We start from the raw sequence: 230,686 nt of genomic DNA on the forward strand, positions 1-230,686 counted from the left end.
CAATGATAAGCGTCGATTTAGAAGTGTATGATAATCTATACCCCACGACGCCCGTGCGAATATCCCACGACGCGCCCCGCGCATGCTTTTAGGAGTGTTCGGTAACTTATTCGGATAACCTACTGCAATCGCGATGATGGACTGTGCCTCTGGTAATGATAGCTTCGGGTCAATGCGCTCTTCAATAGAACCTTTCTCAAATCCTGATGCATAGCCTGAGTTGTAATAAGATTCTAGTTTCGGTCGCAGCTCATGGAAAGGATCTGCCGTCGTAAAGCCAATCGCATCAATGCCGACCGTCTTACTATATGCGATAATCTCCTGTTTTAACTGTTCGTTCATCGTACACCTCCTAAACATTTATAGTTTAACACAAAAAAGCATGTGGATATCCCACACGCTTACAATACTTTAGATAAAAAGCTCTTTGTTCTTTCATGCTTAGGGTTTGTAAAAAGTTCAGAAGGCGGTCCTTCCTCTTGCACCACTCCTTTATCCATAAAGATGACACGATCTGCTACTTCTCTGGCAAAACCCATCTCATGTGTTACAACGACCATCGTCATCCCTTCAAGTGCAAGCTTCTTCATAACTTGCAGTACATCTCCTACTACTTCTGGATCCAGTGCTGATGTTGGTTCATCAAAGAGCATCACATCAGGGTTCATCGCCAGTGCACGTGCAATTGCAACACGCTGCTTCTGCCCACCTGAAAGCTGCGACGGATAATATTCTGCTCTATCCTGTAATCCAACTTTATCAAGCAATTCCAGAGCTGTTGCCTTTAACCCAGATTTATCTCCTTTATTAAGCAAGGAAGGTGCAAGCATTAGATTCTCAATAACCGTCTTATGGGGAAAAAGGTTAAAGCTCTGAAATACCATCCCCATCTTCTGCCTTAGTTTATTGATGTTTGTCCCTTTCGCTGTAAGCTGATTGCCTTCGAAGATAATTTCTCCGCTCGTTGGGGTTTCAAGCAAGTTCAAACAACGTAATAATGTTGACTTTCCGCTTCCAGAAGGTCCGATGATTGCAACAACCTCACCGGTACTTACTTCAAGGTCAATGCCTTTTAACACTTCAACTTCTCCAAAACTTTTATATAGCTTATTCACACTAATCACTTACACTCATCCTCCTTTCAAAGACATTCATCACACGCGACAATCCGAATGTCAGTATAAAGTACACAACTGCTGCTATCAATAACGGTGTAAATGGATCAAACGATGCACCTTGCACCACTTGAGCATTGAACATCAGTTCAGATACCCCGATCACCGAAACGATAGATGACTCTTTAATCACAGTAATAAATTCATTACCAAGTGCTGGCAATATCTTCTTGATTGCTTGTGGCATAATGACTTTGTTCATCGCCTGCGAATTGCTTAATCCAAGTGAACGTGCCGCTTCCATCTGTCCTTTGTCCACTGCTTTAATCCCTGCACGAATAATCTCAGCTATATATGCTGCACAGTTGATCACAAGTGCAATCGCACCGCAGATGAATGCTGAAAGATCGATGCCGAGTACTGCTGTCGTACCGAAGTACACCAAGAATACTTGGACGAGTAACGGTGTTCCACGAATAAACTCGATATAGATCCATGATATCGTTCTGGCAATAATATTCTTGCTTAGTTTCATAAATGCCAGGATACCTCCAAATAATGAACCAAGAAGTACACCAATTAATGAAATAACAATCGTTCCACCAATCCCCTGGATAAAGAATGTTCCATATTTACTAAAGAATGAGCCATCATCAAACATCTCCTGATTTGCTTTATCTTTATAATCCTGAATTAAATTCTTATCATTTACTTCCTTTATATGTTTATTTAATTCACTTAACAGTTTCGGTGAATTTTTGGGAATAGCAATCGCTGTTCCTTTTTCAGCATCTGCAAACTGCAACTCTGAGAATGCTAAGGTTTTATTTTGAGAAAGATACGCCTCTCCTACTGGGCCTTCTAATATCACACCATCAATCTTTCCTGTATTGAGCGACATGATTATTTCTGGAACACGTGTTAATGACTGCACCTCTGCTTCTGGTATTTCTTTCTTAGCTAGCTCTTCTTGTGTCGTCTGTTTCTGTACACCGATCGCTTTACCAGTAAAATCTTCTATCGCCTTTAATTTATCTTTATCTTTCTTTTGTATAATCATACGTTGCTGTACATGCATATAGTAGTCTGTAAAATCTACTTCTTTCTTACGCTCAGGCGTTGGACTCATACCCGAAGCAATCATATCAATCTTTCCTGTTTTAAGTGCCCCTAGCAAGCTATCAAACTGCATATTGACGATTTTGAGCTCCACACCTAAATCTTTGGCAAGTTTTTTGGAGAGCTCTATATCAATCCCTGCATATACTCGCTTACCATTCTTTGTCTTTTCGAATTCATAGGGTGCGTAATCTGCTGACAGACCCACACGTAGTACTCCATTCTTCTTAACCACATCATATTGGTCTGTCGCACTACGCGCTGTAGAAAAAGGAAAAACGGATAGTAATACTATAAACACGAATGTTAATTGCATGACATTTCTTATTTTCATATGAGTACCCCTTTCTGTTATAATCGAATTATACATTATATAGAATAATTATACAAGATTTTTATTTTTACAAATGTTCTAATAATTTTTATTTTTTTGATTCTTTATAATCATTACTGTACAATTTATAGAACAAACTAACGAAAGAGTGAAACATATGCCAACATTAAACAACAATATCTTAGAAGTAACCATTCCAGGGACAAGAGAATTCGCAAATAAAGTAGCAGGTCTACACGATGCTGTTGATTTAACGCTCGGTCAGTCCGGTTTCGACGCACCACAATATATTAAAGATGCGATGATTGAAGCAATCAATGACAATAAACTGCGCTATACACATAACCGTGGTCTTATTGAACTGCGTCAGGCTATCAGTGATAAGTTAAAACTTGACTTCAACGTTGACTATGATGCTGAGCATCAGATTGTCGTAACAAACGGAGGATCAGAAGCAATAGATGATATTTTTAGAAGCATCATTAATCCAGGAGATGAGGTGATTATTCCTTCTCCAAGTTATCTTGGATATGAACCAATTCTGAAGTTGCTCGGTGCTAAAGTCGTGAACATTGACACGCGCGATACACATTTAATTCCGACACCAGAAGCGGTCAAAAGAGCAATCACTAAAGATACGAAAGCGATTCTTTTTAACTATCCGACAAATCCAACCGGAAAGACATTGACGTATGACCAGATTAAAGGTCTTGTAGATGTGCTGAAAGATGAAGATATCTTTATCGTGACAGATGAAATTTATTCAGAGAATATATATGATGTAGAACATCATTCATTTATCGAATTTGACAGTGTTCGTGATCGATTATTTGTTATCAATGGGTTATCGAAATCACATGCAATCACTGGCGCACGTGTCGGCTATGTTGTATCTACGCCTGAACTCATTACACACGTTACAAGCGTTCATCTATACAACTCTATCTGTGTAGCAACACCAAGTCAGTACGGGGCGCTTAGCGCGTTCACACATGATAATAAAGAGATCATATCAATGAATAAAGCATATAAAGAGCGTAGAGACTATCTTTATGACAAATTAACCCAGATGGGATTACCCGTAGAAAAACCTCAAGGTGCTTTCTATATCTTCCCGGATATCTCTGCCTATAATTCAGACTCATATCAGTTTGCTACAGACTTACTAGAATCCGAACGTCTTGCAGTTGTTCCTGGCAGTGCTTTCTCTAAATACGGAGAAGGTCATATCCGTCTGTCTTTCGCATCAACAATGGAAGAAATTAAAGAAGCCTGTGTAAGACTTGAACGATTCCTGAATAATTATCCAAAACAACCGAAATAAATTTATATAAAAATAAACCCATGCGCTACGAAGATTGCATATCTTCATTGCACATGGGTTATTTCTTTGTCATGATATCAATATCTAAAACAAACTACTGCTGTGGCGTAAACTTATACAAGCTATCCTGATATTTCGGCATAACTTTCTTTAGAACGATATGTGTAACAAATGCGATCGGCAATGGAATGATCACGTATGCGAGAAGCAGGCTGAGTATATTTGCAGCGAAACTTCCTTCCATGAACTTCAGCGCATTAATTGGACCAACGAGCCCTGTATATCCGAAACCTGCACTCATCGGCGTACCTTGAACATTAAAGAAATATGCACATAGTCCAGCCACAATCCCGTTAATAAAGAGCGGTAAAGCAATTAAAGGGTTCTTGAAGTATACAGGCATCATCATCTTCGCAGCACCAATAATTAAAGTCAGTACCGTTCCGCGATCATTCACCTTTAATGAACCAAAGATAAACGTGTAGCAACATGCTACAATTCCGAGATTCGCTGCCCCGCTTCCTAGTCCTGAAAGACTAATCACAGTAGCAATAGCCACAAGAGAAATAGGTGTTGCCATCAGTAAACTGAATGTAATACCGATCAATATACACATCATCAATGGATTCAGTTCTGTGAAGCGTTCAATCATCTGACCAATCGCTCCCGTAACGTGCTTTACGTAAGGTAAAGTCAGCGTACCAATGAAGCCAGGCAGAATTCCAGCAAGTAACGGTAAAAATACAATATTTAAACTACCCATCTTGTTGCCGGCATAGATTAATATCGCTGCACTGATAGCAATCGTCAGCATCATATTAATCAAGTCACCAATACCGACGAACTGAAAACCTTTGCCATTAAACTGAACAGCACCAGAACCGAGCATCGATGCTCCTGAGAGTATCGCTGTCTGCAGTGCACTAAACTTAAACTGAGCACCAATTGTAATACCAGCAAGTAAGCTTAGCGTAAACTGGAACACCATCAGCAAGTGCCCTAAATTTATAAAAATATCATTATATTGTGCGAGATACTTAAACAATTCACCAAGCATCGCATTCGGTACAAGTGCAACGACAATACCTGCCGCCATACCATTAAGAATATTCATAAAAAACTGTTTTGGAGTTAACCTCATTGTTACACCTACCCTTTTTCGTATTGATTATATTTTTAACATACTTCATTACTTAAAAGCAATAAATTTTTGAAAAATATAACGCAATTATAATCTTATAAATCCGTGAGTATTATGTTTGACTTAAATTGACCAAACCAATAAAATAAAAATAACAAGCATATAGGAGGCTTATTATGACAAACGAAAACAAAGATCTAATGTTAGAAAAAATGATAGAATCAAGAACAATCCTAATCTCTGGAGGTATTGATGACAAATCAGCGAAAGAAGTTGTCAATCAATTATTACTTTTAGATTCAATCAATCATGAACCAATTAAATTAATCATCTCATCTCCTGGTGGACATGTAGACTCTGGTTATCTAATTCACGATATGATTAATTTCGTCGAATCAGAAGTGAAGATTATTGGTGCAGGTTGGGTAGTGAGTGCGGGCGTATTAATTTACTTATCAGGTAAGAAAGAAAATCGTTACGCATTACCAAATACACGCTTTATGATCCATCAGCCAAGTGGGGGCACTCAAGGACAAGCGTCAAATATGGAGATTACAGCGAAAGAAATTATCCGTACACGCCAAAAGTTAAATGAATTAATCGCACGTGAAACTGGTAAATCTGTAGAAGAAGTCGAGCAGCATACAGGCCGTGACTACTGGTTAAATACAGAAGAAGCAAAAGAATACGGTATCGTAAATAAAATTATTGAAAACCAAAAAGAAATCTAAAAAAATCTCAATGCACATTACGTTGCATTGAGATTTTTTTGGAATTAAAGAAGCAACAAATATTTAGTGAAGTAATGACCTCTAGCTTATTAATGCTGCATATTTACTTTCTTATTAAAGCTCCTAATTTATAACGAAATTCAACAGATATTAAAAGTACCGAATATTTCTTATCAGAAAGAAATTGATGGAATCCTATCCCCTGTTATTAATGACATACAGCATAACAGAAAGGGTGCCTTCATATTTAAGCATTATGCATATACGAAAGCACGCATTAATGATATTGATAATGCTGTGAAATATATGAATAAAGCGAAATCAATCTATGCTGATAATGATGATATAAATGAATTAATAGAGGTTGAAAAAGATTACGCAAGCATATATTATCTTGTAAGGGATTACGATAAAGCATTGCAGCATGCGATTACAACTTATGAAACTTATAAAGATGACCTATCTGTTACAAATCCAAATATCATCCCTAACTTACTCGTATCAATCGGAACGTTCTGCTATCAGAACTACGATATTGATGACTGTATTAAATACTTTAAGCTTGCTGAAGAAAAATGTATAGAGAACAAGACTTACAAACATCTGACACCAATATATAAATCATTGTGCGTCATGTATATATTGAATCAGGATGAAACACACTATAGAGACACATATAAAAAATTTGATAATATAAAGCTGTTAAATCCAGATGATTTTCAGACAAACTTCGATATATTTACAACAGATATCATCTATTACTTCTTTAACGAGGAATATCATAAGCTGTTATACCTACTGGATCAAAGAGATACACTGTTAAAGCACGATCAGTATCAGCAGCAAGTAAGCGATAACTTCGAGGACTTCTGGAGCTTATATAAAGCAATTGCACTTTATAACTTACAACAATACGACAGCGCAATTTCCATTTTGAAAAGCGATGACGCTGATACAAAATTTATGGCGCTTGCGGACGTAAGTATACATGCACAGAAATACACATATCTTGCTTTAAATGAAGAGCGATTAGGTAATGATAAAAGCGCATGTGATTACATTATTAAGGCGATGGATATGATTGAATCAATCCCATCGAATCACTTCACTCAAATAACCGAACAGACATATGAACGTATCATAAATAAAAGCCTCTAAACGCAATGTTTAGAGGCTTTAGTATACCACCGGTCGGGGTCGAACCGACACTCCGTGAGGAACCGGATTTTGAGTCCGGCGCGTCTGCCAATTCCGCCACGGTGGCTAAATATTAAATTAATTGTAGCAAACTAAGTATAGTGCTAATTACCAGGATAGTCAATGACAGTGTGTAAGAAAAAAATAAGCTACCCTATGGTAACTATAAATGGAGCGGAAGGTAGGACTTACACCTACACCTCAGATCAGGAAGATCTGTATTCTAAAAGTTGAAATACTCCCGCAATATAAAATTAGTAAAGATGGAGGCGCCAACCGGATTTGAACCGGTGATAGAGGTTTTGCAGACCTCGGCCTTACCACTTGGCTATGGCGCCTTTAACTGGGCTAGCTGGATTCGAACCAACGAGTGACGGAGTCAAAGTCCGTTGCCTTACCGCTTGGCTATAGCCCATTAATAATAAAGGGCGACTGATGGGAATCGAACCCACGAATGTCGGAACCACAATCCGATGCGTTAACCACTTCGCCACAATCGCCATGGCAGGGGCAGTAGGAATCGAACCCACACCAAAGGTTTTGGAGACCTCTATTCTACCGTTGAACTATGCCCCTATATTAATATTATAGCATATGTATGAATCAAATGGTGGAGGGGGGCAGATTCGAACTGCCGAACCCGAAGGAGCGGATTTACAGTCCGCCGCGTTTAGCCACTTCGCTACCCCTCCAGATGGAATGGTGCCGGAAAAAGGACTTGAACCCTCAACCTACTGATTACAAGTCAGTTGCTCTACCAGTTGAGCTATTCCGGCATAATACAAAATAAAAAGATGGCTCAGGACGGAATCGAACCGCCGACACAAGGATTTTCAATCCTTTGCTCTACCGACTGAGCTACTGAGCCATACATGGCGGTCCCGACGGGAATCGAACCCGCGATCTCCTGCGTGACAGGCAGGCATGTTAACCGCTACACCACGGGACCACTAATAATTGCGGGAGGCGGATTTGAACCACCGACCTTCGGGTTATGAGCCCGACGAGCTACCAGACTGCTCCATCCCGCGATAATAATAAATAAATTGAAAACCATATTTTATTGAGTGCTGAAGTAAAAAATAATGGCGGAGGAAGAGGGATTCGAACCCCCGCGAGCCGTTAAGCCCCTGTCGGTTTTCAAGACCGATCCCTTCAGCCGGACTTGGGTATTCCTCCATATATAAAGTGGACCTTGCAGGACTCGAACCTGCGACCAAACGGTTATGAGCCGTTTGCTCTAACCAACTGAGCTAAAGGTCCTAAATCCAAAGGTAAACACTTATTAAAATAAATAGTGGCGGCAGAGGGGATCGAACCCCCGACCTCACGGGTATGAACCGTACGCTCTAGCCAGCTGAGCTACGCCGCCGAAATAATAATTAAGTTTATGGTGGAGACTAGCGGGATCGAACCGCTGACCTCCTGCGTGCAAAGCAGGCGCTCTCCCAGCTGAGCTAAGCCCCCATATATGTAAAGCGAGTCGGGAAGACAGGATTCGAACCTGCGACCCCTTGGTCCCAAACCAAGTGCTCTACCAAGCTGAGCTACTTCCCGTAGCTAATAAAAATGGCGCGCCCGAGAGGAGTCGAACCCCTAACCTTTTGATCCGTAGTCAAACGCTCTATCCAATTGAGCTACGGGCGCATATTAAAAATTAAATGGTGCCGAGGACCGGAATCGAACCGGTACGGTAATCACTTACCGCAGGATTTTAAGTCCTGTGCGTCTGCCAGTTCCGCCACCCCGGCATTCAAAATTTAATAATGGAGCGAAAGACGGGATTCGAACCCGCGACCCCAACCTTGGCAAGGTTGTATTCTACCACTGAACTACTTTCGCAAAAATGGTGCGGGTGAAGGGAGTCGAACCCCCACGCCAAAGGCGCTAGATCCTAAGTCTAGTGCGTCTGCCAATTCCGCCACACCCGCATATAAAATTATTAAAATGGTGAGCCATAGAGGATTCGAACCTCTGACCCTTTGATTAAAAGTCAAATGCTCTACCAACTGAGCTAATGGCTCTAGAAATGGTGCCGGAAAAAGGACTTGAACCCTCAACCTACTGATTACAAGTCAGTTGCTCTACCAGTTGAGCTATTCCGGCATAATATTAAATGGTGGAGGATGACGGGCTCGAACCGCCGACCCTCTGCTTGTAAGGCAGATGCTCTCCCAGCTGAGCTAATCCTCCTGGGTATATTGCCCGGCAACGTCCTACTCTCGCGGATCGTAAGACCAACTACCATCGGCGCTAGAGAGCTTAACTTCTGTGTTCGGTATGGGAACAGGTGTGACCTCTCTGCCATCGTCACCAGACAAATGAAAGAATAAATAGTTTATACTTTCAAAACTAGATAAAGTAAGTAAGATATATTAGATTCTACCCGGCAATCCCGAATAAAAAATCTATAAAATTGATTAAGTCTTCGATCGATTAGTATTCGTCAGCTCCATACATCACTGTACTTCCACCTCGAACCTATTAACCTCATCATCTTTGAGGGATCTTATAACCGAAGTTGGGAAATCTCATCTTGAGGGGGGCTTCATGCTTAGATGCTTTCAGCACTTATCCCGTCCATACATAGCTACCTGACTATGCCGCTGGCGCGACAACTGGTACACCAGAGGTATGTCCATCCCGGTCCTCTCGTACTAAGGACAGCTCCTCTCAAATTTCCTACGCCCACGACGGATAGGGACCGAACTGTCTCACGACGTTCTGAACCCAGCTCGCGTACCGCTTTAATGGGCGAACAGCCCAACCCTTGGGACCGACTACAGCCCCAGGATGCGATGAGCCGACATCGAGGTGCCAAACCTCCCCGTCGATGTGAACTCTTGGGGGAGATAAGCCTGTTATCCCCGGGGTAGCTTTTATCCGTTGAGCGATGGCCCTTCCATGCGGAACCACCGGATCACTAAGTCCGTCTTTCGACCCTGCTCGACTTGTAGGTCTCGCAGTCAAGCTCCCTTGTGCCTTTACACTCTGCGAATGATTTCCAACCATTCTGAGGGAACCTTTGAGCGCCTCCGTTACTCTTTAGGAGGCGACCGCCCCAGTCAAACTGCCCGCCTGACACTGTCTCCCGCCACGATAAGTGGCGCGGGTTAGAAAGTCAACACAGCCAGGGTAGTATCCCACAGCGCCTCCACGTAAGCTGACGCTCACGCTTCAAAGGCTCCTACCTATCCTGTACAAGCTGTGCCGAATTTCAATATCAGGCTGCAGTAAAGCTCCACGGGGTCTTTCCGTCCTGTCGCGGGTAACCTCGCATCTTCACAGGTACTATGATTTCACCGAGTCTCTCGTTGAGACAGTGCCCAAATCGTTACGCCTTTCGTGCGGGTCGGAACTTACCCGACAAGGAATTTCGCTACCTTAGGACCGTTATAGTTACGGCCGCCGTTTACTGGGGCTTCAATTCGTAGCTTCGCATACGCTAACCACTCCTTTTAACCTTCCGAAGACCGGGCAGGCGTCAGCCCCTATACTTCACCTTACGGTTTTGCAGAGACCTGTGTTTTTGATAAACAGTCGCTTGGGCCTATTCACTGCGGCTCTTCAAGGCTTGCACCCTAAAAAGCACCCCTTCTCCCGAAGTTACGGGGTCATTTTGCCGAGTTCCTTAACGAGAGTTCGCTCGCTCACCTTAGAATTCTCATCTTGACTACCTGTGTCGGTTTGCGGTACGGGCACCTAATTTCTAACTAGAGGCTTTTCTTGGCAGTGTGAAATCAACGACTTCGCTACTATAATTTCGCTCCCCATCACACCTTGATCTTGGTGAGTACCGGATTTGCCTGATACTCAATCTCAGTGCTTGGACGTACATAACCAACAGTACGCTTCGCCTATCCTACTGCGTCCCCCCATCGTTCAAACAATCTTAGGTGGTACAGGAATATCTACCTGTTGTCCATCGCCTACGCCATTCGGCCTCGGCTTAGGTCCCGACTAACCCAGAGCGGACGAGCCTTCCTCTGGAAACCTTAGTCAATCGGTGGACGGGATTCTCACCCGTCTTTCGCTACTCACACCGGCATTCTCACTTCTAAGCGCTCCACATGTCCTTACGATCATGCTTCGACGCCCTTAGAACGCTCTCCTACCATTGTCCTACGGACAATCCACAGCTTCGGTAATATGTTTAGCCCCGGTACATTTTCGGCGCAGCGTCACTCGACTAGTGAGCTATTACGCACTCTTTAAATGATGGCTGCTTCTAAGCCAACATCCTAGTTGTCTGGGCAACGCCACATCCTTTTCCACTTAACATATATTTTGGGACCTTAGCCGGTGGTCTGGGCTGTTTCCCTCTCGACTACGGACCTTATCACCCGCAGTCTGACTCCCGCATTAAATTATCTGGCATTCGGAGTTTGTCTGAATTCGGTAACCCGAGGGGGGCCCCTAGTCCAAACAGTGCTCTACCTCCAGTAATCATCATGCGAGGCTAGCCCTAAAGCTATTTCGGAGAGAACCAGCTATCTCCAGGTTCGATTGGAATTTCTCCGCTACCCACACCTCATCCGCTCACTTTTCAACGTAAGTCGGTTCGGTCCTCCATTCAGTGTTACCTGAACTTCAACCTGGACATGGGTAGATCACCTGGTTTCGGGTCTACGACCTGATACTCATTCGCCCTATTCAGACTCGCTTTCGCTACGGCTCCACATATACTGCTTAACCTTGCATCAAATCGTAACTCGCCGGTTCATTCTACAAAAGGCACGCCATCACCCATTAACGGGCTCTGACTACTTGTAAGCACACGGTTTCAGGTTCTATTTCACTCCCCTTCCGGGGTGCTTTTCACCTTTCCCTCACGGTACTGGTTCACTATCGGTCACTAGAGAGTATTTAGCCTTGGGAGATGGTCCTCCCGGATTCCGACGGAATTCCACGTGTTCCGCCGTACTCGGGATCCACTCAGGAGAGAATAACTTTTCGACTACAGGGCCTTTACCTTCTATGGCTGACTTTTCCAAAGTCATTCGTCTAAACTATTCCTTTGTAACTCCGTATTGAGTGTCCTACAACCCCAGAGTGCAAGCACTCTGGTTTGGGCTCTTCCCGTTTCGCTCGCCGCTACTAAGGGAATCGAATTTTCTTTCTCTTCCTCCGGGTACTTAGATGTTTCAGTTCTCCGGGTGTGCCTTCTCATATGCTATGTATTCACATATGGATAACATGACATAACTCATGCTTCGGGTTTCCCCATTCGGAAATCTCTGGATCAAAGCTTACTTACAGCTCCCCAGAGCATATCGTCGTTAGTAACGTCCTTCTTCGGCTTCTAGTGCCAAGGCATCCACCGTGCGCCCTTAATAACTTAATCTGTTATTAATATTGTGATGTCTGCATAAATGCAGACGCGCGATTTTTTCAAGAATTCAAATATGAACTCACTCGGTTTTGCTTGGTAAAATCTTTATATCTTCTTACTTTATCTAGTTTTCAAAGTACAATCTGAATGTATAAACATTCAAAACTGAATACAATATGTCAATGTCAATTCCTACAGACCTGATGGTCTGTTTCCGTAATTATCCTTAGAAAGGAGGTGATCCAGCCGCACCTTCCGATACGGCTACCTTGTTACGACTTCACCCCAATCATCTGTCCCACCTTCGACGGCTAGCTCCTAAAAGGTTACTCCACCGGCTTCGGGTGTTACAAACTCTCGTGGTGTGACGGGCGGTGTGTACAAGACCCGGGAACGTATTCACCGTAGCATCGCTGATCTACGATTACTAGCGATTCCGACTTCATGTAGTCGAGTTGCAGACTACAATCCGAACTGAGAATGGTTTTATGGGATTTGCTTGACCTCGCGGTTTTGCTGCCCTTTGTACCATCCATTGTAGCACGTGTGTAGCCCAAATCATAAGGGGCATGATGATTTGACGTCATCCCCACCTTCCTCCGGTTTGTCACCGGCAGTCTCTCTAGAGTGCCCAACCTAATGATGGCAACTAAAGATAAGGGTTGCGCTCGTTGCGGGACTTAACCCAACATCTCACGACACGAGCTGACGACAACCATGCACCACCTGTCACTTTGTCCCCCGAAGGGGAAAGCTCTATCTCTAGAGTTGTCAAAGGATGTCAAGATTTGGTAAGGTTCTTCGCGTTGCTTCGAATTAAACCACATGCTCCACCGCTTGTGCGGGTCCCCGTCAATTCCTTTGAGTTTCAGTCTTGCGACCGTACTCCCCAGGCGGAGTGCTTAATGCGTTAGCTGCAGCACTGAGGGGCGGAAACCCCCCAACACTTAGCACTCATCGTTTACGGCGTGGACTACCAGGGTATCTAATCCTGTTTGATCCCCACGCTTTCGCACCTCAGCGTCAGTTACAGACCAGAGAGCCGCCTTCGCCACTGGTGTTCCTCCATATCTCTGCGCATTTCACCGCTACACATGGAATTCCACTCTCCTCTTCTGCACTCAAGTCTCCCAGTTTCCAATGACCCTCCCCGGTTGAGCCGGGGGCTTTCACATCAGACTTAAGAGACCGCCTACGCGCGCTTTACGCCCAATAATTCCGGATAACGCTTGCCACCTACGTATTACCGCGGCTGCTGGCACGTAGTTAGCCGTGGCTTTCTGGTAAGGTACCGTCAAGGTACGTTCAGTTACTAACGTACTTGTTCTTCCCTTACAACAGAGTTTTACGATCCGAAAACCTTCTTCACTCACGCGGCGTTGCTCCGTCAGACTTTCGTCCATTGCGGAAGATTCCCTACTGCTGCCTCCCGTAGGAGTCTGGGCCGTGTCTCAGTCCCAGTGTGGCCGATCACCCTCTCAGGTCGGCTATGTATCGTTGCCTTGGTGAGCCGTTACCTCACCAACTAGCTAATACACCGCGGGTCCATCTATAAGTGACAGCAGAACCGTCTTTCACTATCGCTTCATGCGAAGCTAGATATTATCCGGTATTAGCTCCGGTTTCCCGAAGTTATCCCAGTCTTATAGGTAGGTTACCCACGTGTTACTCACCCGTCCGCCGCTAACATCAGAGAGTGCAAGCACTCTCGTCTGTTCGCTCGACTTGCATGTATTAGGCACGCCGCCAGCGTTCATCCTGAGCCAGGATCAAACTCTCCATAATAGATTGCTTGATAAAGCTCTTTGATTGCTTGAGGCAATCACTCTTGGGAGTGAACTTAATCACTCAAATTATTGGAATTAACGTTGACATATTGTCATTCAGTTTTCAATGTTCATTTTTGTTGCTACAAGATAAAAGTTTAACACGTTTCTTTCTTGTTTGCAAGCTTTATTTTGAAGAAGTTTTACACTCACGATTTCTTATTTGAAATGTTTTGTGCGCCGTTCTTACTCAATTAATATTAAATGTTTGAGAACAAAGTTTCAATAGTCTTTTTTACACTTTTTCAATTTGTTTTTCAAACGCTTAATCGTTGGCGTCGCTTGTTTTTGCGACTTTTATATCTTAACAAGTGAACCCATATTCGTCAAGCCTTTTTATAATTATTTTTTATTTATTATTCTTTCTTCTATATATTATAGTTCTATTGATAATTATCCTTTATGTTATAACACTCATTTTAATTATAGCGCGTTATTATAACAGTATATAAAGAATATGTTATAATTCTTGTCAGTATATATAGGAGATGATGATTTGAAGTTATTCAATAGAAAACCTACGAGTAAGATCAACAGAATGCGCACTTGGGCACTTTCTATTATATTTATTGCAATGATTGTAATGTATATAGGTGCGGCAATATTCTATTTCTCTCATAGTAAACTGCTGTTTTCATTGTTTTTATTGATTGGTACATTATTATTCTTATTTAGTTTCGTAATGTATTTCTGGATTGGTATGCTATCGACAAGAACTGTACAGGTACGCTGTCCAAACTGTGAGCATTATACAAAGATGCTTGGCAGAGCGGATATATGTGCTAACTGCAACCAGCCATTGACACTTGACCCTTCATTAGAAGGTAAAGCGTTCAATCAAGATTACAATAATAAGAGAAAGAGCAAGGCACTTGAAGAACAAAATAAAAACGGAAACTAATTTTAATTAGTTTCCGTTTTTATTTTGACATTCTGGACATACACCATAAATCTCCATACGATGATGGGTAACAGCATAACCTGTAATATGTTCTGCAATATTCTCTACTTCATCTAATCTCGGGTAGTGAAAATCTTTAATCTTACCACAAGCTGTACAGATAATGTGGTAATGATTCTGCGTATCAAAATCAAATCTGCTCGCTGCATCACCATATGTGAGTTCCTTTACAAGACCGCTCTCTTTGAAGACCTTTAAGTTATTATAGACAGTAGCCACACTCATATTAGGGAAATTCGGGGATAGCGCTTTATAAATTTCATCAGCTGACGGGTGACTATCTGTTGCAATAAGGTACTGTAAAATAGCTTGTCGTTGAGGTGTAATCCTTACGCCAGTCTTTCTTAACGTGCTAATTGCTTCTTGCAGAAAGTCTTTCTGCGTATGAACTGACATTTGATCACCTCTTTTTACTTTATAGTAATTCTATTTTACATCTTAATTTTCCTTATTGTCAAATACCTAGTTTAGTACCCTTTGTCTAAGTCTACCAGATTCTTGAAGTTACGTTTATTATCAATTCCCATATTCATATTATCAACAAAGATATTTGTAGCACGTTGATTGTAATGGGTACTCAGTCCAGTTATATGTGGTGTCATAATCACGTTGTCTAATTTATATAGTGGATGCTCCGCTTCAAGGGGTTCGTTATAAAAGACATCTAGGCATGCGAATCTAATGACTTTATCTGTCAATGCCTGAATCAGTATATCTTCTTTAACTACTGTACCTCTACCTACATTAATAAACAGTGCGTCACTCCCCATCGCCTGGAAATCTTCTTGTTTAAGTAGATCTATCGTACTTTCTGTTTCCGGTAATACATTGACAATTATATCTGATTGTTCAAATGCGTGTAGGCGTTCATCAATCGCATATACTTCATCAAAATACGCTATATCTTGCCCTGTTGTATTGATACCAATTACTTTCATATTGAATGCTTGTGCAATACGTGCAGCATACGACGGGATTTCTCCTGTACCGATAAAGCAGATGGTCTGCTCGAACAGTTCTTTGTGTCTAATGTCTGTTTTAAAGCCTTTATCCTGTTGTAATTTGTAATATTCTAATACATTTTTGTAGTCCGTCATAATATAGCTGAATATATACTCTGAGATTTGTACTTTATGAACGCCACGTGCATTCGTTAATATCATATTTCTCTCTTTAATTGTTTTAAGTGGCAGCTTGTTAACTCCAGCTGCATACCATGCTATCCATTTTAAATTCGGGCATTGTGAGAGAAATGCTTCATCCACTTGTCTGTCATGTGAGATTAATATATCCATACTTTTCTTAGCTTCGTCAGTCATATCTTTTAGCGCTATTGATTTAAATGAATGCTCAGGGTACTGTGCTATAAGATTATTCAATAATTCTCCAAGTTTTACATTCGAAATAATGTTCATCTATTTTTCTCCTTGCAATACTTTTTTGATATCTTCCATCTGAGTCTTCACTTTAACACCGTCAAAGACTTCAATGATTCGTGTATCGTCATCAAGAATAATCGTTGTTCTGACAATGCCCATTGATTCCTTACCGAACGACTTCTTGAGCCTATATATACTTAGCTGCTTTGAAAAACCATAGTCTTCATCTACTAGCAAATCGAATTTCAGATTATGCTTATTAATAAAATTCGTATGCTTTACTTTACTATCTCCACTTATACCATATACTTGTGCATCCAGTGCATTAAGTACATCTAGATTATCATTGAAATCACACGCTTGAGTTGTACATGTTGGTGTATTATCTCTCGGATAGAAGTATAAAACTGTCTTTTTACCGAACAGATCTTGATTTGTAATGATTTCCCCATCTTGATTCTCCATCTTAAAATCAGGTAATAACATTCCCTTTTCTAACATAAATAACACTCCATCCTCAAATATTGTATAAGTATATGATAGTATAGTAGACGAAAATACAAAACAAAAGAGGTCGATAAAATGAACTTTAGTAATTCAGAAGCAATACAAAATCGTGCGAATGCGGCAATCCTTGGAGGTGTTAACTCACCTTCTCGTTCTTATAAGGCAGTTGGTGGCGGTGCGCCTGTAGTGATGGCGCGTGGTGAAGGTGCTTACTTCTATGATGTGGACGGTAATAAATATATTGATTATCTTGCAGCTTATGGCCCAATTATTACAGGTCATGCGCATCCTCACATTACTGAAGCCATTAAGCGTGCAGCTGAAAGTGGTGTATTATATGGTACTCCAACAGAACACGAAGTTGTGTTTGCTGAAATGCTGCAAGAAGCAATCCCATCATTAGAAAAAGTACGCTTCGTTAACTCAGGTACGGAAGCTGTGATGACAACGATTCGTGTTGCGCGTGCATATACTGGCAGAGATAAGATTATTAAATTTGCAGGATGCTATCATGGCCATTCAGACTTAGTACTTGTGGCAGCAGGCAGTGGCCCATCACAACTTGGTACTCCGGACTCGGCAGGCGTACCAAAGAGTGTGGCACAAGAAGTAATTACGGTTCCATTTAATGATATAGAACAATTCAAAGAAGCATTCCATCACTTCGGCGATCAGATTGCAGGTGTATTAGTTGAGCCAATCGTCGGTAATTTCGGTATTGTAGAACCATACGCTGGATTTCTTGAAGCAGTGAATGAAGTGGCACATAGTCACGGGGCGCTTGTTATCTATGATGAAGTTATCACTGCATTCCGTTTCTGCTATGGTGGTGCACAAGACATGCTTGGTGTAAAACCTGACTTGACAGCTTTCGGTAAAGTTATTGGTGGCGGCTTACCGATTGGGGCATACGGTGGACGTCAGGATATCATGGAACATATTGCGCCTCTTGGTCCAACTTATCAGGCAGGTACGATGGCAGGCAATCCATTAAGTATGCAGGCAGGTATCGCTCTACTTGAAGTGATCAAGGCTGAAGGCACTTATGATTATCTGGATAAGCTTGGTGAGATGCTCGAGACAGGCATGAATGAACTGATTGAAAAATATAGTATCAAAGCCAATATTAATCGTCTTAAAGGTGCAATGACAATTTATTTTACAGATGAAAAAGTAGAGAATTATGAACAAGCTGAAGCTACCGATGGAGAAGCTTTCGCCAAATTCTTCAAACTGATGCTGCATCAAGGAATCAACCTTGCACCTTCTAAATACGAGGCATGGTTCATTACTATCGCGCATACCGAGCAAGATATTCAAGATACACTAATCGCAGTTGAAAACAGTTTCAAACAAATGTAGCTTGAAAAAATATGCAATGTCATGTATAAGTGTACTAACGAATAAATAAATGAGGTCAAAATATGAAATTAGGTGCACGTATATTCAAAACTGGAATTGCTATTATCGTTGCCTTGTTAATCGCACATCAAATCAATGGGCAAGGCGCTATCGTTGCTGGCATCTCAGCATTATTTGCAATGCAACCCAATGTGTACAGATCATTTAAAACGATTATTGAACAATTTCAAGGAAACTTAATAGGTGCTGTACTTGCAATAATCATGGCTTCTTTATTTGGTTTTCATATCGTCATTATCGGCATTACTTCTATCATGCTGATTTCAATATTACAGAAAGTCAACCTTTCACATGTTACAGGTCTTGCTGTAGTCACTCAGCTCATTATTATGGACCACCAGGACGGTGCGTTCCTGGAATCTGCTGTTTTAAGATTTACGTTCGTTATGATTGGAGTAATCAGTGCGTTTGTCGTGAACACATTATTTTTGCCACCTAAATTCGAAAGTAAGATTTATTATCAATGTTTGAGTATCTCGAGTGATATTTTCAAGTGGATTCGTCTAGAAATTAATGGCTCAACAGAATTCCATGCAGTAAAAAGAGATATAGATAACATCCGCAGTCGTATCGAGAAACTTGAAGAACAGTATAACTTGTACAAAGAAGAACGTGCATACACGAAAAAAGGCAGTATTCGGAATCTACGCAAAAAGATCATCTTTAAAGAGACTGTACTGGCAACGCGTCGCGCCTATGATGTACTGCGCAAAATGCATAGATACGAAAATGATGTCATTAATTTGCCGGAAGAACTAAAAGTTCAGATTAAATTTGAACTCGATGAATTAATGACACTACATGAAGAGCTGCTTATGCGGATATCAAAGAAAGTGCCCGCTACAAAACATGACTGTCAAACCGGGATAACCGAACCTTATAAGCTCAATATCATGGATGCATTTCTTGAAGAGATCAACACGACACCAAGTGATGCATATAGCAAGGAACATATATTTGTAATTATCGGGACACTATTTGATTATCGTGATAAACTCGAACACCTTGATCGTATTACACATAGCTTCTATAAGTTTCATAAAGAGGATAAGAAATTCAGAATCGAACATAGTGAAGAGTTATAATTTGTTCAACATAAAAGGGAGTGCGAAATCGCACTCCCTTTTATCATTGCCAACCATTATTCTCTTCTACCACGACTTTATCTTTTGATACGTGTGGATTTCCTTTTACAGTAAATCGATAGAGATAATCCACCGCTTCTTCTTTATTATCGATTCCGATACGCTTTGATGCTGTAATTACTCTCGGTGTTCTGCCTTCTCTTATACATACGCCGTCGTCATTTAGACGCGTTCCGTTGTAATGTTCTCGTTTAATTCCTAAACTTTGTGTCAGTTTTCCTGGTCCGTCTGTCAGATGATTTTCACGACCTCGCCTCTTTATCATCGTATCTATTCCTGTTACCGGTTCGATTCCACGGATAAGCACCCCTTCAGGATGCGCTGTATCTTTCGTTATAAAGTTCATACAATGATGTCCATGCATCGTATATACATAAATCGTACCAAAGTCGCGATACATCATTTCGTTCTTCTTAGTCCGACGCAGCTGATATGCATGTGCTGCTTTATCATGTTCCCCAAGATATGCTTCTACTTCAGTAATATATCCACCGGTAACAGCACCATCCTGCTCAGTGTAGATATACTTTCCGAGCAAGGCTTGTGCTGCTGTTAATGTATCATATGCCAAAAATGACAAATCCAATTAAATCGCCTCCTCCGGAACTCTATATCACTTTGCCATAACTAGAGACCGTTCAATTTCCAGCTCACTCATTTCTTTTGGAAACAATGAATTTTGCAGATAGACCTTGTTGAAATCACTATAGATTTAAATAAATAATTCTTAATCAACACTTTCTAAGTTTTGAATAGAATAGAGATTATAATAATGTTCGTGCTTTTGCATCAATTCGTGGTGTGTACCCATTTCAACAATTTCACCATCTTGAACCACTACAATCTTATCTGCATGTGTAATTGTCGACAATCTATGTGCGACGATTACTGTTGTTCTATCTTGAGATAGAGACTCTAGTGCTTCCTGTATCACCGCTTCACTTTCAAGGTCCAGTGCACTTGTCGCTTCATCCAGTATAAGAATCGGTGGATTCTTCAGGAATACACGAGAAATTGCAACACGCTGCTTCTGACCACCTGATAACTTAACGCCACGTTCGCCTACTTCTGTATCGTAGCCGTCAGGTAAACTCATAATAAAGTCGTGGGCATTCGCGAGTTTCGCAGCCTGAATCATCTCTTCTTCTGTGGCACCAGGTTTTCCTAACAAGATATTATTACGAATCGATTCAGAGAAGAGAATATTATCCTGCATGACCATGCCTATCTGTGTACGTAAGCTTTCCAGTGTATAATCTTTAATCGGATGATGATCTACGATGATTTCACCTTGCGTAACATCGTAGAATCTCGGTATCAGACTGATCATCGTCGATTTACCCCCACCGCTCATTCCAACAAACGCTATAGTTTCACCACTTTTAATATCCAGATTAATATTGTGCAATACTTCTGTATCATCTTCGTTATACTTAAATCCAACATTGTTAAATGAAATATCTCCTCGGTGGATCTGAATATCACGTGCGTTCTTCGTATCTTTAATATCATAAGGTTCATCAAAGAGCTGGAACATTCGGTCCATCGACGCCATGCTTTGTGTTAATGTCGTTGATGAGCTGACCAGTCTTCTTAAAGGGCCATACAATCTGTCAAGATACGCGATAAATGCCGCTAATGCACCGACTGAAAGGTGGCCACCAATGACCTGCCATGCACCAAAGCCTACTACAAGCAATGGTCCGACATCTGTAATCGTATTGATTACAGCAAAACTTTTGGCATTCCATCTCGTATGATTCATCGCCTTATTCAAAAAATTCTTGTTGCGTCTATCGAACCGCTTATTTTCCTCTTCTTCTATAGCAAATGTCTTGATCAATGTCATACCTTGAACACGTTCATGCAGGAATCCTTGCACTTCTGCCAGCGACTGACTGCGTTCACGCGTAAGTTTACGCAGGTTGCCGAAGAAATAATAGACGCTGAACATATAAAATGGAAAGACAATCAATGACACAAGCGTCAGCTTGACATCCATCGTAAACATAATAGCAAGTGCAATAATAATCGTAACTAAGTCCAGCCATACATTCATCAGACCTGTGATGATGAAATCTTTCGTCGATTCAACATCATTGATAACACGTGAGATGACTTCTCCAACTTTATTGTTAGCATAAAACCTCACGCTCAGTGCCTGAAGATGCTTATAGAGCTTCTTTCTAATATCGTATAGTATTTTGTTGCTTGTCCATTGAGCAAGATACTGTCTGAAATACTCAACAGGCGGACGGATAACCGTGAAGATAAATCCGAATAAGAGTAAGGCTTGTAGTAATGCTTCTTTTTTCTCTGCGACTGACATCGATGTATTATTGATGACATCATCGATAACATATTTAATCAATAATGGAATTAATAACGGAATTCCAAACTTTAATATCCCTATAATAATCGTCAAGATAATCAGCATCGTATAGGGTTTTACAAATTGCATATAGCGCTTTAACATATTATTCTCCTTCAATATTATTCTTGTTTGTTAATGAATCAAAAAACCGAACAATGCAGAAAACGACATACATTTTCTTCACACTGTCCGGATTTAACAAAGAGGATTACTGCCCCGTATCCTTAATCTTCCTTGATTCTCTTTTGAAAATGAAATCTTTCCTGCCAGACTTTGATAAAGTCCGGAGCAAATGGTCCTTTCTTTCTTTCAATCCATTGTTGCAAAATGTCAACGTTTCGCCTTAGGATCAAATCGATCTCTTCGGGATAGTTCATCTGTTTCATGTGCTGCTGATATTCATCTTCATCAAGCAGATGATACTTACCATTTGGATATACTTTAATATCCAGGTCGTAATCAATGTACTTAATAGCCTCACTATCACATACGAACGGTGAGGATAAGTTACAGTAATAATAAACGCCATCTTCACGGAACATACAGATGACATTGAACCAGTATTCTGCATGAAAATAGACGATTGCAGGTTCACGTGTAACCCAAGTTCGACCATCACTCTCAGTTACAAGAGTACGATTATTCCCTCCGATAATGACATGATTTGTTCCTTTTAAAATCGTTGTTTCGGACCAGATTCTGTGAATTTTCCCATTATGTTTATAGCTTTGAATCTGCACATTCTGGCCTTCTTTTGGTATGGATTCTTTGACCATGTTCCACACCACCTATATTTAGTATTTGCATTTTAAATTATAACATAACTTTTTTCACATTTAACCTATTTCAACTCATCAATATATTTTTTGAATATTTTTGTCATCGATACAGGGAAATTGAAACGTTCCTTCTCCTCTATATCTATAAATTTTGCGTCATCTACACGACCTAATGCCACGGCACGATAAACTTCCATATCCCATGTCACATGCGTAAACTGATGCTTAAGTGACATAAAAGGATCATCTTCAACATATAACGACATATTCAGCTGTTCTTCAATCGTGTCTTGATGCGTGTCGATATTAAACATCGGAAACTGCCACATCGACTGCAGTAATCCAGTCGATGGTCGCTGCTCAATATATATCTTATCGTCATGCATAATCACAAGCACTTTCCAATGTTCTATCTTCTTTTTAATCTTCTTTAGTTTGACAGGTCTTAACTGTACAGTACCTGCATTATAACTTTCACAATGTTGTTGAACTGGACAGAACATACATAATGGTGCCTTAGGTGTACATACAGTCGCGCCAAGTTCCATCAAAGCTTCATTAAAGTCACCTGCTGCTTTTGGCATGACATCCATCACCTTGTCTTCAAAATGACGTCGTGCTGATGAGCTCGATATATCAAAATCATCATTATCCAATCTAGAGAACACACGATAGACATTGCCATCAACTGCTGGTATTTGATGATTAAATGCAATGCTCATTACCGCACCTTGCGTATAAGGGCCAACCCCTTTCAACTTTAAGAAGTCTTCAGGATTATTCGGTACCACGCCATCATAGCTTTCCTGTACTTCTTTTACTGCACTATGGAAATTGCGTACACGAGAATAATACCCAAGCCCTTCCCAATATTTCGATACTTCATCAATCTCTGCAGATGCCAGCGTCCGTATATCAGGAAATCGTTCTGTAAACTTCAAATAATAAGGTTTAACCGTATTGACCTGTGTCTGCTGCAGCATCACTTCTGATAACCAGATTTTATATGGATCTTTCGTTTCTCTCCAAGGCATCTCTCGTTTATTTTTATAAAACCAATCCAGGAGATGCTGCGAAAATTGCTGTTTGTTTAACATTGCTTTCCTCTTTCTAAAAAAATTTAAATTCTAAGCATGAATAATTTATCATTATATTCTATTTGTTCTATAATAAAACTTGAAAGGAATGATACTATGGATACTGCCACTCATGTCGTTATGGGCGTTGCACTTGCTGGCCTTGCAACAATCGATCCTGCAGTAACTTCTATGTATCCTGCGGTTGTGACCACTGTTATGGTCGGTTCACAAATACCTGATATCGATACCGTACTGAAGTTACGTAATAATGCAGTATATATCACTCATCACCGCGGGATAACACACTCAATACCATTTACATTATTCTGGCCAATTGTGCTTACTGTTATGGCGATGCTCATTTTTAAAGTGGATGCCCCGTTCCATCTATGGATGTGGGCACAAATTGCTGTATTGCTGCATGTCTTTGTAGATATCTTTAATTCATATGGGACTCAGGCGTTACGACCACTTACTAAGAAATGGATACAAATCGGTATTATCAATACATTTGATCCGATTATATTTATGTCACATATCATTGCAATATTGTTATGGTATATCGGCTTTAATCCCATCTCTACGTTTGGTAGTCTCTACTTACTCCTTATCGTCTACTATATCATTCGACGTATGCTGCAACAAATGATTAAGAAGAACGTCCTGTTACGTATTCCTAAAGATGAGACAGTCATTAAATCATTTGTTGCTCCAACAATAAGATTCTTTGAATGGCGTATTGCTGTCCAGACTGATAAGTATGACTATATCGGTAGAAGCTATAAGGGAAGTGTTCACTTCAGTGATAAGTTCGTACGTAAGAAACTACCAGATAAAGTAGTGATGCAGCACGCAAAGCATGACAGAAACTTACGTGCATTCTTAAGCTTTAGTTCTATATATCGCTATACAATCACAGAGACGGGTACAGGATATGAACTTCGCTTTATCGATTTACGTTACTTAAAGAACGGACATTATTCATTCGTTGCAATTCTCAGCCTGGATAGCGCATACCGCGTCACACATAGCTACACGGGATGGGTATTCTCAGAAGAAAAATTACAGCGTAAGCTCGTTAAGAGCAAAATTTAACCCGAATATCGACGTGTTATTAATAACACGTCGATATTCGGGTTTTTCTATGATTCAATTTTTTTACTGACTTTTTTATTAATATTAATTTCATCCTTCAAGATCGTAAATAAATAATCAAACCACGTATAGAGCATAACAAGTTCAAAAATAAAAATAACTTGTGAAGGCAGATTAAAAAATGCATTTGTGCCAAACACCGTAGATTCCTGTACTCCATTGATCACAAAGTTGAATGGGTTGAGTTTCAGTATATTCATCAGTAAGTCTGGCAAGTTTCCTGGAACCCAGAGAATCGGCGACGTGATAAGAATAATAAGCAGGAGCAATACAATCATCGATTTTATATTACGGGTTAAATGACCTCCTAGTGCGACTATAGTACAGATAGGCATCAGTAAAATAATGGTCATCAGTACAAAGTAAAGAATACAAAATATATTTGTCGTTAATTCAATTTTATTTCCTAATGCAACAAGCTGCAGTACGATATAAGAAATTATGAATATAAAAATAAAATTCATGATTTGTACTGTAATAAGCACATAACTCGGTAGATTCGTTATATTAAGTACATAGCCTCTCGTATGTAGAATCTTCATCGCATAATAAATCGAGCAACCGATACACATAAACATTAAATAACCACTGACCTGCCATATTTTTGTGATACGTTCTAACGGAAGACTCTCCGTAACATTCATATAGAAGAAAGTTGCAGCTATTACAAAAATATTTAAGGCAAGCCAGGATAAATAGAGCTTCTGGTTATAATAAAATTCAAGCAACGCATTTTTTAATGTGTGCGGAATATATTTTATTGAAAGATAAATTTCATTCATGTAAACACCTACATCTGTATAATCAGCCATTCGCCTTTGCTGAAGTCAGCAATAGCGTAGCCATCATCTAATTTAATAATCCATTGTTCTGTACTAATATTGAATTTCTGTCTCAGCTTTTCTTCATTGACTATCGGAAAACTAATGCCATTCATAATATCGTAGTCATTAAAGTGAAGATAGATTTCATTTTTAGTGAGTTTAATTTTAAATCGATCGTTGGTTTCAGGGTACAGTTCTTTATTGATAACACTATGATGCTTCCCGAGGTAGCCATTGAAGAATTCCCTGAAGTTCGAATAGTTGTCATACATATAATCTTCAAGCTCACTTATTGTATACTCATCATACAGTGCTGCCGGATTAATATATATAATGTCCTGCTGCTTAACTTCCATAGTCCTCTTCTGATAATCCACTTTATATGTTTCATCACCAATACTAGAAATCGTCATAGTATTACCAGCTGGTAATTTCACCTTTTGTCCGCCTTGAAGTTCGGTCGGTTTATTCGTAACACCAATTGCATACTTTTCACGAAATTCATCCACAGTTTTCTCTACAATCCCTTTTTCATCAGCTGCAACTTCTGTTTTCTTCATACCGATGTCATTGATCATCAATAGGAACATCATTGCAATACCTGCGATTAACATCAATGTCGATATTAATGTACGCTGTAGTTTTTCATCAAAGATTGCGCCGCCATACTTTTTTATACGACTTAACCGTTCATCTTTGTCGTGATTAAGGCTACGTGACATACGCATCTGAAGATCAAACAATTCACGCTCTTCATCTGTACGGCAACTATAATAATCACTTACATAAGATTGATATAAGGGCAGCACTTCATCAGGAGCCCCCGATTGCTTTACTTGCCCATGACTCATCCATGTAATGTAGTTTGCACGTGTTCGAATCAATTCCATATTTGAATCAATCAGCACGATAGCACGTCTTTCTTTCTTAAACATATCGATGACCATATGAAACTTCTTCTTAAAGTCCCTATCCATATACTGATAAAGTTCATCAAAGATAATCACATCGGGCTTTATAAAATATGCAAGGCTTACGAGCAGCTTCGTACGTTCTTCTATCGTTAATTGCTGGATCGAACACTTCTCCTTGCCACCAAGCTCAGCAAAGTCGAGCACATGTTTACGCTTTTCATTGTATGATTGAAGCGGCATATTGTACGTAAGGAAAACGGACTCGATCAGTTGTCTGACTGAAGTACTGCCTTCAAATATATGATTATGACTTGCAAGAAATGTTAAATATTCATTCTTAACACGACCACTGTTAGGTTCAACAACTTTAGCCATAAGTTTTCCGATAATGGATTTACCAGAATTCGGTAAGCCGACTAAAGCAAGTATTTCCCCGCGATAGAGATGAATTGTTACATCCTTAACTTCAACAACATGGTTCTTTGATTCAGGCAGCATCAAATCTCTGAACTTCTGAAAACCACTGACTTGTCTGAAATACTTTGTAACATTAAGCAACCTCACCAAAATTTCACTCGTCATCTTTCAATCTCCTTATAATTGTAGCAATGCAAGCGGGATACCTTCTTCATCAAGTGTTCCACCCAGTCTGAACCCCCAGGCAAACACACCTTTAACGCGGTCTACCTTAAAGTATTCCGGCTCGTTTCCTACGAGCGCATATACCTTGCCAGGCTGTACTTTCTGTGCATCGACTAAATAGCTTTCTGCAATAAGTGCTTTACGCATCCATACTTCGTATTCATTCACAATACCCATCATTTCAGCTTTACGTGCTTGCTCTCTGTAATCTGCTGTAATCTGTTGTAACTCATGCGGCGTCATTTCAATCAATTTCTTCTCTTCCACTTAATCCACTATCCTTTATCTTTGTCATAATATCATCATACTGAAATCCTTTTTGCATTAAACTTTGAATAATTTTCTGATTAAGCATGAAACCTTCATGTTTTCTTGCGAGTCTGGTCACCGTTTTTTCGAATGCTTTATCTAATGCCAGGTCACTTGTCTCAAGTTTAACATTTTTCATCACATCATTTGCAATATCCAAATTATACCCTTTTTGAATAAGAGTTTGAATAATTTTCTGTTCAATCATTTTAGCGGATTGTTTCTTTTCATATTTTCTCATAACTTTCTGTGCAATCTTATCGATACGCTCTGAAGTGATCAGACCTTCAAACTGTACATTATATTTATCTATAATCGCTTGTTCAACGCCGAGCTGCTTTAAGTTTTGCACGAATATTGCAGGACCTTTATCTGTTGTGTTCAGCAATGTATTCATATAACTCTTCGCATAATCATCATGGTCGATATACTTATTTTCTTTACAATACTGAATGACCCGCTCGATTACTTCACTACGCACTTCATCGCCTGCGAGATAATTTCTCACTTCTGATTCTGTGCGTTTCTTATATGATAAATAGTTTAAAGCATTGTTAATCGCAACTCGGTAACCATCATATTCACCGATATTACGTAGATCTTCATCTGATAATATGAGATCTTTCCTCAAATTAAAATAGACATACGTCGCTGCATCAATACCGGCAAAGAAATTGCCGTTTATGTATAGGTTAAATCTATCCTTGTTATGTTTTTGAACTTCAATCTTCGTAATCTTATGTTCCATCATAACCCTCCATCATACCGCCCTCAAAAATAAAAAATACGAGACAGTATCTCGTATTTCATTATATTATAAACCCGTTAATGCTTCATTATATTGCATTTCAGTTATTACATTCTGCTCTAACATTTTATTTAACGTGAACTCTGTTCTGGATTTGAGCGCTGCATCATTGTGGTAATCATCGATCTGATAAATAGACGGTGCATTAATTGCACTTGCAAGCAGCGCACTTTGCAGAACGGTTACTGGTGGATAGTACGCATTACTCACATGTGTACTCCTATTAAAATAATAATTTGCAGCATCTTCAGCTGAGTACAGATTATCACCAAAGTAAATCGTATTTAAATAATAACTTAATATCTGATCCTTTGAATAATTGTTCTCAATGCGTTTAGCTACTACCACTTCTTTAATCTTTCTGGAAATCGATTTCTCATTGTTAAAGAAATAGGTCTTCGCCAACTGCTGTGTAATCGTACTGCCACCTTGAGATGCTTCACCATTTTTCAATGAGACAACTATTGCACGCGTCGTACCTAACCAGTCTACGCCAGTATGTTTGTAAAATCTTTTGTCTTCTAATGCGACAAATGCACCCGTTAAATGTTTTGGCATATTATTTACCGCAACGAACGTCTGTTTTTGTTCAATTGATTGCAGATCATCAATATTAACACGATAGCCCTGAAATATATTAAAGCCAATATAAAATGTTAATAATAAAAACGGAATAAATAAAATGGATAAACATCCACAACCTTTTCTTTTCATGCAGTCACCTCTTAGTCAATATCATATCATCACGCATATTGAATAGGAATTATTATTGATAAATAGAGGTTAAAATCAATCTTAAGACCGAGAAAGGATATCTCCTGAGTGTTAATCTTCGATTAAAAACTGTAAAATAGGTCTGATAATCGTAACAAAAAAGGCATCTCTAACGAGATACCTTTTAATAATGCCATTATTTAAGTAAATTTAATGATTCTCTATTGAAGTCCTCTAAATCATCAGGTGTACGAGATGTTACGATATTAGAATCCACAACTACTGATTCATCTACAACTGTAGCCCCTGCATTTTCGAGGTCTTTACGCACTGATAAGAAACTTGTTAATTTCTTACCTTTTAATAAATCTGTATCGATTAATAATTGCGGTCCATGACAGATAGCAAATACAGGTTTTTCAGCTTGAACGAAATGTTTCGTAAATTCACCGAAACGACCTTGCTCATCTCCACGTAACATATCAGGTGAGAAGCCACCAGGGATAAGTAACGCATCGAAGTCTTCAGGTTTTACATCGCTGATTGCTTTGTCGACTTGAACTTCTGTATCTTCAGATTTACCTTTTACAATACCTGTTTCCTTACCGATTACAGTAATTTCATGTCCTTCGTTCTTAAGGGCCTCAACCGGGCTCGTATATTCTACGTCTTCAAATAAATTATCTAGTACTACTGCGATTTTCTTACTCATAAGATAAACTCCTCCTAAAATCGTTATAGTATTGTTTACCCCACTTTGAAATGATAAAACATCCACATTGAATTATTACGAATGTATTTATTATTTCCCTAGTTTTCTTTTACGTGTAAGCTTCACTACCGCTTCCACTTGCGCTGTTTGGGGGAACATATCTACTGGCTGAATATACTCCACCTGAAATGCTTTCGTTAAATGCGCTAAGTCTTTCGCCAATGTCGAAGGATTACAGCTCGTATAGACGAATGTCTTCGGTTTGATTTCATTGATTAATTTAATCGTTTCTTCAGATAATCCTGTTCTTGGTGGATCCACTGTTATTACATCTGGATAGAAGCCTTCTTCAATCCATTCATTTAATTTCTCTGATGCATCGCCAACTTCAAACTTACAGTTATCTGCACCATTTAATGTAGCATTATATATTGCATTCACGATACCATCTTCATTCGTATCTATACCGCGTACTTCACCTGCATTATCCGCTAGCCATATACCAATCGTACCTGTTCCACAGAATGCGTCTACTACATGCTCCTTACCTGTAAGTGCTGCTGCATCGCGTACTTCATTATAAAGTACAACAGTCTGTCTCGGATTAAGCTGGAAGAAGCTTTCCGCTGATAAGTCATAAATATGATCTTGTAGTTGTTCACGAATTGTTTCCTCACCCGCGATAACGATTGTTTCATCACCCATAACAATAGATGTTTTCTCCGTGTTAATGTTTAATGCAACACTTTTCACGCCAGCTAGACGCATCACACGTTCTGCTAATAGATCTTGTTTTTTTAGGTGTCTTGTATTTGTGACGAACACAACTTGAATTTCACCTGTTGCAAGTGCCACACGGGTAACGATATGGCGCACACCTTTTTCGCGCATCGGATTCTTACAAGCATCGATATTAAGCTCGCTCATAATCTTCTTCACTTCATTCGTCGTATGCATTGTACGGTTATCCTGCACGATACATTCATGCAGATCAATTAACGTATTAGAATGCTCTTTATATAACCCCGCACGCACTTTACGTCCGGTCTTTTCTACAGGGAATTGATTTTTGTTTCTATACGTATAAGGATTATGCATACCTTTAACATCTTTAATTTTGTCGAGCTTCACGTGCGGTGCATATTTTGTCAGCGCATCTTCAACAATTTGTTTCTTATACTTTAACTGTCCACGATAAGAAAGATGCTGTAGTTGACACCCTCCACATAAATCGAATACATTACATTTCGGTTTTACACGTTCATTTGATTTTTCACGAATCTTAACCATCTTTGCCTGCAAGTATTTCGGGTTAATATCTGTTACTTGTGCGACGATGACTTCTCCAGGCAATGCCCCTTTTACAAAAGTAATCTTGCGTTTAAAATAACCAATACCTTCTCCGTTGATACCGAGTCTCTTAATTGTTAAAGGAAACTGCTGACCGACTTTTACTTGTATATCTGTCATATATAATCTCCTTAATGTTTAATTGATTTTACTTTCTGTTCTAACTGATCAAGCAACGCTAACCATTCATCAATATCATGGATGTCTGTTGTTTCAGGATTTACCGAATCAATCGTCTCCATAAAATCATTTAATTTTACTTTAATTTCTTCTAAAGAATCTTTAGTCATAATGTGCTCCTTTTTATTCTATGAATGTATTCATTATGTAACAGATTTCTTAAACTTTCAATGTATTTATTGACAACACTCCTTACACGTTCATAATAGTAAACGGACAATAAATGGAAAGAAGGCAAATTATGATCGCTTTAAAAGATAAAATTTCAATTCACAACGATCCATGGGAAGCATACAAGGAAGTGGAGAAATTTGGTGAGACGAAGTTATCTAATATAGAATTTACGACGACAACACTATGTAATATGCGTTGTGCACATTGTGCTGTCGGTTATACATTGCAACTCAAGGATCCAGATACAATTGATATGACGACGATACTTAAACGTTTAGATGAAGTAGAACACTTATCAACATTAAGCATCACAGGCGGAGAACCGATGTTCTCTAAAAAATCGATTAAAGAAACGGTAACGCCTATACTTGAATATGCTAAGTCACGTGGTATCTATACACAGATGAACTCAAACTTAACGATAAACTACGACCGTTATGAACCACTAATAGATTTAATAGATGTGATGCATATTTCTCATAACTGGGGAACGATCGATGAATTTGCGGAAGTCGGTTTTCACGTGATGGATAAGAAACCACCACTTAAAGCACGCTATAAATTATATGAACAAATTGTAGAGAACGCACGACGCTTATCTGAGGCAGGAATGTTTGTCTCAGCAGAAACAATGCTCAATAAAAGCACGTTACCTCACCTAGAGAAGATTCATAAGGAAATCGTCAACGATATGAAATGTGCGCGTCACGAAGTACATCCGATGTATCCATCAGACTTTGCAAGTGATTTGAATGTGCTAACAATAGAAGAAACGAAAACTGCAATCAGACAATTACTATCATTCAGAGATGAGGATACATGGATGTTATTTGGTACGTTACCGATATTACCATGTTCTATGAATGCAGATGACTTATCATTTTTAGATGAGGTCCATAGTGCAAAGAACGTTACAGTTCGTAATGATCCAGATGGACGTTCACGACTGAATGTCAATGTATTTACTGGAGATGTGATCGTTACAGACTTTGGAGATGAAACAGGCACAATCGAGAATATTATTGATACACCACTCCAGGATGTATACGATAAGTGGAAGCAGAGTGCTCTCAATCAGACGATTAACTGTCACTGCCCGAAAGTGAAATGTCTCGGTCCGAATCTACTCGTGAAGAACATGTATTATCCAGATGTCGACTTTAAAGCTAACGAAAAACGCATGCACGAACAATAGAAATTAAAAAATCACGTGAAGCAGTATTGCGCTAACCCCATGATATGGGAGTAAAATAAAAACACTTTCGTTGAATTCATATTAAAATGAATTTATACGGAGGTGTTTTTTCTATGAAAAGAGTGGCATATTCAGTTGAAATAAAATATAAAGTAGTAGAAATGAAACTTAAAGGATATAGTACAAGAGAAATAATGGATGCTTTAAATATTAAAAATGAATCTCAAGTTAAAGTGTGGTGGAAATGGTATAGAAATGGGGAAACACATAGATTCAATCAACAAGTAGGTAAACAATATTCCTACGGAAAAGGAAATGAAGAATTGAGTACTGTTGAGACGCTAAAAATTGAATTAAAGCGCAAAGAAGTAGAAAATGAAATTTTAAAAAAGTACAAGGAATTGGAAAGGAAGTGGTCCAGAGGTAGTTGTTGAATTAGTAAATGAATTGAAATCTAAATATACAGTGAAAGTCATTTTAGAAACTTTAGATATTCCAAAATCAAATTATTACAGATGGAAAAACAAAGATTTCAGTATATCTGAGGATGAACGAGAAATTATAGAACTATGTAAGAAACATCGTTTTACATATGGTTATAGAAAAATAACTGCCTTGTTAAATAGAAAAAATAATAAACCAATTAATCACAAAAAAGTACAAAGGATTATGCAAAAACATAATTTAAATTGTAAAGTACGAATGAAAAAATCGAAAAGACCAGGGAATGCATATTATAAAACACATAATCTATTAAATAGAAACTTCAAAGCAGAGAAACCTTTAGAAGTACTTTTAACAGATATCACTTATTTACCCTTCGGGAATACAATGTTGTATCTTTCATCTATCATGGATGCTTACAATGGTGAAATTGTGGCATATAAAATCGGTAATAAACAAAATCAAGAATTAGTAAATGAGACATTAAAACAACTTCAATTGGAACCAGGTACTATATTACATAGTGATCAAGGAAGTGTTTATACTTCTTATGAATACTATGCCCTATGTACAGAAAAAGGCATTACCAGAAGCATGTCCCGTAAGGGAACGCCAGCTGATAATGCCCCAATAGAATGTTTTCATGCCTCTCTAAAGTGTGAAACATTCTACTTAAACAGTGAGCTTAGAAGCTCTAATACCATTGTAATAGATATTGTCGAAAATTACATTGAAAACTATAATAAAGTTAGAATTCAACAAAAACTAGGCTACTTATCCCCTATAGAATATAGGAAATTAGCAGCCTAGAAAATAGTGTTTTTATTGAGCTCCCTTAGTAAGGGTGCAGTGCCGTATGCTTTACGTGATTTTTTGTTGAGCTTGTTTTGATGAGTGTCCATTTCGCGGACACTCGTGATGTTATTTATGCGCGAGTGTCACTTTTTTGGACACTCACTCCATACTATATCGTCAAATTATTCGAGAAAAACTGATGCAGATCCTTACTCTTACTTCGACGTTCTTTACGTACTTTTGCACGTTCTTTCCCGGTTTCATTCAGCCATACCTGGTCTTCAGTCTCAGCTATAACTTCTGGCACCATAACCGGCTGATTATGCTCATCCAATGCAACAAACGTTAAGAAACTGATCGCCGCCAGATGCTTTCTTTGTTCCAATATATTTTCAGCAACTATTTTCACACAAACTTCTAATGAAGATGTCCCGGTATAGGTCACAAGTGCAACCATTGACACAATTTCTCCAGGTCTTATCGGCTGCAGAAAATCTACAGAATCTGTACTTGCAGTGACGACGGATCTTCCACAATGTCTCGTTGCTGCAATGCTCGCCACGTCATCAATCATCGCCATCAGCTTTCCACCAAACAATGTATTATGATGATTCGTATCCGATGGGAAGATCTGCTGTGTTTTCACAGTTCTTGATGCACTCATTGATTTTTTTGATCGTTCGCTCATATTTATTCCCCAATCATATATAGTTGACAATATTATATCAAAAAAAAGAAAGAGGATGCGGATTCTTAATCCGTATCCTCTCAATTATTATTAGTGAACGTTATCAGCAAAGACTTTCTTTTCTAACGCTTCTTCTGGTGTGTCGATGATATCTGCTTCTTTAGAATCAAAAGCTTTAATTAAAAACATCATTAGTACGCCACCAAATACAAAGATTGCGAAGATAAACGCAATAAGTACAAACCACATCATAGCTACTGACATGTCCATCCTCCTCTTAACCCATTAGTAATCCTATTCTATCATTTAATTCTCTAAATTAAAATGCCCAATTTCCATTTAAGAAAATCTCTTCTTCGTTTCCTTCAGATGTTACACCATAAATGTTCATTTGTGCTGAGCCAATCATAAAGTCTTCGTGTGTAATCGAGTTGTTCAGTCCTGCAGCTTCAAGTCCTTCATCATCCAGCTCCTTACCACCTTCAAGACAGAATGGGTATGCTGAACCTAATGCTAAATGACATGATGCGTTCTCATCAAACAATGTGTTATAGTATAAGATCTTAGAATTAGAGATTGGTGAATCATGTGGTACCAGCGCGACTTCTCCTAAATACTTCGCGGCGTCATCTGTATTTAGCAGTCCTTCTAGTATATCTTGACCCGTTTGCGCTTCAAAGTCGACTACTTGCCCATCCTTAAACGTTAATTTAAAGTTATCGATAATATTTCCGCCGTAACTCAGTGGCAAAGTGCTAGAAACATAGCCATTTACTCTATCTTTATGCGGTACAGTAAATACTTCTTCTGTTGGCATATTCGCCATGAACTCTATACCGTCTTTATTAATACTTGATGCACCACACCAAATATGACCTTCTGGCAATCCAATTTCAAGGTCTGTCCCTGGTGCTTTATAGCGCAGTGCTACATACTTCTTATTGTTTAAATAATCAGCTTTGCTATGAAGATTATGATTATGCGTAGCCCATGCAGCTTCTGGATCCTCGCTATTCATACGTACGCTATCTAAAATTGCATCTAATAACTTTTCAAATGCTGCTGTTTCATCAAGTTCTGGGAATACAAGCTTCGCCCATGCAATTGATGGATAGGCCGCAACAGTCCAGCTGAACTGATCTGATTGCATCATCTTCATATAATCTTTAAAAGCAGTACCGTATGCTTTCATATTCGCTGAGACTTTCTTAGGATCGGCATCCTTTAAGTTTTCTGGACTTGATGAAATAAGTGCAAGCTGAGCTGCATAGTCATTCGCATAATCCATACGCTCATCCACTAAATATTGTGGTACGCTTTCGAAACTTTCCTGTTTACGATACTTGAAGTTTAACTGCGCCAGCTTATCGTCACTATAATTCACTTTAACATCGCTAGCACCCGCTTCATAAGCCGCTTCAACAACAAGATGAACGAAATCTTGCGCGTCCACCGTCGCGCGAATATAAACGCGTTGCTCAGGTTGAACGTTCATACCTACCTTGACGAGTAATGCTGCATACTGCTTTAATTGTTCTTCTTTATACATTGTAATCCCCCTTATTTACGTAAACTTCCTAGTGCATCTGTGAGCGCAGACATTTCGCTCGGTGAAAATGTATCACGTTTCTTTACCATCTCATAAATCTCTGTCAGCTCATCCACCTTGTTATCATCTATAGATTCTGGCTTGATCACTCCGATATTTACGAGCTTTAATTTCTTAACAATTTCATCGATCATTTCTGCTTTATTCATAGGACACCTCTTCAATTTTTTTATTCTCTAAACATTTTATCAAACTATTCTTAACTTTAAAATTAATTATTTTCAAAAACTTACTCTTAATTGTTTATTCTATCTACATTTTGGCTATATAATAATTAATAAGTGCAAATAGCACATTTCTTATATTTGAGAGGAGATTATATTATGAACAACAAATTAGTCCCAGCAGTCATCGCCGGTGCAGTCATCGGTGCTGCAGTATCAATGGCTGATAGAAAGACACGTAACTCTGTTAAAACCTCAGTTTCAAAATCGAAACAAAACGGTATCGCTTCACAAGGTTCTACAAAAAACAAAGTATCAAATTTAAAAGATGAATTATTATACTGGAAAGAAACAATCGATGAAATCCGTCGTAACAATCCAGAACTAGAACGCGCAATATTAGATGCTAAAGATACTTTCATCGAAAAGAAAAATCAAAAGAAAATCTCAGGACCAAACGGTTAACTTAATATACTTAGAGGTGAAATTATGTCAAAGGACAATAAGAGTACCTCTAAATTTCTGACTCAGGCTGCAAAAGGTCCTGAGTCTCATAATTTAGAGGTAGAAAACAAAGATAAACTATCTAATAAAAATGAGCAGTATGTAAGCAATCAAAGGTTTAAATCAAAGCAAGCTAAGAAAGATGACGAAACATTATACGTTTCTAAGATTAACAAACCGGCAAAGTATAAACATAACGGTAATTTTTTTAACAAGTTACTATTTAGAATCGGTAAAGACGATGCTGCAGGATTATCTGCGCAGCTCGCATATTACTTCTTACTGTCTTTATTCCCAATGCTGATTTTCCTATTGACATTAGTCCCATTGTTTAAAGTGTCCCCTGAAACAATCACGAATATGATTGCAAAGAATGCCCCTGGAGATGCAGCGAATATGATTACCGATGTAATCTCTGATGTGATGAACAACGCGAACGGTGGATTACTATCATTCGGTTTAATCGCAGCACTTTGGTCAGCATCTAACGGCATGACAGCACTAATGAATGCATTTAATGTATCTTATGAAGTTGAAGATGCCCGTAATCCTATCGTATCAAAGTTACTTAGTGTGTTATTTACAGTGGTGATGGTGCTTGTATTTGGTGTTGCATTAGCATTACCTGTATTCGGTGAACAAATTGGCAATTATTTATTTGGTCAGTTCGGGCTAGAATCACAATTTAAATGGATCTTCTCGCTTGTTAAAGTCGCACTTCCACTGATTATTACGTTTATAGTATTTACGACATTATATGCGATTGCCCCGAATATTAAACTTCAATTTAAATCTGTTATACCAGGTGCTTTGTTTGCAACGATTGTCTGGATTGGTGCAAGCTTCCTATTTGGATACTATGTAAGTAACTTTGGTAACTACTCTAAGACTTACGGTAGTATCGGAGGAATCATCGTCTTAATGTTATGGTTATATTTAACAGGTTTTATCATTATTATTGGTTCACAGATTAATGCTATAATTCATGAAAAGAAACTAAGTTCTAATCAATAATAGTGAAAGAGGGATAACGTTGACTTTATTATCAAACATGCTTGAATTTAATAAAAAGTTTGTAGAAAACAAAGACTACACACAATATGAAACGTCTAAAGTGCCAGACATGAAGGCTGTACTATTAACATGTATGGATACAAGGTTACAAGAATTATCAACGAAAGCACTTGGGCTTAAAAACGGCGATGTAAAAACCGTTAAGAATGCTGGAGCTACAATTACACACCCTTATGGTTCTACGATGCGTAGCTTACTTGTTGGTATTTATGCATTAGGTGCTGAAGAAATTATTATTATGGGCCATAAAGATTGTGGGATGGGTGGTCTTGATGTTGATAAAGTTAAATCAACCATGATTAATCGCGGTATCAAACAAGAAGTGATGGATACGATTATTCACTCTGGTATCGACGTAGACCATTTCTTAAGCGGCTTTAACGATGTGAACGAGAACGTACGTGAAAACGTTAAAATGGTTTATAATCATCCATTATTCGATCGTTCAGTACCGGTACACGGGCTCGTCATCGAACCGCTTACAGGTGAAGTAGAGTTACTGATTAATGGTTATGATAATGTACAATGAAAAGAGTGAAATGTGGGCATCCGCATTTCACTCTTTTTCATTCTATTAAATCATGTTGAAATGCATAGATTACTGCTTGTGTTCTATCCTGTACTTCAAGTTTACTCAGTATATTGCTCACATGTGTCTTCACCGTTTTAATCGTAATATGGCTTGCATCTGCAATTTCCTGGTTAGAATATCCTTTTGCAATCAGTAATAATATCTCTTTCTCGCGTTCTGTCAACATATCATGTAGTTCTGCCTTCTGGTTCATACGCGCGCGCATTTTCATCATTACTTCTTTTTCAAATACAGACTCACCTTGATATGTTTTAATAATCGCATCTCTTATTTCTTCAGCGCTGCTCGTCTTTAATATGTAACTGTCCACACCCGCATCTAGCGCTCGATACACTTCTTTATCTTCTATAAAGCTCGTAAGCATTACAACCTTCACCTTTGGCATTTGACATTTAATTTGTGCTGTCGCCTCAATCCCGTCCATCTCATTCATTACCATATCCATAAGTACAACGTCCGGTTCAAGATTTAACGTCTTCTCTATCCCTTCTTTACCGTTTGATGCTTCTCCAACAATTTCAATGCCTTCTTGCATCGATAAATAACTTGATATTCCGATTCTGACCATCTCATGATCATCTACAAATATTACGCGCATGTTATGCCTCCTCTAATGGCACTTTCACTTCAATACGAGTGCCTGACTGTGGTGCAGATATAATTTGAAATGTCCCGCCAATTTCGAGTGCTCGTTCTTTCATCGTATTAAGTCCGTATCTTGAATCGTCAACACGCTCAATATCGAACCCTTTGCCATCGTCGCTTAACCTGAGTATTACTTTATTCCCCGTTTTGAATAGTTCGATAACAATCTGTGTCGCCTCAGCGTGCCTTAATGTATTAGAAATGGATTCCTGAGCAATTCTAAACAGGTGATCTTCCACACCTTTTTCGAGCTGTATGTCTTCGATATCTGATGTGATATGTAGTGGTATCTTCTGTTTTAATTCTTTTAGTAGTTGCTGAATGCCTTCTTCGAGCGTTCTGTTCCTCAGTCCGATTGGTCGTAAGTGTAGCAACAACGCACGCATTTCAAGCTGTGTTTCTCGTAACATTTTATCTAGTAATTCGAGCTGCGATTTCACTTTCTCTTCATGCGTGCCTGCTTTTAGGGCAGATAACATCATAGATGCGGCGAACAGTTGCTGACTCACAGAATCGTGTAACTCTCGTGCGAGCCTCTGCCGTTCTTCTTCAACGATTTGTTTCACTGTCTCTTCGTTTATCTTATGTACATCGTTAGTAACAAGCTGATTCTGTCGTTTAATATTAGCCATCGATAGGCTTACTTCATTAATTGCATGCAGTACGTCAATGACTTCCACATTCTGATTAATTGCGGTATTAATTTGAATCCCGTCTTCAATTTGTTCAATTTCATTTTTAATACGCATAAGTTGTTCGTTCTGGCGATATGCAACGATGGAGCCCATAATAACACATGCAATTATAACCGTTACATTTAAAAATAAAAAGGCGGGTACACCGACAATTTGTGTATATAGCATTCCTTGAAAGTATATGATGTTGACGAATATTCGGTCTAGAATAAAGAACACAACCGCTAAACTATAGACAAGTATGAGCATCGTTCCGATCATCTTCGTATAATTATTCATCGGTACTGCACCTCGAGATCTCCTACAATTGACGATACGAATAGTTTAATTTCAATGCCATTTGGGTACTTCTCAGTTTCGTATACTACACGTTCGTTACGCGCTTTTTTCACATAATGCTCTTTAAAGTTGAGCTGTCCGTATAGCGTTGTGTAATCCACCTTCACTTGATAGTGATGTGGTACTGTTATTGTCGTCTTTCCGATTGCGTTGCGAATCACAATGATATTCGACTGTTTTAAGTTAGCAGCTTGTGTAAGATCGATGTCCATATCTCCGACAAAATGCTGTAAGTTCATATCTTCAAACTTGTATACTTTATCAGGTGTCGATTGAAAGCTTAGTAGTGACTGCTTATGAATCGACATACTGTCATCCTTCGTCTGGATAACTTCCATCGGTTGTTTCTTATAGATGATATAACGGATTGCTACAATAACGATAAACAGAAAGATTACAATTAAAGTATATGGATTGGATAACATGCCGAATAACAGCATAATAACGCCAATCCAAAGTATGATGAGCCCCCTTAGATTCTCTTTCATCATCGTGCTAAAGTATATCATGAGCAAACCTGCTACGATAACAAGCAGCATCCCGATTTTTACGAAGAAGATATAATAAATATTTGAAAGCAGTATTAATGTGAAGAATGCGATTAACATTTCAGAATTTACAATTTGCTTCAAAGCGTCACATCCTTATGGTTTTACGTTCGATAACAATAATATTTCATACTGTATATTTTGCTTTTCAATCTCTAAATTTGCAAGCAATTGTTCAATTTCATCAATATCATGATCAAGGTCGTTAATTCTCTGAACTAGTGGCGTGCGATTGTGTAATAGCTTATTAGAAACAGCGGACTCAAGCGCGTCAAGTTCCTCTTGTACATGTATTTTCTCACACGATAACTTAACAACTTCACTCAGCTTCATACTTTTAAGTAAGTTAATATCTGAAATCTTCTTATAGCTCGCGGCAATTTGTATGTAAAAGGTATTTTCTATACATCGTTTGACAGTTCTATTGAGATGCATTTTAATCTTTCGCATAGTACTTCCTCCTACGGTTAGTACTCTAATTATAAAAAAGTTCCAAAGCCATAAAAAGCGGCTCTGGAACGATTCTTTTCTCAGACTTTAGGACTAGTCTTCTAATTTAGTTAAAAACAATGGGCCTTCAGCTGTAACGACAATTGTATGTTCGATTTGTGCGACAAAACTTTTATCTTTCGTCTCAAACGCCCATTCATCCTTACCGTCTGTCACGATTGTCGCTTTAGAAGAAATGAACGGCTCAACCGCTAGTACCATTCCTTCTTTAAGTAGTACTTTATCCATTGGATCATAGTAATTCATAATGTGCTGTGGTTCTTCGTGCAAGCTCTTACCAATGCCATGACCTGTTAAGTTTTTAATCACTGTTACACCATTCTTACGTGCAGTGGCATTCACCGCACGACCTATATTACTTAACTTCGCTCCTGGTTTAATCTTCTTCATCGCCTCATTAAATGCCATCTCTGCAACATCAATCACCTTTTGTTTCATTGGCTCTGAAGATTCACCAACTACGAATGAAATACCTGTGTCCGCATAATAACCATCTTTACATCCTGAAACATCGACGTTCACAAGATCTCCTTCGTTAATAATACGTGTCCCTGGTATGCCGTGTGCTACTTCTTCATTCACACTGATACAAGTATATCCCGGGAAGTCATATTCAGTAATCGGAGCACTCTTCGCATCATGCTTTTCAAATAATTCCTTTGCGATATTATCAAGTTCTTTCGTTGTCATACCAGGCTTTGCGGCCGCTTTCAATGTTTCACGGATTTCCGCACAGATCTTACCTATTGCTTGTAAGCCTTCTAAGTCTTGCTTTGATTTTACGATCATAATAATCTCTTCTTTCAGTTTAATTTAAGGATATGTATTGATTATAATGTATAAATTCAATATCATATATTCATCACTGTTTATTATAACAGACTCAAACTATTACACAATTGGAATGATTACAATGAAAATTAACTGGTTCAAGAAATTAATCGGCGCAAGAACAATCAAGACAGGACTTGCGACATTTTTGACTGCATTAATATGTCAATTATTAAATTTACCTGCGATCTTTGCAGTTATTACATCTATCGTTTCCATTGAACCGACTGCCCGCGCTTCATTGAAAAAGGCATTCGTCAGATTTCCTGCATCAATACTCGGAGCATTCATCGCAGTTACAAGTACATATTTCTTAGGCGATTCACCTTTAAGCTATAGTATCGCTGCAACCGCAACCATATTCGTATGCTATAAACTGAAACTCTATGACGGTCTCCTTGTAGCAAGTCTTACGGCTGTAGCGATGGTACCAAACATTCATCAGGACTTTGCGTTTAATTTCTTCTCCAGGCTTGCTACAACGACAATCGGTCTAACGACAGCGGGTATCGTTAACTTCTTTGTGATGCCACCGAAATATCATATACAAATCGCTCAACTCCTCGATGCATTGGAGTCCAAGCTAATGAAGATGCTATCTTTACGTGCAACTGAAATTAATTCTGGATTGTCTGATCTAAGTAGTGCTACCCCACTTGTAGAAGAATCAAATAAACTGATTAATAAAATCGATACGTTGCTGCAATATCAAAAAGAAGAACTTCAATTTCATGAAGATAAAGCGATTAAATATGAAATTACACAGTTGAAACATCGTCTTGATGTTAATAGACTCATTCAGCTTCATGTGAATCAAATGATTTTATTACCGGATGGGACATATTTTACGTTAACTGTTCAGGAAAAAGAAGCGCTGAATCATTTAGTTAATGCGTTCAAACAGTTTGGAGAGAATCGTACATACACACCAGACAGAAAAGCACTCAGTCTGCTTAAGATGAGCGTGAAGCATTTGACAGAATTTGATGATAATCAAATGCGCAGCCATTACATCTATGAAATATTGATGATTAACAGATTACTGATGAATCACCCGAATAGAGTGAAATAAAAACACGGAACGTGTAGTGAACCCAAAAAGTTGAACTTTTTATTAAGCTACTTTCATTAAAGCAAGATTTCTGTATTCTACAGGAGTCTTGCTTTTTAATTTTCTCTTCTTTCTGACTAAATTATAATACTCCATATAGTCAATAATCTCCTCTTCTAGTTCATCATAAGAATCAAATGTTTCTCCATAAAACATTTCTTGTTTTAAAATACCAAAGAAATTCTCCATCGGAGAATTATCAAGACAATTACCTTTTCTAGACATGCTTTGAATAATTCTATTCTTTTTCAAAGATTGTACCCAAGATTTATGCTGATATTGCCACCCTTGATCGGAATGGATTGTAGTTCTATAGGGAAGGTCTGGAATTACATTAATTGCTTTTAACAATGATTCCATAACGAATTCCAATGTTGGACGCTTACTAATTGAATAAGAAATAATCTCTTTCGAACATACATCAAAAATTGTTGACAGATATAGCTTAGTTCCATTTTTAATGTTGAATTGTGTTACATCAGTAAGTAATTTTTGATATGGGCGATTAGTTACGAATCTGCGATTCAATTTATTCTTAGCTGTTTTGCCAACTTTCCCTTTGTACGACTTATATGTTCTATTTCTATGCTTAAACTTTGTACAAAGTAAATTATTTTCTCTCATTATTCTAAGAACTTTTTTATGGTTAACTACAAAACCTAACTCTCTTAGTTCGTCGGTTACTGTACGATAACCTATCCTATTTTTATGTTTGTTAATGATTTCTTTAATCAAAGTAATTAAATAATTGTCTTTATGTTTAGTGACACTAAGTCGTAATTTCCAATAATGGTATACACTTTTCGCTATCATAGCTACTGATAATATTTCTTTTAACTTATAGTTAGATTCATTCCTTAACTCAATAATAGCAGCTACTATTTCTTTGTTTGATTTTTTCGAGCTAAGGATTGTAACTTTTTTCGAGAGCAATTGCGATTTCTAATCTCCTGTTTTCCTCACGTAAGCGTATTAATTCTTGTCGTTCACTTTCGTTTAAACTAGTGTTATCAACCTTTTTATTTTTCATAGTTTTAGACGCACGACCCTTCGGTTTTGATTCTAAACCTAGGATACCATATTGATTGTATTTCATCTGCCACTGAGCTATTAAAGTAGGATTAGTAATATCAAAGATTCTAGCAGTTTCTTTATATGAAAGTTGATTAGTAATTCTATACTGAATGATTCTTAATTTTTCATCTGTTGAATATTTCTTTCTGGTCATACTGGATATAAGACCGTCAATACCGAAGGTATCAAATTGGTAAGTCCATGTTTTTAGTTGTGAAGGATCGATATCATATTTGTTACTTAATGAATCATAACCAATATTTCCTTCTTTATATTCTTTGATTAGTTTTAATTTAAAATCAAGATCATGCTTTTTATTCAAAATAAACACCCCTAAAGTTGAATTTTAAGGTTCAACTTTAGGGGTGCACTTCACGTCTCGTTGTAGACGTTCCGTATTTTTATTGGGAGAATATTATATGAATGGCCGAGGATTGGCCACTCACGGATACTTTTATATGTGGGTGTCACTCTTTGGGACACTCGGCATTATTTTTATGTGCGGGTGTCACTCTTTGGGACACTCGGCATTATTTTTATGTGCGGGTGTCACTTTTTCGGACACTCGGCATTATTTTTATGTGCGGGTGTCACTCTTTGGGACACTCAACATTATTTTTATGTGCGGGTGTCACTCTTTGGGACACTCAACATTATTTTTATGTGCGGGTGTCACTTTTTCGGACACTCACGCATACTCGCACACGCACCAAATCTAAAGTCTTTCAAATAATACATTATTCTCAAGGTGTACATCTTTGGAATGTCTCTCGTTCAAGCATGGCTAATCGTTGATAAACAACTCTGTACGTACCACATGCATCCAATGGCGGTGTAAAGTCATTCGTAATTTCACGTAGTCGTTTAAGCATATCCCCTGCACCGTCATGTTCACTTTCAAGCTCATCAATATGTGGTTTTAGCTGAGCGCGCAACTCTTCTGTGGGATTGTCACTGTATTCGATAATTAATGGGAATACAGTATCATCTTCGTCTTTCGTATGTTCAATGAGTTCATCTCTTAACTTCATCACTAAAGTCTTCATTTCAATTAAATGTGGATGACGCTCCCCATGTACTTTCGCCACTTTCGTAATGTACGGCATTAAGTTTCTGAACTCTTCTTCGAGCGGTTTATGATATTTATTCTGGATATAGTTAATCAAACTTCTGTTATCTAAATATTGTACATCTAATCCTAATCCGTCACTTGATTCGTTGTCTAATTGGTTAATTTCTTCAAGTAATGTTTCAATCGGCGCGCTCTTTTCATGTATTGCTTCACTCAGCGAAATATCACCTCCGCAACAAAAGTCAATTCGATTTTTTCTGAATATGTCCGCAGCTTTAGGTAATTGTTTAACGATATCTGATACTTTCATATTTGCTGTAATCATGATCATCACTCCGGTTTATTATTTAATACACCTTTATTATACACCCTTAAGATATATTTAAAATACATCTTTAAGATTCTTCTTTAATTTGTCACAAAAATCACTTCGTTAGTGATATTTCAATTTAAATAAATAACACGATGCAGAAAATAATAATTTCCACATCGTGCGTGTATTAGTAGCATCTCACTACTACTTAATCTCAGTTATTTTTCTTCGAGTAACCTTCTTACAATGACTTGCTTCGCTGCTTCTTCACGTGTATTATCCAGCTTGATTTCAGGGAACTGCATATTTTTACGTTCACATGCTGTGCGCAATAAATAATCAGTAATTTCGTGGTTCTTCGGTAATATTGGTCCGTGCAGATACGTCCCTAATAGATTCTTATAATGGAGACCCTCTTCTTTATCTTCATCGTTGTTTCCAAATCCACTGACGACATGTCCTAGTGTTCCATAATTATGATATGTTCTGCCGCCATGATTCTCAAATCCTACAATCTGTCCGAATGTTTCAGACTCAATAACAATATCGCCTACTAAACGTTCTGGTTTAGATTCTGTATAGAAATCTAATATATTCAGTCCACGTAATTCCTGGCCGTCCGGTGTGATATACTTCTCACCAAGGAACTGATATCCCCCACATATCGTAAGTGCGGGCATACCATCTTCTATCGCTGCTTTAAAGTCATCTTTCACACGGAATAGATCATCCGTTGCAATTTTCTGTTCGCGGTCACTTCCGCCACCAATAAATAGTAGATCTGCATCGCTGATCTTAATTCCTGCTGTCGTATTAATATCCGTGACATTTACATCAATACCATACCACGCTGCACGTTTTTTAAGTGCAATAATATTTCCGATATCGCCATATAAATTGAGTTTATCCGGCATAAAATGAAATATTTCTATCGCTTTACTCATTATTTATGCCCTCCTTCAAAGTATGCTGTAAGTGTCTGATGCATCGGTTCTAAAGAGGTATAGTTCGGAATACATACTGTATACTCTGGGCGTTCAAGTATTGTCTTTGTTGCGCGTCTAATATCTTGATCGACTTCAATCTGTGCATCCACTTCTGCATATTTCAGTCTTAATGCAATTTCTTCAGCACGGTTTCCTGTACACATAATATAAGGAATGTCTTGACGCGCAAGCTTCTCGAAATCTGCATCCCAGATCCATGATATATCTCTGCCATCTGCACCATTGTCATTTAAGCTGATAATGTAACTTTTAGCGCCTTCTATCTTCTCACCTACAGAAAGGCTGGCATTAAGTCCTGCCGGATTCTTCGCTAGATTGATAATTGCAGATTTACTCCCTGTATTAAAGCGCTGCATACGACCATTGTCAGATTGATATGTGCTAAATCCTTTATCAATCGACTCATCATTTAATCCTAGTTCACGCAGCACACTGTATGCTGCAATAATATTGAATACATTAAAGTCTCCGGCAATCTGCATATTAAATGTATAGCTGTTAATGACAGGATTTAAAAATGGATTCTCATTCAATGATTCTACTTCATATTTCGGTTGTTCACGTTTAAAACCACATGAACAATGATAGTGTCCGATCTGGTTGTAATGAATCCAGTCGTATATCAGCATCTTTCCGCAGTTCGGGCAGTACTTACTTTCGATCATAGAACTTTCTTCAAATGTATGGGCATGACTCTTCATGCCATAATATACAACGTCGTCACTCGCAATCTTTAACCGTGATACAAATGGATCATCTGCATTGAGTATCAGTTCAATGCCTTTACCTTTAATATTGTCAGCAATACGATCTACTAATATATCAATCTCACCGAAACGATCCATCTGATCGCGGAAGAAGTTTGTGAACACCATCTTCGTCGGCGTCATTTCATTTAAGACGCGTGGAATAGAACCTTCATCAATTTCTATTATTGCTAACTTCGTATCTTTAGAAGACTGTACGATAAAGCTCGACGTGATACCTGCTGCCATATTGGCACCTTCTGTATTATGTATAATGCGTATACCATTCGTCTTTAGCGTATGCCCAATCAGATTACTCGTCGTCGTCTTACCATTCGTACCTGAAATGAACACAACTTCATCAACTTGTGCACTTAATTTTCTTAATATATCTGAGTCAATTTTACGTGCGACTTGACCAGGTAAATCCGTACCACGCTTCCCCGCCATGATACTTAATTTCCTTGCGACTTTCGCAACATTTATAGCAGCAAATTTTTTCATACGTACCTCCTTATTCAACACTTTATTATATCATCATACAAATTATTCGCATATCAATTTACATTTGTATTTATAATTATTAATGTTATACCATATTATTATATTTACCATTTAAACTATATTATAATAACTGTAACAACTAAAGGAGGTCATACTATGTTATCTCAAACATTAACAGATGCTTTAAACAAACAGATGAACGAAGAATTCCAGGCTGCACATGCTTATATGGCAATGGCTGCATACTGTGCTAAAGAAAGTTATGATGGATTTGCCAACTTCTATGAACAACAAGCTGAAGAAGAGCGTTTCCATGGAACTAAGATTTATAACTATTTAAACGACCGTGATCAGCATGCCATCTTCTCAGAAATCAAAGCACCAAAGAATGACTTTGCTACAATTCTTGATACCTTTGAGGCAGGGCTTGTACAAGAGCAGCAAGTGACAAAGAATTTCTATAACCTAGCTGAGCTCGCAAAAAATGATAATGAGTATGCAACAATTTCATTCTTAAACTGGTTCTTAGATGAGCAAGTTGAAGAAGAAGCGATGTTCAAGAAGCATATTGACTATATTCGTCGTATTAAAGATGATGCAAATGCACTTTATCTATATGAGAAGGAACTTGGTAAACGAGAATTTCAGGCTGAATAATATAACGACCAGTAAACAACAAAATGCACCCCAAACGTTAGATTTTAGATCTGACTTTTGGGGTGCATTTCAGGCTTATTAAACCTGCTGCTTATTCTTGTTACTCATCCTTAATTTCAGCGGAGCAAGCATTATGATGATAATCAATAAATAGTTCATGTTGCCGAGTATCGGATATACTTTATTCACAAGTTTCGTAAATCCTACGAAACTTAATCCGAAACCTGTAAGTGTTGCTAATATATAGAATACTCTAAACTTCACAGTGCCTACTGTCGTAAAGCGAGCTGAGAAAGCATAGAACATGCTAAGAGCCGTGTTAAAGATCATCGTAAACACGATAACCGACATTGCAATACCGAGTATTGGTGAGATTTCATTTACAATACCGAGCATCGGTAATGGTAAGTCTTTAACAGTTTCGATTTTAGAGAATATTGCAAGATGACTAAGTATAATCAGTAAACCTAATACAAGTCCTCCGACTAACCCTCCAAGTGCAGCGGCACGTTTATTGCCTTCAGAACCCCCGATAACAATTGCCATTGCAGCACCCAGTCCTATGTTCATCGATACGTAGTTCACACCTGCAATAATCCAATGTGGGAATGGTGAAGTTACCGTATTTGAAATATAATCTAGTTCTGCATGGGGTGTGTCTAATGTCACGATACAATAAATCGAAATAATAACAATCATAATAACTAGAAATGGTGTAATGTTACCGATAACCTTTACGATATGGTCAATTTTAAGCATTCCGGCGATAATTACGACTAATGCCATTAATGCTGTTCCATAAGCTGTCGGTATGCCAAATTGCTGTTCTAAGTTAGAACCAGCACCGGCAAGCATCACAACACCGAAACTAAATAACGTAATAATCAGTACAACATCTATTATCCAAGCTAACACTTTTCCGATTCCAGGATAATCTGTCAATCTTTGAATCACAATTTGATGGTCATCTGCTTCTGTCTTGCTACCTGCCCAGACGAGAATCATCCCGATGTACGCGAATAATATGGTTGATACAATCGCACCGAATATCCCCATTGCTCCAAAGCTTGTAAAGTACTGCAGTATCTCTTGTCCTGATGCAAATCCAGCGCCTACAATAACACCAACAAAGGCACTACTGATTAAAAAAATCTTCTTCATAATATCCTCCCAGTTTATTCACAAGTCAAATGATTACAGATTCCAGCAGAAATCATGTAATATTACTTTCATATCCATTAATCTATTCCCTTTTTTTATAAAGATAACTCTTTATTCTCTGAATAAATAAAATATAAGTTCAAAGGAGTATACATGAATTCTTTTATTGCATTAGATTTCGAGACTGCAAACCATAATGCTGCATCAATTTGTAGTGTTGGTATGGTAAAAGTTATAGATAATATGATGACAGAAACTTTCTATACGCTCGTAAATCCCGAAACAAACTTTAATACTTCAAATATAAACGTCCATAATATAAAACCTGAAGATGTTGCTACATCACCTACATTTGAAACCGTCTATCCTCACATGCTGTCATTCATCGGAGACTTACCAGTCGTGTGTCACTTTGCACAGTTTGATATGAAAGTCCTCCATGCATCGATCAAACGTTATCACTTTGAAATGCCGACGCTACCCTACTTCTGTTCTTGCATTATGGCGAGAGATACGATTACAAACCACAGCTACAGCTTAAAAAATATGATGGCCTATTATAACCTGAATTTCCACGGTCATCATCACGCATTAAACGATGCAAAAGCATGTGCCATGATTACAGTGCGATTGTTGAAGAATTATGAGTCACTCAATCAATATTTAACTTATAAGCGACGCAAGAAATACATTAGCAACGTGTCGCTTACGTCAAAGCGTGCACAAATGTCACGTTATCAGACAGATTTAAATCATATCACGCCTGATACATCTAAAGTAAATAAAGATCATCTCTTCTATAGCAAGCGCATCGCAATAACAGGTACACTGCACAAGAAACGTAAAGACATCGTACAGTATATCGTGAATAACGGCGGTATATATACAGAAGAAATAGATACAATAGATATCTTTATTATGGGTAAATCTAAGCAAGGGGTTTCAAAAAAAGAGGGCATCGTACGTAATAAAATTGCGCTCGGTAAAGAAATTATGCTCATCGATGATGATAAACTGAAAAGCTTAATTGCCTTTTATGACATATAAAAAGTAGCATTCATGTTCGAATGCTACTTTTTCGTTGTTTCTTTAATTGATTTCTTAATACTCTGCTTCGTTACAGGACGCTCTAATTTGTGGTCGACCCAGAATAAAAATACCGCTACAGCAATAATGCCGAGTAACGGTAATATATCAAAACCACTTTCAATGACATGCATCACATACATCACGATAAGCAGTGCGGTTATTCCAACAATCGCAAATTTGAATTTCATAATTGTTCCTCATTTCTAGAGAAAATCATATATCGTTAGATTTTCGTACACTTTATTTTTTATATTCCCTACCTGAACCCCGACTAAACGGATTTCTTCATTTTCTAGCTTTAAATCTGTATAGAGCAAAACAGCTGTTGCATATATCTTATCTGCCTGATCAGTAAAATCGAGCAGCTTCGTCTGCTTCGTATGGCTTTCAAAGTCGCTTGTCTTAATCTTTACCGTTATCGTATCAGTCACTTTATTCATGCTTTGAAGCTTCGCTGCGACTTTCTCCGTCTGCTCATTCATTACGCGTAAAATATAGGATTCATCATTCTTATCATGCGCAAATGTTGTCTCCTTACCGATTGACTTGCGTTCACGTTCGACCTCGATAATGTCAGTGCCAATACCACGTGCTTTGTTATACAAGCTTGACCCTTTCTTGCCGAACTGTTCAATAAGTTCAATCTCGGATAACTGACGTAAGTCTTTGCCAGTTGCTATCTTTAACTTATGCATCTTCTGTTCAGTCACTTTACCGACACCCGGAAACTCACCAATCGGCAACGCATCTAATATTTGCTGCACATTATTATAATGGATGACGGTTAATCCGTTCGGCTTATTCATACCGGAAGCGATTTTAGCCAGAAACTTATTATAAGAAACACCCGCACTGCACGTCAAATGTGTTGCCTCATATACATCACGTTTAATAGACGCGGCAATTTGGCTGGCACCAAGATCCGGACGTACGAGATGCGTGATATCGAGGTATGCCTCATCTAACGATAACGGCTGCACAATATCCGTGTAACTCTTGAAGACATTCATAATTTGCTGTGACACAGACTTGTACACATCAAACCGAGGACTCACATAATAACCATCTGGGCATAACTGATATGCGCGAGACGTCGGCATCGCGCTATGCACACCAAACTTCCTCGCCTCATAACTCGCTGTCGCCACAACGCCACGATTACGACTCTTACCACCAACGATAACAGGCTTACCTTTAAGTTCAGGATTATCCCGCTGTTCCACCTGCGCATAGAACGCATCCATATCGATGTGAATGATTCTTTTCATAATATCACTTCTTTTATTCAATAAATTCGGTACATCATGTTTCTTGATTTTGCAAGCAGATTTATATAGGGAATGTTAAAACCCCTTATATTTGCTCTACTGCATTGTTTATCAGTAATAACTCTACTCTTCTCGTTATATAAGCTTACCTGCTGACTCGTCCACAATTATTGTAACATTCGGATGTCGTTGTAATATAGATGCAGGCACCTGTTCTGTCACACTGCCATGTACCGTATTATAAATTGCCTCTGCTTTACTTTCACCATATGCAAGTAAAACGATACGCTTTGCAGCCATAATATTAGCAATCCCCATAGAAATTGCTTCTGTTGGCACTTCATCTATCGTGTCGAAGAAGCGCGCATTCGCCTCAATCGTAGAAGGTGCAAGCTTTACGAGTTGTGTCGTAGATTCAAAACTCGTACCAGGTTCATTGAAACCGATATGGCCATTAGATCCGATACCAAGTATTTGAAAGTCAATCGGATGACACGTAAGAATATCATCATAACGGCTTATCTCTTCATCAATATTACTTGCTAATCCGTTCGGTAGAAATGATGCTTTAAGCTTTTTATATTTAAACAGTTGTTCATTCATAAAATAAGCATAAGACTGTTTATTCTCACGACTTAATCCTACATACTCATCCAGGTTTACAGAAGTAACATCCGTCAAATCAATATCGCTATGAATCACTTCTTCATAAAACGAAATCGGTGTCGAACCTGTTGCGAGACCTATCGTTTTCGCACCACTTTCTATGGATGCTTTAAATAATTCGAACGCTTTTTTTCCACCCATTTGTGGATTAACAACTTTTATAATCTCCATTTGTATACCTCTTCCAATATCATAATAAAGTTAGAAAATATTTACATACGCTACTAGTGTATACAATTTTCAATATAATAGCTATGTTATTCAATATAAAAACGTATAGCCTGGATGACTATACGTTTCAATTTATTTCGTTAATTTCACAACACATTCAACATGCGGTGTCTGCGGGAATAAGTCCACTGGTTTTACGTATTCTAATTTATAACCTGCATCTGCAAACTTACGGCAGTCACGTGCACATGTTCCTGGATTGCAGCTGACATAGACGATTGTTTTAGGGCTTTGTGTAATTAATGTCTGAATGAAGTCGTCATCTAACCCTTTACGTGGTGGATCGACAACTGCGACATCAAAATTCACGCCTTGTTCGCTCCACTTCGGTAAGATTTCGTCTGCTGAACCTGTTTCAAAGTGAACATTATCAATACCATTCATCTTCGCGTTCTGCTTCGCCATCTTAATCGATTCATGCACAATTTCCATCGCATAGACTTGTTCTGCATGCTGTGCGAGTGCGAGCGAGATTGTTCCGATACCACAATATGCATCGAGTACCGTTTCATGTCCTTTTAAGTTTGCCGCTTCAAGGGCAAGGTTATATAATGCTTCTGCTTGTGGTGTATTCACCTGGAAGAATGAGTTCGGTGATACTCTGAATTCTAGTCCTAACATCTTATCTGTATAATACGGCGTTCCGTGTAATACTGTATTGTTACGTCCAAGAATTACGTTACCTTCTTGATTGTTGAAGTTTAATACAACGCTTTCAACGTTATCGATTGTGTTCACGATATCATGTGTAATCGATTCAATGTTTTGCAGACGTTTTTTATTCGTTACTAATATGATCATTAATTGACCTGTATAATGACCTCGTTTCACGACGATATGGCGGATTTCTCCGTTATGGTTGCGCTCGTTATAAGGTACGATATCGTATTTGCGCAGAATATCTCTTACTTTCACAATCGCTTCATCGATTGCTTTATGCTGAATATAGAAATTCTCTACAGGGACGAGCTGATGACTGTTCTTTCTGAAGAATCCAGTTTCAACATTGCCGTTTACTGAACGTACTGGGATTTGCGCTTTATTACGGTATTCGTATGGGTAATCCATTCCGACTGTTTCCCATACTTTTACTTTTTTAAATTTCCCTAATCGTATAAATGCACTTTCAACGAGATGCTGCTTAAACTTAAGCTGTGCATCATATGACATGTGCTGCAGCGTCATCGTACCTACTTGTCTACCGATAATATCTTTCTCTTCAACACGGTCAGTGCTTTTTGTTAATACATTCTCAAGTCTTGCAAATCCAAATGTTTTACCGACTTTCATAACTTTGATCGAAACTTCTTCGCCAGGTAATGCCCCTTCAACGAAGAACGGATAATCGTCAATCTTTACAACGCCCGCACCTTCATGTGTTAAATCTACGACTGTTCCAGTAAGTATTTCATTCTTGTTAAATTTAATTTGTTTCATAATTGCTCCTATAGTTTATTTGTACAAAGTGACTGTTATTGATTGCTTCCCTGGTAGTTCCATATCTCGTTTCTTGTATAAGATCGATGCTATACGCCAGTTCATAGAGTAAATCCATATTATAGCTCGGGAATCCAGAGGCAGTAGCCTTATTATCCTTCAATATGAACGGTTTGTCTATCTTATTAAAATAAGAGACACTCCATTCGCCCCATTTCTTGAGTACTTTTCTACTCCACTGTTATCTTATAGGAAAATTTGATGTGCGTAAAAGGTTATATATAACATAATGAGGGTAATATAAACCATCATATTTGAAGGAGTTTTGTTATGTATCTTGATCTAAAAGGTAAGGTCGCAATAGTCACTGGTGGAGCATCAGGTATAGGACGCGCTACAGCTTTACGTTATGCACAAGAAGGCATCAATGTTGTTATCAATTATCATTCTAGAGAAGGTGAAGCACAAGCATTAATCGAAGCACTTCAGTCATATGGTGTTGAGGCACTGATGATTCAAGGAGACACAACCAGTAAGAATGATATGGAACATCTCGTAAAGGAGACAATCAAACACTTCGGTGAATTCCATATCTTTGTTAATAATGCAGGCATCCAGTCCGACGTTCCAAGTCATACGATGTCGATAGAAACATTCGATAAAGTAATCGATGTGAATTTACGCGGAACTTTCATTGGGTGTCAATTAGCCTTACGTCACTTTATGGAAAATAAATATAAAGGTACGATCATCAATATATCAAGCGTCCATGAAATTATACCATGGCCACATTATGCGCATTACTGTGCAAGTAAAGGCGGTGTAAAACTACTTACACAAAGTCTCGCTCTCGAATATGCACGTGTACAGATCCGCGTTAATAACATTGCACCTGGCAGTATCAATACACCAATTAATGCAGAGAATTTCAAGACAGAACAAGATAAGAAAGATGCAGATTTATTTGTGCCGATGGGGTATGTTGCAGAACCTGAAGAAATCGCAAGTGTCGCTGCATTTCTAGCAAGTAAGGAAAGTAAATATATTACCGGCCAGACGATTGTAGCAGATGGTGGTCTGAGTCTATATCCATCTCATCGAAACTTTGAACATGATGCACTGCTCGATGAATTTACTGATGAGATTAATGTGAAGACAAAATAAAATGATTACAAGATAATATTTAATCCTATATCGATAACTATCTAAACGGCGGAACAAAAGTGTTCTGCCTCTCCATTTTAATCACGTACTACTTTCGTCATTTCACGATATTCTTCTTCTATCTCAATCTTCTTCTCTGTATTCAGCTGTTCTAATAAACTAAAGACATTAATATGACGTTCAAGATTAATAAAGTGAGCTGGTAATATACCTCCAAATTCGCCATCGACATTTAACTGCACCTTATCAAATGACGATACTTTTATGTCTCTAGCTTTAACATAACGTACTTTAGGATGCTTAATATGTTCACCTCTTGAAGCAAGCGTAAATATATGTCCGAACTCCGCAAAGTTCACTTTCTCTAATATTAATAACGTAAAGTAGCCATCATTAATCGATGCATCCGGCACGAGCTTCTCAAAGCCACCTACCGAATTTGTAAGGCCTATAAGAAACATCATCGCTTCTCCGCTGTATACTTCACCATCATATTCGATACGTACATCACTTGCTTTAATTTCTGGGAGCATCTCTAATCCTTTAACATAATAAGCAAGCGGTCCCAGTACTGTCTTCAGTCGGCTCGGCGCCTCATAGCTCACTTCCGTAATCTTTCCGCCTCCAGCGATATTAATAAAATAGCGATTATTCATTTTACCGACATCTACTGATACTGTCTGCCCACTGACAATCACATCAACCGCTTCATCGATATCTTTTGGGATGAGTAACGCACGACCAAAGTCATTCACGGTTCCCATCGGTATAATACCGATGTCTGGTCGATAGTCTTTTTCTGCGATACCGTTAATCACCTCATTAATCGTACCGTCTCCACCTGCTGCAATTACCAAGTCAAACTTATCTTCCACTGCACGTTCTGCAGCAGCTGTTGCATCACCTGCACTCTTTGTTGCATAAGCGCTTGTTTCATATCCTGCATCTTCTAACTTAATTAATACATCGGGTAATGCTTTTTTGAATAGCTCTCTACCGGATGTTGGATTATAGATAATTCTGGCACGTTTTCTCACGTACACTCCTCCTAACGTCTTCTCGTTCCAAATATATTCCTTACAATTTCACGCCCCATTTGTCTTCCCACACTTGTAAGTACGCTTGAAGCAATCTTTTCGAAATCAGATTTTTGCTTTCTTTTAGGCGCTGCTTTTTCAGCTTTCGCTTCTTTAGTTTGTGCTTTTGTTTTCGATGCTTCTACTTTCTTCTGCAGTATTTCATACGCACTCTCACGATCAACCGTTTCATTATACTGTGCATGATATGGGTTGCCTTCTATAACCTTAACTTTCACTTGTTCATCAATCACGCCAATCTTACTTTCCGGCGGACGGATAAATGCACGTTCTACAATACTCGGCTGTCCGTCTTCATTCAAACAGGAAATGAGTGCTTCTCCTGTCTTCAATTCTCCAATAACGGACGCGACATCAATTTCAGGGTTTTGTCGGAACGTTTCAGCTGCACTGGCAACAGCTTTTTGATCACGTGGTGTAAATGAGCGTAAAGCATGTTGAACACGGTTTCCAAGCTGACCTAATACTTCATCAGGTAAGTCGATTGGATTTTGAGTAATAAAATATACCCCGACACCTTTAGAACGCACGAGACGTACTACTTGCTCCACTTGTGTCACAAATGACTTCGGTGCACCTTTAAACAGTAGATGTGCTTCATCGAAAAAGAATACAAGCTTCGGCTGTTCTATATCTCCGACTTCCGGTAATGTTTCAAAGAGTTCTGTTAATAACCAAAGTAGAAATGTAGAGTACAATACTGGTTTTGTATATAAATTGTTGGCCATCAGGATGTTGATGACACCCTTATCTTCCGTTGTTTCCATAAAGTCCGATAACTTTAATGCCGGCTCCCCGAAAAACTGATCAGCACCTTGTGTTTCTAATGATAATAACTTACGTTGAATTGCACCTATCGATTGCTTCGTGATATTACCATAAACACCACTATATTCGGTCGTATTTTCATACATTTCCTTTAATAATGCCTGTAAATCTTTCAGGTCCAGTAGAAGCAGACCTTGCTCATCACTGATTTTAAACGCAATATCTAATATGCCAGACTGTGTATCATTCAATTCTAGCAGACGACCTAAAAGCATAGGCCCCATATCTGTAATTGTCGCTCTGACAGGTGTGCCTTGTTCTCCAAATATATCCCATAACCTTACAGGAAAGGTTTGAGGTGTATAATCATCAATCTGTAGGTTGTTTAATCGTTCTTGAATCTTATCATTAATCGTCATCGCTTCTGCAATGCTCGCCAGATCCCCCTTAACATCAGCCAGGAATACAGGCACCCCGGCTTTAGAAAACTGTTCAGCCATAACTTTTAGTGTGATAGTCTTACCCGTACCTGTTGCACCTGCTATCAAACCATGACGGTTTGCCATAGGAAGATCTAAATATATGTTATGATCAGCTGCTTTAGCTATCTTTATATTATTCATCATTTGTTACCCCTCATTTTGTATTATCGAATACTTTTATTTTACATGAACAGCACGAATATGCAATTTTGACACAAAAAAATAGAGGGTGGAGACCACTCCTCTTAATTATTTAATCGGTACCAGTATATCGCTTTTGCTTCAATCTCTTTTAAATATTCATCTTCTGCACGTTGCAATTCTTGAGATGCTTTTGTTAAGCGATTTAACTCCTGCTTAAACAGCCTGTATGCGATACGCTCTTTATGATGTGTCCTTAAATAATCTCTAACTGCTAGTTTTCTCTCAAGACTATTACAGTCTGTACGTTCAATAATAAGTACACATATCTCTATATCGTTCTTATGTGCAGTAAACAGTAGATACTTGTTATTTCTATCTAGTGACGTTTGAGTTAATGAATAACCAATTCGTTCCATCTGAGCGACATAACCATCAAGCTTGTTTAAGTCCTTGACTACCGGTAATATTTCTACTGACGGTATGACACTTACACCTTCAATGGAGGTACTACCAATGTGATGTAATTCAACAATTTCATTCCGAAAGACTTCTATTAGTTCCTTAGAAGCGTTGATATATATTTGATGATAGTCAAGATCACTATATAATTTATAATCTAACATAGAATTCCCCCATCCCTCGCAAGTTACTTCGTATTTCGTGCTAATTTAAAGTAGTTTATCATATTAAATGTAATATATCTATGAATATTAATAATATTTAGAATAATAAAATATTTATTCATATACTTTACCCATTCTTCACAAAAATAGTTTTCATCATCATATATTATTTATATCTGTTATTTGATAAAATAATAATATCTATGAAACTGGAGGTTAAATTAATGAAAAATATATTATTCTGGATATATATATTAGCAGCGATTCTACTGATTGGTGCCGGCTATAAATACTGGCAAGGTAAAGTAACTGAAGGCGGAGAAACAAAGGAAGCACAATTAAAAAGCGCTACTCATCAATCAGAAGAGCAAGAATCAGAAAAAATATCTCTACCACACGTCTTCAAAGAACCTGCAATCCAAAAGATTTATGAAGAACAAAAGAAAGATAATAAAAGGATGCAGCTGACGTTTGTAAGCACACCGTATCAAACATCAAATAAAGATACGAATGTCGCAAATACATTTATTTCAAATTTACAAGAAGATGTAAATTATAATATTGTTGATGTTGATGCAAGTTCTAACACATTAAACAGTGATGATATTAATAAAGAAAATCCAGATGTCGTTATTTTAGATGCGTTTACACTTAATGACTATATCGAAGGCGTAACTATCGAAGACCATTTGAATAATCTTGAAGCAATCCTTAATAACATTAAAAATGAACACCGAAAAATTTACGTTACTGGTACACGTAGGATAAATGATGATGAATTTAATACTTACCAGCAAAAAGAAGCAAACTTCCTGCAAAACCAGGACGTATATTTCATCCCAGTAAGTGAAGCTGTCAAAGATAAATATGACAATGATACAGAGCTCCTTACGAAAGATGGCGTGACGAAATGGAGTAAAGCCATTACAGACGAAATATTAAAATAAGACTATCGGGACTTTGTCTCGATAGTCTTTTTTATGAACGTATCACTTTGCACTTATGTCAATTTAGAATAAGCCTAGAAATTTCTTTTTCTTTTCTTTCTTCTTCTTTGCGTGTCTCTCTGATGAACTCTCAGTCTTAATGATTTCTTTCGGGCTTAAATATGGTATCTGTTCACTAAGCAGCACTTTCTTCGCATTATCTTTGAAACGATCAGCAACTTCACTGCCAAACTTATGTTCAATCGTTTCGTATGCTGCTTTCATATGGAAATTACGGTTATTTACATTGTGGGCATCACTTGCGACGAAATGAATCAATTGATGTTCAATCATAAGGTCTGCAATAGATTGTGCATGATGACCTAAATTGCCAACAACTACCCCAGCTGTAACTTGTGCGAGTGCACCGAGTTCAATCAGTTCAGCGAGTTTCTTAGGGTTCTTCTGAAGCTCAGTATTACGTTCTGGATGAGCGATGATTGGAACATACCCTTCCATTGCAAGTTGTGTAAATAACTGCTCCGTATAAATCGGCACTTCATTAGATGGAAATTCTATTAATACGTAAGGCCCTGCAAGCGGTAATGCTTTACCACTGTTCAAATCTGTGATGACATCACCGTAGATCCTAATTTCCTGACTGGCATGCACATTAAGTGGAATGTTATTCTCTTTAATAAGCTGATTTACCTTGTCTGTTAGTTCTTTAATCTTCGGACCGAAATTGTCATATAACTGAATTTTATGATGCGGTGTTGCAATAATATCTGTAATCCCTTCTGCAACGGCTTGTCGTGCCATATCAAGAGTTTCTGTTTCTGTCTGAGCACCATCATCGACACCGTACAATATATGGTTATGAATATCTATCATACTTTCACCTCTGTATAGGACAAAGAGCCTGAATACTCATCCAGGCTCCTGTTTTATTTATCTTTTTTCTAATTCTTCACGCAAAATTTTATTAACAAGCTGTGGATTTGCCTGTCCTTTAGAAATCTTCATAATCTGACCTACTAAGAAGCCTGTAGCTTTACCTTTACCGTTCTTGAAGTCTTCAATAGATTGAGGATTATTATCTAACGCTTCAGTTACGAACGCTTTCAGTTGTTCAGGATCAGAAATTTGAACAAGACCTTGTTCTTCCATAATCACTTTCGGTGCTTTACCTGTTTCTACTGTATCAGCAAACACTTTTTTCGCAATTTTAGAAGAGATTGTACCATCTGCAAGCAACTTAACCATTTCACTTAAGTTCTCAGGCGTTAATGCAGTTTCATGTAACTCCTTCTGGTTCTTGTTTAAGTATTCGTTTACGCCACCCATCAACCAGTTTGATGAAAGTTTTGCATCTGCGTCAAGTGCGATCATCGCTTCGAAGAAATCAGACATTTCTTTCGTTAATGTTAATACGTGCGCATCGTATTCAGGTAATCCATACTCTGATACATACTTCGCTTTACGTACATCCGGAAGTTCAGGAATTGATGCACGCACACGTTCTTTCCATGCTTCGTCAATATATAAAGGTACTAAGTCTGGTTCTGGGAAGTATCTGTAGTCGTCAGACCCTTCTTTAACACGCATAAGGATCGTCTTACCTGTCGACTCGTCAAAGCGACGTGTCTCCTGTAAGATTTCTCCACCATTTAATAGTACTTCTTCCTGACGTTTTACTTCGTGCTCTAAACCTTTCTTAACGAATGAGAAAGAGTTTAAGTTTTTAAGTTCTGCTTTCGTACCAAACTTCTCTTGACCTACAGGACGTAATGAGATGTTCGCATCACAACGCAGTGATCCTTCCTCCATACGGACGTCAGATACGCCTGTGTACTGAATGATTGCTTTTAACTTCTCTAAATACGCATACGCTTCTTCAGGTGTACGAATATCTGGTTCAGATACAATCTCAACTAATGGCGTACCTTGACGGTTTAAGTCTACTAATGAATAGCCATCTTTATGCGTTAATTTCCCTGCATCTTCTTCCATATGAAGACGCGTAATACCGATACGTTTCGTTTCGCCATTCACTTCAATATCGATATAACCATTCTCACCAATCGGCTCATCAAACTGTGAAATTTGGTAAGCTTTCGGGTTATCCGGATAGAAATAGTTTTTACGGTCAAACTTCGTTTCAGTTCGAATATCCATATTTAGTGCCATCGCTGCACGCATTGCCCAGTCAACGGCAGTCTTGTTTACGACCGGTAATACACCAGGGTATCCAAGATCTACAACGTTAACATTCGTATTTGGCTCTGCGCCAAAATGTGCAGGAGAAGCTGAGAACATTTTCGATTCTGTCTTTAATTCTACGTGGACTTCTAGTCCGATTACTGTTTCAAAATGCATAGTTTAAGTCTCCTTATAATGATTGATAACGTTCGTGCATGTTAAAGCTTTGTTCATAGTTATATGCAACGTTGTATAAAGTTTTCTCGTCGAATGGTTTACCGATTAACTGTAAACCGATTGGACGGCCGTTTGACTCTCCGCATGGAATAGACATCGATGGTAACCCTGCTAGGTTGATTGGAATTGTTAAGATGTCATTCGCATACATTGTTAATGGATCATTAATTTGAGCACCGATGTCAAATGCTGTAGTTGGTGCAGTCGGTCCAACAATAATGTCATAGTTTTCAAATACACGTTCAAAATCTTGTTTAATTAATGTACGTACTTTTTGTGCTTTTTTGTAATATGCATCGTAATAACCAGAGCTCAGCGCATAAGTTCCTAACATAATACGACGTTTCACTTCGTCACCGAAACCTTCCTGGCGTGTCTTCTTATAAAGTTCTTCTAAGTTTTGTGCCCCTTCTGCCTGATATCCGTAACGAATACCGTCAAAACGTGCTAAGTTCGCACTTGCTTCACTTGAAGAAAGAATGTAATACGTTGCAACACCGTATTTAGAATTAGGGAGTGATACTTCATCAACTGTTGCACCCATCTTCTCTAATGCTTTAATCGCTGCCTGTACACTTGCCTTAACTTCTTCAGATACACCTTCACCTAAATATTCTTTCGGTACTGCTACGCGAAGACCTTTAATATCCTTGTCAATTTGTGAAGTGAAGTCTACATTATCGACTGGTGCACTTGTTGAGTCATGTGGATCAAGTCCTGAAATCACTTCTAATACAGTTGCGTTATCTTTAACGTTACGCGTAATTGGTCCAATTTGGTCAAGTGACGATGCAAATGCAACTAAACCGAAACGTGATACACGACCGTAAGTTGGCTTCATTCCTACTACACCACAGTATGATGCTGGTTGACGAATAGAACCACCCGTGTCACTACCGAGTGAGAAAGGTACTAAGCTTGCAGCAACTGCAGCTGCAGAACCACCAGATGATCCACCAGGTACTGCAGTGTGATCAAATGGATTAACTGTTTTCTTGTAGAATGAATTTTCAGTTGAACCACCCATCGCAAACTCATCCATGTTCAGTTTACCGACAAGAATACCATTTTCTGCATTTAATTTATTCATTACAGTAGCGTCATATACAGAATTAAAGCCACCTAAAATTTTAGACGCACAAGTTGTTTCAACATCTTTCGTTACGATGTTATCTTTAATCCCCATCGGAATTCCAAATAATTTACCTGATGGTGTTTCGTTATCCATAGTCTTTGCTTTCTCTAACGCAGCTTCTTTATCTAAAGCTAAAAATGAATTGATGACTGTATCATCTTTTTCGATGTTCACAAAAGTATCTTCAACTAACTCAGAAGGTTTAATCGTTTTGTTCTGAATCATTTGAGATAAGCTTTCGATTGATTCGTATCTTAATGACATATTATTCTCCTCCGCCTAAAATAGATGGCACTTTAAATTGTCCATCTTCTGTATGTGCAGCATTCTTTAAGATTTCTTCCTGTGTTAAGCTCGTCTCTGCCACATCTTCACGCAATACATTCTGCAAATCTAATACGTGGAATGTCGGTTCTACACCTTCAGTATCCACTTCTTCTAATTGATCCGCAAAGTTAAGAATTGCTTCAAGTTGTGCACTGAATTTTGTTGCTTCTTCTTCAGTAATTTCTAATCGTGCTAAATGTGCAACGTGTTTAACTTGCTCATTTGTAATCTTTGACATGTGAGTCCTCCTTATGTACATATAACATCTTTAAATTTTATCAAATTTTAACGAAAAAATCTAAGCATACTAAAAATAATTCTATGAAAACGCTTAAATCCCTATTATAATAGATATATTGTCACTCTAGTACAATAAAATTCAGCGTTAATTGTAAAAATAAAGGAGGATAAACAAATGGGCTTGATATTAGGTCATACGTTTCAAAACGTAAAAATTGAAGCAACATGGATGACGTATGTCATGATTGCTGTATATTTCTTAATCTTGTTAGGGATCGGTTATTATGCATATAAACAATCAACAAGTACATTAGATGAATATATGCTTGGCGGTCGTAACCTTGGACCATTAGTAACAGCACTTTCTGCCGGAGCAGCGGATATGAGTGGCTGGATGCTGATGGGATTACCAGGTTCAGTGTACGCTACAGGACTCTCTGCCACTTGGATTGCAGTCGGATTAACGATAGGAGCTTGGTTAAACTATATCTTAGTTGCACCAAGATTACGTGTTTATACGGAGCTTGCAGATAACGCCATTACAATCCCTGACTTCTTCGAGAAACGTGTTAGTGATCATACACGTATACTGAAGATTATCTCTGGTCTTGTTATCGTCGTGTTCTTCACATTATATACGCATGCCGGAATGGTTTCTGGTGGCGTATTATTCGAAAGTTCCTTTGGATTAAATTATCACTACGGGCTTATACTTACTGCAAGTATCGTAATTATCTACACGTTGTTTGGTGGATATCTCGCCGTATCGCTTACGGACTTCTTCCAAGGGGTAATCATGTTAATCGCATTAGTGTTAGTACCAATCGTAGCATTGATGAAATTAAATGGTATGGAAGCTTTCGATACTGTCGTTGAACTTAAACCGACGAACTTAGACTTCTTCAAAGGTACGACTACAGTTGGTATTATCTCTTTACTGGCATGGGGCTTAGGTTACTTTGGACAACCACATATTATCGTGCGTTTTATGTCAATTAAGTCTCATAAACAATTACCGGCAGCACGTCGTATCGGCATCTCATGGATGACAATCTCATTAATCGGTGCCTGTGTTACAGGACTTGTTGGTATTGCATTTGTAAATAAATCAGATGCTAAGTTAGACAATCCTGAAACAATCTTCGTAATGATGAGTCAAGTGTTATTCCATCCACTAATTGCAGGATTCTTCCTAGCAGCAATCTTAGCAGCTATTATGAGTACGATTTCTTCACAGTTACTTGTTACAAGCAGTGCTTTAACGCAAGACTTCTACATGTTATTACGTAAAACGAACATTCAGGACACAAGTCGTGAGAAAGAGTTCGTTATGATTGGACGTCTATCAGTATTACTCGTTGCAATTGTTTCAATGGCAATTGCATGGAGCCCAAACGATACAATCTTAAACTTAGTTGGTAACGCATGGGCAGGATTCGGTGCGGCATTCGGACCGCTCGTATTGTTATCGCTTTATTGGAAAGGTTTAACGAAGCATGGTGCGATTACAGGTATGGTACTTGGATCAATTACAGTAATCTTCTGGATTGTGATGAAATCACACGGTGGTATCTTTGAGTTATATGAAATTGTTCCAGGGTTCTTTATCAGTTTTGTGTCAACTGTACTTGTAAGTATGGTTACACCGAAACCTGAACAACGTATTATTGACGAGTTCGATGAAATGAAACAAATTGTGAATTCATAATAAAAAGGTCGAGACAACTTGTCTCGACCTTTTACTCTTTCTCCACGGTTGCATGTTCTTGCGTGCAGATTAATATCTAAGTTTGCTATTCATATACATGAATGTACGGTGCTTTATCACCTTTTTCTTTCACTATTAATGCGCGAGGTCTAGTGTTGTCTACGATGGAGATTTCAAAGCGATCGACATGCGCAAAGCTTTTCATTGATAAGTCTGCGATATATTGGGTTACACCGATAACTTCTGCTTTTCCATAGTAATCTAATGGCACATTAATTTTCAGTGACTGTATCTTATCATCAACGAAATAACCTGTTCCAATTGCCTGTGTAAAGTTCGGGAAGTAGTTCTGTAGCTGATCGTTGAACTGCTTAAATCCATTATTCAGTTTTTCATCCAGTTCTCCCACTTCGTCCGATGGCACTAAGATGTAATCTTCATTTATTTTCTTCCAATCATCAATCTTACTGCTTCCAGCTTTACTCGTACCATATGAAGTAAACGATCCAGGTGTGATGCTTTCAGCCGATGACTGTACAAACACAGCAAACGTGATCGGAATATTTTTCAGTTCCTGCTTTACACGTAATCTAGAAAGTATTTCATCAGACATCTGCTTAGCTTGCTTCTCGATTTCTTTTTTATCGAGTTTCACATTATAAGTAGTTCCAAACGCTTCTTTTTGATAATAGTATACACTATTCATTGCAAGACCGATTGTCATACCTGAAAGTTTCTGTTTTTTTGCATCTTCTTCAGTATAGAAATCCTGTTCTAATAGATGCGACAAATACGTTGGAGATTGTCGGGCAATTTTTTCCCCATCTGTTTCTCCTTTATGTGATGGATTGAGACCGAAATTGGCATAAGCGTTTTTTTCGATTCGCTCGTCTTTATCCATATTATCGATTTCCTGCTTTGTATATTCCGGTTCAAGATAGCTCTCAACAGCACTCTTCGATAATAATTGCCCATCACGGTATAAATATTTATCTGGTGTGTACACTTTCTTGCTGATATTTAATAAACCGTCCTCAAATGCTTCGCCATTGTAGCTGCTTACCATATTCGAACTTGTAAGTCCACGTGCCTGGCTCTCTTTGAATGGTAACAATGTTCTATAATAATCATTTGATATCTGTACGTCTGTTGAAATTTGTTTATCCTTCTCTTTGTTGTTACTTTCTGGTGTACCATTTGAACAGCTTGCCAGAATAATTGTAGACAACATTAATATCCCTATTCGCTTCATAGATTTCCCCTCTTAATTTCGTAATGCATCCACCATCATTTGCTCCGTCCATACAGGAATTCCGAGTGACTCTGCTTTTTCTCTCTTGCTACCGGCATCACTACCTGCAATAACAATATCTGTCTTCTTCGTTACAGAACTTGTCACCTTTGCACCAAGGTTCGTTAATGCTTTCGTTGCTTCGCTACGAGACATGATAGTAAGTTTACCTGTTAAAACAATCGTCTTCTCGCCGAATACCGGATGAATTTCGATATCATCTTTCGTAACCCCAGTATAGCGCATATTTACACCATATTGTTCTAGTTTTTCAAGCAGATGAATGATGTCTTCATTTTGCAAGTAAGTGACTAAAGACTGTGCCATCTTCTCACCAATATCATCAATTTGTGTCAATGTTTCAACTGTGGCATTCTTTAAATTATCCATCGTTCCAAATTCCTGTGCAAGCACCATACTCGCCTTTGCACCTAGATGTCTGATACCTAATCCAAAGAGCAGCCGTTCCAGTGAATTGGCCTTAGAAGCTTCTATCGCTGCCAGTAATTTATCGACTTTCTTCTCTCCCATACGTTCTAAAGTTAAGAGTCGTTCACGTTGTAACGTATATAGATCTGCAACGTCATTTATAATATCTTCATTGTATAAGACTTCGACGATACGTTCCCCTAAACCATCAATGTTCATCGCCGTTCTGGAAACGAAATGGATCACACCTTCTACAAGTTTCGCATCACATTTCGGATTGATGCAGCGCAAAGCCACTTCCCCTTCAATGCGTACCAGTTCATGACCACACGACGGGCAAATTTCAGGCATATGGTACGGCTCAGTATCGTCAGGTCTTCTGTCCAATACGACGCGCACTACTTCAGGTATAATCTCTCCTGCTTTTCTTATAACGACCGAATCACCGATGCGTATATCTTTCTCGTGAATTAAATCCTCATTATGCAGCGACGCACGTCCTACAGTAGTACCCGCTACTTTCACCGGCTCTAAAATTGCAGTCGGTGTTACAACACCAGTACGCCCGATAGACAGCTCGATATCCTTTAATGTCGTTATGACTTCTTCAGCAGGAAATTTATAGGCAATCGCCCACTTCGGACTTTTCGCCGTAAAACCGAGCTCATCCTGCTTACTTAAATCGTTTACCTTAATGACGATACCGTCAATATCATAGGCTAGATCATTGCGCGCTTCTGTCCAGTATTTAATATACTCGAACACTTCTTTCATATTACGACAAAGCTTTCGTTCATGATTCGTTTTAAAGCCGATTTCGTCTAACTTGTCTAAAGCTTCACTTTGACTTTGTGCATCAAGCTCTCTTAAATCGTTCACACTGTATAGGAAGATATCTAACTTACGTTTCGCAGTAAGCTTAGAGTCCAGCTGTCTTAATGAACCTGCTGCAGCATTTCGTGGATTTGCAGCTAGCTGTTCTCCAACCTTTTCCCGATATGCATTAAGCGCAAGGAATGACTTTCTAGGCATATAGGCTTCACCACGCACTTCAAAAGTGAGCGGTACAGATAACGTCAATGGTATCGCATGAATGGTCTTTAAATTCTGCGTGATGTTCTCACCCGTTGTACCATCACCACGCGTTAAACCTTGAACGAATACACCATCGACATACTTCAGTGATACTGCAAGACCATCAATTTTCAGTTCAACCATATATTCCACTTCGCCGACTTCATCTTTAACACGCTTATCAAATGCCAGCAAATCTTCTTCGCTGAAGGCGTTGCCAAGACTTAACATCGGTGTATCATGATCAACTTTCTCAAATGCAGAGACCGGTGTCCCACCTACACGCACAGTCGGAGAATCATCCGTCTTCAGTTCTGGATGCTCACGTTCAATATCAATCAGTTCGTGCAGTAACTTATCATATTCACTATCAGGTACAGAAGGATTATCCTGTACATGGTATTCATAGTTATACTGGTGTAGCAACTGATGCAGTTCTGTTACTCTCTGTTCAATATTCATACATTACTCCTTCTTTTCAATTGGGGCAAACTGGCTTAACAGTCGCTTCATCCCTACAGATTTGAAGATGATATCCAGTTCTGTTGAACCACCTTTATCCGTCACATTGCTGATTAATCCTTCTCCCCATGATTTATGCATTACTTTGTCACCAACTTTATAGGTAGCTTGAGCTTGAGCAGCAGAAGCCGCTTGCGTCATTCTACGTGCTGGTCCGCGTTTAACACCTGCTGGAAACTTTCTCGCTACTGGTATATCCAGAATATCCTCTGGAATTTCAGAGATAAATCTCGACTTCTTATTCGCTTGTGTTCGGCCGAATAAGTTACGCATCTCAGCATGAGATAAATAAAGATGTTCTTCTGCCCTTGTAATTGCAACGTACATTAAACGACGTTCCTCTTCCATCTCGCTATCACTATTCAAGCTACGGCTATGCGGGAATATCGACTCTTCAAGACCTGCAACAAAGACGACTTTAAACTCTAAGCCCTTTGCTGAGTGCATCGTCATCAGCGTAACTCCCGCTTCTAAATCTGCATTGTCAACATCTGCAACGAGTTGTAAATCTGTCAGGAAATTAATTAAGGACTGTTCTTCAACTGGCGTGTCCTTTTCATAATCTTTCGGCACATTCATAAACTCCTGAATGTTCTCAATACGTGACTGTGATTCTAAAGTATTCTCTGCTTCAAGCATCTTCATATAACCCGATTTATCGAGCAGTGTCTGGGTTAATTCCGTAATAGATAAGAATTCCTGCTGCTTCATTAAGTTGTCCATCATTGTATAGAATTCAACGAGTTTCTCTGTCGTCTTCTTCGGCAGTCCGATAAAATCTACTTCAGCTAGTGCATCAAAGTAACTCAGACCATTATGCTCTGCATAAGCGATAATCTTATCTAGTGCACCAGGCCCTATACCGCGTTTTGGTGTATTGATAATTCGCGTAAAACTGATATCTTCGTTGCTATTAGCAACAAGGCGAAGATAACTAAGCAGGTCTTTAATTTCTTTTCTGTCATAGAACTTTGTGCCTCCGACCATCGTATAGCTGATGTTTGATTTCATCAGCGTTTCTTCGATAACACGAGACTGTGCATTCGTTCGATACAGTATTGCCATATCACTAAGCGCATAGTTTTCACGCTTTTTCTTCAATATCTCTGAAACGATATACTCCGCTTCTGCACGTTCTGACATCGCTTTATAGTAGTTGATCTTAGAGCCATGGTCGTTGTCTGTCCAAAGTGCTTTCGGTTTGCGTTCTGTATTATTTTTGATCACTTCATTTGCAGCAAACAGAATATTTTTCGTCGAGCGATAATTACGTTCTAAAAAGATCGTCTTAGCATCTTTATAATCATCTTCAAAGCTTAAGATGTTATAAATATCTGCCCCACGCCAGCCGTATATCGACTGATCCGAGTCCCCGACGACACAAATATTCTTAAATTTATCGGCAAGCATCTTCACGAGTAGATACTGCGCTCTATTTGTATCCTGATACTCGTCGACATGGATATACTGAAACTTCGACTGGTAATAATCCAGAACTTCAGGGACACGTTCAAACAGTTGAATCGTCGTCATAATGAGGTCGTCAAAGTCCAGTGCATGATTCTTAAGCAGCACGCGCTGGTACTCTGCATAAACTTTGCTGATCATCATACTCATAAAGTCACTCGCTGCCTCAATCGCATCATCAGGTGATTTCATTTCATTCTTTAAGTTCGAAATTTCTGCAACGAACATACGTGGATCATACTTCTTCGGATCGATATTCTCACGTTTTAATATATCCTTAACGACAGAACGCTGATCTGTTGGGTCTAATATCGTAAAGTTACGCTCAATACCGATACGGTCAATATCACGTCTTAATATACGGACACACATCGAGTGGAATGTTGATATCCAGATAACATCACTCTCGTCACCGATAATCTTCTTGACACGTTCTTTCATTTCTTTCGCCGCTTTATTCGTAAATGTGATTGCTAGAATCTTATAAGGTGAAACATCTTTCTCATCAATTAAATAAGCGATGCGATGTGTCAGCACGCGTGTCTTACCAGAACCTGCTCCTGCCATAATAAGAAGTGGGCCTTCTGTCGTCATCACTGCCTGACGCTGCTCTTCATTCATATGTTTTAATAAATCATTCATTATAATCCTACCTTTACTGTTTGTAATGCTGCCTTAATATCTGTATAGATGACGTTCCCAACGACAATTGTATCTGCGACTTCAAGCATCTCTTGTGCGCGTGCACGTGAATCAATACCTCCACCATATATCAGACGCGTAGATTTCAGTTTTCGTTTTGCAGCCTTAACCATTTCCACATCACCATAGGTTCCGCTATATTCTATATACATTGTCTTCAGCTTATATACTTCCTCAATCATCTCAGCATAGGCTTCAATATCCTCTGTCGATAATACTGTATTCGCCTTCGTTAGCTGCGCCACTTTACTCTCTTTGTTAAGTACAATATAGCCCTCTAATGTAAACAGGTCATAATCAATCATATGACCGAACTGTTTAATTGCTTCGTGCAGTATTCCATTGTGAAACGCTACATCCGAACTATTAAGTACAGAAGGAATCATATAATGATCAAATCCTGGTATCGCACTTTCCAAAGTCGATAATTCTAGTACGCAAGGGACTGTATATCTCCTTACACGGCTCATTAAATCGAGTACATTATCTACCGTTACATTATCAGATCCACCGATAAAGATGGCATCTGTTCCTGACTCGCAAATAAGCTCCAGGTGTGCATCGCTAATTTCTTTCGCTGGATCTAACTTAAATACATGTTGCCAATCTTTCACTTCGTACATAATGTCTCTCCTTTAAATATTATTATTGTATATTATATCATTTATCATTCATAACATTAAAAAAAGAGAGGATGAGATTTTACAATTTCTTCTCATGCTCTCTATTATTGTACTGTCTGATCTTTCGGGTATAATCCAAGATATTCTTCAAGTGTTATGTTCTTAGTAAATATATCTTTTGCAATCTTTGTGCCAACATATCGCACATGCCATGACTCATACTGATACCCTGTAATATTTGACTTACCTTCAGGATACCTGATGATAAATCCATATTTATGTGCATTTTGTGCCAGCCATTCTCCTTCAGTCGTATCACCAAATGAAATCGTTAAATCTTTCGCAGAGTCAACAGAGCCAATATCAAAGGAAAGTCCTGTCTGATGTTCAGAGTAACCAGGGCGTGCACTATAAGTGTCTGCATTCGCATCTCGTGCTTTAAACTCTTTATATAGTTTTTCCTGCATCTGATAAGAACGATAGCCACTTCTTACAACGAGATATTCTTTATCTTTCTTGGCATCTTTAATCATCTGATCTAATTTCATACGCGCGTATCGATTCTCTCCAGGATTGAAATCAGCAGGCAATCTAATTTTCTTATTAACGATGAGTATATCATTAATATATGTAACGCCATTACGCGTTATGCGTTCATATTTCGGTGATGCTACATATGTGTCTTTCTGTGTGACAACTTGTTCATTTGAACAGGCAGCTAAACACACAATAATGATGATGAGTAATTTCTTCATGCTGTTTAACCCCTTATTTTAGACCGAGATATTCTTCTAATGTGAGGCCACTTTCATATACCTTCTCCGCTGTAGGTTGCCCTAGATATCTTAAATGCCACGGTTCATACTGGTACCCCGTAATATCAGTTTTTCCTTTCGGATATCGTATGATGAACCCATATTCATGGGCATGACTTTTCAGCCACTTACCTTCTTTTGTATCCTCAAAAGATTCCATAAAATCGTCTGTGCCTTCAATATTACCTAAATCAAATGCAAGTCCCGTCTGATGTTCAGAATGACCAGGGCGTGCACTATAGGTGTCTGCCTTCTTCTGTCCATCTCTTGTAACATACTGGTTATATAGTGATGCTTGCGTCTCATAACTTCTAAAGGCACTACGGAGTACGAAGTTTAATCCGTCTTCGTTCCCTGCAGCGATCAACTCATTTAAATGCTGATTTGCCACCTGACTCACATCTGGATGATACGTTTTTGGAAGTGCTATATCTTTATTTACGATGAGAATTCCATCGATATAGGTGATTCCGTCTTTTATTTCTTTGTGATGTGTCGTTGCTCCTTGCTTTTCTTTAACTTGTACCGTTTCTTTTTTATTGTTTTGAGTCTTGTCTTTAGTTTCAACAGGTGCTTTACCCTCTTGGCAAGCAGTAAGCAGCATTGCCGACAACAGTATTACAAATAATTTTCTCACAGATTCTCCTCTTTTCATTTTTCTATTATATGATGAAAAAAGTACCGAATCAATAAAGACCCAGTACCTGTAAATATTAATTGTCTACGTTATTCTTCTTCATCCAATCGATTTAAGACGAGCGTATATGCATCGTTCCCCCATTGAAGCGAACGTTTCACGCGTGAAATAGTAGCGGTAGATGCACCTGATTCCTTTTCAATAGAAGCATACGTATGTCCTTGCTTAATCATTTTCGCAACAAGCAGACGTTGGGATAACGACTGTAATTCATTCACTGTACATAAATCATCAAAGAACAAATAACATTCTTCGCGTGTCTTAAGTGTCAGTATAGCATCAAATAAGTCATCCAGTTGCTTCCCTCTAAGTTTGTCAATTTGCAAAATACTCAGCTCCCTTCAAACTCTTTCATAGTATAATTTTATATCAGCAATATATAGAAGTACAGATAAAACATTTAGCTTTCCGAAACTGATCATTGATTTCGATTCCTTTTATACGATTATCCAATCTTTAATATAATCAAGTTCCTTATACATTGCCGTACATCCTATTGTATTTCAATATACCTTTATTAAACCACGAAACTTTAATTCTTTAAAGTAAAAAACCGCCTACAATCGTAAGCGGTTTAATAAAGTGTGATTTATTCTAATCCAGCGCGGCGGAACAATGTATCGATTTGATTTAAATGGTGATTCTCGTTGAAACACTCATCAAGTTCTTCTTTCGATAATAAGTCAGTAATCTTGCTATCTTGCTCAACTAGCTCACGGAATGGCGTCTTCGTTGCCCATGATTCCATCGCTTTCGGTTGAACAGTATCGTACGCTTCTTCACGAACCATACCTTTATCGATTAACGTAAGCATGACGCGTTGTGAGTAGATTAAGCCGAATGTCTTCTCCATATTTGCTTTCATGTTATCTTCGAAAACTGTTAAGTTATCGATGATGTTCGTGAAACGATTTAACATGTAGTCTAACGCAATCGTTACGTCCGGTAACATAATACGTTCAGCAGATGAATGTGAAATATCACGTTCATGCCATAATGGTACATTTTCGTAAGCTGTTGTTAAGTAGCCACGAATAACACGTGCGATACCTGTAACATTCTCTGAACCGATTGGATTACGCTTATGCGGCATTGCAGAAGATCCTTTTTGACCTTTAGCAAATGCTTCTTCAACTTCACGTGTTTCAGTCTTTTGGAGACCACGTACTTCTACTGCAAACTTCTCAATTGATGTAGCAATTAAGCTTAATGTAGCAATGTAGTAAGCATGACGGTCACGTTGCAGCGTTTGTGTTGAAATTTCAGCATATCCTAATCCTAATTTCTCACAAACATAGCTTTCAATTTCAGGTGGAATGTTTGCAAACGTACCTACTGCGCCACTCATCTTACCAACTTCGATTTCTTTACGCACTTCTTTAAAACGCTTTAAGTTACGCTGCATTTCCATGTACCATAACGCCATCTTTAAACCGAATGTTGTCGGTTCAGCATGTACACCGTGCGTTCTACCCATCATGAGTGTTGTTTTATGCTTTAATGCTTTTTGTTTTAATACTTCGATGAACCTTTCAAGATCTTTCTCGATAATGTCATTCGCTTGTTTAATCACATAGCTTAACGCTGTATCCACTACATCTGTACTCGTTAAACCGTAGTGCACCCATTTCTTCTCTTCTCCTAATGTTTCAGATACTTGACGTGTAAAAGCAACAACGTCATGACGTGTTTCCATCTCAATTTCTTTTGCGCGTTCAACATCAACACGAGCATTCTGACGGATTAACTTCACATCTTCTTTAGGGATATATCCTAATTCTGCCCAAGCTTCACTTGCAAGTATCTCAACTTCTAACCAAGCCTCAAATCTGTTTTGTTCCGTCCAGATGTTTGACATCTCTTCTCTTGAATAACGTTCAATCATGAATAGATTCCTCCGTAAATGTTTTATCTTAATCAGTATAACAAACTTTTAAAATTCCGTACATTTTTTATTTATTCATTTATAAAGTTCGTGTATTTTATGCTACACCTTCTATTTTAACAGATATTTCGATGAGATAAAATTCTCATTAAAAAAAACGGCCCTGAACGGACCGATTTTCATTATTGAATCTTTTTACCAGTAAAAATAATCTGTTCTTTATACACTTCTATTTCACCTTTTTCATTTTCACGAAAAATTGGCTTTTGAAATCTTTTTACTGGTGCATAACCTGCTTGCTTCATGCGTTCTAAACATTGTGTAATTGTTTCATTGTCTTTAACTTCAAACTTCATCTGTATCATACGCCTTTAACTTTTTACTGCGCACACCTTTAACCCAGAATCCACCATGAATATTCTTAGGCTCATATGCAATGATAAATGCTTTCGGATCAAGCTGCTTCACTGTGTCCATTAATTTAAGTTCAAAACGACGTGGGGTTAAAATTTGCATTACAAGACGATCACCATCACGGCCATGTGCTGCATAGTGCGTTACACCGTAACCTAGGTCACGCAAAGTTTTCGGAATTTCCTTATCATATTCCGCAGTCGTCACATTGATAACGATATAGCCTAATGCAATCATTTCTTCAATCTTCATCCCTACAATAATCCCTGCACCAAATCCTAATGCATAAGCGATGATGTTTTCTATCTTATCTAGACCATTCATTACCATACCTAATCCTACGATATAGACAAGTACTTCTAATACTGAAACAAAGGCTGCGAGATATCTATAACCTTTAAGTGTCAGAATCATACGCATCGTTAAGAACGATACATAAAAAATATTGATAACAAATATTAATAGCACGGTAATCCATGGGTTATCTATTGCCGGCACTGTAATCCCCCCTATAAAAAATCATTCTTAAATTCTACTACTGAAGATAAGGGTTTGCAATGGTAATTTATTTTATGAGTTCCTCGATTGAATAACGTGTGATCGGAAGCATACGCTTATGCTGAGTTTTTATATAATGACTTTCTATCTTTTCTCGAGACTCAGCATCTACTGTCTTACCTTCAAGGTAGTCATCGATTGCTTCATAAGTCACACCGAGTGCGACTTCGTCAGGCAATTGTGGTTTATCTTCTTCCAGGTCAGCTGTCGGAACTTTTTCATATAGATGAACCGGACAACCTAGATACTTCAGGATAGATTTACCTTGACGCTTATTTAAGCCGGCAAGGGGGAATATGTCGGCTCCGCCATCTCCAAATTTCGTGTAGAACCCTGTAATACTTTCTGCCGCATGATCTGTTCCGATAACTATGCCTTCCGTTGCAGCGGCGATCGAGTACTGTGCCTTCATACGTTCACGTGCTTTTTCATTACCTTTTTGGAAATCTGTTAACGTAATTTCTGCTCTTTTCAATGTTTCAATACTAGCATCTACAGCTTTTTTAATATTAATCGTAATTACTTTGTCAGGTTGAATAAAAGCTATTGCATCTTCGCAATCCTGTTCGTCTTTTTGAACACCGTATGGTAATCGCACTGCAATAAATTCGATATCGCGCTCTGACTTGAGTTCATCCACCGCCATCTGGCAAAGCTTACCGCAAAGTGTTGAATCCTGTCCTCCTGAAATTCCAAGCACTAGTGATTTTATAAAAGGATAGCGCTGAACATATGTCTTGATAAAGTCAATGATTTCACGCGTTTCTTCTCCGGCATCAATGGATGGCTTTGTCTTTAATATTTCAATAATTTGTTGTTGGAGCATCTATTTCACTTCTTTCACCTTATTGGAAACTTCATAAATTTCCTGATTTTTATTTTCCCAGCATAATAAGCTCAGATCTACTGGATACTCTTCGGGATTCAAATAACGAATCGCCTCTTCCCACAGAAGATTCAAATTATCCTGTAAGTACTTACGTGACACTTCCAGTGACGGCACTTCATATACAAGTTTTCCACCTACAAAGATGTCCTGATGCAAGTCTCTCGCAGTAAAATCATTGATCCACTTTTGCTTATACGTATGAATCGGATGGAACATCTTTAATGGTTTCTCTTTAGAGGGATCTTCAAAGTCCAGTGTAATATAATCTCCTTCAGACTTATTTGTCTGATTGTTGATAATACGATATACCTTCTTCTTACCAGGAGTCGTCACCTTTTCTGCATTATTTGAAATTTTGATACGATCTTCTAGTTGCCCTGCTTTATTCTCTATTGCAACAAGTTTGTATACTGCACCAAGTGCCGGCTGATCGAATGCTGTAATGAGTTTCGTACCGATACCCCACGCTGTAATCTTAGCCCCTTGCTGTTTGAGTGCAATAATCGTTTCTTCGTCTAGATCATTAGATGCAAATATTTTAGCATCAGGAAAACCTGCTTCATCGAGCATGCGACGTGCTTCCTTTGAAAGATATGCTAAGTCACCTGAGTCAAGGCGAATTCCGACGAAATTAATCTTATCGCCTAACTCTTTAGCAACACGAATAGCATTCGGCATACCTGATTTCAGTGTATGGAAAGTATCCACCAGGAACACACAGTTTTTATGACGTTCTGCATATTTCTTAAACGCCACATACTCATCATCATAGGCTTGAACCATCGCATGTGCGTGTGTTCCGGCAACCGGAATACCGAACAATTTGCCCGCACGCACATTACTTGTTGAGTCAAACCCCGCGATATACGCTGCACGTGTTCCCCAGATTGCTGCATCTAATTCCTGAGCACGGCGTGTTCCGAACTCCATGACGATTTCATCGCCAACAACCTGTTTAATACGGCTTGCCTTCGTTGCAATCAATACTTGGAAGTTGACGATGTTCAATATCGCTGTCTCAAGTAGCTGCGCCTGAATTAAAGGTGCTTCTATTCGTAATAACGGCTCATTGTTGAAACATACTTCCCCTTCCTGCATCGCACGGATATTACCTGTAAACTTCAAATCCTTCAAATAAGATAAATAGTCCTCTTTGTAGCCGAGAGTCTTCAAATATGCGATATCTGTTTCTGAGAACTTGAAACCTTTCACATACTCTATCACGCGTTCAAGACCTGCAAACACTGCATATCCATTATCAAACGGCATGCTACGAAAATAGACATCAAATACTGCAGTCTGCTCATGAATACCATCATTCCAGTATGTTTCTCCCATATTAATCTGGTATAGATCTGTGTGTAACATCAAGCTATCATCTTGGTAGTTGTACATCCTCTTCTCCCCTATTCAATAAGCTCATATTAATTTCATATTACCATAGTGAATTCATTTAGGCATCGCTTTAACATTCTGTTACAATTAATGCAAGGAGGCATCATATGTTCAAGAAAAATTTCATCATTTTATCTATCATCGTATCAATTTCCGGCATGACTCAAGGGATGCTGTTGCCACTCATCGCGATTATCTTCGAGCACGATAATGTATCGACATTCGTCAACGGACTTCATGCCTCATCCATATACATCGGCGTCTTTTTAGCCTCATTATTCTTAGAAGGATTACTCAGAAAGTTCGGTTATAAGAACCTTATTATTATAGGAGGAGCCATCATATTCTTGTCGCTCGGACTCTTTCCGATACTTAAGAATATGACGATCTGGTTCATATTAAGATTGCTTGTCGGGGTGGGGGATAATATGCTGCACTTCTCAACGCAATCATGGCTTACAGAATCAACACCGAGACATAAACTCGGACGTATCATTTCAATTTATGGTCTTAGTTTTTCAGCAGGTTTTATGGTCGGACCGTTATTATCTAAACTGTATGACATACATGAAGCACTGCCTTTTGTTGCAAGCAGTTTACTCACGTTATGTGCCTGCAGTTTAATATTATTACTGAAAAACCAGTATCCTGAAGTTCAGACCTCGAACATTTCACTAAAGAACACAACTGCAAACTTCGGCAAGGTGATGAAGACGAGCTGGGTCGCATTCTTATTCCCTATGATGTATGGTGTGCTGGAAGCATGTTTAAACAGCAATTTCCCGGTGTTCGCCATGAAAAATGGCGTCGATGTAAACTTAATCATCTTAATCATTCCTGCGTATAGTTTAGGTGCGATTCTGTTTCAAATACCCCTAGGTATGATTTCAGATAAAGTAAATCGTAATGTGCTGTTATCCATCGTGACATTTATCGGTGCGTGTATCTTTATATTATGTCAATTCTTTACAAGTAATGGTTATGTATTACTCGCTCTTTTCTTTATCGCCGGAATTTTTATCGGGTCACTTTATTCACTAGGCGTGACATTGATGACAGAAATCACACCGAAAGTACTCTTGCCAGCAGGAAATTTAATGTGCGGGCTCATATTCAGTGTCGGTAGTATTACAGGACCGATTATCGGCGGGATGACGATTCAGTTCTCGCACAACACACAATTTTTCAGCTTTATTGCTGTCATACTCCTACTCATCAGTATGGCTACAATTTATGATTACAGAAAACGACTGACAATTAGAAATGAGGGATGACATGGTCATCAATGAAGCAAAAGCTTTCATTACACAATTCTATAAAGAACAGTGCTTCAGCGAACAATTAATGAAAGCACGTATTAAAGAAGTAGAAAGAGAAATAGAAGAAACAGGTACATATACACATACATTTGAAGAACTGGAATACGGCGCACGCGTTGCATGGCGTAACAGCAATCGCTGTATTGGCAGACTATTCTGGGATAAGTTGAAAGTTATAGATAACAGACATATTGAAAGTGAAGCAGCATTTATCGAAGCAATCGAACATCATATTGATAGCGCAACGAACGATGGAATGATCATACCGACAATCACAATATTTGCTGATGCAAATAAACAGCGAATAAACCTCTATAACGACCAGCTCATCCGTTATAGTGATGACCCGATTGTGCGTGAGACGAAAGCACTCATCGAACATACAGGGTATACAAATTTCGGTAAGTTCTTACCTCTTCTGTATTCGATGGATGGCACATTTAAGACATATGAAATCAACCCGGACATCATTAAAGAAGTTACTATCACACACCCGGAACACGAAGCATTCAATCAATTAAATCTCGCATGGTATGCGGTACCGATTATTTCAAGTATGGACTTAAAAATTGGCGGAATCACATACCCGCTAGTTCCATTTAATGGTTGGTATATGGAAAGCGAAATCGCAAGCAGGAACTTCCTCGATGACTACCGTTATGACAAGATGAAAGAAATCGCAGAAGCATTCGGATTCGATACGACGACAACAACAAGTTACTGGAGAGACAGAACCGTTGTAGAGATGAACTATGCGGTATATCACTCATTCAAACAGCACGGTGTCTCAATTGTGGATCACTATACCGCAAGTAGACAATTCGCACGCTTCGAACAAAATGAAGCGGACGAAGGCAGAAGTGTAACGGGAGACTGGACTTGGCTCATACCACCGATCTCTCCATCAATCGTGCACAACTTCCATAAAGGGTATAAGAATATATACAACACCCCGAATTTCTATTACAAGAAAAAGGTTGGCAAATGCCCGTTTATGTGAGATTTGAATATAAATTTAGTGTCTCAACATACTCAATGCGTAGCACTATTTATGTTTATTCTATGTTTTAATCATTGTAACTTTATAAATTTATCAATAGATATGTGATAGTCTATTTAAGCACCACACCTTTCATATGCAAAGAAGGTGCTAGTGTCATGTTTGAAGTTGTTATATTCGTTTTACAGCACTGATCTGTCCTATTATCACAGGACTAGCAGTAAACTACATCTATGATAAGATAAAAGGATAGACAAAAACCCCACGTCGGCCAACGTGGGGTTTTCTGATGTTATGATGATATTTATTATATTCGTTAATATAATTCTAACATATTATTATATAATGTCAGAATTATTCATTTCTCCTTTTTCTTCTTATTCATATATAAAATTGCCACAAATACCGGAAAAAGAATTAGCATCAGTGCTAATTCATTGTTCTCTCTCCTTTAATCGAAGTTATATATCATACAGATACCTTAATTAACGATTTTTCTCTTTATTATATTTAATAAATATATTAATAAAATATAAAATGAAGATAACAATTGCGATAATAATTTGTATTGTTCTTATTTGAGTTTTAATATGCCAATCAAAAATGTTATTAGGTATATGCATAAAGATAACAATAACAAATATAATAAATAATAAATTGATTAATTTATCTAGTTTCATTATATGGACCCCCTTATATAGTTGTTAAGGATATCTTAGCATATCCATTTTGCATTACTTCTTTTTAATCGTCCCATTGTTTTCTTCAATTATTTGCTTTAGTACTTTATCAGTTCTTCCGACATAATTGAGTTTTTCAGGATATACAAATTCAATAATCACTTTATCTCCTGGTTTTATCCTTTCACCTGTATCTGTATATCTAATTTCTTTTTCAAACATTCTGGACACCACCCTTATTAAATATCTCAGGATATTATAAGACTATTACAACTATAATTAAATTATTTAATAGTAATTGTAATGTTTTTTACATTTATGTTTATAATTAATTATAAATAAATAATAAGAGGTATTCTATAATTATGTTAAAAAATTCTTTAAAACAGATAATAAAATTAATTTTCGGAATTCTTATGTTAGTTTTTGCAACAATGCAAATTCAACAAGATCATTTAGATACTTGGTTCATATCATATTTCCTACTATATTTATTAATTCTTTTTAACTTGGGTAATAACAATAATTCACACAAACAATCTAACCGCTAATTTAATTGCCTTTTTCTTTTATCTTCAATAGACTAGATCAATGTTAATTATAAAAATAAATTGTTTTATTTCGACATTTATATATAATTAAAAATTTAATTTTTAAAGGATGATCTTAAATATGAAAACAAATAAAGATGTTATTTTAATCAGTTTAAGTATATTTATAGGTGCATTATTAGTTCAATTCTTTATGAGCTACATAACAACTAATTCAATATGGGAATGGTCTGAAGTTTCACATAATGTTATTCCATTTGCTTTATTTTTCTTAGTTGTCTTATACATTTTTAAAGAATACAATATTAAAAAACTTAATCGAAGTAATTAAAACAATCATATTTATTAATTAAAAAATTATTTAAAGGATAAATCAAATGAGGGATCGTTTGACTTTCATTATAAAGCTATAAAAATGCCTTATTTGCAGAAGAAAATTTGAAGTATTTTAAAACTTCTAACGAGATAATAATTACTTCTCCCCTACATTCTCTGATGCGACTTCAATCACATCAAAGAAGTCATCTACCGCTTCTTTCTTAATATTATTCAGATTCTTATTTTGTGCACAGACGACGTGAGATGCATGTCCTATTTTCACAGAGCATGCGTCGTTTTCAAAGTCATTGTCGACGATATAGATATCTTTATTTTTAGTTCCTTCATAGCTCTGGAAGAGTATTGCATGTTTTTCTTTAATGCCTTTAAATGTATTTCTTCTGATTACTGTAAGCTCTCCCGCTGCTCCTTTATGCACATGACCGGTTAAGTCTGTCGTATACTTACCACTTTTTGTCGAACGGTATCGAATACCGCCTGCACAGTCGATAAATTCATTGTCGTGAATATGCAGTACTTTTGATTTTAGGAATGTCAGTGCATAGTCGCCCATGCCTTCGAATATATTATTTCGCACTGTTATGTTTTCATAGTAAACTTCGTGATGACTCGCATGTGAGCCGATCGCACGGTTCCATGGTTTCATTAAGGGATCTCCAGAGTTTCCGAAATAGCAATTTTCGATAATAACATTTTTCGTCGGCGTTGCATCGTATGCACCAAACTTTGGAAACGAATCTTTCAGCTGCAGGTCAATCTGAATCGCTTCACTGAATGCACGCGCTCCACTGTCATCGCGAAATCCGAGAAACTTACATCCTGTTACTTTAAATCCATCTAAGCCGCACGCATCGATGGCATGTCCTTGTACAACGTTTTTGAATGTAACATCTTTAATCGTTATTTCTCGCGCATGCCCAAGCGACATAATCGTGTTGTTAAAGTTCAGCACGTGGCCGTTCTGGTTGAATGTGCCTCCTTCAATTGTAATGAAACTGTTGCCATCATATCCTTTAAACTGATCGCCTTTATTCCCATTCTTAAGCAGTGCAAACGGACTCATCCTGATAATTTCTGCATCTTTATGCAGATGTAAGTGCGTATGTTTGTAAATAACAAGTTCCTTTGATATGTAATACTTACCTTCTGGAACATATATTTTTACGGGATGTTGCTTTGCTATATTAAGTGCGCGCTGAAATCCTATCGTATCAAAGATAATATTTTTACCTTTTGCGCCATAATTTAACACGTTTACTTTTTTCAATAATTCCACCTACATCTCTTTTATATTATAATGTTGAGTATACCCGTTTTACGTAAATTATGTTAAGGAGTGATTGTTTTGAAGGATGCTTTAATTATTGTAGATTATTCGTATGACTTCGTTGCGCTTAATGGTAAATTGACTTGTGGTGAGCCCGCAATCACTTTAGAATCATCACTTGCTTCTAAGTGGGAACACTATGTGAATGCCGGAAAACCGGTATATGTGCTGATGGATTTACATTTTGAAAATGATATACATCACCCCGAATCGAAACTCTTCCCGCCACATAACATTGAAGGTACGGATGGCAGAAAGCTATATGGAAAGCTTGATGCGTTATATCAAAGAGATGAAGAGAAGGACAATGTCTACTGGTTAGACAAACGTCGTTATAGCGCATTCAGTGGTACACCATTACATCAGCTGCTTACAGAACGTCATATTAACAATATTGAGCTCGCTGGCGTATGTACAGATATTTGTGTATTACATACTGCAATGGACGGTTATAACTTAGGTTATGAAATGTACGTTGACGAACGTGCAGTTGCGTCGTTTAACCCCATCGGTCATACGTATGCGCTGGAACATTTCAAAAATGTACTGGGCATGACTGTAGATAGCGAATAACAATCGTGATAAACTAATAACAAACATGATTAAAGGAGAAGAACTATGACAATTTTAACATTCGGACATCAAAATCCAGATACAGATACTATTACTTCAGCTTTAGTAATGGCTGATTTGCAAAAATCTTTAGGTAAAGATATCGAAGCTGTACGTTTAGGTGATATCAACGGTGAAACTGAATATGCATTAAACAAATTCGGCGTAGAAGCACCAAGATTAATCGAGAGTCTAGACAAAGAAGAAGTTATTTTAGTTGACCATAACGAATTCCAGCAATCAGCACCGGGAATTGAAGAAGCAACAATCTTAATGGTAGTAGACCACCACCGTATTGCGAACTTTGAAACTGCTGGTCCACTTCACTACCGTGCTGAGCCCGTAGGATGCACTGCAACGATCTTACGTAAGATGTATAAAGAAAGCGATGTAGAAATCAAACCTGAAATCGCTGGTTTAATGCTTTCTGCAATCATCTCAGATACTTTATTATTCAAGTCTCCAACTTGTACAGATGAAGATGTAAAAGCAGCTGAAGCGTTAGCAGAGATCGCGAATATCGACCTCCAGTCATACGGCCTTGAAATGTTAAAAGCAGGTGCATCTACGAAAGACAAAACTGCTGAGGAATTATTAAACATCGATGCGAAGTCATTTGCGATGGGAAATCACGAAGTACGCGTAGCACAAGTTAACACTGTTGATATCGACGAAGTACTCGCACGTCAGGATGAATTAGAACAAGCAATCAACGCTGAAACTGCACAAGAAGGCTATGCATTATTCGTTCTTGTAGTCACTGATATCTTAAACTCAAACTCTAAAGTTTTAGCACTAGGACAACAACAGCCTGCAGTAGAGAAAGCGTTTAACGTAGCACTTGATCAAAACACAGCATTATTAGAAGGCGTTGTGTCTCGTAAGAAACAAGTTGTACCACAATTAACTGCAGCACTTACTGAATAAGGAGTGATAATGATGGAAATATTACAAGGAAACAATAAGTTCTATGTTGGTAATGAAGCATCACCTGACGCTGAAATTACGTTCCAGCCCTCAGGCGATGCGATTGTAATTGATCACACATATACAGACCCTAAGTTGCGTGGACAAGGTATCGCGAAACAGCTTGTTGAACGTGCAGTAGATTACGCGCGCGAGCATAACTTGAAGATTGTACCACTCTGCCCTTATGCACGTGTTGTAATGGAAAGAGACCCTGAGATGCAGTCACTCATTAAATAACACAAAAGCGCGATTCGTAAATACGAATCGCGCTTTCGATTTGAAAGAATGAAAAAATGGTATGCATTTATTATAAACTGAATTATCTGAATAATCAATATTATTTTTGTATCTTTATTAAAATAATAAATCCATCTGTGCTTTTAGTTCATCAATTAACTGCATCGTCATACGTGATGTCTTATTGTTCATATCATCCTGCTGCGCAGTGACACATTTAATAAAATGCTCAATCTCATATTGCATCGGCTGACCATCACAGCTAAATGTCTCTATGACTTCGCCACTGCGCTTCATTTTTACGATTTGAGAGGGTGCGGAGATTTTATCTATAGTAATAATACCTTCTTCTCCTATGATTTCTGAAGGCTGGTGGCTGTCGATAATCTTTGAGAAGCTTAATAACGCTGTCATATCATGATAGTTACAAATTACGGTTCCTTGACAATCTGCACCAGTCGATAAAATTTTCCCAGTTGACTGCACGCTTTTAGGATAGCCAAATAAATCAACGAGCGGGCTGATTGTGTACACACCAAGGTCCATCAATGCACCATTTCCAAGTTCGGGTTTAAAGGCATTTTCGATGATTCCTTCCTTGTACTTATCATATCGTGATGAATATTGGTTATAATGAAAGTTAACACGTCTAATCGTGCCAATCTCTTCAATCCATGATTTTAGTTTTAAATAGGCAGGAGAATAGATACTTTTCATGGCTTCCATAAAGTATACGCCATTATTCTCTTGTGCCTGCACCATTAGATTGAAGTTCTTTAAAGAAGTTGTTACTGGCTTTTCGCATAGCACATGCTTTTTATGATTCATTGCTTGAATCGCCTGTTGATGATGGAGTATATTGGGGGTAGCGATATATACGGCATCGAGTGCTTCATCTTCTAGAAATGCATCAAAGTTATCAGTAAAGTTCGGAATATGGTGGCGCTCGCTAAACATCTCTGCTTTATCCAGCGTTCTAGAATACACGCTATGGAGTTCGAATTCATCCGTCACTTTGCCCGCTTCGATAAAACGATCCGTTATCCAGTTCGTTCCGATAATTCCAAATTTCATAGTAACACCTCGTAATTAAGTTTTTTTATAGTATACCCTATTTCTAAATAGATGGAGGCTAAATTTATGTTAAATTCAGAAATTCAAAATGTACGCGATTTCTTTCAAACACAATCGACAAAAGATATAAAATTCAGAAAGAAATATTTGAAAGCTTTGAAGAAATCTATCAAGAAACATGAATCAGACATTCTAGATGCGCTTAAAAGTGACCTTGGAAAGAATAAGGTAGAAGCATACGCAACAGAAGTTGGATTCGTTATGAAAGAGTTATCATATCTTATTAAAGAACTTAAAAACTGGGCAAAGACAAAGTCTGTTACAACCCCGATGATGCAGTTTCCAGCAAAGAGCTTTATCAAATATGAACCATACGGCACCGTACTTATTATCGGTCCATTTAACTATCCATTTCAGCTCGTGATGTCACCGCTTATCGGTGCACTTGCTGCGGGGAACTGTGCTGTCGTGAAACCTTCAGAAATGACACCGCAGACAAGCATGGTCGTTCAGGAAATATTAGAAGAAGTATTCCCTGAAGATTACGTAAAAGTTGTCCAAGGCGAGAAAGAAGTAACGTCACAGTTACTCGATGAGCGCTTCGACTATATTTTCTTTACAGGCAGCACAAAAGTCGGACAAATCGTCTATGAGAAAGCGAGTAAACATTTAACACCAGTAACACTAGAACTTGGCGGCAAGAGTCCCGTTATTATCGATGATACTGCTAATCTTAAAGTGGCTGCTGAACGCATCGCATTCGGCAAGTTTATGAATGCGGGTCAGACGTGCGTCGCTCCAGACTACGTTATAATAGATAACACAGTGAAGATGAAGTTCGTGAAGGCATTACAGACAACAATCCAGGAGTTTTATGGTGCTCAAATAGAACAGAGTGAAGACTTCGGTCGCATCGTTAATGATAATCACTTCAACCGCTTAGTCAATATACTAGAAGACAGTCGTCAACAAGTCATTTATGGTGGAGAGAGCAATGCTGATGAACTGTTTGTTGCGCCTACCATTATTCTTGATCCTGAGCTCAGCAACAGCGTGATGCAGCAGGAAATCTTCGGTCCAATATTACCGATTATCGGCTATGATACGTTCAATGAAGTGTATGATATCGTTGAGCAGTATGAGAAGCCGCTTGCACTTTATCTCTTCACTGAAGACAGTGATCAAATAACAGCAGTATTTAATCGTCTGTCATTTGGCGGAGGATGCGTTAATGACACAATCTTGCATCTTGCAAATCCAAACCTTCCTTTTGGTGGTGTTGGGCACTCAGGTATCGGAAGCTATCACGGGAAATATTCATTTGAATTATTCAGCCATGAAAAGAGCTATATTACAAAGAGTACAAAGCTTGAATCTGGTTTACTCTTCCCACCCTACAAAGGAAAATTCAAATATGTAAAACAATTGTTTAAATAAAAAGCAGTCGGGACATCAATTCCCGACTGCTTTTAATATAGTTCCGGACGTCTTGAGTTCATCACTGGTATAGACGACTTCACTTCTTTACTATAATCCAGGTCAACAGATACCTTTAACGTTGCCTCTGCTGTTTCAAGTGTTTCTACTAACGTGCCAAGTGGATTGATTACTTTCGACTGTCCACCAAACTTTTCTTCCCTACAGTAACCGACATTATTACACGCGATAACATAGACCTGATTCTCAATCGCACGTGCATAGAGCAGCTTATTGAAAGCATCAATGCGTGAAGCTGGCCACTCCGCAACGACAAAGAGGACTTCTATACCTTCTAAAGCAAGCTTCCTTGAAATCTCAGGGAAACGCAGGTCATAACAGATGATAACACCCATCTTTATCTCGTCTAATGTGAAAGTTTGAATATGATTCCCCGCTGTTAAATATTTCGGTTCATCCAGCATCGGTACGAGATGCACTTTATCATATTGGTGCACAATTTCGCCATCGTGATCAATAACAACACTCCTATTGAAGATACGGCCGTGAGACTTTACAGCTATTGAACCCCCGACAATATGCACATGATGCACCTTCGCCATCTCTTGTAACACACGAATCTCGCGAGTTCCATCTTCATCCGCAAGCTCATTTAATTCATCCAGCACATAAGAAGTATTCCACATCTCAGGAAGAACGACAATCTCTATACTTTCATCCAGTGCGCTGATCCATTTTCTTATCTTTGCAATGTTTTCATCAGGATTTCCAGGAATAATCTCCATTTGATAGATTGCACACTTCATTTTAAAACTCCTCTCGTTTTTTATGTACTTACATGTATAAAAAATAATTAATACTAATTTTTACAGTTTTAAATTTACCTTTTACACCACATTTACACTTAGCAATTATAATATAAATATCACAATACAAGGAGCAGACAATGATATTACAACATCGCAAAATGGATAACAAACTTGTCTACAAATTACAGATTGCTCGTCGAACTCAAGTTAGCAACAATAAACTTAAAGAATTAGAATATAGCCTTAGAGGTTATTTTGGTGAAGTGGCGTTTGATAAATTATCGGATAAATCCTTGAATAAGGGCATCACATTAAGGAACTTGAATTACATTGTCAACAATAAAACATTTCAGATAGACAGCTTAATTTTAATGAATGGTGATTTATATATATTTGAAGTTAAAGATTTTACATCAGATTTATACTATGTTGATGCACAATATTATTATGCAGATCAATCACCTTGTGAGCGAATCAATAACCAGATGGAACGAACACCTAAATTATTTACTCTCCTTTTAAAAAATTCTCAACTGCATTATAACTTCCACTATTATCACGCTTTCATCAATCCCACACATAAAGTATATGGCTATCACGCAACAGATAAGATTTTAGAACAAGCTAGAATATGTAAATTTATTAGCGAGAACAGTCAAATGCCTGTTGGTGCATACGATATAGAGTGTTGTGAAAAACTACTAAGTTTACAAGATACTTCAGATCCCTTTAATTTCAGAACTCCTCACAACTTTCACAATTTTAAAAAAGGAGTCTTGTGCGAATGTATGAAATCATTTTACACAAAACATTCTAACAGAAAATATAAATGCTCATCGTGTAATAAAATCATTGATTGTGATCACTTATTGGATAGTGCGATTCAAGAGATTAAATTAATATTTCCTGACGAACGTATCACGACACATATATTAAAAGCGTGGACTAAAGGTTTAGTGAGTCGTGAGAAGATTCGCTTATTCTTAAACAAGCGATATAGACATCATCAGCTAGGAAGCATCATTTATTATGAGTGAAATTGGCGCCATGCCAATTTCATCTGCTTTTTCTCTCGCGAATTTGGCGCCGTGCCAATTTCATCTGCTTTTTCCCTCGCGAATTTGGCGCCGTGCCAATTTCATCTGCAAAAAATACCGGACATTCTCATCCGGTATCATCTTCCTTATAAAAATTGCACGCATACTGCTTCTGGTGCACGTGCACTATCATCCAATAATGTTAAGCGTCCTGTCTGCTCGTCACGCTCGAACAAACTTAACACACCGTCTCTTTCATGTGCACATACTAAATATTTATCGCTGTTATCAATATTGAAGTCACGTGGCCAATCGCCTTGTGTAGATATAATTTCAACCAGTTCTAGCGCTTCACCTTCACCTTGTACTTTATACACTGCAATAGACTGATGTCCGCGGTTTGATGCGTAAACAAATTGCTGATCGTGGCTCATTCTTATTGCTGCACCTTGTGAGTGGCCTGTAAAGTCTTCAGGTAACGCCGAATATTTCTCTTTCATTTCAAACTTGCCGTCATTATAAGACAACACCACAACTTCATTGCTTAACTCAGTGAATAAGTACGCATACTTCCCGTTCTCATGGAAGATTAAATGTCTTGGCCCCATGCCCGGTTCTACATCTAATACGCCGACTTGCTTAAATCCTTCATCACCGAACGTAAATGTAATCACTTCGTCTGTTCCTAAATCTACAGCAACTGCATATCCATCCGGTGTTTCCTGAATATAGTGCGTATGTGCATTATCTTGACGTTCTTCGTTCGGTCCACTACCTTGCTGCTGATGTGTATCGATAAGTTGTACTACTGCTCCATTGTCATCTAATGCATAAAGTCTCACTATTCCTGATCCATACACCGCTTCTAATAGATACTTCCCATCACGGCTGATCCATAAGTGACAACCACTGTCTGTAGATTCCAGTAAATCATTGATTACTGTAAGTTCTTCACCGATCTGATAGCTTTGAATCCCTGCACCTTGCTCGTCTTTTTTAATGCCATATAACTTATCACCATGCTTTTGGATGTAAGTCGATGCCCCTACTTCATAGCCTGTTTCTACTGATGTAATCTTTTTCAGGTCAGTATCTATTTCAAAGGTATAAATCCCTTTGCCATCATTTTTTGTATAAGAACCTAATAACCCTTTAATTTTAGTCATGTTAACGCCTCCTCATAGTCATATTAACAAATCCTATATAACATTGCTTATGAGAACACACAAAAAACTTTCAAAAATCTAAAAATTTTTGTTGCGTTAAGTTTAGTAATACATTACAATTTGTTTGGTATTAATAAATGACAGTCTTACATAACTATTTGTTAAGTAAAACTAATATTTAAATCTTTACCAATTTTAAGGAGTGTCCAATGATTCATACACATTCCCAAAAGGTTTTACACAGTATCGACAAAGGCAAACATAACGTTACACCTTTATTTACTGCCTTAAAAGAATATGAAGCACAAAACGTCACAAGCTTTGATGTACCTGGTCATAAGCGTGGCATCGATTCTGATTATGCACTCAACTATTATGGCATGCGCACATTACGTCATGACGTGAATTCTATGCCGACTTTAGATAACTTTGATCATCCGACAAGCGTGATACATGATGCGCAAGCCTTAATGGCTGATCTATTTCTAGCAGATGAAGCACACTTTTTATTAAATGGTACAACGTCTGGCATTCAGGCGATGATTCTGTCAGCACTCAAACCCAAAGATAAATTGCTACTTCCTAGAAACGTTCATAAATCTGTGCTGAATGCGATGGCACTCGCTGATGTCACACCTGTATATATGGTGCCTGAGTTCGATACAGAATACGGGATTGCACACAACATCAGTGTTGATACAGTACGCAAAACGATTGCTGCGCATCCTGATGCAAAGGCACTATTCATTATGAATCCGACTTATTTCGGTGCAGTAAGCGACTTGAAGGAGATTGTCTTTATTGCGCATAGCGCTGGGATACCTGTTCTTGTGGATGAGGCACATGGCGCACATTACCGCTTCTCAGAACACTTACCACTGTCCAGTATGGAAGCTGGTGCAGATATGGCAGCAACGAGCTTACATAAGACAGGCGGTTCGTTCACTCAGACGAGCGCATTATTATTTAACAGCAAGCTGATTGATAAGCATAAAGTAAAGAGCATCATCAATATGCTGACGTCCACATCGGCATCATTCCTGCTCATGTCATCACTTGATATTGCACGTCAGCATTTAGCGCTGCACGGTGCAGAGAAGATCAACAATGTATTGTCACTTGTTCAGTCATTTAGAGAAAGAATCAATAAAATTCCCGGATTCTACATGTTAGAACCAGAGAAATTTAGCAACAAATATCAGCAGCAGTTAGACGAAACTAAACTCACAATCTATATTGATCATCGTCTTGATTTATCAGGTTTTGAAGTGTATCACACGCTGCGTAGCGTTTACGATATTCAGATGGAACTTGCAGAACCTAATATCGTGATGGGGATTGTTTCATTTATGGATAATGAAGATGAACTCAATAAGCTCTATGATGCACTCGCACACATCAGCATTAAACACTTTAATCCTGACAAACCTTTCGTTCCACCGATTCTGAAGCAGATGTCGATTCCGATGCAGAAGATGGGTTTAAGAGATGTCTTCTATTCAGAGACTAGAGTTGTCCAGATTGAAGATGCCCTTAATGAAATATGTGCAGAAAGTTTAATGATCTATCCACCAGGTATTCCAATCCTGATGGCCGGTGAAATGATTACCCAGGAAGTCATCGACTACTGGAAATTTATTAACGATCAGCCCATCATCAAGATTGGCGCAGAAAACAAAAATGAAGTATTTATAATTGATCATAAGGGAGATACTTAATAATGAAGTTAACAACACTTGGAAGACACGTTTTAATCGAATACTATAACTGTGACAAAGATATTTTAAAAGACCATGATAAGGTAGAAGCAATCATGAATGAAGCTGCCCGCGTAAGTGGTGCGACAATCGTTGAAAGCTGTTTCCATACATTCAATCCGTACGGTGTAAGTGGTGCTGTTATCATCTCAGAGTCACATTTAACAATTCATACATGGCCTGAATATGGCTATGCATCAGTTGATGTATTCACTTGCGGAGATACAGTTGACCCTTGGCGTGCTGAAGATTATCTCCAAAAAGCATTGAAAGCTGAACTTTCAGATTCATATGAAATCGGTCGTGGTATGGCTGATAAGATCCACAAATATTCTAATGGTGAAATCGTCGTAGAATCATTCAAACCTGTGGAAGTAGCAGCTAAATAAGGAGGAATTGTACATGTTAGACTTATGGTATACAGAGAATCACACGGATAACGTAAAATTTTCTATTAAAACAACGGAACATATCTTAACCGAAAAAACACCATTCCAGCAAATTGATTTCTTCAAGTCTGAAGAATTTGGCACGTTCTTTACTTTAGATGGTTTAATGATGGTTAACGAAAAAGATGAATTCGTGTATCACGATATGATTACGCATGTTGCTATGGCAACAAACCCTAATATTAAGAAAGTACTCGTTATCGGTGGTGGTGATGGGGGTACTGTACGTGAGTTAACACGTTATGCATCAATCGAACAAATTGATATGGTAGAAATTGATGAGCGCGTTGTACGTTTATCTCAAGAATATCTTCCGATTACAGCAGGAAAGCTCTCAGATCCACGTGTTACTTTATTATTCGAAGACGGTTTGGCATACGTGAAGAACAAAGAAGATGGTTACTATGACCTTATCTTAGTAGACTCTACTGACCCAATCGGTCCTGGTGAAGGGTTATTCTCACATGATTTCTATAACAACTGTTTCCGTGTGTTAACAGATGACGGTATATTAATCAATCAGCATGAATCTCCTTATTATCCAAGCTACGCACATGAAATGAAGCGTGCACACTCTAAGATCAAAGGATTATTCCCGATTACGCGTGTGTATCAGTTCCATATGCCGACTTATCCATCAGGACACTGGTTATTTGGATTTGCTTCTAAGAAATTCGACCCATTAAAAGATGCTGACTTAGATGCATGGAACAAACTTGGCTTAAAAACTAAATACTATAACACAGATATTCATACAGGTGCATTCGCCCTTCCAACATTCGTTAAGGAGATGCTCGATGATGCAACCGAATAAACATGTGTATATGAGCTGCGAATCTTCATTTGAAGAAGCCACGACAGTGATATACGGTGCGCCATTTGACGGTACGGTTTCAAATCGTCCTGGTACACGCTTTGCAGCTGATGCTATTCGTTCTGAATCATATGGCCTTGAAACGTATAGCCCATTCTTAAACAAAGACTTAGAAAACGTCCGCATTATGGATTCAGGCGACGTCGATATTACAATCGGTAATAAGGTGAAAGTACTAGAAGAACTTGAAGAGACTGCGCGTACAATCTTAAATGCAGGCAAACTGCCGTTTATGATCGGTGGCGAACATTTAGTGACGCTCGGCCCTATGCGTGCCGTCCTAGAAAAGTATCCGGATGCGATGCTTGTGCAGCTTGATGCACATACAGACTTACGTGATGACTATATGGGAGAACCATTGTCTCACGCAACAGTCGTACGCCGCATACATGACCTTATTGGTGATAACAGAATCTATCAATACGGTATTCGTTCAGGTACGAAAGAAGAGTTTGACTGGAGCGATACACATACAATTCTTGAGAAGTTTTCAATTGATACATTAAAGAATTTACCCGGTATTATCGGTAATACGCCCGTATATCTCACAATTGACCTGGATTGCCTAGATCCATCTATCTTCCCTGGTACAGGAACACCTGAACCCGGCGGATTAACTTATAGAGAACTTGAACCCGCATTTAGAGTATTCGAACAACTGAACGTTGTTGCAGCAGATATTGTAGAATTGTCACCACCATACGACCATAGTGGCGTTTCTAATGCAGTTGCAGCGAAAGTTGCACGTGAACTGATGCTTGCGATTACGAAGTAAAATATTTTATAATCTGAAGGTTTCACAACTTCAGATTATTTTTTTGTTGAAAAACAGAACGTATGTTCGTATAATGAAAGAAAAGCTTGAAAGTAGGGATAAAAATGATTCATCCAATCTATGGTGAAACAGATTACCGTAAAATCGATCCTGCACAATTGAACAGAAATATTCCAAGAGGACGTGGCATGATTAAGTGGGCACCCTTTGCGACGATGCCCGAACAATTTCTAGATGTTAAGCGCCAGATTGATGCACAAACGAAGATTGAACGTCCAGAACTATCAGAAGACCGCTTACAGGAAATTAATGAGATACTACATAGCGCACTCAGTAAGCAGCAGCCAGTTTACATTGATTATTACATCGACGGCACAATTCAGCATACAATGATGTATATCGAGAAGGTTGATCAGTGGGCTGCCATTATTATCGGCACGACGGTAAACGAAGGGCACACGTATTTTGTGTCATTTTTAGATATTGTAAATCTTGAGATTATTACAGAAATCATTTAACAATTAATATCCAGAATTTGCATAATAATATTGATAAAATAACGGATTTATTACAATTTATTAAAGTTCAAACAAGCATTGTGAACTGAAGCTAAATGAATGATAAGATTCGGTAATTCATCACAGCAAACGCGTAGCACATGGCATAATATAAGCAAATCAACTAAAGGAGTCTATAATGCGAACAATTATAATACTATTATTGTTGCTGATCATTCCATTGCCACTATATGCTAACGAGTTACCCCCTACAATCTTGTACTTTGAAAATGAACATGCCCAGCCGCTGAAATATCACTTTACAGTAAATGATGACCTCTACTACGAAACAGACGACGATGGTTACTATATTTTCAATAATACTGTCAATGAAATTGAAGTGGATGGGCAGATTATCCCTATTAAAGTAGGTCATAAGCATATCATTCATGTAGATGAACCGGTAGATGGCATCCTTGAAGAAGTCCCTCGTCCACATGATGATGAGACCGAACAACCGTCAAATAACGACACAACCGTTAGAGTATTCACACCTGCATTTACTCCATCTGAAGCTGTCCATGTATATCTTAACGAAGGACATAAACGTATCGCGACAAGTGAAGCAAAAGACGGGACCGCTCATTTCGATAACTTAAAGCGTGACACGGTATATACGGCGACTACTGACGAAGCAGTAGAACCCATTCGTATCAAGCAAGGAGAAACACGTCGTATTACAGTGCAGACAGACGACCCGCCTCCGAAAGTAAGAGCAGCACGTGTAATGCCACAAAACGCACCTGAGAAACAGAAGCTCAATATTAAGCTGAACGACGAGGCAGATGAGGAACAATCAAACAAAGAGCAGCAGGTGCAAAAGAAATATACGTATACGAAACGCTCAGTCACCTCACAAGAAAACAACAATAAAGCGTATAAGGGCGTAATGCCACAGATTCCGGTGTCACCTGTAAAAGATGACGAAAGTTCTTCCTATAATGTTGCAGAACAATATGAATCACCTATTCAAAAAGAAAGCGGTACGAAAGAAATAACGACTCAAGAAACAACCTCTATGCACCCTGAAGACCATATTGACTCCGAATATAAAGTAACACAGACCGTGGATAAAACACTGCCCGATACAGGAGATGCATATACTAATCCACTATTATTATCTGTATTATTTACCGCGTATGGCGGCTGTATTCTTTATATCAGCCGATTAATTTGAATCACAGCGTCTATACGGCACGACTATGACCATTTACCTGCAACATGCCACTTTCTACAACAAAGTCATGACCAAAAGGTGTTATGCCACGCATCCCTTCAAATATAAACATACCACCACTACTAATCATGCTTTGGGAAGCAAGTGTCGACATGACGTATGTGCGGTGCGCCTTTATATCCGTCAGACGATGTAATCTGCGCATCACCTGTTCAAAGCCTTCTGTTGCACCTAGCGCTACAAAGGCATCAGGGTTATGTCTATTTATCCTTCTTATGTATTTATTAAATGACTTAGCGCGTTCATTCCAGTCCACAACAGCGAGTACTTGTCCTCCATCACCAAATGGTCCGCCGTATGCTTCCCATAATGTTTTAAACTGATATGCTGTACGGATATGAGAGTCATGCCTGCTACACCCGATTACAATATCGCGGATAGCAGGTTTATTCTGTTTCATCAAAGCAATCAATGTAAGCATCTCGGATTCTAATCTCGGATTAATGTCTAAAACATGCTGAACTGTATTCAAATAAGCACCTCGTCTATTAATTTATTCAAAAAGAAAAGAACTCAAAAAATTGAGTTCTACGCGTGTTCTGATTCAATTTGTGAAACGATTTCTTTCGTACGACGTTCGATATCTTCAAAATCTTTCTTAAAGCTGATGAAAAATAATGCAGCGCCTGCTGTCAAAATAACGCTTAATACTAAGGCAAAGATAAATACTGCTTTAAATAATCCTTTGATCAATTCCATCCATATCCACTCCTAAGTTTACTTTTGTCCTTAGTTTATCATAAATAATTTCATCATAAAAATATTTGACATTAACTATTTCAAATTAAAACGATTATATATATAATAAAACAAATACATTTAAAGGATGAACAGGATGGCTCATGTACATTTACTTGCTGCCTGGCAGCATAACGACATCGATAAAATAAAACAGCTTATATCTAAACGTGTGCACGTTTTCTTAACTAAAGAAAATGGTGTAACAATTGAAATGAATTATGAGACACTGATCGCCTTAATGCAACAAGCAATTGAAGTCGCTAAAAAAAACGACTGGGACTGGCAGTTTGACGTAATGCATAAAACGGAACGTGGATCTGAGAATATTGTTGTGATAAAAATTTCTATGAGTAGCGGTAACTTCGAATCATCAGAAAAAGCCAGGTTATGTATATTAACATTTGATGATGATGGTGATGCAAGAAGGCTTATTCATGCATATATTGAAGATAATGTAACAAACAATTAGGAAAGCTGGGAAATCATGCAACAAGTTAAAAGTATGATCACGGAGTTTAGAGGTAACCATTATAACTTCGGGCGGCATCAGGCTGAATGGCTGAAGACGACACTCATGATGGAAAACAGAGCGAGAGAGTGGCGTCTTCGTCGTCCCCGATTTGATATTAATATCGAGGAATCAATGGATGCATTCATGAAGTATGCACCCGGTATATGGGAGGAACTCATCGGATTACAGGATGGACTTCACATGGATATGACACAGGTGCTGCTTAATTTCGGCCACTATAGAGTGTATGCGAAGCCAAGTGGATGCAGCGTGTTTACAACAGAAGATTATATGGTAAGGAACTATGATTATCATCCTGCAACATATGATGGTAGATTTACGTTCTATCAGCCGAGTGATATCGGCTATGCAACGATGGCACCTGTTTCACGTATTACAGGTCGTATGGATGGAATGAATGAGCATGGTCTTGTAATGGGCTATAACTTTATGCATCGTAAGGCACCTGGAGATGGCTTCGTCTGCTATATGATCGGACGTATGATTTTAGAATATTGTAAAGACATTGAAGAAGCAGTCGCCTTCTTGAAAGAAATTCCACATCGTTCCAGCTTCAGCTACATATTGCTGGATAAATCAGGTATCACTAAGATTGTCGAAGCAACACCGAGAGAAAAAACGGTGCGTAATCATCATTACTGCACAAATCATTTCGAAGTACTCACCCACGAGAATAGACGAGTGCTTGATGATTCACATATGCGTATGAAGCACTTGAAGCAGCTCACTTCTCACATTGATGCGCACACTGCCTTTCGCTTAATGAATGATCCCAGCCAAGGTGTCTTCAGCAACCTCTATTCTAGCTGGAGCGGTACGATTCATACGAGCTGTTATCACCCGAAAGATATGGCATGCGACATCACGCTTGGCAGTAACGGAACCCCCGTGACCCTTAACTTGCAGGATTGGCTAGATGGCAAACCGTTACCTCACTACGAGATAACTGGACAAATCGATACGCATTTAACATTCGCAAGTGAATAATAGGTCGTGACACGAGCGCTCAGACACGAATAAAATCATGAAAAGACACTAGGAAACGGGGTTTGTTTCCGGGTGTCTTTTTGATTTTTAGAAGTGTCTACTCGTGGAACGCCGTCAATAGGTCGTGACACGAGCGCTTAGACACGAATAAAATCATGAAAAGACACTAGGAAACGGGGTTTGTTTCCGGGTGTCTTTTTGATTTTATTGAAAGGCTGTAAGCACCTTAAATGGTCTATTCTCAAATAGATCAAATTGCTGCTGGCGTAAGTCCATCGCCTTCAGCAGACGCTGCTTCTGAAATGGAAGTGTGACATACTGATCGATATTGGCTGCTGTCACAGGATAAAACGCGACGTCTACCGTCTCTTCTGGTGCGTCTTTTAGTACGCCTCCTGTCACTCGCCCTTGAAATGTAAAATTGATTACACCTGTTGTTTTGTTATGTGATGTGTAAAGCAACGCTGTAATCTCTACATCGAGTCCCGTTTCTTCTTTGACTTCCCGTATTGCACCTTGGATTACATCTTCACCCTTATCCAGACGTCCCCCTGGTAATTCTAATGTATCACTACGATGTAAGCTTCTTACAAGGAGTACTTCATTCTTATCATTTGTTACATAAACATTGGTTGATACGAGATGTAAATCTTGTTTGTAATCTCCTGTAGGATGGATGATCATTTCCTTCTTAGAGATGATCCACTTATCGTTTGCAAGCTTTTCTGGAAGACTGTTTTTGTAGTGCACTGTTTTCTTGCGCATTTCAAAGAATTCACGGTAGTGCTGCTCATCAATATAACCCCATATTTCGGTGATTACAGTATAATCATCATTCACCCATCTACCGATCAGTTTGACACCGAGTTCTAGATAATTGTTAAGTACGTGGTTATGAAAATAAGCATTCGTAGATTCATAACCATCAGGAATAATTCTAATTTCAGTCTTTACTTCAAACATCGCTACACTTCCTAACCTGCTTCTTCGTTTACCATTATCATACATTAATCCATATAAAATTTCATTTCACAAGTGAAATTTTTACGGCATCAAATATATATTTAACAGTTCAAATATTCGAATTCTATATTTATTCAGTATAAAATACACATATAAGGAGTGATTCAAATGAACACAAAATTAAATACAAATATAAAAATAAAAGATCTGACACTTAAAAATCGTATCGTTATGCCTCCGATGTGCCAATATTCTGTTGAAAAGAAAGATGGCACACCGACAGATTGGCACCATATACATTATGCTTCTCGTGCTGTTGGAGGCACAGGACTGATTATTGTGGAAATGACAAATGTTGAACCCGACGGCAGAATTACCGATCACTGTCTTGGATTATGGGATGATGCTCAAATTCCAGCTTATCAACGTATCGTCCAGGGAATTCATGATAATGGTGCTAAAGCCGCAATTCAAATCGCACATGCAGGACGTAAAGCGACACATATAGAGACACCTGTCTCAAGCTCAGAAACACCGCTCGATGAACCGACAAAGTTCGGTCCAATACGTTACCCTCGCGCGCTTTCAACGGAAGAAGTAAAGGTTATGGTGGATAAGTATAAAGAAAGTGCGAGACGTGCGGTTGAAGCGGGATTTGATGCGATTGAGGTTCACGGTGCACACGGATATCTCATTCACCAGTTTCACTCACCTTCAATTAACAAGCGAACGGATGAATACGGTAAAGACTTATCTCTATTCGGATGCGAAGTAATACAAGCGGTTAAGTCTGTTATGCCTGAAGGAATGCCGCTCATCTTCAGAATTTCTGCTCGTGAATATATGGATGGCGGTTATGACTTAGAACATGCACTGCACATTTCTGAAGCTTATCAAGCAGCAGGTGTCGATGTTTTCCATATTTCAACAGGTGGAGAGGCACCCGCTGGCAAAGAAAAGCCAGGCAACTATCCAGGATATCAAGTGCCATTCGCACGTGCATTTAAAGAAAGATTCAACATACCTGTCATCGCAGTAGGCATGCTGGATAATGCAGAAACTGCTGAAATGGTGCTGAACAATGATGATATCGATATGGTTGCCATCGGACGTGGCATGCTAAATGATCCTTATTGGGCAATTCATGCGGTGAAATCTTTAAGAGATGATGTTGAAATTCCAAAACAATACGAACGAGGGATTCATTAATGTACGATTACGTACTCTTTGATCTGGATGGTACATTAACCGATCCTTATATCGGAATTACGAACAGCATCATCTATTCTTTACAACAGATGAATATTGAAGCGCCAGATAACAGTGCGCTTATCCCATTCATCGGACCACCTCTATATGAAAGCTATAGAACGGTCTATAACCTGCAAGATGAAGATAACGCTACTGCAATTAAGCATTATAGAACTTATTTCAGCGATAAAGGCATGTACGAAAATGAAGTATATGCAGGAATTGAAATTGTGCTGCAGGCACTTAAAGCACAAGGGAAGCAACTCTTCATCGCGACAAGTAAACCGACTGATTTCGCAATTCCGATATTACAGCACTTCAAACTTGATGGTTACTTTAATGAAATTGTCGGCAGCAATATGGATGGCACACGCACGAATAAAGCAGAAGTGATTGCGACAGTTATGAATACCCATCAGTTAAATCCAGATAAGACGGTGATGATTGGTGACCGTATGTATGATATCAATGGTGCTCATCAAAATAATATCGATAGTATCGGTGTCCTCTATGGTTATGGGAGTGCAGAAGAAATAAAGGCGGCAAAGCCAACACACACAATTGCAACGGTGGATTACTTGCTGGATGTGCTTCTCTAAACTAAATAATGTTATTCCAAAAAGAACCCGAACACTGCATAATGCAATGTTCGGGTTCTTCGTATTAGATAACCCAGTTCCCATCTTTAAAGACAGGAATTGTTGATCCATCTTCATAGACACCATCGATATTCAGATCACTGCTGCCCATCATAAAGTCTACATGTACGAGTGAGTGATTCAATCCTTTATCAAATAACTCATCTTTTGATAAATCTTTTCCGCCTTCTATCGCATTCGGAAATGATCGTCCTAATGCAACATGGCACGATGCATTTTCATCATATAACGTATTATAATACAGAATTCCAGAATTTGAGATTGGAGAATCATCTGGCACAAGCGCAATTTCTCCTAATCGTCTGGCACCTTCATCGTTATTCAATAAGTTCTTCAGCACTTCATAACCTTGTCCAGCTTCGAAGTCTGTCACGACACCGTCTTTAAACGTTAATTTAAAATCATCAATAATTGCACCTTGATATGCAAGAGGTCTAGTATTTCCGATAACCCCGTTAACACGGCGATAATCCGGCGATGTAAATACTTCTTCTGTCGGCATATTCACTTGAATTTCAACACCATCTGCATTTTTCGTGCTCGCACCTAACCATCGATGTCCTTTCGTCAAACCAATTTCAACATCCGTACGTTCAGAATAATAATGAAGCTTATCGAAGTTCAGTTCATTTAACCTTTCTGCACGTGCATTCAAATTATCATTATGTTCTTTCCATGCCTGAACAGGGTCTTCTTTGTCCACACGTACCGCTTTAATCATCGCATCAAGCAGCTTAAGTTTTGCTGCCTCTCCTTTTTCTTTTGGAAATACAAGTTCTCCCCACTTGTCATTCGGGAATGCCACGATACACCATGAGAAATCATAACGCCCTACTGCACGTGCGAAGTCTTTGTTCATCTCACCACTCGCTTTAGCAAGTGCTGCAATCTTATCAGGTGCTGCATCTTTCAATAACTCAGGGGTCTGTGAATAAATACGTAGATGTGCGACCTTCTGCTCGATAAAGTCGTTTACTTCGTCTATCTTATACTGCTTCACCGTTTCGAATACTTCTACAGGTGCATATTCAAAGTCTAGCTGACGTGATGGTCCATCTGTCAGCTTTTGAATAACATTATGCGCCCCACGTTCATATGCCGCTTTCGTTACTGCTCTGACAAAGTCGATCGCATCGATATCTGAATTGATGACCAATGTCTGCCCTGGTTGTACATTCAGACCTACTGTCACAACGGTCTGTGCATATTTCTCTACTGTTTCAATATAATTCATAACCTGTCTCCTCCATTCTATTATTTCCATTATATCGGTTTCCGAATGAAAGATAAACAAAAAAGAAAAGTATCGATCATTAACAAAAATACCGGAACAACTATGAGTTTTTTCACCAACAGCTGTTCCGGTATACTTATATTAAGCATCAAATAATTCGATACGTTTCACCTTATTATCTTTAAAGATAAACTTCATACCTATGTGATTTTCTTTATCCATATAATGATACTGTGTCTGACGGTTATTCAGTATTGATTTCTTATATGTCGTACCGTAAGCCTCAATCACTTGTGCTTTCGAGTCACCGATGCCAATATTACGTTCCGTGTACAATTTATCATTGCGATATAAGATAAGCGCACTTATCTGCTGCTTCTTATTCGATACGCTAATAATCAGACCAGGCAATGCATCTGATCGATAAAATGACTTACCTTCCACTTTCGCATTATCATCTTCTTTAAAACTTTCTAGTAGTACATTACGATGCTGATGTAACATATAGTTTCCGATGCGTTCCTGACTTAGATCATTATCTGGAGTCGTGCAATAATTATAAACGAGCATGCCGGAAACGAAGATAATAAACAGTCCAATAATTGTAAATATATATTTCTTCATGAGCGCCCACTTTCCTCATTTATTTTCTTTATAATAACATAAAATATTAGTTTATTCTTTCGACTTCTAGAGCGTTAGTTTTGTCTGACAATTCTTATATTGTTATAATACAATTATAATAACTAAAGGGGATGAACGTCATGACAACACTTAAAACGCATTACGATAATAGTTTAACACTTGAACAATACTTAGCGCATATGCAGGTCAATAAAGATGAAATGCTTGAGATATATAATGCTTTTCAAGTACCAGATGATGCACGTCTACAAGAAATTAAAGATAAAGATTTAAAGGCAATCGTCATTACAGAAGACTGGTGCGGGGATGCAATGGTCAATATTCCAGTACTCATGCGCATCGCTGAAGCAGCAAGTATTGATCTGCGTTTCTCATTACGAGATGATAATCTTGAGCTCATGGATCAATACTTAACAAATGGCACTGCACGTTCGATTCCAATCTTCGTATTCCTTGACGCTACAGACCATCAATATGCTGTGTGGGGTCCACGAGCACAAGTTGTCCAGGACTATGTCACAGAAGTACGCCAGGACCTACCTAGTAAAGATGCACCAGACTTTGAAGAGAAACAAACAGCAGTGCACCACACAATCCACGAAAAATATAAAAACACACCAGAATTCTGGGAGGAAATCTACAACTCTATCGTAGAACGCCTCATTCATCTATAATCACGACAACAGTTTGAGAAAATAATACTCAAACTGTTTTTTTGTGTAATAAATATTGAATTCGAGGGTATATAGGAATATAGATATATATTAAAAGAGGTGAAGCTATGAATAATTTATATGATGAAGTAAAGAACTCACGAAACGAACTATTAGAACAAGTTAAACAGCTTAGTACATCTGAACTTAACTATAACTTCGGCAGCAAATTCAAGAGCATTAAATATAACTTACTGCAAATCGCATATGCATATCACGAAGGACTGGATCAATATAAGGACCAGATTGGTGATTATGACTTATTTAAAGAGAACGGACCCAAACTGAACATTATCGATATCGAGAACTATTTCGATAATATTGATTATGCAATCGAACAAAACCCAGTGCCTCCAGAAACAGTGATGCCTTATATCTTTAACGACTATGAGTATCGCGGTAAGATTAAGTTTCTGATGACATTCTTTGAAGTGTTGAAATAATGAAAATAATAATCCCCCAAATAAAATTTGGGGGATTATTAAATTTTGTACGTAAAGTGATTTTTGTATAATTTTCAATACTATGAATCGTCTGTCTTGATCGTTTCAATCTCTTTGCGATTTCTTTTACCGAAAGATTTTGATGATAATATGATTCTATGAACGTGAGTTCATCCGTGTTAAGATGTTTATAGGTCATTCTGTACTAACTCCTTATGTTTTCTTTGGTCGGAAATACACAATGAGTTTAGCACAGAGGACTTTTTTAGTTATCTAGCTTAGTTTACAATCAACGTTTAGAAAAATTAAACTAAAAAAAACACTTTATTTAAAAAAATGAAGTGTTTTTCTACTCGATAAAATACTGTTATCCTACTGTACTCCAGCTTTACTCCACTCATTCCAAACGATATCAGCATCATTCTGACCATAAAGATCATATGCAGACTGTGCAAGTGCATTTTTAGCATCAGAGAAATTAGAATTAGATGTTAGGTATTGTGTGAGTGCACGATAATATATTTGTTCAGATTTTTGATTCCCTAGTTGTCGGATGGTGTTATATGCAATTTTATTTGGAATTCCTGAATTGATATGGACACCACCATTATCTGACTGCGTATTGACATATTGACTCATATTTTCAGGTTGTCCAAAGGCACCTGGATTTGACAGACTTCTCAATGCATCTCCTGATTGTCCTGGAGTATATACGTCTTCTCCCATCAACCAGTCGTTAGGATCTACAAAATAACCAAAGATATCAGAGAAACTTTCATTCAATGCACCTGACTGACCATAATATTCAAGGTTCGCAGTTTGTTGAGTAACACCATGCGTAATCTCATGTGCAACAACATCGTTTGCTCCTGATAAGGCTGTGAAAGTTCTACCATCCCCATCACCGTAAATCATCTTATCGCCAATCCAAGCGGCATTATTTGTATTATCTCGGCCACCATAATTATTCACATGGACAATAGAATTAATTGGACTACCATTATTATCATAAGATTCACGATTAAATCTATTTTTGTAGAATTTATAGGTCTGAGCAGCATAATAGTTAGCATCTACTCCCGCACGCTGATTATTGCTATCGAAAACCTTGTCATAGTCTGTAATAAGATTGGCACTACCATTATACTGATTCAGACTATAAGCAGATATTTGTCCTTTATTTGTCACATCCTGTAAAGCATAACCTTTACTGATACTATTGATATTGATACTTTTAGTATCTCCTAGTACGCCACGACCAGTTCCTACAGCAGCAGCTTCTTGAATTAGATTCAGCTTCTCTAATACTTGTCCGTTATCTGCATCGATTTTCACTTTCCAATGTCCAACTTTAGGAGATACAGTAGTAATTTCTATATCATATACTAGTTTATTTTTATCTCCATCAATAACAACATTGGAGCTTTTAATGACTTTATCTCCGAGGTTATCTGCTTTATCTTCATTGATAGAAAGTGATTTAAATGCTTCAGAGATAGCAGTCTTACTGTCGATATTAACATTATTTGTAGGTGCAATAGTCTTAGCGTCTATAGCACCATTGACAAGTACAACCTCACCTTTGTCATTTGTATGTACTTTAATTTCTTGGTCTGTAGCAAATCTTCCTTTTGATTTGGGATGTAAAGTGTAATGTACATAACCTAAATTATCTTTTTCTACATTTGTTACTTCATATTGTTTATAATTCTTCTTCAAATTTTTATAACCCGGAAGATCTTTGAGAATTGTTTTTACTTCTTTCTTTGATTGAATATTTCCATTTACGTCAAGTTGCTTAAAACTTTGATTCTTAGCTTGAGCCTCATGTGTATCAGCGATGCCTAGAGCAGATGAAATTATTGCTGTTGAAAGAACAATAGTACCTAGTTTACTCTTTTTCATTAAAAACACCTCTTCTTTAAATTATAAAATTTATTACTAACTTTATTATATATTCAAACTTGAATATTTCAATATATTTTTTGAATATAAAAAATAATCTATTAATTCTATAATAGAACTAATAGATTATTAGAGAGTTTTTCCAAAGGGTTCCTACCAAAGATGCCACTCAGGAAGGTTATCAAAGTTTAAAATTATTACGCTGCTTGCAAATATAAGTAAAGAACTTGTATTTTTAAAGACTTTTTTCATTTTTATTCTCCTTTCTAATATTTTAAAGTAAAATTCTAAGTAATATTGTATATATTCATATAATATATAATATAATGTATATCTATATAATAAGAAAGGGTTAATTTATGAAAATAGGAAAAAGAATTAAAAATCGCCGTCAACAACTTAATATGACTCAACATGAGCTATCAGATGGGATATGCACTCAAAGTCAAATCAGCAAGATAGAGAAAGACGAGATTATACCTTTAGCAAGTCTTCTAGTGAAGATTGCTGAGAAATTGGAAGTTTCTTTAGATGATCTAGTCTATGAAAATAGAATAAAAAGAATAGAAAATGAATTTTTAATAGATAAGGAACGTATAGACTATTTATTGAAAATTAGAGAATATGGTAAAATACAAAATCTTATTAGCGTGATAGATAAAGAAAAATTAAGCTTTAATGACTCTATATATATTATGTATATATCATTAGTAACAGAAAACTATACACGAAATAGTAATTCATTAGAAAAATTAAATATTTTTTACTCTGAACACAGTGACACTATGGAGGATAATCTTAAGATAAGAACTCTAAATAGCTTGGGTATTATGTCAATGGAAAATAATCAACCAGAGAAAGCTAAAGAGTATTTCTTGAAAGGTTATAGAATTGCGATAACAAGTAATGTATATGAGGATTTGTTATTCAAGGTTGCATATAATTACCTAAGGCTTCTCTTTCAGCTTGAAGAATACAAAGAGATGTATGATATTTCATGCACAGCTATAGAATTTGTCTTCGTGAATAATAATACCTATTGTTATCCTCAACTAGTTTTCTATAAATATTTTGCTTTAATGAAACTTAATTTGTTATCACTCGTAGATATGAAAGAGATAGAGACGGCCTTATTTTTCAGCATAAAAAAAGGTGAAAATAAAACTACAGAAAATCTTGAAAAAATTATATGTAATTTGAAAAGATTATAATTTGCACCTTCAATATAATTGAAATGAAAATAATAAACGCTACCAACCATGTCATGGAATTCAATACTATTTGCTCAGTCAAAATAGATAGAGGATATACTGTCCTTACATCAGATATATTTTCAAACATATAATATTTCAAAATATCTTCTAAATTATTAACTGTTATCATTTTTTAGATTTCAATCGGTAATCGTTTAATTAGCCTTATTTATTATACAAATAACGTGTGATTACAAACAAAACACTCCAGAGTTAAGATTTTCAAATCTAACTTCTGGAGTGTTGCTCACATCTTTGTAACACGACGTTCTTATTTCAATTTAATGGTCTTCTATTCAGAAATTCTGTCTGCTTATTCAAAACATATTCAGGAATATTTTTTACGACTTTATTACGTAATTGAATAAACAGCTGCGATTCACTTTGAGCAGCTTTCCCTATCTTACGGGACTTCAGTATGACTTTCTTCGTATGCGGAACACTTAATCGGTCATAATTTGCAAGTGCTTCTTTCAATGGGTATTGTTCTAACTGGTTGACGAGACATACTGCATCTTCAATGGCCTGCGATGCACCTTGTCCCATATTAGGTGTCGCTGCATGTGCTGCATCCCCTAGTAATACGACACGTCCTTTTACGAATGTCTTAAGCGGTTCAATATCATATATATCATGATGTAATGGATCTCCGACTGTGTTGTCTAAAACATTAGTCACTGCATGAGGAAATTCTTTAAAGTATCGCTTTAACTTCTTCAGATTATAGTTTCTGAACTCTGTATCCCGTTCAAGGGCATTAATGCATAAAAACCAGTAGACTTCATTATCTCCCAGAGGAACAATCCCGAATCTGCCACGCGCATCCCAGTATTCTAACGCTGTCTTGTCGTTCAGCCCTGGATTCACGCTCGTTCCTCTAAAGCATGTATATCCTTGATACTTCGCCTCACTACCTGGAAACATCTGTCTGCGCACTTGAGAGTGCAGCCCGTCCGCTGCAATAATGAGATCATACTGGTTGCTAGTACCATCATTCATTTTAATTGTTCCTGCATCAAAGTCTGTAATCTTGACGACCTCTTTAATCAATCTTACATTCCCTTTATAATGATAACGTAGTATATTATGCAGTGAACTGCGCTGTATCGTAATATTATCTTCTCCATCTTTATTAAAGATCACACGATTTAAATATGTATCGTTCGCATCTCTTAGCTGAGCTTCAATCAAAATATTGCCATCTCTTTTTATATCTTCAGCAATATCATAACGTTCAAGTGCACGTATCGCGTTTTCACCGATACCAAGACCTACACCTTCTTGTTTTAATACGTGTCTCTTTTCTAGTACTTCTACGCTATGTCCAAGACGTTCTAGTAATATCGCTGCGGTTAAACCACCGATACCCGCACCAATGATTCCTATACGCATGTCATCACTCCATTAAATTCATATTCATAATAATAATAGCTATCATCTATACTCGTACATATAAAGTCTAACGTCTCAAGTAAACGCTGAGATGCTGTATTATCGATTAGTGCCGATGCTTTAATCGTCAGTTTGTCATGATGTTGTGTTAAATGCGCTATAAGACAGCTTATCGCTTCATAAGCATAGCCGTTACGTCTATAGTTACAGCGTATGTGGTAGCCGATTTCTATCTCATGATGCCAGCTCGGTGGTCCACTGAGGGAGATTTCACCAATGAAAGTATCCTCCAGCTTCAATAACCACGTCCCATAACCGATACGTCCTGGCATCATATGCTGTTTGTAAACTTCTTGAATATATTTGCTGTCGTACTTATATTTCGACAGCACCTCTTCTAAATTTTGTGCACATAAAGCATCAATTATCAACCGCTCAGTCTGTAATTGATAACTGATTGTCATAGCACTGTTCATACGCTCACCTGATTCTCATAATATAATTTCATTATACATCATCCATTATATAAATGCTTTTTTGAGCAAAGAGACACGTCGCCAGAAATGGAATCTGACGACGTTTAAGTTACTGCACTTACTTTAACATGTGCAATCGTGTGAATCAGTAAGAATAAAAAGGCAGTGAAGTATGGAATTAAATAGAGTAATTTAAAGAAAATATACTTCCACAGTAAATCTTCAGTTAATAAGTTGATCAATAACTCCATCACTTCACCCCTTCTTTATATTAGTATAGATAGAATATCATCATTTGGTTGAAAGGTGATAGTTATGTTATCGGCGAGTGGCCGATAACGGGACATTCGACCTCATTTTTGTACGCGAGTGGCCGATAATGGGACATTCGAGTTCTCCTCAAACACTCACTCAATATAAAGAAACGTGCGATCACCTAAGATCGCACGTTCTTCTTATTTTCTTTTTAACAATCTCAAACTATTCAGTGTCACTAATATCGTTGCACCCATATCCGCGAATATTGCGATCCATAATGTGAGCCATCCTGGAATCACGAGTAGTATCGCAAGTAGCTTTAAGCCAAGTGCGAACGTGATATTCTGCTTAATAATCTTCAATGTACGTTTGCTCAGTTGAATCACACGGGGTAAATCGTCAAGATTATCTTTCATAAATGCAATGTCCGCTGTTTCTAATGCGGTATCTGTTGCGGCCCCGCCCATCGAGAAACCGACGTCAGCTTGAGCGAGTGCGGGCGCATCGTTAACACCATCTCCAACCATCGCAACACGTCCATGTTGCTGATAATCTTTAATGATATCCAGTTTATCTTCAGGCAATAATCCCGCATGTACTTGTGTTAATCCGATTTCTTTGCCAATTGTTTCAGCAACTGACTTATGATCCCCTGTTAACATGACAGTATCAATGTTCATTTGTTCAAGGGTACGAATGACTGATTCTGCTTCTTCTCTCAGTGTATCTTTAATAAAGAACACACTGTAAATTCGATTGACTGTTCCAAAGAGCACCATCGTTGCACCTGTTTCATGCATGTTTTCTATTTCTTTTTGTGCATCATCAGATAAATCAAAGAAAGAACGTTGCCCAATTCGGTATTCAACACCATCGAATACGCCTTTTACACCTTTAGCAGTAACCACTTCATAATCGGTTACAGGAACGAGCGTGCGCATTTCAAGCGAGTCAACGACGGCACGGCTGAGTGGGTGTCCAGCCTCTTTTTCAAGTGTATAGATAATGTCATTCTTCTGATCTGCTTCAAAATCTCTTCTTGATACAACAGCAGGTGTTCCTTTCGTCAAAGTTCCTGTCTTATCGAAAGCAACGGTGCTAATATGTCCAGCGTTCTCGAGATGCACGCCACCTTTAATGAGCATTCCTTCTTTCGCTGCGCGTCCAATCGCTGTTACGATTGCTACTGGCGTGGATATTACAAGTGCACAAGGACATCCAACAACAAGCACTGACAACCCTTGATATAAGTAGTGATTAAAATCGCCTCCAAAGAGCGGTGGTACCACAATAACCATTAATGCAATCAGCATAATAATCGGAGTGTAATATTTCGCAAATCTATCGACGAACTTCTGGGTCGGCGCTTTCTCGCTCTGCGCTTCTTCTACAAGATGAATCATCTGTGCAAGTTTCGTCTCATCACTTCGTTTAGTTACGCGGACTGTCAACTGACCGGATTCATTCAGCGTACCTGAATACACAGTGTCTCCCTCCTGCTTATGTACAGGAATACTTTCTCCAGTGATGCTCGCCTGATTAATATTACTTTGTCCATCGGTTACAACACCGTCTACTGGTATCTTCTTACCAGGCAGTACTTTGACGATATCACCAGGCATAATGCTGTCTACATCCACTTCAATAAACTTACCTTCACGTGCTATAAGCGCAACGTCTGGCGAGATATCAATAAGCGAAGCGATACCTGCACGGGATTTCTCCATCGCGTACCCTTCTAACGCTTCACTTATCGCAAAGAGTACAACAACCATCGCACCTTCTTGTAATTCACCAATTAGCGCTGCACCAATGATAGCAACCGTCATCAGTACATTCATATCAAAGTTCAATTTAAATAGACCTTTTACTCCTTCAATAAATAGATGGTAACCCCCAACCAATATTGCAATGATGAACACAACACGCGTTACTGTATGATCCTCACCAAAGTTCAGACTACATAGCATCCCAATCAAAAATATAATTGCCGATAATATAAACGGTATATTCTCTCTCTTCTTATAGAAAGGAACTTTGTTAACACGTTTAATATGGGCCGGTCTCACTTTGATGTTATCGAATTTACCTGCCGCTTCTAACGCCTCAATGGATGCATCTCCAGTAACTTCAAGCTTGGCCGCACCAAAGTTTAAAGTGACATCCTCTACACCTGGAATTGCCTTCACGTTATCCTGAAATTTCGCTGCACAATTTGTACATGACAAACCTTCTAAGCGATACACTTCTTTATTCTTCATCGTCCTCATCTCCATGTGCTAACGCTGTTCTTATCAACGTCTTAATATGATCATCTTTCAGTTCATAAAATGCATTCTTACCCTTTTTTTCGACGCTTACAATATGTGATTTAAGCAAATATCTGAGATGATGACTCGTCGTAGCGACAGTCGCGCCGATAATATTTGCCAGATCACACACGCATAACTTCTCTTCAAGCAGCAAACTATAGCAGATTGACAAACGATTCTTATCAGCTAATGCCTTATAAATCGAAAGCATTGGCACTAAGTCAACAACCTCCATATTCGCTTTTACACGTGATACTTTATGTTCATCAAATAAGTAAACATCACACATATCATTACTCACACATCCACCTCATTCAAATATATATTTGAATATATTATATAACAAACATAACATTCAAACAATGATTTGAATGTTATGTTTATATCTTTTTACTACGGGAATCTTATTGATGAACAAATAATAAATAAGGGAGTTTTATCCATAATGGAATCAAGTAGTAATTATTTAAAGATTGAGATTAAGCTGGACAACAATGAAACGGTTTATCATTACGAATTCTTCTCAACAGATGAGAAGATTGCGTACAATAACTTCATCACAAAATGTGACCGTAACGAAACAGGTTTCCTTCCAATCAATGACGGGGAACATAATAGTGCAATCAATCTAAATAAAATCGTCAAAATTACTCCGCTTGAAAGAACGAATATTTAAATAGTAAAAAGCACCTGACACGTCAGGTGCTTTTTACTATTTAATATTTATCTTCATCCATAATTTTCTCCAAATAACTATCTACCAGTTTGCCGTGTTTATTAATACGCACTGCACATACGTGCTCATAGTTCCCCGCACCTGTATCGATGTTGAGTATATTACGTTTCTTATCATACTCCGGCTTACCACTTTCTGTCGGCGTATGTCCTATCACCTGCAGCTTATGCATATGCTTCAACTTTCCACGGTAGCGCAGTACACACCAACTGCTCTCTGTGCTAAACTTTCTAAAGTTCAGCCAGTTTACGCCGGCATGTGATACATACAGTACCTCATTTTCATAATAAAGCGGTAAACGATGCATCCACTCAATATCCCTGTCGAATTTTTTCAATGGATAATGTGTGAGCGTCCTTCTGTAGTTTTCTTTCATCTCTGACTTTGGTGTATGCTGCATCATATACTGTACCATCTTATATTCATGGTTCCCTTTAATACACACCGTATCCGGATACATATTGCACAGCTTTCTAATATAATAGACTACATCTCTCGAATTGCAGCCTTTATTAATATAGTCTCCGACAAAGATAAGCTGTTCTTCGCCTTTTTTCCAGTGCTTCATGATTTTCTTCAAGGTAAAGAAACAACCGTGTACATCTCCAACAATAAAATAATTCATCTTTGCCATCCCCATAATAAAAAGATTAGTAGTTACTGATTATAATTCAATCGCCGAAAAATCTAAAGAAAATATTGAAATAAATAGAAATAAATTATGAAACCCCTTACAATTTTCTTTCCGATTTTGATACAATTGGAATTGAATAAACAAAGAAGGATGTGAATGATTATGAGAAAAAGTATCGTATCTGCAAGCTATCTGCAATTCTTTTCTAAGAAAAATCAAACACCAGGGTATACGAAAGTTCAACTGATTGGTTTAATGCTCGGTCCATTGTTATTCCTCTTATTTAATTTTCTTATCCAGTTAGAAGGTTTAACACCTGCTGCACGCTTTGTCCTTGCCTCAACACTGTGGATTGCAACGTGGTGGATTACTGAACCGATTCCAATTCCAATAACCTCACTTTTACCACTTGTCTTGTTTCCGATGGGTCAGATTATGGACGGTAACAAAGTCGCGGCAAACTATGGTAATGATATTATCTTCTTATTCCTGGGAGGTTTTATTTTAGCGATTGCTATGGAGAAATGGAATCTGCATACGAGGCTCGCGCTGAATATTATCAATAAAATCGGGACAACAACTTCTAAAATCATACTTGGATTTATGATGGCAACGGGCGTAATGAGTATGTTCGTCTCTAACACCGCAGCGGTTATGATCATGATACCGATTGGACTAGCATTGATCAAAGAAGCCGAAGTGCTCAGTCAGAATAATGCATCAGAATCATTACAGAAGTTCGAGAAGACACTTGTGCTCGCAATCGGCTATGCAGGTACGATAGGTGGACTGGGGACATTGATTGGAACACCGCCACTTATTTTGCTTACGGGTCAGATGAAAGCAATATTCGGATATGAAGTCAGCTTCGGACAATGGATGCTCGTTGGTGTCCCTTCAGTTATCGTCCTCTTATTACTTACGTGGGCATATTTAAACTATGTAGCGTTTAAGACAGATATGACAGAATTACCAGGAGGTCAAGCGGTCATTGAACGTGAACTGAACAAGTTAGGAAAGATTACACGAGAAGAAATTATCATCTTATGTATCTTCTTGTTTGCAGCATTCTTATGGATTATTAGAGGGTTCGTATTCGTGAATATCCCTGCCCTCAAAATGATTCAGGATGGTTCAATTGCAATGTTCATATCGATATTATTATTCTTAATTCCGACAAAACGCCAGCAAGGCCGCATCGTTGACTGGTCGATTGCAAAGGAAATCCCATGGGGTGTGCTGCTATTGTTTGGTGGAGGATTAGCGCTAGCAAATGCAATTACCACAAGTAAACTCGATGCGTGGCTGAGCAATCAGCTGATTTTGCTAAAAGGATTACCGATTATCCTGATCATCACGATCACTGTCTTATTCGTACTGTTCTTAACCGAAATCACATCAAATACAGCAACTGCAACAATGATTTTGCCATTACTTGCTGCACTTGCAATATCAATAGATGTACATCCACTCGCATTAATGGTCCCAGCTGCGATGGGTGCGAACTGTGCATTTATGTTACCAGTAGGTACACCTCCAAATGCTATCGTGTTTGGAACAGGTAAAGTGACGATTCGAGAGATGGCAACTACCGGTTTCTGGTTAAACCTAATCAGCTGTGTCATTATCGTTATTGCTGTGATGGTATTGCTGCCAATCGTCTTCGGCTTCGATATTACACCATTTCCAGCTTCATTAAAATAAGGAACGGAAGCAATTCCGTTCCTTATTTTTTATTCTTCTATTGAATAGACTTACTTGAGAAACTATCAGGATATTCTGTAATTCTATGAAGTAACGGAAAGAAGATGATCAATAAAACAAGAGAAACGATATATAACGTAAGTAATACATACGAATGCAGATGAAATAGATTAACTGCCATCATTATTATTAAATTTACTACAAAAAGATGCAGATAAATCTTAGCAATCTGTTTCTCAGATATATAATGAGTATGCGCACATTTTGGACACGGCACTTTAACATTGGTAAAGAGCTGCCATGATGCTTTAAACATATCCTCATACCGATAAGGATAATTGCACTTCTTACATCGATTCAAATCAATCTCCCTCTCTACTTACTAGCTGTTGTATTATATCTAATTTTTTACAATAAATAAAGATAGATGTATATTGTAATTTATATCTTTATCATGTACTCTATTGCTATCAAATATTAAAGAAGGTTTCTAAGTGAAAAAGAAAAAAAGTAATCCATATCTCGTGATTATCAGTTCGTTCATCATCTTCTTAGCTATCGGGACATTGCTGCTGGCACTTCCGATAGCACAAAGACAGCCAACATCATTTATTGACTGTCTGTTTATTGCAACCAGTGCATTTACGGTGACAGGACTTGCAACGATAGATATTACAGCAAATTTCAATACATTTGGTCATATTATCATTATGATCCTTGTACAGGCTGGCGGACTCGGGATCATCACATTAGCGATGATCGTCTTTATCATGCTTGGTCGTAAGGTAGGACTGAAAAGCCGTTCATTGGCTACGGAAGCTTTGAACCAGCAAAACTTAGGCGGCATATTACGTCTTGTTCTTACACTGTTACTGATCAGTCTTCTATTCGAGTCAATCGGCGCTGTACTGCTGGCACTTGAATGGGTCCCTTTGCTCGGGATTAGACGTGGATTATTCAATAGTTTCTTTACTGCAGTAAGCGCATTTAACAATGCCGGATTTGCACTTCACAGTGATAATCTCGTGCAATATCAGACAAATCCTTTAACTAACTTTATTATCACTACATTGATCATTCTTGGAGGATTAGGATTTACTGTTATTCTTGATCTCTACCAGAAAAAAAAGTTTAGTCATCTTAGGCTGCATACGAAAATCATGATATTCGGCACAATCATTATTAATGCGTTCGCGACACTGTCCATCTATTTACTTGAAATGAATAATCTTAAGACGCTCGGTGGCCATAATACGTTCGATCAGTTTCAGATGGCTTACTTCCAGGCTATTACGACAAGAACAGCAGGATTTAATACTATAGATATTGGTGCACTACAAACACCGACCATCTTACTGATGATGCTATTCATGTTTATCGGAGGCGGATCGACATCAACTGCCGGCGGGATTAAGTTGACGACAGCTGTCGTTATCTTCTTCGGGACAATCAGTTATATTAAACAACGTGAACAAATCAATTTATTCAAAAGAGCCATCGATACTAAAAATCTTTTTAAAAGCTTTGCAATTGTCGTATTGAGCTCTACCTTTATATTTATCATCACTTTGGCGCTTGTTATCGCAGAGCCTGATCTGCCATTCCTTGCAGTAATGTTCGAAGTCATATCAGCATTCGGCACAGTCGGATTGACGATGGGCATCACAGCGAAACTCTCTGTTATCGGAAAGCTGCTCATTATTCTGATGATGATGATTGGTAAGATCGGTGTATTAACCATCGTGCTGACATTCTCTAAACCACAGAAAGCGCTCTATACGTATCCGAAAGAAGATGTACTGACGGGGTAGATAATATTATAAATTTGCATCAAAAAAGAGAAGAACTTCAAAATTCTTCTCTTTTTTAACATTAAAAATTAATCTTCAATATTTTTCTTAATTCTTATTAAATCTTCTTCTGACACTTTAAACGTTACCTCTCCAGTTTCAAGATCAACTTCTGCCAGTACTTCGGCTGTTCGAGGAAACAACCCCTTCGTTAGTTTTAACTTCAGTGGAATTGAGGCATTATTGGTCATCGTCTTAAATATCTTTTTCATAAGAATGTCCTCTCCTAACAATGATTTTTCTGATTAGTAGTATTGGCGCAATGATAAAAGCACCCACCTGCACTAAAGAACGAATCGGTTTTATCTTGAGTGCAAATGCACTGGCATCAAGAGCGATAAAAGGATAGCTAAAGAACGCAACGATAAAGTAGAGTGTTAAGATTATCAACGGAAATCGCCATACATCGGCAGAATATAGTGTACCCATAACATAAAAGTATAGCGCCAAGAAGGCAATGCTTAAAATAATAGCAAGAATATGATATACAATATTCTCTTTCAATATCAATCATCCCTTTCTCATTTATTTTAACAGATGTATAATTATAGTAAAATATAGGGAAAGGAGAGATATTATGAAAAAATCTCAAAAATCATTTATCATGCTTGTCATCATTCTGGCTATCGTGAATATCATCTTAATCCTTATGGACTATGAGATACGTGGTATCATCAGCTGGGCTTCTATGGCAATCATTCTACTTGTAGCTTTCACCTTAAATATGCGAAGATTTATGCGCAATGAACCTGACCAAGATAAAGTGGCTCATAAATAATAAACACGGGCCATCTTGCACACCAAACAACTGCTTTATCTCTCAAAGTGGCTCTTAAAAAACCTCACTCAAAATTGAGTGAGGTTCACTTCTTATAAATCGATATCAACGCCCATCATATGCATACCTAGTAGTTGGATAACACCACTTGATGCACTCGGGAATGCAACAATCAGCTTATTTACTTCTCGACCACTCATCTTCTTCTCGATAATCAGTGTGAGCATATTAATAAGATCGTCTGCGGCACTGCCATAGATAACCGCACCTTTTAATCTATTTCTTCCATCAAGGATAACCTTCATTTCCGCATCACGTTCGTGTTTATACTGAAATTCCAGCTGTTCCCCAAATTTAATAGTTTTCACTTTATACCCTGATTTACGTTCCGCTTCCTCGACGGTCATCCCCACATGCGCGATTCTTGGCAACGAATACACCACATTCGGGATTGCAGGATATTTAATCGGTAAGAGTTTCAATGCTTTTAACGGGAACTTCTTCTTATCCGCATCGTTACCTAGTATATTGAGCGCAATATAGTTAGATTCGAATGTTGCCGTCGGTGTTAATTTAGGTGTTTTCTTACTAACGACATCTCCACTTGCATAGATATTTGGCACAGATGTCTGCATGAACTTGTTGACTTTAATACCGTGCTTATCGTAATCCACACCCACTTGCTCTAATCCGATACCTTCCACATTCGGTACACGTCCTGTTGCATCTACAACGTAATCTGTATACAGTTCAAAGCCTTTGTCGTCAGTGAACTTCAAACCATCCTCTGTCTGTTCAAGCTTATTGACATCAATATTCAGATGGAATGTCACACCTTCATCTTCCAGCTTCTTGACCAGTTTCTGTACATATGGCTGATGATACTGCTTCAGCACAGTATCAGAATGACCAATCACCGATACTTCACTGCCCATCTTCGCAGCAATTGAAGCGAACTCGATGCTGATATAACCACCGCCCAGGAAGGTGATGCGTTCAGGGAACGTATCCAGCTCCATAAAGTCGGTACTGTTGTGCATGAGTTCCTTACCTTCAATATCTAGTACATGACTGCGCTGTCCCGTTGCAAGCACGATGAATTTCGCATGGTATTCTGTTCCATCAACGCTCACCGTGTGTGCATCTTTCAGCAGCCCTTCACCTTTGATAATATCAATGCCCTGATCTTTGAAGATTTGTTCCAATCCTTCATGCATCGGATTAATCGTCTCGCGTTTATAATCCATTAACTTCGACCAGTTCACTTGAGGGAGCGTATCTACAATATCACCATAATGCTTGAGAGACTCAATCGCTTCAAATGGCCCTTCTAATAAGATTTTAGGATTACACCCATAGTTCGTACACGTACCAGCAATCTTATCTTTTTCAATTATCGCTACACGCTTCTTCATCTGGTTCAAGATAAGTGCGCCGTGCCATGCTGCATGACCACTTCCGATATAAATCACATCATAATGTTTATTGTTCATATATTCCCCACCTCAACTTTATATTATTGTTCTTAATCATACTACCATAATAACACCTACGATTAAGTTAAAACAAAGGGTATGATTTATTATGTTAAAATAGTACTAATATTTTTCTACAACATCTCCATCATTGTTACTAATCTTATTTCTATAATTTTCTTCAAAAATATTACATTAAAAATATTGGCGCATACACTTTATCCAGGTACTTCACACGCCCTTTTAATATATTAAAACACACCCAACTGCATGGAGTTGGGTGCATCTTCTACATGCGTTTCGGGTCTTTGCCATACTTATTATCGCCTTCATTACCTTTAATGAAATTGATGATAAATAAGAACAATCCTCCAAGAACTGTGAATAGCGTAATTAATATAATTGGTAATGATATTGTATCTAAGTTTACCGGAAACGTGCCTGTCATTTGTTCTGTGATAAAACTTAAGATTGCTGATAATACTGTGATGACGATTGCAATTTTACCGCTCATATTAATATCATGTAATCGGCGGCTTGCCTGTGCCATCGTTGGTATAGTAGTGATATATGGAAATATCGTACCTGCTACAAATCCGTAATGATCCATCACATGATAACGTCCGCCAGTCATTATCTCAAGCAACAAGACTACGATTGTAAGAATCAATCCAATAATGATGTTCGCAACTATATTCAGCCAGACTTCTCTGCGGCGTGCGCGTCCTGTGAATGTGAATCCTTTCGTCCAGAATGCTATAAATGCATCTTTAATCGACATATTATTTTCCATAATCTTCACCTCTTACTTCTACACCAATGTACATATGTCCATCTTTCAACTGTTTCTTATATCGCTTCAGTTTGTCTACATCATGCTGGAAGTGAAGTTTATAAGTTATCCCTTCCACCGCTTCTTCTGTGTGAGTATCAACCACTGTATCTGCTATAAATGTAAAGCGTTCATACTGACCTGCATAATATTGTTGCTCTTTCAGACGTACAGGTATGACGGTATATTCATTAAATGCATCTACTTTATTCTGATAGATATGGAAGTTCATATTCTTAGATTTAATTACGCCGACTGACTTACCGAATACTTCCTGCGTAGCAGCACTTACTGCTGCCTCTTCTGTATCGAATGCTTTCATCGGTTCATTCATACCAACCTTATTGTTCGCTTTATTGAGCCATATACCCTTTTCGTTCATCTGAATAACGCCATCTTTCAGCTCTGTTGCTACAGTAACCACTTCTGATTCATCGTCATTTGTCATGATGCGATCTTCAAGTTTTGTCGCTTTACTGAATGCACCTGACTGAAAATGATGCACTCCAGCCTTACTCTTGATATCCCATGTTTTTTGTTCGAACTTTCCATTTACACTGACCAGATTAAATTCATTCTCTGGAAATGTCAGTTCCGTCGTGTCCTTTGAGATGTTTTCGATAAATCCGGTATATAAGTATTGTGAACGTTTGTAATCTCCGTCCATCATCTTCCATGCATAATAATGACCGTTCGGCAGTTTAAAAGTGCGATCTGCGTGATTTGCTTTGACGCTAAATTTCTCATCCATTGCATCACTCATTGCACTTGACGCCTCTTCATAATCTAAATATTGACCACTATATAGCCCTGATTCCACTTCTAGATCTGTGAGGTCGTTACCTAACACATAATCTTTCGTATCCCTTATCGCGCCAACTGCTAAGAACACAATAAATAAAACGAGCAATATTTTCTTCATCATCCATCCCACACTTCATTTGTATTTTCTTCCATTATTTACATGATACTTCTAAATAGGATTAAGTGTCAATTTAATCTTTATTATCAAAAAAACCGACGAATGATTCGTCGGTTCTTGCTTAAGACATGACTTGTGCATATTGTGCCTGCTGTAATCGATAATATTTACCTTGCTGTGCGATGAGGTCGTCGTGACTGCCACTTTCAACGATGCGCCCGTTCTCTATAAAAAGAATTCGGTCCACATCTCTTATCGTTGACAGACGGTGGGCAATCGTCAGTGTTGTACGCCCTTCTGATAAGCGTTTAAATGCTGCCTGTATACGATTCTCTGTTTCAACGTCAAGCGCACTTGTCGCCTCATCCAGTATAATAATCGGCGGGTTCTTCAAGAACATACGCGCAATAGAAACACGCTGCTTCTGTCCCCCTGATAACTTCGTACCGCGTTCTCCTACAATCGTGTTGATACCCTCTGGCAGCGTATCAACAAACGCTTTCAGCTGCGCTTGTTCTACTGCCCACATAATCTCCTCATCTGTCGCTTCCAAATTCCCATACGCGATATTCTCTTTTAATGTGCCGCTAAAGAGAAATACATCTTGCTGCACGATACCAATCTGTTTACGCAGAGATGCTAACGTATAGTCCTTTATATTCTGTCCATTCATAGTAATCTTGCCGTGCGATGGATCATAGAACCTCGGCAGCAATGAACAGATTGTCGTCTTGCCGCCACCACTCGGTCCGACAAGTGCGATATGTTCCCCGCGCTGAATTGAAAACGATAGATCGTCAAGAATCGTCTGTTCGCCGTACTTGAACGTCACATGGTCATAGTCAATCTCTTCCGGTACTTGTTCGAAGCTTACGGCATGAGCGCTATCCTTAACAGCAGGTTCTGTCGCCATAATTTCCTTGAAGTTGCTAAATCCAGCAATACCTTTCGGGAAGAGTTCGATGATCAGGTTAATCGACTGTAGCGGCTTGAATAATATATCCGTAATCATAATAAATGCAACGAACTCTCCATAGCTCATCATGTTCTGTAATACGAAGTAACAGCCTAATATCAATACAATGATCAATGTAAACTTCTGTGAGATATAACCAATCGATGTGTTCCACGACATGTAGTTATACGCCTTTAATTTCGTACGTCTAAAGTCTTCATTCGTCTCTTTAAAACGTTCGTTCTCATAACGTTCATTCGTGAATGCCTGTACTAGACGAATGCCACCGATTGTCTCACTGATGACATCGTTGAACGCAGATACATTGCCAAACAATCTGCGGAACTGCGTCGTCATCTTACGGTTAAAGTATAACGTTAAAGCGAAGATGAGCGGTACGATACAAAACGTGATTAACGCAAGCTTTACATCAATCGTGAGCATAATAATCAGCGCACCAATGACCGTCATCACGGCAACGAACACCTCTTCAGGACCGTGATGCGCAAGTTCACCGATATCCATCAGATCATTCGTCAGCCGACCCATGAGCTTTCCTGTCTTATTACGGTCAAAGAATCCGAAGTTCAGACGCTGCATATGCTGATACAGTTCATTCCGGATATCACGTTCAATATTTGTCCCGAGCTTATGCCCCCAGTAAGTCACGATAAATTTAAGGATCGTGACAAACCCGAACACTAAAAACAAGCCGACCGCACCAAGCACGATATTCGGCCAGTCTTTCGACGGTAACAGCTTATCAATAAACAAACTCGTCATTAATGGAAAGATGAGCTCCAGTACGCCGACAAATACCGCTGAACCAAAATCCAGCATAAACAAACCCTTATACGGCTTGTAGTATTCAAAGAATGATTTCATATGAGTTACCTCTACCCTTTAATATAATATGTATATTTTAACATAGGACAGACAGGTATTTGATATAGATGTCCTTTTAAGTTTTATTTGCAAAGATTAGGGTATAATAATACACAAATATAGGAAGGGGTGCAGAACATGGATGAATTAATAGTCAGAAAAAGTATCGTAAAACAAGCTTTTGTAACCTTTATGTCCCTCGGCCTTACTGCACTAGGTGCTTTTTTTCTATACATAGGAATCGAATATAATACATTGTTCGCCATTTTATTTGGTATTTTCATTTTATTAATATTCGGTTTCTTTACTTTCCATCATATTAAATTACTTATTGATGGCCATGACCTCGTGATACTGAACAACGAAGGTTTCTATGATTATTCCAGTGCGATCTCAACGAAAGATCAGCTCATTAAATGGACAGATGTCAGAGACATTGCATTGACAACTATGGGCGGGAAATTATTCGTGTCGATTGAAGTTGAAAATTTTCATGAATTGCTTAAAAGTCAAAACGCGATGTCAAAAAAAGCGATGCGTCTGAATAATAAGATTGGATACAAAGATATCAATATTACGACGCAAAATGCAAAAGGTATGGACGCAAATGACCTGGCGATTATAATGCAGGACTATCATGCAAAGTATGGTAATGCGATTAACTACGAAGCTGGCGAACTTAAACACCTAAAAGACTTATAATATATACATATTAATGTTCGAAAGGATGCGCTATGACAAATACATCACGAAATAAACTTATTATTATATGCTTCAGCTTAATCGTTCTGATTACTCTATTCATTATCATCACGAATAAAAAGACGCATGTTGTAACCCACAAAGCAAATAATCCTGAACACTTCACTACGAGTGATGGTACGCAGATTAACTATCTTATCTACCCTGCAAAACACGCAAAAGGAACTTTGCTCTGGCTACATGGTGACGGGGCAGCAGAATTTTATGAACCTGATACAAAGTATTATCTGGAAGGACCACACGGTATAAAACAGGCAGCTGCAGCACATCAATTAACGCTCATTTTACCTAAGACGCCAAGTAAGGACAAGACTTGGTGGACAAACGGGGAGCAGAATAATGAATATCTCGTCGAGCTTATTCGCACATTACCAGATCACGACAACTTATGGATCGGGTCATTCTCGGGAGGTTCTGAAGAAGTGGCATACTGGTTGCTTCATGATTTGAAAAAAGCAGGTGTGCAACGCGGTGGTGCCGTATTATTTGGTGGTGGAGGCTCACCGAAGTCTGAAGGTATTACAGATACATTACCCAAAAGTGACGTCATCCAGGAATCATTCCCATTAACATGGATTGCAGGAGAACATGATGACGGTACTGACAAATACGCGAAAGGCTTTAATACATTAAAGAAAAGTAAGGAAAGTGAGGCTTTCTATCGAAGTCAGGGATGGGATACAAAACGTATCGTGCTGGAAGGTTATGGTCATTTAATCTCTAAAGACGATGAAGGGTTATATGGTAAATATTTAGACGATGTTTTAAATGGTAAGCGTGATGAGATTAAGTCATTGCCCAAGAAATAAAAGGCTTAATACAAATAAACTGCACCCTGAAATTTCGACTTAAAATCTAACTTTCGGGGTGCAGTTTATTCACTTCAACATGGCTTTCTCTTTTATTTCTTTTATCTCCTGTCTATCAACAATATGCCTCATGTTCGTACCTACTGCTGCACCGAAAATAGCAACCGTAAAACCGAACAACCCTGATGTATCCATATCATTCATCTTGTAATACATATGCAATAACAAAGAGATAATCAACATCACTGCCAGAACTGTATATTCATACTTCTTCTGTGCTACACGTTGCTCTAACCCTGCCAGTCGATCTGTATGAAGTAACTGTCTGAGCCTTGTTTCGTGAGGAATGATAAAGAATGGTCCAATTAAAACTACTATAAGAAAAGTAAATATAAACGGTTCCTGCTGCACGCCACTATCAATCAATAACCATAATAACATCACTACAATGGTTCCATAGATAAGATAATTTAGCCATAGTTTCTTCGTCATATCATGACATCCTTTCTATATGTTTTAATATAACTTCACTGTTCCAACTTTTCGATATCCTCAAAATCATAGTCTTCATACAATTTGTCGCGGTCGGTCGGTTTATTTTTATTGTTCGCAAACCACGGTATTAAAATGATGAGTAATATGCCGACGGTACTCGTACTATGCATAATAACGTTAGAATAATAACTATACGCATAGATTATAGGTAAACCTATGAATCCAAGTAATAAATACACAGCTGGTGACTTCCTTAGAAATCTGAATCGTTTTATCTCTGTAGATAAAGATGATAAATACAGTAAGGAGAATAATCCTATGAAAAAACTAAATCGCTTGAACTGATCCAAGCCTTCACGACGTGCTGCTTCTTCCATCGAATAATCGTCATAGGGGTAGCTAAAATCTTGGAATATGTAGATAAAAAATAAGACAATCATAACAAGCGAAAGAATAAACGGGATAGTCATCAGCTTCTTATACAGATGAAACGGCAGTTCCCCTTTAAAGTTAAATAAATTCTTTATAAAATATTGAAACGTTCTTTTGAAATCCGTTTTATCCATGTAGCACCTCTCTTATCATATTAATACCATTTTAATACAATTACTGTAAAATATATAGTATATATAAAATCATGTATAATAAAGAATAAAGAATAAAGAGCGAGGTAATAACATGCTATCATTTAAAGAGACACATAATAGTGCGGACATATTAGAAGAAAACGCTCGTTATATTCACTACCATACGCCGAGCCAGTTGATTAAGTATTACGCAAACTACTTCGAATACAAAGAGATGCCGACGCTAGAACTATTTAAAGAAGATCTATCGTATCAGCGTGATTTTCATATGAAATATCATCAACAGCATCTATTATTCATCTTTCCTGACAACGAAGTGATTCCTGAATCAATTGTCGCTTATGCGAAATCACATGGTTGTAACCTAGAGATGATGGAATTGTATGAGCTAAAGCATCCGAAGCAGTTAAGACGTAACGATGAGGTCATTTGCGAGGTGGTTACACAGGACGGACCAATATTCGATGACTTCCTAAAGGTCTGTGCTACAGGAGAAATCGAGTATGGAGAAGACTTTGTAAAGCTGAAAGACGAGACACATAGACGTGATTTGTTAAAGCATAACATACTACAGATTGTCGCATACATAGACAATATGCCTGCAGGTAAGATAGAAGCGATTATAGAAGACAAGACGGTAGAAATCGATGACTTCTACGTGATTGAAACGTATCGTAAACGTGGTATCGGGAGTCGCCTGCAAGAAGCGGTGTATGACTTGGCACATGGAAAGCAGGTATTCCTTATTGCAGATGGAAATGACACCGCACGCGATATGTATCAGCGACAAGGTTATGAAAAGATAGCTGAGCGCTATGAACTGTTGCTGGCGCCGCATTCAAGTGATTAAAATTGATTCAGTAAAACTTGAAATCATATACTACGTAAAAAGACGCAGTCCCCTGCGTCTTTTTATTTCTCAATTTGTATCAGCCTTCTGAACGTACTATATACTAATACTCCCGTCACTAGAACCATGACACCTTCAAAGAATAATAAGAACCAAGATGCATGGTATTTAATCATAAAACTAAATAATACAATAGCGTAAACAAATATCAATAATCTATATACAAACACCGGGATACTTCGAGAGGATTTATCTATTAAATCAGGATAAAATGCTAATGCCAGCATCGGCACTGATAAGCTATAGAAGCCACCTAATGAATCAGCGATATTGTCACTCATTATCTCTGTATAAATGTTATAGATAGTTGATAGAACGAACATCATAAAAAAGAAAATTAATAAACCTGAACGCAAATTCATGGAGCTCCACCTTTCTGCTATAGACCAAATATTAATGTACCGAAAAATATCACTAACCCGGTACTGGAAGCAACAAGAATATTTAATAAAAGAATAAATGCTCTTAGCTATCCTTTTTCTATCATGAAACCGAAGAATGTGCCAACTATCCCAATAATAGGTGTGAGGAATATGAGTGTATTCTGATTATCGTTATTATAGAAGAACACGTGTTTCACTTCATCCTAAAAGATCATAGTTAAGTTAAAATAAGCTTAAAGCGTTAAAGTGGTACTCATACCAACACCTCACTGTGTCAGTGAGGTTTTTTTATTTTCTCAATTATTTTTTAATAGATTGACTTTATTCGTAAAATCAAAAATCGCAGTCTCTGAAGACTGCGATTTCCATCCTACTCCACTGTATCTTCTTCAACACTCGTTTCACTATCATATGTTTCTTCTGATGGCTCTTCAGGTTCTTCTTCACTTGATTCTTCTTCAATGATCTCATCTTCGATTGTTTCTTCTTCAATCGTCTCGTCTTCCATTGTTTCTTCTTCAATTGATTCTTCTGTCACAGGTTCATCCGTGTCCTCTTCTTCACTCTCAGTATCATATTCTTCTTCCGTGTCATAATCTTCTTCCGTGTCAGTCCATTCTTCTGTATCACTTTCTGAACTGTCGACATCGTCCTCCTCATAGTCTTCAAAGTCGTAGTCGTCGAAATTGTAGTCACTCGGGTCTGTTTCTTCTACTTCGTAATAACCATAAATGTCATCTATCCCGTACAGCGCTTCATAGGCATCAAGGTATGCAATGAATCCCATAAGTCTAAGGTATGCTAAGTATGCTTCTAATTCTTCTTTAGAGATTTTGCTTTTTTCTTCAATGTTCTTACTGATCTCATCAAGCTTCTTCTGGTCTAAATCTTCCGGTAAAGTCGCTGTTTCAGACTTTTCTGGTTGTTTCGTCTTTCCGTTTCGATAGAACACGTACTTCTTACCATCTTTAATATCTTTCAATCGTTTACCTTCATATACTTTCATAAATTCATCTAAACTTGGATTATCCCATTTCTTCCCTTCAAAGTCTGTATAGCTGACGACTACCGGTTTAAAGGTATCGATCCCAAGGTTCGCTTCAATCTCAAACCCGTGTACTTTCCCGAACTCACCTTTCGCAGGAATATTTACAGCATCTCCGTTCACACCACGTAAGTAGCTCTTTCCGAAATCAATACTTCCTTTAATCTTAATTGGTAATCCGTTCTTGTCCCACGCTACAAAACCATACTGTATATCACGAATATCCTTATTCGTATTATTTTTAACAAGCGCTTGTAACATATCAGGGTATAAAGCTTTCAGGTCATCATGCTGCACGACATACTTTGCATCAAACGCATAAACATCCTGCTTCTTGAGCGCTTCTTCTAATTTACTAGCAGCTGATTTTTCTTCCTTCTTTGTTTCACTTGTTTTAGATTTCTGTTCATTTACTTTCTCACTCTTAAATACTTCTCGCTCGCCTTTTACATATGGAATTGAAATTATCCCAAGGATTCCTAACAATGCGATAGCGATGACTACTGTCATAATTCTCTTAAAACTAAACATTATCCATTCCCCTTTTATTTTATTTAATTAATATTATAAAATAATGGTCATTTGTATGGAATATTAATTCAAGGAAAATATTTCAATTATTAAAATAAACACCCCTAAAGCTGAATTTTAAGGTTCAACTTTAAGGGGGGCACTATATTTTCTTATGGATTTATTTCCTCATTTTATTAACTTCATCAACTATTTCCATGTGCTATTTAAAGTGTGTATATATTTTTTCTAAATTTAATATATCATCACTCTCCTTTAATGTATTTGTCCAATATCCAATTCAGTGCGTTCAGTTTCTGTATACTTTCGCAATTCGCTGTCTTATTAAATTGATTTAACGCTAACAAATATTCAGGATATTCACTCTCAATAGATTCTAGTTGACCTAGCTCAATAAAAAATATCAAAGTTCCACTTCAATTTTAAACATTGCGGATATCTCTTAATAATATATGATTTTCCGTTTCAATATATTTTAAAAAAATTTAACTTTTTTTATTTCAATTGCGATTTTTATATGAAATTCATAATTTATTCAGATTTGGATTATATATTGTTATCATAAAGGAGGAGATATTAATGGAAAATAATATTGGAGTAGGGTTTATTATCATTGCAATGCTTTGTTTAGGTGCAGCAATAGTTATCGCGTTCGTTTATATCTTTAATTTTATCATTGCATTACTCAATGAAGTTAAACCTAAAGATAGGACTAAAAATAATAAAAAGTATCTACCAGTTCTTTTATTGTTCTTAGGATATATCGTGTTTTATGGAATCGGATTTGTATTGATTAATAAGTAGCGAGGGATAGTGAAATGAAAGGGTTTAATGTGCTAATCATAGAAGATGATACAATAATACTTCATAGTTTAAAGAGGCTTTTAGAATCAAAAGGTTTAAATATATTCATTAATCAAACCGGAGAAAATGTTATTCAACAACTGGTTGATATGCATTTAATCATAATGGATATTATGCTCCCTTATGATAATGGGCTTTCAATTACGCAAGACATTCGGAAGTTCTCTAATATCCCTATTATCTTCATGTCTGCCAGAAATGATATTGACACAAAACTGCAAGGTTTGAGTAACGGTGAAGATTACATCACTAAACCCTTTCATCCACTAGAACTTATAGCTAGAGTTCAAAATTTATTAGATAAACATTATATTGACGATGTTACTACATTCCATAATTTTAAAATAGATACTGTTAATCACATTATATATGACGCATCAGATGAGGTTATTAAATTAACCAAAACTGAACATAAGCTTTTCTTTTATTTATTCAGTAATTTGAACACTGTACTAACGAAAGAGCAGTTATTTGACTATATTTGGTTTGATGAAGATAAATTCGATAATCTATTAAATACATATATTAAGAGACTACGTTCGAAACTACAGGATCATGATGCTAAAATAATTAAAACAATTTACGGAATTGGCTATAGGATGGTGTCACATGAAGAATAAAAGTCTTATTCGCAAATATTACTTCGTTATGTCTGTATGTATTGTGCTTATTCCTATCAGCTTTATCTTACTTAACTATATGTTCCTGTTTATACACACCACATTGTTTTCAATGCTAAATGTAGATAAAAAGTTTAGCAGTTCATTTTTATATGTAAACTTTTATTTATTTTATTTTTTATTACTTTTCATTTTTGTTATTATTGGTGCTAAATTCTTCAAAAATACAATCAAAAGAATCACCGCGCTGGATAATACACTTGAAGAAATTATTTACAAAGATATTTATCCAAATAAAATTGAAGTATCAAAGAATAGCCAGGATGAAATCAACTTACTCGCTCAAACTATCAATAAATTAATTGATCGCTTAAGACATAAAGAAATGCTGCTTGATACAAATTTAAAAACAAAAAACGAACATATCCAGCAACTATCGCACGATATTAATACACCTTTGACAGCTATTACACTTGAACTTTATGAACTTGCAGACGACTATCACATCCCTGATGAAAAAATAGAGCATATATACTCTAGGATCAATTACACAAGTCAGCTTGTTAAAAAGGTGAGCGAGGCTACAGAAGTAGATTTACAGAACCAATATTTATTTCTGGATGATATAAATATTAGCCAGCTTTTAAATAAATCTTTAGATAAATGGCAATACTTACTTGAGAAAAAACAAATCACAATAATGACAAATATTGTTCAGAATATTATCTGGAATGGAGACCCGCTTTTATATGAGCGTTTATTTGATAATATCCTTTCAAATATTACTCATCATTCTAAAACAGGTGAAATTTCAATTAAATTGAATAACTCTCAGCTCATTATCGAAGATTATGGTGTTGGATTTACTGTTAACAGTAATCCTCCTCAAAAATCAGGTAGCGGTATTATCAATAGTATCTGTGAACGGATGAATTTAGGGTTAATTATTACGTCTTCTAAACAAGGTACAAAGTATGTGATTAATTTAAAAAACAAGTCAGAAGTATCATACTCCTGACTTGTTTTAATTAATTTTCAAACATGAGCTGCATCTTAAATACTTGTTCATCCACTTCAATATGTGCAGTGCCGTCCTGCAGTTCCATCAATTTCTTCACGATGTATAGTCCTAGTCCGTTATGCGTCCCTTGTCTGCTCGAATCTCCCATTACAGAACGTTCGAATAGTGTTGCTGGGTTGGTTACTTTCTCTTTCGTATCATTTTCAATCGTTACAATCAGCTTGTCTCCAGATTGCTCATAGTGTATGTGGATGTAGCGTTCTGCAAATCTGAGCGCATTAACAATAACATTGTTAATAATACGGAGGGTTGCTTGCTTATCAATATAGATTTCGTGCGTTGTTTCTGTAATTTGTATGTCGAGGTCTTTATGTTCGATTTCTCTGAAGTAGAGCAGCAGGACATCATTGATAATACTGTTAATCGCTATATATTCACGCTCTAATTGAATACTTTCAGATTCTATTAACGACACATCATAGAATGTATTGATACGTTCTATCAGATCATCTATTTTACGTTCCATTATCGTTAAGTAATGCGTACGCTCCGCTTCTGTCATTGTCTCTTTCTGTATCACTTCCATATATCCACGAAGTGATGTCAGTGGTGTTCTAAGGTCATGTGACACGTTCGCCCACTCTTCTTTTTGAGCCTGCAGATCCTTCTGATAGTGTACACGTTCTGATATTTGTTTATCAATCAGTCCGTTAATACCATCTGTTACGTCGTTCACTCTTTTCAAATGCGTCTCCGTGCGGATGCGTTCGTTTGTGTGTGCTCGATGACTCACTTCTGTTAACTGCCGTGCAATACGCTTCAGGTCATAATGGTACATCGCATTCAGTACTACAGATGCGATACATACAAGCGTTATAATAATGAATGCGATACCCATATTTCTCCTCTTTTCTAGAAGTCTTCTTTTTTAAATAGTCGATAGCCAATGAATAAGCTCAAACTTGTGATAATGAGACTGGATATCCAGAAGTCTGCACTTAATTCTACATTATGATTCATAAATTCTGACAGCACTTTATCACTCAGCACTTTTGGTGTGAGGTTGTAGAATACGTCAAAAGCTTTATTTATCTTAGTGAGAATATAAGCTACTGTAGATGTGCCAAGCAGGATGAATATAAATGATACAATTGCTGTTGTTTCTCTTCGAATCACCATATTAAGTGCATGTACGAGACTAAATGCGCCGAGTATTATCGGTGAGAAGTTAATGAGTGAGAGCAGGAACTCCTCTACTGCAGACGTATCTTTCGGAAAGAACAGCTGTCCACACGTCAGCAGCACAATAGTACCTAGTATACATAGGATGGTAAATGCGATAAGCGCTACTAAATATTTACTGAAGTAGATCGTTGCTCTAGAAATCCCATAAGATATACTTTGTTTTAATACACGCTTACTCTCTTTATTCGTCAGGAATGAATTGATTACTGCACCTATCATCACAATGAAAAGCCACATTCCAAACACATTGTTATAATAGAAATCCGCTCTATAGTATGGAAAGTACTTCCCATTATGTCCAAAATAGTAAAGTGTCAGTGCAGCAAGTATCAGCAGCGTAATACAGAGTGCATAAGTGATGTAGATGCCTTTTGTCTTAAGTAACTTGTACGCCTCACTTCTCATATAGTTCATCATGGCGTCACCTCTAAGCTTAGGAAGTAATCTTCCAGACTATTGGTCTCGGTCATGATTTCTTTCACATCGATATCATGCTGCATCAATATTCTGTTAATCTGTGCTGCATCTTCTACATGATTATCCAGTTTTAACGTATTATCCGGCAATACTGTATACTTTAAGTCCGCGAAGCTTTCTTCTAATACACGTGCTGCGCGTGATGGATGATCGACAATTAATTTCAGTGATTTACGGTTTCTGTTATGTAATTCTTCTCTCGAGATATCCTCAATAACCTGACCTTTATCGATAAAGAGAAAACGCGTTGCGACGAGTTGTAATTCTGACAAGATATGACTTGATATTAGAATCGTGATATCTTGTTCTTTATTTAACTTGAGCAGTAATTTACGAATATCTGAAATCCCTTCAGCATCTAACCCATTTGTCGGTTCATCGAGTACAAGATAGTCTGGGCCTGCCATTAACGTAAGTGCCAAGCCAAGCCTTTGTTTCATTCCCATTGAATATTCCTTAAAGCGTGTTGCAGGATATTTTGAGAGATCCACGGCTTCAATCACGCGTTTAACCGCATCCTTACTGCTAATACCGCGTTGTAATCTAAAGTAATTCAAATTCTCATAAGCTGTAAGATCTGCAAAGAATTCAGGACTTTCAATCATAAATCCCATACGTTTACGCGCACGATTCGACTCTGCTGCTGCATAATCGAAGAAAGCCATTTCTCCACCAGTTGGCTGTAATTGTCCTGCCAGCAGTTTGAAGAAAGTCGATTTTCCTGCACCGTTCTTACCGATAATCGCACAGATTTCACCTTTGAATAACTGGAAATCCACTGGTTTTAAGCCTTTATTCGTTTTAAACGTCTTCTCGAGCTGATGTGTTCTGATGATGGATTCCATAATACCCTCCTTAAAGATTAATTAATATCATTGTAATGAAACGACTGTTAAAATCCTTTAAGAAAAGTTTAAAGAAATCATAAAGATTTATATGAGCATGAATCCAATCCCCCATACCGTCTTAATATATGGTTCATCAGTAATCTGACTGAATTTCTTTCGTATATTCGATACATGGACACTGACAGTATTATCATCACCAACATACGTCCCATTCCCGAGTGCGTTGAATATCTTCTGCTTTGATAACGGTACTTCCGGATGCTTCATTAATATCGTCAATATATCAAACTCAGAATTCGTAAGCTGAATCCCTTTATTATTCAGAGTCACTTCACGTTTCTCAGTGTCCAGCTCCAATGCTCTATGCGTGATAAGACTGCCCCCTTTCTCCACATTCCTAAGCTGTACCATAACACGCGCCAGCACCTCCTCCTGATAGAAAGGCTTTGTAATATAATCATCCGCACCAAGCATCAGCAAGTTCACCTTATGTTCAAGTTCATGCTTAGCCGTAATAATAATCACTTTCGTATTTGTATGATGCTTTATCTCGCCTAGCAACGTTTCACCATTCATGTAAGGCATCATCAGATCCAGCAAGATCAGATCAAACGCCTGTTCCTTAATATACATATAACCTTCTTTACCATCATGTGCCACCGTCACATCATAATGTCCGCTTAATGTAAGCGCTAATAAATCCGCAATATCTCTGTCGTCCTCAATAATTAATATATGTGCCATGACTTCACCTTTTAAGTAAGTTTTACTCATAGTTTAACATCAAATACGATGATGCCAATAAAAAAACAGCATTTGTATTTACAAGTTATTTGTTATAAGATGTACAAATCAGCTTTAGGAGGCAATTTAATGAAAAAGTATTTATCAGAACTATTAGGAACATTTGTATTAGTATTCTTCGGGACAGGGACTGCTGTTATGGCATCACTTAATCCAGACAACAACGTCGGTATATTCGGCATCGCATTTGCATTCGGTTTAACTGTTATCGCAGCAGCATACGCAATAGGTGATATCTCAGGCGGACATTTAAATCCAGCAATTTCGTTTGCGATGTTTTTAGATAAAAGATTATCACTTAAAGACTTTGCGATCTATTCAGTATTCCAGACAATCGGTGCATTACTTGCAACAACATTAATTTGGGCGATTCTTAAGTCATTCAAAACTGAGATTCCATTCTCTTACGGTGCAAACGCGTCTGGCGATTTAACAATCTGGGGTGCTTTCTTAGTTGAAGTTATCCTTACATTTGTATTCGTCTTCGTTGTATTATCAGTAACGAAAACGAAATTTATCGCACCAAGCTTAGCAGTACTTGTAATTGGATTTACATTAACGATGGTACATTTAATCGGAATTCCGTTAACTGGTACATCAGTAAACCCTGCAAGAAGTATCGCTCCAGCGTTATTCACTGGTGGCGAAGCATTATCAACATTATGGATCTTCATCGTAGCACCATTAGTAGGTGCAGCAGTAGCAGCAGTTACACATAACTATTTAGAATCATAAAAAATAATCCAGTACACGTGAATGTGTGCTGGATTTTTTATACACTTTAAAGTTACTTTATTCTTGCTCCGGTTCCATGCCTTTTAATTTTTTCAGCAATACTTTTTTCTTCGACATTGGTATCCAGAAGATTATTTGGCCATCTTCACTCTTTGAAACCTCATATCGATTATAACCTGTTACTTGATACAAACGCTCACGTGGCATATTGAGCCGCTTCACTTCCTGATCAAGCTGTTCATTAATCTCCTCTTCATCGCTTGTCGTGATGAAGAAAGTCATCCACATGATAAATATCAACAGGCAGTAAACTATGCCCCATAATATATGGTCGTTCCCGTATAAATGAATTGAGCTATAGACCAATGTCAAAATCACGATAAGTACAAACTGCTTCGGCTTGCGTTTTATATGTCTCATCACGACAGCTCCTTAACGGTTAAACTCTTCGTTCTTCTTATAGTATACAACTGTTGAATAAATAAGTACTGCAGCAATTGCAAACATGGCTAAGTACTGATTTTCCCCAGTAGCTGCTTGATATATTCCTAGCAGCATGAGTATCACTGAAAGCATGAGTATCATAATTTCATATGTCTTTGATAATGAACGTAACATTACTAAGCGTTCACCTTCATCAATGCCATCAATCACTTTCTCCATCAAATTTGGATCTCCAAACTTAATCGACACGTCACTGTTTGTTATCGTCGGATATGCCGTTAACACTTTAGCCGTCTGTTTACTGATGAATGTATAAAATATTGCACAAGCAATAAAGTATACAGCGAATATGATAATATGTGACCTCTCAGGTTCAATTAATATCGTTATACTTAAACAAAGCGATAATAACAATATATGATAGGCATTCACTACATTTGCTGATGCTTTATTATGATGGGTCACTTGGTAGATAAACCGATCATCTTCAGATAAATTGATATCACTGTTCATCGCTTTAAATTGCTGGACAGACTTAAAGTATAAGTATAAAGCAATCACAAATAATATCGGCACGATATACCAAAGGATTTTTATATTATATGTTGCTTGAAGTGATGTTACTGCATCGTAGAGTGCAGGAATACTGTATCCTGCGATAGCACCGAAAGCCATTCCAATCATTATTTTTAGAAATCCACTATTCTTTTTCTTACTCATAACTCATCCTCCTCAAATATAAATATATCTTCTACCCGCTCATTAAATATTCTAGCGATTCTAACAGCGGTCAGTATGGATGGCATGAAATCATCGCGTTCGATAAGTGAAATCGTCTGCCTTGAAACATGCGCAAGTTTGGCAAGCTGGGTTTGATTATATCCCTCTCTTGCACGGAGTTCCTTTAATCGATTCTTCAATAGGCGCAGCTCCTTTCAATCATTTATAATCTAATTGTAATTTATGATAGTCATTTTGACAATTATATTAGTCAAAACGACTATCACAAATCCCACATGACATTGTCATGCGGGATTATTTTTATCGTAATTTTTGTATTCATAAAGTGTAACTAACGAAATTACAGCAAGTGTGATAGGTACAAAGCTGACATAGCTTAAGAAGATATTATTGTGATTTAATGAATGATATGTATTTCCATCACTATACATATAATCTATATATTCATTTGCAAACCCTAAAATGTATTGCAAAATCACCATCGTTGAAATAACGATGGTATTAATTATGAACATAATAATTGTAGTGATTAGATAATATTGTTTTGTCATAGCGATTTCCTCTTTTGTTTCTTCTCCATCTCCCGAAACTGTTCTTCAAGCAATCCATCTTTCTCAGCGACGAGTTTCAGTGATAACGGAAATAGCACGATGACTAAAGCAAGCGCGATAATCATCAAGACTGTAAGGAGGGGTATGGGTATTTTAATTAGTGGTGCTGCTATGATCAGTATGAGTTCCACTAGCAGCATTAATCCATATGATTTCGCCATTCTTTTGTTTGAGATATATTGTCTACCGCCACACTTCGGACATATGACGATAGTATCCGTAGAAGGTTTCCATGCCGCTTTCATGCGTTCTTTAAAAGTGAATTTGTGATTACAGTGTACGCATTTCATCTTTAAGCCCCCTATTATCTTCTGCTGTTTATTTTGTGCATACACATCATGGCAAGACCAATTTTACCTTTATCAGTATCTAGGCGATGAAAAATTTTATAGGTATTCGTAGAGATAGATTGCTATAGTTAACATCAATACAGAAATTGATAAATAGATCATCATCGCCTTTTTGAATTGGTCACTGAGCACCTAGATCACCTCTTACCTAAAATATACCATATCGAGGATAAAATTCTATATATTTTTTAACATGATAATATCTATCTGTTGATCGTCGCCCATGAAAAACGCATGTTGGTCGACTTTTGTAAAGCCCATCTTCTGATAGAAATCAATGGCGTTTGTATTCTTCTCCCACACACCGAGCCAGATGTGTTCACATGATAATGCACGCGCTTTTTGAAGAGCATGCTGGTATAGTGCTTTTCCTAATCCATGTTTCTGAAATTGCTTCAGAATATAGATACGCTCAATTTCCAGATGATGTTCATCAAATGGTTCAGTCTGTGCGTCCTTTATATTTAACTTTAAATAGCCGGCAAGCTGTTCTTCATGAAATATAAAATAGAAGAATGAATGTGGATTTGAAAGTTCTCGTTCTACTTTTTCATCTGTAAAAGCCGTCTTCAAGTAATGATCAATATTTTCTTTTTTATTTTGAGCTCTAAACGTTTCATCAAATGTCTGATATGCGATATGCTGTAATGCTTGCTTGTCCTCTATTGTACATGGTTGAATCATGTCATCACTCCTTTTTTTAAAATATAACACAAAAAAAGACCAGAACATCATGTTCTGATCTCGGTCTACGGAGGGAGAAGGATTTGAACCAACGCAAGCTATAAAGCTTCTAACCGATATAAATATCGGTCCCCTTAACCAGGCTTGGGTATCCCTCCAAAATTCAATTACCTTAATATTATATGATAAAAACAGACATATTTCAAGTTTATTGTTAAATTTTCTTTGTCTAATTTAAAATGTTATTATAAAGTGAAATTAACAGTATATAAAGGAGTGGACACATGAAACGATTAAGCTATATCGTAATATTAACATTATTACTTGCAGCATGCGGGAATGCGAAAGAAAAAGAGGCACCAGATGTATCTGATGAGAATGTTAAGAAGTATGACCTCGTCTATGCAGAAGTGCTGAATAACGGCAGTGAGAGCAAGATGTCCATGGAAGTCGGTTACAAGGACAACAACAAGTTAAAATCTAAGCGATTTGATACAGAGAATGTCGTAGAACATATTCTTAAAGATGAGAATGCGAAGCCTTATATTTTAGTGAAAAAAGATGATATCCATATCTTCAGACAGCCTTATATCATCTTTGACAACGAAGGCGAATTCGATGCTAAGATCGAGAAAAAATCTGTTGTGGAGTAGATGACTATGAAGTTATTAAAAATATTTGCGATTGTGATGTTATTGATGCTAATACCCGAAACCATTGATGCAGGGGGTACGACGAGTTCGTCGGGTTCATCGTCAACGAGTTCGAGTGCGAGCAGCAGTGCAGCCCGTGCTTCAACGACTTCAAGAGCGGCAATGAATGCATCACGCATCAACACAATGAGTCGAATGAACAGTACATCACGTATGAGTTCTTCGAGAAATATGCAGCGTGCAAAATCAAACGCAGTAACCCTTGCACCTCCTATGCGCAGTAAATTTTCTGGACCAATGAAATATCAAGCTGCTCATAATCAGTTCGTGAACAATCAAATATTTTACGGTGCTATGTACGGACATTCTTCAAACGTGCAAAGACAGCAAGCTTTAATCAGACAACAACTCGGCAACCGAAAAGCGTATACGATAAGCGTTAAGCGAAATGGAAGAGAACGCTTATATGTCGTGTCAAAAGAAATTTATGATCGTGTAGAAAGTGGCGATACGGTGCATATTAAAAATGGCGTTGTGACTTTGAAAGAGTAAGGTAGGTATGGGAGTTTGTAGCGTAGGAGGGGTTGCAGCGTATGGAGGGTGTCGCGTGTTGGGGTGTAAGTGACGAACTTGTACATTGTTCGACACTTACACATGGCCGTTGCACATATTTCGGCTGCTAGGTGACGAACTTTCACATTGTTCGTCACTTACACATGGGCGATGCACATATTTTGACTGCTAGGTGACGAACTTTCACATTGTTCGTCACTTACACATGGCCGTCGCACATATTTCGGCTGCTAGGTGACGAACTTTTACATTGTTCGGCACTTACACATGGTCGATGCACATATCTCGGCTGCTAGGTGACGAACTTTCACATTGTTCGACACTTACACATGATCGATGCACATATCTCGGCTGCTAGGTGACGAACTTTCACATTGTTCGACACTTACACATGATCGATGCACATATCTCGGCTGCTAGGTGACGAACTTTCACATTGTTCGGCACTTACAAGTCAGCCATACACCACACATTATGCGTCTTATAAATACTCCTCAATCAACTTGTTCACTGCAGGTGCAATTTTTTCTTTTTCATTAATATCTATATACTTCACATCAGTAATTTCGCTGTTCATGTGAATTTCTCCAATATCATCGGCATAACGATAACAACGTAATTCCACTGTTTTATCTGCATCCGGATATGCTGGACCGGTCACGGTATATAAGTACAGCATGTTTTCTCTATCAAGTTGTAAGCTCAACTCTTCTCGCAACTCTCTTTCTAATGATGTACGGTCATCTTCCCCCGTTTCAATTTTTCCTCCCGGTAAATAGTAATGCTCATTCTCTCTAACTTTTACGAGTAATAACTTACCATCTTTCATATGTACTAAATTCGCGCATTTGTAATGTATCATCGTCATCCTCCTGTTATTCAAACGCTTTAGAATATTGGACTATACCATTTATACCACTTACATCGTCAGTCAAAAATTTCACCATAAAGTATTGACTCGGTACTTCAAATGGTGGATAAATATTATACTTTTCTGCTTCTTCAAAACCGAATTTCGGATAATATGTATCATGTCCTAACACTATTATAGAAGTAAATTCTAGCTGTTCTGCAATTCCTATCAATTTTTTAATTAACATACTCCCTATTCCACGATTTTGAAAATCAGGTAGTACTGAAACTGGTGCAAGTGCCAATGATTCAATATATTCTTCATCATTGTTAATAGTAATTCTAGACATCATGATATGTCCTACAATTTTTCCGGATTCAATTGCAACCAATGAGAGTTCAGCTATATATGCATCTGAATCTTTAATCTTAATCACTAGATTATGTTCATTATGATCGCTCATTTCTTCATTTTTAAAAGCTAGTTGTACTACTTCTTGAATTTCTTTATATTCTTCATTTGTTGCTATTCTAATTTCTATCATAATTCAACCTCCAGTTTCATGTTTCATATAATTATACATGATGTTAATCACTCAAATAAAGAGCTTGAGATTCTATCCCAAACTCTTAAATCGTTTACTAAACAACAAATACATAAAGAATGGTGCACCGATAAGAGCAGTGAATACACCTGCTGGAATTTCAACTGGTAAAAATATTGTTCTACCTATCAAGTCACTTAACAGTAAAATCACACCACCGATGACACCACTCGTAAATACAAACTGCGTAAATGAATGATGCTTTATTTTTTTCGCGATGTGTGGTGCGATTAAACCAACAAACTGAATACCACCTACGAAGCTTACACTTATTGCCGTAAGGATACTGACACAAACAAGCGTTAATATTGTCATGCTTTGATAACTTAATCCTAATCCATGTGACATGCTGTAACCTAACTGATGAATATCCAGATGCCTCGTATAATATGCCATCACAATCATAACGATGATGATGATCAGCGTTATGACAATAACTTGATAATATTCAGCAAGATGTACGGAACCTGTAATCCATATTTGAGCCTGCGCACTTCTTTTATTAGAAGACATAATGAGAAACATTATTATCCCCTGAAAGAAGATATTCATGCAGATACCAAGCAGTATAAGACGTTCCTTTAAGAACGTGCACTTTAATGCGAAGTGATATAACACGAATGTGACGAGAATTGCACCGACAATAGATGCGATACTTTGAAACGCTATCGGAAATAGTAATTGTTCTGTCGCAGTTGTCAGTATAATCAAGAAGAATAAACTACCGACGACCGCTCCTTGTGAAATCCCGATAACGTCAGGTGAAGCCAGTTCATTTTTAGTAATTCGCTGCAGCAAACATCCGGCTACACCAAGCGCCGCACCTGCTATTATAGCAAGCAGTACTCTCGGTAAACGCAGCGAGCGAATAATTAAATTCGTATACGTATCACTCTGACCCGCAAAACTTTTTACAATTTCAACCGGATGAATGAAACCATCACCAAACATTAGTCCTATCATCATTACAAGCAGCAGCAATATAATATTCACGATATATTTCATGACATCTGCTCCTTACGCTTAAGAATCAAATAGAAGAATATCGGTGAACCTATCATCGCTGTTGCAATTCCAACCGGTATCTCCTGAGGAAATAACAGATAACGGCTCAGTATATCACTTGTAACGAGTAGTACTGCACCGATCAGTCCTGCAGCTGGTAACAGCACAATATGATTATGACTTGAAACCATCATTTTCGTAATGTGGGGTGTAATCAGACCAATAAATGCAATCGGACCTGCAATTGCAACAGATGCACCACTGAGTAAAGCAACACTCAGCATAGTAATAAACTTAATACGCAGTATATTCCCACCGACCGACTTTAATGCCGTATCGTCCAGATAATAAACATTCAAATTTTTAATGTTATAAATCGTGAGCGTTATTCCAATAACAATAAAAGGCCATAAATGTGTGAGTATCGATAATTTCTTATTGCTAACTGCACCACTTAACCAGTAGATTACTTGTTCAATCGCTGATTCATTGTAAATGAGTAACCCTTGTGTTACTGCCATACAAAAAGCACTAATACTTGCACCAAACAACGTTAGTTCCATTATTGATAATGGTCTTACCGGTAATGTCGTTGCTCCGACAATCATCGCAGCAACAACACATGCACCGATAAATGCGATAACACTTAATTGAAATGTTCCATTAATATTAAATATGACGATTGCAGTAACAACGAATAAACTCGCACCACTATTAACACCCATAATCCCCGGACTCGCAAACGGATTACGCGTCACGGTCTGAATGAGTACACCACTTATCCCGAGCATCAATCCGATCAGTGCTGCAAGAAGTGTTCTTGGCAATCTTAAGTTCATTAGAATATTGTGATCGTCGATGTGCTGGTTTTGAAATAATGCATGAAACACATCTGACACAGTAAAAACTTTATAACCAAACATTAAACTGCATATCATACTGACAATTAACAGCAATGAAAGTAAAACTAACTTTATGCCATTACTTTGCACTTAAAATTTTGTCCTTTAAATCATCAAGCATCATATGTGCTGATAATACACCACCTGAAGTGTTCCAGATTGAGTCGTCAACTTTCATTGCATGGTTTTGTTTTGAAGCCTTTAATGCTTTGAATGCAGGATCATTAACCCATTCTTTCTCTACAGCTGTAACATCTTCTTTCGGTGTATTGAATGTGAAGTAGAATAAGTAATCGCCATCCATTGCGCTAATACGCTCTTTCGTTAAACCTTTTTCTGCAAAATCATCTTTATCCTGACCTTTAGGACGCTTTAAACCCACTTCATCTAAAATAACACCAGAGAATGTATCTTTATGGTAAATTCTTACGTCACCCGGCATGAAACGAACCATTGAGATTTCTGAATTAATCTTGTCTCCTAAAGCTTCGCGTGTTTTATCAACATGTTTCGTGTAATCAGCTAATACTTCTTTCCCTTTATCTTCTTTGTTTACAGCTTTCGCGTATAATTTGAAGTTCTCTTTCCAGTCACCACGTAACTCTTCAGAGAATACAGTTGGTGCAATCGCTGATAACTTTTTATATTGTGCTTCTTGTCTGAATTTGTTTCCGATAATTAAGTCTGGTTTTAGCTTAACAATACGCTCAATATTGATTTCACTTTCATTACCGACTGGTTCGATACCTTTATATTTATCCTTTAAGTGATCATACCATGGATCTCCAGCGTAAGAATTTGCTGCTCCGACAGGTTTTACACCTAATGCAATAAGCGCTTCAGTACCTTCGTTCGTTAACACGACAACACGCTTCGGATCTTTTGGTACTTCAGTTGTACCCATAGCATGTTTAACAGAAACTGTATCCTTTGAACCGTCTTTCTTCTCTTCCTTTGATGCAGATGGATTACCACATGCAGCAAGTAATGTGATAAATGCGATGAATAATATGTATAACTTTTTCATTCCTTAACCTCCTGTAATTGAGAATTATTATCATTGATAATTCTTCTCAATTGTAAAGATGATAAATAAAATTGTCAACGAAAATTGTACATTTTTTAAGTACATGTTCAAATGATTAGGCTGTTGTCTGAGGAAGTAGCTTTGAGCGAGGAAGATGTTGATTGACTTGGCTCATGTTTTTATTTTATGAGCCAACTTGATTAACATTACTCTGGTCTCAGGGACATCTTGGCTCATGTTTTTATTTTATGAGCCAAATTGTAGCTAGAACAAGAACAAGACGGTGCATCTTGGCTCATGTTTTTATTTTATGGGCCAACTTGAGCAGCTCTACTCTGGTCTCAGGGACACCTTGGCTCATGTTTTTATTTTATGAGCCAACTTGAGCAGCTCTACTCTGGTCTTAGGGGCATCTTGGCTCATGTTTATTTTTTACGAGCCAACTTGAACCACTATCCATAAACAAAAAAACCGACCATCATTTCTGATGATCGGTATAGTTTAAATTACATCATTCCTGGCATGCCGCCCATTCCCATGTCTGGTGCTGGATTATCTTCTGGCATTTCTGCTACTACTGCCTCAGTTGTTAAGAACATTGCCGCAACACTTGCTGCGTTTTGTAATGCTGAGCGCGTTACTTTTGTTGGGTCAACGATACCTGCGTCGATCATGTTTACCCACTCATCCGTTGCAGCGTTATAGCCGACACCTGTTTCAGCGTGTTTAATCTTCTCAACAATCACTGAGCCTTCAAGTCCTGCATTCTCAGCGATTTGACGGATTGGTGCTTCAAGTGCTTTCAGTACGATCTTCACACCTGTCGCAACGTCGCCCGTTGCTTCAACTGCTGCAACCTTGTTGTAGATAGATACTAATGCTGTTCCTCCACCTGCAACGATACCTTCTTCTACTGCTGCGCGTGTAGAGTTTAATGCATCTTCGATACGTAATTTGCGTTCTTTAAGTTCTGTTTCAGTTGCAGCACCGACTTTAATCACTGCAACACCACCTGCTAGCTTCGCTAAACGTTCTTGTAATTTCTCTTTATCAAATTCAGAAGTTGTTTCTTCGATTTGAGCTTTTAATTGTCCAACACGTGCATCGATGTTTGAAGCATCGCCGCGTCCTTCAACGATTGTTGTGTTATCTTTCGTTACATGAACTTTACTAGCGTTACCTAACATTTCTACTGTTGTGTCTTTTAATTCTAATCCAAGGTCGTCAGTAATCACTTGTCCACCTGTAAGAATCGCTAAGTCTTCTAACATCGCTTTACGACGGTCACCAAATCCTGGTGCTTTAACTGCTACTGCAGTGAATGTTCCGCGTAGACGGTTCAATACGATGTTTGTCAGTGCGTCGCCATCAACGTCTTCAGCTACGATTAAGATTGGACGTGATGTTTGAACGACTTGTTCTAAGATCGGTAAGATGTCCTGGAATGAAGAGATCTTCTTATCTGTAATTAAGATGTAAGGATTCTCTAAGTCTGCAATCATCTTATCTGAATCTGTTACCATGTAAGGTGAAGCATAGCCACGATCGAACTGCATACCTTCAACGACTTCAAGTTCAGTCTTGAATCCTTTAGATTCTTCGATTGTGATGACACCGTCGTTACCGACTTTCTCCATTGCTTCAGAGATGAACTGACCGATTTCTTCGTCAGCTGCTGAGATGCTACCTACTTGCGCGATTTCTTCTTTGCTTGATACTGCTTTAGAGATTGCTGCAAGTTCTTCTAGTGCTACTGCTACTGCTTTATCGATACCTTGACGAATACCAACTGGGTTAGCGCCACTCGTTACGTTCTTCAGACCTTCTTGAATCATGGCTTGTGCGAGTACCGTTGCAGTTGTCGTACCGTCACCAGCAATTTCATTTGTCTTGTTCGCTACTTCAGCAACAAGTTTTGCACCCATGTTCTCATAAGGATCTTCTAATTCAATTTCTTTCGCAATTGTTACACCATCATTTGTAATTAAAGGTGCAACAAACTTCTTATCTAATACAACGTTACGTCCTTTAGGTCCAAGTGTTACTTTAACTGCGTCTGCTAATTTATCTACACCTGCAAGCATTGCTCGTCTTGCATCTTCAGAAAACTTAATCTCTTTAACCATTAGTTAATTCCTCCATTTATTAATAAATTTGTGAATTATATCTTCTATACTTCTATCTGCTATTCTACTATTGCAATAATATCTTCTTCTTTTAATACGATATAAGATTCATCACCAGTCTTAACTTCAGTACCGCCGAATGGCTCATACACGACACGGTCACCAACGCTAACACCAATCTCAACGCGTTCACCATTATTCAGGATGCGTCCTGTACCTACTGCAACTACAGTCCCTTCATTTGTCTTCTCTTTCGCAGAATCTGTTAAGACGATTCCACTTGCTGTCGTTGTCTCTCTTTCATTCTTTTGAATTACAACACGATTTCCATATGGTTTTAACACGATTTTTTCCTCCTTATAATCACATTAATGATTTTTTAGCACTCTCTTATATGTAGTGCTAATATAATTTCATAATAATCAAAGAAGGTCAAAATTGCAAACATTTTACTTTATTTTTATTAATAATATTTGATTGCTCTCTTATTGCTTTCTAATTAATGGATAGTTACGGTACAATGAATAAGGATATTATTTATTAGAGGAGTTTTAAAGTGAAGCATAATAGAAAATGGATTAACATCCTTACTGTATTACTTTATATCGGATCACAATTATTCGTATTAATACCGACCAGTATCTTTCTTAAGCAAGGGCTTGATAACGATGCAGCGTTCTTAAAATCCATCCCATATTACGTCGGGTCATTTGTCGTAGCAAGTATTCTTGTTATCTATATCAATACGAAAATCAAAAATAAGACACACCTTGAACGTTCAGTTAAGACTGATACGTTATCAACAATCGGGTTAATCATCGGAGGATTATTCATTTCATTATTTACGCAGATGATGCTCGGCATGGTCAATACATATATATTAAATCAACCTATGGAAAGTCAGAATACGACGCAGATTATGGGTATCGCGAAACAAGCTCCTATATTCATTATACTGATTGCAATTGTCGGACCGATATTGGAAGAATTCGTATTCAGAAAAGTTATATTCGGGGAGTTTTATGAACTAATTAAAGGAAACCGCGCCGTTGCTTTTACAATCAGCGTACTCATCAGCGGCTTTATCTTCTCAGCAGCACACAGTGATTTCAATCATACACTCATTTACATGGGCATGTCAGTCGTATTCAGTGGTTTATATGTATTATCGAATCGTATCATCGTGCCAATCGCAGCACATATGCTGATGAATGGATTCGTCGTCTTAATGCAAGTTGTATTCGCTGATAAAGTGATTGAAGCACAGAAACAATTAGAGCAGACAAACTTTATATGGCATTTATTTAACTAAAATAAGCTTGAGACAAATGTCTCAAGCTTATTTTTTAGGATTTTGTTCGTGGCTAAACGCGTGTCACGTCCTTTTTACGGCGTTCCACTCGCTGACCCTTTCGGCATAATGCAAACAACACAGAAAACAAAGAACTTTTTCTTTGCGTTGTTCACATTATGCTTTGGGTCAGGACGCGCGTGTCACGTCCTTTTACTACCAAAGCTTCTTCACATTCCACAGTCGTTCTTCACATACGGAGATGATGGTTTTCAGTGCTTTAATTCGTGCGGCTCGTTTGTTGTTTGCCGGGATAATTACCCACGGTGCATGTTCGGTTGTCGTATTATCAATCATATCTTTACTTGCTTCAAGATATAGGTCCCACTTCTCACGGTTACGCCAGTCTTCATCTGTTATCTTCCATTGCTTCTCAGGGGTAACTTGTCGTTCTTCAAAGCGTTTCAACTGTTCATCTTTATCCAGAACAAGGAAGAACTTAATCACAATGGCACCTTCTATCGTCAATGCTTTCTCAAATTTATTAATCTCATCGTATGCGCGCTGCCATTCTTTATTCGTTGCGAAGCCTTCCACACGTTCAACGAGTACACGTCCATACCAGCTGCGGTCGAAGATTTCGATATGCCCGCTTCTCGGCACATCTGTCGCAAAGCGCCATAAATAGTGATAGCTCAGTTCTGTTTCAGTTGGTGCACTGATGGCATTCACTTCGTATCCTGTTGGATCCAGACTTTCACGGACACGTTTAATATTACCGCCCTTACCTGCAGCGTCCATGCCTTCATATACGAGCATCAGAGGAATTTTACGTTCATACAGTGCATATTGAAGTTCACGGATACGCGCCTGTAATTTCGGTAATAGTTCTTTATATTCTGCTTTAGACATATCATCCGACGTATCCTCGAACATGTCTGTTGAGAAGTCTTCTGTAAAGGCGCCGTCTCGTTCATCTTGCTTAGATTTCTCTTTAGCTTTCAGCGCTTTTTCAAGTCGCTTAATGATGACTTCGTACATTTCATTGACTGCTTTACCACGTTCTGTATAGTCGATATGTGTCCATGGTGCAATCTCTTCTGTCGCTTTCATCAAATCAATCATACCGTCCTGGTAGACTTTGGTCGGAATACTCGTTTCATATTCCTGAGCTTTCCAGCGTGTCAATGGATTCTTCTTCGTCTGCTCTATATGCTCCTGACGCTTTTGTTCATTTACTGATAGATAAAATTTAATAATCACATAGCCATCATCTGACAACATCGATTCAAACCCTTTAATTTCCTGCGTTAATAAATCATAGTCTTTAATGATATCTTTCTTATAGCCATGCTCTTCAAAATCAAGTTTCTGGGCATACCAACTCCTAAAGAACAGCGTTACCCCGCCTTTTTTCGGAATGTTGTTCCAATATGGGTACAGGAATGGATAGCGTAATAACTCTTCATCCGGACGTTTCGTCGCATAGAAGTTTGTATATTTTGCATCAAGCGTCAGCAAGAGTTCGTTAGATAGTCGTGACTTTCCTGAAGCTGGTATCCCCTCAAATACAATCATAACCGGAATGCCTGCTTCATGTGTCTTTCTTACGAGCTCTGCTGTCGTAAGCTGTAACTGTTTATCTATTTTCGTCATATGACCCCTCCTCAGCGTATTAATTTAATTATACTATTAAATAACAGATTTTTAAGAATTTTTGTATTTCATTATTTCGATTATTGAAGTATTATTAGAATAGTAAGAAAAATCAGACAATGAGGAGCAGCTATATGACAACATTCCAAAACTATAAATATGAGCGACCTGACTTGCATGCAGTTGACCAATCTATCGATCAGTTACTTGAACAGTTTGAAGCAGCATCATCTGCTGAAGCACAAATAAAGCTGATTGATGAGATTAACGTAGTAAGAAAGCATCTTGATACTGCAATGAATCTTGCTTACGTGCGTGCTTCAATTAATACAAATGATGCATTTTATTCTGAAGAGCGAGATTATCTGGATGCACATGGTGGAGAAGTCATTCAGATTGAATCCAAGTTCTATAATGCACTTGCAAATAGTAAATTTAAAGATGAATTGCGTGAAACCTATGGTGACCAGCTGTTTGATCTTGCTGAGCTGTTCGTGAAACAGTACGATGATTCAATCAAGGATCTCTTGAACAAAGAAAATAAAATCTCATCTGAATATAGTAAGCTCGTTGCTTCAGCAGAAATTGAATTTAAAGGTGAAACATACACGTTCGCTCAGATGGGACAATTTCTCGATTCTGCAGACAGATCCGTACGTAAGGAAGCGAAACTTGCAATGGAAGAATATCGTGCTGCGCAGTTAGAGCAGTACGATGCAATCTATGATCGACTCGTTAAAGTACGTCATGAAATCGCAACGAAACTGGGCTTTAAGAACTTTATCGAACTTGGTTATGTGCGTATGAACCGAGTGGATTACACACCTGACATGGTAAAGAGATATCGTGATCAGATTCATAAGCATGTTGTCCCAGTTGCACAAAGTTTGTATCAGTCTCAAATGAAGCGTAATGGATGGGATAGCTTAAAGCCATACGATGAGAACATTGTGTTCTTATCAGGGAACGAGAAACCAAAAGATGATGGGAAAACAATCTTAGAGAACGGTCGTAAAATGTATAAAGAGCTCAGTGCAGAAACAGATGAATTCTACCAGTTCATGATGGACCGCGAACTGTTTGATGCAGAAGCGAAGAAAGGGAAAGAGGCTGGAGGTTACTGTACGTTTATCCAAGACTATAAATCGCCGTTTATCTTCTCTAACTTTAATGGAACAGATCATGATATTACCGTACTTACACATGAAGCTGGGCATGCATTTCAAGTGTACCGTTCACAGGACTTAATTCCGGACTATTTATGGCCGACGCACGAATCATGTGAAATTCATTCAATGAGTATGGAGTTCTTCACATATAAATGGATGGATCTCTTCTTTAACAACCCAGATAAGTTCAAATATAAACATATCGGGGATGCCATCAAGTTCTTACCCTATGGTGTGGCCGTTGATGAATTTCAGCATATCGTCTATGAGCATCCTGAATTAACGCCGCAAGAACGTCGTGCTGAATGGACGAAGCTTGAACAGAAGTATCTGCCGCATAAAGATCATGACGGAATCGCGTCTTTAGAAAGCGGTGCATTCTGGCATCGTCAAGGTCATATCTTTGGTTCGCCGTTCTATTATATTGACTACACACTTGCACAAGTTTGTGCCTTCCAGTTCTTCAAACGTTCAACAGAGGATTTTGAAGAGGCATGGAAAGATTATCTGCACATCTGTGATATTGGTGGGTCATTACCATTCAATAAAATTGTTGAAGCGGCAAACTTACGCTCTCCATTCCAAGATGGTGCATTAGAAGATACGATGACTTTCCTTGAAGATTATCTTGATGAAATCGATACGAGCAATTTTTAGTTCACTATAAAGATATCCCCATCGATATATTGTATCGATGGGGATATTATTTCATTGTGATACGTTATAATCTTCTTAATAAGATTAATCCTGATAACAACAAACTCACAGATGCTAATACATACATGAAGACATTTTCACCTGTATCGGGCAGCTCAGAATGTTTTTTTTCTTTTTGTTTTTGCTTTGAAGTCGTCTTTGAATCCTTGTCTTGATGGTTTTTTTTAGATTTACCAATTTCACGTGTCACGAGGTCACACACTTGTTTATCAAGCACTGCATAATACGCTTCGCCATCTGTTGGTTTAAACTTTCCCGGCTTAATGCCAAGCAAATCATCATCTTCTTCAAGAGAAGGATGTTCCGGCTCACTATCACTAGGTTCTACTGGACTTACCGGAGTATCAGGCAACTCAGGAATATCAACTGTGCCTGCTGACGGTTCATTTAAAGGTGACTTCTCTCTCACCGATTGATTATCACTATCTTGTGGAGGCGTTATTACTGAATCTGTAAACTCTTCACCTATAGGTGATTCTATCGGTTCTTGGATTGCTGGATCCTCTGTTGTTGGATGTTCTGTTGTTGGATGTTCTGTAACGGGATATTCTGCTGTTGGGCGTTCAGTCGGTTGATCGACTTCAACTGAAGGTAATTCTGTCGTTAATGTCTGTTCTTTGGATGGTAATACTGTGGTCATTGTTTCTGTTGTTGGTGCTTCTGTTGTTGGTGCCTCTGTTGTTGGCATTTCTGTTGTCTCATCATCCTTGATAATTTCAGTAGACAAGATTTCAATTACCGGGCTTTCTGAACTTTTGTCTTCAGTCGATTTCAATGAAGATTCGGTATTTATAGATTCTACTTGCTCACTTGATGGCTGTTCTACTGTCACTGAGTTATCTGCTGCTTCAGTCAGCGCTGCATGGTACGACGTTAAACCGAACGTACATACCAATGCCGCAACAGCTTTCACCTTAAATTTGTGCATTTTTAATTCCTCCAATTTCCACTTAGATTAATTATAATGGAGAATGTACACTTTTTCTATGATGAGGATGCATTGTTACACACATTTAACATTTCATATATAAATGAAACATATCAAAATCTAATGCCAGAAATGAATGTTTTGCAATTCTAACAAATTTTAGTATAATTAATATATCAAATATAAAATATATATAATACATTGTAAAGAGGGATAATAATGGAGAAACAATTCTTTTCGAAAGACACACATATTGGTGCTGTACATCTTAACGTTAACTTTATGGATAACAGCGTAAAGTTTTATCATGAAATATTAGGTATGGATATTATCGAGCATACCCCTTCATTTTCAGCACTTGGGGTTAATGATAGCGTTCTGATCTACTTATATCAGACGAATCATACGCGTGTTCAAACTGCAGGGCTGTTTCACTTTGCACTATTAGTTCCTTCTCGTGCTGCGCTCGGCAATATTTTCTACCACCTCATTAAGACTGAATATCCGTTAGCAGGTGCGAGCAATCATGATGTTTCAGAAGCCATCTATTTGCAGGACCCGGAAGGTAATGGGATAGAGATTTACAGAGATGTGCCAAGCAATGAATGGCAGTTTGACCCAAATGGTGATATCGTCATGGGTACATCTGAGATGGATTATGCAGCTGTTATTGAAGCGAATCATAACCGTCCATTCGATGGTATGCCGAAGGACACAATCATCGGACATATGCATCTATCAGTCATTGATTTAAATCAGTCCATTGCATTCTATAATGAATTGTTTGGATTAGATGTAATGACTCGCTATGGTAGTCAGGCGGCATTTATGGCAACAGCCGGGTATCATCATCATCTCGGATTAAATACATGGCAACATCAGACCGAGCGCGCGCGTCTTGACTATCCAGGATTAAGGAAATTTGATCTGAATATCCCCAACAAAGAAGACCTCCAGCACTTTTTAGAAACATTATCAGAAAAAGGATTAACTCAGTCAAAAGACGAGAATTCAAATATTATATATGACCCTAGCGGCATTGGAATTAGAATAATGACAAAAAATTAGAAGTGTAAACTATGGGATTATTTAAGAAAAATATAGCAAGCTTTTTAGGCACTATGAGAAGAATGAGGACCGTTTCATCATAAAAAATAAAAGCATCTATAAAAAGCTGCAGGTATAGCACCGATAATTCGGTACATACATGCAGCTTTTTATATTATAAGTTCTCTTGTTCGTGCGTAATTTTACGTGTTTCATTTAAATTCTGCATATTAGATAATACTGTATCCTTTAAATACGCACAAACTCTTAAATAAAGTACGTCCACAATTGTAAGTTGTGCTGTACGTACTGTCATATATCCTAAATTGATTTCATTTTCTTCTTTCGCCATCGCAAGTACAATATCCGCCATACGAATAGCAGGAGATGAGAACTTTTGTGTTAATAATATAATCTTAATCCCTTTCTCTTTTGCATATTTACAAATATCTGTAATAACCTTATTCTTACTTGTTTCAGATGTAATGAATAATACATCTCCTGCTTCATAGTGTCCTAATAATGTAATCGCAGATAAAAGATCTGTTGCCAGAATTGCAGACTGATCAATATTCATCAGCTTTACATGCAAATCTGTCGCAACAACTCTTGAGTTCCCGACGCCAAAGATCATAACGCGTTTTGCACTTGTAATTGCCTGGGCCGCTTCATCAATCACTTTAGCAGAAATGACCTTCTCTGTATTATAAAGTGCTTGAATTGTATTGTTGAAGACTTTCTCTTTCATTACTTCTTCATCGTCTGTTAATTCAATCTTCGTCGGTACCTTTTTATCTGCAATTGTGTGAAGTTCACGTGCGAGCTCCACCTTAACCACTTTAATCCCAGATAATCCAAGACGCTTACTGAAGCGTACAATGGCTGCTTCACTTGTATTTGAAAGATGTGCAATTTCTTTGATTGGTAAGTTGACCACCTTTTCAGGGTACTCAATGACAACGTCGGCAATCCTTTTTTCAACTGGTGTAAAGCTATCGTACATCTTTGTAATTTGACCTAATACTGAATACATAATTTCAGCTCCTTACATCTTATTCAATTAATGTTATGCCCTATTTAATTTCAATTCGCTAGCTTCACTTCAGTATAAATATACTATTTGCTGAAAACAATTAAAACAAAAATTTTCTAAAATTTGTGGATGTTTTTATGCATCCTTTAAATCATACTTCCATAGCTTCAAATAAACATCCCCATGAACCGCCGATGTTCTAATGCCATCTGCTGATTCTGATGTATTAATACGCGTGGACATTACTGCTTCTCCATCATTGATAAATATCTCTATCGTCTGTTTATGAACAATGCAGTGTAACTTTGTCAATGGTTCGTGCAACGTAATAAACTTTGTATAGGGTTCATCAATCAAACCACTATCCGAACGATCCACAGTAAATATTCTTTTCTCTGTGTCATAGATCAATACCGTGCGCTCTTTTCTTGAAACACGTAATTCAAGTATATATTCTAAGGCATTATTCTCTATAATCTCAGCGACAAGTTCATAATTATTGCCTTCATAAGGATGCAGGCGAACATTCTTCCTTGTGGCGTAACCTTCTGCTGTTTCAAGTTTGCCTTGCCTACTAGAAGAAAGCAGTGGCCGTTGTCTTAGCTGTCCGTCCTCGATTGACACAATCCTTGGTGTAGCAAGTACATCACCAATTCTGCCGATTAATAGGCAACGGTCTTGTTCATCCAGCATAAAGGTGACGGGCTGATAATCGAATCCATGGTCAGCAATATTATAATTCAATTGTGATGGATACACATCTAACTTGCTGCCGACTTGCGCTTCAAGTTCCTCTAATTCCTGCTCTGTTAATGGCACTATCTGGGATTCCTTCATCATAATTCTCCTTGAAATATATTACTTATATTCTATCAGAAAATATAAAAAAAGAAGTAGCTTTGTCACTACTTCTCAAGTTCTTCTTCAATCAGTTTCTGTTCACCTTTTAAATATTGTCTATAGCCGATCTTGCTTATTTGGATACTCACTTCATACAGCAGTAACATCGGCACAGCGAACATTAAATACGTCATAAAGTCAGCAGGTGCAATTAATGCGGCAAAGACAAATAAAATAAAATAAGCATACTTACGGTTCTTACTTAAGAACATCGGTGTGACGATACCAAGTCGTGTTAAGAACAGTAAAAGAATCGGTAACTGAAAGACAAACCCGAAAGGCAGCGTAAAGCGCAGCATTTCGTTAAAGTACTCTCTTACACCAATCATCTGGTTGACACCAATCTCGCTTGCGAGCCCTAACGTAAAGAAGATGAGGTAAGGAAATACTAAATAATAACTGAACAATAGCCCAGCAAGAAATAATATAATACTGATCGGAATATATGCTAACGTAGCGCTTCTTTCTTTGGGATGCAGTCCGGGTGAGATAAACGCCCATATTTGATACAGAATAACAGGCGAGATTAAGATGAGTGCAATTAACATAATCACTGTAATATAAATTGTCAGCGGATCACTTACTTTAAAGTAATGTAAAGTAATTTCTTTTGGCACATCATCCTTCGTCAAGTACTTTGTGACCGGCTTTCCGAAGTAGAATCCGACGATAACTCCTGCTACTAAGAAGTAACAGACTGTCATAATTCGTTTACGCAGTTCTTCTAAATGCTCAACTACTGTTAAATCATCTTTATTCATGTAAGGAATTGACCTCCTCATACAAAAAGCGGCACTACATCGCCGCTTTAAAATTTCAATTTATTTGATATCTTTGTTATCTTTATCTTCGTGATCCTTCATGATGCCATCTGTTGCATCTTTGAATTCTTTAAGAGATGTTCCCATGGCACGACCAAACTCTGGTAATTTCTTAGGGCCAAAGATAATTAAAGCGATAATTCCTAGAAATATAACAACTGGTCCTGATAATGCTAAACCTAAAAACATATATTTATCCCCCTAATGATTTTTCATAAAGAAAATTAATGATTGTAATTCTACGCCGAGATCAATGTGATGTACATGTACTCCGCTCGGTACATTTAAACGTTCTGGTGTAAAGTTTAATATACCTTTTATTTGTGCTTTTGTCACTCTATTTGCGACGTCTTGAGCAACACTACCTGGAACCGTTAAGATAACGACTTGAATCCCTGTAGCTTCTACAACCTTCTCAAACTCTTTCATATCCTGAACTTCAATCTTGCCAATCTTACGACCGATCGCTTCATCATTCACATCGAATGCTGCTGTTATCTTCATTCTATCATTAATCGAGAAGTTGTAGTTCACTAGTGCTGTTCCTAAATTACCGACACCGATAATCGCGACCTTCGTAATCATATCTTGCTGTAACGTCGTCTTAAAGAAATTTAGCAGGAATTTAACGTTATATCCGTATCCTTTCTTGCCAAGTTCTCCAAAATAAGAAAAATCTCTGCGTATTGTTGCAGAATCAATCTGTAATCCTTCACTTAATTCCTTACTGCTCACTCGTTCAACATTTGAATTATATAACGTATTAACAAAACGATAATATAAAGGAAGTCGTTTCAAAGTGGCTTTAGGAATCTTGATTTGGTCCTTCGACATCCTATTCACCCGTTTCTATTTTTTGTGATAACTTTCACATCGATATAATTATAACATCTATACTAATAAATGACTATGTGAAATTATGAATTAACGATAAATGATTCCCACTGATATCACACTACTGTACAATAAAAGAGAGGTGAACAAAGTGATACTATTACAAGCTAGTAATTTAACAAAATCCTATTCAGGTGAAAATATATTCTCAAATGTAAAATTTGAAGTTAAATCCAATGACCGTATAGCCATTGTCGGCAGAAATGGTGCCGGAAAGACGACATTAATGAAGATTCTTGCTGGAACTGAAGACTACGATTCAGGTCATCTGTCTATTGCTAAACATGTAAATGTTGGTTACTTAACACAGCAGATGACTTTAAATGCTGAAGGTACAGTCTATGAGGCTATGAAGAAACCCTTCTTACATTTAGAGCGCATGCAGCAGGAGTTAAATAACATCGCCACTTACTTAAGTGAACAGAGTGAAGATGCACAGAGTGATGCATATCAAGAGAAATTAGCAGAATACGAAAGACTGCAGCAAAAGTTCGAATCACAAGATGGTTATTTATATGAAACGAAGATCAAATCTGTCTTAACAGGATTAAGCTTCACAGAAGAAGACTTCCATAAGAAAATAGATAACTTCTCTGGCGGACAGAAGACACGTCTCGCACTTGCTGAGATGCTACTTCATAATCCCGACTTACTATTACTTGATGAACCGACGAACCATCTTGATATGGATACAACTGCATGGCTGGAAAATTACTTAACGACGTACAACGGTGCCATCGTCATTATTTCACATGACCGTTATTTCTTAGACAAGGTTGCGAATACAGTATATGATGTCGCGCTCGGACAAGTAACGAAATATGCCGGTAACTATTCAAAATTTATTGAACTGCGTGATCAATTCTATGATAAGATGCAGGCCGAATATGAGCGTCAGCAGGCTGAAATCAAACGACTAGAAACATTCGTACAGAAGAATATTACACGTGCATCGACGAGTGGCATGGCAAAGTCCCGCCGCAAAGTATTAGAGAAGATGACAAAGATCGATATGCCAAAACAAGACGACCACTCAATGAACCTGCGCTTTACTATAGATAAAGAAACAGGAAATGACGTACTGCGTTGTACTGATCTTGCAATCGGCTATTCAACGCCTCTTGCAACCAATATCAACTTTGATGTCTCTAAACAAGACGCAATCGCATTTATCGGCCCGAATGGCATCGGCAAGACAACGCTCATCAAAACAATTGCTAAATTATTAAAGCCTCTTTCCGGAGAGGTTCATTACGGTGCAAACTTGTCGATTGGTTATTACGATCAGAAACAAGCTGAATTCTCATCGAACAATACCGTGTTGGAAGAATTATGGCAGTACTATCCTGCAATGCCTGAGAAAGAAATCAGAACTGTGCTTGGACGTTTCTTATTCGTACAAGATGATGTCAAGAAAATCATCAATGACTTATCCGGTGGCGAAAAAGCTCGACTCCAGCTCGCAAAGCTTAGCCTTGAAAATCATAACGTGCTCATACTCGATGAGCCGACGAACCATTTAGACATCGATGCGAAAGAAGTACTGGAAGATGCACTCATCCATTACCCAGGAACATTGCTCTTTGTCAGTCACGACCGTTATTTTATCAACAAACTCGCAACGAAAGTATTCCATATGGATAAAGAGGGCGGGCGTATGTTCCTAGGCGACTATTCTTACTTCATTGAAAAAGAAGAAGAACGTATGGCCATACTTGCACATCAAGCAGAAGAACAAACGAAATCCGTAAATAAAGAGAACGACTATAACGCATTCAAAGCGAACCAAAAAGAGATCAGAAAGCTAGAGCGACAAAAAGAAAAGCTGGAAACGCAAATCGAAACAAACGAAGAGCGTATCAATGAAATTGAACTCGAACTTACAAAGCCAGAAGTATTCAGTGATATCGAAAAAGCAAACACATTCAATGAAGAACTTATTAAACTCAATAGTGAAAATGAAAAATTACTTGAAAAATGGTCAGACATCGAAATGGCATTAGAAGGATAATTTTTCATTAATACACGCTATTTTCTGAAAACAGATATTCACACAGTTATACACAATAAAAATGTTATATTATAAGTAATCCACAAAGTTATTAGACTTATCCACAGATTTGCAGCAAAAACATATCGCTTTTAATGTGTAAAAAGTACTATTGACATATAGTTATGCACATTTTGTTAACAACTTGTGTACAAGTACGTATGTTCGTGTTTTTTAATCAATATATATTCTATCGGTTAATTTATAATAAATCAGGCATAGCGTGCATGTATGGGAAGCATTATTCTTTCTAAATTATTAGATTTCTATGCTATGATTTTACAATAAAAAGGAAGTCATCCATTACGATGACTTCCTTTTTATTGTGACAGCTACTTTACTATCAACTTTGTAACTATAGATCGATATTTGAACGTCCATTTAAGTCCATCGTTCCAAGCTTGCCTGCAATATATTGATAATAAGCTGCTGCTCCAATCATTGCCGCGTTATCTGTGCATAGATTTAACGGTGGTATTAATAGTTTAACATCATTGCTATCACACATCGTTTCCATACGTGCACGGATGCCACGGTTTGCCGCCACACCTCCACATATAAGTAACTGTTTAATATCATAATCTTTTAGCGCTTTAAACGTCTGTGTAGTTAATACATCAATAACACTTGCTTGAAAACTTGCAGCAACATCTTCTTTGTTGTAGCTGATCCCTTTTTGATTTAAATTGTGCAGTTTATTAATGACTGCACTTTTAAGTCCACTGAAGCTAAAATCATAATCATCCATAATCGGACGTGGAAATTCTAGTACATCTTCTCCACTTGCAGCAAGTCTATCGACATGAGGCCCGCCTGGATAAGGTAAGTCTATCGTTCTTGCTACTTTATCATATGCTTCGCCAACTGCATCATCTCGAGTTTCGCCAATCACTTCAAAAGCCATATGATCCTTCATGAGCACAAGTTCTGTATGTCCTCCGGAAATGACAAGTGCAAGCATCGGGAATGTCAATCGTTCTTCAATATGATTCGCATAGACGTGTCCTGCAATATGATGTACTGGTATCAGAGGTTTACTGTGTGCGAGTGCCAATGCCTTCGCCGCATTTATACCGACAAGCAATGCACCAATTAACCCTGGTCCTTCAGTCACAGCTACAGCCTCAATGTCATCCCAAGTCATATGCGCTTCAACAAGTGCTTCTTCAATAACCATCGTAATATTCTCAACGTGATGTCTACTCGCTACTTCAGGTACGACACCACCAAATCGCTTATGTGATTCAATTTGAGAATTGACGACGTTACTTAATACTTCATAGCCATTACGTACAACACTTGCTGCAGTCTCATCACAGCTTGTTTCTATTGCCAAAATCGTTATATCTTTCTCACTATTCATCGTAATTTCACCCACATCACTTTCGCATCCTCACCAGGACCATAATAGTCGCGTCTAATGCCTCCATAGGTAAAGCCAAGACTTTCATACAGTCCTCGTGCTGCATTATTCTCTACTCTTACTTCTAAACTCATCATTTCACATGTTATTCGTGCATAGTTCATTACATACTCTAGTAATAGCTTTCCATAACCAAATCCTCTAAACTGTTCATTCACTGCAACAGTCGTAATTTGCGCCTGATCTACCACAATCCACATGCCTAGATAGCCAATCACTACTCCATCCAGAACAAGTACAAAGTAGTGCGCAAATTCATTTTTCTCCAGTTCATGATAGAAAGCATCCAATGTCCACGATCCACTCGGAAAGGCCTTTTGCTCAATATCATATACTGACGGGACATCTCCCGGTTCCATCTTTCTAATAACTAATCCTGTTTGTTCAGCCAATTACGTTCTGCCTCCGATATCCTTAAATATGTCGGTTCAAATGTGTGAACGTTCACTGGATGATCTATATCAATTAAACGACGCATTTCAGCACTTCTAGGAATACAATAAAATACAGGACCCTTTAACGTATCTTCGAGTTTCACAGCATCCATCCCTAAGAATATATAAGGTAAGTGCTGGGCCTTTAATTTAGCATTTAATTCATCTATAGAAATATAACAATCCTCTTCAACACGTTCTAATCTAACACCTTTATAACGATACATTCCTGTATACACATGATTTCTACGCGCATCAAATATAGGAATTAACAGGAATTCATGCATCCTTACAGTTGCCGCTAACGCAGCTAAGCTAGATACTGAATATAAAGGGACATTCAAAGTATACGCCAACGTCTTAGCAGCTGTCACACCGATACGGAGACCAGTATAAGATCCTGGTCCTGAAGCAACGACGATGCCTTCAATATCTTTCATCGTTAACTGTGTATACTTCAATAAACGCTCGATCTGACTCATTAATGTAATAGAATGATTAATACGCATACCACTGTTAAATTCAGCAAGTACACTATCACCATCAATAATACTCACGGATAAAGGCTGATTACTCGTATCAATATGCAGTAACTTCATCAATAATCTGCTCCTTTAAGCGATTTCCTCTAGAACCCATCGCCTGAATCTCTATTTCACGTTTTGAATCTTCAATATACTTAAGATTAAGCTCAATATAATCTTCTGGAAGGAATTCTTCAATCATCTCAGGCCATTCAACAATTGTGACACCATCTCCGTAGAAATATTCATCAAATCCAAGATCATCTTCCGCACCTTCAAGACGATAGCAGTCCATATGGTGAAACGGAAGCTTACCTTCGTACGATTTTATAATATTAAATGTAGGAGAAGTAATCTTCTGTTCTATACCAAGTGCTTTCCCAAAAAATTGGCTGAAAGTCGTCTTACCAGCCCCTAGATCACCATGGAGCAACAACACGTCCCCACGCGTAACAAGCGTCGCAATTGTTTGTGCGAGACGCTCTGTATCTTCAATTGAATTTATCGTTATTTTCATGTAACACACTCACTTCAATTTATTTTAAATATCTATTATTGTAACACATTTAATTTACTTAAATTAAGACATAAAAAAAAAGAGACCTAACAGGTCCCCAATGTGCGGCTCATCGCATCCATTTATATATTGCCCGGCAACGTCCTACTCTCGCGGATCGTAAGACCAACTACCATCGGCGCTAGAGAGCTTAACTTCTGTGTTCGGTATGGGAACAGGTGTGACCTCTCTGCCATCGTCACCAGACAAATGAAAGAATAAATAGTTTATACTTTCAAAACTAGATAAAGTAAGTAAGATATATTAGATTCTACCCGGCAATCCCGAATAAAAAATCTATAAAATTGATTAAGTCTTCGATCGATTAGTATTCGTCAGCTCCATACATTACTGTACTTCCACCTCGAACCTATTAACCTCATCATCTTTGAGGGATCTTATAACCGAAGTTGGGAAATCTCATCTTGAGGGGGGCTTCATGCTTAGATGCTTTCAGCACTTATCCCGTCCATACATAGCTACCCAGCTATGCCGCTGGCGCGACAACTGGTACACCAGAGGTATGTCCATCCCGGTCCTCTCGTACTAAGGACAGCTCCTCTCAAATTTCCTACGCCCACGACGGATAGGGACCGAACTGTCTCACGACGTTCTGAACCCGACTCGCGTACCGCTTTAATGGGCGAACAGCCCAACCCTTGGGACCGACTACAGCCCCGGGATGCGATGAGCCGACATCGAGGTGCCAAACCTCCCCGTCGATGTGAACTCTTGGGGGAGATAAGCCTGTTATCCCCGGGGTAGCTTTTATCCGTTGAGCGATGGCCCTTCCATGCGGAACCACCGGATCACTAAGTCCGTCTTTCGACCCTGCTCGACTTGTAGGTCTCGCAGTCAAGCTCCCTTGTGCCTTTACACTCTGCGAATGATTTCCAACCATTCTGAGGGAACCTTTGAGCGCCTCCGTTACTCTTTAGGAGGCGACCGCCCCAGTCAAACTGCCCGCCTGACACTGTCTCCCGCCACGATAAGTGGCGCGGGTTAGAAAGTCAACACAGCCAGGGTAGTATCCCACCAGCGCCTCCACGTAAGCTGACGCTCACGCTTCAAAGGCTCCTACCTATCCTGTACAAGCTGTGCCGAATTTCAATATCAGGCTGCAGTAAAGCTCCACGGGGTCTTTCCGTCCTGTCGCGGGTAACCTGCATCTTCACAGGTACTATGATTTCACCGAGTCTCTCGTTGAGACAGTGCCCAAATCGTTACGCCTTTCGTGCGGGTCGGAACTTACCCGACAAGGAATTTCGCTACCTTAGGACCGTTATAGTTACGGCCGCCGTTTACTGGGGCTTCAATTCGTAGCTTCGCATACGCTAACCACTCCTTTTAACCTTCCAGCACCGGGCAGGCGTCAGCCCCTATACTTCACCTTACGGTTTTGCAGAGACCTGTGTTTTTGATAAACAGTCGCTTGGGCCTATTCACTGCGGCTCTTCAAGGCTTGCACCCTAAAAAGCACCCCTTCTCCCGAAGTTACGGGGTCATTTTGCCGAGTTCCTTAACGAGAGTTCGCTCGCTCACCTTAGAATTCTCATCTTGACTACCTGTGTCGGTTTGCGGTACGGGCACCTAATTTCTAACTAGAGGCTTTTCTTGGCAGTGTGAAATCAACGACTTCGCTACTATAATTTCGCTCCCCATCACACCTTGATCTTGGTGAGTACCGGATTTGCCCGATACTCAATCTCAGTGCTTGGACGTACATAACCAACAGTACGCTTCGCCTATCCTACTGCGTCCCCCCATCGTTCAAACAATCTTAGGTGGTACAGGAATATCTACCTGTTGTCCATCGCCTACGCCATTCGGCCTCGGCTTAGGTCCCGACTAACCCAGAGCGGACGAGCCTTCCTCTGGAAACCTTAGTCAATCGGTGGACGGGATTCTCACCCGTCTTTCGCTACTCACACCGGCATTCTCACTTCTAAGCGCTCCACATGTCCTTACGATCATGCTTCGACGCCCTTAGAACGCTCTCCTACCATTGTCCTACGGACAATCCACAGCTTCGGTAATATGTTTAGCCCCGGTACATTTTCGGCGCAGCGTCACTCGACTAGTGAGCTATTACGCACTCTTTAAATGATGGCTGCTTCTAAGCCAACATCCTAGTTGTCTGGGCAACGCCACATCCTTTTCCACTTAACATATATTTTGGGACCTTAGCTGGTGGTCTGGGCTGTTTCCCTCTCGACTACGGACCTTATCACCCGCAGTCTGACTCCCGCATTAAATTATCTGGCATTCGGAGTTTGTCTGAATTCGGTAACCCGAGGGGGCCCCTAGTCCAAACAGTGCTCTACCTCCAGTAATCATCATGCGAGGCTAGCCCTAAAGCTATTTCGGAGAGAACCAGACTATCTCCAGGTTCGATTGGAATTTCTCCGCTACCCACACCTCATCCGCTCACTTTTCAACGTAAGTCGGTTCGGTCCTCCATTCAGTGTTACCTGAACTTCAACCTGGACATGGGTAGATCACCTGGTTTCGGGTCTACGACCTGATACTCATTCGCCCTATTCAGACTCGCTTTCGCTACGGCTCCACATATACTGCTTAACCTTGCATCAAATCGTAACTCGCCGGTTCATTCTACAAAAGGCACGCCATCACCCATTAACGGGCTCTGACTACTTGTAAGCACACGGTTTCAGGTTCTATTTCACTCCCCTTCCGGGGTGCTTTTCACCTTTCCCTCACGGTACTGGTTCACTATCGGTCACTAGAGAGTATTTAGCCTTGGGAGATGGTCCTCCCGGATTCCGACGGAATTCCACGTGTTCCGCCGTACTCAGGATCCACTCAGGAGAGAATAACTTTTCGACTACAGGGCCTTTACCTTCTATGGCTGACTTTTCCAAAGTCATTCGTCTAAACTATTCCTTTGTAACTCCGTATTGAGTGTCCTACAACCCCAGAGTGCAAGCACTCTGGTTTGGGCTCTTCCCGTTTCGCTCGCCGCTACTAAGGGAATCGAATTTTCTTTCTCTTCCTCCGGGTACTTAGATGTTTCAGTTCTCCGGGTGTGCCTTCTCATATGCTATGTATTCACATATGGATAACATGACATAACTCATGCTGGGTTTCCCCATTCGGAAATCTCTGGATCAAAGCTTACTTACAGCTCCCCAGAGCATATCGTCGTTAGTAACGTCCTTCTTCGGCTTCTAGTGCCAAGGCATCCACCGTGCGCCCTTAATAACTTAATCTGTTATTAATATTGTGATGTCTGCATAAATGCAGACGCGCGATTTTTTCAAGAATTCAAATATGAACTCACTCGGTTTTGCTTGGTAAAATCTTTATATCTTCTTACTTTATCTAGTTTTCAAAGTACAATCTGAATGTATAAACATTCAAAACTGAATACAATATGTCAATGTCAATTCCTACAGACCTGATGGTCTGTTTCCGTAATTATCCTTAGAAAGGAGGTGATCCAGCCGCACCTTCCGATACGGCTACCTTGTTACGACTTCACCCCAATCATCTGTCCCACCTTCGACGGCTAGCTCCTAAAAGGTTACTCCACCGGCTTCGGGTGTTACAAACTCTCGTGGTGTGACGGGCGGTGTGTACAAGACCCGGGAACGTATTCACCGTAGCATGCTGATCTACGATTACTAGCGATTCCAGACTTCATGTAGTCGAGTTGCAGACTACAATCCGAACTGAGAATGGTTTTATGGGATTTGCTTGACCTCGCGGTTTTGCTGCCCTTTGTACCATCCATTGTAGCACGTGTGTAGCCCAAATCATAAGGGGCATGATGATTTGACGTCATCCCCACCTTCCTCCGGTTTGTCACCGGCAGTCTCTCTAGAGTGCCCAACTTAATGATGGCAACTAAAGATAAGGGTTGCGCTCGTTGCGGGACTTAACCCAACATCTCACGACACGAGCTGACGACAACCATGCACCACCTGTCACTTTGTCCCCCGAAGGGGAAAGCTCTATCTCTAGAGTTGTCAAAGGATGTCAAGATTTGGTAAGGTTCTTCGCGTTGCTTCGAATTAAACCACATGCTCCACCGCTTGTGCGGGTCCCCGTCAATTCCTTTGAGTTTCAGTCTTGCGACCGTACTCCCCAGGCGGAGTGCTTAATGCGTTAGCTGCAGCACTGAGGGGCGGAAACCCCCCAACACTTAGCACTCATCGTTTACGGCGTGGACTACCAGGGTATCTAATCCTGTTTGATCCCCACGCTTTCGCACCTCAGCGTCAGTTACAGACCAGAGAGCCGCCTTCGCCACTGGTGTTCCTCCATATCTCTGCGCATTTCACCGCTACACATGGAATTCCACTCTCCTCTTCTGCACTCAAGTCTCCCAGTTTCCAATGACCCTCCCCGGTTGAGCCGGGGGCTTTCACATCAGACTTAAGAGACCGCCTACGCGCGCTTTACGCCCAATAATTCCGGATAACGCTTGCCACCTACGTATTACCGCGGCTGCTGGCACGTAGTTAGCCGTGGCTTTCTGGTAAGGTACCGTCAAGGTACGTTCAGTTACTAACGTACTTATTCTTCCCTTACAACAGAGTTTTACGATCCGAAAACCTTCTTCACTCACGCGGCGTTGCTCCGTCAGACTTTCGTCCATTGCGGAAGATTCCCTACTGCTGCCTCCCGTAGGAGTCTGGGCCGTGTCTCAGTCCCAGTGTGGCCGATCACCCTCTCAGGTCGGCTATGTATCGTTGCCTTGGTGAGCCGTTACCTCACCAACTAGCTAATACACCGCGGGTCCATCTATAAGTGACAGCAGAACCGTCTTTCACTATCGCTTCATGCGAAGCTAGATATTATCCGGTATTAGCTCCGGTTTCCCGAAGTTATCCCAGTCTTATAGGTAGGTTACCCACGTGTTACTCACCCGTCCGCCGCTAACGTCAGAGAGTGCAAGCACTCTCGTCTGTTCGCTCGACTTGCATGTATTAGGCACGCCGCCAGCGTTCATCCTGAGCCAGGATCAAACTCTCCATAATAGATTGCTTGACAAAGCTCTTTGATTGCTTGAGGCAATCACTCTTGGGAGTGAACTTAATCACTCAAATTATTGGAATTAACGTTGACATATTGTCATTCAGTTTTCAATGTTCATTTCTCATTCGTAAAAGTAAATGGAGCGGGTGATCGGAATCGAACCGACAACATCAGCTTGGAAGGCTGAGGTTTTACCACTAAACTACACCCGCATATATAATTGGTTAAAAGTAAGTGCGACCGAGAGGATTTGAACCTCCACAGGAATACTCCTACTAGGCCCTCAACCTAGCGCGTCTGCCGTTCCGCCACGATCGCGCGTTGGCATGTTTCACTTGCTTATCTCTTTTAACGACAAGATTTATTATATCTCGTATTCATTAATAAGTCAACAACTTTTTAAAAGTTTTTTTAACTTTATTAATTTGTTATTAAGAGTGTTAATTATTAAAAGTGACCCCTACGGGATTCGAACCCGTGTTACCGCCGTGAAAGGGCGGTGTCTTAACCGCTTGACCAAGGGGCCTTGTTTCAACAACGATATTAATCTTATAACGTTTTATTAATAAAGTCAACACTATTTTATAATAAAATGCCAAAGTGTAAATTTTACCTCTCCCAAGATAGAAAAAGGTCTAATTTCGAGTAATATCTACTCAAAATTAGACCTTTCTTGCTTTATAATCTTTCAATTTAATATTTCTTTCAACTGCCCACCACACTTGCAGCGATATTTATGAATCGACCTCCGCCTCTTTCTGGGGAATTCATTATTGCATCTTTTACACCTATAAAGGTATTTAAAATGTGCATCCGGCAAAGGATTACAAAAACGAGGTGCTCCCACTTGTTGCGCTAGCTGTTTAAAGTCTCTATCACGATGCTTGTAACCCTTTCCTTCTATATGAAGATGATAATGTACAAGTTCATGTTTAATAATGTCAATGATTGCTTCCTCACCATACGCTTCAAACTGCTTCATACTAATTTCTATATTATGATTTTGAAGCATATAGCGCCCGCCTGTCGTACGTAGTCTGTTATTAAATACTGCTTGATGCAGAAATGGTTTATTAAAGTATTCAAGAGAAATACCCTGTACAAGTGATTGCAGCGCTTTATTTTCCATCAGGATTTATCATTGTAAGTGCAACCTTACCTTTATCATGCATAATATCTTCTATCCATACTTCAACAATATCACCAACAGATACTACATCTGTCGGATGCTTTACGAAACGGTCAGAGAGCTTAGAAATATGTACAAGGCCGTCCTGCTTCACACCGATGTCAACGAACGCTCCAAAGTCAACAACGTTACGGACTGTACCTGATAATTTCATTCCTTTTCTTAAATCTTCTATAGAAAGCACATCAGATTTAAGTAGTGGTGTCTCAAAGTCTTCACGTGGATCTCTTCCTGGCGCCATCAACGCAGTAATGATATCTTCCAGCGTCGGCGCACCGATACCAAGCTCATCCGCTGTACTGTGTACATCTATTTTAATAATACTTCCTTTTAATTTATCGCTTCCTAGATCATCTGCAGTCAAAGATAATTTCTTTAACAATGCGTAAGTCGCTTTATAACTCTCAGGGTGAATACCTGTGTTATCAAGCGGCTCTTCTCCATCAGGTATACGCATAAAGCCGATACTTTGTTCAAACGTCTTCTTGCCGAGTCTTTTAATCTTCGCAATTTCTTTATGATGTTTTATTGGTCCATTCTCGATTCTATAGTTGATGATGTTTTCTGCTACGCTTTTAGATAAACCTGATACATACTGTAATAATGGTGCCGATGCTGTATTCACATTAACTCCGACTTTATTTACCGCAGTTTCTACTACGAATGTCAGTGCTTCATTTAACGATTTCTGATTGACATCATGCTGATATTGACCCACCCCAATTGACTTCGGATCAATCTTTACAAGTTCTGACAACGGATCTTGTACACGACGACCAATGGATACAGCACTTCGCTCTTCTACCTGGAAGTCCGGAAATTCAGCTCGTGCCAGATCACTTGCCGAATATACAGATGCACCTGCTTCGTTTACAATGATATACTTCGTCTCTAAATTATTTTCTTTTATAATCTCAGCGATAAATTGCTCTGACTCTCTGCTTGCCGTGCCGTTACCGATTGCAATCAGCTCAACATTATGCTTTTTTATTAAATTCAATACGATTTTCTTCGCTTTGTCTTTCTCACTAACCGGAGGGTGCGGATATACTACGCTCTTCTCAACAAATGTACCGAATGGATTAATGACCGCCAACTTACACCCCGTACGATATGCTGGATCTAACCCAAGAATCATCTTACCTTTTAATGGTGCCTGCAATAATAAATTCTCTAAATTTACCGAAAAGATTTCAATCGCTTGTGATTCAGCTTTCTCCGTTAACTCATTTCGAACTTCTCGATAAATAGAAGGTAGGATTAATCGCTTTAAACTTTCTTCAATTGCACGGGCTATGTATATACTTTCTCGCTCCATCATCTGTTTTCTTAAGTAGCGAACAATCGCCGTTTCATCAACCGAGATATCTACTTTAAGTACATCCTCTTTTTCACCGCGATTTATGGCAAGTATTCTATGCGGCACAATTTTATTGATACGTTCACTATATTCGTAATACATTTCGAATACGCCTTTTTCATCCTCTGCCTTTTTCTTCTTTGAAGTTGTAATTTCACCGTTTTTTTCAACATAACCTAAAATAAATGCACGGTATTTCGGTTCATCAGAAATCATCTCTGCAATAATATCAATCGCACCATTCATCGCTTCTTCAACAGTAGTGACTTCTTCTGTAATAAAATCTTTAGCTTTTTTATCAACCTCTTCATAATTAAGCATTAATTTCGCTAAAGGTTCTAATCCTTTACGCTTCGCTTCTGTGGCACGTGTCTTTTTCTTCTGTTTAAACGGGCGGTATAGATCTTCCACACGCTGCAGTTTCGTCTGTTCCATTATCTCTTTCTTTAATTCATCTGTAAGCATCCCTTGCTCTTCAATCGAACGCACAACATCTTCTTTTCGCTTCTGCAAGTTTTCCATATAGCGGTATTCTGTTTCAATGTCTTTTATTTCCACTTCATCTAGTCCACCTGTTACTTCTTTACGATATCTCGCAATAAACGGTACAGTATTTTTCTCTTCCAGTAACTTCAATACAGAAGTAATCTGCTCTTTCTTATAAGGTAGTTTTTCTAGAATTAAATTAATAACATGCTGTTCCATAATAGCCTCCTCGAAATAATATATTAATTTTAACATAAAAAATAAGCTGGAACAGTGCGTTCCAGCTTGTTATATATTAGCTGTTTTGTACCGCATCACGTAGTTTCTTAATCGCAGTACGTTGTAGACGTGAGACATGCATCTGACTTAAGCCTATCTTCTCACCCGTTTCTTTTTGGCTTAGGCCATCAAGAAATGTGCATTGAATGATTTCTCTTTCTCTATCTGACAGAATCGGTAATACTTTCTCAAGAATCATACGTTTCTCGGTCAAGTCATAACCTTCTTCAGTATTGCCCATTACATCAAGCAATGTAACTGTTGAGCCATCCTTATCCGCTTCAATCGAATGATCCACACTTAACGCATTATAACTCTGACCCATCTCCATCGCTTCAAGCACTTCTTCTTCGGTTGCTTCTATGCGCTGCGCGATTTCGATAATCTTAGGCGACCGACCAAGTTCATTCGTTAATTCATCTGTAGCACGTTTAATCTTCGGTCCAATCTCTTTAATGCGACGTGGCACATGGACACTCCATGTCTTATCTCGTAAATAGCGTTTAATCTCTCCGATTACTGTAGGTACTAAAAAAGCTTCAAACTTTCTTTCAAAGGTAACATCAAACCTATTTATTGCACCAAGCAATCCTACCATACCTACTTGAACAAGGTCTTCATGATGACTTTGTCCTTTGGAGTACCGATATGCTAACGACTCAACTAGTTTTTGATAGTGCAGCACGAGCTCTTGCTGTGCAAATTCATCCTGGGTATCTTGATATAACTTAATCCATGCATTGATCTCTTCTGGTGTTACATCATTATAATTCTCACTACCCATCAGGCTACACCTGCTCCTCCGTTATATACTTCGTCATACTAATTGTGACACCACTGTCTTTCTTTACGTTTACCTCGTCCATTAATGACTCGATTAAAAACAAGCCGAGGCCACCTTCGCGTATAAAGTCAATATTCTCATTTTCTTCATATGGTCCAAGTTCTGATTTCGTACGTTCATAATCAAAGCTTGTACCTGAATCAGATACAATAACCTCTACTTTATCATCAAAGATAACATAACCAACGAGCACATCTCCTTGAACATCATCTTTATAAGCATGTTTAACAGCATTTGTTACCGCTTCACTTACTGCAATCTTTGTATCTTCTATCTCGTCATAGTTTGCACCCGCACGGTTTAATATCCCTGATAATGTCAGACGGACAAGCCCTACGTATTCTGCAGTTGCAGGAAATCTCATTTCAACATAATCATATCTTTCCATAAAATTACCCCTCCACCGGTTGATTTACATGCATTAAATCTTTTAAACCAGTGATGTCAAATAATCTTTCTATACGTTTGTTCACACCTAATACATATAACTCTTTATTATTTTTATTAAGTTCTTTCAACGTTCCAACAAATAAACCTAGTCCTGTACTATCCATATAAGTTACTTCATCAATACGTAGATGAATATCATGTGTCCCTTGCTGTCTGATTGGAATTAAAACTTCTTGCAATTCTGGTACAGTCGCAACATCCAGTTCACCCGCTACATTAATTTCATAATAAGCGTCGTGCTCTGTTGTATCTATCTTTAAATTCATAGCTTTTCTCCCTACTTTATGAGATATTATTTTTTGTATATTCTCTGTTAGAAATACCCAAAACTAAAAATTATAAACCGTTATTTTATTCTTTTTATGATTAATATCGTTAAATCATCTTTTTTCTTAGGATCTCCAATCTTCAGAAGCTCCTCATATACAATTTGCACGATATCTTGTGGATGCAAGTCCTTATACTTACCAATTAGACTTAATAATTCACTCGTATTAATAAACCCTCCATCTAACTTACGTATTTCAGAAACACCATCCGTGAATACAATGACCATATCTCCAATTTCGATATCGATTTCTTCTTGGTCATAGCGTGTAGAAGGATGTATGCCAAGTACAAGACCTCGTGCAGACAACTCTTCAAAACTATCAGTCTTACTTCGATATATATGACCCGGCTCATGACCTGCAGATGCATAATAAAATTTATTATTCACTTCTTCGTACAATCCATAAAACATCGTCACAAACATGTTCTGGTTTATATTCTTCTCGACTACGCGATTCAGTCGCTTTAAGCCATCACTTGGCAACTGGGAATGACCATACGAATCCATTCCAAATTTAATCATACTCATGGCAAGTGCAGCAGGAATCCCTTTACCGATAACATCAGCTACTGCGAAACTCATCGTCCCATCTTTATGGTCGATTAAATTAAAATAGTCCCCGTTAACTCGGTGAGCCGGGACACTGATTGCACCAATTTCAATCTTATTCAGATGCGGTATCTGGGTCTTCAACATTGTTGATTGAAGACTTGCCGCTACATCCATCTCTTTGTCGTGTGCTTCCATCACTTTAACGAGCGCCTTATAATCTCGATACGTAAATCCGAACCCTATAATCATTTCTGTAAGAACATCCATACCATATTGTTGTTCGATTGCACTATATGATTTCTCATTAATTAAATCTTTATGAAGCATCACAATTTCTTCTGGAGAGATATCGAGTTCGATTGCCTCAAAGCTCAATGCTTGTAATGGTTCTAGATCTTTTTCATCACGTGTCGTAATATATGTCTCCAATATATCAATATATCTTGAAACTATCTTTTCAATTTGACGCATCCCATTCCCTCCCTTTCACAAAAAAAGACTTTAGGTATTTCCTAAAGTCTATTCACTATCGATTGATAAACCCAAACTAATTATAAGTGCAGTATCCACTTCTTTCATCTTCGCCTTATCAAGCACAGTTAAATGATCAATCAACCTATTCTTATCAATGGTTCTAATTTGTTCCAGCAGTATTACCGAATCCTTTTCTAAGCGATGCGTTGTCTTGCCAATTTCAACATGGGTGGGGATTTTCGCCTTATTAATCTTTGCAGTAATTGCTGCTACAATCACTGTAGGACTATGTTTATTCCCAATATTATTCTGAATAATAACGACGGGGCGTTTACCGCCTTGTTCAGATCCCTTCACTGGTGACAGATCAGCTAAATAAACATCTCCGCGTTTCATCTATTCACCATCAAAGGTATATGTCTGATAGTTATCAGTAACTTCACATTCTAATACATAATGTTCTGATGCTATCGATAAATTTATCTCTGCCATTGATTGATAACCTTCTATCAGCATTTGTTCTAGCTTCTGGCTCATATCTTTACCTCCATCGTCCGATTACTTACATTTTATCAAAAAGCGATTAAATGACAACAGTTATTTCATAAGTTCATTATATACTTCTACATCATCTGCGATATAGTATCGTTTCGGCAGCCTGCGACTTAAAGATGTAAGCACTTCATAAGTAATTGTCCCGAGTTGTTGTGCAACACGCTCTAATGACTGATTGCTATCAGCGTTATCATCAATTATGATACATTGTGCACCTAATGGTGTATCGTCTGGTACGCGTGCCATCATCTGATCCATACATACGCGACCGATAATCGGAACTTCAGTACCTTCTAAATTTATATTATAACCTTGCATCGCACGAGGCAGACCATCAGCATACCCAATCGGGAACGTTGCAACAACTTGGTTGCTTTGCGCAGTGTAAGTAGCGCCATAGCTTACCGTATCACCCGACTTGATATGTTTAATGAAACAAGCAGTAGAGACCAGCTGCACTGCTGGTTGTAGCTTCACGTTACTGACAGCTCTAATAAATTCGGACGGATAATAACCATAAAGACTAATACCTAATCTTACAGCATTACATTCTGAACAGTCATAGCGCAATGTTGCTGCGCTGTTCTGACAATGGATATATTGTGGCTTATTGTCATTAATAATGCCGAGGAACTTATCATACGCACATTCCGTAAGCGTATTATCCTCATCTGCAGAACTAAAATGTGTAAACACACCTTCGAAGATAAATTGCTCAACTGCAGCCACTTTATCGACAGCCGCATCATATGCCTGCTTTGTCTGCACACCAATTCTCCCCATTCCACTGTCCACTTTTATATGCAGCCAGACCGGCTTATCTTCCGCCTCTATATAACGACTTGCATCTTCAACCCACTTTGCATCTGGTGCAGTAAGAGCTAATCGATGTCTGGAAGCCTGCCTGATATGTTTGGGGTCTACTACGCCAAGCACTAAAATCTTTGCTTTAATACCATGCATTCGGAGTTCTATCGCTTCATCAAGTGTAGCAACTGCAAAAAACTCAGTTCCTGATGCCATCAAATACTTTGCAATATTAACTGAACCTAATCCATAACCATTCGCTTTAATTACCGCAATTACTGTCTTATTTGGATGCAGCTTTTCTATATCCTTAAAATTACTGCGGATTGCGTCTAGATTGACGTTTACAAATGTCGGACGATAATACCTATCACTCATATGCTCACCTCTATTTATAATACATCTATAGTATCACATTTCCATTTGTCACAATAACATAGGCTGTGGCAATTGTATCTGTATGTGCAATACTGACATGCGCATTCGTATTACCTTTTATATATGGTTTTCCTGCCGCATCATTTAAGCAACATATATCATGAAAAGAAAGTTTGCCAATTCCTGTTCCAAGTGCTTTAGCATACGCTTCTTTCACACAGAAACGGCCAGCTAGATACTCAGCTTTTCTTTTTTCAGATTGGAACGTATCAAATCGTTCGCGTTCATCAGGATGTAATATACGCGTTAAAAACTTGTCATTATCAATATATTGACTCATCCTGCTGATTTCTAATATATCTGTCCCTATCCCCTTTATCATCGTTCTCCACTTCTCTCATTTTTTGATTGATCAATGTTTTAAGTATAGATGCTTCATCTTCATGAATAAGCTGTATCGAAAGACCGTTCTCAGCTGTATGCACAGTCAATGATTTTAAATGATATCTTTTCATTACTGGTCCTTGCTCAGTTTCAACATTTTGAATCTTAACATATGGTACGATCAATTCCTCCTTATTCCAAATCCCTGTTAATAACATAATCTCATCATCCCCAATGTCATAGTGATTTGCACGATAAACTAAGATTGGCTTTGACACTATATACCACACGATGTCGAGTAACAGCAGCGCTGCCAATACGATAAATACAATGTTTGAAATTGGCAGCGCAAAGTACCACGTAACGCAATAAAATATTGCAATTATAAACGCAAATATCATTACTTGAATGAATGCACCTATGCGCATAACCTTTATACTACTTTTATGCATCTGCTTCATATTCACTACGCTCCTTCGCCATAAACCATTCATATATATGTGCCGCATCATCTCGTTCTATAAAGTCAAGAGCAGTCGTACTCCCTAGCATCCCTGCAGCCACATCAACTTCAATATTACGTAAATCTGCTTTATTCATAAACGGTGTACTCTTGACACTTAAACTTATTATATTACGCTCTTTGATATATGTTGTTGTCATTGATAATAAACCACCGTTACTGATCGAAAGTTCGTCATCTATAATCGCATAACCTGAATTTTTGTACTTAATGATCGCAGTAATAAATGTTAATACAAGAAGTACTGCACCAATAATCCAGGCATAATCAAACCAATAATACTGAATCACACTCATAATGATAATAATAAACAACCAGGAAACTTGAAAGTACCTGCGTATACTACGCTTTGGAATCACATGATTCACAGCATTAAAGTTATAAGGCAGGAGTCGGAAGACAATCTCATACCCTTTATCATATGAAATAAATGGCAATAACTCTATTTCGTCATTACCGATTTCTTCTTCACTCTTCATCTCACTTGTAGTAACCACAGTAAACTTTGTCTTATTAAACAACTTTCTGAAATAACTTTGTGTTTCTTTGACACTTTGAATATTTTTCAAAACGATATACTTATCGATACGTTCAAACAATCCATAGTTTACGTTGATCACTTCACCATCGTAACGCACAGTGTATCGGTGATACTTTATAGCTGTAACGAAGATGCCGATAATATAACTTATCACTAGCAATACTATAGAAAGACCTATAACATACCCATAACTTTCACCAATTAACATTTTAACAGGATTTAAGAAACCATCCAGCGGAATAATTTCATCGATTTGTGAATACAGACCGAGTATAATTGCAATGACCGTAAACATGCCGCTACTCGTCACACTCATAAAGAGCAAGTCTTTAAACGCCAATCGATATATCACTTCAAATCGATTATCCCCGTTCAATTGATGGTCAACTGCAGCTGACTCTGACATAAAAGACTCATCATCCTCTACCGCATCACTTCTCAATTGACGTTTACGCTCGGTTAAGAAATTACTCAGACGCACAGCCTCACTTTTAGAAATACTGTTTAGTTCAATACCGTCACCTGCTGTACGCACCTGCATAATAACTCCGCCAAGAATTTGATTAGCAAGACCAGCATTCGTATCAATCGTCTGTATCTTTCCAATATAGATCTCTTTAATCTTCTTACTTATGATTCCTGTTTCCAGCAATAATTTATCATCTTCGATCCAGTATTTCGTTATACGTGCTTCAATAATACGGAGTATGATATTAATCAATGTAATAATCAGCATAAATACAGCAAACATATTATTCTGAATCGCATCTAGCGTAAATCCATCACGAACAATCCAGAATAAACCAATCCCAATTAGAAATAAATTCTCCTTTATCGCCTTTAATGCGTTTGATAAGTACGTCGAATAATGGAGGGTATGTTTACTGTTCATAATGAATCTCCTTTATTCTCTCTATAATTTGTGATGCAATTAGCTCTGCATCATCAGCATACATCAACGGCATCACATTGCTATCTCCGCGAGTATATACTGTAACTTGTGCTAATCGATATTTCTGCATTAACCAGCCACGTTTAATACAAACAGACTGCATAATATCGACAGGTAATACCATACGTTCCGTAAAATATGCCCCACTGGATAGTTCAAGCGTTACTCGATTCAATTGATACTTCGTATATTTTTGGCGAAGTCTGACACCAATAATAAGCTTGTACAACGGATAGAGCAATAATATAAAAATTAAAAAATCATATTTAATCGTCAAGTATTTATGCATCACAAAATATATTACCCCGGAAATGACAGTGAATAATATAAATAGCATTATCGCTTTTACATACATATATTTAACAGCAGCTTGTGGTTGAAAATTATTTAAATCAATCTCGTACATGAGCAACCTCCATTCTTCAAAATTATACCAAAGATATAGAAAGACCTACAAACAAAAAAAGCCAGGACATCTGTCCTGGCTTGACTTGTGGCTTAACGCTCCCAAGACAGCTTTATTTTTTGTGATCTGCGAAGGTTCTGCCTTTAAATGTTTTTTTCGCTTTAGGTGCTTTACTTCCACGATCGAACGCTTTACGACGGTTATCTTTACCATCTTTACGATTACGGTTACCGCCACCTGAGCGGTTACCTGAACGGCCACCACGGAATGATTTACCGCCACCTTTACGTCCAAGTGGTTTTTCGAATGTTAATTGAACATCAACATCGTTATTTGATTGAATTAACTCTTGTAACAATGATGCTACTAATTTCACATCACCGTACTCTTCGATTAATTCTTTCGCGATTGATTCGATACGTGCTTCAGTATTTGCTTCAACCCAAGCTTTTACTTTAGATTTAACATCTTGTTCACGTGCTTTCATAACCTCACCTGGTGTTGGTGGACGTAATGCCTGCATTTGACGATTTTTCGCTTTTTCAATTTGACGGATATAATCCATTTCAACTGGATTAACGAATGAAATCGCCATACCATGCTTACCTGCACGTCCTGTACGTCCGATACGGTGTGTATAACTTTCAACATCCTGAGGAATATCAAAGTTGTAAACATGCGTTACACCTGAAATATCTAATCCACGTGCTGCTACGTCAGTTGCAACAAGAATATCAATTTGGTCATTTTTAAATTTCTTTAATACTTCAAGACGTTTCGCCTGAGTAATATCACCGTGTAGTCCTTCAGCACGGTAACCTTTAGAAATTAATGCACTTGTCAATTCGTCTACACGACGTTTTGTACGTCCGAATACGATTGCAAGTTCTGGTTGGTGTACATCTAAGAAGTTTGTAAATGTATCAAATTTCTCTAATTCTTTAACGATTGTGTAGAACTCTTCAATTGAAGGATCTGAATCGTTGTTTGTCATCGTTTTTACGATAACTGGGTTTTTCATGAACTTTTGAACAAGTTCTTGAATTGCTTTAGGCATTGTTGCTGAGAAAAGCATCGTCTGACGATTTTCTTTCGGTAATTTATCCATGATAAAACGCATATCATCGATGAATCCCATGTTCATCATTTCGTCAGCTTCGTCTAAGATTAAAGTATTGATATCTTCAGTCTTTAAAGTGCGACGATTTAAATGGTCGATGACACGACCCGGTGTCCCTACAACGATTTGAGGTTTCTTCTTAAGTTCTCTAATCTGACGGTCAATCGGCATACCACCGAATACAGTTGTAACTTGGATTCCTTGTCCACGACTGAAAGCTTTCAACTGCTCTGCAACCTGTACAGCTAACTCACGTGTTGGAGCCAGGATTAAACTTTGGATCCCTTCACGGTCTTTAACCTTTTCAATTAAAGGTATACCGAATGCACCAGTTTTACCAGTACCAGTTTGCGCTTGGCCTAGTACGTCACGGCCAGCCATCGTATGTGGGATACTATCCGTTTGAATCGGTGTAGGTTCTGTAAATCCCAACTTCTCCAGCGCATTTATGGTAGGTTCGCTGATACCTAGGTCTCTAAATTTTTGCAATATGATTTCTCCTTTTGTCTTCCTTAAATTACTGCGTATGTTACGCAATGTTCTAATATCGGGTAATTTTTCACTACCCTACTTATTCAACTTCTCTATATTAGCATCATATGAAAATTATTACAAATATTTTAATCGTACTCTGTCACATATTATTCACAATAAAATGGCTGTAATTCATTACAACCACTCACTTTATTAACTCATTCATTTGTTTATAAATTTATTTTTTCGTTATAATAATTCGTTAATTATTGTTTCAAGTTTCATCCCTCTGCTCGCTTTAAATAATACAGTCGTATGCGCATTGAGCATACCTTTTAGATGATTTGTAAGTGCCTCTTTCGTATCGAAGTGCTGAACTGTCGTAAAGGTCTCTGCCACTTTTGAAATATGGCGTGCAGCATTACCTGTCGTAAACACATAGTCGATTTGTTTACCTTGTAAATATGCACCAACTTGTTCATGATACATGACTTCATCTTCTCCAAGCTCGAGTACATCACCGAACACGATGATCTTCACTTCACTATCCATCTGTGATACCGTATCAATTGCGGCTTTCATACTCGTTGGGCTCGCATTGTATGCATCGTTGATAAGCAACGCACCGTCTCTGCCCTCAAGTTGTTCCATGCGCATTCCTGTAAGCTCCAGCTGCTGTAAACTATGATTGATTTGTTCTGAGGACAACCCTAGATAACTGCCGATTGCAATGGCTATTGTTGCATTACGCGCATTATGGCTTCCTAAAGTCGGAACAATGTATGTATCATCATTTACTTTAAATTGTACATGCTTATCTTGCATTATCATTTCATGGATATAATATTCATTGTCTTCATTAAATCCTATGCGGTGTGCATCTTTATTATCTTTTACTAATGGTTTTAAGAGCACTTCATCACCATCATAGAATAATGGCCCTTTCAATCCATCCGTTATTTCATACTTTGCCTTGGCAATGCCCTCTCTTGAACCAAGATCCCTCATATGACTTTCGCCGATATTAGTTATTGCGGCAATATGTGGCTCTGCAATATGAGATAGCAATGAAATTTCTCCGAATCCAGACATTCCCATTTCCAAAATAGAAATCTCTGTATCTTCATCGAGCTGGCATAACGTTAATGGTAATCCAATCTCATTATTATAATTGCCTTGTGTCTTCTTAACTTTGAAGTGAGGTGTCAAGACCGCTTCAATCATATCCTTAGTCGTCGTCTTACCATTACTACCTGTTACTGCAATAACTTTAGGATCAACTTCCTTTAAGTAAGCTTTCGATAATTGCTGAAGTGCAGTCAGTGTATCTTCCACCACAATTACCGGAAGGTCTCTTGGTATTTCTCCTGCATCACGCTGCCATAATGCGGCATGAGCCCCTTTGTCGATAGCGTCTGCTACATATTTATGTCCATCCACATGTTCTCCTTTAAAAGGAATAAACAGTACACCTTGATCAATATTTCTAGAGTCGATTGACACTCCAGAGATCATTACTTCTTGATACATCGCATCTAACGTACCTGTAGTATGCGTTTTTATCCAATTTAACGATCGATTTATCATAATTATCAGTCCATTTTATATTTAATATTTTTCTTGTCGTTATATCTTTCTTTCGCAAGATTGATTAAGTCGGTGATTAATTCACCATAGCTCTTACCCATATTCTCCCAAAGCAGTGGATACATGCTGAACTTCGTGAATCCTGGCATCGCATTCGTTTCATTAATATAAATCTTGTCATCCTCAGTAAGGAAGAAATCTGCACGTACGAGCCCCGAGCAGTCCGTTGCTTTGAATGCTTCAACCGCCATATTTCTTAGTGCTGATTGAATCTCTTCTGAAATATCAGCCGGAATTTGAAGCTTTACTTTGCCGTCTTTATATTTCGACTTATAATCATAGAAGTCTACATCTTTGACAACTTCTCCAGGTAATGTTGTCTCTGGTGTATCATTCCCTAGGACCGCAACTTCTACTTCACGCGCGTTAACGCCTTGTTCAATTACTAGCTTTCTATCAAATTGCAACGCTTCTTCGATACCTTGAATCAATGTTTTACTATCTGTACATTTAGATATACCGACAGAAGAACCTAGATTTGCAGGTTTCACGAATACAGGATAAGTTAACTTTCCTTCTACTAGTGAAATAATATTATCCTTATGTGCCTCGTACTCACTCTTTAAGAAACTCACATAAGGTAACTGTGGTAACCCTCGTGTTGCGAACAGTTGTTTCATGACAAGTTTATCCATAGAACTTGAAGCGGCAAGAACGCCATTACCAACATAAGGGATGTCCAGCACTTCAAATAATCCTTGAATTGTCCCATCTTCACCGTTTGGTCCGTGCAATAAAGGAAAGACTGCGTCATATGCTTTTCCTGTTGATGAAATATTCAACATTTCTGAAATTGACAAACGCTCTACATGAGATAACCTTAAACGCTCACTATCCTCTATTGTCTCAGAGATTTCAGGTCCTTTTAACCATTCACCATCATTTGTGATATATATTGTATCTATTGAGTATTTGTCCTTATCCATCGCATTGATCACAGATTGTGCAGTTAATAATGACACATCATGCTCCGCACTTTTCCCTCCATAGATGATGCAAATATGTTCTTTTGCCATATGTATTCCTCCAAACTGTTAATAACATAATATTATCATGATATAATGATACATGCACATTATTTCATGTGACACAAAATTACCTTAAACTCGGGTAACTTATCTATATATACTTTCAGATGATTTATGTATAATAAAATTTATAATTATTTATGGTAAGGAGTAATCGCATGCCAACAAATAAGACTCGCAATAAACCAAAACGTTCGTGGATTGAAAGAATTGATTGGTGGCTTATTATATTAATATTGGGTTTCTTTACAGTCAGCCTGGTAATTATCTCTTCTGCTATGACAGGTCAGCAGTATGGGACAAACTTTGCACTTAGACAAGTCTTTTATTATTCATTAGGATTTGCCCTCGCACTCTCAATCATGTTTATACATCCAAAAACAATAAAGAAGTGGACTTTCTTTATTTATTTACTAGGAAATATCGCTTTATTAGGCCTGCTGATTCTACCAGAATCTTCATTTACCCCTGTGATCAATGGTGCAAAAAGCTGGTATGTATTTTTTGATAAGCTTAGCTTACAGCCTTCTGAATTTATGAAGATCATACTCATGCTGACATTAAGCAAAGTAGTATATGATCATAATCGATTTACATATTACAAGTCATTTCAGACGGACCTCATATTACTTCTTAAAATAGGATTAACCGCAATGATTCCAATGATACTTATATTATTACAGAACGACCTTGGAACAATGCTTGTGTTGCTCGCTATCATACTTGGTATCATCATCGTTTCTGGTGTGACTTGGAAAATACTCGCACCTTTTCTTATTACGGTTTCATTGCTCGGTGTCTCTATTATTATGATGATTATCTATAAACCATCACTTATCGAGAAAATTCTTGGTATACAGACGTATCAGCTCGGCCGAATCAACTCATGGTTAAATCCTGCTCAGTATAGTGACGGGGAAGGATTTCACCTAATGGAATCCTTGAAAGCGATAGGTTCTGGTGGATTGTTTGGTAAAGGTTATAAAGGCGGAGAAGTGTATATCCCCGAAAATCATACGGACTTCATTTTCTCAATTATCGGAGAAGAGTTTGGGTTTATCGGTTCCATTATAGTTTTAATATTGTTTTTAGCACTGTTTACACATCTCGTACGCTTAGCTCAAATTACAGTCTCACCATTTTCATCAATATTCCTTGTTGGATTTATCAGTATGATTGCCTTTCACGTATTCCAGAACGTCGGCATGACGATACAAGTTGTACCGATAACAGGAATCCCATTACCATTTATCAGTTATGGGGGAAGTTCTTTATGGGCACTCATGTGTGGCATTGGCGTTACATTAGCTATTTATTACCACTCTAACCCCGAACAACTGAAGAAGTTAAAATCAAAATAAAAACAAGCGTTCAGAATTGAACGCTTGTTTTTATTCTATTATGTACTATTTCAACTTTGCAGGTGCAACATTTGGTAATGTACGCATTACCTCAAAACGGGACTTAGTCTTTGAGATATTTACACCTAGTGAAGAAAGCAGAGTGACAACACTTTTAATCTTTTCTTGCGATTGTTTCATAAAAATCACTCCAATCCATTTGTTAATACTAGTGTAACCGAAATCATTATCGCTGACCATAGGCCTATAGTCTTATTTATGTTAATTTATCGATAACTTTATGAATTATTTGTTAAATATTACAATGGCACTCTACGTACCATGCTTCTGTCTATTCATGTATAATAGATTTAATTAGGAGGGGTTATATTGGAGCAGTTATCACAAATTGATTACTCACAAATTTTCTCAATTTTATTTTTTGTAGGATTCATCTTTAACATCTTTTTAGCTTTCGTCATCATCTTTTTTGAACGAAGACAAGCCGGCTCTACGTGGGCATGGCTACTCGTACTATTTTTCTTACCTATCATCGGATTCATCCTTTATCTATTGTTCGGTCGTCAAATCAACCATCAGACCATATTCACTTTAAATGATGAAGACCGGTTAGATCTAGAACGTATTGTCAGTGCTCAGCGTACAGCTATAGACAATGGTAATATAGAAGTGCGTTCTGGAGAAATTATTAAACATAGTCATATCATCAGAATGTTGCTGCACAACTATGCCTCTTTTCTAACCACTGATAATAAGGTGGAAATCTTAACAGATGGCAGAAAGAAATTTGATGCTTTATTAAATGATATTCATAACGCAACAGATCATATTCATATTCAGTACTATATCTTCAAAAAGGATGGTATCGGTCTAGAAATCCTCAATGCACTGATGAAGAAGCTTGAAGAAGGTGTAGAAGTGAAGATGCTCTATGATGATATCGGTTCAAGAACTTTGTCTCTCTCCAGATTCAAGCAGTTCAAAAAACTGGGTGGGCAAGTAGAATCCTTCTTTCCTTCTAAATTACCGCTTATTAACTTTAGAATGAATAATCGAAATCACCGTAAGATTGTCGTAATCGACGGTAAAATAGGCTATATCGGCGGGTTTAATGTCGGTGATGAATACCTGGGTCTGGATAAGAAATTTGGTTACTGGCGTGATACGCATCTCAGAGTAGAAGGCGATGCAGTAAATGCCTTACAGCTCCGTTTTATGATGGACTGGAATTCACAGATTACCCGTGACTTCATGTCTTATGACAAGAAGTACTTTCCAGATGTAACAAGCAAAGGTGATATCGGCATTCAGATTGTATCAAGCGGACCGGATTCCTCTGCTCAACATATAAAAAACGGATATCTTAAAATGATTACATCCGCAAAAAAATCCATATATATTCAGTCTCCCTACTTCATCCCTGATACGTCATTACTCGATGCATTAAAAATTGCTGCAATGACTGGTGTAGAAGTTAATATCATGATTCCAAATAAACCTGACCATCCGTTTGTATATTGGGCTACATATTCAAACGTCGGTGAACTTCTCAATGTCGGTTGTAATATCTTCATTTATGAGAATGGCTTTATTCACACAAAGATGCTCCTCATCGATGACGAAGTTGCAAGCGTCGGAACTGCCAACATGGACTTTAGAAGCTTTGAATTAAATTTTGAAGTGAATGCCTTTATATACGATGATATCGTAGCCAAAGAATTGCGAAAATCATTCGAAGACGATGTACACGTCTCTTCGCAACTCACCAAAGAAATTTATGATCAGCGTGTCCTCCTTATTCGTGTGAAAGAAGCAATTGCGCGACTGCTTTCTCCAATATTATAGGGGGGCAGTTCAAGTCCCACATCTATTATATAAATCCAAACTTGCATAACATAAAATCTAGAGTAATCTTTGCAAAGAATAAGCTATGTACAACAAGAACGATTGAAACAGTATGTGTCTGTTGTCTCGTAAGTTCAAAATGACATCTAATTCCCATCTGCTGCACCCGCTTACAAAAAAGAAAGGATTTTTCACAATATGAAAAGCAATATAATTGAAATTACCGAAGAATTTGTGAAAGGTATACACAAACATGATTCATCAGGCCATGACTTCGCGCATATCAATCGTGTAAGAAAGCTTGCACTGTATATTGGAAAGCGAGAAGGCGCAGATCTATTTATCGTAGAAATGGCTGCACTTTTGCATGATACCGTTGACGAGAAACTGTTCAATGAACAATCTTCCTGGGAAAGACTTGATCACTTTTATGCAACAATTGGATTGAGTGATGCACACATAGCACAAATCAATCATATTTTGTGCTATGTGAGTTTTAAAGGTGGCGCCAATGAAGGTAAACTGAAGTCACTTGAAGGATTTGTCGTGCAGGATGCTGACCGTATTGATGCACTCGGTGCAATCGGTATCGCACGCACATTTATGTTTGCAGGTAAATTTGGAGAAGCAATGTATGATCCAGAGACTAAGCCACGTGAAGATTTAAGCAATTATAGAACACCTGGTACTGCCATCAATCATTTTTATGAAAAACTTTTTAAACTCATCCATCTTATGAATACTGAAACTGGAAGGCAGATTGCACAGTCACGTAATGATTACATGCAGCAGTTTATCGATATATTTTTACAGGAATGGTACGGAGAGAAATTATAAAGAAATACCGGACAATACTGATAATCAGTACGGTCCGGTATTTTTATTTAAGTTATATTACATTATCTTCTTTTCTTCTTTTTTGAAGATACAACTTGTGTATTCTTTGGTTGTTTCGTACGCTCATTCTCTTCGTGCGCTTCGATTAATGGTGCAATTTCTTCGTGCACTTTCTTCTTGTAGAACTTGTTTCCTAACCAAGTCTGTAACACTAAGAATGCTCCACCTACAGCCCAATATAATGGTAATGCTGCAGGAGAAATGGCTGACATCCAGACAATCATAATTGGCGAGATAAACATCATCATACGCATCTGTGCTTTTTGTTCTTCTGGTATGTTCTGCATAGAAACGTAAGCTTGTAATGCGTATACAATACCTGCGATAACTGTCATCGCGATATCCGTCTTCGTTAACTCAAACCATAAGAAATTCGGATACTGTGTGATGCCACCTTCAGTTGGATACTTCAATACATAGAATAATCCAGTGACGATTGGCAATTGAATTAATAATGGTAAACATCCCATGTTTAATGGGTTAATACCATTTTCTTTGTATAATGCCATCATTTCCTGGTTTGCTTCCATCTTCTCTTCTTGCGTGCGCGCACGCTTTACTCGTTCTTGAATCTCTGTCATCTGCGGCTTGATTAAAGCCATTTTCTCACGCATAACGCTTTGGTTCTTATATGTTTTCATCATAAATGGGAAGAGCGCTAAACGTACGATTAATGTAATCGCAATAATCGCAAGTCCGTAGTTATGTCCCATATGCGCCCCTAACCAGTGAATTAACTGGTCTAAAGGATGCACAAATGTATCATAGAAAAATCCATTACGGTTTGATTCTTTTGAATAGTCACAGCCAGATAAAATTATCGCTGCAGTAAATACTAGGAGCCATATCGACTTCTTTTTCATTTTTTCACCTCATAATATTATTCACATAGAGGTTATTTTATCATAAATCTAGGTATACATAAACAAAAACCATGATATTTTACTTTTTACTTATAATACTGTAAGTAATCTGTAACAACTTGCTTAATATCACTGCTTCTTGTAATAGATGAAATGGTAGAGATACCATCTGCTCCTGAAGCGATAATCATTTCACAGTTGCTACTTGTTATTCCACCAATTGCTACAATTGGAATGTCTTCATCATGGAGACGCATCTTACGTATCAGTTCAATACCACCGGGCTTTTTCGCATCACTCTTACTACTTGTTTCATATACAGGACCGACACCTATATAGTCCACATGTGTTAAATCTGACTGATCATACTCTTCAAAATTACCGACAGACAATCCTATGATTTTTCCGTGGAAGTCATCGATGATATTTTCTATCTTTTCATCACCCTGTCCAAGATGAATACCGTCTGCATCAATTGCTTTAGCAAGTGCAACATCGTCATTGACGATAAATGGAACTTTATAGTCTTTACATAGCTTAAATAAACGTTCAGCAAGTAGTTGTTTCTCTTGCCCCATCTTTGCTTTCGGACCTTTCTCTCTAAACTGAAACATTGTAATTCCTGCTTCAAGCGCTTCCTTTAGCACACGTTCTAAGTCACCGTCAGGAACGTCAGAAGTCCCTGCAATGAAATATACATGAAGCATCTCTCTTTTAAACATAAGCTACACTTCTTTCACACGTGATTCCTTTGCTATATCATCTTGTTGAATTAAATAGAGCTGATCTATTAAATTCACAGCAAAATGTCCTGGCAAGGTCCCATTAGCACTGTGCTCAGCACGTTCTGCCGCAATCGTATAAGTCGCAATTGCTTCTGTTAATAATGCTAATGAAGGTTTAGTTTCATTATATATGAAACTTGCAACAACTGCTCCTAATAAACATCCTCCTCCTGTGACTTTCGTCAGGAGCGGTGTCCCATTTTCCACTAAAGCGATTTGTCCATCCTGACAGATTGCATCAACCGCACCGGTTACGATAATCGCAGTATTGAACTTATCATATGCTCTTCGCGCAACGCTTTCAGTCGATAGCGATTGATCTGCATCTGTCCCTTTCATTGCGGCATCTTCTGTTAATGCTGCAAGCTCTGACGCATTCCCACGAATGACACTAATATGATGCTCGTTCAGCAATTTTAAGCAGAAGTCTTTACGAAACTTAGATGCACCACAAGCGACAGGATCAAGTACGATAGGTACATGATGTTTATTTGCAAATGCAGCCGCTTGTAACATGTTTTCCTTATCCCCTTCTTCAATTGACCCTATATTGATCAGTAACGCACCAGCATACGCTAAAAACTCATCCATTTCTTGACGTTCTGTCGCCATCGCAGGGCTTGCACCAAGTGCGAGCAGACCGTTCGCTGTAAAGTTTTTGACGACATCATTCGTAATACAGATGATCAACGGGTTGTCTTTACGAAGTTGAGTGAGTTTTGTCATTATTCAACCTCCTGAAACTTAAAGTGATTTACTGGGCCCTGGCCATGACCAATTCCAGGAGTGTACTTAATGGCCATATCCATATAGCGCTTCGCTAATCGCACAGCATCTTCTATACTCTTCCCTTTGGCAAGTTCTGCTGTGATGACAGCTGAATAAGTACAGCCCGTGCCATGTGTGTGCTTCGTATTATAACGTTCTCCAGGCAAAGTAATTAATCCCGTCTTTGTGAAGAGATAGTCTGTCGCATCTCCCTTTAAGTGTCCACCTTTGATAAGTACGCTTCGAGAACCAATTTCATCGATAAATATTTTTCCTGCACGTGAGATATCTTCTTCTGATTCCACCTTCATTTCAACAATTTTCTCTAGTTCAGGTATATTTGGTGTCACCACTGTCGCAATATCCAGTAATTTTGTACGCACAGCATTTTGACCATTTTCATCAAGCAACAAATCTCCACTTTTAGCCACCATCACAGGATCGATGACATACGGGATGTTATAACGTTCTATATACGGCCTCACCACGTCCATCACTGCACTTGTTGCTAACATCCCTGTCTTTACTGCATCCGGAACAATGTCTGAATATACACTTTCAAGTTGTTTCTGTATAATGTCCACAGGCTGGTTAAAGACATCCTGCACGCCTAATGTATTCTGTGCAACAAGACTTGTTACTACACTCATCCCGTATACGCCGCGTGACTGAAAGACTTTCAAGTCTACTGTCGTCCCAGCACCTCCTGTAGGATCGGTTCCGGCAATCGATAATGCTGTTTTCATCAATAGCCCTCCCATGTTTCAATGTTATAGGACATATTAAAGAAGCGCTTCTCATGAATACAGCTTTCAACAAAGTTCTTTCTTAATATATTTAGTTCTTCATCAGAAGCTGTTTCACTGAACTCATCTACCCAGCGATCTAAATGACCGATAAGCTCATCCATATTTGTACAATAAAAGTCGACCCAAGGTTTTAGCGGATTACCTTCCAGGTCATTACGTTCAGCAATCTTTAGTGCCAGCTGCTGATAGACATATGGACAAGGTGCCATCGCACATATCGTAAAGCTCGCATCACTATAGCGGTAGGCATTGTAATACATATGCTTAATATAATGATCACTTGATGGATACCATTCTCCTTCTTCAATCACTGTCTTATAATCAACACCTGCATAGTCTGCTAATGTATAGTGCGCATCCACTTCACCATTCATAACAAAATCGATTTGGCCGAGTAAGAACTGAATTCCTTCTCTATCATTAAGTTTCGGAATAAGTAGGCTATATATCTTTGCAAACTCGTTTAAATATAAACTATCTGCCTTTAAGTAATGTTTTACTGCTTCTTTCTTTAGATCCCCATGAATAATACCTTGAATAAAAGGATCATTATAAATCGATTCAATAATCGGTTCTACTTCTTTTTTCAACTGTCTCGTAAACACGTTATCCCTCCTAAAAATAAAAACCTATCTCCTGATAGGAAATAGGTTAAATACACATAACGGGTACTTAGCACGACTTTCCTACGCCGGCATTATCCGGATCAGGTAAAGGGTTCGGCAAAAGCCGTCTCAGCGCAAGGCACCCCTAGTGTGTATATTAATATTAGTGTAACGAAGTTAATGGATTAATGCAAAAAAAGAACTTTAAAGTGAATACACCTTAGAGTTCTAATATCGTTACTATAAACGTGCCCCACATACTGGCCATGGCTGCGCACCGCGCATATTGTATAAAATTTGAGCACGTTTCGTTTGCTCTGCTGCAGAAGCTTGGTGTGGATAACCACTTCCACCGACACCACGCCATGTCTGTAAATTGAACTGATACATTCCATAGTAGCCATTTCCTGTATTAATTGATGGATTGCCACCAGATTCACATCTTGCTAATGCTGCCCAGTTTAATCCGTTGTTCACACGAACAGCCGGTGCTTGTGTCCTTGTCGTAGTCACACGCTTTGTCGTCGATGCCTTATAAACAGTCTGTCTTACTGGTGCTTGGTATGCTGACTTAGCAACAGCACGTTTAACTGGTGCTTGATATGCTGTTCTTGTAACGGGTGCAGCTGCTACAGCCGGTCCATTAACCTTCAATGTACGTCCAGCAATAATTAAATCTGAATGCAAACCATTCCATGCTTTAAGCTGCGCAACAGATACACCGTAACGTGATGCAACCTTGCCCAAAGTATCTCCAGGAACGATGCGGTAATATGAACCTGTAGTTACAGGTGCTGTGTATGCAGATTTATATGTTGATTTATAAGTATTTCGTTTTGTTGTATTCTCATTAATATTTAATACTTGATTCACATGAATTAAGTTAGATCTCAATCCATTCTCATGCTTTAATGCTTGAACTGACGTCCCATAGATTTGAGAGATTTTCCATAAAGAATCCCCACTTTTTACTCTATATTGTGCTGCATCCGCTTGAGTCGCTGCAAATGTTCCACCTACTGCAAATACTGTCGTTACCGCTAAAAGTTTTTTCATCTGGAAAAGTCCTCCTAAAGATTATCTACAATTTTTAATACGTTAACTACATTAAAATTTCATATTTCATAGGTTGCAACAATATAAAAGATTAAGTGTTATGTTAAATTTCTGACTAATTAATACGCCGTTGACCACTGAGAAGCTCCAGCAGTTTGATATAATATTCTTGCACGTTTCCATTGTTCTTCAACTGAAGCATTTGCAGGATTTCCTGTTCCACCTACAGATGCCCATGTTGATGGTGAAAATTGGAATAATCCGTAATATCCAGATGCATTAACAGCATTAGGGTTGCCACCTGATTCACGTTGTGCGATAACGCGTAAATGTGCATCCATTGATGAGTTTCCAGCAGGAGCTGCTTGCTGGACTGGCTTTTGTGCTGCTTGTTGGACCGGTGCTTGCTCTACTGGCTTTTGTGCTACTTGTTGGACCGGTGCTTGTTGCACTGGCTTTTGTGCCACTGGTTGCGCTACTTGCTCTTGTGCTACTTGTTGGACTGGTTGCTCTACTGGTTGTTGTGCTGCCGGTTTAGCTGTTTGCTCTGGGGCTTTGACTACCGGTGCTTGATACGCCACTGGTTGTTGTACAGTTACTGGTGCTTGCTGAGCAGCTGTTTGCGTAACGATTTGTCTTTTTTCCTCTTTATCAACAACAATCAGTTTACCTACTTTAAGATTTTTATTTGTTTCAATATTGTTCCATCTCTTTAAATCTGCAACTTTAGTATCAAACTTTTTAGCGATCTTCTCTAAAGTGTCTCCTTTTTGGACTTCATATTTACCTTTAACTAATACTTCTAATTTTTGATTCGGTAAGATGATATCTGATTCTATTTTGTTAATTTTTTTAATTCTTTCAACTGTAGTGTCATATTTATCTGCGATTGACCAAAGTGACTCCCCATAAGTTACTGTATGTTCTTTTGCATCTGCCTGTGCTGAAATTCCTGTAGCTAAAATTGCCATTCCTGTAAGTGCAGTAATTTTTTTCATTGTGAGTGTTGCCTCCGATAATTTTCTTAATTTATATTAATAATTATATTTGTCTTTTATTGAATGATATAAATTTAACACGTATTGATATTTCTTTGGTTACAGGAAGATGATTTATAATTACAAATATATTACAAAAGCATATCAATTTAACATCGAACCCCCCAGTAGCGTTCAGCACAGCGCTACTGGGGGGTATGGGGTGTATTTGAATGAGGGTTAAATGTGAGTAATGAAATGGTGTTAAAATGGTGTACTGGAGTCTGTCACATCTGATACAGATGTATTTTCTGTTTGATTGCCGTCTTCTTGAAGCTCTTCTTCACTTTCAGCTGACACATCTTTTTGATCTTCATTGTTTGTTGCAACTTTAATAATCTCATCTGCCTGAGCAGCATACTCACTCGGTGTCTTTTCTTCTCCACGTTCTATACCAAAAAGTTTACTATTCCATCGTTCTTCTGCAGTAGACTGAATAAGCTGCTCTGTACCTTTCACAATAAGATTCTGAGCTACTTTATCTTTAATTTCATCCGGTAAGCTGTTCCATACAGCATCCGACCTTGATTCATTCTTCTCAGCTTTATTTGCTCCGATATTTGGTAGAAACTTAATATTTTCAACTAAAATTTCAGTAGAATAATGCGTCTTTCCTTCTTTCTCGTAACGATTGCTATGGAATTGACCTGTTATACAAACAAAACTTCCTTTACTACAATATCTTCCTATATTTACAGCGGTCTTGTTAAATGCTTTGCACATCAAAAAATCCGTCGAACGCTCACCATTTTTAGAAACTCCTCGATCAACTGCTAAAGAAAAAGTAGCGATAGTCGTATTATTTGCTACTTGTCGTAACGATGGATCCTTTACTAAGCGTCCAGCTACAATCGCTTTGTTTATCACATCTTCACCTCCTTTCCCATAAACTATAGAGCAAAAATTAAACTTTGAAAAACTGCAGTAATTTAAAAATTGTATAGAAATCTATATAATTTTTTAAAAACTGAGCAAATATATTAAAAAACATCTTAAAATTAACTTAATTTTTTAAATATTGTAATTTGAAAAATTTATTCAAAGAATTATAATAGATAATGGAGGGATATACATGAAAACGTTCAAAGCAATTAGATTTCAGCTCGTTGAAGATGAAGCGATTAAGGAATACACGTTGTATGATGGGGTAATAATAAACAAAGAAAATAGCGGGACAGGTTGGCTACTTGAAATATTGATCGATGAAATTCATCTGGAGACGATGGAAACCTATATGCACAACGAAACTATTCTTGATACACGTATAGTTATTACCCGTGCCTCCAATGACCCTGCAATGTTTGAATCTACAATTAAGGACATTCAGAAGTTGAATGATAAGATTTCTGTAATCTTCGAATGCCATATTTACACGTTGAGACAGACATATGCAGAAAAGCTATTAGAGCAATTGGTAAACGAAGGTTTATCTGGCCAGGCTCTAATTAAAGCATTTAATAGAAAGATGCAGTCAAAACCAAAATTAAAAGATGAAAATGAATAATAAATAAACACCCGAACGATACAGAAATACCATCGCTCGGGTGTTTTTATTTTACTGTTCTAACTAACCTACTTGTCGATAATCGCAAAGCTTATTTCACAGCTACAAGCGAGCTTATCTCCGACTTTCGCCGTAGCGGTACCTTTACCAATAGGACCTTTAACACGTGTCATCTCAACGGATAACGTTAACGTATCTCCAGGCGTGACTTGAGATTTAAAACGACACTTATCAATCCCTGTAAACATTGCAAGTTTTCCTTGATTCTCTTCTAGTTTCAACATTGCAACTGCACCGACTTGTGCCAGTGCTTCTACTATAAGAACACCGGGCATTACTGCGTATTCAGGAAAATGTCCTTGAAAGAAAGGTTCATTACCGCTTACTTGTTTAATTCCCGTACAACGTTTACCCTCTTCCAGTTCGGTAATACGATCGATTAATAAAAATGGATAACGATGTGGAATAATCTTCTTAATTTCATCAAAAGACAATAAAGTTTCCATTAGCTGTCACTCCCAGTAAGTTCTTTAAGATGTTGCCATGTAGAAGGTTTAAATATATCAATCGGTGAGTGGAGAATGCCATATCCAATCATCATTCCAACTATAAATAGTACAATCATTAATGCAAATATAATGGATAGTGTAATATAAATTGGAACAGTACGGCGAAGAACTTCTGTTTCTCCGATTTTACTGACCTTTTGTTTATAAATAGGCTGTTTAAACTTCATAATGCATACGCTCCTAGGCTTTGATTAATTGTTTTGTATCACCTGTGCGTTCAATTTCTGCGCCAAGATTGCGAAGCTTCTTATGGAAATCAACATAGCCTCGGTCCAGGTGATGCAGTGCAGTTACTTTAGTATAGCCTTTTGCAATAAGACCTGCAAGAACAAGTGCGGCGCCACTTCGTAAATCCGTAGCAGCAACATCGGCTCCTTGTAATTTACTATTGCTAATATAAGCAATTCGCTTATCCACTTTAATTTGAGCATTCATTTTCTGGAACTCTGTCGCATGCATAAAGCGATTTTCAAACACAGTCTCGTTAACACTACTATTACCTTCTAGTGATAACATGAGCGCCATCATCTGAGCCTGCATATCCGTGGGAAAGCCAGGGTGCGGCATTGTCTTGATATCAATTGCTTTAAGATTCTGTTCTACAGACAGATGAATTCCTCTCGTATCAATCTCAATATGGCATCCAGCTTCTTTCAGCTTTGCAATAAGTGCATGCATATGCTCATATATTGCACCCTCAACATACACATCACCACGTGTGATTGCTGCAGCTACTAGGAAAGTTCCCGCCTCAATGCGGTCAGGAATAATCTCATGCTTCGCTCCCGTCAATGTCTCTACACCATATACGGTAATCGTATCTGTACCAGCACCTTGAACGTTAGCACCCATCTGATTTAAATAGTTTGCGAGATCTACAATCTCTGGTTCACGCGCGACATTACCAATAACAGTCTTTCCTTCTGCTAAAACAGCAGCCATTAAGATATTTTGCGTCGCTCCGACACTCGGAAAATCCAGGTAAATATCGGCACCTTTCAGTCTGTCTTTAACAGTACCAACTAAATAACCATTTTTCTGCTCAATAATTGCTCCTAATGCTTCTAACCCTTTAAGATGTAACTCAATAGGTCTTGAACCAATCGCACATCCTCCAGGCATCGCAACTTCCGCATACCCAAACCTTGCAAGCAATGGTCCAAGTACAAGTACACTGGCACGCATCTTACTTACAAATTCATATGCAGCTTGTGTTGAAAGTTCACCACGTGCATCAACTACTACTTTATTTTGTTCAATATTTTTTTCTACTTTTGCATTTAACCCTTCTAATACTGCTGAGATTGTATCTACATCAGACAAAGCAGGTACATTCATAAATTCACTAACGCCTTCAGACGCTAACAATGATGCTGTCATGATAGGCAATACAGCATTTTTTGCTCCTTCGACTTTTACGCGCCCTGATAATCTGTGTCCGCCTTTTACTATAATTGTATCCATTATTTCCTCCGAATTTCTTAACTTATCTATACAAGTATTTTATACCATTTACCCTACAATTACATCATTTATACATTAAAATAATATAAATATCTGATTTGTATATTTAATCAAGTCAATGAGAAAATTAGTGATAAGATAACCTAAAGACATACTTAAACCGATAAAGAGCATCTGAATCTCTTTAGTACGGTTCTCTTTAAACCACTGCTCTGTTCTTACTGCCTGCAAACTATTAAATACAACTCCCGTAATCCCAATATAAAGTACTATATATGTTAAAGCATAAACATTCATAAGCTACTCCTATGTAAAAAAGGAGCAAGACAATTGTCTCACTCCTTTATTTATTATCTAAACTTCGCGACTTCAATACGGTTAATCGCGCGGTGCAATGCACGTTCTGCACGATGGAAATCAACATGTGCTGCTTTATCTTCATTAAGACGTGCTTCTGCACGCTTTAATGATTCCTTTGCACGCTCAATATCAATTCCCTCTGCTTGTTCTGCAGCTTGTACTAACACCGATACTTGTTGTGGACGAATTTCAGCAAATCCTTCAGTTACAGCAATGTAGTCTTTATCATTGCCTGACTTCGTCACATGAACAGCACCAATCTTAAGTGGTGCGACTGTAGGAATATGTCCAGCCATCACACCCATTTCACCTGACTCAGTCTGTAGAACAATTAATTCAGCTTCAGTTTCTGAGTATATTGATCCATTAGGAGTGACTATTTCAATTGCTAATTTATTCATAGTTTCTTCCTCCTATGTTTATACTTCTACACCCATGCCTTTAGCTTGCTCTAAAACTGCTTCAATGCCACCTACTAAACGGAAAGCATCTTCAGGAATATGGTCATATTTACCTTCTAGAATTGCTTTGAAGTCCTGAACCGTTTGTTTAACTGGTACGTAAGATCCTTTTTGACCTGTAAACTGTTCAGCAACGTGGAAGTTTTGTGATAAGAAGAACTGTATACGACGTGCACGTGAAACAGTCTTTTTATCTTCGTCAGATAATTCATCCATACCTAAGATTGCAATGATATCTTGTAGCTCACGATACTTCTGTAATGTTGCTTGTACTTGACGTGCAACTTCGTAATGCTCTTCACCAACAACGGCAGGCGTTAATGCACGAGATGTTGACGCTAATGGGTCAACCGCTGGGTAGATACCCATCTCAGTTAATTTACGTTCTAAGTTCGTTGTTGCATCTAAGTGAGCGAATGCAGTCGCTGGCGCCGGGTCAGTGTAGTCATCGGCTGGTACGAATACCGCTTGAATCGATGTAACTGATCCTACGTTTGTTGAAGTGATACGCTCTTGTAATTGTCCCATTTCAGTTGCAAGTGTTGGTTGGTAACCAACGGCTGATGGCATACGTCCTAAAAGGGCAGATACCTCTGAACCTGCTTGCGTAAAACGGAAAATGTTATCGATGAATAATAATACGTCCTGACCTTGTTCGTCACGGAAATATTCAGCCATTGTTAAACCAGATAATGCTACACGCATACGTGCACCTGGTGGCTCGTTCATTTGTCCGAATACCATGGCTGTTTTCTTAATAACACCTGAATCGCTCATTTCGTGGAATAAGTCGTTCCCTTCACGTGTTCTCTCACCAACTCCAGCGAATACTGAAATACCACCGTGTTCCTGAGCGATGTTGTTGATTAATTCTTGAATTAATACTGTTTTACCTACACCGGCACCACCGAATAGACCGATTTTACCACCTTTGATATATGGTGCTAATAAGTCTACTACTTTAATACCAGTTTCCAAAATTTCAACTTTCGTTGATAACTCTTCGAATTTAGGTGCTTGTCTATGAATTGGATCACGACGTACAGTACCATCTAATTCAGGTTCTAAGTCAATCTTTTCTCCTAATACGTTAAATACGCGACCTAATGTTGCGTCACCAACTGGTACAGAAATCGGTGCGCCAGTATCAGTGACTTGCGCTCCACGTTGTACACCGTCAGTAGAGCTCATTGCGATTGTACGTACTGCATCATCACCTAAATGAAGGGCAACTTCTAATGTTAACTTTGTAGTGTTACCTTCTCCACGTTCGATATCTAAAGTTAAGGCATTGTTTAACGCTGGTAATTGACCATGTTCAAAGCGAACGTCAATAACCGGACCCATAACTTGGATTACGTGACCTACTGCCATGTTTATTCCTCCTAAGTGTTATTCTAATGCGGCTGCTCCACCAACAATTTCAGTAATTTGCTGAGTAATCGCGGCTTGTCTCGCACGGTTATATTGTAATGATAAATCATCGATTAGTTCTTTTGCGTTATCTGTTGCATTCTTCATTGCAGTCATACGTGAAGCATGTTCACTTGCTTTACCGTCTAAGATAGCACCGTAAATCAGACTTTCTGCATATTGTGGAAGAATGACTTCTAAAATTGCATCTTTGTCTGGTTCAAATTCATAGTTAGAGAGTTTCGATTCTCCTGAAACCTCTTCCTTAGATATTGGTAAGATCTTACGTTCATGAACTTCTTGCTCAAGTACGCTGATAAAATGACTATAATGCATATAAAGTTCGTCATATTCTCCAGTTTCAAAACGAGATACTGCTGTGTGAGTAATATCTTTAATAGATTTGAAAGATGGTTGATCTGATAATCCAATAATTTGGCCTTCAACGTTATAGTCTCTAGCACGTAAGAAATCATACCCTACTCGGCCGATAACTAATATGCCGTATTCAGCTGGATTATTATTATGACGTTCCTGAATTTTTTGCGTTACACTTTTTAAAATGTTTGCATTGTATGGACCTGCAAGGCCTTTATCACAAGTTATGACTAAGTAACCTGTCTTTTTCACCGGACGTTTTTGAAGCATTGGATGGTTTGCATCTGAGTTACTTCCGCCAATAGAGGTAACTGCATCCTGCATCTTCTCCATATATGGATAGAAGCTTTTTGCATTCTCTTCAGCGCGACGTAATTTAGAGTTTGAAACCATGTGCATTGCCTTAGTGATTTGACTTGTTTTCTTAGTCGAATTAATACGGCCTTTTATGTCTCTTAATGAAGCCATTTTGTCACCACCTTATGATTAATTTCCCGTTCTATACTTCAGACTTGTTGAAGATTTTCTTGAATGCATTAATTGCCTCTACGAATACTTCATCAGCCGGTAAGCCTTTCGTTTCGCGAATTTCCTGGTAAATATGTGGTGCGTTTGAACCCACCCAGCCTAGGAATTCATCTTCAAAGCGTGTAATATCCTGAACCGGAATATCATCTAAGTGACCTTTAGTTAATGCATACAGAATCGTAACTTGCTTATCTACTGTTAATGGTTTGTTCTGGTCTTGTTTTAAAACTTCAACCGTACGTTTACCACGTTCTAATTTCGCTTTCGTTGCTGGGTCTAAGTCAGAACCAAATTGTGCGAATGACTCTAGTTCACGGTAAGAAGCTAAGTCAAGACGTAGTGTCCCCGCTACTTTCTTCATCGCTTTAATTTGTGCTGATCCACCAACACGTGAAACTGAAAGTCCAGCATTGATTGCAGGACGAACACCTGAGAAGAATAAATCTGATTGTAAGAAGATTTGTCCGTCAGTGATTGAGATTACGTTTGTTGGTACGTAGGCTGAGATATCCCCTGCTTGTGTTTCAACGAATGGTAATGCAGTAATAGAACCGCCACCTAAACTATCGTTTAATTTCGCAGCACGCTCTAACAGACGGCTATGTAAGTAGAATACATCCCCTGGATATGCTTCACGACCTGGCGGACGACGTAATAATAAAGATAATTCACGGTAAGCTGCTGCTTGTTTCGTTAAATCATCATATACGATTAATACGTGTTTACCGTTAAACATAAATTCTTCAGCCATTGCTACACCCGCATATGGTGAGATGTATAATAATGGTGCTGGTTGTGATGCAGATGCAGATACAACGATTGTATAATCTAATGCACCATGTGCACGTAATGTTTCAACAGCAGTACGTACTGTAGATTCTTTTTGACCAATTGCAACGTACACACAGATCATATCTTCGTCCTTTTGGTTAAGGATTGTATCGATTGCTACTGTAGTTTTACCTGTTTGACGGTCACCGATAATTAACTCACGTTGACCACGACCGATTGGTACTAATGCATCAATCGCTTTAATACCTGTTTGTAAAGGTTCATCTACTGATTTACGATCCATTACACCAGTTGCTGGTGATTCAATTGGACGTGTTTTTGTTGTGTTAAGTGGTCCGCGACCATCGATTGGTTGACCTAATGGGTTTACAACGCGACCGATTAATTCTTCACCTACAGGTACTTCCATGATACGACCTGTACGTTTAACTTCGTCGCCTTCTTTAATATCTGTGAAAGGTCCTAAAATTACGACCCCTACGTTGTTCTCTTCTAAATTTTGTGCAAGACCTAATACACCGTTATGGAACTCAACAAGTTCTCCAGCCATAACGTTGTTTAAACCATGTACTAATGCGATACCGTCACCGACCTGGATAACTGTACCTACATCCGTTACTGTCATACCAGACTCGTAATTTTCAATCTGTGATTTAAGTAACGCACTGATTTCTTCAGCTTTGATGGCCATTTATGTCACTCCTCTTAAGAAATTATTGTTTGTGAAACGATTTTTCAAGTTGTGTTAGTTCATTTGCAACAGAGCCATCATAAACAGTCGTACCAATTGTTGCACGTATACCACCGATTAGAGTGCTGTTTACTACGTTTTCAATTAATAACTTTTTGTAGCCTGTACGTTTAATGAACGCTTTTCCGATTTTATCAAGCTCTTCACTTGATAATGCATATACTGATTCAACTTTCATGTATTGCTGATTATTAAACTTGTTATAGTGTTCTGTGTAATAATCTGCAATTTCAGGTAATAGTGCAAGCTGCTGCTTATCTGCAAGAATGCTTAATAAGTTTTGTAATGGCTTGTCCACACCTTTAAATGTTGCCTCTACGAATGCATTTCTCTTCTCACTTGATACTTTAGGATCTTCAGCAAATAAAAAGAATGCTTTGCTTCCTGTTACAGCTTTTTTAATTTCACCAAGATCTTGACGTACACTTTCATGTACACCTTGTGCTTGTGCTACTTCAAAAAGACTTTGTGCATATTTATCCTGGACGATAGCCATTATTTATCGCCTGCCTCTTCGATAAACTCTCTTACTAATTGTTTTTGATCTTGTTCATTGATTTCTTTGTTAATCACTTTTTGAGCAATTAGTACTGATAATTCAGCAACACGATCATTGATGTCTGCAATCGCACGTTGTTTTTCGTTTTCAATTTCTACTTGTGCATCGCTAACAATTTTGTTTGCACGCATATTTGCTTCATGAACAATTTCTTCTTGCTGTGTTTTCGCTTGTTTCTTAGCATCTTCCATAATGACAGATACTTCTTGTTGTGTTTTAGCTAATAACGCTTTATTTTCTTCAGCGTAATGCTTAGCTTCTTCGTTTTGACGTTTCGCATTGTCAAGGTCAGCTGTAATCCCTGCTTGACGTTCGTCCATAATGTTCTTTAATGGTCCCCATGCGAATTTGCTTAATAAGAATAGCAATAGTGCAAATAATACTAATGTATATGCCGCTGTTCCCCACTGTACGCCAGTGTGCTCAGCTGCTTGACCTAATAATAAGAAATCCAAGTATAACGCTCCTTTCATCGCACTTTTCATAAATGAATGGCGAAATCAGAACGACTTCGCCTTTAACGAGTTATATTTTATAATTAACGGTTCATTACCATGAATGCTACTACTACTGCGATGATAGGAAGGGCCTCAACTAAACCTACACCGATGAACATGATAGTCATTAATGGACCACGTGCTTCTGGTTGACGTGCTACACCTTCAACTGTACGAGATACGATTAATCCGTTACCAATACCTGCTCCTAATGCTGCTAAACCAATTGCGATTGCTGCTGCTAATAAATTCATTAATAATTTCCTCCTAAAGAAATATGATAGTTTTTTAAATTTTTATATTAATGGTCGTCTGACACTTTATGTGACATATAAACCATTGATAACATTACAAAGATATAGGCTTGAATTGAACCTACAAAAATTGAGAAACCTTGCCAGATAAGAGTTGGAATTGCTGCACCTAGCATGCCAGCTGCTCCAGCTGTACCTAGCGTTGCAAGTAATCCGAGCAATACTTCACCTGCGAAAATGTTACCATAAAGACGCAGACCAAGCGTTAAAGTTGATGAAAATTCTTCGATGATTTTAAATGGCACCATAAACCATACTGGTTGAGCAAAACTCTTTAAGTAATTACCAGTACCGCGCATCTTAACACCATAGAAATGTGTTAATAGCACCATCAGTGTAGAAAGTGTTAATGTAACTGTCGGGTCTGCTGTTGGAGATTTCCACCATAATGTGTGACCATTAATAATTGCAAATGGTAACCCCAGCATATTTGCAACAAAGATAAATAATAACAATGTTACAGCCAGGAAATGAAAACGCCCACCTTTATTCCACGCCATGTTACTGTTGATAATTCCTCTTGTAAAGTCAAAAATCCATTCAATAAAGTTCTGTTTACCGTGAGGTCTTACACTTAAATTTCGTGTAAAGAACATCGCTATTAAAAAAACGATTGCTGCTGTCACCGTAAGCATCAACATCGATGAAAGATCAAATATCATTTCATGACCGAATAAATCAAGACTATAGAGGGGTGATACGTGTCCCATTACTTCACCTCTTCCATATATGTATTATTTTTTCAAACTGTTAACAGAATGTACGATAATCATAACATACGTTAACATCAGGCCGAGTGCGATTCCAAGCAAATTAATGCTTTGCGGAAATCTTACCCAGAAGAGGCATGCCATGACCGCTATTAAAAAGCGAATCCCCATACCACTCGAAACATAGAGCACATCACTATTGATTGCTCGCAATAAATTGTGATGCCAGACAAAACTACTGATTGCCGAAGCAATTGTACCAATGATCAATCCTAATATGAAGCTATTTCTATAGAAAATATAAATAATAGCAAGTAGAATTATCAAGCACAAAAAATACTTTAGATACAAGTTGAAAAATGTCTTAAATTCTGACATATCAGGATAAACTCCTTAGAAAAAGTTTTCACATGAATGAAAACAGTTTCATTCCTAATTTATGATAATATAGGGCAAAATATGTGTCAATGCTATGTGAAAAACTTAAAAATTAAAGTTTCACTAAATGTTCACAAATCAGACACATTTAAGCGTTTAATAAAAAGTCTGATAATTGCAAACGTAATTACTTGCTTCCAACTTTAAATGGCGCAGGTTTTTCTTCTGTCAAGCTGAAATAATATTTAATATGTTCACAAATACGTTGTGAAGTTTCACCATCGCCATAAGGATTGCTCGCTTTAGACATGGATTGATATAATGTCTCATCAGTTAACAAAGATTTTGTTAATTGATAAATATCTTCTTCTTCAACGCCCGCTAACTTTAATGTCCCAGCTTTAACACCTTCAGGACGTTCGGTTGTGTCACGTAGCACAAGCACTGGCTTACCTAACGATGGTGCTTCTTCTTGCACGCCACCCGAATCTGTAAGAATAAAATGACTGCGACTTGCGAAATTATGGAAGTCGATAACATCTAAAGGTTCAATCAATTGAATACGGTCATGATTATTTAAATGTTCTGCAGCAATTTCACGCACTTTTGGATTTTTATGCATCGGGTAGACAACTTCAACATCTTCAAACTCGTCCACGATTCTTCTGATTGCACTGAAGATATTATGCATTGGCTGACCAATATTTTCTCTTCGATGTGCAGTTAATAGAATCACTCTACGCTCACCTGCACTGTCTAAGATATCAGAACGATAATCCGACTTTACCGTCGTCTTTAAAGCGTCAATCGCAGTATTACCTGTGATAACAATTCTATCTTCAGGCTTATTTTCATTACGAAGATTCTGTGCTGCATCATCAGTCGGTGCAAAATGAAGGTCTGCCAATGTGCCTGTCATTTGTCTATTCATTTCTTCTGGGAATGGAGAGTATTTCTGCCAAGTTCTAAGCCCCGCTTCAACATGTCCAATCGCTACTTCATTATAAAAAGCAGCAAGACTTCCAGCAAATGTCGTTGTTGTGTCTCCATGTACAAGAATCATATCAGGGCGCGCTTCTTTGATGACTTCTTCTAATCCTAAGATAACACGGCTTGTCACTTCAGACAGTGTTTGACCTGCCTTCATAATGTTCAAATCATAATCCGGAGTAATTCCAAATATCTCAAGTACTTGATCCAGCATTTCACGATGTTGTGCAGTCACAACAACGATCGGTTCTAATTCTGGATCATTCTTTAAAGCCAATACAAGGGGAGCCATCTTAATTGCTTCTGGTCGTGTACCAAAGATTGTCATTATCTTCTTCATATCAATTCTCCTAATTATTTAGTCCCGAACAATCGATCGCCTGCATCACCCAATCCTGGAACAATGTAGCCATGATCATTGAGTTTTTCATCTAGTCCTGCAATATAAATATCTACATCTGGATGTGCTTTTTGTAATGCTTCTACACCTTCTGGAGCAGCAACGAGACACATAAATCTAATCTTTACAGCACCGCGTTTCTTCAATGAGTTAATTGCTTCTATTGCCGATCCACCTGTTGCAAGCATTGGATCCACTACAATAAAGTCGCGCTCTTCAATGTCTTGTGGCATCTTTGCAAAATATTCTACAGGTTGAAGCGTCTCAGGATCACGATATAGACCAATATGACCGACACGCGCTGCAGGAATCATCTTCAGCACACCTTCAGTCATGCCTAGTCCGGCACGTAATATTGGGACAACTGCAATCTTTTTTCCTGACAGGCGTTTTGCTGTCATCTCAGTAACTGGTGTCTTAATCTGTACGTCATCTAGCTCAAGGTCACGTGTTACTTCGTATGCCATTAACATACCAACTTCATCAACAAGCTCACGAAACTCTTTCGTACCCGTTGACTCCTCTCGAATATAACTTAATTTGTGTTGAATAAGGGGGTGATCAAATACATGGACTTTCGCCATACTATACCTCTTTCCTAATAATTATTTATATAATGGATATTTTTCTGTTATTGCACGTACACGCGCCTTTGCATTATGCTTCACTGTTTCATCTTCTGTATGAGCGAGCACGTCCGCAATAATCGATGCAATATCTTTCATGTCTTCTTCATTAAATCCACGTGTTGTCACAGCCGGTGTCCCGATTCTAATACCACTTGTAACGAATGGACTTTCTTTATCAAATGGAATCGTATTTTTATTTGTAGTAATGCCGACATCGTCAAGTGCACGCTCTGCGACTTTACCCGTAATGTTACAGCTCGTTACATCTATACTCATCAAGTGATTGTCTGTGCCGCCAGAAACAATGCGTAATCCTTTTTCAGTTAAAGCATCCGCTAATGTCTTCGCATTAAGTACCACTTGCTGTTGATATGCTTTAAAGTCTTCTGTCAACGCTTCACCAAATGCGACAGCTTTGGCTGCGATAACATGCATCAATGGTCCGCCTTGAATTCCAGGAAATATCATCTTATCGATCGCTTTTGCATACTCTTCCTTACAAATGATCATACCACCACGAGGTCCACGTAATGTCTTATGTGTCGTCGTCGTAACAAAGTCTGCATGAGATACTGGATTCGGATGAAGACCAGCAGCTACAAGCCCTGCGATATGTGCCATGTCGACCATCAGTTTTGCACCGACTTCATCTGCAATCGTTTTAAACGCTTCAAAATCAATAGTTCGTGAATATGCTGATGTGCCTGCAACGATAAGTGCAGGTTTATGTTCTCGTGCAAGTTCGCGAACAACATCATAATCAATTCTTTCTGTTTTCTCATCTACACCATAAGCAACAAAATTATAATCTACACCACTAAAGTTCACTGGCGAACCATGCGTGAGGTGACCTCCATGGCTTAAATTCATTCCTAGAACTGTGTCTCCAGGTTTTAAAGCGACACGGTAAACGGCCATATTAGCCTGCGAACCTGAATGCGGTTGTACATTGACATGTTCCGCTCCAAAGAGCTCTTTAATACGATTGCGTGCTAAATCCTCAACGATATCTACAAACTCACACCCACCATAATAACGGCGATGCGGGTAGCCTTCAGCGTATTTATTTGTCAGAACCGATCCCTGTGCTTCCATCACGGCTTTTGATACAAAATTCTCAGACGCAATTAATTCAATATGATGGTCTTGTCTCTCAAATTCTTTCGTGATTGCTTCAAATACTTGATTATCTTGCTGTTTAATTTCTGACATAATACCCTCCTATTTATATTGAGCGCGTGGCCCACCAATTAATTTCGGACGATGTGTTGCTATCGTGACTACTGCCCCGCCCACTTTTTTCGTTGTGGTTCTTACCGGAATCTGTACATGCTTAATATGCATTCCTATAAGCGTCTGACCAATATCAATACCACAGTCTGCCTGGACATGTTCAACTACGACAGGATCCTTAAAGTGACGATAAGCTGCTGCTGACATACTGCCCCCTGCTTGTTTTGCAGGAACAACCGTAACTTCATTTAGCTGATAGTTGAGCATAACTTCTCGTTCCATCGTTAATGCTCGGTTAATATGTTCACATCCTTGGAAACAAAAATCCACACCCGTTCTATTATGAACATCATCAAATATTTCAATAAACTGTGCAGCAACTTCATCAGAACTATGTGTTCCGATTTTTTCACCGATGACCTCAGATGTAGAACAGCCGATTACACATAATTGGCCCTCTTTAAAGAAATCTTTTGCTTCTAGCTCTGTCATCAACTGTTTAAGACTATTCATTGCAAGACTCCAGCGCTGCTAATTTATCAATCCTCTTCTGGTGGCGACCCCCTTCAAATTCAGCGTCCAGCCATGTCTGAACAATTAACAGCATTAGCCCTTCGCCTATCACACGTTGTCCCATTGCTAATATATTAGAGTTGTTATGCTCACGCGTCACTTGCGCTGTAAATACATCGTGCACTAATGCACAGCGAATACCTGGCACTTTATTCGCTGCGATGCTCATTCCAATACCTGTGCCACAAATCAAGATTCCACGGTCACATTCTCCATTCACTACACTCTTAGCAACTGGCTTAGCATAATCAGGATAATCAACAGATGTTTCATCTGGTGGGCCAAAATCAACATATTCAATATTTTGGGACTGTAATAATTCAATGATTTTCTCTTTATACTGAAATCCACCATGATCACTTGCGATTGCAATTTTCAAATAAACAACCTCCCTTAAATCTATATCACTCTATATTATACCGTATTTCATGTATGAGTAAATCAATTATCGGTCGAGCTTTCGAAGCATTTCACGAATATAATAGGAGAGTTCGTTATAAGTATCTAAATACACTGAGAAATCCCCTCCGTAAGGGTCTGATATATCTCCCTTCTCATCCATCGCATACTCTTTTAAAGTATATACATTACTTCCTGGATACATTAACTTAATTTGCATTTTATGACTATTTGTCATCGTCAATATTAAATCCTTTTCACTATCTATAGCATCGAACTGATGACTCTCTGTTACAGGCACTAAGTTTTCCTGCTCAATGATTGATGCTGCATGCTTTGAAATAGGCTGTCCTTCTTGTGCATACAGCCCAGCTGAAGAAAATAAATGGTTAGAATTAAGTGATTTTGCGATACTTTCTGCCATTGGACTACGACAAGTATTCCCTGTACAAACGAATACGATTTCCATATGCCACCTACTTTCTTGTAACTGCTTTATTGATACGATTCATTAACGCATCACTACCATTATAAGACGTAAAGTCAGTAATATATATCTTTTCAATTTCCTCTATATCATCTGCACTGCGCAGCGCATCATATAAATCATACATTGCACCCCCACTATCTTCAAACGTAGCACCAAGTTTAAAGAACCATCCACCATTCACTTTATCCTTTTCACTTAGTGGTGCAATAATCGCTTCATTTGCAGCCAGTTCCAAACTTTCAAATCGCTCCACTAATTCTAATGGGCTGTTCGGCGCATAATGTCGATATTTCATACCTGGAGCAATTGGTTTGTCTCCCTCAATACGTTCATCGCTCATACATCCAGGCACCACCATTTCCAGGTCATTGTGTGTAATCGCTCCTGGCCTTGCAATTCTAAATGGATACTGACTACAATCAACAACCGTGCTTTCTATTCCGACCTCTACTTGTTCGCTTTGAACAATGCCAAATATCTTCCCTTCCATATCATGAATCACGTGTTCTGCTTTTGTAGGTGACGGTTTGCCGCTCGTATTAGCGGACGGTGCAGCGAGCAACAAATCAGTCATCTCGATGAGTTGATGCGCAACCTTATGTGCAGGCATACGTACTGCCACCGTATTTAGTCCCGCAGTAACACTTTCCGCAAGGATACCTTGTTTTACTGGAACGATAAATGATATAGGCCCTGGCCAGAAATAATCCATCAACTTATAAGCCGCCGCATGAATATCATGAGTAAACCATTCAAGCTGTGACAGATGATGAATATGTACAATTAACGGATTATCTTGTGGTCTGCCTTTCGCTTTGAATATCGCTGCTACTGCCTCTCTATTTGTAGCATCAGCTGCTAAACCATATACTGTTTCAGTGGGAATTGCGATTGTTTCTCCTGCTTTGAAACCTGTAATGATTTCCTGTACGTGTGGATATGTGGACAAATCTTCCACATAGTTACACACATCCCAAACATTTGTTCTCACTTCGTTCACTCCTTTATTTAAAGGTCTTTCATGTAAAAATAAAAAGTTATGCACAAAATGTGGATAACTTTTTAGAATTGTGCATAACTTATTAACACCATTTAAACCATAGCACTCGATCATTACCATTAATATCTTTATGTATATTGACGTGTAAATGACTAAAATGTTCGTGAATATAATGTGTGAGTGCATCCGCCTGACGGTGCCCGATTTCAAACGCAATAAAGGCACCTTGATTCATAACTTCCGGGAGACTTTTAATCATACGTTTATAAAGTACAAGCCCTGCATCTTCTGCAAATAGCGCAAGTTCAGGATCAAAGAGCGCGGTCAAGTTCATCTCTGTCACTTCATCTCTACTAATATAAGGGGGATTGGATAGCAGTGCATCTAGCTTTATCCCTCTTTCAATAATAGGTTGAAGTAGATCACCTTCAAAACATGTCACTCGTGCATCTAAGAGCGCAATATTATGCAGCGCTACTTGCAACGCTTTCCGACTAATATCTGAAGCATACATCGTACATCCACTTTCTAGTTGAACCGTTGCTGCAATCGCACCACTTCCAGTTCCTATATCTGCAACAACGTCTGATGGAGATACATGCGCTAAAGCAAGCGCTACAAGCTCTTCTGTTTCAGGTCTAGGAACGAGTACGCGTTCATCCACCATAAATTTGCGGTCATAAAACATCTGAAAACCAGTAATATGAGCAAGCGGCTCATGCCGAACAAGCCGCGCAATCCCCTCTTTATATTGCGCACATTCTTCATCACTCAACTGACGTTCACCTAGCATAATATCTGTTCTCGAGAGAGCAAACAGATCCATCATTAGAAAAGTCGCTCCAATAGCTGGCTCTTGTGCATTAATAAGCGCTACTTCTCCTTCTTTAATAAGATTTCTTAAATTAGAGTACGCCATCATTTAATGCTTCTAACTTAGACGTTTGTTCTGCAATTGTTAATGCATCGATGATTTCTCCTAATTTACCCTCAACAATTTGATCTAATTTTTGAATCGTCAAACCGATACGATGATCAGTTACACGATTTTGAGGATAGTTATATGTTCTAATACGTTCAGAGCGATCACCTGTTCCTACCGCTGATTTACGTTGTTCAGAATACTTCGCTTGTTCTTCTTGTAATTTCGCATCAAATACACGTGTTTTAAGTAATTTCAATGCTTTTTCACGGTTTTTAATTTGAGATTTCTCAGAAGATGTCGCCACAATCCCTGTTGGAATATGCGTAATACGTACTGCTGAGTCAGTCGTATTTACGTGCTGACCGCCAGAACCTGATGAACGGTACGTTTCAATACGTAAATCTTCTTGACGAATCTCAATTTCCACATCTTCTACTTCAGGTAATACAGCAACCGTTGCTGTAGACGTATGTATTCGTCCACCACTTTCAGTTGTTGGAATACGTTGTACACGGTGTGCTCCATTTTCGAATTTCAACTTACTGTATGCACCTTTACCGATGATTGTGAAACTGATTTCTTTAAACCCACCATGATCAGCTTCATTCGTTTCCATCACTTCAATCTTCCAGCCCTGTTCTTCTGAAAATCTTGAATACATACGGAATAAGTCTCCAGCAAAGATATTTGCTTCATCCCCACCAGCTGCACCACGAATCTCCATAACCACGTTTTTGTCATCCATCGGGTCTTTAGGGATTAATAATAGTTTCATCCTTTCTTCTAGTTCAGGAATTTGAGGTTTTAACGTATTGATTTCCTCTTTAATCATTTCTTGCTCATCAGCATCACTGGCTTCACCCATCATTTCTAATGCTTCTTCAAGTTGCTGTTTTACTTCTTTGTATCCTCTATACACTTCAACCGTTTCCTGAAGGTCAGCCTGTTCTTTTGAGTATTCTCTTAATTTATCGGTATCACTTACGATATCTGGATCACTTAATAATTCATTTAATTGTTCGTAACGCTGTTCTACAATTTCTAACTGATCAAACATAACATTCTCCTTTAAATTTTATTTAGGTACAACATGATGTTCCCTACATCTTGGTTCATAACTTTCCTTTGCACCAACAAGTATAATCGGATCATCGAACTTGGCGGGCACACCATCTATTAATCGCTGCGTACGGGAGCTAGGTGCTCCACATACACTGCAAACAGCCTGAAGTTTCGTCACATGTTCGCTAACCGCCATGAGTTCTGGCACCGGCTCAAACGGAACACCCCTAAAGTCCATATCTAGTCCGGCAACAATCACTCTATATCCTTCTTCTGCAAGCTGTGTTGCAACACCTACGATATCATTATCAAAGAACTGCACTTCATCTATCGCTATAATATCATGCGTCTCTTTTACATGTTCTAATATTTCTGATGAATGATGCACATTTACAGCTTCTACTTTATTGCCGTTGTGTGATACAACTTCCAGTTCACTATATCTATCGTCTATAGACGGTTTAAATACAATCACTTTTTGTTTTGCGAAAAGTCCACGTCGCACGCGGCGAATTAACTCTTCACTTTTCCCACTAAACATACTTCCTGTAACACATTCTATCCAACCTGAATGGTAATGCTCATACATTTAAATGCCACCTTTATAAACAATAATCGATTAATTATATCATAAATTGTTTATAAAAAATAAAAAATCCCACAACCAAAACTGGCCATGGGATCATTTGAATTATTGGTTGCTTGATTTGAATCCGAACTTTTTGTTGAAACGTTCCACACGACCATCCGCAGATGCGAATTTTTGACGTCCTGTGTAGAATGGGTGTGAATCAGATGAGATATCTAAACGGATAACTGGATATTCGTTTCCATCTTCCCATGTCATTGTTTCACTTGAAGTACGTGTAGACCCACTTAAGAATTTAAAATCTGTAGTAGCATCTAAGAAAATTACTTTGTGATAATCAGGATGAATTCCTTGTTTCATTATTTTTCAGCTCCTTTGCCCTGAACCATCCGGAACAGAGTTTATTCGTGAATAATTTTCACGTCAATACTTACATATTATATATGGATTGTGTGTAGAATGCAACTATAAATTTATATGATCGGCTTACCTGTCTTCGCACTTTCAACCATACGTTCTCCCAATTGCTTAAAGAAATCTTCATTAGATTCACTTTGTTTTAGGCGTCTTAAGAAACGTTCGGTGAAGTCCTGACTCTCAGTAAACAAATTACGGAGTTGCCATATCATATCAAGCTCATTTTTATCGAGTAACAACTCTTCCTTACGTGTTGAACTGCGTCGAATATCAATCGCTGGATATACACGTTTTTCAGCTAGCTTTCTATCAAGCATCAACTCCATGTTACCAGTTCCTTTAAATTCTTCATAGATCATATCATCCATGCGGCTCCCTGTTTCTACAAGCGCTGTTGATAATATTGTCAAACTTCCCCCAGCTTCGATATTACGCGCCGCGCCGAAGAATGCTTTTGGTTTATGAAGGCTCGCAGGATCAAGACCACCTGACAACGTTCTACCGCTCGGTGGGATAACAAGGTTGTACGCACGCGCAAGACGCGTTATAGAGTCCATAAGAATAATAACATTTTCACCAATCTCAACAAGGCGCTTTGCACGTTCAAGGAGTAACTCAGCAACTTTCACATGATGTTCAGGAGGCTCGTCAAACGTTGAGTGCACTACTTCGGCAGCTTCAACTGAACGTTCGAGGTCTGTAACTTCTTCAGGACGTTCCCCAATTAATAGTATAAAAAGTTTTGCATCTGGATGGTTAACTGAAATAGCATTCGCAATTTCTTTAAGTAGCGATGTCTTACCTGCTTTAGGTGGCGCTACAATCATTCCACGCTGGCCGAACCCAATAGGTGTAACTAAGTCCATTATACGCGTAGAATAAGCCGTTTTCGTTGTCTCCAGGCGAATGCGCTCATCGGGATAGAGTGGTGTTAACGCCTGGAAATGCGGACGTTTCTTAACCTCTTCAGCGTTTTGGTCATTAACAAAGTCTACCTGCAGCAAACCATAATACTTCTCATTTTCCTTAGGTCTACGCACTTTTCCAGTAACTTTATCCCCTTTTTTTATTTCAAAACGACGAATCTGACTTGCGCTGATATAAATATCCTTTTCACCCTTAGAATAATTGACGGTTCTTAAGAAACCATATCCGTCAGGCTGAATATCATCAAGAATACCTTCCATATAATAATTGCCGTCTTTTTCCATCTGTTTTTCCATAATGGCAAGCACGAGTTCCTTTTTATTAAGTTTACTGTAATTTACAAGACCTAATTCTTTTGCACGTTGTGTTAGAGCTTTCGTTGTCTGATTTTTGTAGAGTTCATGAAAAGATTCATATTGCGGACTTGTTCTAATTTTTTCTGGCATAATGACACCCATTTCTATTAAAAATTGTTTTATATATTTATAAGAATTTATTTAGCGGAATTGAAGGAGTTTATAGGGGCAAACAAATTAATTTTAACACGATTTCTGTTTATCACAAAGAAATATTACTTATTGTTATATAACAACTCATATACAGTAAGGAATGTAAAAACCCGAATATCACAGAAAACGAAAAACTTCTCCTGCAATATTCGGGCTTTACTTGACTTCTGTCATTCTATTATATTCTATCGCTATCTTTAATTACTAATCCCGGTTTCTTCTCTAAGCTGTGTCGTCCTTGAATAAAGCGGACCGTTCCTGATTTCGCACGCATAACAAGTGAGTATGTTTCAGCAAACCCACCTTTAAATTGTACTCCCTTCATCAGTTCACCGTCCGTCACAGCAGTTGCTGCAAAGATTGCATCGTCACCTTTAACCATATCATCAAGCTTCAGTACAGTATTCGGTTCGATACCCATCGCACGACAACGCGCTTCTTGTTCTTCGTCTTCCGGTAATAATATTCCTTGGAAATCCCCGCCTAACGCTTTAATCCCTACAGCAGCGATAACACCTTCTGGCGCACCACCAGAACCGAACAATACATCCACACCTGTAAAGTCAAATGCTGTATTGATTGCGCCAGCTACATCACCGTGTTCGATTAATTTAATACGCGCACCAGCTTCACGAATTTCTTTAATAATATCTTCATGACGCTTACGATTCAATAATGTCGCTGTAACTTCTGAGACATCTTTGCCTTTAGCTTTTGCTACCGCCTGTAAGTTTTCTGTTACTGATTTAGAGATATCAACAACACCTTTACACTCGGGTCCAACCGCAATCTTCTCCATATACATATCAGGAGCATGCAGTAATGTACCACGATCACCTACAGCAAGTACCGTCATCGCATTCCAGCTACCTTCAGCTACTAAAGTAGTACCTTCTAAAGGATCTACCGCAATATCAATCGCCGGCCCTTCTTTTGTTCCTAGCTCTTCCCCGATGTAAAGCATCGGCGCTTCATCCATTTCACCTTCCCCGATTACTACAACTCCGTCCATCGGAATTGTATCAAATACTTCTCGCATTGCCGTTGTTGCTGCATCATCCGCTTCATTCTTAAGGCCCTTACCTACCCATTTCGCACTCTTCAAAGCTGCCGCTTCAGTTACTCTGACTAATTCCATCGATAAACTACGTTCCATCATCATTCTCCTATCACCAATAATTTTCTTAATTAGTATAACATAATTCGTCATTTTACATACTATTAGTTTGTAATTATATACAGGTGATAAGTCCAACAAAAAAAGCGAGGCTTAAGCCTCGCCTTTTTTCGGAATTTCTAATTCCAGATGTTCCTGCGCCCAGGATTCTATAGGATGCATTGCTTCAGACAACGAGATACCTTTGTCAGTTAAAACGTATTTAATAGATAAAGGCGTTGTTGAAATGACTTTCTTCTCTACAAGGCCCCACTCAGATAGTTCTGTAAGTTTCAAACTCAACGCTCTCGGTGTAATGGTTTTTAAATCACGTTTAATATCCGAGAAATGTGCTGCATTATTCTCAGAACGCGATAAATAATTGATTAATAATCCATTCCAACTTCTGCCGAGGATTTTAAACGTCTCTTCTAAATATGGACAAACTTCCATAATATCACCTCTTTATCTCTCGATTATAACACGATATAAAAAATATATCTAGTATAAAAAGTACAATTTTATACCAAGGTATATTTTTTATATCAATAATGTACAATAAAGACGGTCAGCTGACCGTCTTAATCTTCAATAGATTCTCTCCAGATATCCGCGCCTAATTTTTTCAGTTTTTCTACAATACCACTATAGCCTCTATCAATATGGCGAACATTATATACTGTAGTTACACCATCAGCATATAAGCCTGCGATTACAAGGCATGCGCCAGCACGTAAATCACTCGCTGCAACCTCAGCTCCAGAAAGTTTTGATTTTTGTACAGCGGCTGTCCCGTCAGATTCTTTAATATTGCCATTCATTCTCATTAATTCTTCAACATGTTTAAAGCGTGCTGGATATATCGTATCAGTAACAATACTTTGACCATCCGCTCTAAATAATAACGGCGTAAATGGCTGCTGTAGATCCGTAGCAAATCCAGGATACACATTTGTAGTAATCGTTACCGGTTTGTACGTATCTGGTTTCTTAATACGCGCGGAATCTTCACCAATTTCTACGGTAATGCCCATCTCCCTCAACTTAGCAGTTAAAGGCTCCATATGTAGTGGAATGATATTTTCTACAAGTACATCCTCACCCATCATAGCAGCTGCACACATATATGTACCTGCTTCTATTCTATCCGGGATGATCGTATGTGTTGTACCATTAAGCGCTTCAACACCTTCAATTTTCAATGTATCCGTTCCCGCGCCACGAATTTTAGCACCCATATTATTAAGGAGCGTCGCAACATCTACAATTTCAGGCTCTTTTGCAGCATTTTCAATCACTGTTTTACCCTTTGCCATTGAAGCTGCTAGCATAATATTTATTGTAGCACCTACCGATACTACATCCATGAAAATTTTAGCACCCTTCAACTCGTCAGCTTCAAGATACATGCCACCTGCTTGATTCGTAATCTTAGCACCTAGCGCTTCAAATCCTTTAATATGCTGGTCAATAGGACGTGGCCCTAAAGGACATCCACCTGGCAGTCCAATGATGCACTTCTTAAATTTCCCTAACATTGCACCCATCATATAATAAGACGCACGTAAAGACTGTACTTTATGGTTCGGTAAAGGCATATTAATCGCTTCTGAAGGATCAATCGTTAAAGTATCTCCATCTAAATCCGTCTTTATATTTAGATCTTCTAGTAAGCTCATCAATGTAACAACATCTGAAATTTCAGGTAATCCTTCTAATTTCACAATATCATTCGCCATTAATGTAGCTGGAATAAGTGCAACTGCACTATTTTTTGCACCACTTATCTGAACAGAGCCATTTAACGGTTTACCGCCTCTGATTTTAATTACTTCCTGTGACATATTCGGGACTCCTTTAATTGTAATCACAAATTATTTATCTTTAACTTATTTCAATATTTTATATTATTATAAACTAATTTAACATTTCTATGCAAAGCAAAGCCATAGAAATTTAATATAAGATAGATTACAAAGTAAAGTCAAGAAAAAGAGCACTCCGAAATTTCAGAGTGCTCTTTCTATCAACATATATAACTATGCTTTATTAGAAGTTCCAAATTCTTTAATTTTACCAATCACAGTTGCTTTAATTGCTTCACGTGCTGGCCCTAAATATTTACGAGGGTCATATACATCTGGGTCATTGTTTAATGTATCACGAACTGCTTTCGCTGAAGCAATTTGGTTTTCAGTATTTACGTTAATCTTAGCAGTTCCTAACGAAATTGAACGCTCGATATCTTTCGTTGGGATACCAGTACCACCGTGTAATACTAATGGTAAACCAGTAGCATTACCGATTTCTTCCATTTCTTTAAATCCTAAATTCGGTTCACCTTTGTAAGGCCCGTGAACTGAACCTAATGCAGGAGCTAAGCAATCAATACCAGTTTTCTCAACTAATTCCTGACATTCTTTAGCATCAGCATATACAACACCATCAGATACGACGTCGTCTTCCTGACCACCAACACGACCTAATTCTGCTTCAACAGATACACCTTTAGAATGTGCGTATTCTACAACTTTCTTAGTGATTTCAACGTTCTCTTCGAAAGAATGGTGAGAAGCATCGATCATTACTGAAGTGAATCCAGCATCGATTGCTGCTTTACAGTTTTCAAAGCTTGAACCGTGGTCTAAGTGAATTGCCACAGGAACTGTAATCTTCATATCTTCCAGTAAACCTTCAACCATCTTAACTACCGTATAGAAACCACCCATGTATTTTGCTGCACCTTCAGATACACCTAAGATAACTGGTGCGTTCTCTTCTTGTGAAGCCCCTAGAATTGCTTGAGTGAACTCAAGGTTGTTAAGGTTGTATTGACCAACTGCATAACCACCTTCTTTAGCTTTAATTAACATTTCTTTCATTGAAACTAATGGCATGGATAATATCCTCCTTGTGTGCGTTAGGCACTAATTTTATAGATTTAGTATAGCACTATCGTCCTGTGTTTGCATTTATAAAGGTGGCTACTTTGTGTATTTTCGCACAATATTCATAACTTCTTCAATAGTAAACGGTTTCATCAGTATTCCTGATGCGCCACGACTTTTAAGTCCTTTAATTTGTTCGTTTGTCTGGAAGGCAGAGATTAAGTAGATTGGTCTATCAGTATATTTTCTCATTTCTCTCAATGTTTCTTCCCCCGACATTACAGGCATCCGTCGATCTAAAAATATAATGTCATAATCGTTAACTATCACCATTTCAAGTCCCTTTTTACCATGCTCTGCTTCATCAGCTTCTATACCTTGAATAGACAATATTTCTTTAAATAACAATCGAATATTTATTTCGTCATCTACTATGAGTATTTTCATCGGTTATCTCCCAGTATGTTATGATATAGTCAATCATTTCTTGAAAGTAGGTTTAATATGTTCAAAATATTTAATACACAACTCAATGGTATCTTTAAAAAAATAGAAGCGCAAGAAGTAGAAATTGATATTGTAGCACGACTGCTTGCACAAGCTGTTGTCGGTCAAGGAAAAATATATGTTAAAGGATTTGGCGATCTTAAACATTTCGAAGACTTTGCTGTAGAAAGCAAAGAAAGATTATTTGACTCAGAAAAATTTATTACTGAATCGCTAATCGATCATACGGACCGCATTTTAGTGATGAGCGACACGTACGATGAAGATTGTCATGAATTTATTACGATGCTAAAGGAAAAAGATATCGATTTCGTTCTTGTATGTAATAAAGATGAACGTATAGATGTGATGAACTTTATCGATTTAAGTACTCCACGTGCCCTCGTACCAACCGAAAACTTCAGTCGAATTATTACGCCTCATATGATGGCGATGAACTTTATATACTACGGCATTTATAATGTCATGTATGAAATGTTAGTTGAAGAAGAGGAAGCATAGCATAAACGCCCGAACAGTTGTCTGTTCGGGCGTTTCAAATTTGCATTTACCAGCTTCTATTCGGACGCTATCACACCATTTAGAATCTTGTTCAAGACTTATCGCTCACATGATAACCTCTCTATTGAATCGCAGCTTCAATGAATCCTTTGAATAATTTCTGAGGTTTCATTGGACGAGATAAAAATTCCGGGTGGAATTGACATGCCACGAACCATTTATGGTCAGGAATTTCAACGATTTCCACTAAACGTCCATCCGGAGATAAACCTGAGAACACTAATCCTTTTTCTTCTAATCGCTCACGGAATTCATTGTTAAACTCATAACGATGACGGTGGCGTTCATCAACATGCGTTGTACCATAAGCAGCATGTGCTCTTGTTCCTTCTTTTAGTTCACATGGATATAAGCCTAATCTTAATGTTCCACCTAAATCAACAACATCTTTCTGATCAGGCAATAATGCAATAACTGGATAAGGCGTGTTTGGATCAAGTTCTGATGAATGTGCGTCTTTTAAGCCAACAACATTACGTGCAAACTCAACTGTTGCTAACTGCATCCCTAAACAAATACCTAAGAATGGCACGTTGTTTTCACGTGCGTATTGCGTCGCAAGAATTTTACCTTCAATACCACGTTCACCAAATCCACCCGGTACTAATATACCATCAGCATCTTGTAAACGTTCTTTATAGTTTGTTACATCTAAATCTTCTGAGTTAATCCAATCGATTTCGATGTCTTTTCCAAATTCATATCCCGCATGTTTTAATGCCTCAGCAACTGAAAGATATGCATCCTGAAGCGCCACGTATTTACCTACTAATGCAATTTTAACTTTGCCTTCTAGGTTACGCACAGTGTCCAAAAGTTTATTCCATTCTGTAAGATCTGCTTCTCCACTTGCTTCAAGTCCTAGACGCTCGATTACAAGATCATCCATATGCTGTGCTTGTAATGCTACAGGAATTTGATATAGCGTATCTGCGTCGCGACATTCAATTACTGATTTTTTATCAATGTCACAGAATAACGCAATTTTATCACGTAAATCTTCCGTCATTTCATATTCTGTACGCACAACAATCATATCTGGCTGAATTCCTAATCCACGAAGTTCTTTTACACTATGTTGAGTTGGTTTTGTTTTCATTTCACCAGCTGCTTTAATGTACGGCAGTAAAGTACAGTGAATGTACATTACATTCTCACGACCTAAGTCACTTTTAATCTGTCTGATAGACTCGATAAATGGTAATGACTCAATATCTCCTGTTGTACCACCAATTTCAGTAATGACAACATCAGCTTTCGTAGATTCCCCCGCAAGCAGTAAACGTGACTTAATTTCATTTGTAATATGAGGGATAACCTGAACAGTACCACCTAAATAATCTCCACGACGTTCTTTCTTTAATACATGAGAATACACACGTCCTGCAGTTACGTTAGAATACTGATTTAAATTGATATCGATAAAACGCTCGTAATGCCCTAAATCAAGGTCAGTCTCAGCTCCATCATCTGTTACGAATACTTCTCCATGCTGATAAGGACTCATCGTACCTGGATCAACATTTAAATATGGATCAAATTTCTGAATCGTGACTTTAAGTCCTCTATTCTTTAATAAACGACCTAAACTTGCTGCCGTAATCCCTTTACCTAATGATGAAACAACGCCACCTGTTACAAATATAAATTTTGTCATGTTTACCTCCTGGAAATTAAAATAATAAAAAACGCTCCCATGCACAGTAAGTACATTGGGAGCGTATAGTTTATACGTTCGTCCTTAAATTAAGGAGCCCAAGTAAAATAATAATCATTTTTAAGAAGATTGTCAACTATGATTATTCTTCCTCGTCTTCAAATTCGTCTTCTTCTTCTTCGAATTCTTCATCCGGTTCAACAACAAGACCTGCCTCATCTAATTCATCTTCCACTTCTTCATCTTCAGTGTCAACATTTTCCTCGTCACCATCAGTCGGTAATAGATCAAGTTCATCTTCCACTTCATCCTCACCTAATAAGGCGATCTTCGGTGAATCTTCGTCTTCTTCATCTAAAATATCAAACTTCTGAACAGTTGGTGCAATCTTTTCTTCAATATCGTCCACTGAATACCAGTCACGCAGACCCCACATATATTCACCAGTAGATAAGAATCTACCATCTGTGTTTAAGTCTGTATAGAATTGTACGACACGCGTTTCTACTGCTTCATCAGAATAATTCCCGATGGCTTTAAACTCATCGATTAATTCGTATAAGTTTACTTCTTTACCTTTTTCGCTTAAAGCCATGTAAGCTAAGTCGATAAAAGAATTTTCGTCCATCATTTCTTTAGTATATTCAGAGATTTTCATTATATTCGTCCTTTCAGAACTCTAAAGTGTTTATACTACATCATAACAAATTACTTCCAAAAAGCGCAATAATTATTCAAAATTTCTCTATTAATATTTAATTAACTTCGTTAATACTTGTGTATTTGCTGTATCCATCGCTACAAAGTTATTACTTAAATAAAGCGCGGCATCATCACCTGACACATCGATCTCAATTTTATCTACTGCTTCAAAATTACGACGAAGGAAAGTAGCGATTTGTCTCAATACATTTTGTTTAATAACGTCTACATCTTGCTGTATATTAAACGATACGAGGTGAGCTGTAGTATCTTCAATTGTATATTCAATTTCTCCAACAAACTGACCATCTCTTTCAAGGCGAATAACCTCTTCGTCTTTAATGAGTCGTAGCTTCGAAACATAATCGGCACCTAAATCTAGATAATAGAGACGCTCTTTTCCGATTGGCCCTTCAGGATTCGTCGCTAAATGAAGAAAACCGGCACGTTCATATAGATTCCATGCAGCCTGATTCTCTGCATCAACTACTAGGAAGAGTTGATCGAAATCCGGAAATACACTTTGTACAAATTCAGGAATATTCATCATAATTTCAGTGCCATAGCCATGACCTTGCAACTTATTGTTGATTGATAAGCTACGGACATATACTGCATTAATCGGCGTATCATATCCTTCATGTTGATAATGCTGATGCAACACAAAGAACCCTACAACCTCTTCGTCACGATTAAGCACAACACACGGTCTACGATCCGGATCCATCAACCCTTCATCTAATACCTCTTTCGGTAAAGAAGAATAAATCATTTGACGCTCTGTTAATTCGAACTGGTCTAATGCCTCACGATAGTCTTCTTTATACTGTACAATTTTAATTTTAGAACCTAAGAATTCCATTATCTCTTTGCCTCCGTACATTGCAATTTATTTTGTTAAATATATTTTACCCATTTTTTAAATATTAGAACATGAAAGTTTATTTTTTGACTGCTAAGCATCACCTTATATGATAAGATAAAATAAAAAATGTGAGGTTTATGATGAAAATAGGAATCGATGCAGGTGGTACCTTAATCAAAATTGCTATCCTTGAAAACGATACATTTACATATAAAAAAGAACAATCTACAGACATTGAACGCGTTGCAGCATGGCTTAACACTATGCCAGATGCACAAGTAGCTCTAACAGGCGGAAAAGCCACTTATTTAAATAGTCTTATTTCACATGATGCATTTCAATCAATTGAGTTTGATGCGACATTTAAAGGGATTCAATCCTTTTTAGATGAAAATAATATGTATCTCGATAAATTTGTATTCAGCAATGTAGGCACAGGAACTTCCATCCACTTTGTTGATGAGAATAAACAAATTCGTGCAGGCGGAACAGGTGCAGGTGGAGGTATGATGATGGGACTCTCATACTTACTGACTGGGAAAGAAGATTTTGCAGATATCGTTACAACAGCTAGAGCTGGTAATCGCGATATTATCGATCTTAAAGTAAAACATATTTATAAAGGTGATAAAACACCCATTCCAGGCGAGCTTACAGCCGCTAACTTCGGGAACGTACTTCACAACAAAGACACCGAAAGCTTTACAGATGCAGATAAGATTGCTTCTGTCCTCGGAATCGTTGGAGAAACAGTGACGACAGTATCTATCCATGCAGCTAGAGAATTTGGAGCAGAATATGTTGTTTACATCGGTTCTAGTTTTCTGGACAACAAATTATTGCAGGATATCGTCGTAAATTATACTAAATTACGTAACTTCAAACCTTACTTTATCGAAAACGGAGAATATTCAGGTGCTGTGGGCACACTTAGGTTGATGGATGAAAAATAACGTAAAGGCTTAGCCTTTACGTTATTTTTTAAGCACCTTTATTAAACTTACAAGCATCGGCAGCAATGTCGCACTAATTACCGATGCTGCAAATATACTACTTTTTCTAGTCTTCATGAACTTCACCTTTTAAACGTTGTTCAAATTGTTTTGCTTTTTGATCGATGAATGCTTCGTCATCACCATACCATATACAAATAAAGCGTGACGGGAAAGCATTTTTATCTCTATAATCTCCATCATAATATGCTAATGGGAATAAGTTACCACTCTTTACTTCGTTTAAAATTGTTTCATAGAATGCTGCATTATCACCATCAGAGTAATAGGCAAGGAACTTTTTATAGTCCCCTTTTAGTACATCATCCAGTAACAATAATGAACTTGATCCATTTTGTCTGAAGTTTAAATCAATTGCAAACAGATTATCATCTTTATCTACTAATATATCAAATCCTGCAATCCCTTTATAGCCCGCATCGACACCATTCTTCATAATCTTTCTACCGGCTTCAATTACAGATTCAGGTACATTCCTATCTGTTGTATTACCTCTGTATTTACCGTATTTTTCTACCATCTGAAGCGATGCACCCAAAAATGTGATGCCCTTCTCTTCGCTATACGCATATTGTACGCAGTAATTTTTAATAGGTTCAACAAATTGTTCGATAATCAACTGCTCGGTACCACTTGCCGCCTGCACGCGTTTTATCGAACTTTCCACATCATCTTCTGTATAACATAGCATCACACCATATCCACCTGCTGTCGGATGTTCGTCACCCGGCTTAACAACAAAAGGAAGCGTCCATTCACGTACACGTGTTTGGAAATCATCAATTTTTACAATTTCGCGTTTTGGAAGATATTCTCCACCCGTCCATTTATGGATGAGTGATTTGTTGTTTAAATCTAGAAATATGTCTCGTGGTACAACATAATCATCATTGTCCACAATATCAGTCTCGTGCGCATATTGGAAGAATATCTTTCCTGTCTCGGCATATTCTTTTAAAGCCTTTTCATACTCTTCACGTGTTTCATACGTGATATATGTTTTGGGCATCGCTACTCCCGCTGCGCCAAATAATTCACATGTCTTCTCAGTTACCGTTGCTTTATGAACAATAACAGGCATCTCTGCAATGATTAATTCTCTGGCACTTAATAAATTCGACTGATGTTCTTCAGGCTGTAGCCACGGATTAAAACCATAGCTTGGTCGTGATGTGTAAAGCACATTATCACCATACAGATCACGCATCGTAAGTGAAATATTTAATTTATTGGTGGTCATAGACTTTCCCCTTCAACACTGTATGTAAATTTTTTATCGCTTTTAATTCATCCGGATTATCAATGAGTTCTAATGCCATCGTCGCCATTATTTTAGCACCTTGAATCAGTGCATGATCTCCATGTGCACTACCAGCAGCATCTTTAAATTCAACAGTATGCCCTACTAGGCTTGAAGGCCCAATTTTTATATGCGGATGAATTGTTGGGATAACATGACTCACATTCCCTGTATCTGTTGATCCAAAACCAAAATCATCATGTAATATTACCTCATTGTGCTTTTTAGCATGACGTTCAAATAGATCATCTAACAAATCATTTCGAATAAATTCATTTACTCCATTTTGAATGTGATTCAGCTTATACTCTGCACCCGCAGTAAGTGCAGCACCTTCAGCAACACGTTCAACTTTGCCGGTTAACACATCTAGTTCCTTGCGACTCATTGCGCGCGTGTAGAATCTTGCCTTCGTGTAATCCGGGATAATATTCGCGCTCTTGCCGCCATCCAATATTACACCATGTACTTTATCAGATTTTCGAATATGCTGACGAAGCTGCGCAATCCCGTTAAAGAAACTGATCATTGCGTCCAGTGCGTTAATCCCATTATGAGCATTCTCAGAAGCATGTGCGGTCTTACCGAAGAACTCGACTTCAAATACATCTACAGCAAGTGTAGGCACCGTACGATATGACTCGTGTCCTGGATGTATCATCAAAGCAACATCGCACTCAGAGAATAATCCAGCTTTAACATACGACGCCTTTGCACTACCATTCACACCACCCTCTTCAGCTGGTGTACCAAATACTTTAATCGTACCACCGTGCGTTTCAACATATTCTTTAATGCTCACGCCTGCAAGCACACTTGATGTTCCGATAATATTATGTCCGCATGCATGACCAAGTCCAGGCAGAGCATCGTATTCCGCTAAGAATGCAATCGTCGGTCCTTCATGTTCACTTTCAAATGTCGCAATGAATCCTGTCTCGTGGCCTGCTATATCACGCTCAATTGTGAATCCTTCGTTATATAAAGTCTTGATGAGTAAACTAGACGCAAAATACTCTTCGTTTCCAAGTTCCGGGCGTTCGTGAATCTGGTGGCTTATTTTAATAAATTCCTCTTTATTATATTCAATATAGTTAAGTACATTTTGTTCATTCATCGTCATTACCCCTTAATTAAATTCAATTAAGTCCACTTAATAAAAAAGACACCCTCAGATAAGGATGTCTATACGTCTTATCTGTCAGCATAAGCTGCAGGAATTAGCACCTTACATATTGCAGGTTGCTGGACATCAGCGGGCCTGTCCCTCCGTCCGTCTCGATAAGTGTTTAATTGTTATCAATTATATTAGAGCTTTAAAGCATGATTGTCAATAAGATAACTTATTTTTCAGATATTATCCGAATATCTGTACTTCGTTCGATCCGTTCCAGTTCATCGCTTTAACTTCAATTACAGTCAAGAAGATGTCCCGCGCCTTTTTATACGAAGAGAAATCAAAAGGATAAATTCTTGCAAGTTCCCATTTGAACGCACTATAACGATCTCTCTCACTTGAAAATGTTCGAAAATAATCTCTTAACTTAATGCGTTTCAATAATTCTTCATCTGCCTCTTTATACACAAAAAGATGAAATTGATGATCCTTTGTAGCATATACTTTATAACATACTTCTTTACAGATTAAATGATATCCAAGTTCAGCTAACTTTAGTTCTTCAATATCATGCTTCACCTCTACAGCAATATCTATCGTCGCACGTGCGTCCATACCTGGTACCGCAGTAGACCCAATATGATGAATCGCACTAATATTTTTTAACTTCTGAAGCACTCTTTTCTTTTCGCCTATATAAAGGTGCTGCCATATACTATCGTAAGGTACTATCATCACTTGTTTCATCCTTTCCCCTCCTTCTTTAGATACATTTTAAAATATTATACTTCTTTGCACACAAATTCACAAACTATTATATTGAGTAAATAATAAATTCATGATATTATTAATCCCGAGTTATCTGATAAGAATAATAATATTAGGAGTGTACCGATGAGTTTACCTTTTATGGACATCTTTAAAGAATGGGCATCAGATTATGATGATGCTGTAACAGGACAAAATCCCGAATATAAAGATGTATTCTCAAACTATGATTTTATGATAGAAGAAGCAACAAAACACGCAGGAAAACGCGTAACAGAATTTGGTCCTGGAACTGGGAATTTAACAAACATGTTATTACAGCGCGGATTGGACGTACAGGCTGTAGAACCAAGTATTGATATGACAAAGTTAGGTGAGGCTAAGACAGGTATTACGTTCGAACGTGGCGATTTCCTGAACTTCAATGCTAGAGAAACAGATACATTTATTTCTTCTTTTGCTTTTCACCACCTTACAGATAAAGAAAAGAAAGAAGCGATTGCCCTTTATAAGCCGCTTCTCTCCGAAGATGGAAACATCATTATATTGGACACAATGTTCAATTCCTTAGATGAAAAAGAACAGATTAAATCACATTATGACGCACGAGGTTACCATAATCTTGTCGAAGATCTGGAAAGAGAATATTATCCATTAAAGGAGACAATGGAAGAGATTGCCAACGACTTGGGATTTGATTATCAATCCACTCAGATGAATCGTTTCGCTCATCTTCAAATATTAACTAAAAAAAAAGGAAAAACTCCTGCTGATTTAATCGGTAATACACCGCTAGTGGAACTTAAGCATTTTCCACTGAATAAAGGAAACCGTCTATTTGCAAAACTTGAGTTCTATAATCTGGGCGGCTCTGTAAAAGACAGACTGGGTGTCAACATTTTAGAACAGGCTTTACTTCGTGGTGATATTCAAAACGGTACAGTTGTTGAAGCTACAGCTGGTAATACAGGAATTGGTCTTGCACTCATCTGTCAACAGTATGGATTAAAGCTACGTGTCTATGTTCCCGAGAAATTCAGCATCGAAAAACAAAGCATCATGCATGCATTAGGGGCTGAAATCGTAAATACCCCTACAGAAAAAGGAATGCTCTTCGCACGCGAAGAAGCGCTGAAATTCGCTCAAGAAACCGGTGCATTCTATACAAATCAATTTGAATCAGCAGATAATCCTTCAAGCTACGATAAACTGGCAAAGGAGATAAAAAGAGATGCTGGGAAGGTTGATGCAATCGTTGCTGGTGCAGGCAGTGGAGGAACATTTACAGGTCTTGCAAAGCACTTCAAAGAAAGTCATCGCGTTATCGTAGAGCCTGAAGGTTCGATATTAAATGGTGGAGAATCTGGTAGTCACCGCACAGAAGGCATCGGCGTTGAAAAATGGCCCGTGTTCTTAGATAAAGATTTAATCGATGCCGTTGAAACAATTTCTGATATCGATGCCTTTACACGTGTCTCAGAACTTGCCCAAAAAGAAGGTCTTCTTGTCGGTTCTTCAAGCGGAGCCGCGCTACATGCCGCACTTAAAACCCAAGAAAATATGACTGATAGCAATATCGTCGTAATATTCCCTGATGCAGCTGAGCGATACTTATCACAACAAATATTTGATATTAAAGGAGAATAGATTATGCAAAAGAAAACAATGATGATTCATGGTGGAAATACAATAGATGAATACACTGGAGCTGTAAACCCTCCAATTTACCAAACAAGTACCTACAAACAAGATGGCATCGGGAATATGCGTCAAGGCTATGAATATTCTCGTTCAGCAAATCCAACACGTACAGCATTAGAATCATTAATCAGTGACTTGGAATCAGGTGATGCTGGCTTTGCATTTGGTTCAGGTATGGCTGCAATATCTTCTGTAATCATGTTACTCAATGCTGGCGATCATATCGTTGTTGGTAGCGATGTATACGGCGGAACTTATCGCGTCTTCACAAAAGTCTTCGAACGCATCGGTATTAAATCAACATTCGTTGACACAACCGATATCGAAGCAGTTGAAGCGGCAATCAATGAGAATACTAAGATGCTTTATATCGAAACTCCTACCAATCCATTACTTAATGTAACGGATATTCGCAAAATGGTTGAAATCTCTAAAGCACATAACTTAATTTCTGTTGTAGACAATACATTTATGACACCTTACTTCCAGAATCCACTTGAACTTGGTGCAGATATTGTACTTCATTCAGCAACGAAATATATCGGCGGACATAGCGATGTTGTAGCCGGACTGGTTGTAACACGCACACCTGAGCTTTCTGAATCAGTTGGCTTTATACAGAATTCCGTAGGTGGTATACTTGGACCTCAAGATAGTTTCTTACTTGTGCGCGGTATTAAGACACTTGCAATTCGAATGGAACAAACAGAACACTCAACATTAAAAATCATCGAATTCCTCCAAAAACAAAGTGCCGTAACAAATATCTTCCATCCTGTCTTGCTTGATGAACAAGATAAGAAAATTCACGAATCACAAAGCAAAGGTTACGGTGGAATGGTATCATTTGATGTAGGATCTAAAGAAAATGCCGAAAACTTAGTAAAAGCAACGAAATATTTCACTTTAGCAGAATCTTTGGGTGCAGTAGAAAGTTTAATTTCTGTCCCGAGCCAGATGACTCATGCTTCGATCCCTAGAGAACGTCGCCTTGAACTTGGTATTACAGACGGTTTAGTTCGAATCTCTGTGGGTATTGAGGATAGTGAAGACTTAATTGCAGACTTAGAACAAGCATTTAAACAATTAAATTAGGAGTGACGCTTATGACTAAAAAAATGAACGTTGAAAGTTTCAACTTAGACCACACGATCGTCGATGCACCATTCGTACGATTAGCGGGTATCAAAGAAGGTATCAATGGTGATGTAATTCATAAATATGATATTCGTTTCAAACAACCAAATAAAGAACACATGGAGATGCCTGCACTTCATTCATTAGAACATTTAATGGCTGAAAACATCCGTAATCATACAGATAAAGTAGTAGACATCTCTCCTATGGGATGTCAGACTGGCTTCTACGTTTCACTTATCAATCACGATAACTATGAAGATGTGTTAGCAATATTAGAAAACACTTTGAATGATGTATTAGCAGCTGATGAAGTCCCTGCTTGTAATGAAGTGCAATGTGGCTGGGCAGCGAGTCATTCTTTAGAAGGTGCAAAAGCAATCGCACAGGAAATGCTATCTAAAAAAGACAGATGGCATGTAATTTATCAGCCTGGAAAAGAACCACAAGCATAATTAATTGATATATCAATAAGTGGCACACATGAAACTTCATGTGTGCCACTTATTTTTAAAATCTTATTAAATTTGTAGCTGCATATACATCATCATATTCATTTAAAACATTAAGCTGTTCATCTACAATATCCAAGTGATATGGACCAGTTGCTTCATTAATCTTCTCTATCTTATCAAGCGACACATCATCATGCTTCTTAAAATTAAAAGTAACACTATAGTCCGTCTTCTCACCAGTACCGTATACAAGTTCTCCTAAAACCTTCTCTGTTCCATTACCTTCAAATAAAAACTTCAACTCATTTGGTAACGTAAATCTAAAGCGATAGTGGGGAGTATTATGCATTAAATAATCATATAATATTCGATCAATTTTATAATCTAATCTAAATGAAATACCATGTTCATTATGCGTTGCCACTAAATTCTTTATCATAAAATGAGGCATTATAAACGCTTTATCTGCTACATCAGCTGATACAGCTCCAGGTTTAACTAGCTCAACATTCTTACTTTGTTTCTTATCCATAGTATCACCTTGATTCTTCGTTAAAAAATAATAGAGCGCACCACTTGCTGCAGCAAAGATAGCAGCACCAATTGTTTGTTTATATTTCATATATATTAGCTCCTTTATACTTTTTATTCTTATACCCCATTTCGCTTAGGTAATGCATAAATACAATAAATTACACCGTCACACAAATATTATTTTGCGTTAAATTAATTTTCCCTCAATAAATAATGGAGATGATAATATGTTTAGAGAGAAGGAACGTATAAATTTAATACTCTTATATGGACTTGAAGATGCAATTGAATTATATGCTAAATATAATAATCAAGCTTATAAGCATCTGAATGAATATAAAAATATCAATAAACAACTTCTAGAAAAACTATCACTAGCAATCAGTTATATCGAAAGACAAGTTGTTCAATAATAAAAGGAGTAGGTATCTGAGATACCTACTCCTCTTCCATCCTCTAATTCTTACTTCAATTCTTCCAAATAACTCTCACCAAACTCTGGCAATTCAACACCAAAGTTATCAGCAATCGTCGCACCAATTGAAGCGAATGTAGTATGCGATTCTAATTCACGACCACCATCAAACTGTTTACTATACATGAGTAGCGGTACATATTCTCTTGTATGATCTGTTCCCGGCATTGTAGGGTCGTTACCATGGTCTGCCGTAATAATGAGTAAATCATCTTCTCTTAACGCTTCTAATAATTCACCTAGTCTATCATCAAATGCTTTAATTGCATTCATATAACCTTCTTTATCACGACGATGTCCATACAATGCATCAAAGTCCACTAGGTTCAGGAAGCTTATTCCATCAAAGTCAGACTTCACAACTTCTAATAATTTATCCATACCATCCATATTATCTTTCGTTCGGATGGACTTCGTTACACCTTCACCATCATAGATGTCATTGATTTTACCGATTGCGATAACATCACGCCCTGCATCTTGAAGTTCATTCATCACTGTACGTCCAAATGGTTTTAATGCATAGTCATGACGATTTGATGTTCTCGTGAAATTCCCTGGTTTACCTACATATGGGCGTGCAATAATGCGCCCAATTAAATATTTCGGGTCTTTCGTATATTCACGGACTTTCTCACAAATCTCATAGAGTTCTTCAAGCGGGATAATCTCTTCGTGTGCAGCAATTTGCAGTACTGGGTCAGCTGAAGTATAGACGATTAAGTCACCTGTTTTCATTTGGTGTTCGCCCCACTCATCAATAATTGCTGTTCCTGATGCTGGTTTATTAGCTACGACTTTTCGTCCTGTCATTTCTTCAATAGCTGTAACAAGTTCTTTAGGGAAGCCATTCGGATATACTTTGAATGGCTGATCGATATTCAGCCCCATTATCTCCCAATGACCTGTCATCGTATCTTTTCCTACAGATGCTTCCGATAATTTCGTATAGTATGCTCCTGGTTTATCGACTTTTTTTACGACCGGAAGTGGTGCAATATTACCTAATCCTAACTTTTCTAAGTTCGGTAATTTGCCTTCATATCCTTCCAGCGTATGTTTTAAAGTATGGCTCCCAGTATCACCAAACTTCTCTGCATCTGGTGCTTCACCAATCCCTACAGAATCCATTACGATAAGATGCACTCTTTTAAATGTCATAATATCTCTCCTATTCAGTTATGACTTTATGAATTAACACTGGCGCTTCTGCGTGGTCAGAGATTTCAATATTGTCATAAATTTTGTTCATTACATCCTCTACATTATCACGGTTTGCATAAATTGTTACAAGTGATTCGCCTTCTTCAACTTTGTCGCCAACTTTCTTGCGTAACATCAGTCCTACTGCAAGATCAATCGTATCTTCTTTCGTTGCACGGCCTGCTCCAAGCAGCATAGAAGCAATGCCTAATTCATCAGCAACAATTTTACTTACCACACCTGTGCGTTTCGCCGGTACTTCAATGACATATTTCGCTTGTGGCAACTTCGTTACATCATCAACTACTGAAGGATCTCCACCTTGGTTTTTAAGGAATGTTTTAAATTTATCCAGCGCTTTACCGTTGTTAATTACTTCTTGTAACTGTGCACGTGCATCTTCAAGTGTATTCGCTTTACCTGCTAGCACGACCATCTGGCTACCTAGTGTTAAAACAAGTTCTGTTAAATCTTCAGGACCTTCTCCACGTAAAGTTTCAATCGCTTCTTTCACTTCAAGCGCATTACCAATCGCATATCCTAACGGCTGACTCATATCAGAAATAATCGCCATCGTATTACGTCCAACATTATTACCGATCTTAACCATCGCAGTTGCTAACATTTCTGCGTCTTTATCTGTTTTCATAAATGCGCCTGCACCTGTCTTAACATCAAGTACAATCGCATCTGCACCAGCTGCAATCTTCTTACTCATAATACTTGATGCAATAAGTGGAATACTATTTACCGTTCCTGTAACGTCACGTAATGCATAAAGCTTCTTATCAGCAGG

At 38.2% G+C, this 230,686-nt stretch carries 242 protein-coding genes, 27 tRNA genes, 6 rRNA genes, 2 pseudogenes and 2 riboswitches (2 of these 279 only partly in view); of the genes and pseudogenes, 65 read left to right on the forward strand and 212 right to left on the reverse strand.

Annotated elements, in window-relative coordinates:
- The 3 genes in view from queG to QA539_RS08300 are tightly spaced (at most 59 nt apart) and all read right to left on the reverse strand, a layout consistent with a single transcriptional unit that may run on beyond the window.
- Positions 1-342, reverse strand: partial view of a tRNA epoxyqueuosine(34) reductase QueG gene (gene queG / locus QA539_RS08290; protein WP_219492948.1) — the start only. 780 nt of this gene lie to the left of the window's left edge; the window shows 342 of its 1,122 coding nt (coding positions 1-342); its start codon is at positions 340-342; the stop codon falls past the left edge of the window.
- Positions 343-401: 59 nt separating this feature from the next.
- Positions 402-1,124, reverse strand: coding sequence for an amino acid ABC transporter ATP-binding protein (locus tag QA539_RS08295; protein ID WP_219492950.1), 723 nt, complete (start codon positions 1,122-1,124; stop codon positions 402-404).
- The gene (locus tag QA539_RS08300; protein WP_419956622.1) at positions 1,117-2,568 is read right to left on the reverse strand and encodes an ABC transporter substrate-binding protein/permease; all 1,452 of its coding nucleotides are present in this window, start codon (positions 2,566-2,568) and stop codon (positions 1,117-1,119) included. The genes QA539_RS08295 and QA539_RS08300 overlap by 8 nt, the downstream gene beginning before the upstream one ends.
- A gap of 157 nt (positions 2,569-2,725) precedes the next feature.
- Between QA539_RS08300 and QA539_RS08305 the strand changes: the two genes are divergently transcribed.
- On the forward strand, positions 2,726-3,892 hold the full coding sequence (locus tag QA539_RS08305; protein WP_219492951.1) for a pyridoxal phosphate-dependent aminotransferase: 1,167 nt from the start codon (positions 2,726-2,728) through the stop codon (positions 3,890-3,892).
- A gap of 94 nt (positions 3,893-3,986) precedes the next feature.
- On the opposite strand, the gene QA539_RS08310 is transcribed toward QA539_RS08305, so the two are convergent.
- Positions 3,987-5,033 (reverse strand): PTS transporter subunit IIC, encoded by a 1,047-nt coding sequence (locus QA539_RS08310; protein ID WP_219492952.1) that lies wholly within the window; start codon positions 5,031-5,033, stop codon positions 3,987-3,989.
- 176 nt (positions 5,034-5,209) lie between these two features.
- Here QA539_RS08310 and QA539_RS08315 point away from each other — a divergent pair, with 176 nt between their 5' ends.
- Both QA539_RS08315 and QA539_RS08320 read left to right on the forward strand, forming a co-directional pair.
- Positions 5,210-5,764 carry an ATP-dependent Clp protease proteolytic subunit gene (locus QA539_RS08315; RefSeq protein ID WP_219492954.1) on the forward strand — a complete coding sequence of 185 codons (555 nt, stop codon included), beginning with the start codon at positions 5,210-5,212 and terminating at the stop codon, positions 5,762-5,764.
- Positions 5,765-6,070: 306 nt separating this feature from the next.
- On the forward strand, positions 6,071-6,922 hold the full coding sequence (locus QA539_RS08320) for a hypothetical protein (RefSeq protein WP_219492956.1): 852 nt from the start codon (positions 6,071-6,073) through the stop codon (positions 6,920-6,922).
- 24 nt (positions 6,923-6,946) lie between these two features.
- Here the strand turns inward: QA539_RS08320 and QA539_RS08325 are convergent.
- The 26 genes from QA539_RS08325 to QA539_RS08450 all read right to left on the reverse strand — a co-directional run bounded on the left by QA539_RS08325 (position 6,947) and on the right by QA539_RS08450 (position 14,078).
- A tRNA-Leu gene (locus QA539_RS08325) sits at positions 6,947-7,028 on the reverse strand.
- Between the two features lie 103 nt (positions 7,029-7,131).
- Positions 7,132-7,206 (reverse strand) — tRNA-Gly (locus QA539_RS08330).
- A gap of 19 nt (positions 7,207-7,225) precedes the next feature.
- Positions 7,226-7,299: transfer RNA gene (locus QA539_RS08335), tRNA-Cys, on the reverse strand.
- A gap of 5 nt (positions 7,300-7,304) precedes the next feature.
- Positions 7,305-7,376 (reverse strand) — tRNA-Gln (locus QA539_RS08340).
- Positions 7,377-7,388: 12 nt separating this feature from the next.
- A tRNA-His gene (locus QA539_RS08345) sits at positions 7,389-7,461 on the reverse strand.
- Positions 7,462-7,463: 2 nt separating this feature from the next.
- Positions 7,464-7,537, reverse strand: a tRNA-Trp gene (locus QA539_RS08350).
- Positions 7,538-7,569: 32 nt separating this feature from the next.
- Positions 7,570-7,653: transfer RNA gene (locus tag QA539_RS08355), tRNA-Tyr, on the reverse strand.
- An 8-nt stretch (positions 7,654-7,661) separates the two neighbouring features.
- Positions 7,662-7,737, reverse strand: a tRNA-Thr gene (locus QA539_RS08360).
- A gap of 19 nt (positions 7,738-7,756) precedes the next feature.
- A tRNA-Phe gene (locus QA539_RS08365) sits at positions 7,757-7,829 on the reverse strand.
- Between the two features lie 5 nt (positions 7,830-7,834).
- A tRNA-Asp gene (locus QA539_RS08370) sits at positions 7,835-7,910 on the reverse strand.
- 8 nt (positions 7,911-7,918) lie between these two features.
- Positions 7,919-7,992: transfer RNA gene (locus QA539_RS08375), tRNA-Met, on the reverse strand.
- A 55-nt stretch (positions 7,993-8,047) separates the two neighbouring features.
- A tRNA-Ser gene (locus tag QA539_RS08380) sits at positions 8,048-8,140 on the reverse strand.
- 10 nt (positions 8,141-8,150) lie between these two features.
- Positions 8,151-8,224: transfer RNA gene (locus QA539_RS08385), tRNA-Ile, on the reverse strand.
- Between the two features lie 35 nt (positions 8,225-8,259).
- A tRNA-Met gene (locus QA539_RS08390) sits at positions 8,260-8,333 on the reverse strand.
- Between the two features lie 19 nt (positions 8,334-8,352).
- Positions 8,353-8,428, reverse strand: a tRNA-Ala gene (locus tag QA539_RS08395).
- A gap of 16 nt (positions 8,429-8,444) precedes the next feature.
- Positions 8,445-8,518: transfer RNA gene (locus tag QA539_RS08400), tRNA-Pro, on the reverse strand.
- A 13-nt stretch (positions 8,519-8,531) separates the two neighbouring features.
- Positions 8,532-8,608: transfer RNA gene (locus QA539_RS08405), tRNA-Arg, on the reverse strand.
- A gap of 15 nt (positions 8,609-8,623) precedes the next feature.
- Positions 8,624-8,712: transfer RNA gene (locus tag QA539_RS08410), tRNA-Leu, on the reverse strand.
- A 16-nt stretch (positions 8,713-8,728) separates the two neighbouring features.
- Positions 8,729-8,803, reverse strand: a tRNA-Gly gene (locus QA539_RS08415).
- 5 nt (positions 8,804-8,808) lie between these two features.
- Positions 8,809-8,892 (reverse strand) — tRNA-Leu (locus tag QA539_RS08420).
- Between the two features lie 17 nt (positions 8,893-8,909).
- Positions 8,910-8,985 (reverse strand) — tRNA-Lys (locus tag QA539_RS08425).
- 6 nt (positions 8,986-8,991) lie between these two features.
- Positions 8,992-9,067: transfer RNA gene (locus tag QA539_RS08430), tRNA-Thr, on the reverse strand.
- An 11-nt stretch (positions 9,068-9,078) separates the two neighbouring features.
- Positions 9,079-9,154: transfer RNA gene (locus QA539_RS08435), tRNA-Val, on the reverse strand.
- 10 nt (positions 9,155-9,164) lie between these two features.
- Positions 9,165-9,279: ribosomal RNA gene (rrf, locus tag QA539_RS08440) — 5S ribosomal RNA — on the reverse strand.
- Positions 9,280-9,377: 98 nt separating this feature from the next.
- Positions 9,378-12,305: ribosomal RNA gene (locus tag QA539_RS08445) — 23S ribosomal RNA — on the reverse strand.
- A gap of 218 nt (positions 12,306-12,523) precedes the next feature.
- Positions 12,524-14,078 (reverse strand): 16S ribosomal RNA (locus QA539_RS08450).
- Together the 16S, 23S and 5S rRNA genes with 23 tRNA genes alongside form the textbook arrangement of a ribosomal RNA operon.
- A gap of 537 nt (positions 14,079-14,615) precedes the next feature.
- On the opposite strand from QA539_RS08450, the gene QA539_RS08455 reads away from it, so the two are divergent.
- Complete coding sequence (locus QA539_RS08455) at positions 14,616-15,020, forward strand: YgzB family protein (RefSeq protein WP_086039104.1); 405 nt, start codon at positions 14,616-14,618, stop codon at positions 15,018-15,020.
- 6 nt (positions 15,021-15,026) lie between these two features.
- Here the strand turns inward: QA539_RS08455 and perR are convergent, their stop codons facing one another.
- From perR to QA539_RS08470, 3 genes are all read right to left on the reverse strand, one after another.
- Complete coding sequence (gene perR / locus QA539_RS08460; protein ID WP_219492958.1) at positions 15,027-15,476, reverse strand: Fur family transcriptional regulator; 450 nt, start codon at positions 15,474-15,476, stop codon at positions 15,027-15,029.
- A gap of 71 nt (positions 15,477-15,547) precedes the next feature.
- On the reverse strand, positions 15,548-16,495 hold the full coding sequence (locus tag QA539_RS08465) for a phosphoglycerate dehydrogenase (protein ID WP_419895063.1): 948 nt from the start codon (positions 16,493-16,495) through the stop codon (positions 15,548-15,550).
- Positions 16,496-16,960, reverse strand: a complete 465-nt coding sequence (locus QA539_RS08470) for a peroxiredoxin (RefSeq protein ID WP_219492962.1) — start codon at positions 16,958-16,960, stop codon at positions 16,496-16,498.
- A gap of 81 nt (positions 16,961-17,041) precedes the next feature.
- On the opposite strand from QA539_RS08470, the gene QA539_RS08475 reads away from it, so the two are divergent.
- Positions 17,042-18,328: a glutamate-1-semialdehyde 2,1-aminomutase gene (locus QA539_RS08475; RefSeq protein ID WP_419895064.1), complete on the forward strand. Its 1,287-nt coding sequence runs from the start codon at positions 17,042-17,044 to the stop codon at positions 18,326-18,328.
- A gap of 62 nt (positions 18,329-18,390) precedes the next feature.
- Positions 18,391-19,473 carry an FUSC family protein gene (locus tag QA539_RS08480; RefSeq protein ID WP_219492965.1) on the forward strand — a complete coding sequence of 361 codons (1,083 nt, stop codon included), beginning with the start codon at positions 18,391-18,393 and terminating at the stop codon, positions 19,471-19,473.
- A gap of 43 nt (positions 19,474-19,516) precedes the next feature.
- Here QA539_RS08480 and QA539_RS08485 read toward each other — a convergent pair whose 3' ends face one another.
- The 4 genes from QA539_RS08485 to mutY all read right to left on the reverse strand — a co-directional run bounded on the left by QA539_RS08485 (position 19,517) and on the right by mutY (position 23,783).
- Entirely contained in the window at positions 19,517-20,119 is a 603-nt protein-coding gene (locus tag QA539_RS08485; RefSeq protein WP_219492967.1) for a DNA-3-methyladenine glycosylase, read from the reverse strand.
- Between the two features lie 141 nt (positions 20,120-20,260).
- Complete coding sequence (locus QA539_RS08490) at positions 20,261-22,009, reverse strand: ABC transporter ATP-binding protein (RefSeq protein WP_219492969.1); 1,749 nt, start codon at positions 22,007-22,009, stop codon at positions 20,261-20,263.
- A gap of 122 nt (positions 22,010-22,131) precedes the next feature.
- Positions 22,132-22,683: a nucleoside tri-diphosphate phosphatase gene (gene ntdP, locus QA539_RS08495; RefSeq protein WP_041636159.1), complete on the reverse strand. Its 552-nt coding sequence runs from the start codon at positions 22,681-22,683 to the stop codon at positions 22,132-22,134.
- Between the two features lie 65 nt (positions 22,684-22,748).
- Positions 22,749-23,783 carry an A/G-specific adenine glycosylase gene (gene mutY / locus QA539_RS08500; protein WP_219492971.1) on the reverse strand — a complete coding sequence of 345 codons (1,035 nt, stop codon included), beginning with the start codon at positions 23,781-23,783 and terminating at the stop codon, positions 22,749-22,751.
- 96 nt (positions 23,784-23,879) lie between these two features.
- Here mutY and QA539_RS08505 point away from each other — a divergent pair, with 96 nt between their 5' ends.
- Positions 23,880-24,860 (forward strand): metal-dependent hydrolase, encoded by a 981-nt coding sequence (locus tag QA539_RS08505; protein WP_219492972.1) that lies wholly within the window; start codon positions 23,880-23,882, stop codon positions 24,858-24,860.
- A gap of 47 nt (positions 24,861-24,907) precedes the next feature.
- On the opposite strand, the gene QA539_RS08510 is transcribed toward QA539_RS08505, so the two are convergent.
- The 8 genes from QA539_RS08510 to QA539_RS08545 form a co-directional block, all read right to left on the reverse strand.
- Positions 24,908-25,702, reverse strand: a complete 795-nt coding sequence (locus QA539_RS08510) for a hypothetical protein (protein ID WP_219492973.1) — start codon at positions 25,700-25,702, stop codon at positions 24,908-24,910.
- A gap of 8 nt (positions 25,703-25,710) precedes the next feature.
- Complete coding sequence (locus tag QA539_RS08515) at positions 25,711-27,240, reverse strand: ABC transporter ATP-binding protein (RefSeq protein ID WP_219492974.1); 1,530 nt, start codon at positions 27,238-27,240, stop codon at positions 25,711-25,713.
- Between the two features lie 12 nt (positions 27,241-27,252).
- Positions 27,253-27,567: a YfhH family protein gene (locus QA539_RS08520; RefSeq protein ID WP_219492975.1), complete on the reverse strand. Its 315-nt coding sequence runs from the start codon at positions 27,565-27,567 to the stop codon at positions 27,253-27,255.
- Positions 27,545-28,357 (reverse strand): recombination regulator RecX, encoded by an 813-nt coding sequence (gene recX / locus QA539_RS08525; protein WP_219492976.1) that lies wholly within the window; start codon positions 28,355-28,357, stop codon positions 27,545-27,547. Before recX ends, QA539_RS08520 begins: the two co-directional genes overlap by 23 nt.
- Positions 28,358-28,423: 66 nt before the next feature.
- On the reverse strand, positions 28,424-29,131 hold the full coding sequence (locus QA539_RS08530; RefSeq protein WP_419895065.1) for a glycosyltransferase: 708 nt from the start codon (positions 29,129-29,131) through the stop codon (positions 28,424-28,426).
- Positions 29,132-29,327: 196 nt separating this feature from the next.
- Complete coding sequence (locus tag QA539_RS08535; protein WP_219492978.1) at positions 29,328-29,843, reverse strand: type 1 glutamine amidotransferase domain-containing protein; 516 nt, start codon at positions 29,841-29,843, stop codon at positions 29,328-29,330.
- A 90-nt stretch (positions 29,844-29,933) separates the two neighbouring features.
- Complete coding sequence (gene rlmD, locus QA539_RS08540; RefSeq protein WP_419895066.1) at positions 29,934-31,313, reverse strand: 23S rRNA (uracil(1939)-C(5))-methyltransferase RlmD; 1,380 nt, start codon at positions 31,311-31,313, stop codon at positions 29,934-29,936.
- A gap of 11 nt (positions 31,314-31,324) precedes the next feature.
- Complete coding sequence (locus QA539_RS08545; protein WP_157819712.1) at positions 31,325-31,483, reverse strand: SE1561 family protein; 159 nt, start codon at positions 31,481-31,483, stop codon at positions 31,325-31,327.
- 131 nt (positions 31,484-31,614) lie between these two features.
- Here QA539_RS08545 and yfkAB point away from each other — a divergent pair, with 131 nt between their 5' ends.
- Positions 31,615-32,742: a radical SAM/CxCxxxxC motif protein YfkAB gene (yfkAB, locus tag QA539_RS08550; protein WP_419895067.1), complete on the forward strand. Its 1,128-nt coding sequence runs from the start codon at positions 31,615-31,617 to the stop codon at positions 32,740-32,742.
- A gap of 113 nt (positions 32,743-32,855) precedes the next feature.
- Positions 32,856-33,996, forward strand: a pseudogene (locus tag QA539_RS08555) (IS3 family transposase).
- Positions 33,997-34,150: 154 nt separating this feature from the next.
- Here the strand turns inward: QA539_RS08555 and QA539_RS08560 are convergent.
- The 4 genes from QA539_RS08560 to QA539_RS08575 form a co-directional block, all read right to left on the reverse strand.
- Positions 34,151-34,669, reverse strand: coding sequence for an acyl-CoA thioesterase (locus QA539_RS08560; protein WP_211321858.1), 519 nt, complete (start codon positions 34,667-34,669; stop codon positions 34,151-34,153).
- A 90-nt stretch (positions 34,670-34,759) separates the two neighbouring features.
- Positions 34,760-34,933, reverse strand: a complete 174-nt coding sequence (locus QA539_RS08565) for a hypothetical protein (protein ID WP_170134823.1) — start codon at positions 34,931-34,933, stop codon at positions 34,760-34,762.
- A gap of 55 nt (positions 34,934-34,988) precedes the next feature.
- A complete protein-coding gene (locus tag QA539_RS08570) occupies positions 34,989-36,218 on the reverse strand; it encodes an aminopeptidase (RefSeq protein WP_219492981.1) in 1,230 nt (409 codons plus the stop codon).
- Positions 36,219-36,229: 11 nt separating this feature from the next.
- The gene (locus tag QA539_RS08575) at positions 36,230-36,427 is read right to left on the reverse strand and encodes a DUF1128 domain-containing protein (protein ID WP_133445801.1); all 198 of its coding nucleotides are present in this window, start codon (positions 36,425-36,427) and stop codon (positions 36,230-36,232) included.
- 174 nt (positions 36,428-36,601) lie between these two features.
- Between QA539_RS08575 and QA539_RS08580 the strand changes: the two genes are divergently transcribed.
- The 3 genes from QA539_RS08580 to QA539_RS08590 are packed head-to-tail and all read left to right on the forward strand — an operon-like array spanning position 36,602 to position 38,549.
- Positions 36,602-36,907: a YtxH domain-containing protein gene (locus QA539_RS08580; RefSeq protein WP_419895068.1), complete on the forward strand. Its 306-nt coding sequence runs from the start codon at positions 36,602-36,604 to the stop codon at positions 36,905-36,907.
- A 24-nt stretch (positions 36,908-36,931) separates the two neighbouring features.
- Positions 36,932-37,960 (forward strand): YihY/virulence factor BrkB family protein, encoded by a 1,029-nt coding sequence (locus QA539_RS08585; protein ID WP_219492984.1) that lies wholly within the window; start codon positions 36,932-36,934, stop codon positions 37,958-37,960.
- 19 nt (positions 37,961-37,979) lie between these two features.
- Positions 37,980-38,549 (forward strand): beta-class carbonic anhydrase, encoded by a 570-nt coding sequence (locus QA539_RS08590; protein ID WP_219492985.1) that lies wholly within the window; start codon positions 37,980-37,982, stop codon positions 38,547-38,549.
- Between the two features lie 37 nt (positions 38,550-38,586).
- On the opposite strand, the gene QA539_RS08595 is transcribed toward QA539_RS08590, so the two are convergent.
- From QA539_RS08595 to map, 5 genes are all read right to left on the reverse strand, one after another.
- Positions 38,587-39,210: a response regulator transcription factor gene (locus QA539_RS08595; protein ID WP_419895069.1), complete on the reverse strand. Its 624-nt coding sequence runs from the start codon at positions 39,208-39,210 to the stop codon at positions 38,587-38,589.
- 1 nt (position 39,211) lies between these two features.
- Positions 39,212-40,231: a sensor histidine kinase gene (locus tag QA539_RS08600; RefSeq protein WP_419895070.1), complete on the reverse strand. Its 1,020-nt coding sequence runs from the start codon at positions 40,229-40,231 to the stop codon at positions 39,212-39,214.
- The gene (liaF, locus tag QA539_RS08605; RefSeq protein ID WP_419895071.1) at positions 40,228-40,923 is read right to left on the reverse strand and encodes a cell wall-active antibiotics response protein LiaF; all 696 of its coding nucleotides are present in this window, start codon (positions 40,921-40,923) and stop codon (positions 40,228-40,230) included. Before liaF ends, QA539_RS08600 begins: the two co-directional genes overlap by 4 nt.
- 12 nt (positions 40,924-40,935) lie before the next feature.
- Complete coding sequence (locus QA539_RS08610; protein ID WP_219492989.1) at positions 40,936-41,289, reverse strand: hypothetical protein; 354 nt, start codon at positions 41,287-41,289, stop codon at positions 40,936-40,938.
- Between the two features lie 93 nt (positions 41,290-41,382).
- Positions 41,383-42,138 (reverse strand): type I methionyl aminopeptidase, encoded by a 756-nt coding sequence (map, locus tag QA539_RS08615; protein ID WP_219492990.1) that lies wholly within the window; start codon positions 42,136-42,138, stop codon positions 41,383-41,385.
- A gap of 124 nt (positions 42,139-42,262) precedes the next feature.
- Here map and QA539_RS08620 point away from each other — a divergent pair, with 124 nt between their 5' ends.
- Positions 42,263-43,252: an FUSC family protein gene (locus QA539_RS08620; RefSeq protein ID WP_413475227.1), complete on the forward strand. Its 990-nt coding sequence runs from the start codon at positions 42,263-42,265 to the stop codon at positions 43,250-43,252.
- 42 nt (positions 43,253-43,294) lie between these two features.
- On the opposite strand, the gene QA539_RS08625 is transcribed toward QA539_RS08620, so the two are convergent.
- The 5 genes from QA539_RS08625 to QA539_RS08645 form a co-directional block, all read right to left on the reverse strand.
- Positions 43,295-44,224, reverse strand: coding sequence for an IS3 family transposase (locus tag QA539_RS08625; protein ID WP_419895072.1), 930 nt, complete (start codon positions 44,222-44,224; stop codon positions 43,295-43,297).
- Positions 44,196-44,687 carry a helix-turn-helix domain containing protein gene (locus QA539_RS08630; protein WP_419895073.1) on the reverse strand — a complete coding sequence of 164 codons (492 nt, stop codon included), beginning with the start codon at positions 44,685-44,687 and terminating at the stop codon, positions 44,196-44,198. Before QA539_RS08630 ends, QA539_RS08625 begins: the two co-directional genes overlap by 29 nt.
- 421 nt (positions 44,688-45,108) lie before the next feature.
- A complete protein-coding gene (ric, locus tag QA539_RS08635; RefSeq protein ID WP_419895074.1) occupies positions 45,109-45,762 on the reverse strand; it encodes an iron-sulfur cluster repair di-iron protein in 654 nt (217 codons plus the stop codon).
- A gap of 206 nt (positions 45,763-45,968) precedes the next feature.
- Positions 45,969-46,694, reverse strand: coding sequence for a type 1 glutamine amidotransferase (locus tag QA539_RS08640; RefSeq protein WP_419895075.1), 726 nt, complete (start codon positions 46,692-46,694; stop codon positions 45,969-45,971).
- Positions 46,694-48,007: a Mur ligase family protein gene (locus tag QA539_RS08645; protein ID WP_419895076.1), complete on the reverse strand. Its 1,314-nt coding sequence runs from the start codon at positions 48,005-48,007 to the stop codon at positions 46,694-46,696. The genes QA539_RS08640 and QA539_RS08645 overlap by 1 nt, the downstream gene beginning before the upstream one ends.
- A 156-nt stretch (positions 48,008-48,163) precedes the next feature.
- Here QA539_RS08645 and QA539_RS08650 point away from each other — a divergent pair, with 156 nt between their 5' ends.
- Positions 48,164-48,664: a ferritin gene (locus QA539_RS08650; RefSeq protein ID WP_219492996.1), complete on the forward strand. Its 501-nt coding sequence runs from the start codon at positions 48,164-48,166 to the stop codon at positions 48,662-48,664.
- A 78-nt stretch (positions 48,665-48,742) separates the two neighbouring features.
- Here the strand turns inward: QA539_RS08650 and QA539_RS08655 are convergent, their stop codons facing one another.
- Positions 48,743-49,825: a YkvI family membrane protein gene (locus QA539_RS08655; protein WP_419895077.1), complete on the reverse strand. Its 1,083-nt coding sequence runs from the start codon at positions 49,823-49,825 to the stop codon at positions 48,743-48,745.
- A 153-nt stretch (positions 49,826-49,978) separates the two neighbouring features.
- Here QA539_RS08655 and QA539_RS08660 point away from each other — a divergent pair, with 153 nt between their 5' ends.
- On the forward strand, positions 49,979-50,872 hold the full coding sequence (locus QA539_RS08660) for an exonuclease domain-containing protein (RefSeq protein ID WP_219492998.1): 894 nt from the start codon (positions 49,979-49,981) through the stop codon (positions 50,870-50,872).
- A 23-nt stretch (positions 50,873-50,895) separates the two neighbouring features.
- On the opposite strand, the gene QA539_RS08665 is transcribed toward QA539_RS08660, so the two are convergent.
- The 4 genes from QA539_RS08665 to rlmD (QA539_RS08680) form a co-directional block, all read right to left on the reverse strand.
- On the reverse strand, positions 50,896-51,102 hold the full coding sequence (locus QA539_RS08665) for a hypothetical protein (protein ID WP_283722596.1): 207 nt from the start codon (positions 51,100-51,102) through the stop codon (positions 50,896-50,898).
- A 15-nt stretch (positions 51,103-51,117) separates the two neighbouring features.
- Positions 51,118-52,182 carry a DNA polymerase IV gene (gene dinB / locus QA539_RS08670; protein WP_219493000.1) on the reverse strand — a complete coding sequence of 355 codons (1,065 nt, stop codon included), beginning with the start codon at positions 52,180-52,182 and terminating at the stop codon, positions 51,118-51,120.
- 135 nt (positions 52,183-52,317) lie between these two features.
- Positions 52,318-53,019 carry a glucosamine-6-phosphate deaminase gene (locus QA539_RS08675; protein ID WP_419895078.1) on the reverse strand — a complete coding sequence of 234 codons (702 nt, stop codon included), beginning with the start codon at positions 53,017-53,019 and terminating at the stop codon, positions 52,318-52,320.
- Positions 53,020-53,151: 132 nt separating this feature from the next.
- Positions 53,152-54,516, reverse strand: a complete 1,365-nt coding sequence (gene rlmD / locus QA539_RS08680; RefSeq protein ID WP_419895079.1) for a 23S rRNA (uracil(1939)-C(5))-methyltransferase RlmD — start codon at positions 54,514-54,516, stop codon at positions 53,152-53,154.
- 330 nt (positions 54,517-54,846) lie between these two features.
- Between rlmD (QA539_RS08680) and QA539_RS08685 the strand changes: the two genes are divergently transcribed.
- Positions 54,847-55,680 (forward strand): glucose 1-dehydrogenase, encoded by an 834-nt coding sequence (locus tag QA539_RS08685; RefSeq protein WP_219493013.1) that lies wholly within the window; start codon positions 54,847-54,849, stop codon positions 55,678-55,680.
- 77 nt (positions 55,681-55,757) lie between these two features.
- Here the strand turns inward: QA539_RS08685 and QA539_RS08690 are convergent, their stop codons facing one another.
- The 3 genes from QA539_RS08690 to QA539_RS08700 all read right to left on the reverse strand — a co-directional run bounded on the left by QA539_RS08690 (position 55,758) and on the right by QA539_RS08700 (position 58,794).
- Positions 55,758-56,717 carry a diacylglycerol kinase gene (locus QA539_RS08690; protein WP_419895080.1) on the reverse strand — a complete coding sequence of 320 codons (960 nt, stop codon included), beginning with the start codon at positions 56,715-56,717 and terminating at the stop codon, positions 55,758-55,760.
- An 11-nt stretch (positions 56,718-56,728) separates the two neighbouring features.
- Positions 56,729-58,171: a helicase HerA-like domain-containing protein gene (locus QA539_RS08695; RefSeq protein ID WP_419895081.1), complete on the reverse strand. Its 1,443-nt coding sequence runs from the start codon at positions 58,169-58,171 to the stop codon at positions 56,729-56,731.
- A 101-nt stretch (positions 58,172-58,272) separates the two neighbouring features.
- On the reverse strand, positions 58,273-58,794 hold the full coding sequence (locus QA539_RS08700; RefSeq protein ID WP_219493018.1) for a GrpB family protein: 522 nt from the start codon (positions 58,792-58,794) through the stop codon (positions 58,273-58,275).
- A gap of 224 nt (positions 58,795-59,018) precedes the next feature.
- Here QA539_RS08700 and QA539_RS08705 point away from each other — a divergent pair, with 224 nt between their 5' ends.
- A complete protein-coding gene (locus QA539_RS08705) occupies positions 59,019-59,741 on the forward strand; it encodes an SGNH/GDSL hydrolase family protein (RefSeq protein WP_419895082.1) in 723 nt (240 codons plus the stop codon).
- Positions 59,742-59,804: 63 nt separating this feature from the next.
- On the opposite strand, the gene QA539_RS08710 is transcribed toward QA539_RS08705, so the two are convergent.
- From QA539_RS08710 to gatC, 4 genes are read right to left on the reverse strand one after another with little or no spacing between them, the layout of a single operon-like run.
- Positions 59,805-60,614, reverse strand: coding sequence for a tyrosine-protein phosphatase (locus QA539_RS08710; RefSeq protein ID WP_219493023.1), 810 nt, complete (start codon positions 60,612-60,614; stop codon positions 59,805-59,807).
- Between the two features lie 57 nt (positions 60,615-60,671).
- Positions 60,672-62,099 (reverse strand): Asp-tRNA(Asn)/Glu-tRNA(Gln) amidotransferase subunit GatB, encoded by a 1,428-nt coding sequence (gene gatB / locus QA539_RS08715; protein ID WP_012657537.1) that lies wholly within the window; start codon positions 62,097-62,099, stop codon positions 60,672-60,674.
- Positions 62,100-62,112: 13 nt separating this feature from the next.
- Complete coding sequence (gene gatA / locus QA539_RS08720) at positions 62,113-63,558, reverse strand: Asp-tRNA(Asn)/Glu-tRNA(Gln) amidotransferase subunit GatA (protein WP_219493025.1); 1,446 nt, start codon at positions 63,556-63,558, stop codon at positions 62,113-62,115.
- Position 63,559: 1 nt separating this feature from the next.
- A complete protein-coding gene (gene gatC / locus QA539_RS08725; protein WP_012657539.1) occupies positions 63,560-63,859 on the reverse strand; it encodes an Asp-tRNA(Asn)/Glu-tRNA(Gln) amidotransferase subunit GatC in 300 nt (99 codons plus the stop codon).
- Between the two features lie 177 nt (positions 63,860-64,036).
- On the opposite strand from gatC, the gene putP reads away from it, so the two are divergent.
- On the forward strand, positions 64,037-65,569 hold the full coding sequence (gene putP / locus QA539_RS08730; protein WP_283722603.1) for a sodium/proline symporter PutP: 1,533 nt from the start codon (positions 64,037-64,039) through the stop codon (positions 65,567-65,569).
- 85 nt (positions 65,570-65,654) lie between these two features.
- Here putP and QA539_RS08735 read toward each other — a convergent pair whose 3' ends face one another.
- From QA539_RS08735 to QA539_RS08790, 12 genes are all read right to left on the reverse strand, one after another.
- Entirely contained in the window at positions 65,655-66,821 is a 1,167-nt protein-coding gene (locus tag QA539_RS08735) for a CamS family sex pheromone protein (protein ID WP_419895083.1), read from the reverse strand.
- Positions 66,822-66,833: 12 nt separating this feature from the next.
- The gene (gene ligA / locus QA539_RS08740) at positions 66,834-68,825 is read right to left on the reverse strand and encodes an NAD-dependent DNA ligase LigA (protein WP_419895084.1); all 1,992 of its coding nucleotides are present in this window, start codon (positions 68,823-68,825) and stop codon (positions 66,834-66,836) included.
- A gap of 3 nt (positions 68,826-68,828) precedes the next feature.
- On the reverse strand, positions 68,829-70,994 hold the full coding sequence (pcrA, locus tag QA539_RS08745) for a DNA helicase PcrA (protein WP_219493028.1): 2,166 nt from the start codon (positions 70,992-70,994) through the stop codon (positions 68,829-68,831).
- Positions 70,994-71,677, reverse strand: a complete 684-nt coding sequence (locus tag QA539_RS08750; RefSeq protein ID WP_219493029.1) for a heptaprenylglyceryl phosphate synthase — start codon at positions 71,675-71,677, stop codon at positions 70,994-70,996. The genes pcrA and QA539_RS08750 overlap by 1 nt, the downstream gene beginning before the upstream one ends.
- Positions 71,678-71,781: 104 nt before the next feature.
- Complete coding sequence (locus QA539_RS08755) at positions 71,782-72,432, reverse strand: M15 family metallopeptidase (RefSeq protein WP_219493030.1); 651 nt, start codon at positions 72,430-72,432, stop codon at positions 71,782-71,784.
- 13 nt (positions 72,433-72,445) lie between these two features.
- A complete protein-coding gene (locus QA539_RS08760) occupies positions 72,446-73,129 on the reverse strand; it encodes a M15 family metallopeptidase (protein ID WP_219493032.1) in 684 nt (227 codons plus the stop codon).
- Between the two features lie 89 nt (positions 73,130-73,218).
- The gene (locus QA539_RS08765; RefSeq protein ID WP_219493034.1) at positions 73,219-73,515 is read right to left on the reverse strand and encodes a YerC/YecD family TrpR-related protein; all 297 of its coding nucleotides are present in this window, start codon (positions 73,513-73,515) and stop codon (positions 73,219-73,221) included.
- A gap of 263 nt (positions 73,516-73,778) precedes the next feature.
- Positions 73,779-75,074: an adenylosuccinate lyase gene (gene purB / locus QA539_RS08770; RefSeq protein WP_419895085.1), complete on the reverse strand. Its 1,296-nt coding sequence runs from the start codon at positions 75,072-75,074 to the stop codon at positions 73,779-73,781.
- Positions 75,075-75,256: 182 nt separating this feature from the next.
- On the reverse strand, positions 75,257-75,430 hold the full coding sequence (locus tag QA539_RS08775) for an NETI motif-containing protein (protein ID WP_099483455.1): 174 nt from the start codon (positions 75,428-75,430) through the stop codon (positions 75,257-75,259).
- On the reverse strand, positions 75,420-75,986 hold the full coding sequence (locus QA539_RS08780) for a DUF2179 domain-containing protein (RefSeq protein WP_096075896.1): 567 nt from the start codon (positions 75,984-75,986) through the stop codon (positions 75,420-75,422). Before QA539_RS08780 ends, QA539_RS08775 begins: the two co-directional genes overlap by 11 nt.
- A 67-nt stretch (positions 75,987-76,053) precedes the next feature.
- On the reverse strand, positions 76,054-76,872 hold the full coding sequence (nadE, locus tag QA539_RS08785) for an ammonia-dependent NAD(+) synthetase (RefSeq protein WP_419895086.1): 819 nt from the start codon (positions 76,870-76,872) through the stop codon (positions 76,054-76,056).
- Positions 76,873-78,330: a nicotinate phosphoribosyltransferase gene (locus tag QA539_RS08790; RefSeq protein WP_219493039.1), complete on the reverse strand. Its 1,458-nt coding sequence runs from the start codon at positions 78,328-78,330 to the stop codon at positions 76,873-76,875.
- A 107-nt stretch (positions 78,331-78,437) separates the two neighbouring features.
- Between QA539_RS08790 and QA539_RS08795 the strand changes: the two genes are divergently transcribed.
- Positions 78,438-79,604 (forward strand): MFS transporter, encoded by a 1,167-nt coding sequence (locus tag QA539_RS08795; protein ID WP_120786004.1) that lies wholly within the window; start codon positions 78,438-78,440, stop codon positions 79,602-79,604.
- 1 nt (position 79,605) lies between these two features.
- On the forward strand, positions 79,606-80,649 hold the full coding sequence (locus QA539_RS08800) for a nitric oxide synthase oxygenase (RefSeq protein WP_419895087.1): 1,044 nt from the start codon (positions 79,606-79,608) through the stop codon (positions 80,647-80,649).
- Positions 80,650-81,383: 734 nt separating this feature from the next.
- Here the strand turns inward: QA539_RS08800 and QA539_RS08805 are convergent.
- On the reverse strand, positions 81,384-81,551 hold the full coding sequence (locus QA539_RS08805) for a hypothetical protein (protein ID WP_219493046.1): 168 nt from the start codon (positions 81,549-81,551) through the stop codon (positions 81,384-81,386).
- A gap of 801 nt (positions 81,552-82,352) precedes the next feature.
- Positions 82,353-83,495, reverse strand: coding sequence for a glycosyl hydrolase family 28-related protein (locus tag QA539_RS08810; protein ID WP_419895088.1), 1,143 nt, complete (start codon positions 83,493-83,495; stop codon positions 82,353-82,355).
- Between the two features lie 69 nt (positions 83,496-83,564).
- Here QA539_RS08810 and QA539_RS08815 point away from each other — a divergent pair, with 69 nt between their 5' ends.
- From QA539_RS08815 to QA539_RS08825, 3 genes are read left to right on the forward strand one after another with little or no spacing between them, the layout of a single operon-like run.
- Positions 83,565-84,119: a cysteine hydrolase family protein gene (locus QA539_RS08815; RefSeq protein ID WP_283722458.1), complete on the forward strand. Its 555-nt coding sequence runs from the start codon at positions 83,565-83,567 to the stop codon at positions 84,117-84,119.
- Between the two features lie 45 nt (positions 84,120-84,164).
- Positions 84,165-85,085, forward strand: a complete 921-nt coding sequence (locus tag QA539_RS08820; RefSeq protein ID WP_419895089.1) for a manganese-dependent inorganic pyrophosphatase — start codon at positions 84,165-84,167, stop codon at positions 85,083-85,085.
- 12 nt (positions 85,086-85,097) lie between these two features.
- Positions 85,098-85,364, forward strand: a complete 267-nt coding sequence (locus tag QA539_RS08825; RefSeq protein ID WP_308316822.1) for a GNAT family N-acetyltransferase — start codon at positions 85,098-85,100, stop codon at positions 85,362-85,364.
- Positions 85,365-85,481: 117 nt separating this feature from the next.
- Here the strand turns inward: QA539_RS08825 and QA539_RS08830 are convergent, their stop codons facing one another.
- Positions 85,482-86,438, reverse strand: coding sequence for a Gfo/Idh/MocA family protein (locus tag QA539_RS08830; protein ID WP_419895090.1), 957 nt, complete (start codon positions 86,436-86,438; stop codon positions 85,482-85,484).
- Between the two features lie 66 nt (positions 86,439-86,504).
- Here QA539_RS08830 and QA539_RS08835 point away from each other — a divergent pair, with 66 nt between their 5' ends.
- Complete coding sequence (locus QA539_RS08835) at positions 86,505-87,875, forward strand: aldehyde dehydrogenase (RefSeq protein WP_419895091.1); 1,371 nt, start codon at positions 86,505-86,507, stop codon at positions 87,873-87,875.
- 32 nt (positions 87,876-87,907) lie between these two features.
- On the opposite strand, the gene QA539_RS08840 is transcribed toward QA539_RS08835, so the two are convergent.
- Positions 87,908-88,681 carry a carbon-nitrogen family hydrolase gene (locus QA539_RS08840; RefSeq protein WP_419895092.1) on the reverse strand — a complete coding sequence of 258 codons (774 nt, stop codon included), beginning with the start codon at positions 88,679-88,681 and terminating at the stop codon, positions 87,908-87,910.
- Between the two features lie 140 nt (positions 88,682-88,821).
- Between QA539_RS08840 and QA539_RS08845 the strand changes: the two genes are divergently transcribed.
- Entirely contained in the window at positions 88,822-89,721 is a 900-nt protein-coding gene (locus QA539_RS08845; protein ID WP_419895093.1) for a nuclease-related domain-containing protein, read from the forward strand.
- A 146-nt stretch (positions 89,722-89,867) separates the two neighbouring features.
- On the opposite strand, the gene QA539_RS08850 is transcribed toward QA539_RS08845, so the two are convergent.
- Positions 89,868-90,887, reverse strand: a complete 1,020-nt coding sequence (locus QA539_RS08850) for a lactonase family protein (protein ID WP_219493054.1) — start codon at positions 90,885-90,887, stop codon at positions 89,868-89,870.
- A gap of 209 nt (positions 90,888-91,096) precedes the next feature.
- Between QA539_RS08850 and QA539_RS08855 the strand changes: the two genes are divergently transcribed.
- From QA539_RS08855 to QA539_RS08880, 6 genes are all read left to right on the forward strand, one after another.
- On the forward strand, positions 91,097-92,605 hold the full coding sequence (locus QA539_RS08855; RefSeq protein WP_419895094.1) for an aminotransferase class I/II-fold pyridoxal phosphate-dependent enzyme: 1,509 nt from the start codon (positions 91,097-91,099) through the stop codon (positions 92,603-92,605).
- 2 nt (positions 92,606-92,607) lie between these two features.
- Positions 92,608-93,033, forward strand: coding sequence for an adenosylmethionine decarboxylase (speD, locus tag QA539_RS08860; protein ID WP_015912161.1), 426 nt, complete (start codon positions 92,608-92,610; stop codon positions 93,031-93,033).
- A 13-nt stretch (positions 93,034-93,046) separates the two neighbouring features.
- Positions 93,047-93,907 carry a polyamine aminopropyltransferase gene (gene speE, locus QA539_RS08865; protein WP_099483471.1) on the forward strand — a complete coding sequence of 287 codons (861 nt, stop codon included), beginning with the start codon at positions 93,047-93,049 and terminating at the stop codon, positions 93,905-93,907.
- Positions 93,891-94,742 (forward strand): agmatinase, encoded by an 852-nt coding sequence (gene speB / locus QA539_RS08870; protein WP_419895095.1) that lies wholly within the window; start codon positions 93,891-93,893, stop codon positions 94,740-94,742. The genes speE and speB overlap by 17 nt, the downstream gene beginning before the upstream one ends.
- Before the next feature lie 104 nt (positions 94,743-94,846).
- Positions 94,847-95,260 carry a YolD-like family protein gene (locus tag QA539_RS08875; protein ID WP_419895096.1) on the forward strand — a complete coding sequence of 138 codons (414 nt, stop codon included), beginning with the start codon at positions 94,847-94,849 and terminating at the stop codon, positions 95,258-95,260.
- Positions 95,261-95,438: 178 nt separating this feature from the next.
- The gene (locus QA539_RS08880; RefSeq protein ID WP_419895097.1) at positions 95,439-96,476 is read left to right on the forward strand and encodes a hypothetical protein; all 1,038 of its coding nucleotides are present in this window, start codon (positions 95,439-95,441) and stop codon (positions 96,474-96,476) included.
- A gap of 10 nt (positions 96,477-96,486) precedes the next feature.
- Here the strand turns inward: QA539_RS08880 and QA539_RS08885 are convergent, their stop codons facing one another.
- On the reverse strand, positions 96,487-97,008 hold the full coding sequence (locus QA539_RS08885) for a hypothetical protein (protein ID WP_219493063.1): 522 nt from the start codon (positions 97,006-97,008) through the stop codon (positions 96,487-96,489).
- Positions 97,009-97,064: 56 nt separating this feature from the next.
- The gene (locus QA539_RS08890) at positions 97,065-97,235 is read right to left on the reverse strand and encodes a hypothetical protein (protein WP_099483475.1); all 171 of its coding nucleotides are present in this window, start codon (positions 97,233-97,235) and stop codon (positions 97,065-97,067) included.
- 136 nt (positions 97,236-97,371) lie between these two features.
- On the opposite strand from QA539_RS08890, the gene QA539_RS08895 reads away from it, so the two are divergent.
- Entirely contained in the window at positions 97,372-97,746 is a 375-nt protein-coding gene (locus QA539_RS08895) for a hypothetical protein (RefSeq protein ID WP_219493065.1), read from the forward strand.
- Positions 97,747-97,761: 15 nt separating this feature from the next.
- Positions 97,762-98,796 carry a C45 family autoproteolytic acyltransferase/hydolase gene (locus tag QA539_RS08900; RefSeq protein WP_419895098.1) on the forward strand — a complete coding sequence of 345 codons (1,035 nt, stop codon included), beginning with the start codon at positions 97,762-97,764 and terminating at the stop codon, positions 98,794-98,796.
- Between the two features lie 204 nt (positions 98,797-99,000).
- Here QA539_RS08900 and QA539_RS08905 read toward each other — a convergent pair whose 3' ends face one another.
- A complete protein-coding gene (locus QA539_RS08905) occupies positions 99,001-99,759 on the reverse strand; it encodes an NUDIX hydrolase (RefSeq protein ID WP_211517740.1) in 759 nt (252 codons plus the stop codon).
- Between the two features lie 168 nt (positions 99,760-99,927).
- Here QA539_RS08905 and QA539_RS08910 point away from each other — a divergent pair, with 168 nt between their 5' ends.
- Positions 99,928-100,968 (forward strand): NADH:flavin oxidoreductase/NADH oxidase, encoded by a 1,041-nt coding sequence (locus QA539_RS08910; protein ID WP_219493069.1) that lies wholly within the window; start codon positions 99,928-99,930, stop codon positions 100,966-100,968.
- Positions 100,968-101,609: an HAD family hydrolase gene (locus QA539_RS08915; protein WP_419895099.1), complete on the forward strand. Its 642-nt coding sequence runs from the start codon at positions 100,968-100,970 to the stop codon at positions 101,607-101,609. The genes QA539_RS08910 and QA539_RS08915 overlap by 1 nt, the downstream gene beginning before the upstream one ends.
- Positions 101,610-101,673: 64 nt before the next feature.
- Here QA539_RS08915 and QA539_RS08920 read toward each other — a convergent pair whose 3' ends face one another.
- Both QA539_RS08920 and QA539_RS08925 read right to left on the reverse strand, forming a co-directional pair.
- Positions 101,674-102,903 carry an aminopeptidase gene (locus QA539_RS08920; protein WP_101037599.1) on the reverse strand — a complete coding sequence of 410 codons (1,230 nt, stop codon included), beginning with the start codon at positions 102,901-102,903 and terminating at the stop codon, positions 101,674-101,676.
- Positions 102,904-103,044: 141 nt separating this feature from the next.
- A complete protein-coding gene (locus QA539_RS08925) occupies positions 103,045-103,527 on the reverse strand; it encodes a hypothetical protein (RefSeq protein ID WP_101037597.1) in 483 nt (160 codons plus the stop codon).
- A gap of 140 nt (positions 103,528-103,667) precedes the next feature.
- On the opposite strand from QA539_RS08925, the gene QA539_RS08930 reads away from it, so the two are divergent.
- Positions 103,668-104,222 carry a thioredoxin family protein gene (locus QA539_RS08930; protein WP_419895100.1) on the forward strand — a complete coding sequence of 185 codons (555 nt, stop codon included), beginning with the start codon at positions 103,668-103,670 and terminating at the stop codon, positions 104,220-104,222.
- Positions 104,223-104,329: 107 nt separating this feature from the next.
- Entirely contained in the window at positions 104,330-104,704 is a 375-nt protein-coding gene (locus QA539_RS08935) for a hypothetical protein (protein ID WP_101037593.1), read from the forward strand.
- Positions 104,705-104,765: 61 nt separating this feature from the next.
- Here the strand turns inward: QA539_RS08935 and QA539_RS08940 are convergent.
- Both QA539_RS08940 and QA539_RS08945 read right to left on the reverse strand, forming a co-directional pair.
- Positions 104,766-104,903: pseudogene (locus QA539_RS08940) on the reverse strand (helix-turn-helix domain-containing protein); the annotation flags it as partial.
- 173 nt (positions 104,904-105,076) lie between these two features.
- Positions 105,077-106,609 (reverse strand): M4 family metallopeptidase, encoded by a 1,533-nt coding sequence (locus QA539_RS08945; protein WP_219493074.1) that lies wholly within the window; start codon positions 106,607-106,609, stop codon positions 105,077-105,079.
- A 359-nt stretch (positions 106,610-106,968) separates the two neighbouring features.
- Between QA539_RS08945 and QA539_RS08950 the strand changes: the two genes are divergently transcribed.
- On the forward strand, positions 106,969-107,820 hold the full coding sequence (locus QA539_RS08950; RefSeq protein ID WP_419895101.1) for a helix-turn-helix domain-containing protein: 852 nt from the start codon (positions 106,969-106,971) through the stop codon (positions 107,818-107,820).
- A 318-nt stretch (positions 107,821-108,138) separates the two neighbouring features.
- Here QA539_RS08950 and QA539_RS08955 read toward each other — a convergent pair whose 3' ends face one another.
- The 5 genes from QA539_RS08955 to QA539_RS08975 all read right to left on the reverse strand — a co-directional run bounded on the left by QA539_RS08955 (position 108,139) and on the right by QA539_RS08975 (position 112,589).
- Positions 108,139-109,254, reverse strand: coding sequence for an FAD-dependent monooxygenase (locus QA539_RS08955; RefSeq protein ID WP_419895102.1), 1,116 nt, complete (start codon positions 109,252-109,254; stop codon positions 108,139-108,141).
- A complete protein-coding gene (locus QA539_RS08960; protein ID WP_419895103.1) occupies positions 109,245-109,730 on the reverse strand; it encodes a GNAT family N-acetyltransferase in 486 nt (161 codons plus the stop codon). Before QA539_RS08960 ends, QA539_RS08955 begins: the two co-directional genes overlap by 10 nt.
- 104 nt (positions 109,731-109,834) lie before the next feature.
- Positions 109,835-109,981, reverse strand: a complete 147-nt coding sequence (locus tag QA539_RS08965) for a hypothetical protein (protein ID WP_413475162.1) — start codon at positions 109,979-109,981, stop codon at positions 109,835-109,837.
- Positions 109,982-110,185: 204 nt separating this feature from the next.
- Positions 110,186-112,249 carry a heavy metal translocating P-type ATPase gene (locus QA539_RS08970; protein ID WP_419895104.1) on the reverse strand — a complete coding sequence of 688 codons (2,064 nt, stop codon included), beginning with the start codon at positions 112,247-112,249 and terminating at the stop codon, positions 110,186-110,188.
- Positions 112,239-112,589, reverse strand: a complete 351-nt coding sequence (locus tag QA539_RS08975) for an ArsR/SmtB family transcription factor (RefSeq protein ID WP_419895603.1) — start codon at positions 112,587-112,589, stop codon at positions 112,239-112,241. The genes QA539_RS08970 and QA539_RS08975 overlap by 11 nt, the downstream gene beginning before the upstream one ends.
- A gap of 156 nt (positions 112,590-112,745) precedes the next feature.
- Here QA539_RS08975 and QA539_RS08980 point away from each other — a divergent pair, with 156 nt between their 5' ends.
- The gene (locus tag QA539_RS08980) at positions 112,746-112,976 is read left to right on the forward strand and encodes a hypothetical protein (protein ID WP_101153292.1); all 231 of its coding nucleotides are present in this window, start codon (positions 112,746-112,748) and stop codon (positions 112,974-112,976) included.
- A 40-nt stretch (positions 112,977-113,016) separates the two neighbouring features.
- On the opposite strand, the gene QA539_RS08985 is transcribed toward QA539_RS08980, so the two are convergent.
- The gene (locus tag QA539_RS08985) at positions 113,017-113,661 is read right to left on the reverse strand and encodes a metallophosphoesterase family protein (RefSeq protein ID WP_419895105.1); all 645 of its coding nucleotides are present in this window, start codon (positions 113,659-113,661) and stop codon (positions 113,017-113,019) included.
- A 165-nt stretch (positions 113,662-113,826) separates the two neighbouring features.
- Between QA539_RS08985 and QA539_RS08990 the strand changes: the two genes are divergently transcribed.
- Positions 113,827-115,374 carry an SLC13 family permease gene (locus QA539_RS08990; RefSeq protein WP_419895106.1) on the forward strand — a complete coding sequence of 516 codons (1,548 nt, stop codon included), beginning with the start codon at positions 113,827-113,829 and terminating at the stop codon, positions 115,372-115,374.
- Between the two features lie 37 nt (positions 115,375-115,411).
- On the opposite strand, the gene QA539_RS08995 is transcribed toward QA539_RS08990, so the two are convergent.
- Positions 115,412-115,690 carry a TIGR04104 family putative zinc finger protein gene (locus QA539_RS08995; RefSeq protein WP_241427458.1) on the reverse strand — a complete coding sequence of 93 codons (279 nt, stop codon included), beginning with the start codon at positions 115,688-115,690 and terminating at the stop codon, positions 115,412-115,414.
- A 178-nt stretch (positions 115,691-115,868) separates the two neighbouring features.
- Between QA539_RS08995 and QA539_RS09000 the strand changes: the two genes are divergently transcribed.
- The gene (locus QA539_RS09000) at positions 115,869-117,185 is read left to right on the forward strand and encodes a TrkH family potassium uptake protein (protein WP_219493082.1); all 1,317 of its coding nucleotides are present in this window, start codon (positions 115,869-115,871) and stop codon (positions 117,183-117,185) included.
- A gap of 68 nt (positions 117,186-117,253) precedes the next feature.
- Here the strand turns inward: QA539_RS09000 and QA539_RS09005 are convergent, their stop codons facing one another.
- Positions 117,254-117,436, reverse strand: coding sequence for a hypothetical protein (locus tag QA539_RS09005; RefSeq protein WP_050742452.1), 183 nt, complete (start codon positions 117,434-117,436; stop codon positions 117,254-117,256).
- Entirely contained in the window at positions 117,420-117,728 is a 309-nt protein-coding gene (locus QA539_RS09010; protein WP_041636178.1) for a hypothetical protein, read from the reverse strand. Before QA539_RS09010 ends, QA539_RS09005 begins: the two co-directional genes overlap by 17 nt.
- A 73-nt stretch (positions 117,729-117,801) precedes the next feature.
- On the opposite strand from QA539_RS09010, the gene QA539_RS09015 reads away from it, so the two are divergent.
- Entirely contained in the window at positions 117,802-118,002 is a 201-nt protein-coding gene (locus QA539_RS09015) for a hypothetical protein (RefSeq protein ID WP_133433311.1), read from the forward strand.
- Positions 118,003-118,094: 92 nt separating this feature from the next.
- Here QA539_RS09015 and QA539_RS09020 read toward each other — a convergent pair whose 3' ends face one another.
- From QA539_RS09020 to QA539_RS09035, 4 genes are all read right to left on the reverse strand, one after another.
- Positions 118,095-119,495 (reverse strand): dihydrolipoyl dehydrogenase family protein, encoded by a 1,401-nt coding sequence (locus QA539_RS09020; RefSeq protein WP_101035889.1) that lies wholly within the window; start codon positions 119,493-119,495, stop codon positions 118,095-118,097.
- Positions 119,496-119,766: 271 nt separating this feature from the next.
- A complete protein-coding gene (locus QA539_RS09025) occupies positions 119,767-120,270 on the reverse strand; it encodes a DUF805 domain-containing protein (RefSeq protein WP_419895107.1) in 504 nt (167 codons plus the stop codon).
- A complete protein-coding gene (locus tag QA539_RS09030) occupies positions 120,260-121,234 on the reverse strand; it encodes a hypothetical protein (RefSeq protein WP_419895108.1) in 975 nt (324 codons plus the stop codon). The genes QA539_RS09025 and QA539_RS09030 overlap by 11 nt, the downstream gene beginning before the upstream one ends.
- A 118-nt stretch (positions 121,235-121,352) precedes the next feature.
- On the reverse strand, positions 121,353-123,071 hold the full coding sequence (locus tag QA539_RS09035) for an ABC transporter ATP-binding protein (RefSeq protein ID WP_419895109.1): 1,719 nt from the start codon (positions 123,069-123,071) through the stop codon (positions 121,353-121,355).
- Positions 123,072-123,209: 138 nt separating this feature from the next.
- Between QA539_RS09035 and QA539_RS09040 the strand changes: the two genes are divergently transcribed.
- Both QA539_RS09040 and QA539_RS09045 read left to right on the forward strand, forming a co-directional pair.
- A complete protein-coding gene (locus QA539_RS09040; protein ID WP_419895110.1) occupies positions 123,210-123,773 on the forward strand; it encodes an STM3941 family protein in 564 nt (187 codons plus the stop codon).
- Positions 123,774-123,805: 32 nt separating this feature from the next.
- A complete protein-coding gene (locus QA539_RS09045; RefSeq protein ID WP_419895111.1) occupies positions 123,806-124,642 on the forward strand; it encodes a hypothetical protein in 837 nt (278 codons plus the stop codon).
- A 69-nt stretch (positions 124,643-124,711) separates the two neighbouring features.
- Here QA539_RS09045 and QA539_RS09050 read toward each other — a convergent pair whose 3' ends face one another.
- Entirely contained in the window at positions 124,712-125,134 is a 423-nt protein-coding gene (locus QA539_RS09050; RefSeq protein ID WP_103214542.1) for a hypothetical protein, read from the reverse strand.
- Positions 125,135-125,169: 35 nt separating this feature from the next.
- Positions 125,170-125,703, reverse strand: a complete 534-nt coding sequence (locus QA539_RS09055; protein WP_101143840.1) for a hypothetical protein — start codon at positions 125,701-125,703, stop codon at positions 125,170-125,172.
- Positions 125,704-125,815: 112 nt separating this feature from the next.
- On the opposite strand from QA539_RS09055, the gene QA539_RS09060 reads away from it, so the two are divergent.
- Positions 125,816-126,574: a GNAT family N-acetyltransferase gene (locus tag QA539_RS09060; protein ID WP_419895112.1), complete on the forward strand. Its 759-nt coding sequence runs from the start codon at positions 125,816-125,818 to the stop codon at positions 126,572-126,574.
- A 62-nt stretch (positions 126,575-126,636) separates the two neighbouring features.
- On the opposite strand, the gene QA539_RS09065 is transcribed toward QA539_RS09060, so the two are convergent.
- A complete protein-coding gene (locus QA539_RS09065; RefSeq protein ID WP_101152052.1) occupies positions 126,637-126,996 on the reverse strand; it encodes a hypothetical protein in 360 nt (119 codons plus the stop codon).
- A 391-nt stretch (positions 126,997-127,387) separates the two neighbouring features.
- The gene (locus tag QA539_RS09070) at positions 127,388-128,593 is read right to left on the reverse strand and encodes a DUF5780 domain-containing protein (protein WP_419895113.1); all 1,206 of its coding nucleotides are present in this window, start codon (positions 128,591-128,593) and stop codon (positions 127,388-127,390) included.
- Positions 128,594-129,172: 579 nt separating this feature from the next.
- On the opposite strand from QA539_RS09070, the gene QA539_RS09075 reads away from it, so the two are divergent.
- Genes QA539_RS09075 through QA539_RS09085 form a run of 3 tightly spaced genes read left to right on the forward strand, consistent with a single transcriptional unit; the run spans position 129,173 to position 131,095 of the window.
- Positions 129,173-129,397: a hypothetical protein gene (locus QA539_RS09075; RefSeq protein ID WP_101152050.1), complete on the forward strand. Its 225-nt coding sequence runs from the start codon at positions 129,173-129,175 to the stop codon at positions 129,395-129,397.
- A gap of 14 nt (positions 129,398-129,411) precedes the next feature.
- Positions 129,412-130,077, forward strand: coding sequence for a response regulator transcription factor (locus QA539_RS09080; protein WP_219493099.1), 666 nt, complete (start codon positions 129,412-129,414; stop codon positions 130,075-130,077).
- Positions 130,067-131,095, forward strand: a complete 1,029-nt coding sequence (locus tag QA539_RS09085) for a sensor histidine kinase (RefSeq protein WP_219493101.1) — start codon at positions 130,067-130,069, stop codon at positions 131,093-131,095. Before QA539_RS09080 ends, QA539_RS09085 begins: the two co-directional genes overlap by 11 nt.
- Before the next feature lie 10 nt (positions 131,096-131,105).
- Here the strand turns inward: QA539_RS09085 and QA539_RS09090 are convergent, their stop codons facing one another.
- The 4 genes from QA539_RS09090 to QA539_RS09105 all read right to left on the reverse strand — a co-directional run bounded on the left by QA539_RS09090 (position 131,106) and on the right by QA539_RS09105 (position 134,442).
- Positions 131,106-131,996 carry a sensor histidine kinase gene (locus QA539_RS09090; protein WP_219493103.1) on the reverse strand — a complete coding sequence of 297 codons (891 nt, stop codon included), beginning with the start codon at positions 131,994-131,996 and terminating at the stop codon, positions 131,106-131,108.
- Positions 131,997-132,010: 14 nt separating this feature from the next.
- The gene (locus QA539_RS09095; protein WP_219493105.1) at positions 132,011-132,760 is read right to left on the reverse strand and encodes an ABC transporter permease; all 750 of its coding nucleotides are present in this window, start codon (positions 132,758-132,760) and stop codon (positions 132,011-132,013) included.
- Entirely contained in the window at positions 132,757-133,665 is a 909-nt protein-coding gene (locus tag QA539_RS09100; protein WP_219493106.1) for an ABC transporter ATP-binding protein, read from the reverse strand. The genes QA539_RS09095 and QA539_RS09100 overlap by 4 nt, the downstream gene beginning before the upstream one ends.
- Positions 133,666-133,752: 87 nt before the next feature.
- Positions 133,753-134,442, reverse strand: coding sequence for a response regulator transcription factor (locus tag QA539_RS09105; RefSeq protein ID WP_241427459.1), 690 nt, complete (start codon positions 134,440-134,442; stop codon positions 133,753-133,755).
- A gap of 99 nt (positions 134,443-134,541) precedes the next feature.
- On the opposite strand from QA539_RS09105, the gene QA539_RS09110 reads away from it, so the two are divergent.
- Positions 134,542-135,207 (forward strand): MIP/aquaporin family protein, encoded by a 666-nt coding sequence (locus QA539_RS09110; RefSeq protein ID WP_419895114.1) that lies wholly within the window; start codon positions 134,542-134,544, stop codon positions 135,205-135,207.
- A gap of 57 nt (positions 135,208-135,264) precedes the next feature.
- On the opposite strand, the gene QA539_RS09115 is transcribed toward QA539_RS09110, so the two are convergent.
- From QA539_RS09115 to QA539_RS09145, 7 genes are all read right to left on the reverse strand, one after another.
- On the reverse strand, positions 135,265-135,627 hold the full coding sequence (locus QA539_RS09115) for a hypothetical protein (protein ID WP_419895115.1): 363 nt from the start codon (positions 135,625-135,627) through the stop codon (positions 135,265-135,267).
- Positions 135,628-135,639: 12 nt separating this feature from the next.
- Entirely contained in the window at positions 135,640-136,371 is a 732-nt protein-coding gene (locus QA539_RS09120) for a DUF3169 family protein (protein ID WP_419895116.1), read from the reverse strand.
- Complete coding sequence (locus QA539_RS09125) at positions 136,368-136,571, reverse strand: helix-turn-helix transcriptional regulator (protein ID WP_101035854.1); 204 nt, start codon at positions 136,569-136,571, stop codon at positions 136,368-136,370. Before QA539_RS09125 ends, QA539_RS09120 begins: the two co-directional genes overlap by 4 nt.
- Positions 136,572-136,676: 105 nt before the next feature.
- On the reverse strand, positions 136,677-136,943 hold the full coding sequence (locus QA539_RS09130) for a hypothetical protein (RefSeq protein ID WP_101035858.1): 267 nt from the start codon (positions 136,941-136,943) through the stop codon (positions 136,677-136,679).
- Positions 136,940-137,293, reverse strand: a complete 354-nt coding sequence (locus QA539_RS09135) for a TIGR04104 family putative zinc finger protein (RefSeq protein ID WP_419895117.1) — start codon at positions 137,291-137,293, stop codon at positions 136,940-136,942. Before QA539_RS09135 ends, QA539_RS09130 begins: the two co-directional genes overlap by 4 nt.
- 237 nt (positions 137,294-137,530) lie before the next feature.
- Positions 137,531-138,037 carry a GNAT family N-acetyltransferase gene (locus QA539_RS09140; protein ID WP_419895118.1) on the reverse strand — a complete coding sequence of 169 codons (507 nt, stop codon included), beginning with the start codon at positions 138,035-138,037 and terminating at the stop codon, positions 137,531-137,533.
- 68 nt (positions 138,038-138,105) lie between these two features.
- Positions 138,106-138,195: transfer RNA gene (locus tag QA539_RS09145), tRNA-Lys, on the reverse strand.
- A 126-nt stretch (positions 138,196-138,321) separates the two neighbouring features.
- On the opposite strand from QA539_RS09145, the gene QA539_RS09150 reads away from it, so the two are divergent.
- A complete protein-coding gene (locus QA539_RS09150) occupies positions 138,322-138,690 on the forward strand; it encodes a hypothetical protein (RefSeq protein ID WP_419895119.1) in 369 nt (122 codons plus the stop codon).
- Positions 138,691-138,696: 6 nt separating this feature from the next.
- Positions 138,697-139,242, forward strand: coding sequence for a hypothetical protein (locus QA539_RS09155; protein WP_419895120.1), 546 nt, complete (start codon positions 138,697-138,699; stop codon positions 139,240-139,242).
- 502 nt (positions 139,243-139,744) lie between these two features.
- On the opposite strand, the gene QA539_RS09160 is transcribed toward QA539_RS09155, so the two are convergent.
- From QA539_RS09160 to groES, 7 genes are all read right to left on the reverse strand, one after another.
- A complete protein-coding gene (locus QA539_RS09160) occupies positions 139,745-140,125 on the reverse strand; it encodes an NUDIX hydrolase (protein ID WP_419895121.1) in 381 nt (126 codons plus the stop codon).
- Between the two features lie 13 nt (positions 140,126-140,138).
- Positions 140,139-140,660, reverse strand: a complete 522-nt coding sequence (locus tag QA539_RS09165) for a GNAT family N-acetyltransferase (RefSeq protein ID WP_419895122.1) — start codon at positions 140,658-140,660, stop codon at positions 140,139-140,141.
- A 72-nt stretch (positions 140,661-140,732) separates the two neighbouring features.
- Positions 140,733-141,725 (reverse strand): FecCD family ABC transporter permease, encoded by a 993-nt coding sequence (locus tag QA539_RS09170; RefSeq protein WP_419895123.1) that lies wholly within the window; start codon positions 141,723-141,725, stop codon positions 140,733-140,735.
- Entirely contained in the window at positions 141,722-142,717 is a 996-nt protein-coding gene (locus QA539_RS09175) for a FecCD family ABC transporter permease (RefSeq protein ID WP_256447892.1), read from the reverse strand. The genes QA539_RS09170 and QA539_RS09175 overlap by 4 nt, the downstream gene beginning before the upstream one ends.
- Positions 142,707-143,654, reverse strand: coding sequence for an ABC transporter substrate-binding protein (locus tag QA539_RS09180; RefSeq protein WP_219493120.1), 948 nt, complete (start codon positions 143,652-143,654; stop codon positions 142,707-142,709). The genes QA539_RS09175 and QA539_RS09180 overlap by 11 nt, the downstream gene beginning before the upstream one ends.
- A 506-nt stretch (positions 143,655-144,160) precedes the next feature.
- Positions 144,161-145,780, reverse strand: a complete 1,620-nt coding sequence (gene groL, locus QA539_RS09185; protein WP_219493121.1) for a chaperonin GroEL — start codon at positions 145,778-145,780, stop codon at positions 144,161-144,163.
- 59 nt (positions 145,781-145,839) lie between these two features.
- The gene (gene groES / locus QA539_RS09190; protein WP_283711932.1) at positions 145,840-146,124 is read right to left on the reverse strand and encodes a co-chaperone GroES; all 285 of its coding nucleotides are present in this window, start codon (positions 146,122-146,124) and stop codon (positions 145,840-145,842) included.
- A gap of 212 nt (positions 146,125-146,336) precedes the next feature.
- Between groES and mroQ the strand changes: the two genes are divergently transcribed.
- Positions 146,337-147,092, forward strand: coding sequence for an intramembrane glutamic endopeptidase MroQ (gene mroQ, locus QA539_RS09195; protein ID WP_419895124.1), 756 nt, complete (start codon positions 146,337-146,339; stop codon positions 147,090-147,092).
- A 195-nt stretch (positions 147,093-147,287) separates the two neighbouring features.
- On the opposite strand, the gene QA539_RS09200 is transcribed toward mroQ, so the two are convergent.
- Positions 147,288-148,727 carry a phosphate--AMP phosphotransferase gene (locus QA539_RS09200; protein WP_219493124.1) on the reverse strand — a complete coding sequence of 480 codons (1,440 nt, stop codon included), beginning with the start codon at positions 148,725-148,727 and terminating at the stop codon, positions 147,288-147,290.
- Between the two features lie 134 nt (positions 148,728-148,861).
- Here QA539_RS09200 and QA539_RS09205 point away from each other — a divergent pair, with 134 nt between their 5' ends.
- Complete coding sequence (locus tag QA539_RS09205) at positions 148,862-150,553, forward strand: M3 family oligoendopeptidase (RefSeq protein WP_419895125.1); 1,692 nt, start codon at positions 148,862-148,864, stop codon at positions 150,551-150,553.
- 64 nt (positions 150,554-150,617) lie between these two features.
- Here the strand turns inward: QA539_RS09205 and QA539_RS09210 are convergent, their stop codons facing one another.
- Positions 150,618-151,541, reverse strand: a complete 924-nt coding sequence (locus QA539_RS09210; protein ID WP_419895126.1) for an LPXTG cell wall anchor domain-containing protein — start codon at positions 151,539-151,541, stop codon at positions 150,618-150,620.
- Positions 151,542-151,760: 219 nt separating this feature from the next.
- On the opposite strand from QA539_RS09210, the gene QA539_RS09215 reads away from it, so the two are divergent.
- Positions 151,761-152,609, forward strand: a complete 849-nt coding sequence (locus QA539_RS09215) for a VOC family protein (protein WP_419895127.1) — start codon at positions 151,761-151,763, stop codon at positions 152,607-152,609.
- 154 nt (positions 152,610-152,763) lie between these two features.
- Here the strand turns inward: QA539_RS09215 and QA539_RS09220 are convergent, their stop codons facing one another.
- The 5 genes from QA539_RS09220 to QA539_RS09240 all read right to left on the reverse strand — a co-directional run bounded on the left by QA539_RS09220 (position 152,764) and on the right by QA539_RS09240 (position 156,176).
- On the reverse strand, positions 152,764-153,621 hold the full coding sequence (locus QA539_RS09220; protein ID WP_101140835.1) for a MurR/RpiR family transcriptional regulator: 858 nt from the start codon (positions 153,619-153,621) through the stop codon (positions 152,764-152,766).
- Positions 153,622-153,756: 135 nt separating this feature from the next.
- Positions 153,757-154,458 (reverse strand): GH32 C-terminal domain-containing protein, encoded by a 702-nt coding sequence (locus QA539_RS09225; protein WP_157821018.1) that lies wholly within the window; start codon positions 154,456-154,458, stop codon positions 153,757-153,759.
- A gap of 68 nt (positions 154,459-154,526) precedes the next feature.
- The gene (gene tatC, locus QA539_RS09230; RefSeq protein ID WP_015912219.1) at positions 154,527-155,282 is read right to left on the reverse strand and encodes a twin-arginine translocase subunit TatC; all 756 of its coding nucleotides are present in this window, start codon (positions 155,280-155,282) and stop codon (positions 154,527-154,529) included.
- 60 nt (positions 155,283-155,342) lie between these two features.
- Positions 155,343-155,531 (reverse strand): twin-arginine translocase TatA/TatE family subunit, encoded by a 189-nt coding sequence (locus QA539_RS09235; RefSeq protein WP_099482721.1) that lies wholly within the window; start codon positions 155,529-155,531, stop codon positions 155,343-155,345.
- Positions 155,532-155,543: 12 nt separating this feature from the next.
- Complete coding sequence (locus QA539_RS09240) at positions 155,544-156,176, reverse strand: redox-sensing transcriptional repressor Rex (RefSeq protein WP_041636186.1); 633 nt, start codon at positions 156,174-156,176, stop codon at positions 155,544-155,546.
- A 151-nt stretch (positions 156,177-156,327) separates the two neighbouring features.
- Here QA539_RS09240 and QA539_RS09245 point away from each other — a divergent pair, with 151 nt between their 5' ends.
- Positions 156,328-158,247, forward strand: coding sequence for an ABC-F family ATP-binding cassette domain-containing protein (locus QA539_RS09245; RefSeq protein WP_219493131.1), 1,920 nt, complete (start codon positions 156,328-156,330; stop codon positions 158,245-158,247).
- A gap of 394 nt (positions 158,248-158,641) precedes the next feature.
- Here QA539_RS09245 and tsaD read toward each other — a convergent pair whose 3' ends face one another.
- From tsaD to QA539_RS09375, 26 genes are all read right to left on the reverse strand, one after another.
- On the reverse strand, positions 158,642-159,649 hold the full coding sequence (gene tsaD, locus QA539_RS09250; protein ID WP_419895128.1) for a tRNA (adenosine(37)-N6)-threonylcarbamoyltransferase complex transferase subunit TsaD: 1,008 nt from the start codon (positions 159,647-159,649) through the stop codon (positions 158,642-158,644).
- Complete coding sequence (gene rimI / locus QA539_RS09255) at positions 159,646-160,068, reverse strand: ribosomal protein S18-alanine N-acetyltransferase (protein WP_219494858.1); 423 nt, start codon at positions 160,066-160,068, stop codon at positions 159,646-159,648. The genes tsaD and rimI overlap by 4 nt, the downstream gene beginning before the upstream one ends.
- An 11-nt stretch (positions 160,069-160,079) precedes the next feature.
- On the reverse strand, positions 160,080-160,742 hold the full coding sequence (tsaB, locus tag QA539_RS09260) for a tRNA (adenosine(37)-N6)-threonylcarbamoyltransferase complex dimerization subunit type 1 TsaB (protein WP_419895604.1): 663 nt from the start codon (positions 160,740-160,742) through the stop codon (positions 160,080-160,082).
- Positions 160,723-161,184 carry a tRNA (adenosine(37)-N6)-threonylcarbamoyltransferase complex ATPase subunit type 1 TsaE gene (tsaE, locus tag QA539_RS09265; RefSeq protein ID WP_219493134.1) on the reverse strand — a complete coding sequence of 154 codons (462 nt, stop codon included), beginning with the start codon at positions 161,182-161,184 and terminating at the stop codon, positions 160,723-160,725. The genes tsaB and tsaE overlap by 20 nt, the downstream gene beginning before the upstream one ends.
- 131 nt (positions 161,185-161,315) lie before the next feature.
- Positions 161,316-161,430 (reverse strand): 5S ribosomal RNA (gene rrf / locus QA539_RS09270).
- Positions 161,431-161,528: 98 nt separating this feature from the next.
- Positions 161,529-164,453: ribosomal RNA gene (locus QA539_RS09275) — 23S ribosomal RNA — on the reverse strand.
- 218 nt (positions 164,454-164,671) lie between these two features.
- Positions 164,672-166,226: ribosomal RNA gene (locus QA539_RS09280) — 16S ribosomal RNA — on the reverse strand.
- A gap of 136 nt (positions 166,227-166,362) precedes the next feature.
- Positions 166,363-166,436 (reverse strand) — tRNA-Gly (locus QA539_RS09285).
- A 23-nt stretch (positions 166,437-166,459) separates the two neighbouring features.
- Positions 166,460-166,542 (reverse strand) — tRNA-Leu (locus tag QA539_RS09290).
- Between the two features lie 136 nt (positions 166,543-166,678).
- Positions 166,679-166,750 (reverse strand) — tRNA-Glu (locus QA539_RS09295).
- A gap of 162 nt (positions 166,751-166,912) precedes the next feature.
- On the reverse strand, positions 166,913-167,353 hold the full coding sequence (locus QA539_RS09300; protein ID WP_283722619.1) for a SprT family protein: 441 nt from the start codon (positions 167,351-167,353) through the stop codon (positions 166,913-166,915).
- Entirely contained in the window at positions 167,343-169,478 is a 2,136-nt protein-coding gene (locus tag QA539_RS09305) for a Tex family protein (RefSeq protein ID WP_419895129.1), read from the reverse strand. The genes QA539_RS09300 and QA539_RS09305 overlap by 11 nt, the downstream gene beginning before the upstream one ends.
- A gap of 76 nt (positions 169,479-169,554) precedes the next feature.
- Complete coding sequence (gene sigB, locus QA539_RS09310; RefSeq protein ID WP_219493140.1) at positions 169,555-170,322, reverse strand: RNA polymerase sigma factor SigB; 768 nt, start codon at positions 170,320-170,322, stop codon at positions 169,555-169,557.
- A 4-nt stretch (positions 170,323-170,326) separates the two neighbouring features.
- Positions 170,327-170,770, reverse strand: a complete 444-nt coding sequence (gene rsbW, locus QA539_RS09315; protein WP_101141625.1) for an anti-sigma B factor RsbW — start codon at positions 170,768-170,770, stop codon at positions 170,327-170,329.
- Positions 170,771-170,774: 4 nt separating this feature from the next.
- Complete coding sequence (locus QA539_RS09320; protein ID WP_101141627.1) at positions 170,775-171,098, reverse strand: anti-sigma factor antagonist; 324 nt, start codon at positions 171,096-171,098, stop codon at positions 170,775-170,777.
- Between the two features lie 80 nt (positions 171,099-171,178).
- On the reverse strand, positions 171,179-172,177 hold the full coding sequence (locus QA539_RS09325; protein WP_165983013.1) for a PP2C family protein-serine/threonine phosphatase: 999 nt from the start codon (positions 172,175-172,177) through the stop codon (positions 171,179-171,181).
- A 57-nt stretch (positions 172,178-172,234) separates the two neighbouring features.
- Positions 172,235-172,585, reverse strand: a complete 351-nt coding sequence (locus tag QA539_RS09330) for a type II toxin-antitoxin system PemK/MazF family toxin (RefSeq protein ID WP_101141631.1) — start codon at positions 172,583-172,585, stop codon at positions 172,235-172,237.
- On the reverse strand, positions 172,586-172,726 hold the full coding sequence (locus QA539_RS09335; protein WP_099482357.1) for an antitoxin MazE: 141 nt from the start codon (positions 172,724-172,726) through the stop codon (positions 172,586-172,588).
- A 60-nt stretch (positions 172,727-172,786) separates the two neighbouring features.
- Positions 172,787-173,929 carry an alanine racemase gene (alr, locus tag QA539_RS09340; RefSeq protein WP_219493143.1) on the reverse strand — a complete coding sequence of 381 codons (1,143 nt, stop codon included), beginning with the start codon at positions 173,927-173,929 and terminating at the stop codon, positions 172,787-172,789.
- A gap of 25 nt (positions 173,930-173,954) precedes the next feature.
- Positions 173,955-174,311 carry a holo-ACP synthase gene (acpS, locus tag QA539_RS09345; protein ID WP_101141634.1) on the reverse strand — a complete coding sequence of 119 codons (357 nt, stop codon included), beginning with the start codon at positions 174,309-174,311 and terminating at the stop codon, positions 173,955-173,957.
- Positions 174,253-174,774 (reverse strand): PH domain-containing protein, encoded by a 522-nt coding sequence (locus QA539_RS09350; RefSeq protein WP_283722622.1) that lies wholly within the window; start codon positions 174,772-174,774, stop codon positions 174,253-174,255. The genes acpS and QA539_RS09350 overlap by 59 nt, the downstream gene beginning before the upstream one ends.
- Complete coding sequence (locus QA539_RS09355; RefSeq protein WP_419895130.1) at positions 174,758-176,269, reverse strand: PH domain-containing protein; 1,512 nt, start codon at positions 176,267-176,269, stop codon at positions 174,758-174,760. Before QA539_RS09355 ends, QA539_RS09350 begins: the two co-directional genes overlap by 17 nt.
- Positions 176,259-176,735 (reverse strand): PH domain-containing protein, encoded by a 477-nt coding sequence (locus QA539_RS09360; RefSeq protein WP_219493146.1) that lies wholly within the window; start codon positions 176,733-176,735, stop codon positions 176,259-176,261. The genes QA539_RS09355 and QA539_RS09360 overlap by 11 nt, the downstream gene beginning before the upstream one ends.
- A 112-nt stretch (positions 176,736-176,847) precedes the next feature.
- Complete coding sequence (locus tag QA539_RS09365; protein WP_219493147.1) at positions 176,848-178,344, reverse strand: DEAD/DEAH box helicase; 1,497 nt, start codon at positions 178,342-178,344, stop codon at positions 176,848-176,850.
- A gap of 234 nt (positions 178,345-178,578) precedes the next feature.
- Entirely contained in the window at positions 178,579-179,916 is a 1,338-nt protein-coding gene (locus tag QA539_RS09370; protein ID WP_419895131.1) for a UDP-N-acetylmuramoyl-tripeptide--D-alanyl-D-alanine ligase, read from the reverse strand.
- Between the two features lie 5 nt (positions 179,917-179,921).
- A complete protein-coding gene (locus QA539_RS09375; RefSeq protein ID WP_419895132.1) occupies positions 179,922-180,992 on the reverse strand; it encodes a D-alanine--D-alanine ligase in 1,071 nt (356 codons plus the stop codon).
- Between the two features lie 170 nt (positions 180,993-181,162).
- Here QA539_RS09375 and QA539_RS09380 point away from each other — a divergent pair, with 170 nt between their 5' ends.
- Positions 181,163-182,365, forward strand: a complete 1,203-nt coding sequence (locus QA539_RS09380; protein WP_219493150.1) for an FtsW/RodA/SpoVE family cell cycle protein — start codon at positions 181,163-181,165, stop codon at positions 182,363-182,365.
- A 45-nt stretch (positions 182,366-182,410) separates the two neighbouring features.
- Here the strand turns inward: QA539_RS09380 and QA539_RS09385 are convergent, their stop codons facing one another.
- Entirely contained in the window at positions 182,411-182,545 is a 135-nt protein-coding gene (locus tag QA539_RS09385; protein ID WP_256447893.1) for an Lmo0850 family protein, read from the reverse strand.
- A gap of 189 nt (positions 182,546-182,734) precedes the next feature.
- On the opposite strand from QA539_RS09385, the gene cls reads away from it, so the two are divergent.
- Positions 182,735-184,210 (forward strand): cardiolipin synthase, encoded by a 1,476-nt coding sequence (gene cls, locus QA539_RS09390; RefSeq protein ID WP_241427461.1) that lies wholly within the window; start codon positions 182,735-182,737, stop codon positions 184,208-184,210.
- 25 nt (positions 184,211-184,235) lie between these two features.
- On the opposite strand, the gene QA539_RS09395 is transcribed toward cls, so the two are convergent.
- The gene (locus QA539_RS09395) at positions 184,236-184,367 is read right to left on the reverse strand and encodes a hypothetical protein (RefSeq protein ID WP_283722627.1); all 132 of its coding nucleotides are present in this window, start codon (positions 184,365-184,367) and stop codon (positions 184,236-184,238) included.
- A 41-nt stretch (positions 184,368-184,408) separates the two neighbouring features.
- Here QA539_RS09395 and QA539_RS09400 point away from each other — a divergent pair, with 41 nt between their 5' ends.
- Positions 184,409-185,047: an HD domain-containing protein gene (locus QA539_RS09400; RefSeq protein WP_283722628.1), complete on the forward strand. Its 639-nt coding sequence runs from the start codon at positions 184,409-184,411 to the stop codon at positions 185,045-185,047.
- A 62-nt stretch (positions 185,048-185,109) separates the two neighbouring features.
- Here QA539_RS09400 and yidC read toward each other — a convergent pair whose 3' ends face one another.
- The 8 genes from yidC to QA539_RS09440 all read right to left on the reverse strand — a co-directional run bounded on the left by yidC (position 185,110) and on the right by QA539_RS09440 (position 191,897).
- Positions 185,110-185,970 (reverse strand): membrane protein insertase YidC, encoded by an 861-nt coding sequence (gene yidC / locus QA539_RS09405; protein WP_219493153.1) that lies wholly within the window; start codon positions 185,968-185,970, stop codon positions 185,110-185,112.
- 86 nt (positions 185,971-186,056) lie between these two features.
- Positions 186,057-186,692, reverse strand: coding sequence for a thiamine phosphate synthase (thiE, locus tag QA539_RS09410; protein ID WP_283722181.1), 636 nt, complete (start codon positions 186,690-186,692; stop codon positions 186,057-186,059).
- A gap of 3 nt (positions 186,693-186,695) precedes the next feature.
- Positions 186,696-187,481 carry a hydroxyethylthiazole kinase gene (thiM, locus tag QA539_RS09415; protein WP_419895133.1) on the reverse strand — a complete coding sequence of 262 codons (786 nt, stop codon included), beginning with the start codon at positions 187,479-187,481 and terminating at the stop codon, positions 186,696-186,698.
- On the reverse strand, positions 187,481-188,269 hold the full coding sequence (gene thiD, locus QA539_RS09420) for a bifunctional hydroxymethylpyrimidine kinase/phosphomethylpyrimidine kinase (protein ID WP_419895134.1): 789 nt from the start codon (positions 188,267-188,269) through the stop codon (positions 187,481-187,483). Before thiD ends, thiM begins: the two co-directional genes overlap by 1 nt.
- Positions 188,269-188,937, reverse strand: a complete 669-nt coding sequence (tenA, locus tag QA539_RS09425; RefSeq protein ID WP_219493160.1) for a thiaminase II — start codon at positions 188,935-188,937, stop codon at positions 188,269-188,271. The genes thiD and tenA overlap by 1 nt, the downstream gene beginning before the upstream one ends.
- Before the next feature lie 61 nt (positions 188,938-188,998).
- Positions 188,999-189,094: riboswitch (TPP riboswitch) on the reverse strand.
- Positions 189,095-189,177: 83 nt separating this feature from the next.
- On the reverse strand, positions 189,178-189,993 hold the full coding sequence (locus QA539_RS09430) for a LysM peptidoglycan-binding domain-containing protein (protein ID WP_283722185.1): 816 nt from the start codon (positions 189,991-189,993) through the stop codon (positions 189,178-189,180).
- A 119-nt stretch (positions 189,994-190,112) separates the two neighbouring features.
- A complete protein-coding gene (locus QA539_RS09435) occupies positions 190,113-190,991 on the reverse strand; it encodes a LysM peptidoglycan-binding domain-containing protein (RefSeq protein ID WP_283722186.1) in 879 nt (292 codons plus the stop codon).
- A 243-nt stretch (positions 190,992-191,234) separates the two neighbouring features.
- On the reverse strand, positions 191,235-191,897 hold the full coding sequence (locus QA539_RS09440; RefSeq protein WP_419895135.1) for a single-stranded DNA-binding protein: 663 nt from the start codon (positions 191,895-191,897) through the stop codon (positions 191,235-191,237).
- 205 nt (positions 191,898-192,102) lie between these two features.
- On the opposite strand from QA539_RS09440, the gene QA539_RS09445 reads away from it, so the two are divergent.
- On the forward strand, positions 192,103-192,534 hold the full coding sequence (locus QA539_RS09445; protein ID WP_219493164.1) for a YwpF-like family protein: 432 nt from the start codon (positions 192,103-192,105) through the stop codon (positions 192,532-192,534).
- 68 nt (positions 192,535-192,602) lie between these two features.
- On the opposite strand, the gene fabZ is transcribed toward QA539_RS09445, so the two are convergent.
- The 30 genes from fabZ to QA539_RS09595 all read right to left on the reverse strand — a co-directional run bounded on the left by fabZ (position 192,603) and on the right by QA539_RS09595 (position 216,342).
- A complete protein-coding gene (gene fabZ, locus QA539_RS09450) occupies positions 192,603-193,040 on the reverse strand; it encodes a 3-hydroxyacyl-ACP dehydratase FabZ (RefSeq protein WP_219493165.1) in 438 nt (145 codons plus the stop codon).
- Complete coding sequence (locus QA539_RS09455; protein ID WP_419895136.1) at positions 193,040-193,270, reverse strand: DNA-directed RNA polymerase subunit beta; 231 nt, start codon at positions 193,268-193,270, stop codon at positions 193,040-193,042. Before QA539_RS09455 ends, fabZ begins: the two co-directional genes overlap by 1 nt.
- A 13-nt stretch (positions 193,271-193,283) precedes the next feature.
- Positions 193,284-194,567: a UDP-N-acetylglucosamine 1-carboxyvinyltransferase gene (gene murA / locus QA539_RS09460; protein ID WP_419895137.1), complete on the reverse strand. Its 1,284-nt coding sequence runs from the start codon at positions 194,565-194,567 to the stop codon at positions 193,284-193,286.
- 75 nt (positions 194,568-194,642) lie between these two features.
- Positions 194,643-194,864 (reverse strand): DUF1146 family protein, encoded by a 222-nt coding sequence (locus QA539_RS09465; protein ID WP_219493168.1) that lies wholly within the window; start codon positions 194,862-194,864, stop codon positions 194,643-194,645.
- Positions 194,865-194,917: 53 nt separating this feature from the next.
- Positions 194,918-195,328 (reverse strand): F0F1 ATP synthase subunit epsilon, encoded by a 411-nt coding sequence (locus QA539_RS09470; RefSeq protein WP_419895138.1) that lies wholly within the window; start codon positions 195,326-195,328, stop codon positions 194,918-194,920.
- Between the two features lie 18 nt (positions 195,329-195,346).
- A complete protein-coding gene (gene atpD, locus QA539_RS09475) occupies positions 195,347-196,762 on the reverse strand; it encodes a F0F1 ATP synthase subunit beta (RefSeq protein WP_015912256.1) in 1,416 nt (471 codons plus the stop codon).
- A gap of 18 nt (positions 196,763-196,780) precedes the next feature.
- Positions 196,781-197,647: an ATP synthase F1 subunit gamma gene (gene atpG / locus QA539_RS09480; RefSeq protein ID WP_219493172.1), complete on the reverse strand. Its 867-nt coding sequence runs from the start codon at positions 197,645-197,647 to the stop codon at positions 196,781-196,783.
- 31 nt (positions 197,648-197,678) lie between these two features.
- Positions 197,679-199,190 (reverse strand): F0F1 ATP synthase subunit alpha, encoded by a 1,512-nt coding sequence (atpA, locus tag QA539_RS09485; protein WP_219493174.1) that lies wholly within the window; start codon positions 199,188-199,190, stop codon positions 197,679-197,681.
- 22 nt (positions 199,191-199,212) lie between these two features.
- Positions 199,213-199,746 carry an ATP synthase F1 subunit delta gene (gene atpH, locus QA539_RS09490; RefSeq protein WP_219493176.1) on the reverse strand — a complete coding sequence of 178 codons (534 nt, stop codon included), beginning with the start codon at positions 199,744-199,746 and terminating at the stop codon, positions 199,213-199,215.
- Positions 199,746-200,282, reverse strand: a complete 537-nt coding sequence (locus QA539_RS09495) for a F0F1 ATP synthase subunit B (protein WP_219493178.1) — start codon at positions 200,280-200,282, stop codon at positions 199,746-199,748. The genes atpH and QA539_RS09495 overlap by 1 nt, the downstream gene beginning before the upstream one ends.
- 65 nt (positions 200,283-200,347) lie before the next feature.
- Entirely contained in the window at positions 200,348-200,560 is a 213-nt protein-coding gene (gene atpE, locus QA539_RS09500; protein WP_041636195.1) for a F0F1 ATP synthase subunit C, read from the reverse strand.
- Between the two features lie 47 nt (positions 200,561-200,607).
- Positions 200,608-201,330 carry a F0F1 ATP synthase subunit A gene (gene atpB, locus QA539_RS09505; RefSeq protein ID WP_219493179.1) on the reverse strand — a complete coding sequence of 241 codons (723 nt, stop codon included), beginning with the start codon at positions 201,328-201,330 and terminating at the stop codon, positions 200,608-200,610.
- A 24-nt stretch (positions 201,331-201,354) separates the two neighbouring features.
- The gene (locus QA539_RS09510) at positions 201,355-201,708 is read right to left on the reverse strand and encodes an ATP synthase subunit I (RefSeq protein WP_219493181.1); all 354 of its coding nucleotides are present in this window, start codon (positions 201,706-201,708) and stop codon (positions 201,355-201,357) included.
- 187 nt (positions 201,709-201,895) lie between these two features.
- Entirely contained in the window at positions 201,896-203,038 is a 1,143-nt protein-coding gene (gene wecB, locus QA539_RS09515; protein WP_283722188.1) for a non-hydrolyzing UDP-N-acetylglucosamine 2-epimerase, read from the reverse strand.
- A 14-nt stretch (positions 203,039-203,052) separates the two neighbouring features.
- Positions 203,053-203,682 carry a uracil phosphoribosyltransferase gene (gene upp, locus QA539_RS09520; protein WP_015912264.1) on the reverse strand — a complete coding sequence of 210 codons (630 nt, stop codon included), beginning with the start codon at positions 203,680-203,682 and terminating at the stop codon, positions 203,053-203,055.
- Positions 203,683-203,703: 21 nt separating this feature from the next.
- Positions 203,704-204,939 carry a serine hydroxymethyltransferase gene (gene glyA / locus QA539_RS09525; RefSeq protein ID WP_419895139.1) on the reverse strand — a complete coding sequence of 412 codons (1,236 nt, stop codon included), beginning with the start codon at positions 204,937-204,939 and terminating at the stop codon, positions 203,704-203,706.
- 9 nt (positions 204,940-204,948) lie between these two features.
- A complete protein-coding gene (locus QA539_RS09530; protein ID WP_219493190.1) occupies positions 204,949-205,473 on the reverse strand; it encodes a TIGR01440 family protein in 525 nt (174 codons plus the stop codon).
- Positions 205,466-205,912 (reverse strand): ribose 5-phosphate isomerase B, encoded by a 447-nt coding sequence (gene rpiB, locus QA539_RS09535; protein WP_283722190.1) that lies wholly within the window; start codon positions 205,910-205,912, stop codon positions 205,466-205,468. Before rpiB ends, QA539_RS09530 begins: the two co-directional genes overlap by 8 nt.
- 66 nt (positions 205,913-205,978) lie before the next feature.
- Positions 205,979-206,401: a low molecular weight protein arginine phosphatase gene (locus QA539_RS09540; RefSeq protein ID WP_219493193.1), complete on the reverse strand. Its 423-nt coding sequence runs from the start codon at positions 206,399-206,401 to the stop codon at positions 205,979-205,981.
- 7 nt (positions 206,402-206,408) lie between these two features.
- The gene (locus QA539_RS09545) at positions 206,409-207,413 is read right to left on the reverse strand and encodes an L-threonylcarbamoyladenylate synthase (RefSeq protein ID WP_219493195.1); all 1,005 of its coding nucleotides are present in this window, start codon (positions 207,411-207,413) and stop codon (positions 206,409-206,411) included.
- Positions 207,414-207,504: 91 nt separating this feature from the next.
- Positions 207,505-208,344, reverse strand: coding sequence for a peptide chain release factor N(5)-glutamine methyltransferase (gene prmC, locus QA539_RS09550; RefSeq protein WP_419895140.1), 840 nt, complete (start codon positions 208,342-208,344; stop codon positions 207,505-207,507).
- Positions 208,328-209,404 carry a peptide chain release factor 1 gene (prfA, locus tag QA539_RS09555; protein WP_086039246.1) on the reverse strand — a complete coding sequence of 359 codons (1,077 nt, stop codon included), beginning with the start codon at positions 209,402-209,404 and terminating at the stop codon, positions 208,328-208,330. The genes prmC and prfA overlap by 17 nt, the downstream gene beginning before the upstream one ends.
- A gap of 18 nt (positions 209,405-209,422) precedes the next feature.
- A complete protein-coding gene (locus tag QA539_RS09560; protein WP_099482257.1) occupies positions 209,423-209,998 on the reverse strand; it encodes a thymidine kinase in 576 nt (191 codons plus the stop codon).
- A 102-nt stretch (positions 209,999-210,100) separates the two neighbouring features.
- A complete protein-coding gene (locus tag QA539_RS09565) occupies positions 210,101-210,358 on the reverse strand; it encodes a type B 50S ribosomal protein L31 (RefSeq protein ID WP_419895141.1) in 258 nt (85 codons plus the stop codon).
- Between the two features lie 113 nt (positions 210,359-210,471).
- The gene (gene rho, locus QA539_RS09570; protein WP_419895142.1) at positions 210,472-211,788 is read right to left on the reverse strand and encodes a transcription termination factor Rho; all 1,317 of its coding nucleotides are present in this window, start codon (positions 211,786-211,788) and stop codon (positions 210,472-210,474) included.
- Positions 211,789-212,029: 241 nt separating this feature from the next.
- Positions 212,030-213,007, reverse strand: coding sequence for a class II fructose-bisphosphatase (glpX, locus tag QA539_RS09575; protein WP_219493201.1), 978 nt, complete (start codon positions 213,005-213,007; stop codon positions 212,030-212,032).
- 114 nt (positions 213,008-213,121) lie between these two features.
- Positions 213,122-213,460 carry a winged helix-turn-helix transcriptional regulator gene (locus tag QA539_RS09580; protein WP_219493203.1) on the reverse strand — a complete coding sequence of 113 codons (339 nt, stop codon included), beginning with the start codon at positions 213,458-213,460 and terminating at the stop codon, positions 213,122-213,124.
- A gap of 128 nt (positions 213,461-213,588) precedes the next feature.
- Positions 213,589-214,851 (reverse strand): UDP-N-acetylglucosamine 1-carboxyvinyltransferase, encoded by a 1,263-nt coding sequence (locus tag QA539_RS09585; RefSeq protein ID WP_219493204.1) that lies wholly within the window; start codon positions 214,849-214,851, stop codon positions 213,589-213,591.
- 195 nt (positions 214,852-215,046) lie between these two features.
- Positions 215,047-215,904: a class IIb fructose-bisphosphate aldolase FdaB gene (gene fdaB / locus QA539_RS09590; protein ID WP_283722194.1), complete on the reverse strand. Its 858-nt coding sequence runs from the start codon at positions 215,902-215,904 to the stop codon at positions 215,047-215,049.
- 87 nt (positions 215,905-215,991) lie between these two features.
- Positions 215,992-216,342, reverse strand: coding sequence for a response regulator (locus QA539_RS09595; protein ID WP_283722195.1), 351 nt, complete (start codon positions 216,340-216,342; stop codon positions 215,992-215,994).
- Positions 216,343-216,399: 57 nt separating this feature from the next.
- Between QA539_RS09595 and QA539_RS09600 the strand changes: the two genes are divergently transcribed.
- The gene (locus QA539_RS09600; protein WP_419895143.1) at positions 216,400-216,903 is read left to right on the forward strand and encodes a DUF2529 domain-containing protein; all 504 of its coding nucleotides are present in this window, start codon (positions 216,400-216,402) and stop codon (positions 216,901-216,903) included.
- Positions 216,904-217,024: 121 nt separating this feature from the next.
- On the opposite strand, the gene QA539_RS09605 is transcribed toward QA539_RS09600, so the two are convergent.
- The 3 genes from QA539_RS09605 to QA539_RS09615 all read right to left on the reverse strand — a co-directional run bounded on the left by QA539_RS09605 (position 217,025) and on the right by QA539_RS09615 (position 220,184).
- Entirely contained in the window at positions 217,025-218,620 is a 1,596-nt protein-coding gene (locus QA539_RS09605; RefSeq protein WP_219493208.1) for a CTP synthase, read from the reverse strand.
- 142 nt (positions 218,621-218,762) lie between these two features.
- Entirely contained in the window at positions 218,763-219,278 is a 516-nt protein-coding gene (gene rpoE, locus QA539_RS09610) for a DNA-directed RNA polymerase subunit delta (RefSeq protein ID WP_219493209.1), read from the reverse strand.
- A 90-nt stretch (positions 219,279-219,368) separates the two neighbouring features.
- Entirely contained in the window at positions 219,369-220,184 is an 816-nt protein-coding gene (locus QA539_RS09615) for a GNAT family N-acetyltransferase (protein ID WP_120785887.1), read from the reverse strand.
- Between the two features lie 143 nt (positions 220,185-220,327).
- Between QA539_RS09615 and coaW the strand changes: the two genes are divergently transcribed.
- Positions 220,328-221,140, forward strand: a complete 813-nt coding sequence (gene coaW / locus QA539_RS09620; protein ID WP_120785886.1) for a type II pantothenate kinase — start codon at positions 220,328-220,330, stop codon at positions 221,138-221,140.
- 106 nt (positions 221,141-221,246) lie between these two features.
- On the opposite strand, the gene ldmS is transcribed toward coaW, so the two are convergent.
- From ldmS to QA539_RS09635, 3 genes are all read right to left on the reverse strand, one after another.
- Positions 221,247-222,440 (reverse strand): L-aspartate--L-methionine ligase LdmS, encoded by a 1,194-nt coding sequence (gene ldmS, locus QA539_RS09625; protein ID WP_419895144.1) that lies wholly within the window; start codon positions 222,438-222,440, stop codon positions 221,247-221,249.
- The gene (locus QA539_RS09630) at positions 222,427-223,623 is read right to left on the reverse strand and encodes a M20 family metallopeptidase (protein ID WP_120785884.1); all 1,197 of its coding nucleotides are present in this window, start codon (positions 223,621-223,623) and stop codon (positions 222,427-222,429) included. Before QA539_RS09630 ends, ldmS begins: the two co-directional genes overlap by 14 nt.
- A 68-nt stretch (positions 223,624-223,691) precedes the next feature.
- Positions 223,692-223,788: riboswitch (SAM riboswitch) on the reverse strand.
- Positions 223,789-223,857: 69 nt separating this feature from the next.
- The gene (locus QA539_RS09635) at positions 223,858-224,364 is read right to left on the reverse strand and encodes a GrpB family protein (protein WP_283722200.1); all 507 of its coding nucleotides are present in this window, start codon (positions 224,362-224,364) and stop codon (positions 223,858-223,860) included.
- Between the two features lie 147 nt (positions 224,365-224,511).
- Between QA539_RS09635 and QA539_RS10960 the strand changes: the two genes are divergently transcribed.
- Genes QA539_RS10960 through QA539_RS09655 form a run of 3 tightly spaced genes read left to right on the forward strand, consistent with a single transcriptional unit; the run spans position 224,512 to position 227,678 of the window.
- A complete protein-coding gene (locus QA539_RS10960; protein ID WP_423245826.1) occupies positions 224,512-226,032 on the forward strand; it encodes a pyridoxal-phosphate dependent enzyme in 1,521 nt (506 codons plus the stop codon).
- Between the two features lie 3 nt (positions 226,033-226,035).
- The gene (locus QA539_RS09650; RefSeq protein WP_219493218.1) at positions 226,036-227,181 is read left to right on the forward strand and encodes a bifunctional cystathionine gamma-lyase/homocysteine desulfhydrase; all 1,146 of its coding nucleotides are present in this window, start codon (positions 226,036-226,038) and stop codon (positions 227,179-227,181) included.
- Positions 227,182-227,192: 11 nt separating this feature from the next.
- Positions 227,193-227,678: an S-ribosylhomocysteine lyase gene (locus tag QA539_RS09655; protein WP_120785880.1), complete on the forward strand. Its 486-nt coding sequence runs from the start codon at positions 227,193-227,195 to the stop codon at positions 227,676-227,678.
- Positions 227,679-227,733: 55 nt separating this feature from the next.
- Here QA539_RS09655 and QA539_RS09660 read toward each other — a convergent pair whose 3' ends face one another.
- Positions 227,734-228,300: a hypothetical protein gene (locus QA539_RS09660; RefSeq protein WP_419895145.1), complete on the reverse strand. Its 567-nt coding sequence runs from the start codon at positions 228,298-228,300 to the stop codon at positions 227,734-227,736.
- A gap of 139 nt (positions 228,301-228,439) precedes the next feature.
- Here QA539_RS09660 and QA539_RS09665 point away from each other — a divergent pair, with 139 nt between their 5' ends.
- Positions 228,440-228,625 (forward strand): hypothetical protein, encoded by a 186-nt coding sequence (locus tag QA539_RS09665; protein WP_419895146.1) that lies wholly within the window; start codon positions 228,440-228,442, stop codon positions 228,623-228,625.
- Positions 228,626-228,675: 50 nt separating this feature from the next.
- Here the strand turns inward: QA539_RS09665 and deoB are convergent, their stop codons facing one another.
- On the reverse strand, positions 228,676-229,848 hold the full coding sequence (gene deoB, locus QA539_RS09670) for a phosphopentomutase (RefSeq protein WP_419895147.1): 1,173 nt from the start codon (positions 229,846-229,848) through the stop codon (positions 228,676-228,678).
- A 10-nt stretch (positions 229,849-229,858) separates the two neighbouring features.
- Positions 229,859-230,686, reverse strand: partial view of a pyrimidine-nucleoside phosphorylase gene (locus tag QA539_RS09675; RefSeq protein ID WP_419895148.1) — the 3' portion only. It continues 474 nt past the right edge of the window; 828 of the gene's 1,302 nt are visible here — the last part of the coding sequence; the start codon falls outside the window, past its right edge — the gene reads right to left on this strand; it ends in the stop codon at positions 229,859-229,861.

Origin of the sequence: Macrococcus psychrotolerans (assembly GCF_038095555.1) — a bacterium.
GTDB classification, from domain to species: Bacteria; Bacillota; Bacilli; order Staphylococcales; family Staphylococcaceae; genus Macrococcoides; species Macrococcoides psychrotolerans.

Coding starts and splice junctions, on each gene's coding strand:
- QA539_RS08710 (WP_219493023.1), bottom strand. CDS start 60,614: ATGATAGATATTCATAACCATATATTGTACGGTGTCGATGATGGTGCT.
- QA539_RS08515 (WP_219492974.1), bottom strand. CDS start 27,240: ATGACGAGTGAAATTTTGGTGAGGTTGCTTAATGTTACAAAGTATTTC.
- QA539_RS08990 (WP_419895106.1), top strand. CDS start 113,827: ATGATTATGAGAAAAAGTATCGTATCTGCAAGCTATCTGCAATTCTTT.
- QA539_RS08975 (WP_419895603.1), bottom strand. CDS start 112,589: ATGTGTGATGTTTACTTATTTGATGAACATAAAGTATCACGTGTAAAA.
- murA (WP_419895137.1), bottom strand. CDS start 194,567: ATGGATACAATTATAGTAAAAGGCGGACACAGATTATCAGGGCGCGTA.
- QA539_RS08895 (WP_219493065.1), top strand. CDS start 97,372: ATGGCTCATGTACATTTACTTGCTGCCTGGCAGCATAACGACATCGAT.
- tatC (WP_015912219.1), bottom strand. CDS start 155,282: ATGAATAAAGATGATTTAACAGTAGTTGAGCATTTAGAAGAACTGCGT.
- QA539_RS08510 (WP_219492973.1), bottom strand. CDS start 25,702: ATGAATGAAATTTATCTTTCAATAAAATATATTCCGCACACATTAAAA.
- QA539_RS09055 (WP_101143840.1), bottom strand. CDS start 125,703: ATGGATAAAACGGATTTCAAAAGAACGTTTCAATATTTTATAAAGAAT.
- QA539_RS08575 (WP_133445801.1), bottom strand. CDS start 36,427: ATGAATAAAGCAGAAATGATCGATGAAATTGTTAAGAAATTAAAGCTC.
- atpD (WP_015912256.1), bottom strand. CDS start 196,762: ATGGCAGTAGGTCACGTAATCCAAGTTATGGGTCCGGTTATTGACGTT.
- QA539_RS09455 (WP_419895136.1), bottom strand. CDS start 193,270: ATGAAGTTTAAACAGCCTATTTATAAACAAAAGGTCAGTAAAATCGGA.
- QA539_RS09635 (WP_283722200.1), bottom strand. CDS start 224,364: ATGAAACAAGTGATGATAGTACCTTACGATAGTATATGGCAGCACCTT.
- QA539_RS09120 (WP_419895116.1), bottom strand. CDS start 136,371: ATGAGTAAGAAAAAGAATAGTGGATTTCTAAAAATAATGATTGGAATG.
- QA539_RS08930 (WP_419895100.1), top strand. CDS start 103,668: ATGACAACACTTAAAACGCATTACGATAATAGTTTAACACTTGAACAA.
- QA539_RS08965 (WP_413475162.1), bottom strand. CDS start 109,981: ATGGAGTTATTGATCAACTTATTAACTGAAGATTTACTGTGGAAGTAT.
- QA539_RS08655 (WP_419895077.1), bottom strand. CDS start 49,825: ATGAAGAAGATTTTTTTAATCAGTAGTGCCTTTGTTGGTGTTATTGTA.
- alr (WP_219493143.1), bottom strand. CDS start 173,929: ATGAGTGATAGGTATTATCGTCCGACATTTGTAAACGTCAATCTAGAC.
- QA539_RS09530 (WP_219493190.1), bottom strand. CDS start 205,473: ATGAATAGTCTTAAACAGTTGATGACAGAGCTAGAAGCAAAAGATTTC.
- QA539_RS08545 (WP_157819712.1), bottom strand. CDS start 31,483: ATGACTAAAGATTCTTTAGAAGAAATTAAAGTAAAATTAAATGATTTT.
- QA539_RS08705 (WP_419895082.1), top strand. CDS start 59,019: ATGAAAAATATATTATTCTGGATATATATATTAGCAGCGATTCTACTG.
- QA539_RS09130 (WP_101035858.1), bottom strand. CDS start 136,943: ATGACAAAACAATATTATCTAATCACTACAATTATTATGTTCATAATT.
- QA539_RS09320 (WP_101141627.1), bottom strand. CDS start 171,098: ATGAATTTAAAGATAGATACAACAGAGCACGACGCTTATTATGAAATT.
- QA539_RS08950 (WP_419895101.1), top strand. CDS start 106,969: ATGAAAATAGGAAAAAGAATTAAAAATCGCCGTCAACAACTTAATATG.
- QA539_RS09615 (WP_120785887.1), bottom strand. CDS start 220,184: ATGGAATTCTTAGGTTCTAAAATTAAAATTGTACAGTATAAAGAAGAC.
- ldmS (WP_419895144.1), bottom strand. CDS start 222,440: ATGACCACCAATAAATTAAATATTTCACTTACGATGCGTGATCTGTAT.
- QA539_RS09235 (WP_099482721.1), bottom strand. CDS start 155,531: ATGTTTTTAGGTTTAGCATTATCAGGACCAGTTGTTATATTTCTAGGA.
- QA539_RS08475 (WP_419895064.1), top strand. CDS start 17,042: ATGAACTTTAGTAATTCAGAAGCAATACAAAATCGTGCGAATGCGGCA.
- QA539_RS08890 (WP_099483475.1), bottom strand. CDS start 97,235: ATGGAATTGATCAAAGGATTATTTAAAGCAGTATTTATCTTTGCCTTA.
- QA539_RS09180 (WP_219493120.1), bottom strand. CDS start 143,654: ATGAAAAAGTTATACATATTATTCATCGCATTTATCACATTACTTGCT.
- QA539_RS08660 (WP_219492998.1), top strand. CDS start 49,979: ATGAATTCTTTTATTGCATTAGATTTCGAGACTGCAAACCATAATGCT.
- QA539_RS09205 (WP_419895125.1), top strand. CDS start 148,862: ATGACAACATTCCAAAACTATAAATATGAGCGACCTGACTTGCATGCA.
- QA539_RS08855 (WP_419895094.1), top strand. CDS start 91,097: ATGATTCATACACATTCCCAAAAGGTTTTACACAGTATCGACAAAGGC.
- pcrA (WP_219493028.1), bottom strand. CDS start 70,994: ATGAATGATTTATTAAAACATATGAATGAAGAGCAGCGTCAGGCAGTG.
- QA539_RS08850 (WP_219493054.1), bottom strand. CDS start 90,887: ATGACTAAAATTAAAGGGTTATTAGGTTCTTATACAAAAAATGATGGC.
- QA539_RS09025 (WP_419895107.1), bottom strand. CDS start 120,270: ATGGAAAATAATATGTCGATTAAAGATGCATTTATAGCATTCTGGACG.
- nadE (WP_419895086.1), bottom strand. CDS start 76,872: ATGCTCCAACAACAAATTATTGAAATATTAAAGACAAAGCCATCCATT.
- QA539_RS08465 (WP_419895063.1), bottom strand. CDS start 16,495: ATGAACATTATTTCGAATGTAAAACTTGGAGAATTATTGAATAATCTT.
- thiD (WP_419895134.1), bottom strand. CDS start 188,269: ATGAAAACAGCATTATCGATTGCCGGAACCGATCCTACAGGAGGTGCT.
- map (WP_219492990.1), bottom strand. CDS start 42,138: ATGATCGTAAAATCAAAGCAAGACTTAGAAGGCTTACAAGCAATAGGT.
- QA539_RS09445 (WP_219493164.1), top strand. CDS start 192,103: ATGAAAACGTTCAAAGCAATTAGATTTCAGCTCGTTGAAGATGAAGCG.
- QA539_RS08820 (WP_419895089.1), top strand. CDS start 84,165: ATGACAATTTTAACATTCGGACATCAAAATCCAGATACAGATACTATT.
- QA539_RS09040 (WP_419895110.1), top strand. CDS start 123,210: ATGGATGAATTAATAGTCAGAAAAAGTATCGTAAAACAAGCTTTTGTA.
- QA539_RS08910 (WP_219493069.1), top strand. CDS start 99,928: ATGAACACAAAATTAAATACAAATATAAAAATAAAAGATCTGACACTT.
- ligA (WP_419895084.1), bottom strand. CDS start 68,825: ATGAATATTGAACAGAGAGTAACAGAACTGCATCAGTTGCTACACCAG.
- QA539_RS09150 (WP_419895119.1), top strand. CDS start 138,322: ATGAAACGATTAAGCTATATCGTAATATTAACATTATTACTTGCAGCA.
- fdaB (WP_283722194.1), bottom strand. CDS start 215,904: ATGCCATTAGTTTCAATGAAAGAAATGTTAATTAAAGCTAAAGAAGGT.
- coaW (WP_120785886.1), top strand. CDS start 220,328: ATGAAAATAGGAATCGATGCAGGTGGTACCTTAATCAAAATTGCTATC.
- QA539_RS08305 (WP_219492951.1), top strand. CDS start 2,726: ATGCCAACATTAAACAACAATATCTTAGAAGTAACCATTCCAGGGACA.
- QA539_RS09095 (WP_219493105.1), bottom strand. CDS start 132,760: ATGATGAACTATATGAGAAGTGAGGCGTACAAGTTACTTAAGACAAAA.
- QA539_RS09630 (WP_120785884.1), bottom strand. CDS start 223,623: ATGACGATGAATGAACAAAATGTACTTAACTATATTGAATATAATAAA.
- atpE (WP_041636195.1), bottom strand. CDS start 200,560: ATGAATTTATTAGCAGCAGCAATCGCAATTGGTTTAGCAGCATTAGGA.
- QA539_RS09030 (WP_419895108.1), bottom strand. CDS start 121,234: ATGATGAAGAAAATATTGCTCGTTTTATTTATTGTGTTCTTAGCAGTT.
- QA539_RS08490 (WP_219492969.1), bottom strand. CDS start 22,009: ATGTTAAAGCGCTATATGCAATTTGTAAAACCCTATACGATGCTGATT.
- perR (WP_219492958.1), bottom strand. CDS start 15,476: ATGTCAGTTCATACGCAGAAAGACTTTCTGCAAGAAGCAATTAGCACG.
- thiE (WP_283722181.1), bottom strand. CDS start 186,692: ATGTTTAAAAGAGAGATGCTTCATGTATATTTCATTGCAGGGACTTCT.
- QA539_RS09045 (WP_419895111.1), top strand. CDS start 123,806: ATGACAAATACATCACGAAATAAACTTATTATTATATGCTTCAGCTTA.
- QA539_RS08665 (WP_283722596.1), bottom strand. CDS start 51,102: ATGAAATTCAAATTTGCGATTGTTGGAATAACCGCACTGCTTATCGTG.
- QA539_RS08675 (WP_419895078.1), bottom strand. CDS start 53,019: ATGGAGATTATAAAAGTTGTTAATCCACAAATGGGTGGAAAAAAAGCG.
- QA539_RS08980 (WP_101153292.1), top strand. CDS start 112,746: ATGGAATCAAGTAGTAATTATTTAAAGATTGAGATTAAGCTGGACAAC.
- QA539_RS09100 (WP_219493106.1), bottom strand. CDS start 133,665: ATGGAATCCATCATCAGAACACATCAGCTCGAGAAGACGTTTAAAACG.
- QA539_RS08840 (WP_419895092.1), bottom strand. CDS start 88,681: ATGAAGTGTGCAATCTATCAAATGGAGATTATTCCTGGAAATCCTGAT.
- QA539_RS08480 (WP_219492965.1), top strand. CDS start 18,391: ATGAAATTAGGTGCACGTATATTCAAAACTGGAATTGCTATTATCGTT.
- QA539_RS09350 (WP_283722622.1), bottom strand. CDS start 174,774: ATGAAGCAGATGCATAAAAGTAGTATAAAGGTTATGCGCATAGGTGCA.
- glpX (WP_219493201.1), bottom strand. CDS start 213,007: ATGGAACGTAGTTTATCGATGGAATTAGTCAGAGTAACTGAAGCGGCA.
- QA539_RS09355 (WP_419895130.1), bottom strand. CDS start 176,269: ATGAACAGTAAACATACCCTCCATTATTCGACGTACTTATCAAACGCA.
- QA539_RS09105 (WP_241427459.1), bottom strand. CDS start 134,442: ATGAGTAAAACTTACTTAAAAGGTGAAGTCATGGCACATATATTAATT.
- gatB (WP_012657537.1), bottom strand. CDS start 62,099: ATGCATTTTGAAACAGTAATCGGACTAGAAGTCCACGTAGAATTAAAG.
- ntdP (WP_041636159.1), bottom strand. CDS start 22,683: ATGGTCAAAGAATCCATACCAAAAGAAGGCCAGAATGTGCAGATTCAA.
- QA539_RS09540 (WP_219493193.1), bottom strand. CDS start 206,401: ATGGAAATCGTATTCGTTTGTACAGGGAATACTTGTCGTAGTCCAATG.
- QA539_RS09430 (WP_283722185.1), bottom strand. CDS start 189,993: ATGAAAAAACTTTTAGCGGTAACGACAGTATTTGCAGTAGGTGGAACA.
- atpG (WP_219493172.1), bottom strand. CDS start 197,647: ATGGCTTCATTAAGAGACATAAAAGGCCGTATTAATTCGACTAAGAAA.
- QA539_RS08620 (WP_413475227.1), top strand. CDS start 42,263: ATGAAAATTAACTGGTTCAAGAAATTAATCGGCGCAAGAACAATCAAG.
- speE (WP_099483471.1), top strand. CDS start 93,047: ATGTTAGACTTATGGTATACAGAGAATCACACGGATAACGTAAAATTT.
- yfkAB (WP_419895067.1), top strand. CDS start 31,615: ATGATCGCTTTAAAAGATAAAATTTCAATTCACAACGATCCATGGGAA.
- QA539_RS08775 (WP_099483455.1), bottom strand. CDS start 75,430: ATGAAGTTTGAAGTTAAAGACAATGAAACAATTACACAATGTTTAGAA.
- QA539_RS08530 (WP_419895065.1), bottom strand. CDS start 29,131: ATGAAAAGAAAAGGTTGTGGATGTTTATCCATTTTATTTATTCCGTTT.
- QA539_RS09335 (WP_099482357.1), bottom strand. CDS start 172,726: ATGAGCCAGAAGCTAGAACAAATGCTGATAGAAGGTTATCAATCAATG.
- tsaE (WP_219493134.1), bottom strand. CDS start 161,184: ATGAAAATAACGATAAATTCAATTGAAGATACAGAGCGTCTCGCACAA.
- yidC (WP_219493153.1), bottom strand. CDS start 185,970: ATGAAAAAGAAGTCGATATGGCTCCTAGTATTTACTGCAGCGATAATT.
- QA539_RS09560 (WP_099482257.1), bottom strand. CDS start 209,998: ATGTATGAGCATTACCATTCAGGTTGGATAGAATGTGTTACAGGAAGT.
- QA539_RS09470 (WP_419895138.1), bottom strand. CDS start 195,328: ATGAATAAATTAGCAATTGAAATAGTCACTCCTAATGGATCAATATAC.
- putP (WP_283722603.1), top strand. CDS start 64,037: ATGGGCTTGATATTAGGTCATACGTTTCAAAACGTAAAAATTGAAGCA.
- QA539_RS09170 (WP_419895123.1), bottom strand. CDS start 141,725: ATGAAATATATCGTGAATATTATATTGCTGCTGCTTGTAATGATGATA.
- QA539_RS09385 (WP_256447893.1), bottom strand. CDS start 182,545: ATGAAACAATCGCAAGAAAAGATTAAAAGTGTTGTCACTCTGCTTTCT.
- QA539_RS09495 (WP_219493178.1), bottom strand. CDS start 200,282: ATGAAAGGAGCGTTATACTTGGATTTCTTATTATTAGGTCAAGCAGCT.
- QA539_RS09225 (WP_157821018.1), bottom strand. CDS start 154,458: ATGAAGGAATCCCAGATAGTGCCATTAACAGAGCAGGAATTAGAGGAA.
- QA539_RS09075 (WP_101152050.1), top strand. CDS start 129,173: ATGGAAAATAATATTGGAGTAGGGTTTATTATCATTGCAATGCTTTGT.
- QA539_RS08825 (WP_308316822.1), top strand. CDS start 85,098: ATGGAAATATTACAAGGAAACAATAAGTTCTATGTTGGTAATGAAGCA.
- QA539_RS10960 (WP_423245826.1), top strand. CDS start 224,512: ATGAGTTTACCTTTTATGGACATCTTTAAAGAATGGGCATCAGATTAT.
- QA539_RS09510 (WP_219493181.1), bottom strand. CDS start 201,708: ATGTCAGAATTTAAGACATTTTTCAACTTGTATCTAAAGTATTTTTTG.
- QA539_RS09240 (WP_041636186.1), bottom strand. CDS start 156,176: ATGTCGAAGGACCAAATCAAGATTCCTAAAGCCACTTTGAAACGACTT.
- QA539_RS08505 (WP_219492972.1), top strand. CDS start 23,880: ATGGATACTGCCACTCATGTCGTTATGGGCGTTGCACTTGCTGGCCTT.
- QA539_RS08535 (WP_219492978.1), bottom strand. CDS start 29,843: ATGAGTAAGAAAATCGCAGTAGTACTAGATAATTTATTTGAAGACGTA.
- QA539_RS09380 (WP_219493150.1), top strand. CDS start 181,163: ATGCCAACAAATAAGACTCGCAATAAACCAAAACGTTCGTGGATTGAA.
- QA539_RS09395 (WP_283722627.1), bottom strand. CDS start 184,367: ATGGGAATTAGATGTCATTTTGAACTTACGAGACAACAGACACATACT.
- QA539_RS08915 (WP_419895099.1), top strand. CDS start 100,968: ATGTACGATTACGTACTCTTTGATCTGGATGGTACATTAACCGATCCT.
- QA539_RS09465 (WP_219493168.1), bottom strand. CDS start 194,864: ATGAATGTTTATGCTTTAACATATATAGTACTTTATATTGGGATTACG.
- QA539_RS09090 (WP_219493103.1), bottom strand. CDS start 131,996: ATGGGTATCGCATTCATTATTATAACGCTTGTATGTATCGCATCTGTA.
- QA539_RS09330 (WP_101141631.1), bottom strand. CDS start 172,585: ATGAAACGCGGAGATGTTTATTTAGCTGATCTGTCACCAGTGAAGGGA.
- fabZ (WP_219493165.1), bottom strand. CDS start 193,040: ATGGAAACTTTATTGTCTTTTGATGAAATTAAGAAGATTATTCCACAT.
- QA539_RS08935 (WP_101037593.1), top strand. CDS start 104,330: ATGAATAATTTATATGATGAAGTAAAGAACTCACGAAACGAACTATTA.
- QA539_RS09660 (WP_419895145.1), bottom strand. CDS start 228,300: ATGAAATATAAACAAACAATTGGTGCTGCTATCTTTGCTGCAGCAAGT.
- QA539_RS08830 (WP_419895090.1), bottom strand. CDS start 86,438: ATGAAATTTGGAATTATCGGAACGAACTGGATAACGGATCGTTTTATC.
- prmC (WP_419895140.1), bottom strand. CDS start 208,344: ATGATGGCGTACTCTAATTTAAGAAATCTTATTAAAGAAGGAGAAGTA.
- QA539_RS09600 (WP_419895143.1), top strand. CDS start 216,400: ATGTTCAAAATATTTAATACACAACTCAATGGTATCTTTAAAAAAATA.
- groL (WP_219493121.1), bottom strand. CDS start 145,780: ATGGTTAAAGAGATTAAGTTTTCTGAAGATGCAAGACGAGCAATGCTT.
- QA539_RS08750 (WP_219493029.1), bottom strand. CDS start 71,677: ATGTACGAAGTGAAAGATTGGCAACATGTATTTAAGTTAGATCCAGCG.
- QA539_RS09595 (WP_283722195.1), bottom strand. CDS start 216,342: ATGAAAATACTCATAGTAGATGACGAAATAAATATTCGATTGTTATTT.
- rimI (WP_219494858.1), bottom strand. CDS start 160,068: ATGGAACCGGGAGATGTCCCGTCAGTATATGATATTGAGCAAAAGGCC.
- rsbW (WP_101141625.1), bottom strand. CDS start 170,770: ATGGAAAGATATGATTATGTTGAAATGAGATTTCCTGCAACTGCAGAA.
- QA539_RS08570 (WP_219492981.1), bottom strand. CDS start 36,218: ATGTATAAAGAAGAACAATTAAAGCAGTATGCAGCATTACTCGTCAAG.
- QA539_RS09035 (WP_419895109.1), bottom strand. CDS start 123,071: ATGAAATCATTCTTTGAATACTACAAGCCGTATAAGGGTTTGTTTATG.
- QA539_RS08925 (WP_101037597.1), bottom strand. CDS start 103,527: ATGAAGAAATATATATTTACAATTATTGGACTGTTTATTATCTTCGTT.
- QA539_RS09110 (WP_419895114.1), top strand. CDS start 134,542: ATGAAAAAGTATTTATCAGAACTATTAGGAACATTTGTATTAGTATTC.
- upp (WP_015912264.1), bottom strand. CDS start 203,682: ATGGCGAAAGTCCATGTATTTGATCACCCCCTTATTCAACACAAATTA.
- QA539_RS09080 (WP_219493099.1), top strand. CDS start 129,412: ATGAAAGGGTTTAATGTGCTAATCATAGAAGATGATACAATAATACTT.
- QA539_RS08580 (WP_419895068.1), top strand. CDS start 36,602: ATGAACAACAAATTAGTCCCAGCAGTCATCGCCGGTGCAGTCATCGGT.
- QA539_RS08470 (WP_219492962.1), bottom strand. CDS start 16,960: ATGTTAGAAAAGGGAATGTTATTACCTGATTTTAAGATGGAGAATCAA.
- QA539_RS09400 (WP_283722628.1), top strand. CDS start 184,409: ATGAAAAGCAATATAATTGAAATTACCGAAGAATTTGTGAAAGGTATA.
- prfA (WP_086039246.1), bottom strand. CDS start 209,404: ATGTTTGATCAGTTAGAAATTGTAGAACAGCGTTACGAACAATTAAAT.
- QA539_RS08595 (WP_419895069.1), bottom strand. CDS start 39,210: ATGCGCGTAATATTTGTAGATGATCATGAGATGGTCAGAATCGGAATA.
- QA539_RS08310 (WP_219492952.1), bottom strand. CDS start 5,033: ATGAGGTTAACTCCAAAACAGTTTTTTATGAATATTCTTAATGGTATG.
- QA539_RS08900 (WP_419895098.1), top strand. CDS start 97,762: ATGCAACAAGTTAAAAGTATGATCACGGAGTTTAGAGGTAACCATTAT.
- QA539_RS09060 (WP_419895112.1), top strand. CDS start 125,816: ATGCTATCATTTAAAGAGACACATAATAGTGCGGACATATTAGAAGAA.
- QA539_RS09200 (WP_219493124.1), bottom strand. CDS start 148,727: ATGACGAAAATAGATAAACAGTTACAGCTTACGACAGCAGAGCTCGTA.
- QA539_RS08790 (WP_219493039.1), bottom strand. CDS start 78,330: ATGTACAACTACCAAGATGATAGCTTGATGTTACACACAGATCTATAC.
- QA539_RS08585 (WP_219492984.1), top strand. CDS start 36,932: ATGTCAAAGGACAATAAGAGTACCTCTAAATTTCTGACTCAGGCTGCA.
- QA539_RS09655 (WP_120785880.1), top strand. CDS start 227,193: ATGACTAAAAAAATGAACGTTGAAAGTTTCAACTTAGACCACACGATC.
- QA539_RS08800 (WP_419895087.1), top strand. CDS start 79,606: ATGGTCATCAATGAAGCAAAAGCTTTCATTACACAATTCTATAAAGAA.
- atpA (WP_219493174.1), bottom strand. CDS start 199,190: ATGGCCATCAAAGCTGAAGAAATCAGTGCGTTACTTAAATCACAGATT.
- QA539_RS09210 (WP_419895126.1), bottom strand. CDS start 151,541: ATGCACAAATTTAAGGTGAAAGCTGTTGCGGCATTGGTATGTACGTTC.
- thiM (WP_419895133.1), bottom strand. CDS start 187,481: ATGACAAAACTCACTCAACTTCGTAAAGACAACCCGTTGATCATCTGT.
- QA539_RS09050 (WP_103214542.1), bottom strand. CDS start 125,134: ATGACGAAGAAACTATGGCTAAATTATCTTATCTATGGAACCATTGTA.
- QA539_RS09375 (WP_419895132.1), bottom strand. CDS start 180,992: ATGGCAAAAGAACATATTTGCATCATCTATGGAGGGAAAAGTGCGGAG.
- gatA (WP_219493025.1), bottom strand. CDS start 63,558: ATGTCATTAAGATACGAATCAATCGAAAGCTTATCTCAAATGATTCAG.
- QA539_RS08735 (WP_419895083.1), bottom strand. CDS start 66,821: ATGAAGCGAATAGGGATATTAATGTTGTCTACAATTATTCTGGCAAGC.
- rlmD (WP_419895079.1), bottom strand. CDS start 54,516: ATGAAACAAATTAAATTTAACAAGAATGAAATACTTACTGGAACAGTC.
- QA539_RS09085 (WP_219493101.1), top strand. CDS start 130,067: ATGAAGAATAAAAGTCTTATTCGCAAATATTACTTCGTTATGTCTGTA.
- QA539_RS09305 (WP_419895129.1), bottom strand. CDS start 169,478: ATGGAACAGCATGTTATTAATTTAATTCTAGAAAAACTACCTTATAAG.
- tsaD (WP_419895128.1), bottom strand. CDS start 159,649: ATGAATAGTGAGAAAGATATAACGATTTTGGCAATAGAAACAAGCTGT.
- wecB (WP_283722188.1), bottom strand. CDS start 203,038: ATGAAGAAGATAATGACAATCTTTGGTACACGACCAGAAGCAATTAAG.
- sigB (WP_219493140.1), bottom strand. CDS start 170,322: ATGGGTAGTGAGAATTATAATGATGTAACACCAGAAGAGATCAATGCA.
- QA539_RS09115 (WP_419895115.1), bottom strand. CDS start 135,627: ATGAGACATATAAAACGCAAGCCGAAGCAGTTTGTACTTATCGTGATT.
- QA539_RS09020 (WP_101035889.1), bottom strand. CDS start 119,495: ATGAACAATAAACATTATGATGTGATTTATATCGGAAGTGGTCATGCA.
- QA539_RS08560 (WP_211321858.1), bottom strand. CDS start 34,669: ATGAGCGAACGATCAAAAAAATCAATGAGTGCATCAAGAACTGTGAAA.
- QA539_RS08835 (WP_419895091.1), top strand. CDS start 86,505: ATGTTAAATTCAGAAATTCAAAATGTACGCGATTTCTTTCAAACACAA.
- QA539_RS08880 (WP_419895097.1), top strand. CDS start 95,439: ATGCGAACAATTATAATACTATTATTGTTGCTGATCATTCCATTGCCA.
- QA539_RS08945 (WP_219493074.1), bottom strand. CDS start 106,609: ATGAAAAAGAGTAAACTAGGTACTATTGTTCTTTCAACAGCAATAATT.
- speB (WP_419895095.1), top strand. CDS start 93,891: ATGATGCAACCGAATAAACATGTGTATATGAGCTGCGAATCTTCATTT.
- QA539_RS08920 (WP_101037599.1), bottom strand. CDS start 102,903: ATGAATTATATTGAAACAGTAGAGAAATATGCACAGACCGTTGTGACA.
- QA539_RS09065 (WP_101152052.1), bottom strand. CDS start 126,996: ATGAATTTGCGTTCAGGTTTATTAATTTTCTTTTTTATGATGTTCGTT.
- QA539_RS09300 (WP_283722619.1), bottom strand. CDS start 167,353: ATGGAAAATAAAGCGCTGCAATCACTTGTACAGGGTATTTCTCTTGAA.
- deoB (WP_419895147.1), bottom strand. CDS start 229,848: ATGACATTTAAAAGAGTGCATCTTATCGTAATGGATTCTGTAGGGATT.
- QA539_RS09580 (WP_219493203.1), bottom strand. CDS start 213,460: ATGGAAGTTTGTCCATATTTAGAAGAGACGTTTAAAATCCTCGGCAGA.
- acpS (WP_101141634.1), bottom strand. CDS start 174,311: ATGATAAAGGGGATAGGGACAGATATATTAGAAATCAGCAGGATGAGT.
- QA539_RS09665 (WP_419895146.1), top strand. CDS start 228,440: ATGTTTAGAGAGAAGGAACGTATAAATTTAATACTCTTATATGGACTT.
- QA539_RS09435 (WP_283722186.1), bottom strand. CDS start 190,991: ATGAAAAAAATTACTGCACTTACAGGAATGGCAATTTTAGCTACAGGA.
- QA539_RS09165 (WP_419895122.1), bottom strand. CDS start 140,660: ATGATAGAAATTAGAATAGCAACAAATGAAGAATATAAAGAAATTCAA.
- QA539_RS09370 (WP_419895131.1), bottom strand. CDS start 179,916: ATGATAAATCGATCGTTAAATTGGATAAAAACGCATACTACAGGTACG.
- QA539_RS08795 (WP_120786004.1), top strand. CDS start 78,438: ATGTTCAAGAAAAATTTCATCATTTTATCTATCATCGTATCAATTTCC.
- QA539_RS09155 (WP_419895120.1), top strand. CDS start 138,697: ATGAAGTTATTAAAAATATTTGCGATTGTGATGTTATTGATGCTAATA.
- QA539_RS09565 (WP_419895141.1), bottom strand. CDS start 210,358: ATGAAACAAGGAATTCATCCTGATTATCACAAAGTAATTTTCTTAGAT.
- QA539_RS08565 (WP_170134823.1), bottom strand. CDS start 34,933: ATGTCAGTAGCTATGATGTGGTTTGTACTTATTGCGTTTATCTTCGCA.
- ric (WP_419895074.1), bottom strand. CDS start 45,762: ATGATTACAGCAAATATGAAAGTATCAGATATCGTTAAACAATTACCT.
- gatC (WP_012657539.1), bottom strand. CDS start 63,859: ATGTCAAAGATTACAAATGAGCAAGTTAAACACGTTGCACATTTAGCA.
- QA539_RS09650 (WP_219493218.1), top strand. CDS start 226,036: ATGCAAAAGAAAACAATGATGATTCATGGTGGAAATACAATAGATGAA.
- QA539_RS09140 (WP_419895118.1), bottom strand. CDS start 138,037: ATGATTCAACCATGTACAATAGAGGACAAGCAAGCATTACAGCATATC.
- QA539_RS08995 (WP_241427458.1), bottom strand. CDS start 115,690: ATGTTTAAAGCATCATGGCAGCTCTTTACCAATGTTAAAGTGCCGTGT.
- recX (WP_219492976.1), bottom strand. CDS start 28,357: ATGGAACATAAGATTACGAAGATTGAAGTTCAAAAACATAACAAGGAT.
- QA539_RS09220 (WP_101140835.1), bottom strand. CDS start 153,621: ATGTATTCAGTATTAGGTCAAATTACAAAGATGTACGATAGCTTTACA.
- speD (WP_015912161.1), top strand. CDS start 92,608: ATGAAGTTAACAACACTTGGAAGACACGTTTTAATCGAATACTATAAC.
- QA539_RS08645 (WP_419895076.1), bottom strand. CDS start 48,007: ATGAAAAAATTTGCTGCTATAAATGTTGCGAAAGTCGCAAGGAAATTA.
- QA539_RS08695 (WP_419895081.1), bottom strand. CDS start 58,171: ATGATGAATAATATAAAGATAGCTAAAGCAGCTGATCATAACATATAT.
- QA539_RS08600 (WP_419895070.1), bottom strand. CDS start 40,231: ATGAATAATTATACGAAGATGATCGGAACGATGCTCATACTTGTCTAT.
- QA539_RS08700 (WP_219493018.1), bottom strand. CDS start 58,794: ATGTTAGATTATAAATTATATAGTGATCTTGACTATCATCAAATATAT.
- glyA (WP_419895139.1), bottom strand. CDS start 204,939: ATGTCAGAAATTAAACAGCAAGATAATCAAGTATTTGAAGCAATCACG.
- QA539_RS08315 (WP_219492954.1), top strand. CDS start 5,210: ATGACAAACGAAAACAAAGATCTAATGTTAGAAAAAATGATAGAATCA.
- QA539_RS08955 (WP_419895102.1), bottom strand. CDS start 109,254: ATGCGTATAGGAATCATTGGTGCGGGTATCGGTGGTTTAACCGCAGCG.
- QA539_RS08640 (WP_419895075.1), bottom strand. CDS start 46,694: ATGAGTAAAGCGATAGAAATATTTCATTTTATGCCGGATAAACTCAAT.
- QA539_RS08610 (WP_219492989.1), bottom strand. CDS start 41,289: ATGCGAAAGATTAAAATGCATCTCAATAGAACTGTCAAACGATGTATA.
- QA539_RS08905 (WP_211517740.1), bottom strand. CDS start 99,759: ATGTTTGAAGTAAAGACTGAAATTAGAATTATTCCTGATGGTTATGAA.
- QA539_RS09005 (WP_050742452.1), bottom strand. CDS start 117,436: ATGAAAAAGATATTTAAGACGATGACCAATAATGCCTCAATTCCACTG.
- rho (WP_419895142.1), bottom strand. CDS start 211,788: ATGCCAGAAAAAATTAGAACAAGTCCGCAATATGAATCTTTTCATGAA.
- QA539_RS09015 (WP_133433311.1), top strand. CDS start 117,802: ATGAAAAAATCTCAAAAATCATTTATCATGCTTGTCATCATTCTGGCT.
- QA539_RS08320 (WP_219492956.1), top strand. CDS start 6,071: ATGAATAAAGCGAAATCAATCTATGCTGATAATGATGATATAAATGAA.
- rpoE (WP_219493209.1), bottom strand. CDS start 219,278: ATGAAAATCTCTGAATATACTAAAGAAATGATGGACGAAAATTCTTTT.
- QA539_RS08300 (WP_419956622.1), bottom strand. CDS start 2,568: ATGAAAATAAGAAATGTCATGCAATTAACATTCGTGTTTATAGTATTA.
- QA539_RS08685 (WP_219493013.1), top strand. CDS start 54,847: ATGTATCTTGATCTAAAAGGTAAGGTCGCAATAGTCACTGGTGGAGCA.
- QA539_RS08650 (WP_219492996.1), top strand. CDS start 48,164: ATGTTATCTCAAACATTAACAGATGCTTTAAACAAACAGATGAACGAA.
- mutY (WP_219492971.1), bottom strand. CDS start 23,783: ATGTTAAACAAACAGCAATTTTCGCAGCATCTCCTGGATTGGTTTTAT.
- QA539_RS09160 (WP_419895121.1), bottom strand. CDS start 140,125: ATGATACATTACAAATGCGCGAATTTAGTACATATGAAAGATGGTAAG.
- tsaB (WP_419895604.1), bottom strand. CDS start 160,742: ATGAAGTTACTGCATATTGATACGAGTAATCAGCCTTTATCCGTGAGT.
- atpH (WP_219493176.1), bottom strand. CDS start 199,746: ATGGCTATCGTCCAGGATAAATATGCACAAAGTCTTTTTGAAGTAGCA.
- dinB (WP_219493000.1), bottom strand. CDS start 52,182: ATGAAAAGAATCATTCACATCGATATGGATGCGTTCTATGCGCAGGTG.
- QA539_RS09070 (WP_419895113.1), bottom strand. CDS start 128,593: ATGTTTAGTTTTAAGAGAATTATGACAGTAGTCATCGCTATCGCATTG.
- QA539_RS09135 (WP_419895117.1), bottom strand. CDS start 137,293: ATGAAATGCGTACACTGTAATCACAAATTCACTTTTAAAGAACGCATG.
- QA539_RS08845 (WP_419895093.1), top strand. CDS start 88,822: ATGATATTACAACATCGCAAAATGGATAACAAACTTGTCTACAAATTA.
- QA539_RS09360 (WP_219493146.1), bottom strand. CDS start 176,735: ATGTACGAGATTGATTTAAATAATTTTCAACCACAAGCTGCTGTTAAA.
- QA539_RS08805 (WP_219493046.1), bottom strand. CDS start 81,551: ATGTTTGAAAAAGAAATTAGATATACAGATACAGGTGAAAGGATAAAA.
- atpB (WP_219493179.1), bottom strand. CDS start 201,330: ATGGGACACGTATCACCCCTCTATAGTCTTGATTTATTCGGTCATGAA.
- QA539_RS09585 (WP_219493204.1), bottom strand. CDS start 214,851: ATGTCACAGGAAGTAATTAAAATCAGAGGCGGTAAACCGTTAAATGGC.
- QA539_RS08755 (WP_219493030.1), bottom strand. CDS start 72,432: ATGAAGAAATTACTCATCATCATTATTGTGTGTTTAGCTGCCTGTTCA.
- QA539_RS08875 (WP_419895096.1), top strand. CDS start 94,847: ATGATTCATCCAATCTATGGTGAAACAGATTACCGTAAAATCGATCCT.
- rlmD (WP_419895066.1), bottom strand. CDS start 31,313: ATGACAGATATACAAGTAAAAGTCGGTCAGCAGTTTCCTTTAACAATT.
- QA539_RS08970 (WP_419895104.1), bottom strand. CDS start 112,249: ATGAAGAATAAAGAAGTGTATCGCTTAGAAGGTTTGTCATGTACAAAT.
- QA539_RS08985 (WP_419895105.1), bottom strand. CDS start 113,661: ATGAATTATTTTATTGTTGGAGATGTACACGGTTGTTTCTTTACCTTG.
- purB (WP_419895085.1), bottom strand. CDS start 75,074: ATGATTGAACGTTATTCAAGAGAAGAGATGTCAAACATCTGGACGGAA.
- QA539_RS09605 (WP_219493208.1), bottom strand. CDS start 218,620: ATGACAAAATTTATATTTGTAACAGGTGGCGTTGTTTCATCATTAGGT.
- QA539_RS09215 (WP_419895127.1), top strand. CDS start 151,761: ATGGAGAAACAATTCTTTTCGAAAGACACACATATTGGTGCTGTACAT.
- QA539_RS08960 (WP_419895103.1), bottom strand. CDS start 109,730: ATGAACAGTGCTATGACAATCAGTTATCAATTACAGACTGAGCGGTTG.